The following is a 223323-nucleotide window of genomic DNA, read 5'->3' on the forward strand; positions in this document are numbered from 1 at the left end:
GCTCGACTAAATAGACGCCCGCCCCGGGGCCTGGGAGTGTGGAACGTGGAGAGAGCCCCCACCCCAACCCTCCCCCGCAAGCGGGAGAGGGAGCCGACCGCCGATGCAACTCGAATTCATATGCAATAGCGCTGCCCCTGCGGGTGAAGGGACGCTTTTGTGATATTTCGGAATATTAGAAATATACCCCTGATTTGCCCGACACGTCAAGCTGCCGTGTCGAACGCCGGCCCCGCCGGCTCCTTTGCATGGGGTTGTTTTCGATATTTTCGTAACGCGTCCCTGCGACAGCCTTGCGTCTACCGCCCCGCGGCCTTCCTCGGCTTGCCGATGTCGCTGCGCAGGGCCTCGAGCTCCTTGCGCACGGCACTCGCCGCGTCGCGTTCGATCTTGCGGTAGCGCGCCACCAGGGAGAGACCGAACGGGGTCAGCACCGCGCCGCCGCCGTTCTTGCCGCCGGTCTGCCGCTCCACCGCCGCCTGCCGGCAGATGCGGTTGATCTCGTCGACCAGGTCCCAGGCGCGTTTGTAGCTCATGTCCATGGCGCGGCCGGCGGCCGAGATCGAGCCGCATTCCCTGATGTTTTCCAGCAGCAGGATCTTGCCCGGCCCGATCCGGTCCTCGGCATCGAGGTCGATGCGGACGCTCAGGGAGGGGAGCGATGAGGCGCTCGATTTCGACATGGGAGACCTTCTCTCGGCAACAGATTGCCACTACCTCCTTTCATGAACAAGATGAACCCGTTACATAACGGGAAATCGCAAAAGAATATTTGGGGTAGGCATGACTTCTTCATCGCTGTTTTCACCGCTCAAGGTCGGTCCCTATGAGCTGAAGCACCGTGTCGTGATGGCGCCGCTGACGCGGATGCGGGCGGCGCGGCCGAGCCTCGCGCCGCGGCCGATGAACGCGGAATATTATGCGCAGCGCGCGACGCCGGGCGGCCTGCTGATCGCGGAAGCCTCGCCCGTCGTCGCCACCGGCTTCGGCAATCCCGGCGTTCCCGGCATCTACAGCGAGGCCCAGATCGCGGGTTGGCGCGAGGTGGTCGATGCCGTGCACGCCAAGGGCGGCTTGATCTTCCTGCAACTCTGGCACGTCGGCCGCGTCTCGCATTCCTCGTTCCAGCCTGACGGTGCGCTGCCCGTGGCGCCGTCGGCCGTCGCGATCTCCGCCGAGTTCAAGTGCATGACGGCGGACGGCAAGGTCGTCGAGTACGAGACGCCGCGTGCGCTCGAGACCGCCGAGGTCGCACTGATGGTGGAGGCTTACAGGCAGGGCGCGAAGAACGCGCTCGCCGCCGGCTTCGACGGCGTCGAGATCCATGGCGCCAATGGCTATCTGATCGAGCAGTTCCTGCAATCGAAGAGCAATGTGCGGACCGATCAGTATGGCGGCTCCATCGAGAACCGCGTCCGCTTCCTGCTGGAGGTGACGCAGGCGGTGACCGAGGTGTGGGGCGCCAACCGTGTCGGCGTGCGGCTTTCGCCCTACGGCATTGCCAATGGCAGCGGCGAGGCCGATCCGATGCCGCTCTACAGCCACGCCATCAAGGCGCTGGACAAGTTCGGGCTCGCCTATCTGCATTTCATCGAGCCGCGCGCCTCGGGCACCGGCCGCGCCGACGTCGACTGGCAGAACGTGCCGTCCGCGATGGTGCTGTACCGGCCGATGTGGAGCGGCGTGCTCATCACCGCCGGCAATTTCGTCGGCGACAGCGCAGAGCGCGCACTTGCCGAGGGCCATGCCGATGCGATCGCGTTCGGCCGCTATTTCATCTCCAACCCGGATCTGCCGCGCCGCCTGCAACGCGGCTATCCGCTGACCAAGTACAACCGCGCCACCTTCTATGCCGGCGAGGAAAAGGGCTACACGGACTATCCCGTGCACGACGAGCTGGCGCAGGCGTAAGTCTTTAGCAGGCCTCGTAGCCCGGATTTCGCTGCACTGCATCCGGGCTACAATGCCTCCATCTTCGTCATTGCGAGCGAAGCGAAGCAATCCATATCTCCGATATGCGGAGAGATGGATTGCGTCGTCACTTCGCAATGACGCCGAGCAATGGAGCGCTCCTGATGTTTCCGGACGACGAATTCGAGCCGACCAAGAAGCCAAAGCCCGTGGCGCCGGCGAAGCCCGCGGCGGGGCAATGTTTGTGCGGCAAGGTGCGGTTCGAGATCGACGTGCCGGCGCGCTGGGCCTGGCACGATCACACTGCCGCCAGCCGCCGTGCGCATGGCGCGGTCTATGCGACCTATGTCGGCAGCTGGAAGAAGCGCTTCCGCATCACGCAGGGCGAAAGCGAGCTGTCGCGTTACGAGGATGCGAAGAGCAAGACCGCGCGCAGCTTCTGCGCCAATTGCGGCACGCCGATCATCTATGAGCGCGCGCGGTCGCCGCACATGGTCAACATCCCGCGCGCGCTGTTCTCGGGGCGCACCGGCCGGCAGCCGCTCTACCACATTGCGATCGAGGAATTGCAGGAATGGGCCTACACCGGCGAGCCGCTGGTGCCGCTGAAGGGCTATCCCGGCGTGGTCTGGCAGCGGTCGAAAAAGAAGAAGCGCAGTGAGCGCGAGGGGATGTTCTGATGCATGATCCGGAAAAGTGCGAAGCGGTTTTCCGAAAAGATCATGCACAAACAAGCGACGCGAACAGCGCTCGTCAGCTTCCGGGCGGGGCGGTCGCACCAACGCCGCGTCAGTGCTTCACGTAGATGACCTCGTCCGTTCCGGCGTATTCCTCGGTCCATCCCCTCTTGTCGACGAGGAATCGCTTCAGAGGTTCATGCGCCTTCACCCAGAGCACCGTATCGATCTTGTACTTGTCGAGCACGGCATCCCAGGCGGGCTCGTCGATCTCCCATTTGATCAGGCTGAAATAGTCGCGCAAGAGCTCGTCGGGATAGGCGGTGGCCGACCGGCCGTCGATGAACACGGGCACCGTACCGCGCGTGTAGAAGATCAGGAGTCCGCCGACGTTCCAGTGGTTCAGGAGCCGTGCATGCGGAAAATGCGTTTGAAGATAGCGCGCATCCTGTTCCGACAGCAGCTGTGGAAGCGCGAGCGCCGGTTTGACGTATATCAGGGTCAGCGGCAGAGCGCACATTCCAACGATGCCGGCCACCAGCAACGAGCTCTGCACCTTGAGCTCATTCAGCTGCTTGGGCAGCAGCCGGTCCAGGTGCAGCGCCAGCGGCACCGCCGCGAACATGAAGAAGAACGACATGTATCTGTATTGATAGAATCCCAACAGCAGGAACAGCCAGGCCAGCAGTCGCGACTCCAGAGGAGCGGTCGAAGCCGCCGGATGGCGGAGCTCGAACGCAACGAACATGGCGATATAGACGATACCGGGAACGCTTCCCGGCATGGTGAAGTTCGCAGCATAAGACCACCACTCGGTGATATGCGCCTGTGCAAAATGGCCCAGCGTGGTCGCGACGCCGTTGTAGATGTGCCAGCCGAGAGGATTGACGAGGATGGCGACGAGGCAGCCGGCCGCTGCGAAGCTGTAGATCCTAAGGCCTGCCCAGTCTCGCTTGAGCACGGACACCGCGCCGAAAAAACCGATGAGGAGTAGCCCGAGCATGAAGCCGCCATGCAGATTGGCCCAAAGCACCATCATCACGGGCAGCAGGAACCATCGGGTTCGTTTCAAGCACTCCGCGTAGAAGATGACGCAGAACACCATGGTGGGGGTGTTTGGCGACGCCGAGAGATAGGAGTTCGGGGCTGTCGCAAAGGCCGGGTAAAGCACGCAGGCGGTCAGAACGGAAATGCCGACCGCGAGCGCCGAGGCGCCGCTGCCGAGGCAGATCGATGTGAGATATCCGGCGATCACCGCGCCACATGCAACGACTGCCAATGTGAGGCCGGTGTATCCCGTGTATTGAAACACCACGCTGGCGATCACGTCCCAAAGCCAGGAGAGATTGTACCATTGCCTGTTGCCGAGGGTGAATGACCACGGATCCTGGAACGGGACGCTGCCGCGTTCTCTGATCAAGTCTCCGGCGGCGAGGTGCCATCCGAGGTCGAGGTGGCCAAGCAGAAGCGGCCCGTTTGCCAGGTAGTACACCGATGAGAACGCGATCACGAAGAGATAGATTCCCGGCTTCGCGAGCTTGATCGTTCCTGGTCCTCTCTCAAGCTTGGTGCCGTTCCAAGCCGCCAGCGCGTCCATGAATCAGTCCTGCGATCGAAGCGGGGCCTGCGGGCTTTCGGCCTGCCTGGTGGAGACAAACAACCGCCGCTTTAGGACACTCTCGCTAAAGTAGCGTTAATCTCGGCGGCGCAATTCGACGCTGCCCGCCGAGGGAGTTTCCCGGAACTCGCGATCATCATGGTGCTCGCATGGGTACGCCAGGCGCGCGCCTGCGGAATGCGGCCATGACCGGCCGCTCGATTGCTCCCAAAGCGCAAGTTTGGTCATCTCTTTCGGTGCCGTCGGCCAACGTGCTGGCAGGCCTGGAGGGAACATGAAGAATCGCATCACCGGCCGCTCGGCATTCTTGGCATTGCTGAAGGATGAAGGCGTCACCCATCTGTTCGGCAATCCCGGCACCACCGAGCTGCCGATCATGCATGCGCTCAAGGACCATCCCGATCTCACCTATGTGATGGCGATGCAGGAGAGCCTGGTCGTCGCGATGGCCGATGGCTTCAGCCGCGCCTCCGGCAAGCTCGTTGCCTGCAACGTCCATGTCGCGCCCGGCCTCGGCAATGCGATGGGCTCGCTCTACAACGCGAGCTTCACCGGTACGCCGCTGATCCTCACCGCCGGCCAGCAGGAGCAGGGCCACGGCTTGACCGAGCCGGTGCTGTTCGGTCCGCTGGTGCAGATGGCCACTCCCCTGGTGAAATGGGCGGTCGAGGTGACGCGGCTGGAAGATCTGCCGCGCATCGTGCGCCGCGCCGCCAAGATCGCGACCACGCCGCCCACCGGTCCGGTGTTCATCTCGCTGCCCGGCGACATCCTCAACGCTGAAGCCGGCATCGAGCTCGGCCGCTCTACCCGGGTCGACACCCGCGTCCGGCCGTCGGAGGATTCGCTGAAAGCACTGGCCGCGCGCATCCTCAAGGCGGAGCGTCCGGTGATCGTCGTCGGCGACGAGATCGTCAAGAGCGATGCGCTGCGCGAAGCCGCCGACCTCGCCGAGACGCTGGGCTGCCCGGCCTGGCAATCGTCGACGCCCTATGGCGCGCATTTCCTGTCGGAAAGCCCGAGCTTCATGGGCGCGATCGCGCGGCTGCAGAAGGTCGCGCGCGACGTGCTGGCGCCGCATGATCTTTTGATCGCGCTCGGCGGCGATCCCTTGCGGATGTCGGTCTACAGCGAGGTCGATCCGCTGCCGGACGGGCTCTCGATCGTGCAGGTCGGGCTGGTCGACAGCGACCTCGCCCGCAACTATGGCGCCGAGATCGCGGTCAAGGCCGACGTCAAGGAAACGCTGCGTGCGCTGGTCCCGGCATTGAAGGAGCTCGGCGGCAGCGCGCTGGAGACGCGCGCGAAGCAGGGGCTTGCGGCGCTCGCATCGAAGAACTGGGCGGCGAAGCGCAGGGCGCTGGTCGAGCAGATCTCCAAGGTGAGCCAGACTTCGCCGATCGATCCGGACTGGCTCGCGTTGCAGGTCGTGGAAGCGATGCCCGACAATGCGATCCTGGTCGACGAGGGCCTGACCTCGTCGCGCCAGATCATCGCGCTGCGCGCGCATCGCGACCGCTATGGTTATCACGCGCTGGCTTCCGGTGGTATCGGCTGGGGTCTGCCGGCCGCGGTCGGCGCCAGCCTCGCCAATCCGCAGCGCCCGGTAGTGTGCTATTCCGGCGACGGCTCGTCGATGTATTCGATCCAGTCGTTGTGGACCGCAGCCAACCACAAGCTGCCGCTCAACTTCGTCATCGTGAACAATGGCGGCTATCGCATCATCAAACAGCGCCTGCTCGCCTTCCATGGCGACGACAACTACGTCGGCATGGACTTCATCGATCCGCCCGTCGATTTCACCGGCATCGCGCGCTCGCTCGGGCTCGAGGCGATCAAGGTGACGGATCCGCGGGAGCTGAAGGCCACGCTGAAATCCGCGTTCAGCCGCCCGGGTGCGAAGCTGATCGAAGTGGTGGTTAGCAACTCGGTGAATTAGTTGGGACGTCATTTCCGGGGTCGGTCCTGCGGACCGCCCGGAATGACGGCGTCTACCCCGCCGCAGCGCTCCGCTTCACGCGATACCGGCTCGCCGGATGCGTGTCGTCGACCTTGGCGCGCCCGGCGCCGAACAGCTTCTCGCGCAAGGTGCCCTTGGCATAGTCCTGCTTGTAGCGCCCGCGCTTGACCAGCTCCGGCACCAGCATGTCGGCGATGTCTTCGAAGTCACCGGGCGAGATCGCGAACGCGACATTGAGGCCATCGACATCGGTGTCCTCGAACCATTGCTCGATCTTGTCGGCGACCTGCTCGGGCGTTCCGACGACCACGGGGCCAGCGCCGCCGATGCCGACATGCTCGGCGACCTCGCGCACGGTCCAGACCCGGTCGGGATCGGCGCGGGTGACATTGTCCATCGCCGAGCGGCCGGCATCGTTCTGCACGTGCCGCACCTCCTGGTCGAGCGAATAGGTCGAGAAGTCCACCCCGGTCCAACCCGACATCAGCGCCAGCGCGCCTTCGTGGCTGATATGGCTGCGGTACTCCGCGTACTTCGCCTTGGCCTCGGCCTCGGTCGGCGCCACCACGATGCACATCATCGAGAACATCAGGATCTCGGCTGCGTTGCGGCCCTTCGCTGCCGCGAGTTCGCGGATCGCCGACACCCGCGGGCCGATCACCTTGGCTGACGGGCCCGACATGAACACGCATTCGGCGTGCTCGGCGGCGAATTGCCGGCCGCGTGGCGAGGTGCCGGCCTGATAGAGCACCGGCGTGCGCTGCGGCGACGGCTCCGACAGATGGATCGCGTTGAGCCGGTAGTTGGCGCCCTCGTGCTGCACCCGATGCACCTTCGACGGATCCGTGAAGATGCCGCGCGCGACGTCGCGGATCGCAGCGTCGTCCTCCCAGCTGCCTTCCCAGAGCTTGTAGACCAGCTCCATATATTCGTCAGCGAGCTCGTAGCGGTCGTCATGCGCGGTCTGCTTGTCCTTGCCGGCGCCGCGCGCCGCCGAATCGAGATAGCCGGTCACCACGTTCCAGCCGACCCGGCCGTTGGTCAGGTGGTCGAGCGTCGACATCCGCCGCGCGAACGGGTAGGGCGGCTCGAACGAGAGATTGCTGGTGACGCCGAAGCCGAGATTTTCAGTCACCGCGGCCATCGCGGGGATCAGCATCAACGGCTCGTTGGCCGGGGTCTGCGCCGCGTTGCGCAGCGCCGCATCCGGATTGCCCGCATACACGTCATAGACCCCGAGCACATCAGCGAGGAACAGGCCGTCGAACCGGCCGCGCTCCAGCGTTTTCGCCAGGTCGGTCCAGTAGGACAGCTTGTTGTAGTCCTTGGTGCGGTCGCGCGGATGGGTCCATAGCCCCGGCGACTGATGCGCCACGCAGTTCATGGCAAAGGCGTTGAGCCGGATTTGTTTTGTCATTGTCGAAAACCTTGGTCGAAACCTTGAGCGCCGCTTCGATTGCTGCCCGGTTGGGCGTCCCGCATCAAATTGGTGCGACTTCCCACGTTTTGGCAAGGCCCCTTCGCGATTCACACCCTTCCGGTGGCGGGCCGATCCCGATAGGTTGCCGGCCTCCAGAAGCATGATCCGGATGTGCGACGCAGCGATCCGACGGGATCATGCCAAGACGCGACCGGACGAAGGAACAATCATGGCGACACGGGAAGACGCAATCGCAAACGTGCGAGAGCATTTTCAATCGGGACAGTTCCTGAAGGAGCTGGATCGCAGGGTCGGCTACCAGACCGAGAGCCTGAATGCCGACAAGGCTGACGCGTTGCGCGCCTATCTGGTGGAGAATTTGCAGCCGGCCTTCGCCGAGCTCGATTTCAAGACCAGGCTGATCGAATCGCCGACCGGCCGCGGCCCCTATCTGATTGCCGACTACCAGGAAGATGCCGCGCGGCCGACCGTGCTGACCTACGGCCATGGCGACGTCGTCGACGGCATGGTCGGCGAATGGCGCGACGGGCTCAATCCCTGGCAGATCACGGTCAAGGGTGATCGCGCCTATGGCCGCGGTACCGCCGACAACAAGGGCCAGCATTCGATCAACATGGCCGCGCTCCGTGCGGTGAAGCAGGCGCGCGGCGGCAAGCTCGGCTTCAACGCCAAGTTCATCATCGAGACCGGCGAGGAGATCGGCTCGCCCGACCTGCGCGAGGTCTGCGAGGCGCATCGCGAGGAGCTGAAGGCCGATCTTTTCATTGCTTCCGACGGGCCACGGCTGTCGGTGGAACGTCCCACCATCTTCCTCGGCTGCCGCGGCGGCAACCGCATCCATCTCGACGTCAATCTGCGCGAAGGCGGCAACCATTCCGGCAATTGGGGCGGCGTGCTGGCCAATCCCGCGACTATCCTGGCCAATGCGATCGCGAGTCTGGTCGACGGCAAGGGCCGCATGAAGCTCGATATCCTCAAACCGCCGCCGATCTCGAACCGCGTCCGCGCCGCGCTCGCCGACGTCGAGATCAAGCCGACGGCGGACGAGCCTCAGCTTGCGGAAGATTGGGGCGAGGAGGGCCTGACCGCAGCCGAGCGGCTCTATGCCTGGAACACGCTCGAAGTGCTGGCGATGTCGGCGGGCAATATCGACAAGCCCGCCAACGCGATTCCCGGCAGGGCGAATGCGGTGCTGCAACTCCGCTTCGTGGTCGGCACGAAATATCTCGAAGTGATCGATGGAGTCCGCGACTATCTGCACAAGAACGGCTTCCCGATGGTCGAGGTGTCCGGCGCGCAGCGTTTCGGCGCCTCGCGCACCGACATGGACAGCCCATGGATCGACTGGGCCGCGAACTCGATCCGCGCCACGACAGGCAAGGCGCCGGCGGTGCTGCCGAACTTCGGCGGCTCGCTGCCGAACGACGTGTTCTCCGAAGGCCTCGGCCTGCCGACGATCTGGGTGCCGCATTCCTACCCGGGCTGCTCGCAGCACGCGCCGGACGAGCACATCCTGCTGCCGGTGACCGAGGAGGCGCTGACCATCATGGCCGGCCTGTTCTGGGACCTCGGCGAGACGCCGCGCAAGTGACGCACGACTGGATGGCTCCCTCACCCCGCGCTTGCGGGGAGAGGAGAAGAGAAGCAGCGAGAAAGCCTGAGTTCGCCAAGGAATCTAGATGACGCTATCGACGCCGATTAACTCTCAGGCCGACGTGACGACCAAGAAAAACATCACCCGCCTGATCGTCGCGACCTCGATTGGCAATGCGCTCGAATGGTACGACATCTCGGTCTACGCCTATTTCGCGGTCTACCTCTCCAAGGCGTTCTTCCCGGCCAATGATCCGACCACCTCGCTGCTGCTGACCTTCGGCAGCTTCGGCCTGTCGTTCCTGATCCGCCCGATCGGCGGCGTCGTGCTCGGCGCCTATGCCGACCGTCACGGCCGCAAGGCCTCGCTGATGCTGTCGATCGTGTTGATGACGTTCGGCACGCTGGTGCTGGCGCTGATGCCGACCTTTGAGACCATCGGCATCCTGGCGCCGATCGCGGTGATGCTGGCGCGGCTGGTGCAGGGCTTTTCCGCCGGCGGCGAGTTCGGCTCCTCGACCGCGTTCCTCGTCGAGCACATGCCGGAGCGGCGCGGTTTTGTCGCCAGCTGGCAGTTCGCGAGCCAAGGCGTCAGCGGCCTGCTCGGCGCGGGGTTTGGTGCGCTCCTGACCTCGCTGATGAGCCCGGAGGACCTGCAATCCTGGGGCTGGCGGCTGCCGTTCCTGTTCGGCGTGCTGATCGGCCCGGTCGGCATCTATATCCGCAACCATGTCGACGATGCCACCCCGCCGCCTGCGGCGGGGCAACAGGACTCGCCGGTCAAGGAAGTGTTCGCGCGGCAGATGCTCCCCACGATCCTTGCGATCGGCGCGCTCGCGGTCTCGACCGCCGTCAACTATCTGATCGTCTACATGCCGACCTATGTGGTGAAGACGCTCAACCTCGCGCCATCGATCGGCTTCACCGCCGCATTCGCTGCGCAGACCGCGGTCGCGCTGCTGGCGCCGATCGCAGGCTTCGTCTCCGACAAGATCGGACGCACCACGCACATGATCCTGTTTGCGCTGCTGCTGCTGGTGTCGATCTTCCCGGCCTTCCTGCTGCTCACGGGCAAGCCGACGCCTGCGATCATCCTGCTCGGCGTGCTCTGGCTCGGCGTGCTCAAGGCGCTGTATTACGGGCCGCTGGCCGCGCTGATGTCGGAGCTGTTTCCGCCGGCGACGCGCGCGACCGGCCTCGGCCTGAGCTACAATATCGGCGTCACGCTGTTCGGCGGCATGGGGCCGGCGATCATGACCTGGATGGGAAGCTTTGCGCTGATCGGCGAGCTTGCGCCGGGCTATTATCTCACCGCGGTCTGCATCCTCAGCCTTGCTGCACTCTTCACGATCCGCAGGCTGCGGCTCGCATGATCCGGAAAAGTGCGAAGCGGCTTTTCGAGATGATCATGCGCAAACCGTACCTGATTTCGTGAAACGAAATTCGAATATCCAGATTGTTGCAAAGCAGCGTAGATAGTCGAAATCAAAGTTTCATCTGACGAAAGTATACGGTGTGCGGCGCGCGTCATCCGTCTTAGGATGCCGCCGCCGGGCGCGTTGCTTCATCGTGCCCGCTTCACGATCTTGGAATTGAAGGCAAGGAAGGCCAGGGCATGAACGCCTCCACGACTGCGACCGCACGGACCAGCCGCAAGAGGCCATCACCGGATCCGGGCCAACCCGACAAGTTCAACGCAATCCAGAAGGTCTGCGCGATCCTGCGCGTGCTCGCGCAGCGCTCGCCGTTGCGGCTGACCGACATCGCCGACACCACCTCGCTCAACAAGGCGACCGCGCTGCGCATCCTCAATTCGCTGATCGAGGAAGGTTTTGTCTCCAGGGTCACCGGTGCCAAGACCTATGAGCTCGGCCAGGAGGCGCGGGTGATGGCGGTCGGCGCGCGCCGCTCGGTCGACATCGCGGAGCTGGCGCAGCCGAGCCTGTTGCGGCTGTCGGAGCGCTCGGCGGACACGGCGCTGTTGTCGGTACGATCCGGCGTCGAGGCGCTGTATCTGGCGCGCTCGGTCGGCAGCCACCCGTTGCAGCCGAATTATCTGCAGATCGGCAGCCGCCGTCCGCTCGGTGTCGGCGCCGGCGCGCTGGCGCTGCTGGTCTGGCTGCCGGACGCCGAGATCGAGGCCGTGATCGAGGTGATCGTGCCGCGGCTGGCGAAATCGCCGCGCATCACGCCAAAATTCCTGCGCGAGCGGATCGCGGTGGCGCGCAAGGCCGGCCACACCGTGCTGCTCGACGCTGCGTTCCCCGGCATGGGCGGTGTCGGCGTTCCGGTCCGCGATGATGCCGGCGAGGTGGTCGCTGCGCTGTCGATCGGCGCCGCCACCGACCGCATCCGCCGCCGCGAGGGCGAACTCGCCGACATGCTGAAGAAGGAAGCCCAGGTGCTTGCCCGCGCGATGGCACAGGCGCCGAAGAACGGGCGGTCCGCAAAGGTCACGAGCTGACCGGATCGGGAGTCGGGATTTGGCAGTTCCTGGCAGCAGGAATTCGGCTGTTCCAGCCTGCGCACTGACCGGGCGGGTCGGTTTAATCAAGCGATTAATCTGAGGAACCCAAGGGTGTCAGCGGCTTGCGAGAACGGGCGGTTGCCGTCATCATGGCCGCGCTCGCCGAGGAAACCTGCCCAACAACATGACGCTATCGCCTGACGCCACCGACGACGCTGTGACGACGGCGTTTGCCGGCCTTCCCGCATTGCTCGACCGGGCGCCTCGGCTGGTCTCGCGCGGGCGGCTGCTCGATTGCGACTGCCTGATCGGCCCGATGGCGCGGCCATCTCATGCCGTGATCCGCGCTGGGCGCATCGTCGAGCTGGTGCCTGCGCCAGTCCTGATGCGCTCGTGGCGTTTCGCCTATCGCGCGACGCCGCAGGCCTGGGCCGCCTACTGGCAGGCCGAGCCGAAACCCGGCTGGCACGACCTGCTGGCGCTGACCAAGCGCGGCGAGGCTGTGCTGGAGGGTGACCTGCATCCCTTCATGGCGCATCTGCAATACTTCAAGGACCTGCTGGCGCTGCCGCGGCAGCATTTCGCGGCGACCGCCTCATGAACGGCTACATCGAGCCGATGGTCGGCCGCTACGTTCACGTCGAGATCGGCGGCGAGCTGCACCGCATTTATTTCGAGGAGAACGGCACGGGCATCCCGCTGGTCTGCCTGCACACCGCGGGATCCGACGCGCGGCAGTGGCGGCATCTGCTCGCGGACGCGCAATTTGCCGAAAATTTCCGCATCATTGCCTTCGATATGCCCTGGCATGGCAAGTCGAATCCGCCGATGAGCTGGACCGGCGATGAATACCAACTCACCACCGCGCGCTATACCGAAACGATCCGCGCCTTCTGCCGCGCGCTGCGGTTGGAGAAGCCGGTCGTGATGGGCTGCTCGATCGGCGGCCGCATCGTTCTCAACCTTGCGATCGAACATGCCGCCGAGTTCCGCGCATTGATCGGGCTCGAGGCCGCCGATTTCCAGGCGCCGTGGTATGACACCGACTGGCTCAATCGTCCGGACGTCCATGGCGGCGAAGTCTGCGCGGCGCTGGTGTCGGGGCTGATTGCGCCACAGAGCCCCGAAGCGGCGCGGATGGAAACGCTGTGGGGCTACAAGCAGGGCGGCCCCGGCGTGTTCAAGGGGCGACCTGTATTTCTACCGTGTCGATGGCGACCTGCGCGGCCGCGTCGCGTCAATCGATACTAAAGTATGCAAGCTCTATCTGCTCACGGGCGAGTATGATTTCTCCTGCACGCCTGAGGACACGAGGCGGACGGCAGCGGCTATAGGGGGCGCCAGCGTCACGATCATGGAGCATCTCGGTCATTTTCCAATGAGCGAGAATCCCGGACAGTTTCGCCGCTACATCGCACCCGTCCTCGCCGACATTCTCACGCAGTAAATCGACCGTTTTCACGCAAGGAGTAGACGTATGACACGCAAATATCTCATCGGCTTCGCGCTCGCCGCCGCGCTCGCCGCCGCGCTCGGCGCGAGCCAGGCGCAGGCCGAGGAGCTGACCGGAACGCTGAAGAACATCAAGGACACCGGCGCGATCACGCTCGGCTACCGCGATTCCTCGATTCCGTTCTCCTACCTCGACGACAACCAGAAGCCCGTCGGCTACGCCATGGACATCTGCTACAAGATCGTCGATGCGATCAAGAAGGAGCTGAAGCTCGACAAGCTCGAGGTCAAGCTCAACCCGGTCACCTCGGCGACGCGCATTCCGCTGATGGCCAACGGCACCGTCGACCTCGAATGCGGCTCGACCACCAACAATGCCGAGCGCCAGAAGCAAGTCTGGTTCACCAACACCCACTTCCTGACCGCCAGCCGCTACGTCTTCAAGAAGTCGAGCGGGCTGAAGTCGATCGACGACCTGAAGGGCAAGTCGGTGGTCTCGACCGCCGGTACCACCAACATCAAGCAGCTCACCGAAGCCAATGTCGCGCGCGGCCTCGGCGCCAACATCATTCCGGCCAAGGATCACGCCGAAGCCTTCCTGATGGTCGAGACCGACCGCGCGGTCGCTTTCGTGATGGACGACATCCTGCTCGCCAGCCTCGTCGCCGGTTCGAAGTCGCCGGGCGACTACGTCATCTCCAAGGATGCGTTCTCCAAGCCGGAACCCTACGGCATCATGCTGCGCAAGGATGACGCGCCGTTCAAGAAGGTCGTCGACGCCGCCACCGCGGCGCTCTACACCAGCGGCGAAGGCGAGAAGATCTACGACAAGTGGTTCATGCAGAAGATTCCGCCGAAGGGCCTGACCCTCAATGTCGAGCTCGGGCCGGAGCTGAAGCACGAGTTCGCCAAGCCGTCGGACTCGCCGGATCCGGATTCGTACAAGTAAGCTGCCGAGACCTCATGGTTCGAGGCGGCGCAAAGCGCCGCCCCGCCAGGTGGACCAAAGAACCAAGCGTGTCCGGCCATTTTTGGAGGAGAATGGCCGGACATTTGCATATCGTCGGCGCATCGCGTTTGGATGCGCAGACGTTGCCGTTGAGCGTGACCGGCGCGGCCGCGTGGGGGACCCGTGAACTATAATTGGAACTGGCACATCTTTCTCGAGCCGAACCCGATGGGGACCGGCACCTATCTCGACCTGTTGCTGTCGGGACTGGTGGTCACCATCAAGGTGTCGGTGCTCGCCTGGATCATCGCGCTGGCGTCCGGCTCGGTGATCGGCGTGCTGCGCACGCTGCCGTCGCGGACGGCGTCATGGGTCGGCTTCTGCTGGGTCGAGTTCTTCCGCAACATGCCGCTGCTGGTGCAGCTGTTCCTGTGGTTCTTCGTGCTGCCCGAGCTGCTGCCGAGGTCCGCCGGGCTGTGGCTGAAGCAATTGCCGAACGCGCCGTTCTGGACCGCCGCGATCGGCGTCGGCCTGTTCATGTCGGCGCGCGTCGCCGTGCAATTGCAGGCCGGCATCACCTCGCTGCCGCGCGGCCAGAAGCAGGCCTCGACCGCGCTCGGCCTCACCACGGTGCAGACCTATCGCTATGTGCTGCTGCCGATGGCGTTCCGCATCATCTTGCCGCCGCTGACTTCCGAATTCCTCAACACCATCAAGAACAGCGCGGTCGCCATCACCATCGGCTTGATCGAGCTGACGGGCGAGGCGCGCTCGATGCAGGAGTTCTCGTTCCAGGTGTTCGAGGCCTTCACGGCGGCGACCGTGCTCTATCTCCTCCTCAATTTCGTCGTGGTCACCGCGATGCGCTTCCTCGAGCGCTATGTCGCGATCCCCGGCTACATCACGGGCAAATAACGATGCTCGGCAATTTCGATTTCGACGTCATCCGCCGCGCGCTGCCCTATCTTTTCTTCGAGGGCATGCGCTTCACGTTGACCCTGACGGCGCTCGCCGCGTTCGGCGGCCTGGTGTTCGGCACCCTGATCGCCTTGATGCGGTTGTCGAGCTACAAGTGGCTCGGGCGCATCGCCGGCTTCTATGTCGACTTCATCCGCTCGCTGCCGCTGGTGCTGGTGATCTTCTGGTTCTACTTTCTGGTGCCCTATATCGGACAGTGGCTGACCGGCGCGTCGCGGCCGATCACAGTCGGCGCCTTCGCCTCCTCGCTGATCACCTTCATCGCATTCGAGGCGGCCTATTTCTCCGAGATCATGCGCGCCGGCATCCAGTCGATCTCGAAGGGCCAGCCGGCCGCGGCCAGCGCGCTTGGCCTGACCTACGCGCAGTCGATGCGCTACGTCGTGCTGCCGCAGGCGTTCCGCAACATGCTGCCGGTGCTGCTGACGCAAACCATCGTGCTGTTCCAGGACACCTCGCTGGTCTACGTGCTGTCGATCCCGGACTTCCTCGGCGCCGCCAGCAAGGTCGCGCAGCGCGACGGCCGTCTGGTCGAAATGTACCTGTTCGCCGCGCTGGTCTACTTCGTCATTTCCTGTGTCGCGTCGTTCGGCGTCCGCCGCCTGCAGTCGCGCATTGCCATTATTCGCTAAGGCACGACCCGGAAAAGTGGGAACCGGTTTTCCGATAAGGTCATGCCTAAACAAAAAGCTGAGCCATCATGATCGAGATCAATCACGTCAATAAATGGTACGGGCCGACCTTCCAGGTGCTGAAGGACTGCACCACCAGCGTCGCCAAGGGCGAGGTGGTGGTGGTCTGCGGCCCGTCCGGCTCGGGCAAGTCGACGCTGATCAAATGCGTCAACGCGCTGGAGCCGATCCAGGGGGGCGACATCACGCTCGACGGCGTCAAGGTCAACGATCCCAAGACCGACCTGCCGAAGCTGCGCTCGCGCGTCGGCATGGTGTTTCAGCACTTCGAACTGTTCCCGCATCTGCGGATCATCGACAATCTCTGCCTCGCGCAGGAGAAGGTCTTGGGCCGCAAGCATGGCGACGCCATGGCCAAGGGCATGAAGCTTTTGGAGCGCGTCGGGCTGAAGGATCATGCCAAGAAGTATCCCGCCGAGCTGTCAGGCGGTCAGCAGCAGCGCGTCGCGATCGCCCGGGCGCTGGCGATGGACCCGATCGCGATGCTGTTCGACGAGCCGACCTCGGCGCTCGATCCCGAGATGATCAGCGAGGTGCTCGACGTCATGGTCGACCTCGCCCGCGAGGGCATGACCATGATGGTGGTGACCCACGAAATGGGCTTCGCCAACAAGGTCGCCGACCGCGTCATCTTCATGGACCGCGGCGAGATCGTCGAGGACGCCAAGAAGGCCGACTTCTTCGGCACGCCGCGCAGCGACCGGGCGCAGAAGTTCCTGTCGAAGATCCTGCAGCATTAGGGCCGGACCTTTCCCCTCGTCATTCCGGGGCTCGCGCCAAGTGGCGCGCCCCGGAATGACGGCGCGGAAGGGTTTTCCCCCGTTAACAATTTGCGTATAGGAAGGCCTGAAACTTCGCCTTCCGTCCGCAGGAGAACTCGCGTGGAAAAGATCGCTTACGTCAACGGCTCGTACGTGCCGCATTCCGAGGCCAAGGTCTCGGTGTTCGACCGCGGATTCCTGTTCGCCGACGGGATCTACGAGGTGGCGGCGGTGCTCGAGGGCAAGTTGATCGACAACGCCTCGCATCTGGCCCGGCTGAAGCGCTCGGTTGGCGAGATCCAGCTGGCGCTGCCGGAGACGCTGGAGCGGATCGAGGAGATCCAGAAGGAACTGGTCAAGCGCAACGACCTCGTCAACGGCATGGTCTATCTCGAGGTCACCCGCGGCGCCGACACGGGACGTGACTTCGCCTTCCCGAAGGCGGAGGCGAACGTCAAGCCGACCCTCGTGATGTTCATCTCGGAAAAGGACATCATCAACGCGCCCTCGGCCAAGACCGGCATCAACGTCATCACGGTGCCCGACATCCGTTGGGAGCGGCGCGACATCAAGAGCGTGGCGCTGTTGGCGCAGGTGCTGGCCAAGCAGGCCGCGGCTGCGGCCGGCGCCGGCGAAGCCTGGATGATCGAAGACGGCAAGGTCACCGAGGGCGGTTCGTCCTCGTCCTTCATCGTCACCCAGGACGATGTCATCGTGACCCGTCACAACGGCAACGAGATCCTGCCCGGCTGCACCCGCAAGGCGGTGGTCAAGCTCGCCGAGGAGCGCCAGCTCCGCATCGAGGAGCGCGCCTTCACGGTCGCGGAAGCGCTTGCCGCCAAGGAAGCCTTCATCACCAGCGCCTCGGTGTTCGTGCAGGGCGTGGTCGCGATCGACGGCAAGACCGTCGGCAGCGGCAAGGTCGGCCCGATCACCGACCGCCTGCGCGAGATCTACGTCGAGTTCGCGAAGGCGACCGCGGTTTAGCGCGGGACCCTCCGCTTGTCATTCCGGGGCGCGCCGCTTGGCGCGAGCTCGGAATGACGGCGGGAGGAATCTACGCCGCCACTTTCACCTTCACCGGGTGCACTGCGCGGAAGCCGATCGCGATCCGGTTCCACGCGTTGATGGCGCCGATCAGCGTGGTCAGGTTGACCAGCTCGCTATCCGAAAACTCGGCACGCACCGCCTCGTAGTCGGCGTCAGGTGCGTGCGTTTCCGACACCAGCGTCAATGCCTCGGTCCAGGCCAGCGCCGCGCGCTCGCGCTCGGAGTAGAGCGGCGACTCGCGCCAGGCGTTGAGCAGATAGAGCCGCTGCTCGGTCTCGCCATGCTTGCGGGCGTCCTCGGTGTGCATGTTGATGCAGTAGGCGCAGCCGTTGATCTGGGAGGCGCGGGTCTTGACCAGCTCGATCAGCGACTGCTCGAGGCCGCTCGCGCTGATCTGGCTCTCCACGGCTACCAGCGCTTTGATCGTCTCGGGGGCAGCCTGATAGAAGTTCATCCGGGGTTTCATGGTCGTTCTCCTTGGTTGGGTCTGGGATTGCTAGTGTGCGCCGCCGCCGCCAGCGAACTGGCCCGGTTTCTTCAGGACCAGGGTCGCGACCAGCGCGATGATCAGCGCCACGCCGAGCAGATAGAAGGTGTCGCTGAAGGCCAGGATGTAGGCCTGCTTCTGCACGACCTTGCCGATCGCGGCGGTCGCGCGATGAGCGGCTTCGGCCTGGTCGGCGACGCCGTGGTTCATGAAATACTGCGTCAGCTGCGCGATCCGGCTGCGGGTTGCCTCCTCCAGCAGCGAGACCGACTGCATCAGCACGTTGGAATGATACTGCTCGCGCTTGGTCAGCAGTGTCTGCAGCGCGGCGATGCCGATCGCGCCGCCGAGGTTGCGCATCATGTTGAACAGCGCCGACGCCGATCCGGCGTTCTCCGCTTCGATTCCGGCCGTTGCAACCGCCGACAGCGGAGCGAAGGCAAGCGCCTGACCGACGGCACGGACGACGTTCGGCCAAAGCAGCTGATCGGCGGCATAGTCGTTGGTCATGTAGATGTTCATGAAGTTGGAGCCGGCGAACAGTGCAAATCCGACACCGATGACGATGCGGGGATCGAAGCGCTGCATCAGTTTCGGCACCAGCGGGATCAGCACGAGCTGCGGCAGGCCGGTCCAGGCCAGCACCATGCCGATCTGCTCGGAGTTGTAGCCCTGGATGCGCGCCAGATACTGCGGCAGGATGAACACCGAGCCATACAGCGCAATGCCCATCAGGAAGTTCGCCAGCATGCCGAAGCCGAAATTGCGGCGGGCGAGCAGGCGCAGATTGAGCAGCGGCTTCTCGACGGTGAATTCGACGATCAGGAAGGCGACCAGCGCGACGGCTGCGATGACAGACAGGCGGACGATGAAGGGCGAGCCGAACCAGTCGTCCTTGTTGCCTTCTTCCAGCACGGTCTGCAGCGCGGCGAGTCCGATCGCCATGGTGATGATGCCGAGCCAGTCGCCCTGGCGCAGCAACGACAGTTTCATCGGGCTCGGCTCGAGCGAGACGAACAGCATCGCGATCATCACGGCGCCGGGCACCAGGTTGACGTAGAAGATGTACTGCCAGCCCCAGTTCTCGGTGAGATAGCCGCCGATGGTCGGGCCGATCGCGGGAGCGAACGTCGCCGACAGCGCGAACAGCGCGAGGCCGATCGGCTGTTTTGCCTTTGGCAGCAGCGTGATGATCAGCGTGAACGCCATCGGGATCAGCACGCCGCCGGTGAAGCCCTGCACGGCCCGCAGCGCGATCATCTGCGGCAGGTCCTGCGCCAGCGCGCAGGCCGCCGAGAACACCAGGAACAGGAACGCGTTGGTGAGCAGATAGATGCGCACCGAGAACACCCGCGCGAGCCAGCCGGAGAGCGGGATCACCACGATCTCGGCGATCAGATAGGAGGTCGAGATCCAGCCGCCATCGTCGATGCCGGCGCCGATGCCGCCCTGAATGTCGGCGAGCGAGGCGTTGACGATCTGGATGTTGAGCACCGCCATGAACGCCCCGAGCGTGGCGCCGATCACCGCGATCCAGGTCCTGGTCGGGACCGCCGGTGTTGCAGGCGCGGCGGGGTTGGGAATGGGGACGGCGTTAGCTGTGGGCTGAAGTGTGGTCATCGGGGTCGTCCTTACTGGCCCCCACAACATGTATTAGGCGGCCGGTTTCGATAATCCGGGAAGGAGTGGAAGGATTGTCCGGCAGAGGTTGATAATCGGGATGCCTAGCGCCTCCGGCATTCGTGGCGGCCAGCAGCTCGACACGATGGCTGATCTCAGCCCTGTCGATAGGTGAGGTGAGCACGCTGGATTGGCTCCCTCCTCCGGAAGGGGGAGGGAGCCCTGCCGTCGGCGGCTGCGGCACGAAGGAGAAGCGAGCAGGATGGAGAACACAAAAACGCGATCGACCACCGTTGCGGTGATCGATCGCGTCAAGCTAGTTGAAGAAGTGCTTTGCGCTAACCGCCGTTTGCCCGCATCGCCGACGCCAGCCGCCGCTTCTCCTCGCGCTCGGCCAGCACCGTCGCCTTGGTGTTGACGGTCGGGATCGCCGACATGCCCGGCCGCAGCAGGCCGGTCAGGCTGTGATCGTCGAGCACGATCTTGACCGGCACGCGCTGCACGATCTTGGTGAAGTTGCCGGTGGCGTTGTCGGGCGGCAGCAGCGCGAATTCGAGGCCGCTCGCCGGCGACAGGCTGTCGACATGGCCCTTCAGCGTGGTGCCGTGGAAACTGTCGACGGTGAGCTCGACCGGCTGGCCGTTGCGCACATGGGTCAGCTGCGTCTCCTTGAAATTGGCGACTACATAGACCGCATCCAGCGGCACCACCGCCATCAGCTGGGTGCCGGCCTGCACATATTGTCCGACGCGCAGCGTGCGGGCGCCGACCGTGCCGTCGACCGGCGCGGTGATCCCCGCGTAGGACAGGTTCAACTCGGCCTGCTGCTTGACCGCACGGGCGCGGTCGACCTGCGCCACCGCCTGAGCACGCTGCGTGGTCAGCACGTCGACCTTGCGCTGCGCCGCCGACAGCGCCGACTTCGCATGCTGCAATTGCGCCGTGTTGGCGCGCAACGCCGCGTCGGTCTGCTGCGCGCGTTGAATGGTGCCGGAGCCGGATTTCATCAGCCCGTCGTAGCGGGTTTGCTCCTCCTGGGCGAATTTCAGATTGGCCTCGGCGGCGGTGACGTCGGCGGTGCCCTGGTCGATGATCGGCTGCTGCAATTCGAGCTGCGCATCGAGGTTGCGCACCGCGGCTTCCGCGGCGTTCACGTCGGCCTTGGCCTGGCCGAGCGCGGTGCGGTAGTCGCGGTCGTCGATTTGAGCCAGCAGCTGGCCGGCCTTCACCGGCTGGTTGTCGGTGACCAGCACCTGGGCGATGTAGCCCGACACCTTCGGCGCGATGATGGTGGAGTCCGCCTTCACATAGGCGTCGTCGGTAGACTCCAGATAGCGGCCGGTGGTGAAGTAGTCGTAGCCGAAGTCACTGGCGACGGCGATGCCGAGCAGGGCGGCGAGTCCGAGGCTCACCCGCTTGACCGTCTGCCGCGACGGGCGGAGACCGATTTTGGTTGCTTCTTCAGGGGGATAGGTGGTGGTCGACATGGTCGTCTCCTGGCCGAACATCTTGCGTCCTTCCAGAAAGGGCGCCGGTTACGGCCTTAGATGCAATGTCCTCCCCGCTGTGATAATCCCGATAAAACTGGAAGCATTATCAAGCCAGCGCTGATAATCCGGACCCTGCCGCATGGATCGCCTGACCAGTTTGACCGCGTTCGTCCGGGTCGTGGATTCCGGCGGCTTTTCCGCGGCCGGCCGCAAGCTCAACATGTCCACCACGATGGTGAGCAACCACGTGCAGTCGCTGGAGGACCGGCTCGGCGCCCGGCTGCTCAACCGCACCACGCGCAAGGTCAGCCTGACCGAGGTCGGCCAGGCCTATTACGACCGCTGCATCCAGATCCTCGCCGACATCGAACAGGCCGACGAGGTCGCCGGCGCGCAGCAATCGGTGCCGCGCGGCACGCTGCGGATCTTCACCAACACCCATCTGGTCCAGTTCCTGTCACCCGCGGTGGCCGAGTTCCTCGCGACCTATCCCGAGGTCAAGGTCGATCTCACGATCGGCGAGCGGAATGCCGACCTGATCGACGAGAATTACGACCTCGCGGTGCGCATGACCCCGCCGCCGGACTCCAGCCTGATCGTGCGCACCATCGCGACCTGGCGCCACGTGCTGTGCGCGTCGCACGGCTATATCGCGCAACACGGCAAGCCCGACCAGCTCGCCGATCTCGCGGCGCGCAACTGCATGCGCCATGCCAACTACCCCTATGGCGACGACTGGCACTTCACCGATCGCAGGGGCACACCGGCTGCGGTGCGGGTTACGGGAAACCTCGTCTCCAACAGCGGCGAGACGCTGAAGCTCGCTGCGCTCGCCGGCGTCGGTGTCTTCCTCGCGGCTGGCTTCCTGGTCCGCGACGAGCTGGAGTCCGGACAATTGGTGCGGCTGCTGCCCGAGTACCGGCCGGTCGAGCTCACCATGAACGCGATCTATCCGCATCGCCATCATCTCTCGGCCAAGGTGCGCACCTTCATCGATCTCCTGGTGCGCCACGCGACCGAGCAGCAGAAGCTGATCAATCCGTATTCGTGAGACGGTGTAACCGTCTTTGTGCGAAGGACGTACTCCGATCTCTCCCCGTCATCCTTCGAGGCTCGCAAGAGCTTGCTCCGCAGGATGACGGGTCTAGCGGGGCACCGCTCATCCGCTGGTCATGACCGCCCGGCATCCCTTGCATGGCATGTGCGTGTATCAAGAATGCACCGTCTGCCGCCGGGGCCTGCCATGCCGCTTCGTCTCCTCGCATCGTTTCTGTTCGCGCTCGCAGCATCCGTGCTGCTGCACACGCCTGCACGCGCCGCCTATCCCGACCACGTCGTCAAGATCGTGGTGCCGTTCGCGCCGGGCGGCGGCACCGACGTCGTGGCGCGCACGCTGGCGCAGGAAATGCAGAAGGATCTCGGCGTCACGGTCATCATCGAGAACAAGCCGGGCGCGGGCACCATCATCGGCACGCAGAGCGTCGCCGCGAGCCCACCCGACGGCTACACGCTGCTGATGGCGACCTTCGCCAACGCGGTCAACCCGAGTCTCTACCGCAAGCTGCCCTATGATCCGCACAAGGACCTTGCGCCGGTGGCGCTGGTGGCGCGCTCGTTCAACGTCGTGGTGGTCAATCCGTCCTCGCCGATCAAGTCGATCGCGGACCTGATCGCAGCCGCCAAGGCCGATCCGGAAAAGCTGTCCTACGGAACCTACGGCACCGGCACCTCGGCGCATCTCGCCGGTGAGTTGTTCAAGCACATGGCCGGCGTCAACCTGACCACCGTGCCCTACAAGGGCGCCGCGCCAGGGATCACCGACCTGTTGGGCGGCCAGATCCAGGTGATGTTCACGACCGTCGCAAGCTGCGCGTCGCTGGTCGAGGCCGGGCAGCTGCGCGCGATCGCCGTGACCTCGACCGAGCGCTCGCCGTCGTTCCCGAAATTGCCGACCGTGTCGGAAGCCGGTGTACCCGGCTACGCGGCGGAATCCTGGTACGGCCTTTACGCACCTGCGAACACGCCTCCCGACATCATCGACCGCCTCAACAAATCAGCCGCCAGGGCGGTGCAGGCGGCGGCCTTCAGGAAGCTCAGCGTCAATGAGGGCCTTGTGATGGTCGCTGCACCGCCCGCAGACCTCGACCGCTATTTTGCTGGCGAGGAGGTGCGCTGGCGAAAGGTGATTGAGGACGCCGGTATCAAGGCTGACTAGACTGCCCGCCCGGGACGCCGATCACATCTTTTTGCATCGCCATGCCGCAACCGTGATTCTAGACGCAACGAATGGTTCCTGGGGTCGTTGATGACGGGACGCCGGCAACACCGCCGGTTTGGATCAGGCCTCGGGCTGGGGAGTGAACCATGTGGATTCTGTTGCTGCTGCCGTTCATCGGCTTGCTATGGGTGCCGTTCTATAATTTTGCCGAGCCGTCGCTGTTCGGCTTTCCCTTCTTCTACTGGTACCAGCTCGCCTGGGTGCCGATCTCCTCGCTCTTGATCTGGCTGGTCTATCGCAGCCGCCGGCCCGATGCCGACGAGCAGCGGTGAGGGGGCAGCCATGACCGATCATATCGCCTGGGTGGCGCTTTCCGTCTTCATCTTCTTCTTCGCGCTCGTCACCGTGATGGGCTTCTTCGCCGCGCGCTGGAAATCCGGCCCGGTGAACGAGCATCTCGACGAATGGGGCCTCGGCGGCCGCCAGTTCGGCACCTGGATCACCTGGTTCCTGGTCGGCGGCGATTTCTACACCGCCTACACCGTGATCGCGGTGCCGGCGCTGGTCTATGCGGTCGGCGCCTACGGCTTCTTCGCGCTGCCCTACACCATCATCGTGTATCCCTTCGTGTTCGCCGTGATGCCGGTGCTGTGGAAGAAGGCGCATGCCAACGGCTATGTCACCGCCGCGGATGTGGTCCACGGCGCCTACGGTTCGCGTGCGCTCGAGCTCGCGGTGGCGCTGACCGGCCTGGTCGCGACCATGCCCTATATCGCGTTGCAGCTGATCGGCATGGAGGTCGTGATCAAGGCGATGGGCCTGACCGGCGAGTTGCCGATCATCGCCGCCTTCGTGATCCTCGCGCTCTATACCTACAGTTCCGGCCTGCGTGCACCGGCGCTGATCGCCTTCGTCAAGGACATCATGATCTACATCGTGGTGCTGACGGCGGTGGTGGTGGTGCCCTCGAAGCTCGGCGGCTATGGCGCGGTGTTCTCGGCCGCCAACGACGCCTTCACAGCCAAGGGCGGCGCCACTGGCTTGACGCTGAAGGGCGCGCAATATCTGCCCTATGCGACGCTGGCGCTCGGCTCGGCGCTGGCCGCCTTCATGTATCCGCACACGCTGACCGGCATCTTCGCTTCGAAGTCGGCGGATACCATCCGCAAGAACGCGATCCTGCTGCCGGCCTATACACTGCTGCTCGGCCTGATCGCGCTGCTCGGCTACATGGCCTATGCCGCAGGGATCAAGGTGACGTCGCCGAACGACGTGGTGCCGACGCTGTTCAAGACGTTGTTCCCGGAATGGTTCGCAGGCTTCGCGTTCTCGGCGATCGCGATCGGCGCGCTGGTGCCGGCCGCGGTGATGAGCATCGGCGCCGCCAACCTGTTCACCCGCAATGTCTGGAAGCACTATGTCAATCCCGGCATCTCGCATGCCGGTGAGGCGTCGGTGGCGAAGATCACCTCGCTGGTGGTGAAGGTCGGCGCGCTCGCCTTCATCCTGTTCCTGCCGACGCAATATGCACTCGACCTGCAACTGCTCGGCGGCCTCTGGATCGTGCAGACACTGCCGGCGCTGGTGTTCGGCCTGTTCACCGTCTGGTTCCGCGCCGAGGGCCTGCTGCTCGGCTGGGCGGTCGGCATCGGCTGGGGCACCTACACGGCGTGGAGCAACGGGCTGAAGCCGCTGGCCAGCATCTCGCTCGGCGATACCAGCTATACCTTCTATGTCGGGCTCGGCGCGCTCTTGCTCAACATCGTGGTGGCGGTGATCGCGACCGTCCTGGCCGGGTTGATCTCACCCGCCAAGCGCGGCGCGGCGGCCTGAGCCATCGTGCGTATCTGACGGGGCGGAGGCAAGAAGCGCGGTGAGCCGCGCCACCTCCGCCCTGGTCTTGTCGATCGCGGCGTCCTTCACCGGCCCATAGCCGCGGATCTCCATCGGCGCCTTTGCGATTGCGACCAGGTCGGGCAGGCGCGCCGCATCGAGCTTGCCGAGCAGTGTTTCGATCAGCGCCTCGTACCACGTGATCAGCTCACGCTCGGCGCGGCGCTCCGCGGTGTAGCCGAATACGTCGAACGGCGTGCCGCGCAGCACCTTCAGTCGCGCGAGCAGCCGCAACGGCGTCTGGATCCACTGCCCGAACGCGCGCTTCCTCGGCCGTCCGCGCGCGTCGCGCCGCGCCGGCAGCAACGGCGGCGCAAGGTGGTATTGCACCGTGAAGTCGCCGTCGAACTTATGCTTGAGCTCGTCGAGGAAGCCGGTCTGCATATGGAGCCGCGCCACCTCATATTCGTCCTTGTAGGCCATCAGCTTGAACAGCGAGCGGGCAACGGCGTCGGCGAGAGTGTCGCTCCCGAACGACGCCTCGGCGCGGCGCACGCGATCGACCTTTGCGCGGTAGCGCGCGGCATACGCGTCGTCCTGGTAATCGCGCAGGAAATCGGCGCGGCGCGCGATCATCTGCTCCAGCGTCTCAGGGACATTGGCCGCAACATCGTCTGGCTTCGGCAGGAAGTCGGGATCGGCAAGCGCGAGCCGTCCCCAGGCCAGCGCCTGCTTGTTGCGCTCGACGGCGACGCCGTTCAGCTCGATCGCGCGCGTCACCGCGTCCAGCGACACCGGCACCAGGCCCTGTTGCCAGGCGAAGCCGAGCATCATGATGTTGGCGAACACGCTGTCGCCGAGCAGTCGTTCGGCCAGAGCATTCGCGTCGATGGTGGTGAGGTTGCCGGAGCCGATCACCCGCTCGATGGCGCGCAAGCGAACAGGCGAGGCGAGGTCGGCATCGCGGAAGCGCACCACGTCGCCGGTCGGCATCTCCGCGGTGTTGACCGCAGCGCGCATGCCCTTGCGGTAGGTGCCGGACGCCTTGGCCGACGAGCTCACCACGAGATCGCAGCCGACCAGCGCGTCGGCTGCGCCCTGGTCGATCCGCACCTGATGCAGCGCGCCGGGCGTGGCCGCAAGCCGCAGGAAGCTCAGCACCGGACCGAACTTCTGCGCAAAGCCGGTGAAGTCGAGCACCGAGACGCCGCGCCGCTCGAGATGCGCGGCCATCGCGATCAGCGCGCCGACCGTGATGACGCCGGTGCCGCCGACGCCGGTGACGAGAAGATCATAGGGCTTGTCGAGCGCCGCGAACTCCGGCGCCGGCAGCATTGCGGCGCGCGCCAGCGGATCGATTGCGCTCGCACTCTTGGCCCGCCGCTTGCCGCCCTCGATGGTGACGAAGCTCGGGCAGAAGCCGTTGAGGCAGGAAAAGTCCTTGTTGCAGGTCGAGAGGTTGATCTTGCGCTTGCGGCCGAACGGCGTCTCCTTCGGCTCGACGCTGAGGCAGTTGGATTCCACCGAGCAGTCGCCGCAGCCTTCGCAGACGAGGTCGTTGATATAGGCGAAGCGTTGGGGATCGGCGATCGTGCCACGCTTGCGGCGGCGGCGCTTCTCGGTGGCGCAGGTCTGCTGATAGATCAGTACGGTGACGCCGGAAATTTCGCGCAGCTCGCGCTGCACGGCGTCCATCTCCTCTCGCGGATGAATCGTGACGCCAACCGGCAGGTCCGCCGGCGAAAAATGCGCGGGATCATCCGACACCAGCGCGATTCGCGACACACCCTCGGCGCGGACGGAGTGCGCGATCGCCTGCACGCTGACCGGCCCGTCCACCGGTTGGCCGCCGGTCATCGCCACCGCGTCGTTGAACAGGATCTTGTAGGTGATGTTGGCTTTGGCCGCGATCGCCTGCCGGATCGCCATCGAGCCCGAGTGATAATAGGTGCCTTCGCCGAGATTCTGGAATACGTGGCTGTTGCCGGTGAATTTCGACGACGCCGCCCAGTTGACGCCTTCGCCGCCCATCTGGATCAGCGACGAGGTTTCCCGGTCCATCCAACTCGCCATGAAGTGGCAGCCGATGCCGGCCAGCGCTTTCGAGCCCTCGGGCACTTTCGTCGACGTATTGTGCGGGCAGCCCGAGCAGAAATACGGCGTGCGCGTCGCGCCCGGCACCGCGATGCTCCGATCCGGTTCCGGCACCAGCGCAGCGGCGCGGCGCGCGAGCTGAAGTTCGGGAAACATCGGATCGAGCCGCCGCGCCAGCACATCGGCCAGCATCCGCGGCGACAACTCGCCGGTCCAGGAGATCAGCCGTGCGCCACGCTCGTCATGCTTGCCGACCATCCGCTCCGGCTTGGCGCCGGGATAGTCGTAGAAATATTCCTTGAACTGGCTCTCGATGATGCCGCGCTTCTCCTCGACCACCAATATCTCGCGCTTGCCCGTCACGAACTCCATCGCATCGTGCAGCGCCAGCGGCCACACCATGCCGACCTTGTAGATGTCGATGCCGAAGCGGCGGCATGCGGCCTCGTCGAGGCCGACCAGCCGCAGCGCCTCCATCAAATCGAGATGCGCCTTGCCTGTGGTGACGATGCCGTAGGTCGCGCCCTTGATGTCGTAGATGCGACGGTCGATCGGATTGGCTTTTGCAAACGCGTAGACCGCGTGCTTCTTCGCCTCCAGCCGCTCCTCGATCTGCGGGCCCGGCAGATCCGGCCAGCGATAATGCAGGCCGCCCGGCGGCGGCACGAAATCCGGCCGTATGAAGCGGCGCGGTGCAGGCAGCTCAACCGAGGCGCCGGACTCGACGATCTCCGAGATCGCCTTGAAGCCGACCCACATGCCGGAGAACCGGCTCAGCGCGTAGCCGTACTCGCCGAACGCGAGATATTCGCCGACATCGGCCGGGTGCAGCGTCGGCATGAACCAGCTCATGAAGGCGACATCGGACTGGTGCGGCATCGAGGACGATACGCAGCCATGATCGTCGCCGGCGACGACCAGCACGCCGCCGTGCGGCGAGGAGCCATAGGCATTGCCGTGCTTCAGTGCATCGCCCGAGCGATCGACGCCGGGGCCCTTGCCGTACCACAGCCCGAACACGCCATCGACCTCGCGGTCCCTCTGGGTCTCGACCTGCTGCGAACCGAGCACCGCGGTCGCGGCGAGGTCCTCATTCACCGCGGGCAGGAACTCGATGCGGCTGTCCTCGAGCAGTTGTTTGATCTTCCACAGTTCGAGATCGACGCCGCCGAGCGGCGAGCCGCGATAGCCGGAGATGAAGCCCGCAGTGTTCAGTCCGCTCGCGCGGTCGCGCCTGATCTGATCGAGCGCGACGCGGACGATCGCCTGCGTGCCGGTCAGGAAGACCCGGCCGCGTTCCCTGCTGTAGCGCTCGGACAACTGGTAAGCGTCGAGCAGCGGCATCTGTCCCATGGGTGACCCTTTCGGGAATCGAAATGTCTGATCGGACAAGGCTATGCCCTGACGTCTGGTAGGTCTTACCTATCCGTTCTCCATCAGGCTCAAATTCGGTAGAAGATTGTCCAAGACGTCATGATTTGGTAGATTTTACCGAAATGGAGCTTATCGATGGTCGAAGAGCAAGACGAGCGAATTCTCGCCGAACTGCAAAAGGACGGCCGCGCCACCAACCAGCAACTCGCGGAAACTGTCGGGATGTCGACCTCGGCGTGCTGGCGCCGGGTCCGTGCGCTGGAAGAGTCCGGCGTTATTTCAGGCTATTCGGCGCTGGTGGCGCGCGAGCGCGCCGGCTTTGCGACCTCGGCGATCCTGCACGTCTCGCTCGAGCGGCACGACGTCAAATTCGTCGACGAGTTCGTTGCGCGGGTGATGCAGCGCCGCGAGGTGCTCGAATGCTTCGCGACAACAGGCGACGCCGACTATCATCTGCGCGTCGTCGTGCGCGACATGGACGCCTACAATAGATTCCTGGACGAATTCATGTTCCGCATCCCCGGCATCCGCCACGTCCGCACCAACGTGATCCTGAAGGAGATCAAGACCGGCGTGGCGCTGCCGTTTTGAGGTTGGTGCCGCTAGCCGTGCCACAAGCGCGCCGTCGTCCCGGCCTAGTGCGCAATTGCGCACGGGGGCCGGGACCCATAACCACGAATGCGTGTTGTTGAGCAGAACCGGAACGACGAATCCCGACCACGACATCGGCCGCGGAGTATGGGTCCCGGCCTGCGCCCGGACGATGTTGATGGAGCGTTGCGCTCCGCACTACGCCTCTGCCTTCTCGGCCCGCATCAGCAGCATGAACACCATCACGTGGCTGACCAGCAGCAACGGCACATACAGTGCCGGAATATAGATGCCGGCGCCGAACAGGCCGGGATCCGCGTTCTTCGTCGCGCCCATGTAATAGGCGTTGAGCAGATCCAGCGTGCCCCAGATATTGAAGAGCCAGACGATCGGGATGGCGATCGGCCAGCGCCACGACAGGGCTGCCATCGCGAGCAGCGCGAGAACGGCAGCGGTCAGATCGCCCCAGCCGACCGCGCCGGCAAACACCGGATTCACCTGCGGCGACACGAAGCCGGTGACCAGGAAGTTCATCCCGAGAAACCGGAAGGCATGGAAAGCCGCGAGCAGCCGGAGCGCCTCTTGGCGCGGCATCGTGCGGAGCGCCGGCCAGACATAGGTTGAGGCCACCACGGCGCTCGCCAGAAGCGCTCCGGCGACGCTGAGCAGGAATGGAATGTTGAGACTGATCGGCACGGCCGGCGTCCTCTGTTGGTCGATCCGGAGAGAGAGGTCGAACCCGTCGATCGGGTCCGGCCTCTGCGCGGTGCTCAGGGCTTGCCGACCAGCAGGCGGAGCGGCAGCAGCGGGCCGACCGCGATGTAGTCGTGGTCCATGATATCAAGCTTGGACAATGGCAGGCCCTCCATGATCGCGTGCGCCTCGGAAGTGTCCTTGGCATCGAGCAGGAAGACGACGCCGCGCCCGTCGGACCGCGAATACCATTCGCGAACCTTGCCGTTGAGATAGAGCTGCACGGTCTGGCGGATTTCATCCGGCATCACGGCCATCACTTGCTCGCGGGTGACGCCCGGCTTGACGGTCAGGATGACCATCACGCCGGTGGTGATGGTGGAAATGGCTTGTGCTTGTCCTTGAGCCTGTGCTTGGGCGGGGGATGGAGCGGTCATGGAGGTGGCGCCTGTCAGAGTGAGGGTGAGGGCGAAGATTGTGTGACGGATTGCTTTCATCGGTCGCATGTCTCCGTTCACGACTGAGGTCGTGATGTCGCGTCGATCAGCGCGCGTCGCGCTGTCGCTTCCGATCTAGGGCGGCTTTCCGCGGAGGACTATTCGCGATAATGTTGACGGGCCATGAAGCAGAACTTCACAGTCCGGCAGGGCGCGCTCGACGGCGTGGAGGCGTTTCTCAGCGTCGCCCAGCACCGCAGCTTTCGCCGCGCGGCGACCGAGCTCGCGGTCACACCGTCGGCGATCAGCCAGGCGGTGCGCGCGCTCGAGGCGCGCCTCGGCGCGGTGCTGTTCATCCGCACCACCCGCAGCGTCGGCCTCACCGAGGCCGGCGAGCGCTTCCTGGCGCGCGCGCGGCCGGCGTTCGAGGAGCTGGTTGCCGCAAGCGGGGCCGCGCGCGAGCTCGGCCAGAAGCCGGCCGGGCTGCTGCGCCTCACCGTGCCGCGCTCGGTGGTGCCGATCCTGCTGGAGCCGCTGATCGCCTCGTTCTGCAAGGCCTATCCCGAGATCGAGGTCGAGCTCGCCGCCAGCGAAGAGCTGATCGACCTCGCCGCCGGAGGTTTCGATGCCGGCATCCGGATGGGCCAGTTCATCAACCCGGACATGGTCGCGGTGCGCCTGACCAAGCCGTTCCCGTTCGCCATCGTCGGCAGCCCGGACTATCTCGCGCGCCGCGGCCGGCCGAAGCGTCCGGACGATTTGCGCAATCACGCCTGCCTGCGGTTGCGGCGCTCGAACGGCGGGCTGGCGCCATGGTCGCTGAACGACAATGGCCGCTCGATCGAACTTGCCGTATCCGGATCCTTCATCGGCCACGATTTCCCGACGCTGGTCGGCGCGGCCATCGAAGGCGTCGGACTGGCTCAGGTGCCCGCGCCGCTGATATCAGGCGCGGTAAAGGAGAAGAAGCTGGTCCGCGTGCTCGACGCATTCGCGACGACGACGCCGGGCGTGTTTCTCTACTATCCCGGCCACCGCCAGATACTGCCGAAGCTGCGCGCCTTCATCGATCACGTGAAGAGCCGGCCGGGGGCGGTGCGCTAGCTCGAATCTGGGACGGGTTTCGCTGCGTTCCTACCTACGCTTGTCATCGTCCGGCTCGACCGGGCGATCCAGTACGCCGCGGCTTCTCCGCTCAAGCGCGACTGTCTCTGGAATACTGGATCACCGCATGCGCCTTCGCGGGTGATGACACCGAACCACATATTCGTTGTCGTCCCTGCGAAAGCAGGGACCCATAACCACGAAGGGTTATTGATGCGCGATGTTGGAACGGCGAGTCCCTTTAACAAGGTCTGCCGTGGCGTATGGGTCCCTGCTTTCGCAGGGACGACACCGGGTATGGAGCACGCGCGTCAGCAATAACGAGGAGCCGCCCGCCTCACATCTTCTCCTTCACGAACCTGTTCCGCAACGTTCCGATGCCGGTGATGTCGATCTCCACCACATCGCCGTCCTTCAAATCAGGCGAGGCGCCGTCGGTGCCCATCCAGATCACGTCGCCGGGCGACAGCGTGAAGTATTTGGTCAGCTCGACCAGGAAGGGCACGATGCCGAAGATCATCTCGTTGGTGCGGAAGCGGCCGGTCTCCTTGCCGTTGACGCGGATCGCGGTCTCCATCCGGTCGAGATCGACGTCGGTCTCGATCCACGGGCCCATCGGCTTGAAGGTGTCGGCATTCTTCGACCGCCATAGCCCGCGATCGGCCTTCTGCCAGTTGCGCTCGGATACGTCGTTGCCGATCGTGTAACCGAACACGCAGTCCATCGCATTGGCTTCGGTGAGATGCTTGGCGGTCTTGCCGATCACGACGACGAGCTCGCCCTCGTAATGAATCTTCTCGGTCGCGCTGGCCGGGATCACGACGTTCTCGTCGTGGGCGATCAGCGCGTTCTGCGCGCGATAGCCGATCTCGGGACGATCGGGCACGTTCGGCACCGTGCCGGCCTTGTCGGCGGCCTCCTTGAGGTGCTTCAGGTAGTTCAGCCCGACGCAGTAGAAGGTGCGTGGGATCAGCGGCAGCTCGATCTTAACGTCCTTCAGGGCGTGGGTCTTTGCCGTCTTGCTCCATTCGCCGAACGGATCGCCGTTGACTGTGGTGACGGTGTCGCCCTCGACGAGGCCCCAAGAAGCAGTGCTTGCGGTATTGCCCGCGGCGGTGAATTTCAGCCAACGCATGATGATATCCTCTATTCCGCGGCCTGTGCGCGCGTCTTCCAGGCGCCCGCGGCGGGGCGCTTGAGCCCGAGATTTTCCCGCAGCGTCGTGCCGGCGTAGTCCTTGTGGAACAGGCCGCGCTTCTGCAGCTCCGGCACCACGTGATCGACGAAGTCGGCGTAGGAGCCCGGCACGTAGCTCGCTGCGACGACGAAGCCGTCGCAGCCGCGGCCCTCGAACATTTCCTCGAGCCGGTCAGCGATCTCCTTGGGGCCGCCGACCATCGCGTCCTGCACCTGACCGCGGCCGGAGAAGGTGATGAAGTCGCGGGTCGATGGATTGGTCTTGCCGGAGGTGCGCAGCACGCCGTCGCGGATTCCGAGCATGCCCTGCATGCCCTGCAATTCCTCTGTTGTCAGCGGCTCGTCGATCCCCTTGGCACCGAAATCGAAGTTGAGGCCTTCGGCGAGCAGCGACAGCGCGTCGATCTCGAGCGGCAGCTTCTGGATCACCGCCATCCGGTCCTCGGCCTCGGCCTTGGTCGCGCCGGTGACCGGCGTGATCAGGTTGCAGAGGAACATCTGGTCGGGATCGCGGCCGGCCTTGGCAGCTTCGCCCCGGATCGCGTCATAGCCCTGCTTGGCGTTGGCGAGGTTGCGCGCCGCGGTGAAGATCACCTCGCCCCAGCGCCCGGCAAAGCGCTGGCCGCGGCCGGAAGCGCCGGCCTGGATCACGACGGGATGGCCCTGCGCCGAGCGCGGCACCGTGAACGGCCCGCGTGAGGTGAAGAACTGCCCCTTGTGGTCGAGCCGTTTCACCTTGGTCGGATCGGCGAAGCGGCCGCTTGTCTTGTCGATCACCAGCGAGCCGTCTTCCCAGGCGTCCCAGTGGCCGAGCACTACCTCCATGAACTCGTCGGCGCGGTCGTAGCGGAGATCGTGCTCGAGATGTTGCTCGCGGCCCATGTTGAGCGCTTCGCCGTCATTGACCGACGTCACCACGTTCCAGGCGGCGCGGCCACCTGTCATCAAATCGAGCGTAGCGAAGCGACGGGCGACGTCGAACGGCTCGAAATAGGTGGTGGATGCGGTCGAGGCCAGGCCGAGCTTGGTGGTGACCATGCCCATCGTTGTCAGCACCACGATCGGGTCCATCTTCACGCAGCGGATGCCGTATTCGACGGTATGGGCGTGATCGTTGCCATAGCGGTCGGGCATTGCGAGGCGGTCGTCGAAGAACGCCATGTGGAACTTGCCGCGCTCCAGGATGCGCGCGATTTCCTGGTAATAGTCGGCGGACATCGAGTCATCGCGCGAGTCCGGGTGGCGCCAGGAGCTCGGCAGGTTGGTGCAGTTCTGCGCCTGCAAAAAGCCAACCAGCGCCATTTGCCGTGTCATGTCGTTCTCCTGTGCTCGGATGGTTCAGCGAAGATCGAGCTGGTCGGTCAGCTTGTAGTCGGCGGCGAGCGCCTTCAGCTTGTCCCAGGTCGCATCCTCGATCTCGATGCCGTCCTTGCGCCGCTGTTGCTCGCGCAGATGTTCGATCTCGCCCGGATAGAACACGCCGCGGCTCCCTTCCGAGGGCGGCGTCGATTTCAAATAGCGGGCGAAGTCGGCGACTTCCTTCTTGAAATCCTTGAGCGGCCGGAACGCAGCGACGTTGAACGCCGCCATGAAGCAGCCGTCGTTGTGCCGGCCGGTCGGCTCGACACCAAAGCCGAGGCCGGTCAACAGGCCGCACAGCACCTCGACCATCGCGGCAAGGCCGCTTCCCTTGTAGCCCTCGCTGCCGCCGAGCGGCAGCAGCGCGCCGCCCTTGCGATAATCCCTGGGGTCGGTGGTGTCGCGCCCCTCGGCATCGATGATCCAGCCCTTCGGGATCTGCTCGCCGCGCGCCACCGCGAGCTGGATCTTGCCGGCTGCGACCGCCGAGGTCGCCATGTCCAGATAGAACGGCGCCTCGAGATCGGAGGGCACCGCGATCGAGAGCGGGTTGGTGCCGAGCCGGGCCTCGCGGCCGCCGAACGGCGCGACATGTTTCGGCGAGCGGCCGGAATCGGCGGCCGCAATCCCGATCATGCCCTCGCGCATCGCCATCAGCGGATAGTGCGCCAGCCGCCCGACATGGCTCTGCCGGAACACGGTGCAGGCGGCGACATTGGCGGTCTTTGCCTTGTTGATGGTCATCTCCATCGCCTTGGCATTGACGTGGAAGCCGAAGCCCCAATGACCGTCGATCACGGTGGTTGTCGGCGTCTCCTGCACCACGGTCCATTTCGCGCCAGGCACGATGTGGCCGGCCTTGATCCGGTCGATATAGGTCGGGATTGCGATCACGCCGTGGGAGTCATGGCCGGCGAGGTTGGCGTTGACGCAGCCGGAGGCGACTGCGCTCGCCTCCTCCTCCGATGCGCCGGCGCCCTTCAGCAGCGCCGCGCCGATGCGCGTGAGACGGTCGGCCTGGACGATCGGCATGGGATTTTCCTCGCGGTCCGCCCGCATGATGAGCGGGTCTTGCTTGCTGTTGTCAGCCGCATGCTCTCAAAGCGCCGAGGTGCGAGCAAGCGCAGAAAATCCGGTCCGCCATACCGCCAGCTGGGTGCTCCGGGCCGAGATTTCACCGAGTGGAACGGGCGCGGTCGCGATGCGGAATTTGGCGGCTCGGACGGCCCAGGCAGGCCCGGGATCCGGGCCCCGCAATCCTCCGCCTCAGGCTGGCACACCGGCGTCCGTAATATCCCGGAAAACGGCCGTCCGCGTTCGTCAGCCGTTTACTTTGTCGTGCAACTTGCCGGATACGCTAACCACCACTTAGGCCTATCGCGGGCAATGTTCCGTCCCGGATTGAAGGGGGTGGCCGCGGGGCCTTCAGGAATCGTGCAGTCGAGCATCGGGCGTACATTCGCGGCATTGAATGCCACCAACGAAGCGATCCTGTACGCAAAATCACCAGAAGAACTGTACGGAAAGGTCTGCGAAGCCGCGTTCTCGAGCGGGAGCTTCCTGGCCGCGACCGTCTTCTTGCTGGAGCCGGATACCGGTCTGCTGACATTCGCAGCCGGCTGCGGCGACGATGTCGCGCGCCTGCGCAGCATCACCATTTCCACAATCGCCAATCTGCCGGAAGGCGAGGGCGTCGCCGGGCAGGCGTTTCGCGACCAGAACGCCTGCGTCAGCAACGACTATATCAACGACGCCCGTTCGGCGGCCTGGCGCAGCGGCCTCGCGGCGGCCGGCGTCGGCGCGGCGGCGGCGATGCCGCTGGTCTGTGGCGGGCGCAGCGTCGGCGTCTTCATGGTAACCAGGTGCGAGGTCGACTCGCTCGGCGAGGAGATCGTGTCGCTGCTGGAACGCATGGCGGCGAACGTGTCCTACGCGCTCGACAATTTCGACCATGAGGCGTCGCGCAAGAGCGGCGAGCGGGCGATGCGCCGGCTCAACCGCATGTTCGGTGCGATCAGCGCGACCAACGAGGCGATCCTTCGCGCCAAGACCGAGCACGATCTCTATCAGCGGGTGTGCGATGCCGCGGTGTTCAGCGGCAAATCTTTCGCCACGGTGGTGCTGCTGGCCGAGCCCGACACACATTGGCTCGAGCCCGTCGCCGGCACCGGCGAGGCGATCGAGCTGATCACGCAGACGCGTTTCTCGACCGATCCGGACAACGTCTACGGCAAGGGCATCTGCGGCGAGGCGTTCCGGACTCAGCGGCCGTGCGTCGAGCACGACATTCCGATATCGACGAGCCCGTCGCAGACACCGATGCGCGGCAGCGGCTTGATGGCTTGCGTGGCGCTGCCGCTCACCCGGTTCGGCAACAGCATCGGCGTCCTGATCTTCTTCACCGGCAATTCCTGGGCGCGCGACGAGGAGATCATCGCGCTGCTGGCGGGGATCGCCGAGAACGTTTCTGTTGCGCTCGACAATTTCGGCCGCGCCACCGAGAAGGCCAGGGCCGACGCCGAACGCGAGCGGCTGTCGCGGATGTTCGCGGCGCTGAGCGCGACCAACGAGGCGATCATGCGGGCGCGGTCGCGGCTCGAGATGTTCGAGCTGGTCTGCGCCGCGGCGGCGCATGGCGGCGGGTTCAACTCCACCAGCATCCTGATCGCGAAGCCCGGCGACGATTTCATGGAGATGATGGCGGTCGCAGGTCCGACTGCCGAGAATGCACGCCGCCTCAACGTCTCGCGCAGCGAGGCGCGGGCCGAAGGGCGCGGCGTCTGCGGCAGGGCGTTCCGCTCGCGGCGCGCCTGCATCAACAACGATTTCATGGGCGATGTCGCCAACAGCCCGTTCCGCGACGTCATCGACCGCGAGGACGCACGGTCGGGCGCGGCATTTCCGTTGATCGTCGACGACGAGCCGGTCGGCGTGATGCTGTTCATCTCCGCCAAGCGCAACACCTTCTCCGCGGAATTCGCCGAGCTGCTGCAACGGCTCGCCGACAACGTCTCCTACGCGCTCGGCAGCTTCGATCGCGCCGACGAGAAGGCGCGTACCGAGGAGCAGAAGGAACGGCTGCGGCGCATGTTCGCGGCTCTGAGCGCGACCAACGAAGCGATCATGCGGGCGAAGTCCCGCAGCGAGCTGTTCGATCTGGTTTGCGATGCTGCGGCGGTCGGCGGCCAGTTCATCTCGGCGACGATCCGCCTGGTACGTCCCGGCGAGGCCTTCCTGGAGAACGTGGCGGCCTCCGGCCCTGACCGGGTCCGCGCCCGCGAGGTCCAGTTGTCGGCCGATGCGACGCGCCCGGAGGGACAGACGCTGACCGGCGTTGCGATCCGTACCCGCAGGCCCTGCATCAGCAACGATTATCTCAGCGACTTCGGCCCTGAATCGCATGTCTATCCGGTCGTTCGCGACAGCGGCAGCAAGTCCGGCGCGGCGCTGCCGTTGCTCAAGAACGGCGAGGCGATCGGCGCGCTGGTGTTCCTGTCCAGCGAATTCGGCACCTTCAGTCCGGAGATGATGGCGCTGTTGCAGCGGCTCGCCGAGAACGTGTCGTTTGCGCTCGCCAATTTCGACCGGGCCGATGAAAAGGCGAGGGCCGACGAGCAGAAGGAGCGGCTGTCGCGGATGTTCGCGGCGCTGAGCGCGACCAATGAGGCGATCATGCGGGCGAAGTCCCGCGCCGAGCTCTATCAATTGGTCTCCGAGGCGGCAGCGACCGGCGGCAAATTCACCTCGACCACCATCGCGCTGGCGCGGCCCGGCAGCGATTATCTGCGGATCGTCGCCATCGCAGGCCCGGCAGCCGAGGGCGCGAGCCAGGTGACGCTCTCGGTCAACGAGGCGCACCCGGAGGGCCGCGGCGCCTGCGGCAGGGCGTTCCGCTCAGGCAAGGCCTGCATCATCAACGACTATTTTGCCGATGCCGAGACCACAGCTTTCCACGAGCGGGCCCGCCTCGACGGAACCAAGTCCGGTGCGTCGTTTCCGCTGATCGTCAGCGGGCGGGTGGTCGGCGTCATGATCTTCGTCGCGATCGAGAAGGACACGTTCACGCCGGAGTTCGCCGAGCTGTTGCAGCGGCTCGCCGACAATCTGGCATTCGCGCTCGAAAGCTTCGACCGCGCCGACGAGAAGCACAAGGCCGACGAGCGCATCGAATATCTTGCCTCGCACGACAGCCTGACCAATCTGCCGAACCGCGAGACGTTCAATGAGATGCTGCGTCACGCGATTTCGGCGGCGGATCGCCATCGCCGGCAGCTCGCGGTGCTGTTCATCGATCTCGATCGCTTCAAGATCATCAACGACTCGCTCGGTCACGACGCCGGCGACATGCTGCTGGTGGCGATCGCCGAGCGGCTGCGCGGGTCGTTGCGCGCGAGCGACGTGGTCGCGCGGCTCGGTGGCGACGAGTTCGTGGTCATCCTGGAGGAAACCGCCGAGCGAGGCGACGTCGAGCGCATCGCCGGGGATCTCCTGATCTCGCTCAGCCAGCCGCTGACGATCAGCGGGCACGAGTGCCACACCACGGCGTCGATCGGCATCGCGATGTATCCGATCGACGGCTCCGACGTGCAGACACTGACCAAGAACGCCGACATGGCGATGTATCTTGCCAAGGAAGACGGCAAGAACGGCTTCCGCTTCTTCTCCAACGAGGTCAGGGCGCAGTCGATCGAGCGCCTGACCATGGAGAGCGCGCTGCGCCGTGCGCTGGAGCGCGAGCAGTTCTCGCTCGACTATCAGCCCAAGGTCGACATGGCGAGCGGCGAGATCAGCGGCGTCGAGGCGCTGCTGCGCTGGACCCATCCCGAGCTCGGCAAGGTGTCGCCGGGGCAGTTCATTCCGCTCGCCGAGGAGATCGGGCTGATCGTGCCGATCGGCCGCTGGGTGCTGAAGGAAGCCTGCGCGCAGAACATGGCGTGGCAGCACCGCGGCCTCAAGGCGGTGACCATGGCGGTCAACCTTTCGCCGCGGCAGTTCGGCGATCCGCGCCTGCTCGACGATATCGACGAGGCGCTGGCGGCGAGTGGCATGTCGCCGGCACTGCTGCAGCTCGAGGTCACCGAGAGCATGGTGATGCGCAACGTGACGCGCGCGGTCCGGGTGCTCGATGCGATCCAGAATCGCGGCATACGCCTCGCGATCGACGATTTTGGCACCGGCTATTCGTCGATGTCGCTGATGAAGCAGTTCCCGATCGACACCATCAAGATCGATCGTTCCTTCGTGCGCGATCTGCCGGATGATTCCGAGGACGTCGCGATCGCGCAGGCGATCATCTCGATGGGCAAGGCGCTGGGCATGACCATCGTGGCCGAGGGCGTCGAGACCTCCGAGCAGCAGGAGTTCCTGCGCGCGCATGCCTGTGACGAGATGCAGGGCTTCCTGTTCAGCCGGCCGCTGCCGCCGCGCGACCTCGCCGAGCTGTTGAAGACATCGCCGGTGCTGATGTCACCGCCGTTGCAGCCGTCGCTGGACGGTGAGGCGATCAGCGAGACCGGACTGGATCTAGGGCGGAAACGCGCTGTCGTCTGACGGCTGCACCGGCAGGTCGCGCACGTCGGAATCGGTGGATGCGACCTTGCGTGAGAAATCGTAGGGCCAGGGCAGCATGGTCTGGCCGGCCAGCGTCTGGCGCAGCACGCGGGTGCCGTCGGCAAAGCTCGCGCCGTCAGGCAGGCGGAGCTGACGGCACCAGTTCGATGGCAGCGGGCCGACGGCATCGCGCAGCTCGAACGCCGGTCCCCACCACCACGCCGGCGCCGGCGGCCGTTCCGGCTCCGGGATGGCGCGCCAGCGCGCGAACTCGTCGGCGATGCGGGCAAATTGCAGCTTGGCGGCGGGATGCATCGGAGGCCCTTCGTTGAGCCGAGATGATAGCATCGCACGGACCTCGTGCAACGTGGCTATTGGCGGCCGTGCTGCCAATGCGCCGTGACGTCGGAGCCCGATTTGTTGAGGTGGACGTGCTGGTCGACATGATCGACCCAGGACAGCGGAATGAAATGGTGGTGCTGACCGTCGGGCGAGCTTTGCTTGGTCAGCTTGATCTTGTCGGTGCCTTCCATGTGGTCGACCTTGCCGACCGTCTTCTTGTCCGACGAGATCACGTCCATATGTTCCCGAATGTCGGCTGCTGTTGCCATGCGTTATCTCCTCGTCATGATGATGAGGGGATGAAACGCCGTGTGGAGACGAAGGTTGCTATCGGCTATTTCTGCTCGACTTCTGTCGCGGTGGCCGGACCTTCGCCCATGATCAGCAACACGGCATCCTCGTCCTTGGCGCCGTCCCAGTGCACCTGCTTGCCGAAATGGGTGACGAAGCTTCCGGCCGGCATCGCCACGGTGCCGTGATCGGGGTCGAATTTCGGACCCGAGCCCACCCACCAGGTGCCCTTCAAGACGACGATGTAGCGGTCGTTGGGATGGAAGTGCGGCCGGCTGAAGTGATTGCCCTTGGTCCATTTGGTGTAGACCATGTAGAAGCCGGGCTTCGAGGGATCGCCGACCACGACGGCATTCTGCGCGCCGCGCGCGTCGACGGGGCTCCAGGGAATCTGGTCCGGCAATTTGTAGGTGACGGCGGCCGGATTGAGCTCGGCCGCGGAGCTGACGCTCAGCGTGCCGGCAAACACCAGCGGCATCATCAGGTATCGCCAGGACCGGTTCGAGGCCGCCATCGCATCCTCCGAGTTTAATTCGTTCGGGCATTCGGCTGCGCCCGTATGTCGCATGATGCTAGTCGCTCCCGCTTCCGCAGGACAAGACGCGTCCACGCATGTCTGACCTCAAGATTGCGTCAGCGGCGCGTGACACAACGCAGTTGCAATATCAAAAACGGATTTACGCCGCTGCAGACAATGATAGGTTGCGCGCCAACCAAAAGACGGGAGGATAACCTTGAAGAAGCATCTGTCGATACTGACGGCGGGACTTGTGATCGGTGGGGCCGCGCTGCAATTCTCCACCACTGCATCGGGGGACGACGGCTGGGTCACGCTGCTCGACAGCACCAAGAAGGGCGACTGGGACGAGGTTGGCAAGGCCAATTGGGCGATGAAGGACGGCGCGCTGGTCGCCGACAAGCTCGACGGGAAGGATCTCTCCTATCTCGTCAGCAAGACCCAATACAAGGATTTCCAGATCCGTGCCGAGTTCTGGACCGACGAGGAGGCCAATAGCGGCGTCTTCATTCGCTGCGAAGGCAACAAGACGATCGATTCCAAGGTCTGCTACGAAGTCAACATCTTCGACAAGCGGCCGGACCCGACCTACGGCACCGGCGCGATCGTCGATGTCGGCAAGGTCGATCCGATGCCGAAGGCGGCCGGCAAGTGGAACGTCTACGAGATCACCGCGCTGGGGCCGCATTTCGTCGTGACGCTGAACGGCCAGAAGACCGTCGATGCGCAGGACTCCAAGCATGCCAGCGGCTACGTCGCGCTCCAGTATGGTTCGGGCGTGGTCAAGTTCCGCAAGGTGCAGATCAAGCCGCTCTGACCGCGCAAGGTCGAGAGGAGCCCGGCCGCGTCGCGGCCGGGCTTTGCGGCGTGGCGTGGGCTATCGGCCGGCGGACTTCGGATCGGCGCCTTGCGTACGCAAATGATGGCCGATCACGAGCCCGGTCAGGCAGAGCAACAGGCCGAGCGCCGGCGGGGCAAACAGCGCCTCCTCCTGGAAAATGCCGTTCACCAGCACGACCATCGTGCCGAACGCGGCGAGCCCCTGGATCAGGATTCCGGACGAGGCGTAGAGGCGCCAGGCCTTCAGCGCCATCGCAAGGAAGAAGCCGAGCGGCACCAGTGCGCCGATGCCCATCTGGTAGAGCAGCACGCCGACCGCGCTTTCCACCGCGCCGTCCATCGTGCCGGCCGCCTGCGCGGCGTTCCAGTCGATCGAGAAGTAGCCTTCGGACAGATTGCCGCCGACGCCGAGCCCGCGGCCGATCGGGTTCTGCCGAAAGCCATCCCATCCGCCCATGAAGCCGATCACGTGGAAGTCGCCGATCTGGAGTCCGATATAGATCGCAACGATGGCGTAACCCACGAGTCCGACGAGCGCGACGGCCAGCGTGACGGTCGCGCCGAACAGCCAGGTCGAGGTCCAGGCCAGGGCAACGAAGATCACCAGGATGAGCGCGCCCTTTACGCTGCAGCAGATCAGCAGCGGGATCGCGGCCAGCGCCAACCAGCGATACCCGACCGCGAACAGGAACAGGATCGAGAAGCCGATCCCGTAGGCGAAGCTGATCGGGCTCATGTTCGGTCCGAAGATGCGCATCATCGACGAAAGACCGAGGTCCTCGAACAGCGGGCTGTTGAGAAAACTGAAGCGGAAGCGGTCGATCAGATCCACCGGGACGTTGCCGGTTTGACGCATCTCGGCTTCCCAGGCTCCGGAGCGGGTCGCCTTGAGCTCGTCGAAGTGCCAGAACGTGTAGCCATTGGTGATGGTGAGCCAGAAATCGCGGAACATCAGTTCGACATATCCGCAGACGATCAGCAGCGCGGCGACGGCCACCAGGAACGGCGTGACGCGGATCTCGAAGCTTGCGGCGGTCAGCAGCGACAGCTGAAACAGAAAGATCGGAAACGCAATGTTGCGCAGATAGACGAGCGCCGCATGCGAATCCTGCGTGGCACCGAGCAGAAAATACCCCGTCACGACCGCGAGGGTCATCAGCCCCCATGTCATGATCCGGTCGACATCGGGGGAATGCTTGCGCTCGCGCAGCACATACAGCGCCAGCGTCACCAGCCACATGACGGCGCAGATGAGGAAATTGTAGCCCTTGACGAAATCCATCTCCTGTTCGGTCGTCATGTAGGATGACAGGATCGAGACGAACAGGTTCTGGAAGAAGATGATGAAGACTGCGATCGACGGCGCGTAGGCCGGCGCCGCGAGCACGATGGCGCAGCCGATCAGGCTTTCGACGACGATCGCAAGCCCCGCATTGGCCGCCTGCATGATCGGCGCGAAGGCGATCGATGCCACGGCGATGCCGAGTGCCGGAAGCAAGTCGCCGGCCAACAGCGGCCGCGGGGCTGTCTCTGCTTGCACGGGCTCTGACCTAAGATGACCGGACGTGTGGCCACGCCACACCGCATCGTCGATCTAGCCGCGCATTGTGTAAAAACGGGTTAACCAGACGGCGCTAGCGGGTTCCGAGCAGCGCCTTGAGCACCCCTTGGTCGGCCTTGCCGGTGACGGCGTCGGCCAGGCCAAAGCCCTGCGACATCTCCCAATGGGTCCAGCCCCAGCATTGCTGCCGGGCGTAGGCCGTGACGCCGGCGAGCCAGCGCAACCGGCTGTCGCGCGGCGCGCCGGCCTTGAGCACCCCGAACTCGTTGATGATGATCGGGCGTGAGTACTGCCGCTGCCAGGCGGCCGCAGGTTCGAGCCATTTGTCGATGCCACGGTCGGGGATGGCGCGATCGACCATCGCAAGCGCCTTCGGCCTGTTCAGCGCGGTCAGTTGTTCCCGCAGTTGTTGAACCCTGGGATCGTCGGCGCGGGCCGGATAGGGCAATCCGACGACGTCGTGGAGCGGCTCGTTCGGATCCCAATGGCCCTGATGGGTGAACACCATCGGATCGTAGAAGTGGATGGCATAGACGACATTCGGATCGTCGAGCGGCGTGAAGCCGGGCAGCGAGTCCGCGCGCTGCCAATTGACCGGACCCGTGATCAGCGTGGTCTGCGGCAGCAATTGGCGAATGAAGCCGGCCAGCTCCCGGGCTTCGCCTTGCCATTGCGCGGCATCGACCTCCGGCTCGTTCAGCAGTTCCGCAAAGACGCGATCGGACGGGTAGCGCTGCATGACCCGCGCCAGCGCGGTCCAGGCGCTTTTCATTTCGGTCATCGCGCCGGGCGGATCGTCCTTGTGCAGCGCGTTGAAGTACCGGCCCGAATGCAGGTCGATCGACACGGAATAGCCGAGCCCGAGCAGGGTCTTCAGCGCGCTATCGACGGTTTGCAGACGGGCGTCGATCTCCGCCTTGGTAGCGAAGCGCGGCATCACGAAGTCGGCCGGCACCGGCAACCGGATGTGGGTCAGGCCGGCCTTGCGCAGGTCGAGCAGCAGGCTGCGCGGCGGCGCCGCCTCCGGAAAGGCGATCCAGCCGTCGGCATTGACGCCGCGCGACAAGGCCGCGAGCCGGTCCGCGGGAACGCCTTCGATCAAGGCAGGGCAGGCCCGCGCGGCGACCGACAGCAGAATGGATCCGGCGGCGATAATGGCGGGGATCGATAGCCGGGTCATTGGACGATCAACTCGCGGTCATGTTGCAGCGGCGACGTGGTTTGGTCATTCGGTCCTGTCGGCCATGGTGGCCGGCTGCGGAAACGTCGCGGTTAGCCTTATCGGCGAGACATTAGCGTTGCGTAACCCCGCGCGCATACGCGACGGCATCGTTCTTGCCAATCCCTGCTCAAGAGCAGCCCGCTCGTCCCGGAACGGGACATCGGTTGAAGCGAAATGGCGCAGCCAGGAGCGCGACCATGACGACAGGCAGGATCTTCACGAATTGGGATGACAACCATTCCAGGCTCTGGAGCCGTCGGCCGATCCGGCTCGAGCACACCATGCACCGGCAGCCGGCGTTCTCGATGGACGAGCTCGCGAAGCTGATCGAGCACTATCCGCGCGAGCATTACAGCCTGGTCAAGACCAGCGCCACGGGATCGAGCCGGGTCTGGCGCGAGGGCGAGATCGGCGGGCTGCGCGGCCATCAGGTGGTTGAGGCGGTCTCGCGCGGCGGCCTGTGGCTGAACCTGCGCAACGTCACTGCGATCGACCGGCGCTACCGCGACATGATCGATCGGATGTTCGGCGAGATTGCAGCCAGGGTGCCCGGCTTCGATGCGCCGACCCATCAGGCCGGCATCCTGATCTCGTCGGCCGATGCGCAGGTCCATTACCACGCGGATCTGCCGGGGCAGGGCCTGGTGCAGATCGCCGGCCGCAAGCGGGTCTACATCTATCCCGGCACGCAGCCGTTCATCCGGCCGGAGCATCTGGAGAACATCGCGTTGTTCGACGTCGAGGTCGATATCCCGTACGAGCCCTGGTACGACTGGCATGCGCAGGTGATCGATCTCGCGCCAGGCCAGATGCTGAACTGGCCGCTCAATGCGCCGCATCGCGTCGAGAACCTCGACACGGTCAACATCTCGATGACGATCTCCTATGTGAACGACGACATCCGCCGCGCCCGGATCCTGCATCGCGCCAACGGCACGCTGCGTCATCGCTTCGGCTACACGCCGCGCAGCCGAAGCATCCGCGGCCCGGTCTTCTTCGCCAAGCAGGTCATGCAGAAGCTGCTGCGCGACGGCAAATGGGTGAAGCGCGAGCGCGCCGTGCGGCGGACCATCGACTTCCGCCTCGACGAGAGCAATCTCGGCAAGATCGTCGACCTGCCCAAAGACCCGCCCAAGGCGGCGCTCGAGGCGGCGTAAGCGAACTTGCCGGTTGCAGGTGCTGGAATGACGGTCTTGACGACAGCGGTTGAGAAACCGGCGCTAGATCGCCCGGACGACACCCGGCTCGCCCGGTGTGCATTCCAGCGCGGCACGGTCCCAGTTCGCGTTGATGGCGGCTGCCTCATAGCTCGATTGCAGGAATTCGAGCAGCGCCTTGTCCGGGTCTGCGGCCAGCCGCACCGCGTCGTAGGGCAGGATGAATTCACCGAGTGCCTCGCTGAAGAATGCAGCATCGGGCCGCACCGGCGTGCTGCGATAGCCCGCGGGTTCCGGATAGGCGTAGGAATAGAATGCGGGATAATCGATCGCGCCGCCGCCCGGCCAGAAGCCGGCGCTGCTGACCTCGTGCGAATAGGCCTCGTGCGCCACTTCGTCGGGCAAATGGGGCACGCCGCCGGGATGTCGCGGTCCCGTCCTGCCGGAGAAGCGCGTCACCGCGAGATCAAAGCTGCCCCAGAAAAAATGCACCGGGCTCGCCTTGCCGAGAAATCCGGTTCGGAACTGCTTGAACACGCGATCGCAGTTCACCAGGATCTGGTGAAACCGGCGCACGGCATCCGCGTCGTATGAGGCGTGCTGCGTGTCCTTCGAGAACGGGATCGGGTCGGCGACTTCGTTCGGTATCTCGTCAATGGTGACGTCGATTCCGAGTTCGTTCAGATTGGTCATGATCGCCGCATAGAAGCTCGCGACCGATTGTCCCGCCAGCGCGAATTGCCGTTCGGTGCCGTCGCTGGTCGAGATGCGGAGCATGTGATCGGCAAAGTCGAAGTCGATCTGGAACGTGCGGTCGCCGTCGGGGATCGGCGAGGTCGTCAGCCCGCGCGCCGTGACATAGAGCGTGACGTGCCAGGAGTGATTGAGCCATGGCGACTTCGCCAGCCTGATCTTGCCGGCGATCTGGGTGAAGAGCTGGAGCGTGGCGCAGCTGTCGCGCCACGCCGCGGTCGGCAGCTCCGGCCAGCGGGTCTTCTGTGCGTTGGTCATGGCAAACCTCAGGGCTGTGCCGACAGGAGCCCTGCGGCATATCACGAAAATGGCGCCGATGATCTCGGGAACCGTCGCGTCGGAGCATATAGGGCGGCAGTCGTCAGGGAGTGCCGCCCTATCGCATCGTCATTCGGTCGGGTGCGAAACCCAACGTAAGGCTCAGCCGTGCAGCTTCTTCGCAGTCTCCGCGATCGCGCGGCCCTGATAGCGGGCGCCGGCAAGTTCGTTTTCGCTCGGCTGGCGACTGCCGTCGCCGCCGGTGATCGTGGTCGCGCCATACGGCGCACCGCCGGTAACCTCGTCGAGCTTCATCTGGCCAGCAAAGCCATAGTTGAGGCCGACCACGGTCATGCCGAAATGCAGCAGGTTGGTGATGATCGAGAACAGCGTGGTCTCTTGCCCCCCATGCTGGGTCGCGCTCGAAGTGAAGGCGCCCCCGACCTTGCCGTTCAGTGCGCCCCTGGCCCAGAGCCCGCCGGCCTGGTCGAGGAAGTTGGCCATCTGCGAGGCCATGCGGCCGAAGCGGGTGCCGGTGCCGACGATCACAGCATCGTAATTGGCGAGGTCGTCGATCGTGGCGATCGGCGCGGCCTGGTCGAGCTTGTAGTACGACGCCTTCGCGACCTCGGCCGGCACCAGCTCGGGCACGCGCTTGATGTCGACGCTGGCGCCGGCTTCGCGTGCGCCTTCCGCGACGGCATTCGCCATTGCTTCGATGTGACCGTAGGCGGAGTAATAGAGAACGAGAACCTTGGCCATGATGGCCTCCTTTTGGGGCTGAGTGTGGGGAGATGATTGGGGGAGGTGCATGCGCGGACGTCTGTCCGCGCATGCAGGATGAGGGGTGATTACGCCGCGTCGACCAGCACGAGCTCGGCGTCCTCGAGCGCGGTGATTCTCAGCGTGGCCTCGTCGCGGATCGCGGCACCGTCGCGCGTATTGACGCGCACGCCGTTGACCTCGACGCTGCCGGCCGCAGGCACCAGATAGAGGTGACGGGCCTTGTCGGCGGAATATTCAGCGCTCTCACCGGCCTTCAGCGTGGTGGCGAGCACCCGCGCATTGGCCCGGATCGGCAGTGCATCTTCGTCGCCGTCGATACCGGAGGCGATGGTGACGAGCTTGCCGGAGCGGTTCGCCTTCGGGAACGGCTTCGAACCCCAGGTCGGCTGACCGCCTTGCGTCGTCGGCTCGATCCAGATCTGGAAGATCTTGGTCTTGGAGGGCTCCAGATTGTATTCGGAGTGACGGATGCCGCTGCCGGCGCTCATTACCTGCACGTCGCCGGCTTCGGTGCGTCCCTTGTTGCCGAGCGAGTCCTGATGCGTGATCGCGCCTTCGCGAACATAGGTGATGATCTCCATGTTGGCATGCGGATGCGCCGGGAAGCCGGAATTGGGCGCGATCTCGTCGTCGTTCCACACCCGCAAGGCGCCGTGGCTGACATTGGCGGGATCGTAGTAGCTCGCGAACGAGAAGTGGTGCTTGGCCTTCAGCCAGCCGTGGTCGGCACCGCCCAGCTTCGCGAATGGTTTCAGTTCGATCATGGTGTACTCCGTTCGATGCGTTGGTTTCGATCTCGTTGGCCTCTTGGATATGCCGCCGGCTGTGGTATAGAAATAGAAACTATTGAAACTCATTGTTTCCAAAATGGACCGATGCCATGTCGAAACTGCCGGACTTCGAGGCGCTCGCGATCTTCGCAAAAGTCGTGGAATTGCGGTCGTTTGCGGCCGCCGCGACCGAACTCTCGCTGTCCAAGGCGACGGTGTCGAAGGCAGTCAGCCGGCTCGAGGAGCGGCTCGGCGCGCGGCTGTTCAACCGCACCTCGCGGCGGCTGGCGCTGACCGATGCCGGGCAGAAATTGTCCGAGCGCGCCGCGCGGCTGCTGGCCGATGGCGAAGCCGCGGAGAACGAGGCGCTGGCGCAATCGACCACGCCGCGCGGCCTGGTGCGGCTCGCGGTGCCGATGAGCTTCGGCATCAAGACCGTGGCGCCGCTGCTGCCGGAATTCATGGAGGCCTATCCGGAGGTCGCGATCGACCTGCATCTGAGCGACGCCACCGTCGACCTGATCGGTGAAGGCTTTGATGCGGGACTGCGCATCGCGCGGCTGCCTGACTCCTCGCTGATCGCGCGGCGGCTGTGCGGCATGCCGCGCTACACCGTGGCGGCGCCGTCCTACCTGAAGCGCTATGGGCGGCCGACCCATCCGATGCACCTCGCCGAGCACAAATGCTTCGGTTACGCCTATCTCTCGACCCAGGGCGTCTGGCACTACACCAACGCATCGGGCGAGCAGGCGAGCGTGCGTCCGGCCGGCCAGCTGCGCGTCAACAATGGTGAGGCCGTGATACCCGCGCTGCTCGCCGGTCTCGGCATCGCCGATCTGCCCGACTTCATCGTCGGCGATGCGATCGCGCGCGGCGAGGTCGAGGTGATCCTGAAGGGCTGGAAGCAGCCCGAGGGCGCCGTGCATCTCGTCACGCCGCCCGGTGGCCCGCGGCCCGCCCGCGTCGAGGTGTTGGCGGATTTCCTCGCCAAGCATTTCGCCAAGGGCCGCGCGCAGCGCAAGTAGAGAGCCACGCGCAGCGCAAATAGCGGGCCGCGTGCAGCGCAACGGCCGCGCTCGGCGGAGACCACGGAATCCCGCGCGATGGCTCAACGCTGCGTGAGCCGTCACATTCGTGTCATCCCTTTTAAATTGTATAGATTGTGTGAACTAACCCATGATCGTGGGCAGGCGCGATCGTCTATCTCTTCATCCCGAACCTGTTGCCGCAAAGCACATTTTCGGAGGAACCAGATGATTGATCTGACCAAGCATGATTTCACGTCATTGTCGGTGAAGGATCTGCTCGATGCCCGCGAGGCCTATCACGTGCATCTGGCCCATCTGCAATCGGTCTACGCCACGGCGATCGGCCGTTATCTGATCCGCGACAACGACCGCAACGCGACGGAGCGGCGGCATCATTCCAAGCCGCAGGCGCTCGGACCGCGCACGCTGTTCAACTCGTCGGTCAAGGACTGGTCGTGGCCCTGCATCCTCGTCTTCGTCCGCGACTGGATGAAGCGCTCCGAGCTGAAGAACCATCCAGAAAAGCAGGACCAGCTGGTGCCGCCGTTCCTGTATCTGCCTGATGGTCGCGTCGTGCCGACCTGCGTCGTCAAGGTCGATCCGAACGAGGGCAGCCCCGGCGTCGTCGATCCGCCGATATTCAAGAGCGATCTGGTTGGCGGCGGCTTCCCGGTCCAGACCATGATCCAGGGCAAGATCCATCGCGGCTCGATCGGCTGCCTCGTCACCAATGGCGAGACCGTGTTCGCACTCTCCAACCGCCACGTGGTCGGCGCGGCCGGGCGCGAGATCTTCGCCGGCTTCAAGAACACCAACCGGCGCCTCGGCGTCAGCGATGCGCTGCAACTCGGCAAGCGCGCCTTCAGCGACGTCTATCCCGGTTGGCCCGGTTCGCGGGTGGTGGCCAATCTCGATGCGGGACTGATCCGCGTCGACGACATCAAGGGCTGGACCGCGCAGGTCTATGGTGTCGGCCAGGTCGGTGACGTCGTCGATCTCAACGTCGGCACCTTCCGCCTCGAGATCATCAACCAGCCGCTGATCGCCTTCGGCGCGACCAGCGGACTGATGAAGGGCAAGATCATCGGCCTGTTCTATCGCTACAAGACCGTCGGCGGCATGGAATATGTCAGCGACTTCGTAATCGGCCCGCGCGACGGCGACACGCCGCTCAACAATTATCCCGGCGATTCCGGCACGGTCTGGTTTCTCGACGACCCGGACGCGAAGAGGAACGCCAGCGGTGCGCGCATCCTCAGCCCGCTGGCGCTCGAATGGGGCGGCCAGGAATTGTTCGGGTCAGGCGGCAAGGTCCCGATGCAGGTTGCGCTCGGCATCTGCATGGCGACGCTGTGTCGCGAGCTCGATGTCGAGCTGATCGGCGACTGGAACGCCGGCCACACCGAGTATTGGGGCGAATGGGGACACGTCAAGATCGGCGCCTACGCGACCGCCCTGATCGATGCGAAGCTTCCCAAGCTCTCGGCCATGATGGACGCCAATTCCGACAATATCGGCCTCGACGACAAGCTGCTTGCCGACCTCAAGCCGTATCAGCACGGCACGTTCGCGCCGCTCGCCGACGTTGCCGACCTGGTCTGGCGCTTCACCCGGCACACCGACGAAAGCAACCATTTCGCCGACATGGACAAGCCGGGCAAGGACGGCAAGACGCTGCTCGATCTCTGTACCGAATCGACGCGCAACGTCGATCCGAAAGTCTGGAACGACTATTACGACGGGATCGGCGAGGACCGGCGCGGCGCGCTGCCGTTCCGGGTCTGGCAGATCTTCGACGAGATGGTCGGGTACGCCGTCGCCAACAAGAAGCTGGAGTTCGTCTGCGCCGCGGGCATCGTCGCGCATTACATCGGCGATGCCTGCCAGCCGCTGCACATTTCGCAATTCCACCACGGTCTCGATCCGAACGACAAGAAGCACGCCAAGGTGCACAGCGTGTACGAGACCACGATGATCGGCCGTCACGGCAAGGATCTCATCAAGATGATCCCTGACGCCAAGACCAGCGACGTCGCGGAGATCGCGCCGGGCGCAACCCCGACCGGCCGCGATGCCGCAGTCGCCGTGGTCGCGCTGATGCAGCGCACGGTGAAGCGGCTGCCGCCGATGACGATCGTCAACCTGTTCAACTCGCACATGGGAAGCGGCCAGGTCGACGTGATGTGGTCGAAGCTGAAGGATGCCACCGCGGCCTGCATGCAGGACGGTGCCAAGACACTTGCGAGAGTCTGGGAAGCGGCATGGCGCGCCGGCTCGGGTGAAGATCGCGGGCAGGGCGGCAAGTTCGATCAGGGCAGCCTGAGCAAGCTCTACAACGATCCGAGCTTCCTGCCGGCGTATCAGCTTCAGCAGCTCACGCTGGACGCCGACGACCACATCGTGCCGGCCGGCGGAAGCGGAGCGCGGCGCCGGAGTGCGACAATCGCACGCGGCGCGCGCCCGCCAGCCGCAAACAAGGCAGCCAAAAAGGCGGCTAAGAGCACGACCAGGAATAAGGCCAAGAATACGGCCGAGAGTACGGCCAGGAGAGCGCCAAAGAAGGCCGTCGCGCGCAAACGTCCGGCTGCGGCCACTCCGCTCCGCCGCGCGGCCGCCAGCAAGAAAACCGCGACCAAGCGCGGTGCAGCCAGGAAGCGGTCGGTCGCAAAGACACACAAGCCGTCGCGCAAGCATTAGGATCTGCGCGTAGCGACGGCCGAGGTCGTAGCGGCGTCGAAGGTGATCGAGACCTTCGACGCCGCAGTTCGTTCGCAGTCATGCGGCTGTGCCGGAGTTTTCAAAATTTGTTGCAGACGACAGCGCGCGGTTGATCGCGGCGGTGAAGAAGATCGGCAGGTCGAGTAGGGAACCTGAGCCGTGTGCCTTCACATTTAGTTGTCCGCAACCTCGTTCCTTGCAACGATCCTTGGCCGCATTCATTTGCCAGCCTGAAGCAAATCGCCGCGCGGAACCCCGCGGTTGCGCGGATCGAATCGAACTCAAATCGAACAAGGGCACCGGGCATGCAGACGCAGCGGATTGTTCTGAGCATAGCGATCGCGATCGGCGGCCTCGCTGCCGCAGCTCCTGCGCTGTCGCAGGAGTATCGCGGAACCTGGGAACAGCAGATGGCGTGCACGCCGGATGTGTGGCGACTCTGCGGCGACCAGATTCCCGACACCAACCGGATTGTCGCCTGCCTGCGGCAGAACACACCGCAACTTTCCAGCGGCTGCCGAGCGGTATTCGAGTCCAATGCCAGCGCGCAGCAGCCGCAAACCCAGGGGCGCGCATTGCAGCACCACGAGATGCAGCAACGGCCGCGCGCGCCGCAGCAGATCCAGCCGGCCCCGGTCGCACCGCCGCGGCCGGCGCCCGATGATGAGGATTAACCCTCAGGGCCTGACTTCGCAGACATCGACCCACTCGGCCGCGGTCAGCTCCGCCATCCTGTCGGGCGTGATGCGGACCGCGCTGTGGGTCGAACCCGCGGCCGGCACCACGATGTCGAATGCCTTGAGCGACACATCGCAATAGACCGGCAGCGGCGTCTTCAGCCCGAACGGGCAGACACCGCCGACCTCGTGGCCGGTGATCTCGGCGACTTCGTCGAGGCCGAGCATCTTCGGCTTGCCGCCGAACGCTGCCTTCACCTTCTTGTTGTCCATCCGCGACGTTCCTGCGGCGACGATCAGCACCACGCGGTCGCCGATCCGCAGGCTCAGCGTCTTGGCGATCCGCGCCGGCTCGACGCCATAGGCCTCCGCCGCCAGCACGACGGTCGCGGAGCTTGTGGTGGATTCGATCACGGAGATATCGGGCGCCTTCTCGGCGAAGAAGGCACGGACGGACTCGATGCTCATGAAGTTCAGGACTCTTGCTAGTCAGGATTTGGCAGACACCAGGGCAGGAAGCTCGGAGAGACCATGGATCCGGTGATCGGGCATGACGCCGAGCTCGTCCATCTGGGTACGCAGCGCCTTGAACATCGTCAATGGGGCAACCGTCTCGCTCTCGACGCAGGCCAGCGCCATCGCTTCCGGTGTTACCCGCTCGATCCAGGCGACACTGAGTCCAAACGCCTTGGCGCCGCAGGCGTCCCACGGATTGGAGGAGATGAACAGCACCTCCGCGGGCGGCACTTTCAACACCTCCTCGATCAGCGTGTAGGCCTCCGGCGCCGGCTTGAACACCTTGTGGGCATCGACGCTGATGGTCGCATCGAGCAGACGGTCGAGCCCCGAATTGCGCACCAGCGCGTTCAGCATGTCAGGGCTGCCGTTGGAGAGGATCGCGAGCTTCTTGTCCTTCATCGCCTCGAGCGCCGCGACGGCATCCGGATACAGCGCCAGATGCTGATACTTGTCGATGATGCGCCCAAAGGTCGCCTCGTCATATTGCAGGCCGAGGCAGCGCAGCGTGTAGGCGAGGGAGTCGCGGGTCGCCGTGGCAAAGTCCTGGTAGCGCCGCATCAGCGTGCGCAGCCAGGAATATTCGAGCTGCTTGAGGCGCCAGACCTGCGTGATGATGTCGCCATAACCGGGGAATGCATCCTCGGTGACATCGGCCACCGACTGCACGTCGTAGAGCGTACCGTAGGCGTCGAAGACGATTGCTTTGATTGTCATTGTGGTCTCTCTTGCCCGCCGATCGTCGAATACAGGAATTTCCGCAAGGCGTCGACGGATTGGTCGCGGGCCGCCTCGTTGAATTCGAGGTGATGACCGAGCTGCTGCGCGGGAGTGCTGTAGCGCGGGACGTCGAAATCATGATGGGCGCCGGGATAGACGGTGATCGCGATCGGGATTCCCTTGTCCTTCTCGCGCGCCATGCCCCAGTCGTCACGGCCCTCGGCAAGGTTGCGGCACGCGATCGCGGGCGCCCAGTCGTCGAGCTCGCCGACCAGGATCAGCGTCGGCACCGTCATGTTGCCCTTGACCCCACCGCATAGCGGATAGAAGCCGATCGCAGCGCGAAATTTGTCCTTCGATGAGCTTTCGATCTGGCCGCGCTCCACCGCGAGCAGCGCCAGTGTCGCGCCCTGGGAAAATCCCAGCACGGCCACCCGGCTCGGGTCGACCGACGGCTGTCCGACAAGATAGTCGAGCGCGCGGTACGCATCATACAATGTCGACGGCGGCAGTCCGCCGGTGCACGCGCTCGTGATGCCGCGCGTTCCGAAGCGGTCGATCGTCAGGGCGACATAGCCCCATTCGGCGAGCCGCTTGCCCCAGCGCTCGTCGACCCCCCACCAACCGCCGCCGCAGCCGTGCATCAGCACGACTGCGGGCGAGGGACCCGGACCATCGGGCACGCGCAGAAAGCCCTGCAATGCCTGGGGTCCCGCCAGCGGGCTTTCGAATTCGACGAGGCGCGGCGCATGATCGGCCGCCCGCGCAGCGAGCGAGCCGAAGCTCCAGAGGATGAGTGCGGCGAGGGCAAGTCCGGTGAAGCTGGTCATGAACCACCTCCGAAGCTTGCCGACGATGATACTCCGTCAGATCATGACGCGCTTCTACGGAATCGCATCATGATCTCATCTCTTTTTGTTTGACCATGGTCTCCGCGCAGACGCTTCGCGCTTGTCGCGGGGGAAACCCGCTTCGCAGTTGGACCGTGCTTAGATCCCCAAAATCTTCCGCGCGTTGGCCTTCAAAACCTTCGGCCGGATCTCCTCGCGAATGTCGAGCTTTGCAAAATCGGCGAGCCAGCGGTCCGGCGTGATGACAGGCCAGTCGGAGCCGAACAGCATCTTGTCCTGCAGGATCGAGTTGATGTAGCGCACCAGGATCGGCGGGAAATATTTCGGCGACCAGCCGGAGAGGTCGATATAGACGTTCGGCTTGTGGGTCGCGACCGACAGCGCCTCTTCCTGCCAGGGGAAGGAGGGATGCGCGAGGATGATCTTGAGGTCGGGAAAATCCGCCGCGACGTCGTCCATGTACATCGGGTTGGAATATTTCAGCCGCATCCCCATGCCGCCCGGCATGCCGGATCCGACGCCGGTCTGGCCGGTATGAAACAGCGCGATCGCGCCGCCGTCATTGATCGCTTCGTAGAGCGGATAGGCCATCCGGTCGTTGGCGTAGAAGCCCTGCATGGTCGGGTGGAATTTGAAGCCGCGAACGCCGTAGTCCTCGATCAGCCTGCGCGCCTCGCGGACGCCGAGCTTGCCCTTGTGCGGGTCGATCGAGACGAACGGGATCAGGACGTCGAGATGATCGGATGCGACCTCGAGCATTTCGAGATTGTTGTAGCGGCGGAAGCCGGTCTCGCGTTCGGCATCGACCGGGAAGATCACCGCGGCGATGTTCTTGGCGCGGTAATAGGCCGCGGTCTCCGGCACGGTCGGCGGATGCTTGTGCGGCGACTTGAAGTAGTCGGCCATCTGCGCCTGGAAGTCGTCATAGCCGTCGTCGCCATGCATGCCGCACGGCTCCTCGGCATGGGTGTGGATGTCGATCGCTGTGACCTTTTCGATGTCGGGCAGTTTGAGCTTGGGCATTCGGCTTCCCCGGCGGCGCGTTTGTTGGTGATGGAAAATAATTATATGATATAACGATTTTCGCAAGCGGTCTGGTTGATGGGCGCGAGGTTGCCGACGGCTCCTGGTTCGGATGGGAAGCATACAGGGATCGGTCCGGGCCCGCGCGCAGGCCCGATTCGCCGGTCTTGCGGCCGCCGTCAGGGTGTGCGGGCGGGACAAGCCGCGGCGCGACAATCGCTGCGGTCGCCGTTTCCGAAGCGATCTCAATGGTATGGACGAGTGGCGGAGGTGGGGTCTAGGCCGGGATAGGGCCGAAAATCGGCCCATCTCGGTTGACATTTAACGGTCCGATGGCTTAGAACCCGGCCGTCCCGCGCGGCAGGCCGCTTGTCGGGATAAATCCCATTTGGCCAACTTTTGGCTAGCCTGGTATGGCTTGCCCGAGTGTTGGCATTGATCAGGTACGGCCTCCAACACGGGCCTTTCGAAGTAACAGGATTGTCCCATGAAGGTCCGTAACTCGCTGAAGTCGCTGCGCGGCCGCCATCGCAACAACCGTCTGGTCCGCCGCAAGGGCCGCGTCTACGTGATCAACAAGGTCCAGCGCCGCTTCAAAGCGCGCCAGGGTTGATTGCACGCGGATCGGCGTGTTGCGCCGGTCCCAGTCCCAATACGTCTCTTTCACAGGTCTTTGATGCCGCGCTGCTTTGCAGTGCGGCTTTGTGCGTCTAGACTTCGGCCATGGGATTAAACTTCTTTGGCCCGACCAACCGCCGGCTGGCGATCCTGATCGCCGCGCTGCTGGCCATGCCTGTCGCCGCCGCCGCGCAGGACGATCCGCGGGTGATCCCGCCGCCGAAAGCTCAGAAGAAGCTACCCGAAGCTCCGACCAAGCTGCCGAAGGTTCCGGCCGACCGTACTCGCGGACTGGATTTCCTGTTCGGCGCCCTGAAGGCTGCGCCCGATGAAGATAGCGCCCGCCACGTCGAGGCGCGGATCTGGGCGCTGTGGCTGCAAACCCCGAGCGATACCGCGGCGTTGCTGATGGTGCGCGCCAAGGCTGCGCTCGACGCCCAGAATGTCGATGTCGCGCTGAAGCTGCTGGACGCGGTGATCAAGCTGCGGCCCGATTATGTCGAGGCCTGGAACCGGCGTGCGACGATCTACTACCTGAAGAACGACTACGTTCGTTCGCTGGGAGATCTGCAGCAGGTGCTGACCCGTGAGCCCCGCCATTTCGGCGCGCTGGCGGGTGTCGGCATGATCATGCAGGACATGGGCGACGACAAGCGCGCGCTGGACGCCTTCCGCAAGGCGCTAGCGGTCGACCCCTACCTCGAGAAGGTGCCGCAGATCGTCAAGCAGCTGACCGAGAAGGTCGAAGGCCGCGACATCTGATTTGCCTACGATTGATCGCGATCGCGGTCCGATGGACGCGAATGGGCACGTTAGCGCGAGCTTGATGCCTGCTCGCGGTACGGTCCGGCGCAGGAGACTAATGCAGGAACTTGCCGCGGGACGCGCTGTCCTGGGCGATGGCAGCATAGAATTGCTGAAGCTCCGCCTCCAGGTGCTCATTCACGAGCAACAACGCCTTCAGGGCGCCGCGCAGGTCGCCATTGCAACTCGCCACGATCTGGTCGATGGCCGCATCGCTAGGGTCGGAAATCATGGTACTCCTCCGATTACTTCCCGTTGAACTCGTCGTGCGGACGCGGGTTCCCGTGAACCTTGTGGATAGGCCAAGAAGCGTTCCGGTAGCGTCCCGGACTGGATGTAGCCTCGCGTCTGATGGCGAAATTGCCACCTTCAATCTATGAAATTACTAATGACGAGGGTATGAACCCGCTATCCACAGGCTGGGCGCATTGTGGACAACTCAGTGCCCGGCGCGGACCCGGAAAATCGGCATTGGCCTTGCGAACCAGAGCGGGCCCGGGCGGGCGCCAAGTCCGGTGCCGTGCGAAACCTGATTTCGGCTACCCCGTAATTTCCAGACCCTTCAACTCCCCAACAGCCTCCGGATCCCCTCGATGTTGACCGCGATCATCGCACTGGCGGCCGCCGGGCTGGCGCTGACCTTGTTGCTGACCTTGGCGACGCAAATCGGCGTGGCGTTGATCCAGCGCGCCTTTCCGCCGCAGGGCCGCATGGTCGATGTGGCCGGCGCGCGGTTGCATGTGGTCGAGCTCGGACCGCGCGATGCCGCGGGGCCGCCCATCGTGATGCTGCATGGCGCAAGCTCAAATCTCCGCGCGATGCAGCCGCTCGGCGAGCGCATTGCCGGGACGCGCCGGGTGATCCTGGTCGACCGGCCGGGGCACGGCTGGAGCACGCGCGAGCGCGTCGCGGATTCGATGCCCGAAATCCAGGGCCGGATGATCGTGGAGGCGCTGAACAAGATCGGCGTCAGCAGCGCGATCGTGGTGGCGCATTCCTGGGCCGGCGCGCTTGCGCTGCGCATGGCGCTCGATCATCCGGAGCGCGTTGCAGGCCTCGTGCTGCTCGCCCCGGTCGCCTATCCCTGGCGAGGTGGCGCCGGCCGCTATAATGATGTGATCTCGACGCCGCTGATCGGGCCGTTGCTTGCACACACGGTCACGCTGCCGCTCGGCTATCTCGTCGCCAATTCAGGCGCGAGCGGTGTGTTCGCGCCGCAGCCGATGCCGGACGATTTCGTCCGCGACAGCGCGACATTGCTGTTGCTGCGCCCGCGCGAATTCACCGCCAATGCGCGCGACCTCGTCACGTTGAAAGCCGCTGTCGTTGAACAGGCGCCGCGCTATGCGGAAATCAAGGCGCCGCTGTCGATCCTGTCGGGCGACGTCGACAAGACGGTCACGACCGGCATCCATTCGCGGCTGCTCGCAGCCACAGTGCCGCACGCAAAGCTCATCGTGCTGCCCGGCGTCGGCCACATGGTGCAGTACGCCGCGTCCGATCTGGTGGCCTCCGGGATCGAGACGATGGCCGACCGGATGACGCGGGACATTGTGACGGCGCAATAGCCGCCGCCTGGTCGCCGCGCGAATGTGATCCGGCAAGACTTGCGCCGCCGTGTGGCGCCGAACATCATGTCACGCGCGGTTTTCCGGTTTCATCAAAGGACGTCTCTCATGCGGATCGACAACATCGCCGACCTCATCGCCGAAACCCTTGCCCAGGCCGGCGTGAAGCGCATCTACGGTGTCGTCGGCGACAGTCTCAACGGCTTGACCGAGGCTCTGCGCAAGCGCGGCACGATCGACTGGCTGCATGTGCGCAACGAAGAGGTGGCAGCGTTCGCCGCCGCCGCCGAATCCCAGATCACGGGCGATCTTGCGGTGTGCGCAGGTTCCTGCGGGCCGGGCAATCTGCATCTCATCAACGGCCTGTTCGACGCGCATCGCAGCCGTACGCCGGTGCTGGCACTGGCGGCGCAGATACCGTCGGCCGAGATCGGCGGCGGCTATTTCCAGGAGACCCATCCGCAGGACCTGTTCCGCGAATGCAGCCATTATTGCGAGCTGGTGTCGGATCCGGCGCAGCTGCCCTACATGCTGGAGAACGCGATCCGCGCCGCGGTCGGCAAGCGCGGCGTCGCGGTGCTGGTGCTGCCGGGCGACGTCGCGATGCGGCCGGCGCCGAAGCGCGACATCGCGCCGAATGCCGGCCTGCTGCCGCCGGTGCCGGTGGTGCGTCCGGCGGATGCCGAGCTGAACGCGCTGGCCGCGCTGCTCAACGGCGCGAAGCGCGTCACGCTGTTCTGCGGCCGCGGCTGCGCTGGGGCGCATGACGGCTTGCTCAAGCTCGCCGAGACGCTGAAGAGTCCGATCGTGCATGCGCTCGGCGGCAAGGAATATGTCGAATACGACAACCCCTACGACGTCGGCATGACCGGCTTCATCGGGTTCTCCTCCGGCTATGCCGCGATGCATGGCTGCGACGTGCTGCTGATGCTCGGCACCGACTTCCCCTACAAGCAGTTCTTCCCGACCGGCATCAGCATCGCCCAGGTCGACCTCCGTCCCGAAAATCTCGGCCGTCGCTGCAAGCTCGATCTCGGCATCGTCGGCGATGTCGGCGAGACCATCGCCGCGCTGTTGCCGAAGCTCACCCCGAAGACCGACCGCAAGTTTCTCGACGCCAGCCTCGCGCATTACAAGGACGCCCGTGCCGGGCTCGACGATCTCGCCCGCGGCAAGCCGGGGCAAAAGCCGATCCATCCGCAATACCTAGCGCGGCTGCTCAGCGAGCAGGCCAGCGAAGATGCGGTGTTCACCGCCGATGTCGGCACGCCGACGATCTGGGCCGCGCGCTATTTGAAGATGAACGGCCGCCGCCGGCTGGTCGGCTCCTGGGTGCACGGCTCGATGGCCAATGCGATGGCGCATGCGATCGGCGCGCAGGCGACGCAACCCACCCGGCAGGTGGTGTCGATGTCCGGCGACGGCGGCTTCGCCATGCTGATGGGCGATCTGATCACGCTGACCCAGGCCAAGCTGCCGGTGAAGGTCGTGATCTTCAATAACAGCGTGCTCGGCTTCGTCGCGCTCGAGATGAAGGCCGCCGGCTTCATCGAGACCGGGGTCGACCTGAAGAATCCGGATTTCGCGGCGATGGCCCGCGCGATGGGTATTCACGGCGTCAGGGTGGAGGATCCCGGCGAGCTCGAGGGCGCGATCCGCAACGTCTTCACGCATGACGGCCCGGCCGTGCTCGACGTCGTGACCGCGACGCAGGAATTGTCGATGCCGCCGACCATTACGCTGGAGCAGGTGAAGGGCTTCAGCCTATGGGTGCTGCGCGCCGTGATGAGCGGCCGCGGCGACGAGGTGGTCGATCTCGCCAAGACCAATCTCCTGCCGCGCTGATCGCCGCGGCGGGCCCTCGAATTTTTCCGGATTGGATCTCGATCGGGCCAGCCGCCGATCGGCACGGCTCGATGATTGGTCGCCGGGCCGTGTCGCGCGTGGTCAACCGATCGTAGATTCTTGCCGCTCAGCCTTGAAATCCGAGACTTGCTGGGCTTTGATACTAAAACTCTAGATTGCAAAGTCATACTAGTCCACTTTGCGGCGCTGTCGTCGGGTCATTTGGGACAGCGGGACATGCCGGCAGCGTCCGAACTGTCGTGATGTGAGCGCAGATCGCGATGCCGATCGGAAAGATGTTCGGGCTCGGTCGCGCCGTGGGGACGGCGTGGGCGATCCGCAACGATCACGTGGTGCCAATTTGCTCGTACCGCGTGAAGCTTTGGGCGCGTGGATTCTTATTGGGGGGTATTGCAATGTTCTACAGGATAGTCGCGTCGATAGGTATCCTAGGTACGTTGGCTGCGTGCACGGGAATTCCCAAGCTGGACGTCGCCGGACCGGTCGCGGTGTCGAAGATCGTCGAGGAGGTCCAGTGCGAGGTCCTGGCCGCGGTGAGAGACCATCCAAGGCTAAGGACCGAGAACTGGGCAGTGTCGGTCAATTTGACATTACAGGTTGACGACAGCGTTGGCCTCACGCCGACAGTTGCGTATGTCGATCCCTCCGCATCGTTTTCCTTTGGCGCGGCGGGTACCTTGAAGGGCGCCCGGCAGCGGATCTACGTCGAAACTCTGGACCTCGAAATAGCGTCAATGAAACCGCGGCCGTCGTGCAAACAACAGCCTGACACTTTCGATCTGTCGGGCAATTTAGGTATCGAAGAAGCTGTCAATCTTGGGCTTGGCTCGATCAAGGAGGGAGATCCAGCGAGGTTCGATAAGGACAAGGCATTCGGACAGACGATCCAGTTCGTTCTCACGAAAAACGTCAGTGGTGTGGGTCCCATGTGGACTCTGACGCATTTCACGGGGCCGGGCGGCTTCTTTGGTGCCGAACGCATAGATACAAATGAGCTTGTGATATCATTCGCGCCGGGCGTCATCGTGAAGAAGCCGGCCGTGGGAGCGGCTCTGCGAGGGCAGCCCAGCTTCGTCGCTGTGCCGGGCGGAGGCGCCTTGCGGGCCCGCGACCTCACGGATCAGTTGATCCTCCGCTCGCTGCCTGCATTCAGACCGGTGAGGTGAAGATCAGCGGACTTCTCGCCTTGAGTGGCCGCCCGTACATCGCGCCGCAAAGTTGGGCGGCGCGATGTTCGGTGATACCGCCGATTACTGCTTCTGCTTGCCGTCCTTGTCGAAGGACGAAATGTAGGCCCAAACGTTCTGGGCCTCGGTCTCGTTCTTGATGCCGGCGAACGCCATCTTGGTGCCGGGGATCTTGGCTTTCGGATCCTTGATGTATTCGAGGAACTGATCCTTGTTCCAGGTGATGCCGGAATTCTTGTTGGCATCGGAATAGTTGTAGTCCGGCGCGGTGCCGGAGTGGCGGCCGTCGAGGCCGTTGAGCTCGGGGCCGACCTTGTTCTTGGCGCCCTCGCCGATCGCGTGACAGGCGAGGCATTTGTTGAACGAGGTCTTGCCGGCGGCGGCATCCTGCGCCAGCGCGGAGGATGCTGTGGCCAGCGATGTGACGACCGCCAGCGCGCTCAAGGTCTTTAGGTTCATGGGGTTCTCTTCGTTTCGTCCCGGGAGGTAGTGATCTTTTGTGGCATGTCCAGCTTGGACAGGACAAGCCACGAAACTTTGACAGGTTTCATGACCGCCCGCTTGTCCGAGAGAGAACTCGCCCTTGCGGCGCGGGGCAATCCGACCTTCGGCCGGGCGACTGAAACAGGTGCAGACGTGATTGATTTGTCGTAACAAATCGGCAAAGGGCAAAAGCCCGCCGAGGGAACACTGATGTCCATCATGATGCCGGCGGCCGACCAGGCCGTGCTTTCACGCCGCGCCGAGATCGTGGCCGCCCTGCGCACCATCGTTCCGGGCGAGGGTGTGATCGATAGCGCCGCCGAGATGCTGGCCTATGAATCCGACGGCCTGACCGCCTATCGGCAGCCGCCGATGGTCGTGGTGCTGCCCGATACCACCGAGCAGGTCGCGAAGGTCCTCAAATACTGCCAGGGGCAGGGCATCAAGGTGGTGCCGCGCGGCTCCGGCACCTCGCTGTCCGGCGGCGCACTGCCGCTCGCCGACGGCGTGCTGCTGGGCCTCGGCAAGTTCAAGCGGATCCGCGAGATTGACTTCGACAACCGTGTCGTTGTCACCGAGCCCGGCGTCACCAACCTCGCGATCAGCCAGGCGGTCGCCCATGCCGGCTTCTACTATGCACCCGATCCGTCGTCGCAGATCGCCTGCTCGATCGGCGGCAACGTCGCGGAGAATTCCGGCGGCGTGCATTGCCTGAAATACGGCATGACCACCAACAACGTGCTGGGCTGCGAGATCGTGCTGATGAACGGCGAGATCCTGCGCATCGGCGGCAAGTCCGCCGAGAATGCCGGCTATGATCTGATGGGCATCATCACCGGCTCGGAGGGCCTGCTCGGCGTCATCACCGAGATCACGGTGCGCATCCTGCAGAAGCCGGAGACGGCGCGTGCGCTGATGGTCGGCTTCGCCGAGGTCGAGGCGGCCGGCGAATGCGTGGCGCGGATCATCGGCGCCGGCATCATCCCGGGCGGCATGGAGATGATGGACAAGCCCGCGATCCACGCTGCGGAGGCCTTCGTTCATGCCGGCTACCCGCTCGACGTCGAGGCGCTGCTGATCATCGAGCTCGACGGCCCCCAGATCGAGGTCGACGAGCTGATCACGCGGGTCGAGATCATTGCCAAGGGCTGCGGCTCCGTGACGCTGCAGATTTCCAATTCGGAAGCCGAGCGCAACCTGTTCTGGGCCGGCCGCAAGGCCGCATTCCCCGCGGTCGGGCGCATCTCGCCGGACTATCTCTGCATGGACGGCACCATCCCGCGCGGCGCGTTGCCGAAGGCGCTGGCGCGGATCCGCGACCTCTCGGAGAAATACGGCCTAGGCGTCGCCAATGTGTTCCACGCCGGCGACGGCAATCTGCACCCCCTGATCCTCTATGATGCCAACAAGCCGGGCGAGATCGAGAAGGCCGAGGCGTTCGGCGCCGACATCCTGCGCTGCTGCGTCGAGCTCGGCGGCGTGCTGACCGGCGAGCACGGCGTCGGCATCGAGAAGCGCGATTTGATGCCGGAGATGTTCACCGAGATCGACCTCAACCAGCAGCAGCGGCTGAAATGCGCCTTCGATGCCGAGGGCCTGCTCAACCCCGGCAAGGTGTTCCCGACGCTGCATCGCTGCGCCGAGCTCGGCCGCGTCCACGTCCACGCCGGCAAGCTGGCGTTCCCGGATATCCCGCGGTTCTAGTACCGTCTCAGCAGGCCGACCGCCGCGCCGCTGTCGCCATATGTCGTGCAGGCTCTTTTCGGGTCTTCGATCAATTCCGCTCGGACGCGCTTGAAGGTCTTTCCGGCCGCTTCGGACACTTCGGGGCGGAATTTATCCGGATCGTAGTCATTGCCGTCGTGGGCCTTGATGGCCGCGTCAAAGGCGTTGATCATTGCCATCGCGGCATCAGGGCTGCCGAGCGCCCTTGCGCCGAGTTGAACGCCGCCGGCGCCATCGGCCTCATAGCCGGTGCAGCGTTGTTCGAGCACGGCAGCCGCAGTGGCGAGCTGTTCGACGAACGTTGCCTCGGCGTCCGTGAGAATTGCAGCACGCGCCTGTCCTGCTACCATCATCGAGAGCAGCGCGACGGCCATCAGTTTGATGTTCACTGGGCGGTTCTCCCTGCGGCGGTCGCGCCGCGACCAAAATCACCGGTCGCCGAACGATACATTTCGACGGATTGTGCTCACCAACCGATAACCTTAACCGATGCTTGCCGCGACGGCCGTCAGGGCCACCGCTGCGCGTCGTGCAGTTTGCGGCCTGCACCATTTACACGGCCTTCAGCTGTTCCCCGGTATTTTCCCAAGATGCATGTCTTCGGGAACACATCGATGCCCAGCCTGGCCGATCAGCTGGCGCTTTCGCGCAATCGGCCCGCAGGTTTCGACTACATGCGGATCGCGCTGGCGACGACGATCATTTGCCTGCACGGTGCGAACGTGACGCTCGGGCTCGGCCGGGCGCTGGAGATCCAGAGCACGCTTCGCATCGGCATCGCGATGATCCTGGCGCTGTTCTTCTCCCTGAGCGGCTTCCTGGTGACGGCGAGCCTGCAGCGCTGCAAGAGCCTGATTTCCTTCCTCGGGCTGCGCGTGCTTCGGATCGGGCCCGCGCTCGCGGTCGAGACCACGCTGTCGGCCATCATCATCGGTTCGGTCTTCACCGAACTGCCGTTGGCGCAGTATGTCGCCGACCCGAAATTCCATGCCTATTTCCTCAATATCGTCGGCGACATCCATTACGAGCTGCCGGGCGTCTTCCTGCACAATCCGCTGCCGGACGTGGTGAATGCCCAGCTTTGGACGGTGCCGTACGAATTGTGGTGCTACGTCGTGCTGGCGCTGCTCGCGGTGACCACGATCTGCTTCAATCGGGTCGCTTACCTTGTGTTCCTGGTGATCGTTCAGGTCGCGCTGGTGAGCTACGACGTCTATCGCTGGGAGGAAGTGCCGATCCAGCTTCGCCCGCATCTTCTGGTGTTCTGCTTCCTTGCCGGCGTCGGCTTCTACCTCTGGCGCGACAAGGTGCCGTTCAACCGCACCATCTGCCTGCTGGCGCTGGTGGCCTGCGCCGCCGGCATGGCGAACGGGCGTGGCGACGCGCTGGCACCGGTGCCGGCCGCCTATGTCGCGTGCTATCTCGGGCTGATGAATCCACGGCGGAGCTGGATCGTGTCGTCAGGCGATTACTCCTACGGGCTCTATCTCTACGGCTTCGTCATCCAGCAATGCGTTGCCTCGTTCGGGCCGCCCGTCCAGCACTGGTACCTGAACATCCTGATCAGCCTGCCGCTCGCCTTCGGTGTCGCCATCGCGTCCTGGCATCTCGTCGAGAAACATGCGCTTCGGCTCCGGGGCCATGTCGAGACGTTCGAGGCCGCGGTGCTGTCGCGGATCGCGATCGTCGGCTTCTGGCGCAGGCCGCCGGAACGGGTCGAACTGCACGCATCCCTCGGCAACAGCAGCGCATCGATCTGATCCGTGCTCGCGGGAAGGATTTGCATCCTCCCCGCGGCGCCACAGCTCACAGCAGCGCGTATTGCGTCCGCTCGCGCTTGGCCAGCAGCGGCAGCGCCTGCTCCGCGATATAGGTCTTGAAATAGGCGCTCTCCGCATGCGCCTTGAACGCCGCTTCGTCCTGGAACAGTTCGTAGAACAGGAACTGCGCCGGATTGTCCTTGCCGCGGCCGATCAGGAACAGCTTGGTGCCGGGGTCCTTCTGCGCCTCGGGCAGGAAGCTGTCGAGGATTGCCGCGACCTTGTCGGCCTGGCCCTCCTTGGCTTCCCACTGCGCCACGACCAGAAGGCCAGATGTGTTGATCGCATCGCTGATGGTTCTCGTGCTCATCGCATAGTGCTTCATTGGTAGTCCTCCGTTGCTTTGCTCCGATCGCGCTTGCGATCCGGCCCAGGGCGAGACACCGGCGATCGTCATGATCGCGGCGAACGAACCGATGGCCGATCGTCGGGTGAGCATCATCGTCGTGGTGGGAAGTTCCGAACGTTGCATGATCGCCTCCAGATGATTTGCGCCAACCGTCGTGCCGGCCAACCGCAAGGCGAGAGATAGTGGATCGCTCTGTGGGCTCGGTTAGGCGGCGATCGAAGTGTCGATGTCGTGAACATTTCGACCATGATCGAAGCGTTGCGGCGGCGCGGCGTGCGACAAATGGATGACTTCGACCGACGCCGGAGCCGGCCATGCAGACCATCGCCCCCGAGCTTGCGGACCTCGCCGCCCTGATCGCCGATCCCGGCCGCGCCGGCATCCTGTCGCGCCTGATGGACGGACGCGCGCAGACTGCGAGCGAGCTGGCGCGGGTCGCGGGCGTGACGCCGCAGACCGCGAGCTGGCATCTGGCGCGGCTGGTCGAGCGTGCGCTGCTCAAGGTCGAGCGGCGCGGTCCGCGGCGCCTCTACCGGCTGGCCACCCCGCTGGTTGCGCAGATGCTCGAGGGGATGATGACGGTTGCGGCGATCGATCCGCATCCGTCACGGCCGCCGCCGTGGATCGACGCGGAAATGCGCCGCGCCCGGACCTGCTACGACCACCTTGCCGGCGAGCTCGGCGTCGCCGTCACCGACGCGATGCGGGAACACGGCCACCTCCGCCTCGACCAGGAAGCCGGCGAGCTGACCACGTCGGGCCGCGCATTTCTCCGTGATCTCGGCATCGACCTGCGATCGCCGGCACGAAGCCGGCGGCTGCTGTGCCGGCCCTGTCTCGACTGGAGCGAGCGGCGTCCGCATCTGGCCGGGCGGGCAGGGGCCGCGGTTGCCGACCTCGCGTTGCAGCGCGACTGGATCCGGCGCCGGCCGCAGGGCCGTTCGGTCGAGATCACGGAGGCCGGGCTCGTCGCATTCAGGGACCTGTTTGGCGCGCGCATTTGATTTCGGGGCCAAATTTCGTTACCGCCTAGCGGGTGGAAACGCTCAAAGTCAGAGACAGCAAGGACGTCGAAGATGTGGTGCGCGCGGCTATCGCCAGCGAGCAGCCGCTTGAGGTCATCGGCCATGGATCGAAGCGCGCCATCGGCCATCCGATGGCGACCAATGCGGTGCTCGACGTCTCGGTCCTGAACGCGGTCACGTCCTACGAGCCGAACGAGCTGATCATCACCGTCGAGGCCGGTGCGCCGCTCGCAGACGTGCAATCCCTGATCGACGCCAAGAACCAGCAATTCGCCTTCGAGCCGATGGATACCTCCGTGCTGCTTGGCAGCGCGGGCGCCGGCACGATCGGCGGCATGATCGGCGCCGGCCTTGCCGGTCCGCGCCGCATCAAGGCCGGTGGCGTCAGGGATCATCTGCTCGGCGCCCACGCCGTGTCCGGGTTCGGCGACAGCTTCAAGACCGGCGGGCGGGTGGTGAAGAACGTCACCGGCTACGACCTCTGCAAGCTGCTGACCGGGTCCTGGGGCACGCTCGCGGTCATGACCGAGGTGACGCTCAAGGTCATGCCGAAGCCGGAAGCGGAACGCACGCTGGTGCTGCGCTCCCTCGACGACGTCACCGCCAACAAGGCGATGACGGCGGCGCTGGGCTCGCCCTTCGACGTCTCGGGCGCGGCGCACCTGCCCGGCTCAGTGCTGCGGTCCGCCACCGGGGCGCTCGCCGGACTCGCGGCCTCCGGCCAGCCGGTCACCCTGGTCCGGCTCGAGGGGATATCGGCATCGGCGGCACACCGGGCCGCGTCGCTGAGCCGGACACTTTCGTCCTATGGAGCGGTCGACAGCCTTGCTGACGACGCCTCGGTTGCGATCTGGAGCGCGCTGCGCGACGTGGCGCCGTTCGCCGCGAACGGTGCGCTCGGGGCCTGGCCGGTGTGGCGCATCGTATGCCCGCCGGCTTCGGGCGGTGCGCTGGGGCAGGCGCTGGCGCGCTCAACCGGCGGCGACGTCATCTATGACTGGGGCGGCGGGCTGATCTGGGCCGCGGTGCCGCCGAGCGCAGACGCGCAGGCATCCCTGGTCCGCGGTCAGGTCGAGGCGATCGGCGGGCACGCCACCCTGATCCGGGCCACCGAGGACGTGCGCCGTGCGGTCGACGTGTTCCAGCCGCAACCGGCCGGGCTTGCCGCGCTCGGCGAGCGGGTGCGGGCGAGCTTCGATCCGCGGTCGGTCCTCAACCGCGGCCGGATGACCAAGACATGATCCGGAAAAGTGCGAAGCGGTTTTCCGGAAAGATCATGTGGAAACAAGACATGATCCGGAAAAGTGCGAAGCGGTTTTCCCTCGCGACAAACGCGGAACGCGTTTGCGCGGAGATCATGCCCAAACAAGGAGCTGAAGCGCGATGACGATTCTACCTCATCTCATCGCGCTTTAGAGGCGGGGCTGCATGAAGACCGAGTTTACCCTGGCGCAGCTTGCCGATCCCGACATCCAGGAAGCCGACAAGATCCTGCGCGCCTGCGTGCATTGCGGCTTCTGCACCGCGACCTGCCCGACCTATGTGCTGCTCGGCGACGAGCTCGATAGCCCGCGCGGCCGCATCTACCTGATCAAGGAGATGCTGGAGAAAGACAAGCCGCCGACGGCTGAGGTGGTCAAGCATATCGACCGCTGCCTGTCGTGCCTCGCCTGCATGACCACCTGTCCGTCGGGCGTGAACTACATGCACCTCGTCGACCAGGCCCGGGTCAGGATCGAGCGCGACTATCAGCGGCCGCTGACCGAGCGGCTGTTGCGGTCGGTGCTCGCTTTCGTGCTGCCGCGTCCCGGCCTGTTCCGGACCAGCATGATCCTGGCCGGGCTCGCCCGGCCGTTCGCAGCTCTGCTTCCGACGCCGTCGGTCGGCGCGGCGAGCCCCGGCCTGCTGCGGCGGATCAAGGCGATGCTGGCGCTCGCGCCGCGCGGCCTGCCGCAGCCGGGACCGGCAGCGGGAACCGTGTTTGCACCGATCGGCCGGCGGCGCGGCAGGGTCGCGCTGCTGCAGGGCTGCGCCCAGCAGGTGCTGGCGCCGCGCATCAATCAGGCCGCCATCAACGTGCTGACCCGGCACGGCGTCGAGGTGGTGCTGGTCAGGGACGAGCAATGCTGCGGCGCGTTGACCCATCACATGGGACAGGACGCCGACGCGCTGTCGCGCGCGCGGGCCAACATCACGGTGTGGCAAAGGGAAGCGGACCAGAACGGGCTGGACGCCATTCTGGTGACGACCTCGGGCTGTGGGACAGTTGTCAAAGACTACGGCTACCTGCTGCGCGAGGACAAAACATTCGCGGAGCCGGCGCAGCGAATCTCGGCGCTGGCGAAGGATATCACCGAGTATCTCGCTGGCCTCGAGCTCGCGCCTTCAACGCAGAAAGGCGACGTCACCGTCGCCTATCACTCGGCGTGTTCGTTGCAGCATGGACAGAAAATCACTCAACTTCCGAAAGAATTGCTTTCCAAGAATGGATTCGTGGTGAAAGATGTGCCTGAGAGCCATTTGTGTTGCGGTTCGGCGGGGACCTACAACATTCTCCAGCCCGACATTGCGAGCAGATTGCGCGATCGCAAGGTCGCCAATATTGCGCTTGTCAAACCGGACATGATTGCCGCGGGCAATATTGGGTGCATGGTTCAGATTGCCGGCGGTACGTCAGTTCCTGTGGTGCACACGATTGAGCTTCTCGATTGGGCGACAGGAGGTCCCCGGCCAGGATTGAATTGATCGACTGCCACTCGAGCATGATCCGGACCTCAGCCTTGCCCTGACGCAACGTCTCTGACGCGCTGTGTCTGAAGCAATGTGAACGACCGGCGCTTCCCTGCCACAGACGCGAAGCGATCGCGCGGCCATCATGCCCGACAAGCGAGGTGGAGGATGCCTCTCCCGAGGCAGCTGCTGTCCGGCAAGCGATCACTTCAATACGCCCGGTGGACTCACATAGCGGCAACAGGAGGACCACGATGGCGAAGTCGAAGAAGGCGAAGAAAAGCAAGAAGGCCAAAAAGGCCAAGAAGGCGGTAGCGGCCAAGAAGAAGTCGGCCAAGAAGGCCGCGAAGAAATCTGCAAAGAAGTCGGCGAAGAAGTCAGCGAAGAAGTCAGCCAAGAAGGCTGCAAAGAAGACTGCCAAGAAAGCCGCAAAGAAGGCTGCTCCCAAGAAGGCCGCGCCCAAGAAGGCTGCGAAGAAAGCTGCCAAGAAGAGCGCTCCGAAGAAGGCCGCCGCGCCGAAGCCGGCTGCCCCGGTCGCAGCTCCCCCGGCGCCCGAGCCTGCGCCGCAGCCGGCCCCGAGCTGGGCCACGCCGAGCCACGAGTCGGCGCCGAGCTGGGGCACCTCCGACGGCGAGCACCACTGACCGAACCTGTACCGGTTCACCTGATCGAAGCCGCAGCGGACGCCGCTGCGGCTTTTTCCGTCTCAGCACACAGCCCGTGGTTTTACGGGCACGGCGATTCGCCTCGGCACTTTCGCACAAGGCCAGTTGTTGCTCGCCGCCCACGTCGGGTGCCCCGCTCCACCGCTACGGGAGCGTCAATCTTGTGGTGCAAATGCAACACCCGTCGACCAACATGCGGCGTAATGGCTAGAACGCCTAAAAAGGCGGCAGCTGCATGTCTTTTTGGCTTCACGGTACCGTGCACGCAATTCAAATTGATCCCACTCGATTTAGTTGCAGTCCGTTATCGCGCGCCCTGGGGGGCCACCGGAGCTGGGCTGTTTGGAAAAGTAGATGGGGATCGTCATGAAGAAACTGGCCTTGTTAGCAACGGCGCTAGCAATGATTTCGAGCTCGGCGATGGCAGCTGACATGGCGGTGAAGGCCGTCAAGGCGCCGCCGCCGGCTCCGTTCGATCCCTGGGACATCGCCTTCGGCGCAGGCATCATGAACGACTACATCTTCCGTGGTGTCACCCAGTCCAACCACAATCCGTCGGTCACCGCCTATTTTGAGCCGCGCTACAACGTCAACAAGGACCTGCAGCTCTACATCGGCACCTCGACCGAAAGCATCTCCTTCGCCAACCGCGCTGCAGCGGAAGTCGACGTCTACGGCGGTATCCGCCCGACCTTCGGCGCCTTCGCCTTCGACATCGGTGTCTGGGGCTACCTGTATCCGGGTGGAACCTGCTACTTCGGCGCCGCCGCCGACACCGCCGGCAACCCGCTCAGCCCGCAGTGCGCCGCCAACTTCCTGCCGAACGGCAACGTGATGAAGAAGGACGTCTCGTTCTTCGAAGTCTACGGCAAGGTGACCTACACCATCAACGACAACTGGGCGTTCACCCTGAACGAGTACTACTCGCCGAACTTCCTCAACACCGGCGCCTGGGGCAACTACTCCTCGATCATCGGCAAGTACACCGCCCCGAGCACTGTGTTCGGCACCAGCGGCGTCGGCATGTATGTGTCGGGTGAGTTCGGTCGGCAGTGGCTCGGCACCTCGGACAGCTTCTACGGCGTTCCGGCGTTCCCGAACGGCATCAAGTACGCCGATTACAACACCTGGAACATCGGCATCGGCTTCACCTACAAGGTGTTCACGCTCGATCTGCGCTACTCCGACACGGATCTGTCGAAGGGCAATTGCAGCGCCTTCACCAGCGACTTCACCGCAGGCGGAACCACCAACGTCACCCCGATCAACCCGCTCGGCACCGGCTCCAACTGGTGCGGCGCGGCCGGCATCGCCAAGCTTTCGGTCGACCTGACGGCGGCATCCAGCCTGAAGTAATTTCCTCTTCCGAGGATCAAAGGGGCGGCAGAGCAATCTGCCGCCCCTTTTGCTTGGACAATTGTGCTGACGACGATTGGCTTGGGGCGGCACTCTGGCTGCACCACTCCCGCTTGCGGGGGAGGTCGGATCGCATCGAACATGCGATCCGGGTGGGAGCTCTCTCCACAATGCGACTGGCGGAGAGAGCCCCCACCCAAATCCTCCCCCGCAAGCGGGAGAGGGGGCTGGGGACAGTCCGAATTGATGGCGCGTAACGGATTCGCAGCCAGATCCGCTCGCCTATGACGCGGGAGCCTCGACCCTGTCGCGCAAGGTGAAGCGCTCGCCGTCGCGGACCAGCGCGACGTTGCGCTGGTGGAAGGCATCGAGCGTCGAGCGATGGCCGATCGACACCACCGTAGTGCCGGGCAGCCTCTCGGCGATGAGTCGGTAGAGCGCGGCTTCCGACGGCTCGTCGAGCGAGGCGGTCGCCTCGTCCAGGAACAGGAATTGCGGTGCATGCAGCAGCGCCCGGGCGATGCCGAGCCGCTGCTGCTCGCCGAGCGACAACATCCGGTTCCAGTGCGCCTCTTCCCCGAGCCGCGCCGCGAGCTGCGGCAGTCCGACGGCGGTGAGGACCTCGCGCACCCGCCCCGCGTCGAATTTCGCAGCCTCACCCGGATAGACCACGGCTTCATGCAGCGACCCGATCGGCAGATAGGGACGCTGCGGCAGCATCATCAGGCTGGCGTTGGCCGGGACATTGATCGCGCCCTTGCCGAACGGCCAGATGCCGGCGATGGCGCGGAACAGCGTCGACTTGCCGGCGCCCGAGGGGCCGGTGACTAGGGTGCGTGCGTTGCCGGGAAGGCTGAAGCCGTCAGCCGCGAGCAGCGGCTTGCCGTCGGGCAGGGTGACCACGAGATCGTCGAGTTCGATGCCGCTGTCGCCGGCGGGCTTGACGCGGATGATGTCCTGCCGCCGTGCGAGCGCGTCGCCGCCGCGGATCGAACTCTCGAAGCCGTCAAGTCGTGCGACCACCGATTGCCATTCGGCCAGCGTCCGGTAGGCCGTGATGAAGAAGGACAGTGAATCCTGCACGCTGCTGAATGCAGACGCGGTCTGCATCATGCCGCCGAGCTGGATCTTGTTGGCGAAATAGGCCGGCGCGATCAGCACGTAGGGGAAGATCACGGCGGCTTGCGAATAGGTCGCGGTGAAGGCGGTCAGCTTCTTGGTTCGCTGCATGATGTCGAGCCAGTTCCCGACCACGAATCCGAAACGATCGAGCAACCGGGTGCGCTCGGCCGGCTCACCCTCGAGCAGCGCGATCTGCTCGGCGTTCTCGCGGGTCCGCACCAGGTTGAAGCGGAAATCGGCCTCGAACCGTTGCTGCCGGAAGTTGAGGTCGACCAGCGGGCGGCCGATCAGATGGGTCAAGGTTGTGCCGAGGATCGCGTAGATCAAGGCGCCCCAGACCAGATAGCCGGGAAACGCGATGTCGTTGCCGAACAGATGCAGCGGCGCCTGATTGGAAAGGCCCCACAGGATCACCACGAAGGACGCAAGCGTGACCACGGAGCTCAACAGTCCGATCCCGAGCGTCAGGGTCTGCTCGACGAAGCGCTGGGTGTCGTCGGCGATACGCTGGTCCGGGTTGTCGGCGGCATCGCCGAGCAACTGCATGCGGTAGTGGTTGGCATCGTGCAGCCAGCCGCCGAGATAACGCGTGGTCATCCAGCGCCGCCAGCGGATCTGCAGCCATTGATTGAGGTAGAGCTGGTAGACTTTCAAGGCGATCCAGAACGCCGCGAGCACGCAGAAATAGCCGATCTGATAGGTGAAGACCGCCTGATCGCGCTCCTGCAGCGCATTGTAGAAAACATTGTTCCAGCGGTTGAACAGCACGGTGAGAAAGACGCTGGCAAGCTCGATGACGATCACCGCGGCCAACAGTCCCCGGCCTGCCCATTTGTCATCGGAGTTGAAGTAGGGCGAGGCGATGCGCCACACCGTCGCGAGCGTCGAGCGAATGTTTTTCACAGATTATCGTCTCCGGGGAAGGGGCCGCAAAGGCCTGAAGAATCGGGACAATCAGAGCGATCCTCGACTAAAGTCGTAGGTCTGGCATGCAAGCGTTGGCTTGTCCCGGCGATCGAGTCAACCCTAGCATGACGACAACGGCGAGGGGCGGGGGACCTTCGATTTTTCGCGAGGATGTGAGCGATCCTTACCGATCGTTCATTCGCGAGCCGGGGCTACAGACTTTTCCGACGGACTCCCGCAATCGCGCCAGCGCGCCTGCCGCACCGATGCCGGCGCGCTGCACAAGAAATGTGGGAAGGATCCCGAGATGAACACCTGGAATCAAATCTACAATCCGCTCGGCAATGCGGGGCTGTCGACGATCGCCGCTGCCGTTCCCGTGGTCACGCTGCTGGTCCTGATCGCGAGCGGCAGGGTGAAGGCGCATATCGCCGCTATCATCGCCGTGATCGTGACCAACCTGATCACCATCTTCGTCTTCACGATGCCGGCCGGCATGTCGATCCGCGCGTCGATCCTTGGCATCGTCACCGGGTTCTTCCCGATCGGCTGGATCGTGCTCAACGTCATCTTCCTCTACCAGGTCACGGTGAGATGCGGGAAGTTCGAGCTGCTCAAGCGCGCGGTCGGTGGCGTCACCGAGGATCGCCGGTTGCAGCTCTTGCTGATCGCGTTCTCGTTCGGCGCCTTCTTCGAGGGCGCGTCGGGGTTCGGCACGCCGGTCGCGATCACTGGCGCGGTGCTGATCGGGCTCGGCTTCTCGCCGCTCGCAGCCTCCGGCCTGTCGCTGATCGCCAACACCGCCCCGGTCGCGTTCGGTGCGCTGGGCACGCCGATCCAGGGCCTCGCCTCGGTCACCGGGCTCGATCCCTACATCCTCGGCGCCATGGTCGGCCGCCAGCTGCCGCTGTTCTCGCTGATCGTGCCGTTCTGGGTGGTGTGGGCGTTCGCGGGCTGGCGCGGCATGAAGGAAGTGTGGCCGGCGATCCTGGTCACCGGCGTGTCGTTTGCGGTCCCGCAATTCGTGATCTCGAACTACATCAATCCCTGGATCGTCGACATCGGCGCCTCGCTGATCTCGATGGGCGCGCTGATCCTGTTCCTGAAGGTCTGGCAGCCGGAGCATCTCTGGCTGTCGCCGAAACTGCGCGGCCGCGATGAATCGGCGGCGACGATGGCCTCCACCCCGCCGCTCGACAAGACGCCGCTGACCCAAAGCGAGTTGTGGAGCGCGCTGCTGCCGTGGATCATCGTCTGCATCCTGATGCTGATCTGGGGCAACGGCGCCTTCAAGGCCTGGGCCAATGCGAACTTCGTCTGGAACTATCCGGTCCCTGACCTCGACAAGCTGATCTTCAAGGTGCCGCCGGTGGTGCCCAAGCCGACGGCGGAAGGCGCGGTGTTCGGCTTCACCTATTTGTCGTTCACCGGCACCGGCTTGCTGATCGCCGCGATCATCTCGGGTCTGTTGATGGGGTTCTCGCCGCTCAAGCTGATCGCCGAATATGGCCGCACCATCCGCCTCTGCGCGATCTCGCTGATCACGATCTCGGCGATGCTGGCGATCGGCACGCTGACCCGGCTGTCCGGCGTCGATGCCACGCTCGGCCTCGCCTTCGCGGCGACCGGCGTGCTCTACCCGTTCTTCGGCACACTGCTTGGCTGGCTCGGCGTGGCGCTGACCGGATCGGACACCTCGTCCAACATCCTGTTCGGCAATCTGCAGAAGATCACCTCCGAGCAGCTCGGCCTGTCGCCGATCCTGATGGCGGCGGCGAACTCGTCGGGCGGCGTGATGGGCAAGATGATCGACGCGCAATCGATCGTGGTCGCCTCGACCGCGACCAACTGGTACGGCCACGAGGGCTCGATCCTGCGCTATGTGTTCCTGCATTCGATCGTGCTGGCATGCTTGGTCGGTCTGTTCGTGACCCTGCAGGCCTATGTCTACCCGTTCACCGCAATGGTCTTGAAATAACGAGGCGAGGCGTCGCCCAAACCAGGATCCCCGCGGGTGCGAGCCCGCGGGGATTTTGCTTTTCAAGCGGTTTTTCTGGCGCGGCCAAGCTGGCCAATCGCAGCCTCGTCCCATAGAAGGGCGGCGTCGCAATTGGTGGGAATGATGTCGATGAAGCGGATTCTGAACGGCGGCGCGGCCGCATTGGTGCTGGCTGTTGCGGCTCTTGCCGGGGTTCCGGCCAAGGCGCAGGAAGGATTCCCGTTCGGCTTCGTGATGACGCTCGATGCCGCGCGCATGCCGGGCTCCAAGCGGATCCCCTCGATCGAGGTCGGTGACAATGGTGAGGTGATCCTCGAGCTGTGGTGCGACGGTGGCAAGGGTCAGTTCTCGGTTGCCGGCAACACCATCGTCTTCGTCCCCGGCGCGATGGAGAACCGCACCTGCACGCCGGACCGTGCGCAAGCCGACAAGGATCTGCTGGGGGCGCTCGGCGACATGACGAGCTGGCGGCGGCAGGGTGATCAGGTCACGTTCATCGGCAGCAAGCAGCTGCGCTTCGTGATCAACAGCAACTGACAGCGTTTTCGAGCGAGGCGGACGCCGGTTCGCGTTCGCGTCAAACAAAGAGCGGCGGCGTTAGCCGGCTGCTCAGGGCGTTGCAACCAATCCGCTTGCGGTAGCGACGATCCAGCGGTTGCCCCAGCGCACGATGGAATCGACCCGCCCGAGGCCCGGGACGACGTCGCCGCGCGCGGCCATCTTGACGCCCTCCGGCCCCTCGAGCACGGCGGTGCCGTCGCGGACCTCGACCACCGACCATCCGGGAATCGTGCTCGGCCGCGTCTCCGGTCCCGTTGAAAGCTGCGGCTTCGATCCGAGCATGGCGGCTTGCGCGCCGAGCGTCGTCGGCGCGGCCCCCAGCACTTGCGGGCGCGGATTGGCGGGGAGGGTCTTCGGAATGCTGCCGGTGACCGATGGCTCGGCATTGGACGCGGTCCGGCGCGGTTCGCTCTTTCGGCTCGGCGGCGCCTCCGCAACGTGCGGGGCCGGCGCGTCCTTCTGGGCCACCGGGAGCGGCGCGGGGCTTGTGAAGTCGTGCCAGTTGGCGCCGCCGGCCCAACCCAGCACGAAGCTTGCGGCGAGCGCGGTGGCAGCCAGCAGCGCGGTGCCGACGCGGTCGGCAAACGGCTCCCGCAGCAACAGGGCGGCGTCGTGATTCTCGTTTGAGACATCCCAGAGGTCCGCCGTCTGCGCCGGCGAATGACCCTCCGTCGCATCTGACGGCCAGATGCTCTCAGGATTGATCGGCTCGCGGTCTTGCATGGCGTGACCTGTGTTCGGTGACGCAAAGGATGATCCTCGAAACTAAATCGAGCCTTAATTTTCGGTGACCGAACTGCGGCGGCACGAAGTCTTTTGGTCGCAGGCCCCGTAAATTGACGGGACGGCGAGGGCGGTCGACAATCGCAACTGCGCCCCAGCACTGCGGCCCAAGATGCAAGCGCCTCGAATCAGCATCGCTCCCGAAGACCCGCGGCAGCCGGAAGTGCGGCGGCTGATCGACCTGTCGGACGCCTACATGCAGGCGCTGTATCCACCCGACAGCAATCACCTCGCCGCCGCCGAGACACTCGCCGCCCCGGACACGGTCTTCCTGGTCGCGCGCCGCGACGGCGAGGCGATCGGGTCGATCGCCTTCCGTCTCATCGCGCCCGGTCATGCCGAGATGAAGCGGATGTTCGTGCGGGCCGATGCGCGCGGCCACGGGCTCGGCCGCCGCCTGCTCGAGGCGCTGGAAGACGCGGCGCGGCGCCGGCAGATCGCGCGTATCAGCCTGGAGACCGGTATCCTTCAGGTGGAGGCGATCGGGCTCTATCGCGCCGCCGGCTATCAGGAATGCCCGCCGTTCGCCGGCTACGCGCCCGATCCGCTCAGCCTGTTCCTGACCAGGCGCCTCTGATCTCGTCGCGCAGTGGTCGTTTCCGGACGTCGTCTCCGCAAACCGGGTCGTTTCGGCGTGCGGGCACGGCTATAGCGGTCGCATGCTCGACTTCGCCGCACAATATGCAGCCTTTCAACGCCGCGACCCGGCCTGGGACGGTGTCGTGTTCGTCGCGGTCAAGACCACGGGCGTGTATTGCCGCCCGGTGTGCCGCGCGCGCACGCCGCTCGCCCGCAATGTGCGCTTCTATGGCAGCGCCGCCTCCGCCGAGCGCGCCGGCTTCCGGCCCTGCCTGCGCTGCCGCCCGGAGGCGGCGCCGTTCTGTCCGGCATGGAAGGGCACCAGGACGACCGTCGAGCGCGCACTGGCGCTGATCGAGGATGGCGCACTCGACCGCGGCAATGTCGACGCATTGGCCGATCGGCTCGGCATCGGCGCGCGGCATCTGTCGCGGCTGTTCGCCGCGCATCTCGATGCCTCGCCGCTCCAGGTCGCGCTCTCGCTGCGCGTGCAGCGCGCCAAGCGGCTGATCGACGGCAGCGATGCTCCGCTGTCTGTGGTGGCGCAGCGCGCCGGCTTCTCGAGCGCGCGGCGCATGAACGCCGCGTTTGCAAAACTATACGGTCGTTCTCCCTTCTCGTTGCGACGAAAACGGCGGCCGGCCGGCACGATGCAGTAGACCTCAACGGAGGCGAGCAAATGGCGAAAAGCTACGGCACTGTCAGTGCGGAAGAGAAGCAGCAGATGAGCGGTCTCGACTTCGTCCAGGGGCTCGCCAGCGGCGCACTGCCGCTCAACACGATCGCGCGGACCCTTGGCTATGACGTCACCGAGGCCGAGCGCGGCCGCGTCGTCGTCACGCTGCTGCCGACCGACGCGCATCTCAATCCGGCCGGCACCGTGCATGGCGGCCTCACCGCGACGCTGCTCGACAGCTGCATGGGGCTTGCCGTGCAGTCGACGCTCGACGCCGGCACCAGCCAGACCACGCTCGAATTCAAGATCTCGCTGCTGCGTCCGATCACGCCGGACACCGGCCCGATCCGCGCCGAGGGCCACGTGCTCAATTGCGGACGCCGCGTCGGCACCGCCGAAGGCAGGGTCACCGACGCGAAGGGACGGCTGCTCGCGCATGGCACGACGACGTGCCTGATCTTTCCGGCTTGATGCGGAATACCTGGATAGACTGAGCCGGAACCGCACCCGGAGATGCGATGCCGGCCAGTAGCGTTGGAGCGTGTTTGATCGACGAAGCGTCGTTCAACCCACGTAGCCACTCTGCTCGGGCAAGCGAATGAGGCCGAGCTGCAGCATGGCGGTGATCGCATCTTCCTGTCCGAGCTCCTCGGCGATCCGTCCGTCCTGCACGCGCAGCACGGTCGTGCCGGCGAACGTCATCTTGCGGCCGGACGCCGCGGGCAGCGAGCCGAGGCGGAAGTCGCTGAACGCGGGTCCGGTGTGGGTGCCGCCGCCTTCCCAACGGCCGACGACGAGGTCGCCTTCCGCGACGAGATCGCCAACGCCCCAGAAGTTGAGATCCGGAAACGCCTCGCGAAACTCGGTCATGAACTTGGTCACCGCGGCGCGGCCCTTCTTCGGTTCGTGCATCGGGTAGTGCACGACAATGTCGGCCGTCGCGAGCTCGTTGATGATGCGCGGATTCCAGGGATTGCCCCAGAATTCCTTGAACCACCGGCCGACGACGTTCTTGTTTTCCTCTGACATCTCTTCGTCTCCATTTGCGCGTTGCCGGTATCGCGACCGGCGCTTTCTCGATGCGCGCATTAGGCAATTTGAGACGTGTGTCGGACCACCCGATTCCGGATCGGATGTGCTGTCAGACCTCAGGAGAAATTCCGCTGTATCGATATGGCGTTTGGCGCTGCTTCCCGAACTCCGTCGAGCAATCGGGAAGCGGGTGGATCAGCGCCACACTGACTTGTCGGCGTCCCAGCGCTGGCCCTTGAACTCCTTGAGCAGCGCGTCGATCGCGCCGTTGTCGTCCCTGGCTTCGCTGCCTTCCTCGTCGCTGCTGGAATCGTCGGACAGATTCAGCTTGGCGCCGGCGCTGTCGTCCGATGTCGAGACGGTGGGGCTCGACACCCACAGCATCAGTTTGTCGGAGCCGCCGGGCTTGTCGGGCGAGACGAGGGCAGTGACCTCGTAGTTCTGGGTGAGGCCGAGCGCAGGGTAGACCGCGCTGGGGCGCTTCAGCACCAGCTTGAGCTTGCCGGTGTTCGCATTCCAGGTCGCGGAGGCCGGTTTTGCGGCAAGCGTCTTCGCCAGCACGCCCGCGATCGCGGTTGCGAGCTTGTCCTTGTTGATCTTGTCGCCGTCGCGCCAGTCGGCGGCGGCGAAGCGGATGGTGCGGTCCATCTCGACCACGCCGCTGGTCCAGCCGGCCGCCGTGACGCCGGGCGCCGCCTTCGCCTTGGCGAGCAGCGCGCCGGCGCGCTCCGGATCGACGGTGAGGTTGATGGTCTGCTCGCCGGAGCGCATCGCATCGCAGGTCACCGACAGGCTGGAGGTGCCGATCTCGACGGCCTCGCCCTTCAGGCTCTTGAGGAAGTCGGATGCCGCATCGAGCTTCACCCGCACGCCGATCGATTCCGGCGAGACGTCGGTGAAGTCCTTCGGCTGCGGCGTGATGCCGTCCTCGGTGGCCTGGTTGTCCTGGAATTCCTTCTCGCTGAGATCGGAATTATCCGTCGAGGCGACCTCGGTCACGGTCTGGCCGATCGTGATCTGGCCGCGGAACTCAAAGCTGTCGCCGGTCTGCTTGCGGTTCAGCTTGATCGTGACCGGCTGCTTGTCGGCGACGCTCTGGGTGCTGCCGGAGAGCGTCTGGCCGTTGACGGTGAGGTTGGCGACGAAGCGATCCTTGCGGTCGGAGCTCCTGTCGGCAGGATAGCAGACATCGAGCACCGCCGCGGTCACGGTCTTACCCTGGCGGGTTTCCTTCAGCACGACGTCGGCATTGCCGTCCATCAGGCCGTCGATCGCGGTGAAATAGCGCGTCTCGGGGCCGCCACCGGCTGCCGGCTTCGTTTGCAGCTTCATCTGGGCGAGAGCAGGCGCCGAGGCGACGGCAAGACCGAGCAGCAGGAGCGGGAGCGCGCGCATACGATAAGTCCTCGAAGGGCAGAATCGGTTCCGTCGTAACTAGCAAACCTCCGCGTCATTGCGCAAAAAAGAAGGCCGCGTGACGGCGGCTGCCGCACCTGGAACGAAGTGACTTCCGGCACTGTCCTGGCCGCACACGGCCGTCCGCAGGACGGCGGGCAGGACGAATGGAGACGGGTTGTGCGTCATGCGCGCTCGCCAGGTTCCTCACCGTTCTCCAGCCTGCCGCGCAGCGTCGTCACGACGCGGCCCACGGTTTCGATGTCCTTCACGGACAGTCCGTCGGAAAGGCGGTTCACCCAGGGCAGTTGCAGGCGCATCGCCGCCTCGAACGCTTGCCGGCCCTTGTCGGTCAGCACCACGAGCTGGGCGCGGCGGTGATGCGGATTGGTCTCGAATGTGACGAGCCCGTCCCTTTCGAGGTCGTTGACGATCCGCTGCACGTTCTGACGGGCAGCGCCGAGGTCGCGCGCCAGCCACGCCACCGGTTGCGGGCGCTCGGCGGTGACGATGGCGCCGAGGATCTGCCAGCGGGCGCTGGTCAGCCCGAGCCCCGCCACCAGCCGGTCGCCCGACGTGAACAGCAGGCTGTTGAGCCTGAACAGGTCGAGGATCAGGCCGCTCAGGGCTTCACCCGCCGGCGTTCGCTTGGTCTGGGGCATTTGTCACCATAGGGGTATATTGACATCATAATGTCAAATGGATATGTATCCATCAGATCGAAATGACATCATAGCACCATATCAACGGAGCAAGCCATGCCGCATATGCGCCCCCTGGACCCCGCATTCCCGATCGACCGCCAGCTCGCGGTCGAGGCCACCAACGTCGTGCTCGTCAACCTCTTCACGCTCGATGCGGCCGACGAGGACACCTTCCTCAGGGCTTGGCAGGACGACGCCGCCATCATGAAGCGGCTGCCCGGGTTCATCTCGACCCAGCTGCACCGCGCGCTCGGCGACAGCCCGGCCTATCTGAATTACGCGGTCTGGGAATCCACCGCTGCCTTCCGTGCCGCGTTCATGAACCCGGAGTTCAGGGCCAAGCTGTCGGCCTATCCCGCCTCGGCGCTGGCATCGCCGCATCTGTTCCAGAAGGTCGCGGTGCCGGACATCTGCGTCGCCTAGAGCGCGGCAACATCAAGTAGCAACCATCGTGACTTGATGGTTGCTACGGCTGCGTCAAAGATCGCTCAACCGTGGATCGCCATGAGAACAGCGAGCGTGGCGACCCCGGTCAGGAAGGCGATGTCCAGAAATCGCAGCGGCGCTTTTGGACGGTGACCGATCGAACCGGAAATGACGCAATAAAGGCCATAGCCCGCACCGAGAACGACAAACGTCACCGTCTGCTTGAACCAGAATGTCACGATGACCGCCAAGTCATCGCCGCCGTCTTGGACATAGGCGCCCAATGCGAGCACCGCGCCGATCGCGTAGAACAGTGCCAGCGTTGTCGTCAGTGATTTGGCGTCGCGGGACATCGGATGATCCCTACAACTGCATCGTAAGCAAATCGCAAAAAAAGAAGGCCGCCCGGAGGCGGCCTTCGATGTTGATGCGGAGGTGCAGCGGGGGCTTAGAAGCCGCCCATGCCGCCCATTCCACCCATGCCGCCGCCCGGCATCGCCGGCGCCGCGTCCTTCGGCACTTCGGCGACCATGGCTTCGGTGGTCACCAGCAGGCCGGCCACCGAGGAGGCGTCCTGCAGCGCGGTGCGCACCACCTTGGCGGGGTCGATGATGCCCTTGTCGACCATGTCGACATAGTCCTCGGTCTGGGCGTCGAAGCCGAACGTCTCCGACTTGTTCTCGAGGATCTTGCCGACCACGATCGAGCCCTCGACACCGGCGTTCTCCGAGATCTGGCGGACCGGAGCCTCGAGCGCCTTGAGCACGATGTTGATGCCGGCCTGGACGTCGGCATTCGGGTTGGTGAGACGGCCGACCGCCTTCTTGGCGCGCAGCAGCGCGACGCCGCCGCCCGGCACGATGCCTTCCTGCACCGCGGCGCGGGTCGCGTTCAGCGCGTCCTCGACACGGTCCTTCTTCTCCTTGACCTCGACCTCGGTCGCGCCGCCGACCTTGATCACGGCAACGCCGCCGGCGAGCTTGGCAAGGCGCTCCTGCAGCTTCTCACGGTCGTAGTCCGAGGTGGTTTCCTCGATCTGCGCCTTGATCTGGCCAACGCGGGCGTCGATGTCCTTCTTCTTGCCGGCGCCCTTGACGATCGTGGTGTTCTCCTTGTCGATCACGATCTTGCCGGCGCGGCCGAGCATGTTGACCGTGACGTTCTCGAGCTTCATGCCGAGGTCGTCGGAGATCAGCTGACCGCCGGTCAGGATCGCGATGTCCTCCAGCATCGCCTTGCGGCGATCACCGAAGCCCGGCGCCTTGACGGCGGCGACCTTGAGGCCGCCACGCAGGCGGTTGACCACCAGGGTCGCCAGCGCCTCGCCCTCGACGTCCTCGGCGAGGATCAGCAGCGGACGGCCGGACTGCACCACGGCTTCCAGCACCGGCAGCATCGACTGCAGGCCGGACAGCTTCTTCTCGTGCAGCAGGATGTAGGCATCCTCGAGCTCGGCGGTCATCTTCTCGGCGTTGGTGATGAAGTAGGGCGAGAGATAGCCGCGGTCGAACTTCATGCCCTCGACGATGTCGACCTCGGTCTCGAGCGACTTGTTCTCCTCGACGGTGATGACGCCCTCGTTGCCGACCTTCTGCATCGCCTGCGCGATCATCTTGCCGATCGCGGCATCGCCATTGGCCGAGATGGTGCCGACCTGGGCGACTTCCGACGAGGACGCGACCGGCTTGGCGCGCTTCTCGATGTCCTTGATGACAGCGGCGACCGCGGTGTCGATGCCGCGCTTGAGGTCCATCGGGTTCATGCCGGCCGCGACCGACTTGGCGCCCTCGCGGACGATGGCCTGGGCCAGCACGGTCGCGGTGGTGGTGCCGTCACCGGCGGTGTCGTTGGTCTTGGAAGCGACCTCGCGCAGCATCTGCGCGCCCATGTTCTCGAACTTGTCGTCGAGCTCGATCTCCTTGGCGACGGTGACGCCGTCCTTGGTGATGCGGGGCGCGCCGAAGCTCTTCTCGATCACGACGTTGCGACCCTTCGGGCCGAGCGTCACCTTCACGGCGTTGGCGAGCACGTCGACACCGCGCAGCATGCGATCGCGGGCGTCTCCGGCGAATTTTACGTCCTTGGCAGCCATTGATTTGAACTCCTGGAATGTGTCTGTGAATTGCTTGCCGCTGGGTTGATGCTCGTCATCGCCGGGTCGGGGCACGAAGTGCGTCTTCGTACGTCGTGACCCGGCGATCCATCGCCCTGGCAGGATTCTCTAGAAGTGTGATGGATGCCCGGGTCGTCCGGCGCGATCGCGCTTTTGCCCCGGGCATGACTGGGGAGGGCGCGGCGGCCCTCGGAGTCCGTGGGCTTACGCCAGCACGCCCATGATGTCGGACTCCTTCATGATCAGGAGCTCCTGGTTGTCGAGCTTGACCTCGGTGCCCGACCACTTGCCGAACAGCACGCGGTCGCCGACCTTGAGGTCGATCGGGATCAGCTTGCCGGCCTCGTCGCGGCCACCCGGGCCAACGGCGACGATCTCGCCCTGCGACGGCTTCTCCTTGGCCGAGTCCGGAATGATGATGCCGCCCTTGGACTTCTCCTCGGCATCGATGCGCTTGACCACGACGCGGTCATGCAGGGGGCGGAAGGTGGATTTAGCCATGACGTTCCCTCTTAAGGTCCTCTTGGAGGCTCGGTTTCAGGTCCGGTTCATCGAGACCGGGGTTGAATGCCGGCCCGGTCGGCGCAGGGCAGGACGCCCGGCGCATTTAGCAATCGTGGTGCAAGAGTGCTAATTGTGGGCCGGGAAATATGGCTTGGCGCAGTTTCTGTCAAGCAAACGGGTTAAGGCCTTGGTGAGGCCAATATAGGATGGTGGACCAGAAACCAAATCGTAGCGATGACGTAATTTTGTCAGACGTCATTGCTCCGTCTTAAGTTTTACGCTTGGCTGCATGACGGGTGCGGCCGGGACATAGTCGGGGGATACATATGATCATGTCACTCAACGCGCGATTGGTCGCACGGTTCGCGGCTGTTTCGGCGCTGACGACACTCTTGGGAGCGTGCGGCAGCATGAGCCTGCCGTCGTTGTCGTCGAACCCCGAGCCGGCGCCTTCCGAACCGGGGGTCGCCCCGGAAATGCCCGCGTCGATCCGCCCCGACGAGATCGTCGGCCGCTGGGGTCTCGCCTCGTTCCAGAATCCCGCCGACCGCGCCCGCACCGAGGCGGCCGCGCGCGGCCAGTGCAAGCAGCCTTACGTGATCGGCGCCGGCCAGAACGGCGGCGTCATCATGCATCTGGCCGACCAGGCCACCCCGCAGGAGCTGCGGCTGAAGGGTTCCCCGAGCGGCAAGAACTATATCGGCCCGCCCGGACCGGTGCCCGGCGAGCAGGACCGCGAGATCATCTCGTTCGACGGAAGGGTCCTGATCACCCGCTTCGTCGACAAGGACGCCGCCACCCGCTACGGCAACATGGTCTACGTCCGCTGCGCCCCGCGGGCGTAAGGGCAAGGCTAGTCCTTCCGTTCATCCTGGAGCCGCATCGGCAGTACACCTCTCCCCTTGTGGGAGAGGTCGGATTGCATCCGCGCCACCTTCTTCCACCAGGGAGAAGGAAAGGGGTTCTTTGACTCAATCAGATAAAACCGCCGATCCCGACGGTTTTGTACCTCTCTGAACGACGGGGACACGAATCCGGCTTGCCGTTTGCAACCAAGACCGTGACACACAAACGATCGCCCTACCGCCGCACCCCGACGCGATTGACGCCGCCGTTCATATTGCCGCCCGCGTTATGCCGGACTGCAGCGCGCGCCACCGGACGGGGCCTGAGCACGACACCCGCCCGCGCCACGCAGCCGCTCGGATAACCGACATAGGTGCAATAAACGACGGCGTTGGCCGGCGCCGGAGTGAACGCGACGGTTGCAAACCCCAACATGAGGCTGGCTGCAATTCCCGCAAACGTCGCAGCCTTGATCGAAAGAATGTTCGTCACACGCATGGCAATCCTCCCTCATCGCACGCGAACCGAAAGGTGCTGGAGCCGCTTGAGATGCGGTCCAAGCCATCATCGGCCAGCCATGAGATTGGTGGTGTTGACGTAAATCAACGGCCGGCGCGTCGGCCCGTGAGGTCGATTTGCCCTGCCAAGAATGAGGGTGGCTCACCGAGCCCTCCCTCATTCAGTGATGTTTGCAGCGACTTCACTGACAGACGTACATGTTGCCGTCAGACATCTTTGTCATCGTGCCGGGCTCGCAGCCGATGCCATTCGCGGCCTTGTAGTCCGCCCATCCGGTATAGCCGTAGTACGGGCTAACCCCGTGATAGGCCCGGGCCGGATAGTAAGGCTGGCCAAAATAGGTATCGGTCTGGGCGGCATATGCATTGGTCCAATTGTTTGTGCCCCAGCCGGCATAGGCCGGCGCAGTCGCTGCGGCCGTAGCGACCGCTGCCGTGGCGGCGATGCCCGCACCGACCCCGTAATGCCGATATCCGTAGCCGTATCCGTAAGCGGCGCGCCGGGTGTGACGACGCGCAACGCCTGCGGCGCTCATCGGCGTCAGCGGTCGGCCGACACGCGCCTGGGCGCTTTCGACCGACGCCGAGACGCCGCTCTGTTCGGACCAGGTGATGGAGAACAGTGTCGCGCAGGCGAACGTCGAAAGTGCAATTGCAGTATTCCGCACAATTCCTTGCGTCATGTTCGATCTCCAGCTTTGAGTACTCCAGTGGCTCCGCCCCAATCAGTGATCCGGCAACAAGGCCCACGCGATCAGCGAATGCAAGAACCCGCCGCCGATCGCCGCGGCCCGAAAGACAGCCTCGCGCTGCAAGTCCAAGATAAGCCGGCGCGAAGCTCGTCTGACTGGGAGCTCAATCGCGCGTCTGAACAGCATGCGCCATGTTTCAGCATGAAGCTCTGCGCGTCGAATGAGCGCGCCGCGTATTCTCAACTTTGTGTTGAGTGAACGTAAACACCTTGTGTGGGCAATCGGAATGAACCCGGAAGCCCCGTGCGACCGGCACCCAATACTGGCTTCCGGCAACTGCATGATCATTTCCTTCGCGCGACAATATGCTTCCCCTCTGCGGCGAATCTGCCAGCAGATTGGATGTCGTCGAAGCAGAAGCTTTGACTGATTTGCGGCGCGATGCCGTTGACTTATGTCAAGGACATGAAGTTTTCGGTACCGATCACGTGCCCAAGAAAGCAGTGTTGCGGATGATGTACGGCTCGGCGCCGTGTCGATCCGTGCCCTCTAAAATGAAAACGCCGGCTCAAGGGCCGGCGTTTTCCGTCTTGGATCCGACAAATCTCAGTTGAACATCGCGTCGATGTCGTCCTGCGAGGCGTGGCCGGCGTCGCCGTCGAGCTTCGGGCCGTTGAGCAGGCGGGCATCGCCCTCGCGGGTGTCAACGATCGGCGGGGAGTGGGTCTTGATCGCGTCGACACCGCCCCAGATGTTCATCATCTCGTTGATGTGCTGTTCGATGAACTTCATCGTCTGCATCACCTTGCTGATGCGCTGGCCGGTGAGGTCCTGGAAGTTGCAGGCCTCGAAGATCGAGACCACGCGCTCCTGAATGTCTTCGCTGAGCCGCTTCTGCTGGTCGGGCGTGACGTTGTTCGCCAGCGCCGTCGCGGCCTGGTCGATCGCCTCGACCGCTTCGAGGATCTGCTGGGTGGCCTGTTCGGTGCCGCCGACCACGGCGCCAAGCTCGCCATTGACCTTGGCCATCTCCTCGCCGTTGAAGCTCTTGCCGTGCAGCACGGCGATCTCGCGCTTGGTGCGGCTGATCGCGTCGTGGATCAGGTCGAGCTCGACCTTGAGCTTCTCGCACTGTTCGACCTGTGCGCGGTAGGTCTCGAGCAGCGCGTGGGTCTCGGCGACTTCGCGAGCGACCGCGGCATCGACGCTGTCGCCGCTGCGCTGCGCCGGCGTTGCGGCCATCTGGGCGCGGATCGAGCGAAGCTCGGCCATGATCTCGCGATGCATCGGACCGAGGTCGGCGCCGCCGGCCGCTTCCGGCTCCGGCATCACCACCTCACCCATCGCCTGCTCGACACGAAAACGCTTGCGCTTCACTGACATGATTTTCATTCCCGCCCCTTTACTGCCGTCCGTTCTAGACAGCGCGGATTTAACGTCAGGTTCACGCCGGAGCAGTTTGCGCCGAGTGCGTGCAATCGCGGCGCTACCGGCGATTAACCATGTTGCCGCGGCGTTCACGCAAAATAAACGCTACCGGGCAAAACCGCGCCGCATTGCCGACGTGGTGAATCGAAACGGCCGATCCGTTTACCAAACCGATGCGGTTTTCATTGCTTATTGACCACGTGCAACGGCGCAAGTCGGCGCCCTCGCGCATCACGTCACGACGAAACCAGTACAGAGTACGTCGATGTTCAGGAAAACCACGCTTGCGCTGCTCGCCGGCGCGTCTTCTCTTATTGCCGTTCCCCACCATGCCATGGCGATCGACGCGTCGGCTCCGCCCGAGCCCACCGTGATCTACGCCAACCAGGGCGCGCCGCAGCCGCCGATGCGCACCGCCTATGTGCAGCCGCAACGCTCCAACATGGGCGGCGGCTTCATCGAATTCCTGTTCGGCGATGCGCCGTCGTCGCAGGGTTATGCGCCGCAGCCGATGTATCAGCAGCAGCCGGCCTATTACGGCAATCGCCAGGGGCTGCCGCCGATGGATCCGCAGCAGCAGATGATCCGTCAGCAGCAAGAGGCGGCGGGCGATCCGACGCAGCGTCCGTTCGATCCGCAATATGAAAAGCAGCTGGTCGACTATCACGGCAAGGAAGGCGCCGGCACCATCGTCGTCGATACGCCGAACAAATTCCTCTATCTGGTGCAGGGCGACGGCCGCGCGCTGCGCTACGGCATCGGCGTCGGGCGGCCCGGCTTCACCTGGGCCGGCACCAAGACGATCTCGGCGAAGAAGGAGTGGCCGGCCTGGACGCCGCCGCCGGAAATGCTGGCGCGCCGTCCCGATCTGCCGCGGCACATGGAAGGCGGCCCGGAGAATCCGCTCGGGGCGCGTGCGATGTATCTCGGCTCCTCGCTCTATCGCATCCACGGCTCCAACGAGCCGTGGACGATCGGCACCAACGTCTCGTCCGGCTGCATCCGGATGCGCAACGAGGACGTGATCGATCTCTACGGCCGCGTCAATGTCGGCGCCAAGGTCGTCGTGATGTGATCACGGCCAACGCGTGAATCAAAAACGGCCGCTCGATCCGAGCGGCCGTTTGTCGTTCAGGCGATGCGCACGCGCTTACGCATAATCGCTGTCATTGTCTCCGCCGCCGTCGAAACCGTCGTCGTCATTGTCGAAGCCGTCGGAATCGTGGTCGGTGTTGTAGTTGTCGTCGTTGTTGTTGTTCGAGGCCTGGTCGAACAGGCCGGCGCGCGAGCCGCTGTCGCGGTTCGAGCCGATGTCGTTGACCCCGGCGTCACGCGCGAGATCGCTCGACGACTGGTCGCCGCCCCAGGGACGCGAGCCACCAGTGAGGCTGCCGGCATCCGCCAGCGACTGGTGGCCGCCGCCGCCCATCATGCCGCGGATGCTGGAGAGCAGCAGTCCGCCGCCGACCACGCCGGCCGCGGCCGCAGCCGCGGTGCCGAGGAACGAGCCGCCCCCGCCGCCGGGCGCGCCGCCGCCGAAAGCCGGGGGCTGGCCGAATTGCGGTTGTCCGTATTGCTGCGGCGGCTGGCCGTAGGGCTGGCCATAGCCGCCGGCCTGCTGCATCGCTTGGCCCGAGTTCCAGACCGGGCGGCCGCCCATGTCAGGCGCGCGCACCGGCGGCACCGAGCCGTGCGGCTGGCCTTGTCCCTGCCCGAAGATCGCATCGCGCATCGAATCGAGGAAACCACCTTGCTGCGGGGCTGGCTGCTGCTGGCCGGCCGTGGCCTCGAGTTCCTGGATCCGGTCATGGGCGCGCTTCAGCGCCTCGTCCTGCACCAGCGCGGTCTGCACCAGTGCGTAGACCGCATTCGGCGCGTTGCGCAGGCCCTGCATGATCGCGGACATGGCCTCGCTGTCGCGCGGGGCATTCTCCAGCTTGGCGAGCCGGTCGAAGAGATCGTCGATCAATTGGCGTTCTTGCGGTGTCATGGCGTTCTCCATCGCGTCGATCGAATCGGCGCGCCCGAGATGTAGGATGGGCTTTGTGGCGCAAGGAGTGGGGGCGTGAATTAAATTTCCGTATGCGACAATACGACCTGTGAACCTGAAGCGTTTCGAGCGAAGCGGATACCCGGTTCGCGTGGGGAAGACGCGCCAAAACAAGTGTCAGGCAGGTGTAACTTTATTCGAGTGTAACTTTATTCAGGGCCAGGAGCGCGGGGAAAGCGTTGCCCGCCAGATAGGCATGCTCGGTCTCGCGCTGCGTCGTCAGCGGGTCGAGACTCTTCAGGGTTTCATCGACGAAACCGGGGTGGCACATCACGAGGCCATCTTCCGGCATGCCGTCCAGAAAGCCGCGCATCAGTGCCGCGAAATCGTTCTCGCGCGTAAAATCATAGGCGCCGGCGAAGGCCGGGTTGAAGCGTAGGCCGGCTCGCTGCGCCTTGATGCGGAATTGGGTGCTGAGCACGTTCAGCACCAGCGCCTTCGGCGCCGCGAACTGGCGCGCCAGCGGACCTTCGCGTCCGCACTGCCGCACCCAGGCGTCCGGTGCGCGCTCCTTCACGGCGCGCAGGAAGCCGTCGCGCACCTGCGGGAACAGCTGCGCGTGCTGGTGGCCGTCGACGAAATCGGGCGCGCGGCCGAACAGCTCGTGGAAGGCGTCGAGCTGCGCCAGCACCTCGGCATGGACCAGCTCGGCGTCGAGCCGATGCATCAGCCCGGCGCGCAACAACCTCGGGAACGGCAGGAACATATCGCCGTCGAGCGGGCGGAAATGCATGGTCAGCGGCCGGAACGGCGCGGTCAGCGTCACATGCAGCCCGATCGCGCAGCGCGGGCTTTTCGCCACCGATTCCTGCAATGCAGCGGCAGCCTCGCGGCCGATCGCCGGCGTCACCATCATCACCGAGGTCGCATTGAGACGGCAGCGCTCGATCAGATCGCGGATCGCGCGGTTGACGCCGTCGCTCAAGCCATAATCGTCAGCACACAGCCAGATCCGGCGCGGCGGTGCTTCGCTCATTCGGCGGCGGTCCGCTCGGAGGCATTTTGCGCCGCGCCGCCGTCGGCGTGCTTCTCGGTATGCTCGGCGACGAAGTAGATCGGCCGCGCCTTCAATTCGGAGAGGATCTTGCCGATATATTCGCCGACGATGCCGATCATGATCAGCTGCACGCCGCCGATCGTCATCATGCCGATCATCAGCGACGGATAGCCGGGCACCTGCTTGCCGGTGGTCAAGACTTCCCACAGGATCGAGAGGCCGAACAGGAAGGCGACGCCCGCGAGCAGCGCGCCGAGCAGGCTGGCGAAGCGCAGCGGCGCCACCGAGAACGAGGTCAGGCCCTCGATCGAGAGACCGATCAGCCGGCCGGCATTGAAGGTGGTGACGCCGTGTGCGCGCGGCGCCGGCTCGTAGTCGACGCGGATCTGCTTGAAGCCGATCCAGCTGGCGAGGCCCTTGAAGAAGCGGTTGCGCTCCGGCAATTGCCGCAAGGCCGCTGCCGCGCGCGGCGACAGCAGGCGGAAGTCGCCCGCATCCTCGGGGATCTGCTGCCGCGCGCCCCAGTTGATCAGCGCGTAGAAGCCGCGGACAGCAAGCCGCCGCGCCGCCGATTCATTGTCGCGATGCGCCTTCGCCGTGTAGACCACGTCGTAGCCGTCATCGATCCAGTGTGCGACCAGTTGCTCCACCAGCGTCGGCGGATGCTGGCCGTCGCCATCCATGAACAGGACCGCGCCGCGGCGGGCATGGTCGAGGCCGGCCATCAGCGCCGCCTCCTTGCCGAAATTGCGCGACAGCGACACCACCTGCAGGTCGAGCCCATCGGCGGCCAGACCGCGCGCGATTGCGAGCGTATCGTCGGCGCTGCCGTCGTCGACATAGATCACCTCGCAGGCAAGCCCGTAACGGGCGCGCAGCGATCTCGCGAGGTCGATCAGCCGTTGGTGCAGCGCACTGAGCCCGGCGGCCTCGTTGTAGACGGGCACGACGATGGACAGACCCTGCGCGGCGGCGGTCTTGGCGGTCGTGGTCAGGCTGGAAACGTCAGAGCCCAGCATCATCGGTCAGGTTCCAGAACTAGAGCGTTTTCGGGCGAAGGGACGTCCGGTTCGCGTGAGGAAAACGCGTCACAACGACAGATCACGAACACAATATGGTACTGACGGCCGCCTGTCGCCAAGATGAACGGCGCGGCCGGCTCATTGTCGCAGGAACGCCTCGAGCTTGGCGAACAGCGGATTCTCGCGGTCGAACACGTAGTCCAGCGACACCACCGACACGGTCTCGGCGCCGTGCTCGCGCAGGAAGCTGCCGAGCGCGTAGAGCTTGCCCGGTGGGCAGTGCAGCGTAAGCATCCCCGACGAGGTCGGGCCGCCGAACGGAGCGACCACGCCGAAGCGCTGATGCGCCTCGGACAGCAGCGCGTCGTTACAGCCGGCGAAGCGGGTGCGGACCTCGCGGTACTTGCTGGCGCGGGCCCGCGCGGCGATGTGGTCGAGGATCACGCGCGCGGTCTCGCGGGCGCCGTTCGACCAGTCGGCATCCTTCGAGGCCACCAGATTGGCCTGGCTGCGCAGCATCACGCCGTCGTCGAGCACCTTGAGCCCGTTGGCGGCGAGCGTCGCGCCTGTCGTGGTGATGTCGACGATCAGTTCGGCGGTACCGGCCGCGGGCGCGCCTTCGGTGGCGCCGGCGCTCTCGACGATGCGGTAGTCGCCGACGCCGTGCCGGGCGAAGAAGCCGCGCGTCAGGTTGATGTATTTGGTCGCAACCCGCATGCGGTGATTGTGCTGCTCGCGGAAGCCGCTCGCGACGTCGTCGAGATCGGCCATGGTGCGGACGTCGATCCAGGCCTGGGGCACCGCGACCACGACATTGGCATAGCCGAAGCCGAGGCCCTCGATCATCAGCACGCGCTTGTCGGGATCCGGAATGCTCTCGCGCACCAGGTCCTCGCCGGTGACGCCGAGATGCACGGCGCCGCGCGCCAGATTGGCCGCGATCTCGCTCGCCGAGAGATAGGCGATCTCGACATTGTCGACGCCGGCGATGGTGCCGCGATAGTCGCGCGCGCCGCCGGCCTTCGACAAGGTCAGCCCGGCACGGGCGAAGAAGCTCTCCGCGTTCTCTTGCAGGCGCCCCTTGGACGGAACGGCGACGACGAAGGGCGTGCTCATCGGGCGTCTCCGCGCAGGGCCTTGCCGTGCCGGGTCATCGCCTCGATCCAGACCGAGAAGCCGACCGCGGGGATCGGATTGGCCGATCCGAGCTGCGACATCAGCCCGTCATAGCGGCCGCCCGCGACCAGCGGCTCGCTGCCGTTGCCCTTGGCGTGCAACTCGAATTCGAAGCCGGTGTAGTAGTCGAGGCCGCGGCCGAACGCGGTCGAGAACCGCGTCTTCCTGATGTCGATGCCGCGCGCCGCCATGAAGCCGACCCGGCTCTCGAACTGGTCGATCGCGGCAGCAAGGTTGAGCTTGGCGTCACTGGCCAGCGTGCGCAGCTGCGCGACCGCGTCGTCCGGATCGCCCGAGATGGCGAGGAAGCGCTTGATGGTGGCGACCGCGTCGCGCGGCAGCGCGCCGCCCTTCAAGGTCGATTGCTCGAGGAAGCGGTCGGCGATCTCGGCGACCGTGCGTCCGCCGACATTGGTGGTGCCGGCGATCGACATCAAATCGGTGACCAGCGCCAGCGCCGCCTTGCGGTCGGAGCCGGCGAGGGCCGCGAGCACGCCCTCATATTCGTTGCGGCCCGGCGCGGTCGAAAGCGTCAGCTGCTCGATGTCGTCGGTCAGCGAGACCTTGCGGTTGAAATCCTTGATCAGGCGGCGCCGCCACACCGGGTAGAGCTCGAGCGCATCGATCAGCGCGTTGAACAGCGCGACGTCGCCGGTGCGGATCTCGACGTCCTTCAGCCCGAACGCGGTGGTCGCCTCCAGCGCCAGTGCCAGCATCTCGGCGTCGGCCGCGGCACGGTCCTGCCGTCCGAAGGATTCGATGCCGGCCTGCAGGAACTGGCTCGGCGCGCCGCCGCGATAGCGGAACACCGGGCCGAGATAGCTGAAGCCGGCCGGCTGGCCGGCGCGAGGCGAGGCGAGGTAGTCGCGCGCCACCGGGATCGTGAGGTCCGGGCGCAGGCAGAGCTCTTCGCCGCTCGGGTCGGTCGTCAGGTACAAGCTCTTGCGGATGTCTTCGCCGGAGAGGTCGAGGAACGGCTCGGCCGGCTGCAGGACCGCGGGTTCGGACCTGACGTAACCCGCCTGCGCGAACGAGGCCAGCAGCGCATCCGCCCAGATGGCGGATCCGGCGGCGGATCGTGGTGCGGCAGCTTCGGTCATCTCGAGGTCCAATTCGCCCCGAAATCGCGTTTCGAGGCCGGTTCCATAGGTGGTGCTGGCGGAGCCCTTAGCATGGCCGATCCATGGTTTCGACAGGGATCAGCCAAGTGGCTTAATGATTGGGTTCGTTAACGATTTTGCGACGGCTTGGCTAGGGGCCGGGCACGCCGACTTGCGAGTGAGGTGAGCACGCCTGTCAGGCTCCCTCCCCCGCAAGGGGGGAGGGAACCCTTGCGCTGGTGTGTCCATCACTGCCGCCCCAATCGCCCAGCGCTGCCTGCACCAGCGTCAGCGCGGCGACGGCGGCGGTGTCGGCGCGCAGGATGCGCGGGCCGAGTGCGAGGCGGAGGATGTTGGGCTGGCGCAGCAACAGCGCGCGCTCCTCCTCGGCAAAGCCGCCCTCGGGGCCGACCAGGACGTCGATCCCGCTGTTTGCTGTTGTGGCAGCCTGCAACGCCTGCATCGGGTTCGCGACCTCGGCCGCCTCGTCGCAGAACACCAATAGCCGCGCCGGGTCGCGGCCGGCGAGGTAACGCTCGAGCGGCAGCGGATCGGCGACCTCGGCAAGCGAGATGATGCCGCATTGCTCGGCGGCCTCGACCACATTGGCGCGCATCCGTTCACCATTGACCCGCGACACCTGGGTGAAGCGGGTCAGCACCGGAACCAGTCGCGCGGCGCCCATCTCGACCGCCTTCTGCACCATGTAGTCGAGCCGCGCATGCTTCAGCGGCGCGAACACATAGGTGACGTCGGGCAGGCGATCCTGCGCGCGGGTCTGTGCCGTGATCGTCAGCGTGTCGGCGCGCTTGCGGCCGGAAATCGCTGCGCGCCACTCGCCGTCGCGCCCGTTGAACACCAGTACGGTGTCACCGGCGCCGAGCCGCAGCACGTTGCCGAGATAATTGCTCTGGTCGCGTTCGAGCGAAACGGTCGCACCGGCACCGAGCGGCGCATCGACGAACAGACGGGGGCTGTGAAAATCGTGTTCGGGCATGTTCGGGGAGGATCTTCAAATTCCATGACGGGCATCGTTCGCCAGCGCTACGGTGGCTTCACTGCTGCCCGACAAATTTACCAAACTGAACGACACCGTAATCCCGCGGACTCGCCATGAATTCGTGGGCCGGGTAGGAAGAAAGCGTCGATACATTGCTTCTGTCACCAAGTCATATTGAAGTCCGAGGGGTCGCTTGCACGCGGCCCCTTTTGTTGTTCGGTCGGCCTGCAGGGCTGCAAATCCAGATCGAGGCATGACCGAAAATCCTGTTCAGGCAGATTTGAAGCTCGATTTTACCGCCGTTCGTAGCCTAAAGGCTTAGAATCCGGGAACAATTTAATGTGGCCGGTGTGGCCCTACGCCGCGCTGTCGCCCAAATCCACGGGTTGTTAAGGGCTCACAGGAATCGTAAAACGCCCCCAAAATTCGTTGCTTCGTTTTGTTGCGCTGGGGTTGCCTGGACCTTTTGCCGGAGAAACACCCTCGATGATCCGCCGACTGATCGTGCTGACCCTTGCCGCGACCGCCCTGTCTGCGGGGCAGGCTGCTGCGCAGAGCGCTTTTCCGGCTCCGCTGCCTGGACAGGCCGGCACCGTCAACGACCCCGCGTTTCCGCCGGTGAACGGCGCGCGTCCGGCCAGGGCCGCGACCGCTCCCGATCCAGCGTTCCCGCCGGTCAACGGCGCGCCGGCGGCCAGGGTCGGCGCCACCCCCTCGGCATTTCCGACCAATGGTGCGGCTCCGATCGCCGGTGGCGGTCTGTCATCCCCACCGCCTCCCCCGGGGGCCGGTGGTGGCGGGGGGCCCGGCGATGCCTGCATGAAGGATTTCGTGCCGCTGCGCGAGGAGACCGAGAAGCGTGGCAAGGCGATCAAGGCGGCGAGCGACCGGCACGCCAGCCCGCAGGAGGCCTGCAAGCTGATCGGCAATTACAGCCAGGCTGAAGTCAGGATGATCAAATACGTCGACACCAACGCGCAGAAGTGCGGGATCCCGCCGCAGATCTCCGAGCAGCTCAGGACCGGTCACAAGAATACCGAAGCGCTGCTGAAGAAGGTCTGCAACGTCGCAGAGCAGGCGGCGGCGCAGCCGCGCGGGCCCGCGGGGCCGTCGCTCAGCGACGTGCTCGGCTCGTCCGCCTCGCTGCCGGAAGCGACCCCGACCAAGAAGGGCGGCAGCACCTTCGACACCCTGAACGGCAACGTTCTCACCCGTTGATGGATCATCCATGAGCGATGTCTCCGCCCGCGTTGCCGACTCCACGGGCAACTGGGTGGATACCCATGCGCCGGTCTGGTCGCGGCCCTATCTGCGGCTTGCACGCTACGATCGTCCGATCGGCTCCTGGCTGCTGCTGATGCCGTGCTGGTGGTCGGCGGCGCTCGCCGCCGGCGTCGCGCATGACGTTCGCTCGCTCCCGCTCACAGTCCTGCTGTTCTTCATCGGCGCCTTCGTGATGCGCGGCGCGGGCTGCACCTGGAACGACATCACCGACCGCGATCTCGACGCCAAGGTCGAGCGCACGCGGTCGCGGCCGATCCCGGCCGGGCAGGTGACGGTGACGCAGGCCGTGGTCTTCATGGTGCTGCAGGCGCTGATCGGCCTCCTCGTGCTGCTGCAGTTCAACCGCTTTGCGGTCATGACCGGCATCGCTTCGCTCGTGATCGTCGCGATCTATCCGTTCATGAAGCGGATCACCTGGTGGCCGCAGGTCGTGCTCGGCCTCGCCTTTTCCTACGGCGCCCTGATGGGATTTGCGGTGACGCTTGAACGCATCGATCTGACCGCGATCGCGCTCTACGCCGGATCGATCGCCTGGGTGATCGCCTACGACACCATCTACGCCCATCAGGACGCCGAGGATGATGCGCTGATCGGCGTCAAATCCACCGCGCGCCTGTTCGGCGCGCGTACCCATCGGGCGTTGGTGATCTTCTATGGTCTCGCCGTGCTCCTGATCGGCACAGCGTTCGCGCTGGCAGGCGCGCGCTGGCCGGCCTGGATCGGCCTTGCGGCGTTCGCGTTGCATCTCGGCTGGCAGGTCCGGCGGCTCGACACCAGCGACCCCGCGCTCTGCCTGCGCATCTTCAAATCCAACCGCGACGCGGGCTTCATCCTGTTCGCAAGCCTGGTCGTCGACGCGGTGCTGCGGGCGGCGTGATTCCTTCCCTCGTCATTCCCCGGTGCGCAATTGCTCGCCGGGGGAATGACGGAGAGAGGTGCGACAAACAGCCCGACGGGCAACTCATGTCGCGAGAATGCAGATGTGTGATCCGCAGACGGGGCAACATACTCAGTGTCGTCCCTGCGAAAGCAGGGACCCATAACCACGAAGGTTATTGGTAAGCGATGTTGGAACGACGAGCCCCTTCAACAACATCCGCCGCGGAGTATGGGTCCCTGCTTTCGCAGGGACGACGGCGGTTGTGAGGCGAGCGCGTGCGACGAAACTAATCCCGCGCGATGATCTCACGCTCGTCGCGATGGACGCTGGCTTCGTTGAGGCGGAAACCGGCGCGGCGGCGGACCAGGAATTTCGGGCGACGGGCGCGGATCGCGTTGCGGCGGCGGCGGCGCGGAGAAGCCATCCGCGGCGGCGGCTCGGTCAGTTGCGGCAGGTGGAAGATGTCGCTCCACATCTGCCAGGCGGAGGTGATTTCGTCGGCATCCGAACTGGAGCCGAGCGGAATGGAGAGCGCGGGATCGCGGTGCACCAGCACCAGCATCTGCGCGTCGTCGATGCCGCGCACCGCGACGCCGAGGAAATCGCTGACGCGAACATTGACCGCCATCCGCATGCCGAGGACGGCGCGGCGCAGCACGACATGTTCGCGATGAAGCTCGACCTGCCGCATGCCGCCGTCCGCGCGCGCATCCTGCGCGTGGAAGCTGAGCGGAAGGGAAAGTGGGTCGAGCCGCATTGCGCAGCTCGACCCGGCGGAATTGATTCCGCTTGTTGGTGTTTGACGCCTCAAAGCTCTAGTCTCCCCGCCGGGATTATGTTCCCGGTCGATGTGTGGGAGCCTAGCCGACCGATGGCCATTTCAGCTTAAAAAGCCTGGTTAATCGCTCCTCACCTGGCGCCATGATTGACAAGAGGTTGGCCCGCATGATTGACGAAGCCTTGCGCCGATCACTCAAATCTTTGTTGCCCGCCGGTGCAAAGTGCTTGAAATCCCAGTGAATCCGGCACATCTGGTGGGTCTGTCGACTTCGTTCCGGGCCCCCCTCAATCCGCAGGAATTCGTTCGTGAACTCTTCACCATCTGCATCGCGACACGGTGATACCTCCGATCTGTTCGACCAATCCGCGCTCAGCGACCTCGCGCAGCGCCTGGTCGATGCCGCCAGGCGCGCCGGCGCCGATGCCGCCGATGCCATCGCTGTGCGCGGCGTCTCGCAGGGCGTCGAGGTGCGCGATGGCCGCGTCGAGGAAACCGAGCGCTCCGAGGGCGACGACGTCGGCCTGCGGGTGTTCGTCGGGCAGCGCCAGGCTGTGGTGTCGACCAACGACGTCACCGGCGACGGGATCGCAAAGCTCGCCGAGCGCGCCGTCGCGATGGCGCGCGTGGCGCCGGACGACAAATATGTCGGCCTGGCCGATCCCGCGCTGCTTGCGCATGATTTCCCCGATCTCGATCTGCTCGATCGCAACGTCCCGAGCACGGCCGAGCTCGAGCAGCGCGCCATCGCGGCGGAGGCTGCGGCGCTCGCGGTCAAGGGTGTCACCAAGTCTGGCGGGGCGTCGGCCTCGACCGGGATCGGCGGCATGGTGCTGGTGACCTCGACCGGCTTCCACGGTTCTTATCTGCGCTCCAGCCACGGCATCTCGACGACGGCGATCTCCGGCGAGGGCACCGGCATGGAGCGCGACTACGACTTCACCAGCGCGCCGCACGCCTCCGATCTCGATTCACCCACGACCGTCGGCCGCAAGGCCGGCGAGCGCGCGGTGGCGCGGTTCAATCCGCGCAAGGTCGAGACCTGCAAGGTGCCGGTCGTGTTCGATCCGCGGGTTGCCGGCTCGATCATCGGCCATCTGGTCGGCGCCATCAACGGCGCCTCGATCGCGCGCAAGACCAGCTTCCTGAAGGACAAGCTCGGCGAGCAGTTGTTCTCCAAGGACATCCGCATCATCGACGATCCCTTGCGCGTGCGCGGCCTGCGCTCGCAGACTTTCGATGCCGAGGGCGTCAAGGTGAAGAAGATCGCGCTGATTGACGAAGGCGTGCTGACTACCTGGGTGCTCGACTCCGCGACCGCGCGCGAGCTCGGCCTGGTCACGACAGGGCATGCGCATCGCGGCGTGTCGTCGTCGCCGTCGCCCGGAACGTATAATCTGCATCTCGAGCCCGGTGCGATGACGCCGAAGGAGCTGATCTCCGACATCAAGCAGGGCTTCTACGTCACCGACCTGATCGGCTCCGGCGTCAACGGCGTGACCGGCGATTACAGCCGCGGCGCGTCGGGTTTCTGGATCGAGAATGGCGAGATCACCTATCCGGTCAGCGAGGTGACCATCGCCGGCCATCTGCTGCCGATGTTCAAGTCGCTGGTCGCAGCCAACGATCTGGAGTTCCGCTACGGCGTCAATTCGCCGACGCTGCGCATCGAGGGCCTGACGCTTGGCGGACGCTGATACGGACGACTGGACCAAGGCGCGCGATGCCGCCTTGCTGACCAGATCGGTGCAGGAGGCGGGCCGGCTCGCATTGTCGCTGTTCCGCACCGAATTGAAGAACTGGATCAAGGGTGCGTCCTCGCCGGTCTCCGAGGCCGACATCGCGGTCAACGATCTCCTGGAGCAGCAGCTGCGTTCGGCGACGCCCGGCTATGGCTGGTTGTCGGAGGAGAGCGCCGATAACGCGACGCGGCTCGACAAGCGCTTCACCTGGATCGTCGATCCGATCGACGGCACCCGCGCCTATCTCGCCGGACGCGAGGATTGGTGCGTCAGTGTGGCGCTGGTTGAAAATGCATCTCCGGTGCTCGCGGCGGTGTACGCGCCGGTGAGCGAGGAAATCTTCTTTGCCGCCCGTGGGCAGGGCGCCACTCTGAACGACGCCGCCGTGCATGCGACCGCAGGCACCGACTTCAATTTTCCCCGCATGGCCGGACCGAAACCGCTGGTGCAGCGGCTCAGCCCGTCGCCGGACGAGATCACGCTGTTTCCGCGAATCGGATCGCTGGCCTTGCGGCTGTGCCGTGTAGCACAAGGTCGACTTGACGCGGCCTTTGCGGGCGGGCAAAGCCGCGACTGGGATCTTGCCGCGGCGAATTTGATCGTGCAGGAAGCGGGTGGTAAGATGACCGCACTCTCGGGGGATGCGATTGAATACAATCGCCGGGAGGTGACGCATGGGGTGCTGGTGGCAGCAGGACGCGAACGTCATGCACGCATTGTCGAGCATTTTCGCAGCCGTCCATTGCCGTAAGGCTTCGCCGATCCGCTCCGCGCTTCCGTTTGTGACGACCAGACGTACGACAGACCTGTGACGATCAGACTTGTGACGACACGACCTGTAACGACCACGACTTCAGTGCTTTGCCGGGCATCTCGTTAGGAAAACCACCATCATGTCAGACAATGCCCAGCCGCAGCTGCTTCATCTCGTTATCGGCGGCGAGTTGACCGATCTCGAGCACAACACCTTCAAGAATCTGGACGAAGTCGAGATCGTCGGCGTCTACCCGAACTACGCGACGGCCTATGCGGCCTGGAAGGCGAAGGCGCAGGCGACCGTGGACAACGCCCAGATGCGCTATTTCGTCGTTCACCTCCACCGGTTGCTCGATCCCGAGCAGGACACAAAGCATTCCCATTGAAACGACTTCTTCGCGATCTGCTGCGCAGCGGCTTCGTGCAGCGCGCGCTGGGTGTGCTTGCGGCCGAATATCTGCGGCTGGTCTGGTACACCAACCGCTTCATCTATCAGCCGTCTGACGTCTACGAGATCGTCGAGCCCCTGATGCCGGCGATCTTCGTGTTCTGGCACGGCCAGCACTTCATGACGCCGTTCATCAAGACCAAGGCGAGCTACCGCGCCAAGGTCCTGATCTCCCGTCACCGCGACGGCGAGTTCAACGCCCTCGCGGTAGAGCGACTCGGCATCGGCACCATCAGAGGTTCCGGCGACCACTCCGGCGCGTTCCATCGCAAGGGCGGCGTCGGCGCCTTCCTGGAGATGGTGCGGACGCTGGAAGACGGCTGCAACATGGCCACCACGGCCGACGTGCCGAAGCGGGCGCGGGTAGCAGGTCTCGGGGCCATCATGCTGGCGCGGGAAACCGGCCGGCCGATTATCCCCTTTGCGATGGTCACCAGCCGATTCATTCGGTTGAAAAACTGGGATTCGACCACCATCAATTTACCATTCGGGCGCGGCGCAGTGGTAGGTATTGAGCCGGTCTACGTGCCGCCGGATGCCGACGCCGCGACGATGGAAAAGCTTCGGCAGCACGTGGAGAACCTGCTCAACGAAGCGACCCGGCGCGCCTATGCAGCGGTCGGGCGGCCGGAGGCAATGCTTGGCTAGCTCGCTACCGATGACGTTGCGTGTCTACCGCAAGCTGTCGTCCGCGATGGTGCCGGTCGTGCCTGCCTTGATCAAGCGGCGGCTCAAGCTCGGCAAGGAAGATCCCGAACGCGTCGGCGAGCGGCGCGGCATGAGCGCCGATACCAGGCCGCAGGGGCCGCTGGTGTGGATCCACGGCGCCAGCGTCGGCGAGGTGCTGGCGGCGGTCGGGCTGATCGAGCGGCTGCGCGCGCTCAATTTGCGCATCCTGCTCACCTCGGGCACGGTGACCTCGGCGGCGATCGTCGCCAAGCGCTTCCCGCCCGACGTGATCCATCAATACGTGCCGTATGACTCGCCGCGCTATGTCGCGCGTTTTCTCGATCACTGGCGTCCGTCGCTGGCGCTGTTCATCGAGTCCGATTTGTGGCCGAACCTGATCCTGTCGAGCGCCGCGCGGCGGCTGCCGATGGTCCTGATCAACGGGCGGATGTCGCAGCGTTCGTTCCCGCGCTGGCGCCGGCTCTCCAACACCATCGAGGCGCTGCTCGGACGGTTCGACATCTGCCTCGCGCAGTCGAGCACCGACGCCGAACGCTTTGCCGCGCTCGGCAGCCACAATGTGGTCGTCACCGGCAACCTCAAGCTCGACGTCGCGGCGCCGCCGGCCGATCCCGCCAAGCTGGAGCGGCTGATGTCGGTGACGCGCGGACGCGCGATCGTGGTCGCCGCGTCGACACATCCCGGCGAGGAAGAGATCCTGATCGAGGCGCACAAATCGCTCGCCAAATTCTTCCCCGGGCTGCTCACGGTGATCGTGCCGCGGCACGCCCATCGCGGTGAGGCGGTCGCACAGCTCGTGACGGCTGCCGGCCTGCGCCCCGGTCTGCGCTCGCACGAGGACCTGCCGGTCGCGACGACAGATATCTACGTCGCCGACACCATGGGGGAGCTCGGCCTGTTCTATCGCCTCGCGCCGATCGTGTTCATGGGCGGCTCGCTGGTCCCGCATGGCGGCCAGAATCCGATCGAGGCGATCAAGCTTGGCGCTGCGATCGTGCACGGCCCGCACGTGTTCAATTTCACCGACGTCTATGAGGCGCTCGATCGTAGCGGCGGCGCGCGGCGCGCCGATGACCGGGACGCACTGGTCAAGCAGCTCGGCCAGTTCCTCGCCGATCCCGCATCGCGTGATGCGTCGCTGGCCGCCTCCGAACGCGTCGTCGAGCAACTCGGTGGTGCGCTGGAACGCACGGTGACCGCTCTCGAGCCCTATCTGTTGCAGTTGCGGCTCGAGATGGGAGCCGCCAATGCGTGAGCCGGCCTTCTGGCACCGGCCGTCGTCTTGGATCGCATCTCTGTTGAGCCCTCTTGCCGCGCTATACGGCGCGGTCGCCGCGCGGCGGATGCGGCCCTCCGGCGCCGATGCCGGCATCCCGGTGTTTTGCATCGGCAACTATCATGTTGGCGGCGCCGGCAAGACGCCGACGGTGCTGGCGCTGGCGAAACTGCTGCGCGAGCTCGACGAACGGCCGGTGGTGCTCAGCCGCGGCTATGGCGGCCGTCTCGGTGGCCCGGTCAAGGTCGATCGCGAGCGCCACACCGCAGCCGATGTCGGTGACGAACCGCTGATGATGGCGGCCGCCTTGCCGGTGGTGGTGTCGCGCGACCGCGCCGCGGGCCTCGCACTGGCGCGCGCGCAGGATGCGACCGTGATCCTGATGGATGACGGCTTCCAGAATCCATCCGTAGCCAAGGACGCCAGCCTGATCGTGATCGACGCCACGCGCGGCGTCGGCAACGGCCGCGTCATTCCGGCCGGCCCGTTGCGTGCACCTCTGTCGCCGCAACTCGCGCGGACCGACGCGCTGATCGTGGTCGGCGAGGGGAGCGCGGCAGCAAAGATCGCGGCCGATCTCGGGTCGCGCGGCAAGCCGGTCTTGTCTGCACGTCTGAAGCCCGACCAGGCTTCGCTGGCGGCGCTGAGCGGCGCGCGGGTGCTCGCTTTTGCCGGCATCGGCGATCCCGAGCGCTTCTTCAACACGCTGCGCTCGAGCGGCATCGACATCGTGCGCAGCAGGGCGTTCGGCGATCACCACGCCTTCACGGCGGACGAGATCGAACAACTCGTCGCCGACGCGCGCGCTGACGCCTTGACGCTGGTGACGACGGAAAAGGATCTGGCGCGGCTGCGCGATCCGCTGGGGAGGCCGGCCTCGGCACAGGCGATCGTGCCGTTCGCAGTGACGATGCAATTCGACGATGCGGCTGCGCTGCGGCGCTTCGTGACCGATCAGTTGTTCAAGGCGCGGGACAGGAGGCTGCGCGGATGAGCCCAGTCTTGAGCTCAGGCCTGCGGCTTGAGCACGCCGGGATAGTGGCGCTGCAGCACGGCGGTCGGCGTGGCGTAGGCTTCCTGCAGGTCGACGCTCCAGTACTTCAGCTCGTCGAGCGGAATCCGGACGTCGGTGATGGCACAACGCACAAAGGTGCCGGGCGAGATCACGCGGAAATCGCCGTCGAGATATTGCACCTGCGCTTCGCCATGGCCCGAGGGACCGAACTTGTTCAGCACGTTTGAGCTCTCCACCTTGCCTCTGACGAGGCAGCCTTAAATGTTCATGAAGCCGTCTATCACAGATAGGGGGTCATGTCCGCCCGTTAAACCACCGACTTGTGATGATTTGGCGGCGAAAGCGCATGGTAGCGTTGCGGATGTGGTCCGCTGTGTTGGCAGCGCCATAACGAGCCGGCCGGATCGGATGCGCCTCAAGTCAGTTTTCATCTGCCTCGCGATGCTTGCCGTGCCGGCTGCGGCCGCGGCGGCGCCGCTTCCGGCGCCTCGCCAGGTCGAGATTGCCGAAGGCAATGTCACGCTGCACGCGCAGCTCTACCGGCCCGATGGCGATGGCCCGTTCCCGACGGTGATCGCGCTGCATGGCTGCGGTGGTCTCGCCGGCCACTCCGAGGCCGTCTTGCCGCGCTACCGCGATTGGGCCGAGCAACTGCTCACGTCAGGGCATGCGGTGCTGCTGCCGGACAGCTACGGCTCGCGCGAGCTCGGCCCGCAGTGCCGCATCAGGGAGCATCAGGTCCAGACCCGCCGTGCGCGGGTTGCCGACATCAATGCCGCGCGGCAGTGGCTGGTGCAGCAGAAATGGGTGGCGAAGAGCCGCATCAGCCTGATCGGCTGGGGCAATGGCGCAGCCGCTCTGCTGTGGGCGGTGCGGCCGCAGATGTGGTCGCGCAATGGCGAGCCCGACTTCCGCTCGGCGGTCGCGTTCTATCCGGATTGTCGCACCTCGTTCGGCCTCGGCTGGAGCGCGCGGGTGCCGACGCTGGTTCTGATCGGCGCGCGCGACGATGTGACGTCGTCATCGGCCTGCCACCAGATGGTCGACGGCGCACGCGGCCGCAGCGCGCTGGCGCGGATCGTGGTCTATCCCGAGGCGTATCACGACTTCGACCGGGCCAATTTGCCCCTGCATGCGGTCGCGGCCTCCGACGCCGAGATCGCCGAGCGCGGCCATATCGGCACCGATGCGAATGCGCGCAAGGACGCGCAGAAGCAGGTCGCCGAGTGGCTGTCGCGCTAGAGCGCGATCCGTAAGGCGCACGGCGGTTTTCCCTCGCGACAAACGCGGAGCGTTTGCGCGGAGATCATGCGCCAGGAAAAATCAGAACAGACTGCCTTGGTCTTCCGGCTTGACGGCGCGCTTCGGCGCCGCCGGTTTCGCTTCGCGCTGAGGCTTCGGCTGGCTCTCGGGCGTTGCCGTCGCCGCGGGCTGATCGGCATTCGTGGTGGCGGCGACGCGGCCATCGGCGAACTCGATCGACAGGCCTGAGTTCGGGCCGACCGCCGCCGCGGAATGGATCGCGTGGCCCTGCGCGTCGCGCACCAGCGCAAAGCCGCGTGCCAGCACGCCGCGATAGGACAGCGCCGACAGCAGCTGTCCGCGGTGGGCGACGCGCGCCTCGAGCCGCTGCAGCGTCGTCAGCAGCGCGCGGCGGGCGCGCTCGGCGAGGCGGTGGGTGCGCTCCAGATCGCGGGCGATCGCGGTGCGCTGCGCCTTGGCATTGGCGAGCTTCGAAGCCTTGAGCCGGATCTCGAGCCCGCTGAAACGCTCGCGCCTGCGATGCAGCAGCGCGCGCGCCGACAGCGTGATGCGCTCGCCGGATGCGGTGAGCCGCTGCCTTGCATGCGCGACCTGGCCGCGCAGCACACCGATGGTGAGCCGCGAGCTCGACGCGGCAAAGCGGCGGAAATGCGCATGCGTGTTGGCCTTCAGTCCGCGCGGCAACCCGGCCGCGAGATGATCGAGCCGTTGCCGCGGGATCGCCAGCAATTCGTTCGCCGCCGGCAGCGCGCGCGCTGCGGCGCGCAGCTCGTTGCGGCGAGCCTCCTGGGCGCGCTGCCAGCACACCATGGTGCGGCGGGCCAGCGCCTGGACCTCGACGAACAGCTCGCTGCGCACCGGCACCGCCATCTCGGCGGCCGCGGTCGGCGTCGGCGCGCGCTTGTCGGCGACGAAGTCGATCAGCGTGATGTCGGTCTCGTGGCCGACCGCCGAGATCAGCGGGATGTGGCTCTCGGCCGCGGCGCGGACCACGATCTCCTCGTTGAACGACCACAGGTCTTCCAGCGAGCCGCCGCCGCGCGCGACAATCAACAGGTCAGGCCGCGGAATCCGGCCGCCCTCCGGCAGAGCGTTGAAGCCGCGGATCGCGGCCGCGACCTGCTCGGCCGAGCCGTCGCCCTGCACCTTGACCGGCCAGACCAGCACCCGGCGCGGAAAGCGGTCCTCGAGGCGATGCAGGATGTCGCGGATGACAGCGCCGGTCGGCGAGGTGACGACGCCGATCACTTCCGGCAGCCAGGGCAGCAGCTGCTTGCGCGCCTCGTCGAACAGCCCTTCGGCCGCAAGCTTCTTCTTGCGCTCCTCCATCAGCGCCATCAGCGCGCCGACGCCGGCCGGCTCCAGCGAGTCGATGACGATCTGGTACTTCGACGAGTTCGGATAGGTGGTCAGCTTGCCGGTGGCGATGACCTCGAGCCCTTCCTGCGGCTTGAAGCGCATCCTTGCGTGGGCGAACTTCCAGATCACCGCCTCGATCTTGGCGTTCTCGTCCTTCAGCGCGAAATAGCAATGGCCGGAAGAGTGCGGCCCGCGAAAGCCGGAAATCTCGCCGCGGACGCGGACATGGCCGAAGCGGTCTTCCACCGTCCGTTTCAGGGCGGAGGAGAGTTCCGAGACGGTGAATTCGGGCGCGTTGACGAGATTCGGCGCGGCAGCGGTCATTTGCAGGTGATTCGGCTGTTCGTGGGCTTCACCGCAACGTAGGGACTTTTGCCCGCCGTCGCCAATGCGCGGGCTTGCTTGTGCATCTACTCTGTGATACAGAGTTCTCTGTAAATGGGAACGCAGCCGGGTTGGAGGGCTGATCGATGATCCCGCAGGCGACGTTGGCAGGTTTGGTCCATTCCGCGGCGGGCGCGGTCCACGCCGTCGTGGCGATACTCTGCATCGGTGTCGGGCTGATCCAGTTCCTGCGGCCAAAGCGCGGCGCCGGCCACCGGGCGCGCGGTTATTTCTACGTCTACGCCATGCTGGTCGCCGACGGGACCGCGATGCTGGTCTATCGCTTCACCGGTGCGTTCAACCTGTTCCACCTCGGCGCGATCGTGAACTTCGCCTGCATCGTGGCGGCGATTGTTCCGCTGCTGCGCGGCCCTCGGCCGACGAACTGGCGACTGCAGCACTACTACTTGATCTCTTGGTCCTACGTGTCGCTGATGTCGGCGGCGGCCACCGAAATCGCGGCGCGCGTGCTGCCGCTGACGACGCGCGGACAGGTCGGGCTGATCGCTCTGGTCCTGTCGGCGGTGACCATGACGATCGCCTTCGTCCTGATTGGAAAGTATCGGCCACCGGCGGAAACGACGCCGCTTGCCGCCGAGCTCGCCGGGCGGAGTGGAGTGCCGTCATGATCGACAGCCAGCAGGCCAGCGCGGCGCTGAACGACATCAACGATATCGTGCATCGCGTCCGCCAGTCGCGAATTTATCAGACCGCCAGTCTGATCATCACCATGTGGGGCGCATTGGTGCTTGTCGGCTACATCGCCAACTACACATGGCCGCCACAGGGCTATACGATCTGGGCCGTCGTCGATCTCATCGGAATCGCGGGCTCGATCGCAATTGCCGCGTTCAGCGGTGTCGGTCCGGGGGCGGGCGCCTTCGCGGTCCGCTTGCTGATGGCGTTCCTGCTGTTCATCGTGTTCGGCGTGTTCTGTTCGATGGTGCTGGGCCATTTCGGGCCGCGCCAGATGCTGGTGTTCTGGCCGCTCTTCACGATGCTGTTCTATGCGCTCGCCGGCCTGTGGTTCGGCTACGCCTTCATCGTGATCGCGCTCGGCAGCAGCGCCTTGATCGTGACCGCCTACTTTTACTCCGGTCCGGCGCTGCTGTTGTGGATGGCTGTCGTGCATGGCGGCGCGCTCATCCTCGGCGGGCTCTGGATGCGCCGGATCTGAGCGATGGCCGAGCTCGACGAGATCATCCACCAGCCGCTGCGGCTCCGGATCATGGCGGCGCTCAATGCGCTGCCGGTTTCGACCGGGCTCGAATTCGCCCGGCTGAAGAAGCTGACGGGCGCCACGGACGGCAATCTCGGCGCCCATATCGAGACGCTGGCCCGGGCCGGCTATGTCGCGGTCGACAAGGCCTTCGTCGGCAAGAAGCCGCAGACCACGGTGACCGCGACCGCGGCCGGCCGCGGCGCTTTTGCCCGTCATGTCGCGACCCTGCAGGAGATCATCGCCGGCAAGCAGCCGTGAGCCGGAATGACGGGGAATTGGCCCCGTCGCCCCTTGCGGGCCGGCGGGGATTCGTGCGACCGACACAGCTCTTGCACCCATTTGAGCCTGTACCTGATGAACATCCTCCTGCTCGGTTCCGGCGGCCGCGAACATGCGCTGGCGTGGAAGATCGCCGCATCTCCGCTGGTGACGAAACTCTGGTGCGCGCCGGGCAATGCCGGGATCGCGCGCGAGGCCGAGTGCGTCGAGCTCGATCTCGCCGACCATGCCGCTGTGATCGAGTTCTGTCGACGCAACGCGGTCGATCTGGTGGTGGTCGGTCCGGAGACGCCGCTCGCCGCCGGCATTGTCGACGATCTCGCCGCTGCCGGCATCAAGGCGTTCGGGCCGAGCAGGCAGGCCGCGCAGCTCGAGGGCTCCAAGGGGTTCACCAAGGACCTCTGCAGCGAGTTTGACATTCCGACCGGCGCCTATCGCCGTTTCGACAATGCGAAGGACGCCGTGGCCTATGTCCGCGCCCAGGGCGCGCCGATCGTGGTCAAGGCCGACGGGCTTGCCGCCGGCAAGGGCGTCGTGGTGGCGCAGACGCTGCACGAGGCCGAGGCAGCCATCGCGATGATGTTCGAGGGTGCGTTCGGCTCGGCCGGCGCCGAGGTCGTGATCGAGGAATTCCTCTCTGGCCGCGAGATCAGCTTCTTCGCACTGTGCGACGGCGAGACCGCGATCCCGCTCGCGACCGCACAGGACCACAAGCGGGTGTTCGATCACGACAAGGGGCCGAACACCGGTGGCATGGGCGCCTATTCGCCGACGCCGTTCGTGACGCCTGAAATCCACGATCAGATCATGGCCCGCATCATCCTGCCGACGGTCGCCGGGATGAAGAGCCGCGGCATCCCGTTCAAGGGCGTGCTCTATGCCGGCGTGATGCTGACCGCGCAGGGCCCAAAACTGTTCGAGTACAACGTCCGCTTCGGCGATCCCGAGTGCCAGGTGCTGATGCTGCGGATGATGTCCGACATCGTGCCGGCGCTGCTCGCCTCGATCGACGGGCAACTGAAGAACTTCGACCTGCGCTGGTACCCGGACCCGGCGCTGACCGTCGTGATGGCGGCCAAGGGCTATCCCGGCGACTACATCAAGGGCACGCAGATCGACGGCCTCGATGACGCCGCCAAGGTCGAAGGCGTCGAGATCTTCCACGCCGGCACGGTGGCGAAGGACGGCGCAGTGCTGGCCAATGGCGGGCGGGTGCTGAACGTCTCCGCGATGGGCAAGACCGTCACCGAGGCGCGCGACCGCGCCTATCAGGCGGTCGACCGCATCAAATGGCCGGAGGGATTCTGCCGCCGCGACATTGCCTGGCAGGCGGTGGAGGCGGAGCGGGGTTGATCGATCCGGCCCCAGCGGCGACAATGACGCGCCCGGGGGCCTTCGAATGACCGATTTCAGACTGCCCGAGACACATTACGCGCAGAGCGGCGACGCCAGCATCGCCTATCAGGTGATGGGCGACGGTCCCGTCGACATCATCCTCGTCCCTGGCCTGTTTTCGCATATCGAGTTCATGCACGAGATGGCCGGCTACACCGCCGTGCTGCGCCGCCTGTCGCGTTTCGCCCGGGTCGTGACCTTCGACAAACGCGGACAGGGATTGTCGGATCGGATGACCGGCGCGCCCTCGCTCGAGCAGCGCATGGACGACGTCCGGGCGATCATGGATGCCATCGGCTCCGCCCGCGCGGTGCTGTTCGGCTTCTCCGAGGGCTGTCCGATGAGCGTGCTGTTTGCAGCAACTTATCCGGACCGCGTCTCGCGTCTTGTCCTGCTCGGTAGCTTTGCCCGCTCGAAGGATCGTCTGCCCGAGGAGGAGTGGCAACAGCGCTGCGACGAGGTCGTGCAGAACTGGGGCTCGGGCGACACCGTCAAGACCGTCGCGCCGAGCCAGGCCGCGAATCCAGAGGTCATCGCTCAGATTGCGAAGTTCGAGCGGCTGTCGAGCAGTCCGGGTGCGCTGCGAACGCTGCTCGTTCTCAATCGCGCGATCGACATCACGACGATCTTGCCGACGCTCCAGGTCCCGACGCTCGTCCTGCACCGGACCGGCGATGGTCGCGTTCCCGTGGCGCTCGGCCGCGATGTCGCACGCGCGATCCCTGGCGCGAAGTATGTGGAATATCCGGGCGGCGATCACTATTTCTGGGTCGGTGAGACCGAGGCGCTGCTCGGCGATATCGAGGAATTCGTCACCGGCCATCGTGATAGTGGGGAAACTGAACTGGAGCGCGTGCTCGCGACCGTGCTGTTCACCGACATTGTCGAATCCACCCGCAGCGCGGCAGCGATGGGCGATCAGCGCTGGCGGCGCCTGCTCGATGATCACGATCAACTCGCCCAGCAGATCGTCGACCGGCATCGCGGGCGTCTGGTCAAGAGCACCGGCGACGGCATTCTGGCGACGTTCGATGGTCCGGGACGCGCCGTGCGCTGCGCCTTGGCATTCGGCTCCGCGACCCAGCAGATCGGCCTGCCGGTACGCGCAGGCCTGCACACCGGCGAGATCGAGGTGAGGGGGGCCGACATCGGCGGAATCGCGGTGCATGCCGCGGCGCGCGTGATGTCGAGGTGCGCCTCGAACGAGGTGCTGGTGTCGCGCGTCGTCACCGATCTCGTCGCCGGCGCCGGGCTGAAATTCGCCGAGCGCGGTGCGTTCGAGCTGAAGGGGTTGCCCGGGAAATGGGAGCTGTTCGCAGCGAGTGGCTAGGGCATTCACCGCGTCGTTCCGGACGACGCGCCTCGCGCGTCGATCCGGAAACGCGATCTTGTAGGCAGCTTGTCAGGTCAACTCGAGATTCCCCGATGCGCAATTGCGCATCTGAGGTTCGGCGCGTTGCGCCACCCCGGGATGACGGCGAGACTACAGCAGATCCCCGCCCGCCGCGCTTGCCGTGGTGCCGTGCTCGCGGAACGCCTTGATGACGTTCTTGCCGATCTTCCACTTGTGCACCTCGTCGGGGCCGTCGACCAGCCGCTGCGAGCGCACCTGGGTGTACCATTTCGCCAGCGGCGTATCCTGGCTGAAGCCGAGCGCGCCGTGCAGCTGGATCGCGGTGTCGATCACCTTGTGCACCATGTGGGCGTGGAAGATCTTGGCGATCGAGTTCTCCTGGCGGATGTCGAGGCCCTTCTCGGCCTTGTAGGCGATGTGCAGCAGCATCAGCCGGCCGATATAGAGCTCGCTGGCGCAGTCGGCGAGCATGAACTGCACCGCCTGGCGGTCGGCCAGCAGCTGGCCGAAGGTCGAGCGCTTGGTGACGTGGGCGGCCGCCATGTCGAGCGCGCGCTGCGCCTTGGCAACGTTGTGCATGCCGTGGCGCAGCCGGCCGTAGGCGAGACGGTGCTGGCCCATGTTGAAGCCGTTGCCCTCGCCGCCGAGCAGATTGTCGGCCGGCACCTTCAGATCCTTGATCTCGATCTCGGAGTGGCCGCCATGGATCACGTCGTCATGCGGGCCTTCGATCGCCATGTTGGCGACGTTGCGCTTGATCTTGTAGCCGGGGTTGGGCAGTTCGACGATGAAGGTCGAATATTGCTTGTGGCGCGGCGCGTTCGGATCGGTCTTGGCCATCACCAGCGCGAGGTCGGCGACGCTCGCCGACGATGAGAACCACTTTTCGCCGTTGAGGATGTAGTTCTCGTTGCCGTCCTTCACCGCCGTGGTCTGCATGCCGGTGGCGTCGGCGCCGGAGGCCTTTTCCGTCATCGAGAAGCAGATCCGCTTCTCGCCGTTCAGGAGCGGCTTGAGGAATTTTTCCTTCTGGTATTCGGTGCCGTGCGCCAGGATCGTCATCATCGAGGCGTCGTCCGGGCCCTGGGTGTTCATCGAGAGCGCGCCGAGCATGCTCTCGCCGAGCTCCATCTGCACCAGCGCGTTCGCCAGCGGGCCGAGGCCCATACCGCCATACTCCTTCGGCACGAACGGGCACCACAGGCCCTGCGCGCGGGCCTTCTTCCGCAGCGGTCCGAGCACCTCGGCAAGCGGCTTGGTGTCGAGTTCCTTTTCCGCCGGAATGCACTCGTCGTGCACGAATTTGCGGACCTTCTCGCGGATCGCCTTGGCCTCGGCGGGAATCTCGAAGTCGATCGACATGGCACTTCCTCGTTTCATGTTGTTGTTGGTTGGGCTTCCGGATGGCATAAACCTCGCCCGAGCCAGCGGCAACGCCGAACAAAGTTTGAAGCAGCGCGGCCGCGCCAGGGAAGGAGCCACCGATGCCTGATCTCGCTGATCTTTTTCCCGGCTATGAATCGAAATGGATCAACACATCGCAGGGCCGCATCTTCGCCCGCGTCGGCGGCAAGGGGCCGCCGCTGCTGTTGCTGCACGGCTTCTCCTCGACGCATGTGATGTGGCACACGGTTGCGCCGAAGCTCGACGACAGGTTCACGCTGATCATCGCCGACTTGCCGGGCTATGGCTGGTCCGACATGCCGGACAGCGACAAGGACCATACGCCCTACACCAAGCGCGCCTGGGCGAAGACCATGGTCGAAGTCATGGAGCAGCTCGGGCATGTGCATTTCGCACTCGCCGGTCACGACCGCGGCGGCCGGGTGTCGTATCGCTTGGCGCTCGATCATCCCGGCCGGCTGTCGAAGCTCGCGGTGCTCGATATCGCGCCGACCTATGATTACTGGCAAAAGCTCAATCGCCTGTCGGCGCTGAAGATCTACCATTGGGCGTTCCTGGCGCAGCCCTATCCGCTGCCGGAGACGCTGATCTCCAACAATGGCGAATTCTTCCTCAAGGAGAAGATGGCGAGCCAGACCAGGACCAAGACGCTGGAGGCGATCGATCCGCGCGCACTCGAACATTACCTTGCGCCGTTCCGCGATCCCGCCCGCATCCACGCGATGTGCGAGGACTATCGCGCCGGCGCCTACGCAGATTTCGAGATCGACAAGGCCGATGTCGACGCCGGCAGGAAGATCACGATCCCGATGCTGGCGCTGTGGGGCGATGCCGGTGTTGCCAGCGCGGCGACGACCCCGCTCGACACCTGGAAGAATTGGGCCACCAATGTCAGCGGCGCGCCGGTGGCGTCAGGGCATTTCCTGCCCGAGGAGGCGCCCGACGCGACGGCGAAGCTGCTGCGGGAGTTCTTCCTGGCGGGATGACTCCATCCTGCATCGTCATCCTGAGAGAATGTGAATGTACGGTTCACAAGCGGCGCCAAACGTTCAGTGTCGTCCTGGCGAAAGCCAGGACCCATTACCCCAGCCGCTCGTTGTTGCGCGATGCTGGGGCCACGATCCCGCACACGATTAAATTCGGTGGTTATGGGTCCTGGCTTTCGCCAGGACGACGGGGTGACGGGTCTACTTTTCGGGTCGCCTACCGCCGTTCCCTGAAGAACTCGCGCAACATGCGCGCCGCCTCGCTCTCGCCGACCGCGCCGTAGACCTCCGGCACGTGGTGGCAGGTCGGCTGCGCGAAGAACCGCACGCCTGACTCGACCGCGCCGCCCTTGGGGTCGGCGGCGCCGTAATACAGCCGCCGGATGCGCGCAAAGGAGATCGCGCCGGCGCACATGGTGCAGGGCTCCAAGGTCACGTAGAGGTCGCAGTCGACCAGCCGCTCACTGCCGATGGCCTCGGCCGCCCGCCGGATCGCCAGAATCTCGGCGTGCGCGGTGGGGTCGCGGTCGGTCAGCGTCCGGTTGCCGGCGGTGGCGACCACCTCTGAGCCCCGCACAATGACGCATCCGATCGGAACTTCGCCCGATTTTCCGGCATTTTCGGCCGATTTCAGCGCCAAATCCATGAAAGAAGGGGCCGACATGCCTCGTATCATCCGAAGAAACCTGCTAGTAGCTTCGCCTTCAGCAAAAGTGGATGCCGGTTTTGCGTCAAGCGCGCTGCCAACGGGGCGTGCACGACCGGTTGGCCCTTGCACCCCAATTGAACGCCCAGGCGAGAACATTCATGCCCCGCGATAGCGACAAACACAACGATTCCCGCGGCCGGCGTGATCGGCCCGGCGGCGGCAAGGGCCGCTCCGGGGCTGCCCGTGGGCCGGACAAGAAATTCGCCAAGCGCGGCTTTGCCGGCAAGGACTTTGGCGGCAAGGGCGATGGTGAGAAGCGGCCGTATCGTCGCCGCGAGGACGGCGATGCGCCGCGCCGCGATTTCGGCGACCGGCCCCGGTTCAACCGCGACGATCGTCCGCGTGGCGATGGTGAGAAGCGCGCGTTCAAGCCGCGTAGCGACCGGCCGAGGTTTGATCGTGACGGCGATGGCGAGAAGCGCACGTTCAAACCGCGTGGCGACCGACCCCGGTTTGATCGTGACAGCGATGGTGACAAGCGTTCGTTCAAGCCGCGCGGTGATCGCCCGAACTTTAGCCGCGACGACCGTGGGCCGCGCCGCGATCGCGACGACGCCCGCCCGGCGGGACGATCTTCCGACCGCAAATTCGGCGACAGGAAGCCCTACGCACCGCGGGATCGCGATGGCGAGAAGCGGCCGTACACGCCGCGCGGTGAGCGATCCTTTGGCGACCGTCCGTCGCGCGACGGTGATCGGCCCGAGCGGAAATTCGGCGGCGAGCGGAAGTTTTCGCGCGGCGGCGATCGCGATCGCGGGGGAGATCGTGATCGTGGCCCGCGCAAGGATTTCGGTGATCGTCCGCCGCGCGGCGAATCCAAGCCGTGGCAGAAGCGCGAGGGCGGCTCCGATCGTCCCGAGCGTGGCTCGCGTCCGTTCCGTGACGGCCCGCGCAAGTTCGACAGGCCGCGCGACGATCGCGGCGGCGATGAGCGTCCGCGGTTCTCCCGGTCCCGCGACGATCGCGAGCAGGGCGATCGCCCGAAGTTCAGCCGGCCGCGCTGGAAACAGGATGAAGACGGCGGTGATCGCCGTGACAGCCGTCGTCGTGAACGCCCCGAAGGCCGCACCGACTGGCAGGAGCATCCGCGCAGCGAGGGCCGCTTCGGCGATCGTCCACGCCGCGACAACGAGGATGACAGCAGGATCTTCGCAAAGCGCCCGGCCTTCGGCGGCCGCGGCGCCTATCGCGAACGCGCCTCAGATGACCGCCGCGAACGCCCCGAGCCGAAGCCGAAGAAATCCGGCGAGCGCATCGCCAAGGTGCTGGCCCGCGCCGGTCTCGCCTCGCGCCGCGATGCCGAGGAGATCGTCACCCAGGGCCGCGTCACCGTCAACGGACGGGTGATCAACTCGCCGGCGCTCGATATCACCGACAACGACGTCGTGGCGGTCGACGGCAAGCCGTTGCCGCCGCGCGAGCGGACGCGGCTGTTCATGTATCACAAGCCGCGCGGCCTGATGACGACGCATGCCGATCCCGAGGGGCGGCCGACGGTGTTCGACAATCTGCCCGAAGGCCTGCCGCGGTTGATCTCGATCGGCCGGCTCGACTTCAACACCGAGGGCCTGCTGCTGCTGACCAATGACGGCGGCTTGGCGCGGACGCTGGAGCATCCCGACACCGGATGGCTGCGCCGCTATCGCGTGCGCGCGCATGGCGAGGTGACGCAGGCCCAGCTCGATCAACTCAAGGACGGCGTCGAGGTCGACGGCGTCAAATACGGACCGATCGATGCGACGCTGGAGCGCGACCAGAGCTCCAACGTCTGGGTGGTGTTCGCGATCCGCGAGGGCAAGAACCGCGAGGTGCGCAACGTGATGGCGCATCTCGGGCTCGAGGTGAACCGCCTGATCCGGATCTCCTACGGCCCGTTCCAGCTTGCCGAGCTCGAGGAGGGCAAGGTCGAGGAGGTCAAGACGCGGGTGCTGCGCGAGCAGCTCGGCGAGAAGATCGCCAAGATCGCCGGTGCCGACTTCACGCGGCCGGAGCAGCGTGACGCCGGCGACGATGCACCCGCGAAGAAGCCGAAAGCCAAGCGCGAGACCATCAACGACCGCAAGGGTCGCCGCGTGCTGGTGCAGCGTACCGGCAGCGAGGAGGCACGCGCCCGCAACGAGGACGAGGCCAACGGCTACGGCCCGCCGCGCCGTGCCAAGCGCGGCTATCACGGCAAGCGCGATCTCAAGCCGCAGGACGAGTAACGGTCGATGCGTGTCGTCGGGGGCAGGCTGAAGGGCCGCAATCTCGCTTCGCCCTCGGGCCGCGAGATCCGCCCGACCGCGGACCGTTTGCGCGAGTCCGTGTTCAACATCCTGGTCCACGCCTACGACAACCCGATCGAGGACGCCCGCGTGCTCGATCTGTTTGCCGGCACCGGCGCGCTCGGCATCGAGGCGGCCTCGCGCGGCGCGAAATTCACGCTGTTCGTCGACAATGGCGCCGAGGCGCGGGCGCTGCTGCGCAACAATGTCGAGTCGCTCGGCCTCGGCGGGACCACCAAGGTCTATCGCCGCGATGCCACCGACCTCGGGCCGGCGCATCCGGTCGAGCCGTTCTCGCTGGTGTTTCTCGATCCGCCCTATGGCAAGGGCCTCGCCGACAAGGCGCTGGCCTCGCTGCGCGACGGCGGCTGGCTGGCGCCGGGCGCACTGCTCGTGGTGGAGGAGGCCAAGGCCGCGGCGTTCGCGGCGCCTGACGGCTTCGAGGAGCTCGAGCGGCGGGCCTATGACGACACGGAATTCGTCTTCCTTCGCGAAAAAGTGTAGGGCGCACCGGCCTCTATCGACCTTATGCTGCGCCATGGTGGAGCCTGTCATCGGGCTCGGACTCGTTGGGCTATTCCACCATACGACGGACCAATCTTCGCTTTCGGAGCGTGAACCATGGCCGACACTCTCGCCGGGCTCGCAGTTCAGCTGGAGACGCGCGTCAAGGCGTTGCGCGGCGCGGGCGATGACGCAGCGCTGCTGGCGGCCGCGCGTGACGCCGCCGACCAGATCGGGCGTCGTCGCGGCGCGCTCGATGCTGACGCGCACGAAGCGCTCGGAATGATTCAGCGGATGACGTTCAACGCCGCGGCCGATTGCTGGCCGGGCTGGGCCGTTTCGGACAAGCCGATCGATCCGGCTCACCTGCTGGCCGCGCGCGACCTTGCCGAGCACTCGCTGGATCTTGTGCAGGAGCTGGAGCTTGGGCCGGCCCGGCTCGGAACGGGTGCCTGGCTGGTCGGGGCCTTTGATCTGGCGCTTGGCCGCTATGACGAGGCGATCGACATCTTTCGCGGTGCACGCCAGAACTATGCCGCCGCGCGCGCACCGGGCCTGGTGCTGCTGACGGACGGCTATGTCGCGATCGCGCGGCAATTGGCCGGGGATCAAACGTCATCCCGCGACGAAGGTCTCGATCAGGTCTGCGAGCGGATCGCAGCAGGCGGGTTCGAGCACGGCGACGAATGGATCGCGCAACTGCGCACCGCGCTGGAGGTCTTCACGCGGTAAGAACTTGTAGGATGGGTAGAGCGCAAACCCATCATGGTGCGACAAGCGTGTATCGCTGCGTTCCACCCATCCTACCGGATAGTGTCGTCCCTGCGAAAGCAGGGACCCATAACCACCGAACTGTGTGATGGAGTTCGCTGGAGCCACATCGTCACACAACAACGACGCCCTGTGGTTATGGGTCCCGGGTCGCGCTTCGCTTGCCCGGGACGACGGAGTGTGTGGTACCTACCGCCGCCCGAACAGCTTCTCGATATCGCTCAGCTTCAATTCGACATAGGTCGGCCGGCCGTGGTTGCACTGCCCGGAGTTCGGCGTGTCTTCCATCTCGCGCAGCAGCGCGTTCATCTCTTCCGGCTTGAGGCGTCTGCCGGCGCGCACCGAGCCGTGGCAGGCCATGGTGGCGGCGACATGCATCAGCCGGCGTTCCAGCGGCAGCGCCTCGTCCCACTCGGCCATGTGTTCGGCAAGGTCGCGGAGCAGGCCGGCCGCGTTGGCCTTGCCGAGCAGCGATGGCGTCTCGCGCACGGCAACCGCGCCGGGGCCGAAGGATTCGATCGCGAGCCCGAACGAACACAGCTCCTCGGCGCGATCGAGCAGTTTCTCGACGGTCGCCTCATCGAGCTCGACGATCTCGGGGATCAGCAGGATCTGGCGCTGCACGCCGTTCTTCGCCAGCGAGGCCTTCAGCCTCTCGTAGACGATGCGCTCATGCGCCGCGTGCTGGTCGACCACGATGAGGCCATCGCGGGTCTGCGAGACGATGTAGGTCTCGTGGATCTGGGTGCGCGCGGCGCCAAGCGGACGGTCCAGCAGGTCGGGCGCGGGTGCGGCCTCGAAGCGCACATCGGCGGTCGGCGCGCCGACGTCGAAGGCGGCCTGTCCCGGTTCGGCGAAGGCGGCTGCCGCAGCGCTTTCGAATCCGCGCGTTGGACCAGTTGGATAGGACGGCGAGCTGCGCCAGTCCCAATTGCCTGGCCGCGGCGGCGTGAAGGCCGGGCGGAACGCCTGCAACGTCGCGCCGTCGGCGGTGTTGGCCGCGGTGCGCCGGCCTTCGCGCGCCAGGCCGTCCTTCAGCGCGTGCACGATCAGCGCGCGCACCAGGCCGGCGTTGCGGAAGCGCACCTCGGTCTTGGCCGGATGGACATTGGCGTCGACCTCTTGCGGGTCGCAGGTCACGAACAGCGCCACCACGGGATGGCGGTCGCGCGGCAGATAGTCGGAATAGGCCGCGCGCACCGCGCCGAGGATCAGCTTGTCGCGCACCGGGCGGCCGTTGACGAACAGATATTGCCCGAGCGCGTTGGCGCGGGTCAGCGACGGCGCGGCGGCAAAGCCCTCGACTACGACGCCCTCGCGTTCGGATCGGACTTCGATCGCGCTGGCGCGAAAGTCCGCGCCGAGGATATCGCCAAGCCGCGTCAGCCGGCCGGCCGCCCCGGGCAGCGCGGCGGCCCAGGTGACCGGAGCACGCTCTTCGCCGGCCAGCGTGAAGGCGATGTCGGGGCGCGCCATGCCGAGCCGCCGCACCACCTCGCGGATCGCCTCCGCCTCGGTGCGGTCGGTCTTGAGGAATTTCAGCCGCGCCGGCGTCGCATAGAACAGCTCGTTGACCTCGACGCGGGTGCCTTGGCCGAGCGCGGCCGGCATGATCTCCGATTTCTCGCCGCCCTCGACCGACAGCGACCAGGCATGCGACTCGCTGGCATGACGCGTGGTAATGCCGAGCTTGGCGACCGCGCCGATCGACGGCAGCGCCTCGCCGCGGAACCCGAGCGTGCGGATGCGCAGCAGGTCTTCGTCGTCGAGCTTGGAGGTGGCGTGGCGGTCGACCGCGAGCGCGAGATCCGACCGCGTCATGCCGCCGCCGTCATCGGTGATGCCGATCCGGCGCCGCCCGCCGCCATCGGTGAACACGTCGATCCGGCTCGCGCCGGCGTCGATCGCGTTCTCGACCAGTTCCTTGACTACGCTCGCAGGGCGTTCGACCACTTCGCCGGCGGCGATGCGGTTGACGAGCTGTTCGGGAAGCTGGCGGACGGGCATGGATTGCGCGATCGGACAAGGATTCGAGGTTGACGGCATTCTAGTCAGCCTGCCCGCCAAATGCATGGGCCGGTCCGCGAATGGCTGCCTTTTGCTGGGGATGGAGCCGGCCTATCGCCTTGAAGACGCTCACCTTCGCGTGTGCTCCGGCTACGCCCTACGTGGCGATTGTGGGGCCTCACGCGCGGGTATATCGTTTAGAAAAATTATAATCCGATCGGGAGGATAGCCATGTGCCATTTGTTCTCGCACCAGCCGCAGCGCAATTATGAGTCGCAGACCCGGTCGCTGCGAATCGGCGGTCACTGCACCTCGATCCGGCTGGAGATGTCGTTCTGGGACACGCTGGAGGAGATCGCCGCCAAGGAGGGGATGAGCGTCGCCAAGTTCGTCACCACGCTGTATGGCGAAGTCCTCAATCACCATGGCGAAGTCAATAATTTCGCATCGCTGCTGCGGTGCTGCTGTTTGATCTATCGCTCGCAGAGCACCACGCCTGTCTCCGAGTTTCAGAGCCAGCCCATCCTGGACGCTGCCGAATAGGCTTACGGATTCATCGCGCAAGAAAAGCGGCCTTGTCCTGTTGGGCAAGGCCGCTTCAGTGAGAGGGGAACTGTAGTTTCTTGCTAGATCTCCTTGCGCTGCATCGCGCCGGCGATGCTGTCGGCCTGGCGGATCGCCAGCGACACGATCGTCAGCGTCGGATTGCAGGCGGCACCGCTCGTGAACTGGCTGCCGTCTGAGACGAACAGGTTCTTGATGTCGTGGCTCTGGCCGAACTTGTTGACCACGCCGTCGCGCGGCTTCTCGCTCATCCGGTTGGTGCCCATGTTGTGGGTCGAGGGATAGGGCGGCGTCGGATAGGTCACGGTGGCGCCGACCGCCTCATAGACCGCGGCGCCCTGCTTGTAGGCGTGGTCGCGCATTGCGACATCGTTCGGATGGTCGTCGAAATGCACGCTCGCGACCGGCATGCCGAACTTGTCCTTGATCTTCGGATCCAGCGTGATGCGGTTGGTCTCCTGCGGCATGTCCTCGCCGACCAGCCACATGCCGGCCATCCGCGGATAGCCCTCGATCGCGCTGGTGAAGCTGCGGCCCCAGGCGCCGGGATTGAGGAACGCGGCCATGAAGGGCAGGCCGAGCGACAGCGTCTCCATCTCGTAGCCGCCGACGAAGCCGCGGCTCGGATTGTTCTTGGCCTCGTCGCGGATGATGCCGGCCATCGTGGTGCCGCGATACATGTGCACCGACTTCTCGAAGCTCGCATACACGCTGCCGGTCATGTGCCGCATGTAGTTGCGGCCGACCTGGCCGGATGAATTGGCGAGCCCGTCCGGGAACATGCTCGAGGCGCTGTTGAGCAACAGTCGCGGGCTCTCGATCGAGTTGCCGGCGACCGCGACCACGCGGGCCTTCTGGCGCTGCATCGCGCCGGTTGAATCGGCATAGACCACGCCGGTGACCTTGCCGGACTGGTCGTGCTCGATCTTGATCACCACGCTGCCGGGGCGCACTTCGAGATTGCCGGTGGCTTCGCCCTTCGGAATCTCGGTGTAGAGAGTCGACCATTTGGCGCCCGACTTGCAGCCCTGGAAGCAGAAGCCGATCTGCTGGCACGAGCCGCGGCCGTCGCGCGGCTCGCTGTTGATCGCCATCCGCCCGGTATGGACCTCCTTGTAGCCGAGCTTCTTGGCGCCGGCTTCCATGACCTTGAAGTTGTTGTTGCCGGGTAGGCCAGGGATGCCGTTGGTGCGGGTCACGCCCATCTTGTCCTCGGCCTTGGCGTAATAGGGCTCCATTTCGGCGAGCGTGATCGGCCAGTCCAGTAGATTGGCGCCGGGGATGCCGCCGTACGCCGACTTGATCTTGAACTCGTGCTCGTCGAAGCGCAGCGAGGCGCCGGCCCAGTGCGTGGTCGAGCCGCCGACTGCCTTGACGATCCAGGCCGGCAGGCCCGGAAAGTCCTGGTGCACGCGCCAGCTGCCCGAGGTAGAGCGCGCGTCGGACCAGGCGAGCTGGGTGAAGCTGTCCCATTCATCGTTGATGAAGTCCTGGTTCTCGATGCGCGGGCCGGCTTCCAGGATCACGACCTTGATGCCCTTCTGCGCCAGTTCATTGCCGAGCGTTCCGCCGCCGGCACCGGAGCCGACGATCACGACAACGCCGCTGTCATTCAGATCGAATTTTGCCATTGTGTCCTCCTGACCGTTTCCGACGCTATGCCTTGGGCAGCCAGTCGATGTCGGCGAAGCCGCGCTTGATGTAGCCGCCATGCTCGGCGGAGGAACCCTCGTAGCCGAACCGCGGCCACACCTCCTTGTTGTTGTAGAGCGAGACGATGAGGTCGCCGCGGACCTGCTGGAAGAACGCGCTCTGCTCGATCTGCTGCAGCAGCGCGACGCGATCGTTTTCCCAGGCGAGCTGGGCATACGGCATCTTGTGGCGGTCGTTGGCCGCCTGATCGAGCCGGGCAACGCCGTCATTGATCAGCGATTTGACCGCCGGATCCTTGGCCGCCTTGGCATCCCATGGCTTGACCGCCGTGATGTAGTAGCTGTCGCCGAGGAAATCGTGCGGATAGATGTCGCGCGCGACCTTCAACAACGTCTTCATCGTGGCCGGCGCCAGCGTCGAGGCCTCTTCGGCCCATGCATCGGTGATGCCGAGCCCGGTCGATGTCGCGATCGCGACGGCGGGTGCGGTGACGGCCGCGCCCTTGAGAAAGACACGCCGGTCATATTTGCTGCGTCGATCGATTTCTCTCATGGGTTCCTCCGAAGTTTATTTTCTGTTTGGATCTGCAACTGGATTAGCCGAAGCGCCCGCCGCGCTGGATCACTTCGATCTTGTAGCCGTCGGGATCGGAGACGAAGAAGAAGCGCGCCAGCGTCTTGCCGTCATGCTTGAAGTCACGCAGCGGTCCAGGCGACAGCCTCTCCTGCTCGAAGCGGGCGTGCTCGGCATCGACGTCGTCGACGACGACGGCAAGGTGGCCGTAGCCGTCGCCGAGCGCGTAGGGCTCCTTGCGATCGAAATTGACCGTGAGCTCGACCTCGAACGGCGAGGACGGATGGCGCAGATAGATCAGCGCGAAATCGGGAAATCGCAGATTGTCCGCGATCTCGAGCCCGAATGCGCGATGATAGAAGTCGAGCGCCCTGGCCTCGTCGAACACGCGGATCATCGAATGCACGGGTTTCGCCATTCAGTTCAGCTCCTTCAGATAGGCGATGATCATGGCGCGGGTCTCCGGCTTGGCCTGCCGATAGGCCATCACGGCGCCCGGGATCACCGCTTGCGGATTGGTCAGCCAGGCATCGAGCCTGGCGTCGTCCCAGACGAAATCGGCCTTGGCGAAGCCCGCGGAATATTTGAAGCCGTCGGCCTGGCCGGCATGGCGGCCGACGACCTTGTAGAGCGACGGTCCCTGCCGGACCGGATCTGTCGTGTTGGTCGTGTGGCAGGTCGCGCATTGCTGCTTGAACAGCGTCGCTCCATCGGGCGGCTTGGCGGCAGGCAAAGGCATCTGCGCGCTGGCCATTTGCACTGCGAGCATTGCGCTGCAAAATCCCAGCGCCAACGTCCGTCTTGCAGCCCAGCTTGCGTGCAGCTTTGTCATATACATCACCGCCTCTGTGCAGTGACTGTAGGAGGCTGAAATCCGCCGTTGGTAGTAGCGGGCTGTTTCACGGCAGAACAAAGCTGGGCCGTGACCTGGCGCGGAACCGGTCGCTGCCGCATATGCGGACGACAAATCCGCAAAATGACCGCGAAATCCCTGCACGATCACCACACGACGCAGCTTGCATTGGGTGTGCGCCGTTTGCGGAAATTCAGTCTCGCGCGATGGGGTTCAGGGTCGGCGCTGCAAACGGCGCACACCTGCGCCGCTCTTTCCATCGCCAATCAAAGTCCAGGAGAAATGGATGACGTTTGCAAAAACCAGCGTGCTCGCCCTTGCCATCTCGGCCGCGATGGCCGGCCCCGTCCTGGCACAGGGAGCGGCGACACCCAATACCCAGCTTCGCGGCGGTGCAACGGGCGCTGGAACGATGCAGCAGGGCGGCGGCATGTCCGGCAGCGGCGATGAGGAAATGGCGGCGCAGCCGACCGCGCCGACGCAGAAGAGCGGGACCAGCGCCAAGTCAGGCAGCAAGGGAACGGTCGGCAGCAGCAGCGGTCACGCTGCGCCGAAGTCGAGCGGCGGCTCGGAGATGGCGCCCGCGACCAAGAAGCACTGAGTATTCTGATCCCGGATGCAGCGCCGTGCCTGCGCTGCATCCACTTCGCGCGAAAACGCTCTAGTCGTCGAAACGGCGGGTGCCGCGGCCGGCCTTGATGTCGCTGCGGCGCTTCTTGCCTTCGAGGCGGCGCTGCTTGGAGCCGAGCGTCGGCCTGGTCGGCCGCCGCGGCGTCGGCCGCACCATCGCTTCCTTCAGCATCTCGAGCAATCGTTCGATTGCGTCCGCGCGATTGCGCTCCTGGGTGCGGAAGCGGAACGCCTGGATCACGATCACGCCGTCCTTGGTCATGCGGCTGCCAGCAAGCCGCGCCAGCCGCTGCGCGGCATCCGGCGGCAGCGCGATCTTCGTCGTGTCGAAGCGGAGCTGCGCGGCGGTCGAGACCTTGTTGACATTCTGCCCGCCCGGACCGGAGGCGCGGACAAACACGATCTCAATATCGTTCTCGTCGATCGTAAGGTCGCGGGACACCCGCAGCATGACATCACCCGGTGCAGGGAAGAATCGGCGGCCGCAGGATAGCTGGTTTGCGTTGCGTGTGCTTGGGGTGCGTGGATGCCGCGCTTGCGGCATCTGCGGTCAGAGCCCGCGGCTTCCCCTCTCCCCAACCCTCCCCCGCAAGAGGGGAGGGAGCCCTACCGCCTGCGCGTCCCTAACGATCGAAACGTTACGCAGATTGAAGCGTTGCGCCGATCGAAGCGCCAGTCGTGACGCGCCGTGAGGTGAGCACGCCCCTCAGGCTCCCTCCCCCCTTGCGGGGGAGGGTGGGGAGAGGGGTAGCCACGACGATGGTGTGTGAAGAAGGAGCGCGCCGAAGCGCCTCAGTTCGCCTTCGGCGGCGCCGACACCGGCTGCGCGGCGGCTTGCGGGGCGCGGCCGACGACCACGGTGAGCAGGCCGTTGCCCCACAGCCGCTTGGAGACCCGCTTGACGTCGTCGAGCGTCACCGCATCGACGATGGCGCTGCGCTTCTCGATGTAGTCGATCGGCAGCTTGTCGAGCTGGTATTGCAGCATCGCCTGCGCGAGCTTGGAGGAGGTGTCGAGCGCCAGCATCTGCGAGCCCTTCAGATAGGACTTCGCCTCGTCGAGCTCCTGCTGCGTCGGACCCTGCTCGGCGATGCGGCGGATCTCCGCTTCGATCGCATCGATGGTCTCGCCGGCGCGGTCGGCGCGGGTGCCGGTGTTGCCGAGGAACAGCGCGGAGTGGTCCATCCAGAGCAGCGCCTCATAGATCGAATAGGCCAGCCCGCGCTTCTCGCGCACTTCCTTGTAAAGCCGCGACGACAGCCCGCCGCCGCCGAGAATGTGGTTCACCACATAGGCGGCCATGAAATCCGGGTCGTGCCGGTTGATGCCGGGACCGCCGAAGGTGACGATGGTCTGCGGCACATCGAGCGGGACAAAGGCGCGCTGCGGCGGCTTGGTCGCCACGACGTCAGGGATCGGCGTCAATTCGGCCTTGGCCGGCAGGTCGCCGAAGGTCTTGTCGAGCAGCTTGCCGAGCGTGTCGGGGTCGACGTCGCCGACCACGGCGATCCGCAGCGTATCCTTGGCGATGATGCGGCGGACATACTCCTTGAGGTCGGAGATCTCGATGGTCGGCACGCTCTCGAGCGTGCCGGTCGCCGTCCTGCCATAGGGATGATCGCCGAAAGCGAGCTCGAGGAACTTGCGGCCGGACAGCGAGGACGGATTGGTCGATTCGCGGCGCAGGTTCGAGATCACCTGGGCGCGGATGCGTTCGACGTCCTTCGGCTCGAACCGCGGCGAGGTCAGCGCCATCCGCAGCAGGTCGTAGGCTTCGTCCTTGTTGTCCTTGAGCATGCGCAACGAGCCGCGGAACTGGTCGCGGTTCGACGCGAAGCTGAGCTCGATGGCGCGGCGCTCGAGCCGCTCATGATAGGTCTTGGAATCGAGGTCGCCGGAGCCCTCGTCGAGCAGGTCGGCGACCAGGTTGCCGACGCCGGGCTTGCCTGCCGGATCCTGGCTGGCGCCGCCGCCGAACGAATATTCCATCGCGATCAGCGGCACCGTCGCGTCCTGCACGAACCAGGCCTCGATGCCGCCGGGAGATACCAGCCGCTGGATCTTGGCCGCGGCCTGCGAGGGCGCTGACGTCAGCGCCAGCATCGCGGCGCAGGCGCCGCCGATCAGCGCCGCGCGGCGGGTGAGGGCATAGGTCACGAGCGCTTCTCCTCGCGTTTCGGCGCAGTATCCTTGATCAGATAGCCGGTCACCGACCGCTTCTTGTCGAGCCAGGTCGCGGCAGCGCTGCGCACCTGCTCGGCGGTGACGGCACGAATGCGATCCGGCCAGCTGCGGATGTCGTCGATGCTGAGGCCGGTGGTCAGCGCGCCGCCATACCAGCGCGCCAGCGTCGCCTGGTTGTCCTGGGCGTAGATCGCCTCGGCGATGAGCTGGGTCTTGACCCGTTCGAGATCCTCGGCGCGCGCCGGGTTCTGCGCGAGGTCGGCGATCACCTTGTCGATCGCATCCTCGATCTGCGCGAACTCGACGCCGGGCTTCGGCGTCACCGCGATCGAGAATTGCGACGGGTCGAGCGCGGTGCCCTGATAGCCGGCGCCGGCCGAGATCGCGAGGCCCTTGTCGATCACCAGCGCGCGATAGAGGTAGGAGTTGGCGCCGCCGCCCATCAATTGCGCCAGCACGTCGAGCGCCTGGCTCTCGCCGGCCGCCGCCGTCGTTGCCGACGGCACCAGGTAGTAGCGGCGCAGGCTCGGCTGCTCGACCCGCGGATCCGACAGCGTCACGGTGCGCGGCGCGGCCGGCGTCGGCTCCTGCGGCCGGACGCGCTTCTCGGGGATCGCATGCTGCGCCGGGATCGGGCCGAAATTCTTCTCGACCAGCGGGCGGACATCCTTGACGTCGACGTCGCCTGCGATGACCAGGATCGCGTTGTTCGGCGCGTAGAAGCGGCGGTAGAAGGCGAGTGCATCCTCGCGATCGAGCTTCTCGATCTCCTGGTGCCAGCCGATCACCGGCCGGCCGTAGGGATGGTTGAGATAGAGCGCAGCCATGATCTGCTCGGTGAGCCTTGCATCCGGGTTGTTGGCGACCCGCATGTTGAACTCCTCGAGCACGACGTCGCGCTCGGGCAGCACATTCTCGTCCTTCAGGATCAGGCCGGTCATGCGGTCGGCCTCGAATTCCATCATGGTGGGCAGCTGCTCGCGCGGCACGCGCTGGAAGTAGCCGGTGTAGTCGTTGGAGGTGAAGGCGTTCTCGTTGCCGCCGATGCGCAGCACGGTCTGCGAGAACTCGCCGGCCGGGTGCTTGGCGGTGCCCTTGAACATCAGATGCTCGAGGAAATGCGCGAGGCCCGATTTGCCGGGCGTCTCGTCAGCGGAGCCGACCTTGTACCAGATCATCTGCGTCACGACCGGCGTGCGGTGATCCGGGATCACCACGACCTGCAGGCCGTTGTCGAGCGTGAAGCTCGCAGGGCGTTCCGAGGTGACGGTGGTCTGGGCGCGGAGGCTGGCGCCCGACAGCGGGATGATTGAAACAAATGCGGCAGCGAACAGGGCAATCGATCGGCGAGAGCGCATCACGGTCCTTATGAAAGCCCAGACATGCGGCCGGGGCGCGAAAGCAAGCCATCGTACACGGTCGTGCCCGTGCCCGTCGTCACGAAGCGGAGAGACACACGTCACCCCGCATTAAGCTTTGCCCATGTCAGCCTTCGTTCGCCGAGGCCAAGCGATCACTGCACCGGTTTTCCGGTCATGACGTCGTACTGGCCTTCCTTCGCCATCGGCTGCATCGGTCCAGTGCCATAGGCAAAGCCCGAGGACGGCGTCTGGTAGCCCGGAGGCGGCTCTGTCAGCGAGTCGCGCGTCGGCTCACCCTTGAACGGCCTGGACTCGCTGCTGTTGCCCTTGAAGATGCCGAGCAGGCCACCATTGTAGCCGAGCTGGCTCGGCATCAGGGACGGATTGGTGGTCGCACCGGGCTCGAGCGGCTCCCTGCGGCCTTCGGTGGCCGTCTGCTGCTTGCGGCCCGCCTCGATCTCAGCAGGCGTCAGCGCCACCGCCGACTGCCACGGCTCCTTCTTGACTTCCTTCTTGCGCGCCGCGATCGCGGCCTTGCGGGCGGCGATATCAGGGTCCTTCGGCCAGTTCGGCGCGTTGACCTGGGCAGTCGAGGACGGCGGGGGCAGGTCGAGCTTCGGCGGCACCACCAGCGGCGAGCGCTCGCGGTAGTCGATGCCCTTGCTGGCGGCGCTCTTGGCACCGAGCCCGGTCATCAGATTGTCGATGATCCGCTCTTCGAAGGTCAGGCCATCATCGCCGTCATCGTCGTCGTCGCCGGCACGTACCGGGCCGGCCGCCATGACAAGGCCGATTCCGGCCGCGACGAACGCCAGGCGCAGGCCGCGCAGCAGCGAGGTCTCGATCAGATTTCCGCGGGCTTCGGTGTTGCGCATCGCGCTTCCCCCATTTCAAAATTCGCCAAAGCGATCACTGGCTTAGCGCTCAGTTCCGCTGGGTACAGGTCGGCCGCCGACCGGCTCGTATCGGCCGGGATCAGGGCGCTTTTACGGCGGGGGTCCCCATGACGGAATCATACAATAGGGCCGCCACGCCAGCAACGATCGCCACGTCGGCGAGGTTGAAGATGTACCAATTATAGGTTTTTCCGGCGATCTCGATGTGAAACAGGGCAAAATCGACCACGGCGCCATAGGCGAACCGGTCGATGCCGTTGCCGATGGCGCCGCCGATGATCAGGCCGAGCGAAACTGTCGCAAGCCAGGTCCGCGACCGCGCCATCCAGATCGCCAGCGCGATCACGGCGGCGGCCTTGATCGCCATCAGCAGGATCTGGGCGGCCGGGGTCTCGCTCTGGAACCAGCCGAAGCTGATGCCGGGATTCCAGGCCAGCACCAGGTCGAAGAACGGCGTCACCGTCACCGGGGCGTGGCGCGCGATGTCGAGGACATGGAGCAGCCAGAGCTTGGAGGCCTGGTCGGCGATCAGGGTAATGACCGCCGCCAGCACACCGGCGCGAACGGGCGAGTTCAAGCCGTGACCCCCAGCGCCTTCCATTCGCGCAGCGCCTGCGCGTCGCGCGGCGAGACGTCGGGATACTCAGGGTCCTCGCCGACCGTGGGCAGGATCTTCCACGAGCGCGCGCATTTCTTGCCGACAGCCTTCTCGACCACGACCGCGACGCCGGGCACCGCATCGAGGCGGAAGGCGTTGGCCGGCGCCTCGCCCTCGCGCACCTCGTAGTTCGAGGTGATGCAGACCTCGGCGAGATCGATGTCGAACAGCGTGGCCAGCGTGTCGCGGTCGGCAACGTAGATCACCGGCGATGCCTCCAGCGACGAGCCGATGGTCTTGTCCTTGCGCTCCAGCTCGAGCGCGCCGGTGACGACGCGGCGGACGTTGCGGATCGTCTCCCACTTCGCGGCGAGGGCGTCGTTGCGGAACTGCTCGAGGCCTTCGGGGAACAGCGTGAGATGCACCGAAGGCTCGGCATTCGGCCGGTACATCCGCCAGGCTTCGTCAGTGGTGAAGCTCAGGATCGGCGCCAGCCATTTCAGGATCGCGTCGCACAGCAGGTCGATCGTGGTCAGCGCCGCCTTGCGCGCCACCGAGGACGGCGGGTCGCAATACAGCGTGTCCTTGCGGATATCGAAGTAGAACGCCGACAGCTCGGAGTTCATGAAGGCGGCGAGCGTTGCGACCACGGTCTTGTAGTCGAACGCCGCATAGGCCTTGCGGATGGTCTCGGTGTGGCCGGCCAGCTCGTGCAGCATCAGCCGCTCGAGCTCGGGCATCTCGCCAAACGCGACCTTTTCGGCCTGCTTGAAGTGATGCAGCGTGCCGAGCATCCAGCGGATCGAGTTGCGCAGCTTGCGATACGTCTCGATGGTGTTCTTCAGGATCTCCGGACCGATGCGCTGGTCGTCGGCATAGTCGGTGGCGCAGACCCACAGGCGCAGGATATCCGCACCGGAATCCTTGATCACCTTCTGCGGCTCGACCGTGTTGCCGAGCGACTTCGACATCTTGCGGCCGTTCTCGTCGAGCGTGAAGCCGTGGGTCAGCACGATGTCGTAGGGCGCGCGCCCGCGCGTGCCGGCGCTTTCCAGCAGCGACGAGTGGAACCAGCCGCGATGCTGGTCCGAGCCTTCCAGATACATCACGGTGTCGTCGCCGCCATCGATCTTGCGGACGATGTTGCCGAGCTGCGGGAAGTTCTGGCGGTCCTCCAGCACGAAGGCGTGGGTGGAGCCGGAATCGAACCAGACGTCGCAGATGTCGTCGACCTTCTTCCAGTTCTCGGACGCGCGGCTGCCGAGGAAGCGCTCGCGGGCGCCGTCCATGTACCAGGCGTCGGCGCCCTCCTCCATGAACGCCTCGGCGATGCGCTGGTTGACCACCTCGTCCTGCAGGATCTCGGCCGAGCCGTCGGCGTTCTCGCGCACGAACACGGCGATCGGCACGCCCCAGGCGCGCTGCCGCGAGATCACCCAGTCCGGACGGTTGGCGATCATGCCGTTGATGCGGTTCTCGCCAGCCGGCGGCACCCATTGCGTGACCGAGATCGCGTGCAGCGCGCGGGCGCGCAGCGTGTCGCCCTTCTTGGTATGGCCGTTCTCCGCGATGGGCTTGTCCATCGCGATGAACCATTGCGGGGTGTTGCGGAAGATCACCGGCTTCTTGGAGCGCCAGGAGTGCGGATACTGATGCTTGAGCCGGCCGCGCGCGAGCAGCTTGCCGGCTTCGATCAGCGCCTTGATGACAGCCTCGTTGGCGTCGCCCTTCTCGCCCTTGTCGTTGAGCACGCGCTTGCCGGTGAAGCCCGGCGCCTGCGCCGTGTAGGCGCCGTTCTCATCGACGGTGTAGGGGATCGCGGTCGGGATGCCGCGTGCATCGAGCTCGCGGGTGTTGGCGGTCCAGACGTCGAAGTCCTCGCGGCCGTGGCTCGGCGCGGTGTGCACGAAGCCGGTGCCGGTGTCGTCGGTGACATGCTCTCCGGCGAGCAACGGCACGATGAATTCGTAGCCGCCGCCGAAGCCCTTCAGCGGATGCGCGCATTCCACGGCGTCCAGCGTGTCGCCGGGGATGTCGCGGACCTTCTCATAGGAGGTGACACGCGCCTGCTTGAACACCTCCGCGGCGAGCGCATCGGCCAGGATCAGGAGGTCGCCGGTCTTGGCCCAATTGTCCGCGGGCGCATCCGTCACCTTGTAGAGGCCGTAAGCGATCTTCGGCGAGAAGGAGATCGCGCGGTTGCCGGGCAGCGTCCACGGCGTGGTGGTCCAGATCACGACCGAGGCATTGGCGAGCGCGCCATGCGCCGGCGACGTGACCGGGAATTTCACCCACACCATGTCGGAGGTGTAGTCCTCGTATTCGACCTCGGCTTCGGCGAGCGCAGTCTTCTCGACCACGCTCCACATCACCGGCTTGGAGCCGCGATAGAGCGTGCCGTTGGCGGCGAACTTCATCAGCTCGCGGGCGATCTGCGCCTCGGCCGGATAGCTCATCGTCTGGTAGGGATGATCCCAGTCGCCGATGATGCCGAGCCGCTTGAACTCCTCGCGCTGCACGTTGATCCAGTGCGTCGCATAGGCGCGGCATTCCCGGCGGAACGCGACCATCGCGGCGGAGTCGCGGAAGTCGGGCTTCTGCTTGCCCTTGGAGCGGTAGTTCTCCTCCTCGATCTTCCATTCGATCGGCAGGCCGTGGCAGTCCCAGCCCGGCACGTAATTGGAGTCGAAGCCGAGCATCTGCTGGCTCTTGGTCACGACGTCCTTGAGGATCTTGTTCAGCGCATGCCCGATATGGATGTTGCCGTTGGCGTAGGGCGGGCCGTCATGCAGCACGAACTTGGCGCGGCCCTCGGCTTCCCGGCGCAGCTTGTCGTAGAGGCCGATCTCGTTCCAGTATTTCAGGATTTCCGGCTCGCGCTGGGGCAGGCCGGCGCGCATCGGGAATTCCGTCTGCGGCAGGTAAAGGGTCTTGGAATAGTCGTTGGCGTCGGTCTTTTGCGGCTTGTCGGACATGAAAGCTCTGATTTGGCAGGTGCGGGCGCGGATACGCGATCAATCGCGGGTGAAAACGGCGAAAGTCCCGGTCTTGCGCCGAGCCTTCAGGCTCAGGCGGAAGCCGGGCCGCTAATCCGTATGATGCGCCGCGAAAACATGGGGTTTCCATAGCAGCCAAGCGGGCAAATCGCAAAGCCCCCGCACCCGTAAATCCGACCCCGCCGGGGGTGCCCTAGGGGCGGCGCCGGGCCGGATTTCCGGCCACGATGGTGCCGGCCGCGACGTCCCGCGTCACCACGCTGCCGGCCCCGACCAGGGCGCCGTCGCCGATGGTGACGCCGGGCAGGATGATGGCGCCCCCACCGATCCAGACGTCGCTCCCGATCCGGATCGGGCGGCCGAATTCCAGCCCGGCGCGGCGGGTTTCGGCATCGCGCGGGTGGTCGGCGGTATAAATCTGCACCGCGGGCCCGATCTGGGTGCGATCGCCGATCACGACCTCGACGACGTCGAGGATGACGCAGTTGAAGTTGAGGAACACGCCGTCGCCGAGGCTGATATTGCTGCCGTAATCGCAGAAGAACGGCGGGCGGATCATGGCGTCCTTGCCGACCTTGTGGAAGCGCTCGGCGAGCAGCGCGTTCAACTCGGCCGCGGACGACGCGCCCGACGCATTGTAGCGTGCCATCCAGCGTTCCGCCGCGGTATGGTCGGCGGCGATCTCCGCATCCGGACGATACAGTTCGCCCGCCAGCATTTTTTGCTTTTCAGTCTTGTTCAATCAATCGCTCCGAGCTGCGGGAACGCGTTCGGCGCGGCGGCGAGGTGCGCGCGCGCCTTGGCGCTGTCGTCATCCATCTGGCGTATCAAAGCCTCGATGGTGTCGAATTTCAGCTCTTCGCGAATGAAACCGATGAATGCGACATCAAGGACCGCGTCGTACAGGTCGCCCTTGAAGTCGAACAGGAACACTTCGAGCAGCGGCGCGCCATTGTCGAAGGTCGGACGGCGTCCGAAGCTTGCGACACCGTCGAACCGCTGCGCGCCCTTGCCGACCCGTACCGCATAGATGCCGTGCTTCAGGCCGCAATGCTTGTCGAGCCGGATGTTGGCTGTGGGATAGCCGAGATCGCGGCCGCGCTTCTCGCCATGGATCACCTTGCCGGTGACGAACCACGGTCCGCCCAGCATGGTGGTGGCGTCGGTGACCTCGCCTTCGGCGAGCGCCATGCGGATGGCGCTGGAGGAGACCGGGCGCTCCGCGATGTCGACATGGGCCTGCACATCGACCTCGATGCCGAGCCGCGGTGCTTCGCTGACCAGCAGGCTCGGCGAGCCGACCCGGCCCTTGCCGAAATGGAAGTCGTAGCCGACCGCGATCCCGCTGATGCCGAGCCGGCGGATCAGGTCATGGTGAATGAAATCCTGCGCCGACGTCCCGGCACGCGCCTTGTCGAAGGTCATGACGACGGCGCCGGCGAGCCCGGTCGCTGCGAGCAGCCGCAGCTTGTTGGTCTCGTCCGTGAGGCGGAATTGCGGGGTGTTCGGGCTGAAGAAGCTGCGCGGATGCGGCTCGAAGGTCACGGCGAGCGCGGGCACGCCGTGCGCTTTGCCCATCGCCAGCGCCGCACCGATCACGGCGCGGTGACCGAGATGGACGCCGTCGAAATTTCCCATCGCGACCACGCTGCCCTTCGGGATGACGCTTTCGGGGGTGCTGTCGCGGATAACGGTAAAGGCGGTGCTCATGTCAGGTATTCTTCAAGGATTCTTAAGCATGATTGTTGCGCGCCGGACCGTGACGCGGCGGCGGCGTGGAAGTCAAGCGTAGCGAAAATCGCGTCAAATCCGTAACAATCCGGATTCAGCGGGTTAACGCGCTGTTTAACGCCAGCTGTTACTCGTTGCCGGAAAGCTGCGTTCGTGCAGAAGCCAAGTTGCGTTAGGCGTTTTGGGGGAAAAGATGGCGGTTGATTTGTCCATGCCGGTTCTGGTGGTTGATGATTACAGCACCATGATCCGCATCATCCGGAATCTTCTCAAGCAGCTTGGATTCGAGAACATCGACGATGCCTCGGACGGCTCCGCGGCGCTCAACAAGATGCGCGGCAAGAAGTACGGCCTGGTAATTTCCGACTGGAACATGGAGCCGATGACCGGCTACGACCTGCTCAAGGAAGTCCGCGCCGATCCCAATCTGGCGACCACGCCCTTCATCATGATCACGGCGGAATCCAAGACCGAGAACGTGATCGCGGCCAAGAAGGCTGGCGTCAACAACTACATCGTCAAGCCGTTCAACGCGGCCACGCTGAAGACCAAGATCGAGGCGGTCTTCCCGGACATGGCGACGGCGTAAGACGCTCGTCCATCGCATCTACTGAAATTCACGTCGTGCCCGGGCTCGTCCCGGGCATTGACGTCTTGGGTTGACGGTAAGGCGAGCGAACGCATCCGCAATTTCGGAATATTAGAAGTATGCCCCTGAGTTGCCCGACGTGTCAAGGCGACCGGTCGAACACCCGGCGCCGTGGGCCGCTTTGCATGGGGTTGTTTTCGATATTTTGGCAGCGCGCCGTTGCGGAGTTGGCCGCTACCACTTCAGCTCGCGCATCAGTGCACGCGGCGGGTGGCCGAACAGTTCCTTGATCGAGGCCGCATCGAGCTGCTCGATGCCCTCGAACTGTTCGGAATGGATGCCGCGGGTGACGAACAACAGGTCGATGCCGAAGCCATGGGCGCCGGTCAGGTCGGTGCGCACGGAATCGCCGATCGCGAGCACGCGGCCGAGTTCGGTCGGATGTCCGCGGCGCTCGGTGGCCAGCGCCATGGCGCGCTCGTAGATCGGCCGGTGCGGCTTGCCGTAGAAGATCACCTCGCCGCCGAGCTCGCGATAGAGTTCGGCGATCGCGCCGGCGCAATAGATCAGCCGGTCGCCGCGCTCGACCACGATGTCGGGATTGGCGCAGACCAGCGTCAGCTTGCGGTCAAGCGCCTTGAGCAGCGTGTCGCGATAATCCTCGGCGGATTCGGTCTCGTCGTCGAACAGGCCGGTGCAGATGATGTAGTCGGCCTGCTCCAGCGGCACCATGGTGGCGTCGAGACCGCGATGGATCGAGCTGTCGCGCTCGGGGCCGATCCAGAAGATCTTCTGGCCGGGATGATCGGCCACGAAGTGGCGGGTCAGGTCGCCCGAGGAGACGATCGCGTCGTAGGTCTCATCCGCGACGTCGAGCTTGCGCAGCTGGCGCTGCACGGAATCGGCCGGCCGCGGCGCGTTGGTGATCAGGATCACCGTGCCGCCCTGCTTGCGGAAATTGTGCAGGGCCTCACAGGCCTCGGGAAAGGACTCGAGCCCGTTGTGCACGACGCCCCAGATGTCCGACAACACGACGTCGACATCGCCGACGAGGTCGCGAAATTGCTCGACGAAGCGCAATGACGTCATGATGCGAGCCGTTGACTAGTTAGGACCGAGGGCGCGGCGCGCCAGCGCGGCGCTGCCGGTTGCGCGCGGCGGCGCTGTTGGGCTGGTGACAGGTGCTGAAGTGCCGGCGCCATTGAGGTCCTGGGGTTTGGCCTGCGGAGCCTCGGCGGTAGCAGATGCCCCTTCCGGCCGCAACGGTCGCGGCGGTGCGAACAGGAAGCCCTGGCCGAACCGGACATCATAGTCGAGCAGGTCGACCACCGAGCGCTCGCCCTCGATCCGTTCGGCGATCAGGTCGATGCCGTAGCGGCCGAGCAGGTCGGACAGATCGGACGGATGGATGTCTGACGTCGCGCTCTGCCTGGTGTCGAGCAGCAATGCGGCCGGCACCTTGATGAAGCGGACACCGCGATCGGCGAGCTCGCGCGGCTCGAGGCGGAGGTCGCTGACGTGGTCGATCGAAAACCGGTAGCCGCGCTGCGACAGCGCCGCGAGGTTCTCGCTTTCGACCGGGCCGAGATTGCGGAAGGTCGCCTGCTTGAACTCGAGCACGAACGACGGCGCCAGCGCGCGGTTGGCCTCGAGGAAGTCGAGGCACTGGGTGAAATACGCGGGACTGGCCAGTGTCGCCGCCGAGACGTTGCAGAACACGCCGACATCCTTGCTGCGGATCATCAGGCGGCGCAGCACCTGGACGCAGCGAAGCATCACCATGTGATCGATACGGCCGATCAGGCCGGCGTCCTCGGCCGCCTCGATGAAATCGTCGGCGGCAAGCACCTCGTCGCGCTCGTCGCGCAGCCGCGTCACCGCCTCGTAATAGCGCACCTTGCGCTGCGGCAGCGTCACCATCGGCTGCAGGTAGATGTCGAGCCGGTTCTCGTCGATCGCATGCCTGATCGCGCCGACGAGCTGGGCCTGGCTGCGCGAGATCGGCGGCGGCGGCGCGACTGGCGGCGGGGGTGCGAACACGACGGTCGGGGCCGGCGCCACCGGCTGCAGCAGATCGTCGCGCAGCGAAGTGACCGGCTGCGCCACGGGAGCTGCCGCCAGCAGATCCTCATGATGGGCGACGGATGCCGCAAGCTGCCGCACCAGTCCGCCAAGCTCGCTGATCTCGCCGGCCATGCCCTGCATCCGGTCGGCGCCGGTGGAATTGGCCGAGGCGACACGGCCCTCGACCGCGGCCAGCCGGCGGCCGAATTCGGCGACCTGGCGGGCGAGGTCGGCGGTGCCGCGCGACAGATCCGCGATCTGGCCGCCGACATCGCTGCGGTCGCGCAACCGCATCGAGACGGCGTTGTAGAGGATCAGGCAAGTGAGGGCGGTGAGCGCCACGATCGCCGATTCCGATCCGCTGATACCCACCACCGAATACAGGACGAAGCCGAGCGAGGCTGCGACCAGCACCATGCAGATGGCGATGAAGATCGTCGAAATGCGAATCATGTCGCGCGCCCGCGCCCTCCGTCCGAACATCCCCGGCGCGCAAGCTTAGCACCATTGTTGATTCGACGGGTCTGCGATCTTCGGAACCGGCTGGAACTGCACACGATTTTCGCTTCGCTTGATTCGGCTCCGCAGCCGGGCTCCGTAATAGTCCGGACCGGCCGCACCGGTCCGCTCAGAGGTCGGCGGCGGCGATCCAGAACACCTCGCCCTCGGAGTCCTCGGTGTCGAGCCAGAGCAGCGGCAGGCTGGGATAGGCGGCCTCGAGATTGTCGCGACCGCGGCCGATCTCGCAGAGCAGCCCGCCCTGCGGGGTCAGATGTTGCCTGGCCTGATCGAGCAGGCGGCGGACGATGTCGAGCCCGTCAGGGCCGCCGTCAAACGCGATCTTCGGCTCTGCCCGGCACTCGCGCGGCAGCGCAGCCATGCCTTCGGCATCGACATAGGGCGGGTTCGAGATGATGAGATCGTAGCGCCTGTCGCCGAGCGGCTTGAACAGATCGCCGCGATGGAGCGTCAGGCGGTCGTCGAGGCCATGATCGGCGACGTTGCGCGCGGCGACCTCGAGCGCATCCCTTGAAATATCGACGGCATCGACGGTGGCATTGACGAAATGCCGGGCGGCGAGGATTGCAAGGCAGCCGGAGCCGGTGCAGAGGTCGAGCACGCTTTCGACCTCCGCGGGATCGCCGATCAGCGAGGTGCCGTCCTCGTCGCCGCCGAAATGCGAATCCAGCAATTCGCCGATGAAGGAGCGCGGCACGATGGTGCGCTCGTCGACATAGAACGGCAGGCCGCGCATGTAGACCTTGTTGACGAGATAGGCGGCGGGCTTGCGCGTCGCGATCCGCCGCTCGATCAAATCGAGGATCTGCTTGCCTTCGGCAAGCGTCACACGCGCAGTCGCGAAATTTTCGAACTGGTCGGGATGCAGATGCAGCGTCTCGGAGATCAGGAACGCGGCCTCGGCCACCGGATCGGTGGTGCCGTGCGCGAACACGAGCTTTGCCGCGTTGAAGCGGCTCACCGCATAGCGCAGGAAATCGAACAGGGTGTGAAGCTCGCCGGCCCCAACCTTCGGCATCTTTGGCGCGGCTGGGCTGCGCTTTGCCGGCACTTTGCTGCGCTTGGCCATCAGGATTTGGTCCAGCGCGCGGCGGCGGCGTCGTCATGGTCGCGCGCCTCGATCCAGTTCGTGCCGCGGGCGCTTTCCTCGCGCTTCCAGAACGGCGCGTTGGTCTTCAGATAGTCCATCAGAAACTCGGCAGCCTCGAACGCGGCCTGCCGGTGCGCGGAGGCGGTTACGACCAGCACGATGTTCTCGCCCGGCGCGATGCGGCCGAAGCGATGGATGACGGTGAGGCCCTGCAACGGCCAGCGCGCCAGCGCCTCGTCGGCGTGACGTCCAATCTCGGCTTCCGCCATTTCCGGGTAATGTTCGAGCGTCAGGGCTGCGATCGGCTCGCCCTGTTCGCTGCCGCGGCAGATGCCGCTGAAGCTGACGACCGCGCCGACATCGGTGCGGCCCTTGCCGAGAGCAGCGATCTCCTGCGCGACGTCGAAGTCGGCTTCCTGGATACGGATGGTCGCAGCAACAGCCATGATTGGATTTAACCGCCGGTCATCGGCGGGAAGAAAGCGATCTCGCGGGCGCCGAGGATTGCGGCATCCTGCTTGACATGGGCGTGGTCGATCGCGGCGCGGATCACCGTGGGCTTCTCGAAAGCATAGGCGTAGGCATCGTCGCGCGCGGTGAGCCAGCCGATCAGGTCGGCGACGGTCCGCACCTCGGCCGGCGGCTCGACGGTCTCCTCGGCCTTGCCGACGCGCTCGCGGACCCAGGCAAAATATTTCAGCTTCATCCCTCATCCTCCTTGATGAGGTGATGGATGCCGGCGCGGAAGTAATCCCAGCCGGTGTAGATCGTGAAGATCGCCGACATCCACAGCAGCACGATGCCGATCAGGGTGGTTGCCGGGAACACCTGTTCGCCCGCTTCGCCGGCGATCAGAAAGCCGATCGCGATCAGCTGGATCGTCGTCTTCCATTTCGCGAGCTTGGTGACGGGAACGCTGACCCTGAGCCCCGCGAGATATTCGCGCAGGCCCGAGACCAGGATCTCGCGGCACAGGATCACGATCGCCGCCCACAGCGTCCAGCCGTGGATCGAATTGTCGGCGGCCAGCATCAGCAGGCTGGAGGCGACCAGGAGCTTGTCGGCGATCGGATCGAGCATCCGGCCGAACGCGGATTGCTGGTCCCACATCCGGGCGTAGTAGCCGTCGAGATAGTCGGTGATCCCCGCTGCGATGAACACGGCAAGCGCCACCCAGCGCAGCCACAACGGGCCGTCCAAGATCGACTGCCAGTAGACGCAGCCGATCACCACCGGAATGGCGGCGATCCGGGCGTAGGTCAGGATATTCGGGAGGGACATGGTCTTGGTCTGTCCCCGGGTCGTAGCGATGTTCATCCGTTCTACCAATACCGCTGAAGCGAGAAGGTCAACCGTGCGGGCGCCAAAGCGCGGCAACATTACGCGGAATCGTCATGGCGCTTTAGCTCGTTGTTTAAGCATGATCTTTTCGGACAGCCGCCTCACACTTTGCCGCATCATGCCCTAGATGCCCTGTTGCAGGCGACGCCCTGATGACTCGCCTTTGGTTTAACCCGGCTGGGCGTGGAAAAACTCGAAAATCTTGCGGGCGCTCTCGGCGCTGACGCCGGGAACCTTGCCGAGGTCGGCGATCGAGGCCCGCTCGATCTCCTTGAGCGTTCCGAAGTGGTGCAGCAAGGCACGTTTGCGCGACGGGCCGATGCCGGGGATCTCCTGCAGGCCGGCCTCCCGGATGTCCTTCTTGCGCAGCTTGCGGTGCGAGCCGATCACGAAGCGGTGGGCCTCGTCGCGCAGCCGCTGGATGAAATAGAGCACCGGGTCGCGCGGCTCCAGCTTGATGGCCTCGCGGTCCGGCATGAACAGGGTCTCGCGGCCGGCATCGCGCTCCGGCCCCTTGGCGACCGCCATCAGCGAGACCCCGCTCAGTCCGAGATTCCCGAAAATCTCCCTGACCGCGTTGAGCTGGCCGCGGCCGCCGTCGATGATGACGAGGTCAGGCCATTGCGGAAACGACTCGTCATCGGCCTTGTCGCTTTCGTTGGGCTTTGCGCCGTCCTTGGCCGTCTCGCCCTCAGGCGGCTTCAAGAGACGCTTGAAGCGCCGCTCCAGCACCTCGCGCATCATCCCGTAGTCGTCGCCGGGCGTCAGTCCCTCGGACTTGATGTTGAACTTGCGGTACTGGTTCTTCATGAACCCGTCGGGCCCGGCCACGATCATCGCGCCGACCGCGTTGGTGCCCTGGATGTGGCTGTTGTCGTAGACCTCGATGCGCTTTGGCGTGTGCGGCAGGCCGAGCGTCGTGACCATGCCCTCCAGCAGCCGGCTCTGGGTTGCGGTATCGGCGAGCTTGCGGCCGAGCGCCTCGCGCGCATTGGTGAGCGCGTGGCCGATCAGCTCCTTCTTCTCACCGCGCTTGGGCACGGAGACCTCGACCTTGGATCCGGCCTTGACCGAGAGCGCGTCGGCGAGCAGCGCGCTTTCCTCGATCTCGTGCGACAGCAGGATCAGCTTCGGCGGCGGCTTGTCGTCGTAGAATTGCGCGAGGAACGAGGACAGCACCTCCTCGGGCGTGAAGCTCTTCTCGGCCTTGGGGAAGTAGGCGCGGTTGCCCCAGTTCTGGCCGGTTCGGAAGAAGAACACCTCGACGCAGGAATAGCCGCCCTCCTGGTGGATCGCGAACACGTCGGCTTCTTCCACGGTGCGCGGATTGATGCCCTGCTGCGATTGTATCGCCGACAGCGCCGCGAGACGGTCGCGGTACAGCGCCGCGGTCTCGAACTCGAGCTCGCCGGAGGCCTTCTCCATTTCGGCCGCGAGCAATTCCTTCACGGCATGGCTGCGCCCGGAAAGGAATTCGGTCGCCTCGCGCACCAGCTCGCTATAGCCGGGAAAATCGATCTCGCGCGTGCAGGGGCCTGCGCAGCGCTTGATCTGGTAGAGCAGGCAGGGCCGGGTGCGGCTTTCGAAGAAGCCGTCGGTGCAGGAGCGGATCAGGAACGCGCGTTGCAGCGCCGTGATGGTGCGGTTGACCGCGCCCGCATTGGCGAACGGGCCGAAATAGCGGCCAGGCCGCGACTGCGCGCCGCGATGCTTGAGGATCTGCGGCGCCCAGTGATCGCCCGAGATCAGAATGTAGGGAAACGATTTGTCATCGCGCAGCTGCACGTTGAAGCGCGGGCGGAGCTGCTTGATCAGGTTGGCTTCGAGCAGCAGCGCCTCGGTCTCGGTCATGGTCGAGACGATCTCGACATGCGTGGTCGCGGCGATCATGCGCAGGATGCGCGCCGGCAACGGCGCGTTGGCCCGCGCATAGGACGACAGCCGTTTTTTGACGTTCTTCGCCTTGCCGACATAGAGCACGTCGTTGCCGGCGTTGAGCATGCGGTAGACGCCGGGCGAGGTCGGGGCGAGCCGCACCGCGTTCTCGATTGCGGCGTGCCCGACCGAGAGCGTCCCCTCGGCGACCGTCTCGGTGCTGTCCTCCGAAGCCTCGGGCAGACGTGCCTCGTCCTCCTCCTCGGCGGCGGAGCTCTCGGGATCGACGTCGCTGGTGTCGAGTGTCAGGTCGTCCTGCGGCAGGTCGGACCTTGAGCCGCGCCGTGGCTTGGCGGTGGCCTTGGCAGCGGGCGTCGGACGTTCGGGAGAATCGTGAACCATGGGCCGTAAATTAAGCGCTCGAACGACCGCTCGCCAGCGTCGGCGGCGCAGGAAAACAACCTCGATTGCAGGAGGTTACCGGCTGCGCGCGGCTGCCGCGGCGGGGCGGTAACACATTGTTAAGACTGATGAGCGGGCCGGTAACCGGGCTTAACAGCCCTTTAACTTAAAACTCTCGATAAACCTTAGCGAAAAAAGTGGAATTCCGTAACCACGCAGGCCTTGGCCCGCGGGCTGCGGCAGTTGCGTGTGGAGAGTACCCATGACCCGGTTTGTTGCGCGTGCGCTGGCACTGATCGTCGCAGGCTGGACGACCTCGGCGGCGGCGGCCGACCTCAACTACGGCTCGCCCTATACCGTCTATCAGCCGCTCAATGCCTATAGCTGGGCCGGGCCCTATCTCGGCGGCAATGTCGGTTATGGCTGGGGTTCGGTCGAGAACAACCCGACCAAGCCGTCCGGCTTCGTCGGCGGCGTGCAGGCGGGCTACAATTTCCAGAACGGCTCACCCTGGGTGTTCGGTATCGAGGCCGATATCCAGGGCACCACGGCCGACGACCGGTTCGCGCCCTGGAAATTCTCCAACCCGTGGTTCGGCACGGTGCGCGGCCGCGCCGGCTATGCGGTCAACAACGTGCTGTTCTACGCGACCGGCGGTCTCGCCTTCGGCGAACTGCGCGGCGAGACCTTCGGCATGACGGAGAGTCACACCAACGCGGGCTTCACCGTCGGCGCCGGCGCCGAAATGGGCTTCGCCCCGAACTGGAGCGCCAAGATCGAATATCTCTATGTCGATCTCGCCAACAGCAACTTCACGGTCACCGGCGGCGCGTCGAACGGCTACAGCTTCAGCCTGGTTCGCGCCGGCATCAACTATCACTTCTGAGAACAAGAAAACGTCTGAGATCGACTCCCGGCCGCGCCTCGCGCGGCCGGGTTTTTCTTTGCGCATATCACGCTTTGCGTAGATCACGGCGACATCGCGCGCGGCGGCGTCAACGCCGTGACGTCGGCGCAGCCAACCGATCGGCCGCGCGCATCCGATATGCGGCACCGTCAGTCGCGTCCGCATCATGCAGGCTGTCATGCAGCGAGCGCGAGCCACGCGCTCGGCAGTCAACTCACACGCAACGCTTCATTCGCCGTTCAGGACGAGCCGCGCATCGCGAGGGCTCGTCATGAAACCACCAGGTTGACCGCTTTCGGGCCCTTGCCCTTCTTGTCCGGCTCAACCTCGAACGTAATGCGCTGTCCTTCAGTCAGGTCCTTCAACCCTGCACGTTCGACAGCTGTGATGTGAACGAACACATCGCGGCCGCCATCATCAGGCTTGATGAAGCCGTAGCCACGCTCTCCGTTGAAGAACTTGACTGTCCCAGTCATGGCCATCGGGAAACTCCTCCCCCGTATTGCTCCACCGCTACGCGCACGCCGCGTAGCGGTTGACCGACATTCGCTTGTCGGAAGCTTGGCCACCTGAACAGGCCGGCGTCACGCCGCCGGTCTGCCTGGATCTTATTTCGGCCTTGTCACTCCGCCGCAACCATTCGCGGAAGCGGAACGTAAAGCCAGTCGTAACAGGATGAGCATAATACGGTTCCGCGCGCGTTGCCTATGCTCAAAATCGAACTTTTCAGTGGGTGCTGTAGATCAAGGTTTAGGCGTCTCGAGTCTGAAGCGTGCCGCGCCGCCCTGACCAAGCGGCTTCTCGAGTTCGGGCAGGATGATCTTCAGCTCGTTCGCCAGCGTCCACGGCGGATTCACGATCAAAAGGCCGGTGGAAACGAGGCCGGCTTCGGCTTCTTGCGGCGCCACACTGAATTCCAAACGCAAGCATTTGCCGGCGGGCCTGCTGGTTGCCGCTGCAACGGCAACGCTGCGCGCGAGTTCGTCGGTGGCTCTCCGGGATTTTACGGGGTACCACAAAAGATAGGCGCCGGTCGGCCACTTCGCGAACGCCGTCGTGAACGCGCCGGCCAGCCGCTCGAACTCGTCCTTCGCTTCGAACGGCGGGTCGATCAGCACCAGGCCGCGCCGTTCGTTCGGTGGCACGAATGCGGGCAGCGCCATCCAGCCATCGAGATCGACGACGCGCGCCTGCGCGTCGCGTCGCAATGCATCGATCAACTGCTTGCGCGCGCCGGGCTCGATCTCGCAGGCCGTCAGACGATCTTGCGGACGCAGCAGCGCCCGCGCGATCAGCGGTGACCCCGGATAGGTTTTCAATTCGCCGCGTGGATTGAATGCCCTGACGATGTCGAGATAGGGCCCGATCAAGGGCAGTGCCTTGTCGGAGAGTCGCGCCTGCATCAGGCGCGCGATGCCGGTGAGCCATTCACCGCCGCGCTGCGCTTCGCCCGACGTCAGATCATAGAGGCCGGCGCCCGCATGGGTGTCGATGACGCGGAACGGCGCCTGCTTCTCCTGCAAATAGGTGAGCATGCGCACCAGCACGATGTGCTTGATGACGTCGGCAAAGCTGCCGGCGTGAAAGGCGTGACGGTAGTTCATGCTGTGATCGCGCTGCGCTCCCGAGGGTGCGCATGTTGTACTTCGTCATGCCCGGCATGTCCCAGGGCATCTGCGCCTCATCTCGCCGATTTCGTGACGGCATCGACGAGCGGGACGCTCCGCACGCCGACGCGCGTCCGCCCGGCGATGACGTGGAGCAGGCTTCAGCCGCCGCGAACCGGCGGCATTACCACCTGATCGCGCCGGCAAGCGCGGCGATCGATTTCCTCGCAGGCGCGGAATTGCAGGTCCTTGCTCATGCAGATCCGCACCTCGCTGAGCCGGCCGCTGTTGCAGGTCACCGAGATCGCGGAGTTGCTGAGCCCGGGATTGGCCTTGATGAACGTGGTCTCGAGCTCGTCGGGCGCGATCGTTTTCGGCTCCGACAATTGCAGGAATTCCTCGGGGATCTTCACCGCGGCGCGGGCCTTGCGGATGGCTTCGAAATAGGCGCGCTCGTCGAGGCCGGAGCAGGTGCCGTGCTTGTCCCACTCATTGTAGATCAGCCCGGGCGCCGGCATCAGGTCGAGCATCGAGGTCATGATGTTGCGGGCGAGCCGCGGCGAGGGCCGTTGGCAGTATTCCGGAAAGCCGCGCTCATATTGCGGCCACAGGCCGTGCACCACGAAGGAGTAGGGCCGTCCGCCGCACTGCGCCTGCGTGCCGCGGCCGTTGTTGCCGCGCTCGCTCGCCGCCTCGCAGAACGACGGCGACCAGGACAATGACAGCACGTAGAAATCGAATTCGCCGGGCGCATTCTGGCGGCGATCCTGGGCCGAGGCGCCAACCGCACCGCAGAGAACAAAGACAGCGGAAATCAGGAATCGGGAAATTGTGACCAACCGAGGCATCAAACGCTCCCCTCACGACCCCACGAAGCCTAGCAGGCTCACGGAACATTTCAAGAACAAAAGCCGCCGGCAGTGATGGCGGCGGCTTCCGATTCAGCAATCCGGTTGGAATATCAGGGCCGGGCGGCCTTGCAGGACGGGTTGTAGGCCCAGTTGCGGTCGAGCCCGGCGACGCACCATTCGACGCCCTGGTCGATGCCGGCAAAGCCGCCGTCCTCGATGATCGAATAATGGACCTTGCGCACCTTGCCGTCGCTCAAGAGCGCATCGCCCGAGCAATAGCGGCGCGGGATATTGTCGGACTGCCAAGGCCGGAACGCGGTTTCGTGAACCCGGCTGAAGCCGGTGATGACGAGCGGCGAATTCCAGAAGGTGGCTTCCTTCTCATGGAATTGATCGCTGATGGCCGCCAGGGCCTTCTCGCACGGGGCGACATTGCCGTCATAGCGCGGGCCCGACAGCCAGAAATTCAGCTCGAACGGATTGGCGGCCTGCGCCGTGCCCCCGAAGGCCAGCGTGCCGACCACGAGTGCGGCGCCGAGGCCAAGCGTGCGGCCGAGTTTGTTGCGGGAGTTGAACAGGTTGCGCATGGGAATCCACCCGATTGTCCGATGCGGCGGACGGTGCCGTGAAGCCCCGGCAAGGTCAAGTGCAGCGCGGCAACACCTGTCGAGAAGTCCACCGTCGGCTGCCGGCTCGTTCTTTTCACCGTCGCCGGCGCACTCTATGTTGGGTCCTAGCGAAATGGAGTCTGCGATGCGAAGGAAATTGGCTGCGTGCCTGGTTGCCGTTAGCGGGATGCTGGCCGTGGGTCCGGCGCAAGCCGACTGGATGCAGCCGGTGCCGCCGTTCAAGGGCAATGATACCGGCGGTATCATCGCCTATTCACTGGCAGCCCAGACCGACGCCCGGCAGCTCGCCGTCGACCACTGCGCCTCCTACGGCAAGGTGGTCAAGTTCCTGGCCGTTCAGCGTTACCCAGGCGGCTACATCTCGTTCGCCTGCCGCTGGGTGCCCTATGGCTCCGCGCAGAGACCGGTGCGCACGCTCTACTGAGTGCCTCAAAATCCTTCGATCGTTCAGCCGGGAGCTCGCCGCATGACCCGACAGCTTGCCTTGCTTGGCTCTGCCGTTTGCCTTGTCCTGTCCACCGGCGCCGCAAGCGCCGTCGACCTGCCGATCCGCAAGGCCGGTCTGTGGGAAATGAAGATGGTGCGCACCGGTGGGCAAATCCCCGAAGTGACCATGCAGCATTGCACCGACGAAACCACCGACAAGGAGATGAGCACCGCGGCCTCTCCGTTGGCAAAGCAGGTCTGCGCCAAGCAGGACGTCCAGAAGACCGCGACCGGTTATGTCAGCGACAGCGTTTGCGGCATCGCCGGCGTCAACGTGACCTCGCATGCCGAGATCATCGGCGACTTCAATTCGGCCTACACGGTGAAGAGCACCTCGCATTCCGAGGGCGGCCCGTCCGGCGCCCATGACGCCACCATGACCATCGAGGCGAAATGGCTCGGCGCCTGCAAGAGCGACCAGAAGCCCGGTGACATCATCATGCCCGGCGGCATGAAGATGAACATCAAGGACATGGAAAAGCTGAAGGGCCTGCTGCCCAAGCAGAAGTAGGCGCTGCGTATTCGATTGCTGCCCGCGCGTTCGAGCACGGCCTCTCCCATGCGGAGAGGCCGTTATGCTTTTAGGCCATCATCGTTGCGCGCGGCCCGCGACGAGCGTGGAAGGCAATCTTGCGGTGAGCTGACGCGCGATCCATCTGATCCGTCCCCCGTCACCCTGAGGTGCGCGACGCGCGTCTCGAAGGGTCGACGGCCCGGCTGGTGGCCGCGCATCCTTCGAGGCTCGCCCAGCGGCGCAGTTGCGCCGCAAGGCTCGCGCCCCAGCGACAAAGGCGAAGCCCTTGCGCAGGGATGACGGGTCCCACCGCTCGTTCGCGCAAGCCGTCAGTATGCAATGACGTGGAATGCGGATCGCAGATGTCGCGCGTGACCGTGCAACGCGCGAGAGCATTGCGGGATGCAATCAACATCATCGAGAGATCGCTGGGTATCACGCGCGCGAGCAATCAGTGAAGACACGCGTCTTCGTGCCGATTGCCTGCACTGCGCGCTGATTGGTTGCTGCGACAACATGCCGTTTTTGAATCGCTCCAATGTTGCGCTTCAAGCGATTCTATTTTGCGCGTGTGGAATTTCACCGATCCCGCCGATAGAAATCCGCCCCAATCGATTCCTGCGCAATGACGATCGTGCGGCTCGATCATGATCAGTCTGGGCGTGTGGGGATTTGTTCGGTGGGAATGGTTTCGTGTCGGAGCAGGCGTGGCTTGCTCGGATCGACGGCTGCGATCAACGCAGCGTTTCTCGGTTCGGTCATGCTTGCGCCAGTGTGCGCAGACGTCGCCAGTGCGCAGGCGCAAACCAGTTCTCCGCAAAACGATGTCAGCGTGCTTCCGCCGGTGACGGTGGAGCAATCCGGCGCTGCCAGGAAGCAAAGTGCCGCCGCTTCAACGCAGAACACCAGGGCTTCGCGCGCGGCCGCGGCGAGCCGACGCCGCATTGTCGCGGCGCCTGCGCAGAGCCAGGCTCCGCGCGCGCAGGCTGCCGCCGGCGCGATCGGTACGACGACCGGTTACGTCGCAACCGGCAGCACGGCCGGCACCAAGACCGGCACGGCGCTGATCGAGACGCCGCAGTCGCTCTCTGTCGTCACGCAAAAGGAGCTCAGGGATCGCAACGTTCAGACGCTGAAGGACGCCGTCAACTACACGCCCGGCGTCACGACCACGGCGTTCGGTTACGACCCCCGGTTCGACAGTTTCTACATCCGCGGCTTCGATGCCACCTATACCGGGATCTATCGCGACGGCCTGCGCCAGGGCGGCGGCAACTTCGCGATTCCCAAGATCGAGCCCTATGGTCTCGACAGCGTGTCGATCCTGCGCGGCCCGGCCTCGGGCCTCTATGGTCTTGGTTCTCCCGGCGGCATCGTCGACGTCACCACCAAGCGGCCGCCGTTGACGGCGTTTGGCGAGGTGCAGCTGCAAGGCGGTACCTACGATCGTTACCAGGGCAGCTTCGATATCGGTGGTCCGGTGCCCGGCAGCGATCAGCTATACTACCGGCTGACCGGTCTGCTCCGTGACGCAAAGACCTGGTATCCCGGCAACGACGATGATCGCACCTATATCGCCCCGGCACTGACCTGGCGGCCGGATGCCGATACGTCATTCACGATCCTGAGCGAATATCAGAGCAGCCGGACCGCCGCCAGCATCGGCAACTTCCGCACGCCCGACGGACGATTGACCAACATCTACTCGAATGATCCGGCTTTCAGCGCGATGGATCAGAAGCAGTATCGCATCGGCTACGCGTTCGAGCGCAATGTCGACGACGTCTGGACGGTGCGGCAGAATTTCCGCTTCTATCAGGTCGACACCGACGCGAAATACACCCAGATCGATTCGATCGACAGCAGCACCAATCTCGCGTCGCGGTCCGCATGGCGGATTCTCGACAGCTTCAACACCGTGACGCTCGACAACCAGGCCGAGGCCAAGTTCATGCTCGGCGCGATCAAGAACACGGCGCTGTTCGGCGTCGACTACGGCCATTCCTACTACAACGACAAGATCGGTTACGGCGCGGCGCCGGACCTCAATCTCCTGACCATGAACTACGGCGCGCAGGCGATCGCGACGCCGGCATTCTCGATCTTCAACAAGCAGTCGACCGACGAGGTCGGCCTCTATGCGCAGGAGCAGGCCAAGCTCGGCGGCTTCGTTCTGACGCTCAACGGTCGCCAGAGCTGGGTGTCGCAGACGACGACGGCCGGTCTCGACGGCGTGCCGTCAACGCAGAAGGCGACCGCCTTCACCGGCCGGGCGGGCCTCGCTTACGTCTTCGACAGCGGCATCGCGCCCTATGTCAGCTACGCGACGTCGTTCAGCCCGCAGGTCGGCGTCGACTTATCCGGGACACCGTTCAAGCCGACCACCGGCGAGCAGAAGGAGATCGGCATCAAGTACCAGATGCCGCAGCTTCCGGTGCTGCTGACCGCCGCGGTGTTCGACATCACCCAGGACAACGTGCTGCGCACCGATCCCAGCAACATGGCGTTCCAGGCCGCAACCGGGCAGGTCGAATCCAAGGGCGTGGAGCTCGAGGCGAAGCTGGCTCTCCCGCAGGGATTCGATCTCACCGCGGCCTACACCCATCTCAACGTCGTGATCACGCAGGGCAATCCCGATACCACCGGCAACGAGCTGTCGGGCATTCCGCGCAATTCCTTCGCCGCGTTCGGCAAATACACCTTCCAGTCCGGCGTGCCGGTCGAAGGGCTCGGGCTTGGTCTTGGTGTCCGCTACATCGGGACCAACTTCGGCAACGACCAGAACACGTTCCAGAATGCGGCGACGACGTTGTTCGATGCGGTGATCGACTATGATCTGGGCAGGCTCGACCGGCGCTTCCTCGGCGCCACCATGCGCGTCAACGCGACCAATCTGTTCGACACGCACTACCAGACCTGCCAGGCCGGCTACTGCTATGCCGGCGAACGGCGGCAGGTGATCGGCACCTTGTCTTACCGCTGGTAGCTACACCGGCACCCGCACCTGCGCCCGCAGGCCGCCCATCGGGCTTTCGCTGAGCATGATGTCGCCGCCATGCGAGCGGGCGATGTCGCGGGCGATCGCAAGCCCGAGCCCGCTGCCGCCTTCGTCCTGGTTGCGGGCATCGTCGAGCCGCAGGAACGGCTTGAACACTTCCTCGCGCATGGCGGGGGGGATGCCGGGGCCGTCGTCGTCGACCGTGATGTTGAGATAGCGATGGTCGCGCTGGCCGGTGATCGAGATCGTGTTGGCATGGCGCGCCGCATTGGAAACGAGGTTGGCAAGGCAGCGCTTGAACGAGGCCGGCTTCACCGTGACCACGGGCAGGCCGTGGAATGCGACGGTCGCGGTGTGGCCGTGGCGCTCGGCGTCGCTGCGCAGCTCCTCCAGCGCCATCGCCATGTCGGTCGGCTGCGCGACCTCGCCGGAATCGCCGCGTGCGAAGGCGAGATAGTCTTCCAGCATCATCGACATCTCGTCGACGTCCTTGCGCATCGCGTCGATCTCGGGACCTTCGCCGATCAGGGCGAGCTCGAGCTTGAAGCGGGTCAGGATGGTGCGCAAATCGTGCGAGACGCCGGCGAGCATCGCGGTGCGCTGCTCGATCGAGCGCTCGACGCGCGCCTTCATCTCGATGAAGGCCTGCGCCGCACGCCGGACCTCACGCGCGCCGCGCGGTCGGAAGTTCGGCGCCTCGCGGCCCTTGCCGAAACTTTCGGCGGCGTCGGCGAGCCGCAGGATCGGCTTGATCTGGTTGCGCAGGAACAGCACGGCGACGATCAACAGGATGGTCGAGGTACCGAGCATCCAGAAGATGAAGATCTCCGAATTCGAGGCGTAGGCCGCGCTGCGCTGGGCGAAGATCCGCATTACGGAATCGTCGAGCTGCACGCGGATCTCGACCAGGTTGGACTTGCCGACGGTGTCGATCCAGAACGGACGGCTGATCTGGCGACCGAGCTGCACCGAGAGGGTCTGGTCGAGCAGCGAGAAGAACGGCTTCGGCCCCGGCGGCGGCATGTCGCCGGCGGGGAGGAAGTCGACCACCAGCTGCAGCTTCTGGGCGATGTGGCGAAGCTGGGCGCGGTCCTTGTCCTGCGGATAATTCTTGTAGACGTCGATCAGCGCGGCGATGTCGGACACCACGGCGGCAGACAGGCGCCGCGTCACCGTGTTCCAGTGCCGCTCCATGAACACGAACGCCACCACGGTCTGCAGGATCACCATCGGCACGATCATGATCAGCAGCGCGCGGGCGTAGAGGCCGGTCGGCATCCAGCTCTTGAACGCGTTGCCCATCCAGCCGTTCGCCTTCGAGACGCGCTGCGAGGCGTTCTTGATCAGGGTCAGGCCGGAGTCGAGCGTGCTCATGGCTGGATCTTACGGCGAGGCGACCAGGCGATAGCCGATGCCGCGGACCGCCTGCAGGAACAGCGGATTGGCGGGATCGTGCTCGATCTTGCGCCGCAGGCGATTGATCTGCACGTCGACCGCGCGTTCGTTGACGGTGCCGCCAGAGGTCAGCTCGGCGCGCGGCACGGTCTCGCCGGGAGCGCTGGCGAGGATACGCAGCATCTCGCGCTCGCGGTCGGTGAGATGGATGATCTCCTCGCCCTGGCGCAGCTCGCTGCGCTCGATGTGGAAGATGTAGGGGCCGAACGCGATCTGCTCGACGGTCACGACCTGCGGCGGCGCGGTGCGCTTGAGGATATTGCCGATGCGCAGCACCAGCTCGCGCGGCTCGAACGGCTTGGCGACATAGTCGTCGGCGCCGATCTGCAGGCCCTCGATGCGGGCCTCCGCCTCATGGCGGGCGGTCAGCATGATGATCGGCACCGTGGAGGAGGTGCGGATGAAGCGGGCGAGGTCGAAGCCGTTCTCGCCGGGCATCATCACGTCGAGGATCAGCAAGTCGAAATGCAGCCCGAGCAGCTTGGCGCGGGCGTCGGTGGCGCTCATCGCCGTCGTGACGCGATAGCCTTCGCCGGACAGAAAGCGCGACAGCAGGTCGCGAATACGCCGGTCGTCGTCGACCAGCAGGAGGTGCGGCGCGTCGTCGGCCGGCTCGACCGGCGCGCGCATCATGGTTGCAGCCTGCACCGGGTTCACTCCCTTGGTTTCTTGCCGCCGCCGAAGATCGCTTCGAGCACCTTGTCGGGATCGTCGCGGTCGATCATCGCGCGGAGGAACTGGCGAACCGTCTCGACGCCGGCCGGATCGATGCCGGCGATCGCGCGGTTGATGCGGTCGGTCTGCAGCCCTGCGAGCTTGGCGACCAGCGCCTCGCCCTTCGGCGTCGCATAGAGCAGGCGCTGCCGGCGATCGTTGTTGCCGGTCTTCTGCACGATGTAGCCTTCGTCCAAGAGCTGCTTGAGCACGCGCCCGAGCGATTGCTTGGTGATGCGCAAGACGTCGAGCAGGTCCGCGACCTTCAGGCCGGGATAGCGGGTGACGAAGTGGATGACGCGGTGGTGGGCGCGGCCGAAACCGAATGCCTCCAGCTCCTGGTCGGCGTCGCCGACAAAGTCGCGGTAGGCAAAGAACAGCAGCTCGATGATGTCCCAGCGCAGGTCGCGTCCGCCCGCCGCAGGAGCATGATCATCTCCCTGCGAATCGGGCTTGGCAGCCATGCCTGAGAAATTTATGTCAGTCATATTGACGTATCTTGGGTTCAATGTTACAAAACTGCCTGTCACGACGAAACATTAGGTCGTTTTGTCCCTGACAGCGTTTGAGGCGGCCTGAAAGAGCCTGTGTGGCGGTTTGGGCCGCAAATTGGACTACCGTGCGATTGTCGAGCGGCATTTCGGCAAACATACTGGACTTCAGCGTTCCGCAAAAGCATGTCTAAACCGCATGTTGGCGATGGAAACCGGCCCTGCGGTCGGAAGTGGTGAAGTCCGGACCAGCCGAGCCTGATGGCTCCGGGGGAAACAGGCCGGCGCCCGAACTCGCGCCGGTTCCGACAGCGGAAAGCAAGAAAAATGACTTTGAAATTCGACATCCAGCCTTCGCCGAACGCGACGTCCGACAAGGACCGCGCAGCGAAGCTCGTGGACCCGGGCTTCGGCCGCGTCTTCACCGATCACATGGCGATCGTCCGCTACAGCCAGGGCAAGGGCTGGCACAGCGCCCGCGTCGAGGCCCGCGCGAATTTCCCGCTCGATCCGGCCGGCGCGGTGCTGCACTACGCCCAGGAGATCTTCGAAGGTCTCAAGGCCTACCGGCGCGATGATGGCGGTGTGAACCTGTTCCGTCCCGACGCCAATGCCCGCCGCTTCCACGATTCGGCCGAGCGCATGGCGATGGCGCCGCTGCCCGAGGATGTGTTCATTGAGGCGGTCGAGCAGCTGGTGCGGATCGATCGTGCCTGGATTCCGGGCGGCGAGGGCAGTCTCTATCTGCGGCCGTTCATGATCGCGAGCGAGGTCTTCCTCGGCGTCAAGCCGTCGGCGGAATACATCTTCTCGGTGATCGCATCGCCGGTCGGCTCTTACTTCAAGGGCGGCCCCGCGCCGGTGTCGATCTGGGTGTCGGAGAATTACACGCGCGCCGCGATCGGCGGCACCGGCGCGGTCAAGTGCGGCGGCAATTATGCCGCCAGCCTGCGCGCGCAGGCGGAAGCGATCGAGCGTGGCTGCGATCAGGTCGTGTTCCTCGACGCGGTCGAGCGCCGCTACATCGAGGAGCTCGGCGGCATGAACATCTTCTTCGCGTTCGACGACGGCTCGCTGCTGACGCCGCCGCTCGGCACTATCCTGCCCGGCATCACCCGTGACTCGATCATCGCGCTCGCCAAGGATGCCGGCACGCGCGTGCGCGAGGAGCCCTACACGATCCAGCAGTGGCGTGCCGACGCCGCGAGCGGCAAGCTGAAGGAAGCGTTCGCCTGCGGCACCGCGGCCGTGATCTCGCCGATCGGCAAGGTGTGCTCGGCAAGCGGCGATTTCCAGATCAGCGGCGGCGTGGCCGGCCCGGTCGCCATGGGGCTGCGCAAGAAGCTGGTCGACATCCAGTATGGCCGCACCAACGACCCGCATAACTGGATCCGAAACGTCGCCTGACACTGCGGTTCCACCGCAGACGTGCATCCATTTTGGCGCCTCTTCCTGTGCAAGGAAGGGGCGCTCGTGCTTTGGAACTCCAGCGAGCACGCCGACGCTTCGCTTCGGTCGTCATTTTTCCGTGCTATCAGCCGTCATCGCATGAACGGGCTGCCGCGAGCGCGCGACAAAGTCTCGCCTTCCGCTTCAAACATTCCCAACGCGCGTGATGAAATGACCAAAACTCTCGTAACACGTCTGACTTCTGCCGTGCTGATGACGGCTGCGTTCGCGTTCTCCGGAACGGGCACCGTGCGCGCGGAGGATCGCTCGCCCGTGATCGATGTTCGCACGGCTGACCCGGAGATGAATGCCGCGATCGCCCATGCGCGCGAGACGCTCCCGGCATTCTGGGCCTCCTATGAGGCGCCAAAGCCGTCGGAGACCCAGCACTCCCTGAAGGTCCGCTTTCCGACCCATCGCAACGAAGGCGAGCACATCTGGATGCGCGAGGTGAAGAAACTGCCGAACGGCGGCTATTCCGGCCGGTTCGCCAACCAGCCGCGCGACCTGCCGGGCAAGCAGGCCGGCGACCTCGTCGAGTTCAAGCAGGCCGATATCTCGGACTGGATGTTCATGCGTAACGGCAAGATCGTCGGCGGCGAGACCATCAAGCCGCTGCTGAAATCGATGCCGAAGGCCGACGCCGACGCGCTTCGCGCGCGGATGGAGCAGCCTTAAAGCCGGCGTTTTGGCCGCGGCGGGGTGCAGAGCGGGTTGCCGCCTTGCGCGTCCACTGATAAATGCCGCCAATGGCCGAGAAACCCAAAAAACCCCAGAAACTGAAGGCGCGCTTGCCGCGCGGGCTGGAAGATCGCGGCCCGGCCGCGATCAATGCCACGCGGGCGATGGTCGAGAAGATCCGCGCCGTCTACGAGCTCTACGGCTTCGAGCCGGTGGAGACGCCGGCGATGGAATACACCGACGCGCTCGGCAAGTTCCTGCCCGACCAGGATCGGCCCAACGAGGGCGTGTTCTCGTTTCAGGACGATGACGAGCAGTGGATCTCGCTGCGCTACGACCTGACCGCGCCGCTGGCGCGCTATGTCGCCGAAAACTTCGACGCGCTGCCGAAGCCGTACCGGTCGTATCGTTTCGGCTATGTCTTCCGCAACGAGAAGCCCGGTCCCGGCCGCTTCCGCCAGTTCATGCAGTTCGACGCCGACACGGTCGGCTCGGCGACGCCGGCGGCCGATGCCGAGATCTGCATGATGGCGGCCGACACGATGGAAGCGCTCGGCATTCCCCGCGGCTCCTATGTCGTGAAGGTGAACAACCGCAAGGTTTTTGACGGTTTACTCGATGCAATTGGTCTAGGGGATGACCAAGCTTCGCGACGCCTGACTGTCCTGCGCGCAATTGATAAGGCCGACAAATTTCCGTTGGCTGAAATAAGAAAGCTCCTCGGCGAGGGTCGTAAAGACGAAAGTGGGGATTTTACAAAAGGTGCACAGTTAAGTGCAGACCAGGCAAATACCGTCGTAAGAGCGATAGCGCCGTTCGACTATATTCGACTTAGGGAACAAAGAGGGGATCGCATCGACCGGCTCCTCGAGTTCTTCGACCGATCTTGGCGGAAGCCATTCTCGCGAAGCAGGTACCAGCAGTTCCTCAAGTCATTTTTCGGGTTAAGAAGTCTTCCCGACTTGGTTACGGAGGGCCTCCACGAAATTGAATTGATCCGAAGGTTGGTACGTGCCGCTGGCTATGGGCCTGACCGTATCCGTATCGATCCTTCCGTCGTTCGTGGCCTCGAATACTACACTGGGCCTGTCTACGAGGTTGAGTTGTTGCTCCCAACTAAGGATGAAAGGGGCAGACCGGTACGCTTTGGCTCAGTCGGCGGCGGCGGCCGCTATGATGGTCTCGTCTCACGCTTCCGTGGCGAGCCGGTGCCGGCAACCGGCTTTTCAATCGGTGTATCGCGTTTGCAGGCAGCACTCGCTTTGCTTGGCGATCAAGATGCGCGGCCAGATTTTGGGCCCGTCGTCGTAACCGTTTTCGATCGTGAGCGTATCACTGATTACCAGAGGATGGTCGCTAGGCTCCGTGACGCGAACATCCGAGCCGAACTCTATTTGGGCAATCCCAAAAACATGGGCAACCAGCTCAAATATGCAGATCGTCGCAATGCGCCTTGCGTAATTATTCAAGGTTCAGATGAAAAGAACGATCCCGCCGGGCCGCAAGTCATCATCAAGAATCTGATTCTAGGAGCCCACTTAGCGACCATCGAGAAGGATCGGGACGAGTATTTGCAGAAGCAGGCTCTGCTGCAGGTCAAGGTCGCGGAGGACTTTCTGGTCGAGGAAGTTCAGAAGCTTTTGAACTGGCATGACTTGAGATAGGGATAGCCATTCGCTCATGATGGGATGCCCGGCCTTGTGCCGGGCATCCGCCTCTTGTTTGATGCACGCCGACGTGAATGGCCGGGAACAGCCTGGCCATGGCGACAACAAGAGGGAGAGCAACAATGCCTGAGATCACCGTGAGCATGGCCGCCGGCCGCACCGACGAGCAGAAGCTCGGCATGATGCGCGACATCACCCAGGCACTGGTGAAGAATCTCGGCGTCGATGCCGACGCGGTCGTGATCCAGATCAACGAAGCGCCGCTGCATCACAAGATGAAGGGCGGCAAGTCGTTCGTCGAGCGCGCGGCTGCGGCGAAGAAGTAACTCACCGTCGTCGTCCCTGCGAAAGCAGGGACCCATAACCACCGATGCCGGTTGTTGTGCTCGCTGGGGCCCCAGCCTTCGATCAATTGATATTTGTGGTTATGGGTCCCGGGTCGCGCTTCGCTTGCCCGGGACGATAGTGTTTTTGAGGCACCAATGGACGCACGCGACTTCATCAAGATCGGCATGAGCGCCGAACGCATGCTGGTGGTGCCGCCGGAGCGCACCGTCGGGCATTTCGTGCCTGATATGCCGATGGTCTATGCGACGCCGATGATGATCCTCGAGATGGAGATGGCATCGGGTGATGCCATCCGCTCTGCGTTGCAGCCCGGCTGGGTTACGGTCGGGACCGAGGTCGACATCCGTCATCTTGCCGCCGCGCTCGTCGGAGCCACGGTGCGGACCACCGCGAAAGTGGTCGCGGTCGAGCGCCGCGTGATCCGCTTCGAGGTCGAGGCGTTCGAAGGCACCCGCAAGCTCGGCGAAGGCCGCCACGCGCGCGGCCTGATCAATGTCGAGAGCTTCAACAAGCGGCTGGCCGCAACGTCAGGTCAGGCGCAGTAGGCGAAGAGCTACTTCGCCAATTCCTTCGAGCGTCGCGTCGCGGCGGCAATCGCACGGGTCATCAGCGGCTGCAGGCCGTCGCTCGCCATCAACACCTCCAGCGCCGCAGCGGTGGTGCCGCCGGGCGAGGTGACGTTTTGCCGCAATGTCGCCGACGGCAGGTCCGAGCGGTGCAGCAGCTCGCCGGAGCCGGCGACGGTCGCGCGCGCCAGCGTGGTTGCGAGCTGCTCGGGCAGGCCGGCCGCGACGCCGGCGCGGGCGAGCTCCTCGGCGAGCAGGAAGATATAGGCCGGGCCGGAGCCGGAGACCGCGGTCACCGCGTCCATCAGGCTTTCGTCGTCGACCCATTCGACCAGCCCGGTCGCCTTCAGCAGCGCATCCGTCATGGCGCGCTGCGCGGTGGTGACGCGCTTTGACGGCACCGCCACCGTGATGCCGCGGCCGATCGCCGCCGGCGTGTTGGGCATCGCGCGCACCACCGCGCCGCCGACGACTTCTTCGAGCGCTGCGATGGTCGTGCCGGCCATGATCGAGACCACGAGCGTCGAGGGGCCGACCAATGCTTTCAACGCAGCGCCGGCATCGCGGAACGATTGCGGCTTCACCGCGACGACAAGCGTATCAACCGTGCCGAGTTCGGTCGCCTGCGGATTGAGCCGCGCGCCCTTTGCCGCGAGTGCGGAGATCTCCGGCGACAGATACGGATCGATCACCGCGACCTGCTTCGGCGAAAGGCCCTGCGCGAGCCAGCCGGTCAGCATCGCGCCGCCCATCTTGCCCGCGCCGGCAAGCGCGATGGCGCCGGTCGTATTCGTCAGTGCGCTGCTGGATGTGCTCACAGGTGGCTCCGCAAACTCTGTGTCGTCCCTGCGAACGCAGGGACCCATAACCACAGGCGGTTCTAGTAAAGCGTGACGTCAGCCACAAGCAGTTTGCGTGAGCCCCGCGGCCGCGGGGTATGGGTCCCTGCGTTCGCAGGGACGACACCGAGACGTGTGGAAAGGCCGCGAACCCTTACGCTTCGCCCTCGGTATCGAACATCGCGGCGGCCATCGCCTCGGCGGTCGACTTGCCGGCCCACACCACGAACTGGAACGCCGGATAGTAACGCTCGCAGGCGTGGATCGCGTTGACCACCATGGCCTCGCATTGCGAGGTCGAGGCGGTGAGGCCGCCGGGCAGCACCAGCGCCTGGCGATGCATCACCATGCCGGTGTGGGTCCACAGATCGAAATGGCCGACCCACAATTGTTCGTTGATCGCAGCGACCAGCCGCTGCACTTCCGCGCGGCGCGCCTGCGGCATCTTCATGTCGAAGGCGCAAGCGAGATGCAGCGCCTCGATCTCCCCCATCCAGGTGAAGGAGAGCTGATAATCGATCCAGTCTCCCTTGGAGACGATCGTCACCTCGTCTTCGCCGGAACGCTCGAACGCCCAGTTGTTGTCGGTGGCGATATCCTCGACCACCGCAAGCGGGTTGTTCCGGGAATCGATAGTGCTTTCGAGGAGGGACATGCCGTCTCGGACCTTGTTCTTATGATCGCTTGATACGCACACGGAAGCCGGCACTTGCGACATACTGCGTCGTGGCCGAGTACAGCTCCTTGACCGGGCTTCCGGATGCCCCTGGACCTGACGCCGATGAAGTGATGTGATTTGCGGAATCCGCGCAACCGCACGCCGAGTCCGTCCACAGCCAAAGCGCGCATCGTCCACAGCTGATCTCCGCCACACTTGTGATTTGGAGAACAAATCGGAATCTCCGCATTCCAGTAACGATTTGTTAACCATTTGCAGGCGCCTTGCTGCACACATGAATCAGCCTTCGGGCGCTCTGGACGGCTCTCCCAGAGCCGCGGCGCACTCATGGGGACATGCCGTTTCCCCATGCCAAAGGCCTTGCCCGGCTGTCGCGGTTTGGTCATATTTCCTGTCAGGTACGTCCATCCCGGGCGTGCCGATGTTCTCAGGGCGGGGTGAAAATCCCCACCGGCGGTAAAGGGTGATGAGCCCAAGCCCGCGAGCGCCTTGTTCCGCGAAGCCGGAAGAAGGGTCAGCAGATTCGGTGCAATTCCGAAGCCGACGGTTACAGTCCGGATGAAAGAGAACGGTTGCGGCGGCCCTCGCGTTTTCGCGTGGGTCAATGTCGTTGTCCGTATGCCCTGATTCTGGTCCTGAAAGAGGAAAGCCATGAATCAGATGTTGCAAGACGCTGAAGTTCAAAACGCCGAAGTCCAAACCTCTCAAGCAGAAGGCGCTCCCGACACGCCGGCTGGTCCGCCGGCGCCGGAGCATCCGCACTTCGCAAAGCCGCAACGCGTTGCCTTCGTGCAGTCGTCCTGGCACCGCGATGTGGTGGAGGAATGCCGCATCTCCTTCCTGAAGGAGATCGAGGCCCGTCACATCACCAATGTCGACGTGTTCGAGGTGCCGGGCTCGTTCGAGATCCCGCTGCATGCGCAACTCCTGGCAAAGACGCGCCGCTACACCGCAATCGTTGCGGCCGGGCTCGTCGTCGATGGCGGCATCTACCGCCACGAATTCGTTGCCGACACCGTGATCAAGGCGCTGATGGATGTGCAGTTGCGCACCGAAGTGCCGGTGTTCTCGGCGGTGCTGACGCCGCAGCAGTTCCACGAGACCGAGGTGCACTACGACTTCTTCCGCAAGCACTTCGTGATCAAGGGGATCGAGGTCGCGGAAGCCTGCGCCAACACGCTGCTCAGCCTGGAACGCCTGCGCGGCCAGGTCGCGGCGGGGATACCCGGCTAACGCGTCAACAGCCTAAGGCCCGACGAAGATGCGATTCCGGCATGCGTGCCGGGATCGCTCTCGTAGCCTGCGCGTTCGGTTATGCTTGCCGGCATAATCAGAACGCGCGGGAGGCGCCCATGACCGAACAACATTCCTCTGACTGGCTCGGCCTGTCGGGTCGCGTTGCCGTTGTCACCGGCGGAGGCGGCGGCATCGGCCGTGCCACTGCGGTCAGCTTCGCCCGTGCCGGCGTCAAAGTCGCCGCACTCGATCGCGACGAACGCGGTCTGGCCGAGACCAAGGCCAGGCTTCGCGAGTTCGGCGACGGCCATCTCGTCGCAAGCTGTGACACGACCAGCGAGGACAATGTCGCTGCTGTCGCCGACGCCGTCGCGCGCACGCTTGGTTCATGCGACATCCTCGTCAACACCGCGGCGGTGCTGCGTCCCGGCGGGCTCGATACGCTGCCGCTTGCCGAATGGAACGCGGTGCTGGCGGTCAATCTCACCGGGTATCTCATCTGCGCGCAGGCGTTCGGCCGCCAGATGCGCAAGGCCGGTCGCGGCAGCCTGATCCACGTCGCCTCGATCGCCGCCAGCAATGCGCAGGGCCAGAGCGGCGCCTACAGCGTCAGCAAGGCCGGCGTCGTGATGCTCTCGCAGCAGCTTGCCGCCGAATGGGGGCCGCACGGCATTCGCAGCAATGTGGTCAGCCCGGGCCTGGTCGTCACGCCGATGAGCCAGGCCTTCTACGATACCCCCGGGGTCACCGAGCGGCGCACCGCCGTGGTGCCGATGCGCCGGATCGGCGCGCCGCAGGACATGGCGGACGCGACGCTGTTCCTGGCCAGCGACCGCTCGTCATATGTCAATGGCGAAGAGATCATCGTCGATGGCGGCTACGTGCGGACGCTGATGAGCCACGTGCCGCGGCCGGGGTTCTGAGGAGGCGGCTACCGCAAACTCAGTGTCGTCCCGGCCTTGAGCCGGGACCCATAGCCACGAATGTTTGTTGGTTGAAGGATGGGGCCACAGCGGCGTTCCACAATGGAGCCCTGTGGTTATGGGTCCCGGCTTTCGCCGGGACGACAGAGTGCTAATCGAACAGGCTCGACACCGACTCTTCCGCCGCGGTGCGGCCGATCGCTTCGGCGATCAGCCCCGCGATCGAGATCTGGCGGATGTTCGGCGCCTTGTTGACGGCTTCGGTCGGCAAGATCGAGTCGGTAATGACCAGTTCCTTCAGCCGCGACGAGGCGATGCGCGCGGCGGCGCCGCCGGACAGCACGCCGTGGGTGATGTAGGCCGAGACTTCCTTGGCGCCGTGCCCGATCAGGGCTTCGGCCGCGTTCACCAGCGTGCCGCCGGAGTCCACGATGTCGTCGACCAGGATACAGTTGTAGCCGGCGACGTCGCCGATCACGTTCATCACCTCGGACTCACCGGGACGCTCGCGGCGCTTGTCGACGATCGCAAGCGGGGTGTTGATGCGCTTGGCGAGGCCGCGCGCACGGGCCACGCCGCCGACGTCGGGCGACACCACCATCACCTTGGCGAGGTCGAACTTTTCCCTGATGTCGCGCACCATCAGCGGCGCAGCGAACAAATTGTCGGTCGGGATGTCGAAGAAGCCCTGGATCTGGCCGGCATGCAGGTCGAGCGTCATGACGCGGTCGACGCCGGCGCGGGAGATCAGGTTGGCGACGAGCTTGGCCGAGATCGGCGTGCGCGAACCGGATTTCCGGTCCTGGCGGGCATAGCCGAAGTAGGGCACCACCGCGGTGATGCGGCGCGCGGAAGCACGGCGCAGCGCGTCGGTGATGATCAGGAGCTCCATCAAATTGTCGTTGGCCGGAAACGACGTCGACTGCAGGATGAACATGTCCGAGCCGCGGATGTTCTCCTGGATCTCGACGAAGATCTCCATGTCGGCGAAACGCCGGACCACGGCCTTGGTCAATTCGATGCCAAGTCCCTTGGCGATTTCCTGCGCCAGCGCAGGATTGGAGTTGCCGGCGACGAGCTTGATGGATCCGTTTTTTGCCGACATCGATGCTTCCCCCCGCGCCTTGCTGGATACGACGTTCAGCATCTCAAGTCCTTACAGAACCGGCGGGTTTTCGGTGCGCGAGGGAATATCAGGCAGGCGGCTCCGCTGGCAACCCATTAGGTCGCCTTCGCCACGGTTTTCCTGGGCAAAAAACGCATTTCCCCGGGAGATACCGGGGGTTAGTTGGCGGAATAGCTGAGGGCCACGGTCTCGGCGGGGGCCGGGGCGCTGACCATCGCCGGCCCGCGGAGCTCCGGTGCTGGGGCCGGGCCATCAGCCGGGCCGCCATTGATCATGCTGGAGAGGCCACTGAGGCCGGCCTGGGCGATCTTGCGCAGCACCAGATCGTCGGCGGCGGCCCAGGCGTCGCGGCCGGCCTTGCCTGCGGGCTCCTCGCCCGAGAGCCGGAGCGCGCGTTGCTGATTGCTGTCGTAGACGTCCCAGACCCACGCGATCATGGTCCGGCCGCGCACCACCTGCGCCGACAGATAGCTGCGCACACGATAGGCCGCAGCGCCTTCGCGCGACACGATCGAAAGGCTGCGCAGCTTGGATTCGCTGTCGAGCACACCCACCATGCGGTCGAACACCTGGGGCGGCGGGCCGTCGATCGATTCGAACGCGACGGTTGCGCCGCTGCCCGCCGGGGTGGCCATCGCATAGGAGTCGGCGACATTGCCGCCGGCCGCGCAGCCGCCGAGCGCACACGCGATCGCCAGCCAGGTGGCCGCGAGCGCGGCACGCACCGCTGTCCCAGTTTGAAACTGGTGGTTTGACGCTTCCCTCATTGCGTCCTGCGATATCGTTAAAACGGCTTAACGTCTAGGGCAGGACGGCCACAGCACTTAACCGATCCGGTGGCCGTGCCACGAGGTTTCGGATTTCCTTGCTCAGTCAGAGAGATGGTGCCGCATAGCTGCCGTGATCCAGGCCCATTCGCGGTTCGGGCTCGCGTCCGGCGACTGCCCGCGCATGATGGCGACCAGCTCCCAGTAGCGCGCCGCGCGGGCATCGTGCAGCGCATACTTGCCGCGAATCCAGGTTCGGAATTCCAGATCGGGTTCTCGTTTCAGCAATCGCGCCGACGTCTCCAGCCAGTCGCGCGCCAGTGCCTGGCCGGCTTCCGAATTCGGTCCGAGGCCACGCGCGATGATCTCCTTGGCGCTCGCCAGCACGGCCTCGTTGCCCTGCTGCCAGGCGGCGAGGTCCAGCACGTGATGATTCCAGACGTCTTCGGCGTTGGCGCGCATGTTGGCGACAAGCGTGGGATCGCTAAGCATCTGCGACAGCTCGATCCAGGCATCGCATTGTTCCGGCGTCGGCTCGTCGGGCAATTCGGGCACGCTGGTCTCGATCATCTGCCGGATCCATTTCCGGTCGATGTTGATGCCGTCGGATACTTTCTCGAAGAAGCGTTCGACGACGTTGCGGCGTTCAGTGCGGGACAGCTGCGTCATGGTCAGGAATCTCCTCAAATCTGCTTCGGTGAGTTGCGGTGAACGCAACGCAGCCCGCAGGGCCGAGGCGACGCGGCGCTGCGCCGCGATCTCCGCTTCCAGCGTCTCGAGGCGGAGCTTCAGCGCCTCGACCAGCGAGAGCTCCTTGGTCAGGACCTCACGGATGGCGTCGAGACCGAGCCCCGCATCGCGCAGGCAGCGGATCAGGTCGAGGCGAACCAGTTCGTCGTCGGTGAAGACCCGATAGCCGCTCGCGGTGCGGCCGGCCGGCGGCAGCAAGCCCTGGTCCGAATAGAAGCGGAGCTTGCGGACAGAAATTCCGCTGAGCCGTGCCGCCTCGCCGATGCTGTAGGTGCGTTGTGTCATGCGCCGCTTGTCCGGTCTCCAGCAGGTGGAGAGTCAAGCCGCTTGTCGCACAAAAATCGTGAGGATGTCCGGCGTCAGCCTTCCAGCGCGATGGCGTGAACGTGCCGGCCGTAATCGGCTTCCTTGCGGTGCACCGAGCGGCGATAGCTGAAACAGCGCTCGTCGGAATAGGTGTCGATGCCGAGATCGTCGATCATCAGCACGCCGGCATTCTCCAGCCGCATGCGGATGAAGCCGGCGAGATCGAACATCGCATGGCCGTCGCGTTCGGCGGGCATGAAAAACATGCCGTTTTCCGCATCGGCCTCGATGAAGCGTTCGACGAACTCGCCGCCGACCTCGTAGGATTCCTTGCGGATCAGCGGCCCGATCGCGGCGACGATGCCGCTGCGCTCGGCGCCGAGCTTCTCCATCGCATCGATGGTCGATTCCAGCACACCGGTCAGCGCGCCCTTCCAGCCGGCATGCGCCGCGCCGATCACCCGCGCATCGGGATCGACGAACAGGATCGGGCCGCAGTCGGCGGTCGTGACCGAGATCGCAAGCCCTTCGATGCGCGTGACCAGCGCATCCGCCTTCGGCCGTGCAGCGCCGTTCCACGGGCCGGTCACGGCCACGACGTCGGGCGAGTGGACCTGATGCACGCTGATCAGGTGGTCGAGCGGCACGCCGAGCTGCTCGGCCATCCGCCGCCGGTTCTCCGTGACATTGGCCGGATCGTCGTGCGAGCCGAGACCGCCATTGAGGCCGGCATAGATGCCCTCGGAGACGCCACCCTCGCGCGAGAAGAAGGCGTGGCGCAGGCCCGGAATGGCCGACAGCAGCGGTGATCCCAATGTCATTGTTCGGTCTCGTCAGGCTGATCGCTGAGGCCCGCGATCGAGGTGAGGCGCGGGTCGGAGATGGCCATGACCTTGAACATCGAGCCCATCCCGCCGCGTCCGGAATCGGTCAGCCGCTTCAGTGCGCCGGCGATATCTGCGGACATTTCTGGGCTGGCTTTCGCCATCAGTCCTGCGGCGCGGGCCTCGACCCCGAGGCGCTTGAGGAAGTCGCCCTGCGTCGCCGGCCCGTGGACGAGCGCGCCGACGTCCTCCGCGGCCCGCGCCAGCGCCTGGAAGTCGACATGCGCGGTCACGTCGGCCTGTCCGGGGTTCTTCAGCGGGTCGGCGAAGCTGTGGCGCGCGATCGCCTGGAAGGTGTCGCCGGCGTCGCTGCGCAGATGGCCGTAGTCGATGATCAGCGCGGCGCCGTCCTGGTCGCGCACCCGCGTCGCTAGCTTCATGATCTCGTTGTCGGGCCGCCATTCGAACACCGCGCCGAGCGGCGCGGCGCGCACCAGCGGCGGCAGCAGCACCTCGAAGTGCGGCGTCGGCTCGGGGGCGGGCGCGAAATACAGGCTGCCGTTGGCGTCCATCCCGACCGTGCGCTCGTGCCAGCCGGTCTCGCGCCGGACCATCTGGTGGATCGGCAGCACGTCGAAATATTCGTTGGCGAGGATGACGGCCGGTCCCTCGGGCACATCGTCGATGCTGTCGTGCCAGGTGATGTTGCGCACGCCGGTCAGCGTCGCCTGCTGCTTCTCGCGCAGCACCGGATTGACCTCGACGAGATGGATGCTGAGCGACTGGTAGAGCGGCGGCAGCACGCGAAGCGCACGCAGCGCGTCGGCCATCATGGTGCCGCGGCCGGGCCCGAGCTCGATCAGACGGAACGTCTCGGGCGAGCCGATCGCGCGCCAGATCGAGGCGCTCCACAGCCCCAGCAGCTCGCCGAACATCTGACTGACCTCGGGCGCCGTGGTGAAGTCGCCCTCGCGGCCGAGCGGATCGCGCGACAGGTAATAGCCGTACTGCGGATGCATCAGGCACAATTCCATGTAGCGCCAGACCGGCATCGGCCCGGATAATTTGATCAGCTTCCTGATCTCATCCAGCAACGGGGAGGGTTCGCTCACGGCCTTCCTTGGAATGAACTTGCGCTAGGTTGGAGTTGTCGGCGCCGGCCCGTTTGCCCTGCGGCGAACGGCGGCCGTGATGATGATAGCGCCCACGATAATCATTGGTACCGACAGCAGCATCCCCATGGTTAGTCCGCCCCACAGGAATCCGAGCTGCGGGTCCGGCTCCCTGAAGTGCTCGCCGATGATCCGGGCGATGCCGTAGATCGCAATGAAGCTGCCGAGGATCAGGCCGGGCCGCTTCAGCGCACCCATCCGGATCATGATCGCCAGCACCGTGAACAGCACGATGCCCTCGAGGCCGGCTTCATAGAGCTGGCTCGGATGGCGCGGTAGCGGCCCGCCATTGGGGAAGATCATGGCCCAGGGCAGGCTGGGGTCGGCGTGCCGGCCCCACAATTCGCTGTTGATGAAGTTGGCGAGCCGGCCGAGGAGCAGCCCGATCGGCGCGACCGCGGTGGTGATGTCGCCGAGCGACAGGATCGGGATGTCGTTGCGGCGGGCAAACAGCATCACCGCGGCGACGCAGCCGAGGAAACCGCCGTGGAACGACATGCCGCCCTTCCACAGTTCGAGGATCTCGGACGGGTGCGCCATGAAGAACGGCAGATTGTAGAACAGCACATAGCCGGTGCGGCCGCCGACGATGATGCCGATGGTGACCCAAAGGATGAAATCGTCGAGCTGCGGCAGCGTGATCGGCGCGGGGCCGCCCCACAGCCGATCCTTCTTGATCAGCGAGCGGGCGTAGATCCAGCCCAGCACGATGCCGACGATATAGGCCAGCGCATACCAGCGGATTACGATCGGCCCGAGCGCGAGCGCGACGGGGTTGAACACCGGAAAGTCGATCAGCAGGAACGGCATCGTGCGGGTTGAGACTCAGTTCACGAGGTTGCGCCGGTAGAGCGCGAGCAGCCGCTCCCAATGGCGTTCGGCGGCGTCGCGGTCATAGACCGGGCGCTTGGGGAACGCAAAGCCGTGATGCGTGCCGGGATAGATCTCGACCTCGTTGTTCGATCCCTTCATGCCGGCCTTCACCTGCTCGATGATTTCCTGAGGCGCGTAGATATCGGTCTCGGCGCAGGCGAAATAGAGTTCGGCTTTGGTCTTTTGCGCGGCAAGATGCGGACTGTCCGGCTGGTCGGTCGCCAGATGCGTGCCGTAGATCGAGGCGGCGGCCTTGACCCGATCGCCGAAATGCGTCGCCGCGTTCACCGCATAGCGGCCGCTCATGCAGTAGCCGACGGTGCCGATGATCTTGGTGTTGGCGGCCTTCTGCGTCTCGGCGTAGGCGAGCAGGCCCCTGGTGTCTTCCATGACCAGCGGGATGTTGAGCGAGTGCATCAGCTCGAACATGCGCTTGCGCTCGGGCGATTCCGGATCGGGATTGATCGGGCCGAGCTCCATCACGCCGGCGCGGTAATACATGTTGGGCAGCATCACGTAATAGCCCGAGGTGCCGAGCCGGCGCGCCATGTCGCGCAGCTCCTCGCGGATCGCCGGTGCGTCCATGTAGAAGATGACGACCGGGAAGGGGCCGCCGCGCTCGGGATGGGTGATGAAGGTGGTGGTCTTGCCGTCCTTGGTCGGGATCTCGACGGTCGCTTCGATCATGGCGCTTCTGCTCGCGTTATGTGTGCGATTTCTGTTGTGGGTTCATACGATTGCAAGGAAACCGGAGCATGACAAGGCGAGCTCCCGGGAGGCCTGCCATTCGCGGCGGACTTGAACCGGATGGCGGGGATCGCCATTGTCTAATCGCGATTCAGTGAACGCGGAGAGTTTTGCCAGATGACCCAGACCAGCAACCGGTTTTTCGATGAGATCGGCCGTCTGATGAACGATGCCGCGGGCGCCGCCCAGGGCGTCAAGCGCGAGGTCGACACGGTCATGCGCAACCAGGCCGAACGCATCCTGCGCGACCTCGACGTGGTCAAGCGCGAGGAGTTCGACGCGGTCAAGGACATGGCTCGCCTCGCCCGCGAGGAGAACGAGGCGCTGAAGGCCCGGATCGCCGCGCTGGAAGCCAAGCTCGGCATCGGCGGAGCGACCTGATCTTTCACCCTCCCCTGGAGGGGGAGGGTCGTCGCGAAGGCAATGAGCGGCGGGTTGGGGTGAAAGTCCCTCCACCCGATCATTGCCCGTGTTGAGAGATCACCCCACCGCGGCCCGCATTCCGCTTCGCTGCATGCGGCCCGACCCTCCCCCTCCAGGGGAGGGTGAAGGACGGTGAGAAAAATCCCTTCATTTCCTTGTCATTTCGGCCCTTTGGGGCTAAAAGCCCGCCACGTCCGCGGCCCCCGCACCCCTGGAGGCTTGCTGTGGACTTGAGCATGGGCCGCGCTGCGGCCTTTAACTTTTTAAATACAAGGACTTAACGCTATGGCGACCGTCAAGGAATTGAAGGCGACCGCGCGTCCGAAGAGCGGCAAGGGGGCCGCCCGGGCAGAGCGTCGCGCCGGGAGAGTTCCCGGAGTGATCTACGGAGACAACCAGCCCCCCGTCACCATCTCGGTGGACGATCGTGAACTGCGCCAGCGCATCCTGGCGGGCCGGTTCCTCACCACGTTGTTCGATATCGAACTCGAGGGCAAGAAGCACCGCGTGATTCCGCGCGACTACCACCTCGACCCGGTGAAGGACTTCCCGCTCCATGTCGACTTCCTGCGGCTCGGCGAAGGCGCGACCATCCGCGTCAGCGTGCCGCTGCACGTCATCAACGCGGAAGCCGCCCCCGGCATCAAGCGCGGCGGCACCGTGAACATCGTCACCCACGCGCTCGAGCTCGAATGCGCGGTCGACAACATTCCGCAATACATCGAAGCGGATGTCGGCAGCCTCGAGATCAGCCACTCGCTGCATCTCACCGACGTCAAGCTGCCCAAGGGCGTGAAGTCGCTGACCCGCGAGGACGCGACCCTGGTCACCATCGTGCCGCCGTCCGGCTACGCCGAAGAGCAGAAGGCCGCGGCTGCGGCGGCTGCCGGTGGCGCTGCTCCGGCAGCGGGTGCTGCGGCTCCGGCCGCTGCGGCTCCGGCTGCGGGTGCTGCGGCTCCTGCCGCGGGTGCCAAGGCTCCCGCCGGCGGTGGCGACAAGAAGAAGTAACCGATCAGGTCGGCGCGCGATCATCTGATGGCGCGCCGATGCGGGATGCCGTGCCATGCGCCTCTTTGTTGGTCTCGGTAATCCAGGCGCGAAATACGCCAGCAACCGGCACAATATCGGTTTCCTGGCGGTCGACGAGATTGCACGGCGTCATGGTTTCGGACCATGGCGCCGTCGCTTTCAGGGCGAGACCTCGGAAGGCGTCGTGGATCGCGAGAAGGTCGTGCTGCTGAAGCCGACCACCTACATGAACGAGTCCGGACGCGCGGTGCAGGAAGCGGCGAACTTCTTCAAGCTCGCGCCCCCCGACATCACCGTGTTCCAGGACGAGCTGGAATTGCCGCCGGCCAAGGTGCGGGTCAAGATCGGCGGCGGGATCGCCGGCCATAACGGGCTGCGCTCGATCTCCGCGCATATCGGTAACGAATATCGGCGGGTGCGGCTCGGCATCGGTCATCCCGGCGTCAAGGAGCTCGTGCACAGCCACGTGCTGTCGGACTTCGCCAAGAGCGACCGAGCGTGGGTGGAGGCCTTGTGCCAGGCCGTCGCCGACAATGCCGGACTGCTCGCAGCGGGGCACGATGCGTCGTTTGCGAACAAGGTGCATCTGACGATGCAGGCCAAGGGATTTTTCGACAAGGGTGAGTACGGCGGCGACAAGCCGGCCTGATCCCCTTGTCGTCATGCCGGCGCAAGGCCGGACATGACGAGATGGATAGAGGAAGACATGGGATTCAAATGCGGGATCGTCGGGCTGCCTAACGTCGGCAAGTCGACGCTGTTCAATGCACTGACCGAGACGGCTGCTGCCCAGGCGGCGAACTATCCGTTCTGCACCATCGAGCCGAATGTCGGCGAGGTGGCGGTGCCCGATCCGCGGCTGGAGAAACTCGCGGCGATCGCGAAGTCCGCGCAGATCATCCCGACCCGGCTCACCTTCGTCGATATCGCAGGCCTCGTCCGCGGCGCGTCGCAGGGCGAAGGCCTCGGCAACCAGTTCCTCGCCAACATCCGCGAGGTCGATGCCATCGCCCATGTGGTGCGCTGCTTCGAGGATTCCGACATCACCCATGTCGAAGGCAAGATCGCGCCGCTCGCCGACATCGAGACCATCGAGACCGAGCTGATGCTGTCGGATCTCGACAGCCTCGAGAAGCGCATCGACAACCTCACCAAGAAGGCCAAGGGCAACGACAAGGACGCCAAGGAGCAGCTCGAGCTGGTCAACCGCGCGCTGTCGTTGCTGCGTGACGGCAAGCCGGCTCGCGGCATGGAGCGCAAGCCGGAGGAAGAGCGTGCGTTCCGCATGCTCGGCCTGCTGACCTCGAAGCCCGTGCTCTATGTCTGCAATGTCGAGGAAGGCTCGGCCAAGGACGGCAACAATTTCTCCAAGGCGGTGTTCGAGCGTGCCAAGGAGGAGGGCGCGGTCGCAGTCGTGATCTCCGCCAAGATCGAATCCGAGATCGCGACGCTGTCGCGTGCCGAGCGCGCCGAATTCCTGGAGACGCTGGGCCTCGAAGAGGCCGGGCTCGACCGGCTGATCCGCGCCGGCTACCAGCTGCTCGACCTCATCACCTATTTCACCGTCGGTCCGAAGGAAGCGCGGGCCTGGACCATCGATCGCGGCACCAAGGCGCCCGCCGCCGCCGGCGTGATCCACACCGATTTCGAGAAGGGCTTCATCCGCGCCGAGACCATCGCGTATGACGACTACATCGCCGGCAACGGCGAAGCCGGCGCCCGCGATGCCGGCAAGCTGCGGCTCGAAGGCAAGGACTACGTCGTCGCCGACGGCGACGTGATGCATTTCAGGTTCAATACCTAAACTCGATCTCTCCTCAGTGTTGTCCCGGCCTTCGCCGGGACGACACTGAACCTGAGGCGCTGCTCTCTCCCCACGTCGTCCCGGGCAAGCGAAGCGCGACCCGGGACCCATAACCACAGGGCACAGTTCTTGCGCGACCTGTGGCCCCAGCTCGCTCTATCCTAACGTCCGGTAGTTATGGGTCCCTGCTTTCGCAGGGACGACACCGAGTATGCGGTAGCTCTGACGCGTCACCGATCCGCGCGGCCGATCACATCCATCAGCTCGGCGATCTTGCGCCGCTGGTCGGCCTTGTCGCCGGACGAGATCGCATGTTCGACGCAATGCGCCACGTGATCGCGCAGCACCTCTTCCTCGACGCGGCGCAGCGCCGCGCGCGCCGCGGCGATCTGCGTCACGACGTCGATGCAGTAGCGATCTTCCTCGACCATCGTGGCGAGCCCGCGGATCTGACCCTCGATCCGTTTGAGCCGTTTTAAACAGGATGTCTTGACCTCGTCTCTCATACGCCTCATATACCCCCCTAGGGTATGTAAATCAAGAGGCCGGATACGGCCGGGAAGAGTTTCGTGGCACAGGCAAAGCACGACCATTCGCACGCAGATCATCACCATCATGGCGCGGCCGCGCATTCCTGCTGCGGCGGCAAGCATGAGCACGACGCCGCGCCGACCGAGGCGGCGTTCGCGATCGATCCGGTCTGCGGCATGAAGGTCAACCCGGCGACCGCCAAGCACCGTTTCAGCTACAATGGCGAAGAGTACCTGTTCTGCAGCGGCCGCTGCCGCGAGCGCTTCGAGGCCGAGCCGGAGAAATATCTCAAGCCGCGCGAGCCGGAGCCGCCTATGCCGGCCGGCACGATCTACACCTGCCCGATGCATCCCGAGGTGCGCCAGGTCGGTCCCGGCAGCTGCCCGATCTGCGGCATGGCGCTGGAGCCCGAACAGGTCTCGCTCGACGATGGTCCCGATCCCGAATTGATCGATATGACGCGCCGGTTCTGGATCGGCTTGGCGTTGACGCTCCCGGTGTTCGTGCTCGAGATGGGCAGTCATCTCGGGCTGATGCATCTGGTACCGCAGTCCACTTCGAACTGGATCTCGTTCGTGCTGGCGACGCCGGTCGTGCTGTGGGCGGGGGCGCCGTTCTTCGCGCGCGGCTGGCAGTCGCTGGTCACCCGCAATCTCAACATGTTCACGCTGATCGCGATCGGCACCGGCGTCGCCTATGCCTACAGCGTGGTCGCCACGCTGGCGCCGCAGCTGTTCCCGCCGGCGTTCCGCGACATGCATGGCGCGGTCGCGGTGTATTTCGAGGCCGCGGCGGTGATCACGGTACTGGTGCTGCTCGGTCAGGTCCTGGAGCTGCGCGCCCGCGCGCAGACCTCGGGCGCGATCCGCGCGCTGCTTGGGCTGGCGCCGAAGACCGCGCGGCGCATCACCGATCACGGCGACGAGGACATCGACATCGATGCGATCAAGGTCGGCGATCGCCTGCGGGTACGCCCCGGCGAGAAGGTGCCGGTCGATGGCGTCGTGGTCGAGGGCCGCGCCGTCATCGACGAATCCATGGTGACGGGTGAATCGATGCCGGTCACGAAGGCGGAAGGCGCCAGCGTGATCGGCGGCACCGTCAACCAGAGCGGCGGCCTCGTGATGCGCGCCGAGAAGGTCGGCCGCGACACCATGCTGTCGCGCATCGTCGACATGGTGGCGAAGGCGCAGCGCTCACGCGCGCCGATCCAGCGGCTCGCCGATCGCGTCGCCGGCTGGTTCGTGCCGGCGGTGATCGCCGCGGCGGTGCTCGCCTTCATCGCCTGGACGGTGTTCGGGCCCGAACCGCGCCTCACCTTTGCGCTGGTCGCAGCCGTCACGGTGCTGATCATCGCCTGCCCCTGTGCGCTCGGATTGGCGACGCCGATGTCGATCATGGTCGGCGTCGGCCGAGGCGCGCATTCCGGCATCCTGATCCGCGACGCGCAGGCGCTGGAGCGGATGGAGGCGATCGACACGCTGGTCATCGACAAGACCGGCACGCTCACCGAAGGCAAGCCGAAGGTGGTGCGCATCATTGCCGCCGAAGGGTTTGACGAGGGCGACCTGCTGCGCCTTGCCGCCGGCGTCGAGCAGGGCAGCGAGCATCCGCTGGCGCAGGCGATCATCGCGGCAGCCAAGGAGCGCAAGCTCGCATCGTCGGCCGTCAGCAACTTTGCCTCGCCCTCCGGCAAGGGCGCGACCGGCACGGTCGAAGGCAGGCAGGTCGCGCTCGGCAATGCGGTACTGATGGCCGAACTGAAGATCGCGACGACAACGCTGGATCAGGCGGCCGAAGCCGCGCGGCGGGACGGCGCTACCGCGATCTATCTCGCGGTCGATGGCAGCATTGCCGGCGTGATCGCGATCGCCGATCCGGTCAAGCCATCGGCTGCGAATGCATTGCAGGCGCTGCGTGCAGAAGGCCTGCGCATCGTAATGCTGACCGGCGACAATGAGACCACCGCGCGCGCGGTAGCGAAAACGCTCGGCATCGACGAGGTCGAGGCCGGCGTGCTGCCGGAGCGCAAGAGCGAGGTCGTGCAGCGGCTGCGCGGCGAGGGCCGCGCCGTCGCGATGGCCGGCGACGGCGTCAACGACGCGCCGGCGCTGGCCGCGGCCGATGTCGGCATCGCGATGGGCGGCGGCACCGACGTCGCGATCGACAGCGCCGGCATCACGCTGCTCACCGGTGACCTGATGGGCCTGGTCCGCGCGCGGCGATTGTCGGTCTCGACCATGCGCAACATCCGCCAGAACCTGGCGTTCGCGTTCGCCTACAACGCCGCCGGCGTGCCGATCGCAGCCGGCGTGCTGTATCCGCTGTTCGGCATCCTGCTGTCGCCGATGCTCGGCGCAGCCGCAATGGCGCTGTCGTCGGTCAGCGTGATCGGCAACGCGCTGCGGCTGTCGCGGGTGAAGCTGGATTGAGCCTCTTACCGCGCCCCGCGTGCGCGGAGAGGTCGGCGCGTAGCGCCGGGTGAGGGGACTCCCGCGCCTCTGTCTCTCACCATGTGCGCGGAAGTGCCCCTCATCCGAACCCTCTCCCCGTAAGAACGGGGAGAGGGAGAAAAGGAAGCTCACGCCGGCAGCAGCAGCTGCGCGCGGCGCTCCCTCTCGGCATCGAGCCAGGTTGCGAGATCCTCGCTCACCTCGACCATCGGCAGCCGCACCTCGGGGCTGTCGATCAGGCCCTGCCGCCACAGCCAATGCTTGGCCGGCGCGGGGCTGGGTTCCGCGAACAGCAGCCGGGTCAGGCCGACCACGCTCTGCCAGGCCGCCAGTGCCGCGTCGCGCTTGCCCTGCCGCAGCAGCGTGCGGATCGACGCAAAGGTGTCGGTCTCCAGATGCGCGGACAACAGGATCGCGCCATCGGCGCCGTCCGAGAGCGCATCGAATGTCTGCGCATCCTCGCCGGTCAGCACGCGGAAGCCGGCTGGCCGCCGGTTCAGGAAGTCGATCGACTGCGCTCGGTCGGCGCAGCAATCCTTCATGCCGGCGATGTTCGGATGTTCCGCGAGCGCCAGCAGCGTCTCGTTGGTGAGGTTCACCGCCGTGCGATAGGGAATGTTGTAAAGCACGATCGGCCACGACGCATGATCGGCGAGTGCGTTGAAATGCTGCACGAGACCGCGCTGCGAGGGCCTGATGTAATAGGGGCTTGCGATCAGATAGCCGTTGATCGGCCAGTCGGCGGTGTCATCCAGCGCTTCCTTCATCCTGGCGGTGGAAGCGCCGGACAGCCCGAGCACGACTGGCAGATGGCGGGAGCTGGCAGCGAGCTCGTCGAGCGCGACACTGACCAGCCCCTCCAGCTCGTCGGTGCCGAGCGCCATGCCTTCACCGGAGGTTGCGCCGAGAATGAAGCCGTCGACGGGGCCGCCGGCATAGTGTCGCACCACGCGGCGCAGCGACGTGGCGTCGAGTTCGCCGTCGCGGAACGGCGTGATCAAAGGCAGCCAGAGGCCCTGCAATTGCTGATGTAGCTCAGTCATGTTCCATCTCCTCAGGGGACAAGCCGGAGACGGGACCAACAAAAAACCCCGTCCAAGCGGCGGGGTTTCGGGATCGTTGAATGCGAAGGTGATCTTATCGCGCGCGATCTCGTGTCCCCGGGAGGGGAGCTTTTTTCGACGAGAGAGCGGCGCACGAAGTCGTGATCATTAGATAATGATGCTGCGCTGCGAGGTTGTTGTCAATGCACATGCTGACCGTGACGTGCGGCACGATGGCTATGAAAAAAAGCCGGGCTCTGATGAGCCCGGCTTAAGGTATTGGCCACGTGAGGCCGACACAATCACCTTCCAAGAGGGATTACTGAACTTCCGCGCCACTGGAGGAGGGGGACATATGCGCGACGCGACCGCTCAGCATGTCAACACTATGATCCCCATCGACGGCATGCAGCAACTATCCAGGCCGCATGTCAGTCATGCGGAGACCGGGGGCAGCGCGGATATCCCTATAAACCAGCCCCATAAGGCCGGCTTAATCAGGACGGCCAGCGCTGCGCCTTGCTGACCACGAAGTCGCGGAACACCTGCACCCGGGCCACTGTCTTCAGCTCTTCCGGATAGACGAAGTAGGTGTCGAGCGCGATCGAGTCGGACTCGCCGAACAGCTGCACGAGGTTGTTCTGTTCGACCAGATAGTCCGGCAACGCGGCGATGCCGAGGCCTTGCTGGCAGGCGCGCACCAACCCCAGGATGTTGTTGACCTTGAAGTAGGGCTCGCGCGGACCGGAGCCGTTGCGGCCGGCGTCGATCAGCCAGCTGCGGTTCTGCAGATGCGGCGGTACCTGCGAGTCGCCGAGCATGATGATGCGGTGCGAGTCGAGATCATCCAGCGTCCGCGGCGTGCCGAAGCGCTTGATGTATTCCGGCGAGCAATAGGCATGGAAGCCGATCGAGAACAGCTTACGCTGGATCAGGTCCGGCTGGGTCGGCTTGCGGGTGCGGATCGCAACGTCGGCCTCGCGCATCGACAGATCGAGGTCCTCGTCGGTGACGATCAGCGAGATCCGGATGTCCGGATAGAGCGCGGTGAACTCGTCGAGCCGCGGGATCAGCCAGTTGATGCCGAGCGCCGGTGGTGTCGTGATCTTGAGGTCGCCGCTCGGCCGCTCGCGGCTGTCGGTGAGCTTGGCGCGCGCCGCCTGCAGCTGCATGAACACGTCATGCGCGGTGCGGAACAGGAGGTCGCCCTGCTCGGTGAGGATCAGGCCTCGGGCATGGCGGTGAAACAGCGAGACCGAGAGCTCCTGCTCCAGCGCGCTGACCTGGCGGGAGACCGCCGATTGCGACAGGCCAAGCTGCTCGCCGGCATGCGTGAAGCTGCCAGCTTCCGCCGCTGCGTGAAAGACCTTCAGCTTGTCCCAATCCATATCCGTAAATCCGTCGCGAGATCGTGCCATGATTATTCCGCCGCTGCGCGATCGCTCGCGCGAAGAGCCAGGAAGCGTTCGGCCTCGAGCGCAGCCATGCAGCCGAGGCCGGCGGCGGTGACCGCCTGCCGGAAGGTTTCGTCCGCCACGTCGCCGGCGGCGAACAGGCCGGGCACCGAGGTCGCCGTGGAGTTCGGCGCCACCTCGACATAGCCCGACGGTTTCAGCTTGATCTGGCCTTTGACGAGCTCCGTCGCCGGCGCATGGCCGATCGCGATGAAGACGCCGTCGGTCTTGAGGTCGGTCAGCGCGCCGGTCTTGACGTTCTTGAGCCGTACATGGGTGACCTTGTTCGGGTTCTCCGAGCCGCAGATCTCGTCAATCGCGGAGTCCCACACCACCTTGATCTTGGGATGCTTGAACAGCCGTTCCTGCAGGATGCGCTCGGCGCGGAAGTGATCGCGACGGTGCACGATGGTGACCTGGGAGGCATGATTGGTGAGGTACAGCGCTTCCTCGACCGCGGTGTTGCCGCCGCCGACCACCACGACCTCCTTGCCGCGGTAGAAGAAGCCGTCGCAGGTCGCGCAGGCCGAGACGCCGCCGCCCTGGAATTTCTCTTCCGACGGCAGCCCAAGCCAGCGCGCCTGGGCGCCGGTGGCGAGGATGACGGTTTCGGCGAGATACACATCACCGGAATCGCAGGTCAGACGGAACGGCCGTTGCCCGAGTTCCAGTCTGTTGACGAGATCGGTGACGATCTTGGTGCCGACATGCGCCGCCTGCTTCTCCATCTGCTCCATCAGCCAGGGGCCCTGGATCACGTCGGCAAAGCCGGGATAGTTCTCGACGTCGGTGGTGATGGTGAGCTGCCCGCCCGGCTGAATGCCCTGGATCAGGATCGGTTCGAGCATCGCGCGCGCCGCGTAGATCGCTGCGGTGTAACCGGCGGGGCCGGACCCGATGATGACGACCTTGGCATGGGTAGGCGCGGGCATTTTGAGATCCCTCTCTTTTGGGGATTTTGATCAAGGACTTGTGCGGGAAGCGCCCCGGAAACGCGTCACGGCGGCGCCAAAAGTGTCAAATCCAAGTCTAGGATATCTGGGTAGCTATGCAAGATTTGCAATCCATGGCAGCGAATTTTCCCCGGAACTGAAGTCACATTCGCGAAATCATGCGCTGCACGCGCAATAAAATTGCGCGATGCTGGCTGGCTGCGCTATGAGAGTTGCCGGCAGACCTGCCAAACCTTCCAAACTCCAGGGAACCGTAGTCGCGTGTCGAAGAACCTTGACGAGATCGACCTCAAAATCCTCGCCGAGATCCAGGCCGATGGCCGAATCACCAATGTGGAACTCGCCAAACGCGTCGGGATCTCGCCGCCGCCCTGCCTGCGCAGGGTCCGGGCGCTGGAGGAGGAAGGCTACATCCAGGGATATCGCGGCCTGCTCGATCCGCGCCGCCTCGGCTACGACGTCACGGTGTTCGCCTCGGTGCATCTGTCGAGTCAGGCTGACGCTGATCTCCGCGCCTTCGAGAATTTCGTGCGCGCCGAGCCGCTGGTGCGGGAGTGCTGGATGCTGTCGGGCGAAGTCGATTTCATCCTCAAATGCGTCGCGCCCGACATGGCGACGTTCCAGGATTTCGTCACCCACCTGACCGCCGCGCCGCATGTGCGCAACGTCAGGACGTCGCTGGTGCTGCACAATTCGAAATACGAGGCCGCGGTGCCGCTGGGCGTGAAGGTGGCGAGCTGACGCGTACGCTCATCATCATTGCGAGCGAAGCGAAGCAATCCAACTGTCCATATTTGTGGAGAGATGGATTGCTTCGTCGCTGTCGCTCCTCGCAATGACGAACGAATCCGGCGACGTTTTTTTGATTGATCGTTTTCTCCCTCCCCCTGAAAGGGGGAGGGCGGGGTAGGGTCAAGCCACAGGCGAGAGCGCCGATGTGGAAGCAGATCCCCACCCGGTTTGCGCTTTCAGCACAAACCGACCTCCCCTTTGCAAGGGGAGGTGAGATCGCGCTGCTACCTCTTCCCCATCGCTGCATCGACGCTGATCGGGCCCGGGCCCGAGGTCGCGAGATACAGGCAGGCAAAGCAGAGCGCGATTGCAAGACTGCCGTTGTTGAGCAGCGGATAGAAGCCTTTGGGGAAATGGCCGATGAAGTAGGCGAAGGCCATTTCGCCTGCCAGGATGAAGGCCACGATCCGCGAAAAGAGGCCGATCATCAGCAGCCCGCCCAGGATCAGTTCGAGCGTGCCGGCCGCGCCGATCAACGAGAACAGTTCGACTTTCTCGAACATCGTCCCGGGAGGGAATTTGAGAAGCTTGGCGACGCCAAACTGAAACAGCAGCAGTCCTGTGATGAACCGAAACAGGCTCAGCGCCACCGGTTGAAACCTGGAAAACATCTGGTCCATTGTCATTTACCCCCTGATTGACACGCTGGAACATTGCACGATGCAGAACCACACGGTGTTCGTCACCGGAGTGTGATGTCAACACCTTGCGTCTGGAATCATTCCTCGCGCGATTGCGAGAGAACGCACCAGTGACACGGTGGCGCGCTGCGATGCGTTTTGCGACGCAATCATCAGCCGAGCCGCAGTCCCCCGACATGATTATATTGCATAAACATGTCGTGGCCTCACTAGTATGCCGTGCCGCGGCTCTCCACTCACATTGCTGTCAGACGGGGGTGAAACGCAGGCACAAAAAAAGCCGCGTGCGATACGCGGCTTTTTTGCACCAGTCACATCGAAGTAACTACCGCCACTCGACCTTGGTGATCTCGTAGGCCTTGGCGCCGCCGGGCGCCATCACTTCGACGGTGGTGCCCTTCTTCTTGCCGATCAGCGCGCGCGCGAGCGGCGAGGTGATGGAGATGCGGCCCTTCTTGGCGTCGGCCTCGACCTCGCCGACGATCTGCCACACCGCTTTCTTCTCGGTGTCCTCGTCGATCAGCGTCACGGTCGCGCCGAACTTGATGGTGTCGCCGGACAGTTTCGAAATGTCGATGATGTCGGCGCGCGCGAGCTTGTCCTCGAGCTCCGCGATGCGGCCCTCGTTGTGCGACTGCTCTTCCTTGGCGGCGTGATACTCGGCGTTCTCCGAGAGGTCGCCGTGCGAACGCGCTTCCGCAATGTGTTCGATGATGCGCGGACGATCCTCCGACTGGCGTCGCTTCAACTCGTCCGTCAGCGCGGCGTATCCGCCCGCGGTCATCGGAACCTTATCCATCATCTTCGTCCTTCATCGTGCGCGCCCGGCGGTCGTGCACGAATATCCAGTTCAGCTAACGCAGGAATCAGGACGCTAACGCGCCCGGAAGCCCAGTGATTTTCGGCCCCGCTAAGGGCCGTGACAACATCCAATCGCGCGGTGAGTTCCAGCCATTCGGCTAATTGACCGCTTCGGGCCTTTCGCCCGGGCAGCGGTCAGCTTTCGGAAAAGTAACTCTGAAGCGTGCGGACCTCAAGGTCCCCGTCCCGATAGGCCCGGATCCCCCGTGCGGCCGCCACCGCGCCTGAAAGAGTGGTGTAATATGGCACTTTATGCAAGAGGGCAGCCCGCCGCAGCGAACGGCTGTCGGCCAGCGCCTGCGGACCTTCGGTGGTATTGAAGACCAGCTGGACGTCGCCATTGGTGATGGCGTCGACGATGTGCGGACGGCCTTCGAGCACCTTGTTGACCTTTTCCGTCGGCACGCCGTTGTCGCTGAGATAGCGCTGCGTGCCCGAGGTGGCCATCACCTTGAAGCCGAGTGAGTGCAGCAGCCGCACCGCATCCGCGATGCGCATCTTGTCGTCGCCGCGCACCGAGACGAACACGGTGCCTTGCCGCGGCACGCGCGTGCCGCCGCCGAGCTGGCTCTTGGCGAACGCGACCTCGAAGGAGCGGTCGAGGCCCATCACTTCGCCGGTCGAACGCATCTCCGGTCCGAGCACGGTGTCGACGCCGGGGAAGCGCGCGAACGGGAACACCGATTCCTTCACGCCGACATGGCCGAGCTTCTTCTTCCTCAGCTTGAAGTCGGCGAGCTTTTCGCCGGCCATGATCCGCGCCGCGATCTTGGCGACCGGGGTGCCGATCACCTTGGCGACGAACGGCACGGTGCGGGATGCGCGCGGGTTGACCTCGAGCACGTAGATCTCGCCGTCCTTGATGGCGTATTGCACGTTCATCAGGCCGACCACGTCGAGGCCGAGCGCGAGCTCGCGGGTCTGCCGCTCCAGCTCCTCGATGGTGCTGGCATCGAGCGAATGCGGCGGCAACGAGCACGCGGAGTCGCCGGAGTGGATGCCGGCCTCCTCGATGTGCTCCATGATACCGACGACGAAGGTATCCTTGCCGTCGGAGAGGCAGTCGACGTCGACCTCGGTCGCATCGGACAGATAGCGGTCGAACAGCAGCGGGTTCTTGCCGAGCACGGTGTTGATCTGCCCGGTCTTGTCGTTCGGGTAGCGTGCCTTGACGTCGGCCGGCACCAACTCGGGCAGGGTGCCCAGCAGGTAGTCGTTGAGCTGGGTCTCCTCGCGGATGATCTGCATCGCGCGGCCGCCGAGCACGTAGGACGGACGCACCACCAGCGGCAAGTCGAGATCGGCGGCGACCAGGCGGGCCTGCTCGACCGAATAGGCGATGCCGTTCTTCGGCTGCTTGAGACGCAGCTTGTCGAGCACGCGCTTGAAGCGGTCGCGGTCCTCGGCGAGGTCGATCGCGTCGGGCGAGGTGCCGAGGATCGGCACTTCGGCGGCTTCTAGCGCGCGGGCAAGCTTAAGCGGAGTCTGACCGCCGAACTGCACGATCACGCCGTGCAGCGTGCCGTTCTTGCGTTCGGTCGCGACGATCTCCAGCACGTCCTCGGCGGTGAGCGGCTCGAAATACAGCCGGTTGGCGGTATCGTAGTCGGTCGACACCGTCTCCGGATTGCAGTTGACCATGATGGTCTCGTAGCCGGCGTCCTCGAGCGCGAAGCAGGCGTGGCAGCAGCAATAGTCGAACTCGATGCCCTGGCCGATGCGATTCGGCCCACCGCCGAGGATGATCACCTTCTTGCGGTCCGACGGCGCGCTCTCGTCGGCCGGCTCGCCGGCGAACGGCCGCTCATAGGTCGAATACATGTAGGCGGTCGGCGAAGCGAACTCGGCCGCGCAGGTATCGATGCGCTTGAACACCGGGCGCACCCCGAGCGCATGGCGCTTGGCGGTGACATCGGCTTCGGTGGTTTCGGTGAGCACGGCGAGGCGGGCATCGGAGAAGCCCATCGCCTTCAACGTCCGCATGCCGAACGCATTCGGCGGCAGGCCGTTGCTGCGGACCTTGTCCTCCATCTCGACGATGGCGCGCATCTCCGCGAGGAACCAGGGGTCGATCTTGCAGGAGTTGAAGATCTCCTCATCGGTCCAGCCGAGCCGCATCGCCTGCGCGACCTGCAGGATGCGGTTCGGCGTCGGCGTGCCGAGCGCGGCGCGGATCGCGTTCTTGTCGTCGCCGCGGCCGAGTCCTTCGATCTCGATTTCGTCGAGCCCGGTCAGGCCGGTCTCGAGCCCGCGCAGGGCCTTCTGCAGGCTTTCCTGGAAGGTGCGGCCGATCGCCATCACCTCGCCGACCGACTTCATCGACGTGGTCAGCGTGGAGGAGGCGCCGGGGAACTTCTCGAACGCGAAGCGCGGAATCTTGGTGACGACGTAATCGATGGTCGGCTCGAACGAGGCGGGGGTGGCGCCGCCGGTGATGTCGTTGGCGATCTCGTCCAGCGTGTAGCCGACCGCGAGCTTGGCTGCGACCTTGGCGATCGGAAAGCCGGTGGCTTTCGAGGCCAGCGCCGACGAGCGCGACACGCGCGGATTCATCTCGATCACGACCATACGGCCGTCGACGGGATTGATGCCGAACTGGACGTTGGAGCCGCCGGTCTCGACCCCGATCTCGCGCAGCACCGCCAGCGAGGCGTCGCGCATCACCTGGTATTCCTTGTCGGTCAAGGTCAGGGCCGGCGCGATGGTGATGGAATCGCCGGTATGCACGCCCATCGGATCGAGATTCTCGATCGAGCAGATGATGATGCAATTGTCCTTTTTATCGCGCACCACCTCCATCTCGTACTCTTTCCAGCCGAGCACGCTTTCCTCGATCAGCACCTCGTTGGTCGGAGACGCATCGAGCCCGCGCTCGATGATGTCGAGGAATTCTTCCTTGTTGTAGGCGATGCCGCCGCCGGTGCCGCCCATGGTGAACGAGGGCCGGATGATCGCCGGCAGACCGATCTCGGACAGCGCCATCAGCGCCTCGCCGAAGGCGTGCTCCTGGTAGCGCTTGCGGCGGTCGTTCTCGCCGAGGGTCCACTGCCGCTCGAGTTCTTCCAGCGCCTCACCGGACAGCTTCTCGCGCTCGGCGAGGTATTTGTCGCGGTAGGTTTTCTTCAGTGCCGAGGCGTTGGCGAGCCGCGATTTCGGCGTCTCGAGCCCGATCTTGGTCATCGCCTCGCGGAACAGCTGGCGGTCCTCGGCCTTGTCGATGGCGTCAGCGGTGGCGCCGATCATCTCGACGTCGAACTTGTCGAGCGTGCCCTGACGGCGCAACGACAGCGCGCAATTCAGCGCGGTCTGGCCGCCCATGGTCGGCAGCAGCGCGAAGCCGCCCGAAATGACGTGGCGCTCCTTCTCGATGATCTTGCCGACGATCTCGGGTGTGATCGGTTCGATATAGGTGGCGTCCGCCAATTCCGGATCGGTCATGATGGTGGCCGGATTGGAATTGACGAGGACGACGCGATAACCCTCTTCCTTCAGTGCCTTCACCGCCTGCGTGCCGGAATAGTCGAATTCACAGGCCTGGCCGATCACGATGGGACCGGCGCCGATGATCAGGATGGTGGAGATGTCGGTTCTTTTGGGCATCAGCTCTCGCGGACTGGAATTTGGGCACAAAAAAAGGGCGCGCTTGCCGCGCGTCCCTCGAGCCATGCGCTACATTTTGCAGCGCCGGAAGCGCGATCCCTCGCGCGCGGGTGGTCTTTAGACCAGTTTCCGCACCCGCGAAACCCCCAAAAGTGCCCAATCAACTGCGATTCTGGGGGAAAATCCGCATTCGGCGTATGCTCGGTTGGGGGTACTCGGGGCGGAGGGGAATACTCGGTAAGGGCCCGGCTTCGCCCTACGGGCTACGCCGCGGCAGCCTTCGCTACCAAAGGGGTTGCCGAGCCGAAGCTGCGCGAGCAGCGAAGGCTGGAGGCCCGGCCTGGATTTGAACCAGGATAAACAGTGTTGCACCACTGCCGCGTCGACGCTTCCGCCACCGGGCCGAGCGGATCATTGCTGATTATTTCGGCGGCCGCCATGTTTACTTTTGGTTAACCCTAATTTTTCCCACAACCTCTGATCAGTGGTGGGCCACGAATGTCATACGCCACGGATTGTGCCCGATGTTGCGCGAAGTGCGCTTGCCGGTGAAGCCCGCGGCGGCAAGCTTCTTGATCATCTCGTCCTCGCGATAGCGCTGCAGCCCGATCCGGGTGCGGAGCTGCCGGTAATCCGACAGCGCGGTCGAGGCTAGCCCGACCAGCGCATCGCGCAGGAAGCCGTGGGTTGCCGCAAAGCGCAGCAGCGCGATGACGTCCCTGGCCATGCCGACTTCGGGCCGCAGGATATCGCCGAGCACGAAACGGCCCGACGGCTTCAGCAGGCGGTGGATCACGTCGAATGCGGAATCGAGCTCCTGCGGCGTCATGTATTGCGCCACTGAGTTCATCACCACGAGGTCGATCGAGTCAGCCTGCATGTTCTTCAGCTCGTCGAGCGAGCGGACGCGGATCCTGGTGTCGGCGGCAAAGCGTGCGACCAGCCGGCCGCGCACGCCGGGCGCAGGCTCCGCCAGATAGAGCTGCGCGCAGGCATTGGCGACCTTCACCGCCGACAGCGCCTCACCGCAGGCATAGTCCAGCACCACGGCGTCGGGCGAGGTGATGTATCCGATGATGTCGTTTGCGATGACCTGGAAATGCAGGTCGCGGTGTAGTCGGCTCGCATAAATCGTATGTGTGGAATCGTAATAGTCGATCCAATCATCCATCGCGCTTGGTATCCGGCAAAACGGGTTCCTGACGTCCAGGAACAGGTGGAGTGATGATGCGTTAGCGGTCCGGCGGCCAATGTTCAATGCGCCGAAATACGGGGTTCCTAACAGGAAGGTTTACCGTGAGCAAAGCCAAGAGTGACACCAGGACTGACAAGATCTCGCCCGACCTCGACACGCCGAGTGACCTGCCGCAGGCTGCGGTGGACACGATCTCGGCCTCGCTCAACACGCTTCTGGCCGACGCCTTTGCGCTCTACCTGAAGACCAAGAATTTCCATTGGCACGTCAGCGGCCGGCATTTCCATGATTACCATTTGTTGCTGGACGAGCAGTCGGACGCGATCTTCGCGACCACCGACCAGCTCGCCGAACGGGTGCGCAAGCTCGGCGGCGTGACGCTGAAGTCGATCGGCGACGTCGCCAAGCACCAGACCATCAAGGACAATGACGAGGACTATGTCCCGCCGCGCGAAATGCTGCGCGAACTGATGGAGGACAACAAGCACATCGCGGCTGCGATGCGCAAGGCGCACAAGCTCGCCGACGACCACGAGGATTCCGGCACGGCCGGCCTGCTCGAAACCTTCATCGATGAAACCGAGCGCCGCACCTGGTTCCTGTTCGAGGCCAGCCGCCAGGAAGGCAGCAACGCGGCCTAGCACGGCATCGTTGCCGCAGCGACAGTCGCGCCTTGCGAGGTCGAGCGGAAAGCAAGCGGTCTTCTAGGCCGAATTGCCCGCTTTCGCGGGCGTTCCGGCTTACGAGCGCAGTGCAGTGTAGATCGCCGGGATCACGAGCACCGTCAGCAGGGTCGACGACGCCAGGCCGAACAGCAGCGAGATCGCGAGCCCCTGGAAGATGGGGTCGAGCAGAATCGTCGCGGCCCCGATCATGGCCGCGAGTGCGGTCAGCAGGATCGGCTTGAAGCGAACCGCGCCGGCTTCGAGCACCACCTCGCGGAGCGACATGCCACTGCCGCTACTATGGCGAATGAAGTCGACGAGGAGGATCGAGTTTCGCACGATGATGCCTGCCAGGGCGATGAAGCCGATCATCGATGTCGCCGTGAACGGCGCACCCAGCAGCCAGTGCCCGATCAGGATGCCGATCAGCGTCAGCGGGATCGGCGTCAGGATCACGAGCGGCAGCCGGAAGCTGCCGAACTGCGCGACGACCAGCACATAGATGCCGAGAATGGCCGCGCCGAAGGCGGCACCCATGTCGCGGAACGTCACATAGGTGATTTCCCATTCGCCATCCCACAGCAAAGTGGGGCGCGACTCGTCGGTCGGCTGCCCGTGCAGGCGGATCGCGGGCTTCGGCAGATTGCCCCAATCGTGGGCATCGACGCGCTTGGCGACCTCCATCATGCCGTAAAGCGGCGCCTCGAAGCGGCCGGCGAGCTCGGCCATCACCATGTCGGCGAAGCGGCCATCCCTGCGGAAGATCACCGGCGTCCCTTGCTCGACCGTAGCCTTCACCACCTGACCAAGCTCGACGACCGTCTTGCTGCCAGGCAGCGTGTTGGCCGGCACAGGCGTCGAGGCCAGCGCCTCGTCCCAGGCCAGGCCGCGTTTCGGCAGCCGCACTGCGATCTCGATCGGGTTGCGGTCCTCGCCGCGGTGCGAATAGCCGATCGAGGTGCCGCCGAACAGAGCTTGGATCGTATCGTAGACGTCGCGCTGCTCCACGCCGAAGAATTCCAGCCGATCCTGGTCGATCGACAGCCGCAGCCGCGGGCGCTTCTCGCCGATCGAATCGTCGATGTCGACGATGAACGGCACTTCGGCGAAGATCTGCTTCAACTCAGCCGTGACTGCGCGGCGCGTCGCGGCATCGGGACCGTAGATTTCGGCGAGCAGGGTTGCCAGCACCGGCGGCCCCGGCGGCACCTCGACGACCTTGATGCTGGTCCCCTTGGGCGCATCGACCGTCTTGAGCCGCTGTCGCAGTTCGAGCGCGATATCGTGGCTCGCCCGTTTGCGATCCCCACGCGCGGTCAGGTTGACCTGAAGCTCACCCAGTTCGGGCTTTTCGCGCAGATAGTAATGCCGCACCAGTCCGTTGAAATTGAACGGCGCGGAGGTGCCGGCGTAGGATTGCAGCGAGGTGGCCTCCGGCAATTGTTTCGCGATGTCGGCCGCGGCGAACAGCGTCCGCTCGGTGGCTTCCAGGCTTGCGCCCTCGGGCAGATCGACCATGACCGCGATCTCGGACTTGTTGTCGAACGGAAGCAGCTTGACGGTCACCGACTTGGTCGCGAACAGTGCCATCGACAGCAGCGTCGCCAGTCCGACGCCGAGCAGGAAGATCCAGGCCGCACGCTTGCTCCGGACCACCGGCGTCGCGAAGCGCCGGTACAGGCGGCCGAGCCGGCCTTCGTGGTGCGTGGCATGCGCACTGGCCACATCGTTTTTCGGCGCGAGCTTCAGCATCAGCCAGGGTGCGATCACCACCGCAACGAAGAACGAGAACAGCATGGCCGCCGATGCATTGGCCGGAATCGGGGCCATGTAAGGTCCCATGAGGCCGGACACGAACAGCATCGGCAGTAGGGCGGCGACGACCGTGAGAGTTGCGATGATGGTGGGATTTCCAACCTCGGCGACCGCCTCGATTGTTGCCTGCAGGCGCGACCGTCCGTCATGCATCGCCCAGTGGCGGGCGATGTTCTCGACGATCACGATCGCATCGTCGACCAGGATGCCGATCGAGAAGATCAGCGCGAACAGGCTGACCCGGTTGATGGTGTAGCCCATCAGGTTGGCGGCGAACATCGTCAGCAGGATCGTCGTCGGGATGACGACGAGGGTCACGACGGCTTCACGCCAGCCGATCGCGAGCGCGATGAGCACGACGATCGAGACGGTCGCGAGCCCGAGGTGGAACAGCAGCTCGTTGGCCTTTTCGTTGGCGGTCTCGCCGTAGTCCCGCGTCATCGTGACCTGAACATCGTCGGGGATGAGGTGCGCCTTCAGTTCGTCGAGCCGGCGGGCGATGTCGGTCGACACCACCACGGCGTTGGCGCCGGCGCGCTTGGCGAGCGCGAGGCTGACCGCCGGCACGCGCTGCCATTGCCCGGCGGCATCGCGCGCGTCGTTCCAGACGCGGTGTTCGACCGTGTTCGGACCGATCACCACGGACGCGACGTCCTTGACGTAGATCGGCCGTCCGTCCCGGGTCGCGATCAGAAGCAATCCGATGTCGGGAATCCCCGATAGCGTCTGGCCCGCGGCAACGTTGCGAACGGCGCCGGCATCGCGGACCTGCCCTGCCACGAACGAGCGGTTGGCTTCCTTTACCTTGGCGACCAGCTGCTGAAGCGTGACGCCAAACAGCGACAGTTTTTCCGGATCGGGCTCAACCCTGATTTGCTGCGCGGAACCGCCCGACACATAAGTGAGCCCGATGTTGTCGACCTTCACGAGTTCGGAGCGCAGCTTGTCGGCAAGCTCGAACAGATCCTTGTCGCTCCAGCGCCCGGCCGCCTCCGGCTTCGGCGACAGCGTCAGGACCGTTACCGCGACGTCGTTGATGCCCCGGCCGACGATCAGCGGCTCGGGGATGCCGACCGGGATATGGTCGAGATTGGCGCGGACCTTCTCGTGCACGCGCAGGATCGCGTCCTCGAACTTGGTGCCGACCAGAAATCGCGCGGTGACCATCACGCGGTCATCCTCGGTCTGGCTGTAGACATGCTCGACGCCGTCGATGCCCTTGACGATGGCCTCGAGCGGCTTGCTGACGAGCTCGACCGCGTCAGGGCCGCGCAGGCCGTCGGCGTTGACGCGGATGTCGACCATCGGCACGCTGATCTGCGGTTCCTCCTCGCGCGGGATCACCATGACGGCAATCAGGCCGACGGCGAGCGATGCAAGCAGGAACAGCGAGGTAAGCGGCGACGTCAGGGTCGCCCTGGTCAGCCGGCCGGACAGCCCGAGGTTCATGGCTGCACCAGCTGATCGCCGTCGCGCAGGCCCGACAGGATTTCGAGGCCGTCGGGAAGGGCGGGCGTCGGTACATCGCGGCCACGCTGCACCGGTACTTCAACGGTTCGGTCGCCCTGGCGAAGCTGGACATAATCGATCCCGAACCGCGTCCTGACATAACTTGCGGGGATCACGAAGGCCGGCCGCGTTCCGGCGGAGATCCACACCCTCAGGCGGTCGCCGACGAAATATTCGCCGAGACCCTCGACGGTGGCGTCGGCGATCACGCGTCCTTCCTCGATCTGCGGGTACACGAGGTCGATGACTCCGATCCGGGGAGCTTCCTCGCCAAGTTCCGCTGCATCCACACGAATCTTGTCGCCCGACTTCATGAATCGGGCGTGCCGCTCCGGCACGCGCAGCCGCAGCTTGAAGTGCTGCTGGGCGACCGTGACGACGGCATCGCCGGGCAGCACCACCGAACCAACGGTCACGAGCTTCTTCAACACCCGGCCATCGGACGGAGCCAGCACCCGGCCTTCGCTGAGCTGCTGGTTGACGACCGCGCGCTCGGCCGTCTTTGCGCGCAGCCCATTGTCGGCGACGTTCAATGCGGTCCGCGCCTCGTCCAGCTTGACGCGCGGCAGCGTGCCGCGCTCGACGAGCCCTTCGATGCGCGTGAAATCGATCTGCGCCTGGTTGGCCTGCGCCTGCAGCGCTTCGATCTGCGCGTCGAGCGATTTCATCTGCAACACGAGCTTTTCGTCGCCGATCGTCGCGATGACCTGGCCGGCCGCGACGCGATCGCCCTCCCGGACATTGAGCTCGACCACGGTGCCGCTGATGCGCCCGCGGGCGGGTGCCACGCTGATGCTCTCGACTGTCGCGAATACGGCCTTCTCGTCGGCCACGCGGTGCTGCGCAACCGTGAGCAGCTCTGCGCGAGCCGGCGCCAACGAAAGGACAGAGGCAGCGAGGGCCGCCGACAAGATCGCAAGTCGCATCGGGAATATCCGTCTGGTTGAAGCCACGGCGGTGCGCGGCTCATTTCTTATCTTCGCGCCGTCGCGGCGACGTTGATCCTGCTCAACGTATGACGGTCGCGGGGGTCATAATGTTCGTTTTCGTTTGATGCCCGCCGGAGCGCAGTAGGCTTCATAGAGCGCCTGCAGGACCTTCCGCGCGGGCTCGCTCGCGATCGAATAGAAGATCGTCTGTCCGTCGCGGCGAGCGGAGACCAGGCCATCCTTGCGTAGGAGCGCAAGATGCTGAGAGACCGTGGAGTCACGCAGATCGAGAAATTCGGCGAGCTCGCCGACCGATCGCTCGCCGTCGATCAGCTGGCAGATGATCAGCAGCCTGTGGCGGTTGGAAAGCGCCTTCAGCAGATTGCCGGCCTGGTCGGCCGCGCGTTCCATGATGTCGATATCGATATTCATAGTTGCGTATATACGAATATATGAATATATAGTCAACCATTATCGAATGGCCGGGACAGCCGGCGATGTTCAGAGGAGGTGCGCATGGCGGAAGTTGTCGTGATCGGAGCCGGCCTCAGCGGCACGCTGATGGCCTATGAATTATTGCCGCAGCTGGGCAGGGACGATCGCCTCAGTGTGATCTCGCAGGGGGCCGTCTATCACTTCGTCCCGTCGAACCCGTGGGTGGCGGTCGGCTGGCGCAAGCGCGAGGAGATCGAGATCGATCTCGAGGAGATCATGAAGCGCAAGAACATCCGCCTGCTGACGCAAGGCGCGAAGCGCGTTCATCCGGCGGAAAATCGCGTCGAGCTCGGCGACGGTACGTCGGTGAACTATGACTATCTCGTGGTCGCGACCGGGCCGGAGCTTGCCTTCGACGAAATTCCGGGGCTCGGGCCGCAAGGCAACACCCAGTCGATCTGCCATGTCGACCACGCGTCGCACGCAAGGGAGGCGTTCGAGCGGCTGGCCGCCAATCCCGGACCGGTGGTGATCGGCGCGGTGCAGGGCGCCTCGTGCTTCGGACCAGCCTACGAATTCCTGTTCATTCTTGAGACCGAGCTGCGGCGCCGCAAGCTGCGCGACCAGGTCCCGATGACCTTCGTCACGTCGGAGCCCTATATCGGCCATCTCGGCCTCGACGGCGTCGGCGATACCAAGGGCCTGCTCGAGAGCGAGATGCGCGGGAAGCACGTCAAGTGGATCACCAATGCCCGGGTCAAGGCGGTCGAGGCCGGCAAAATGCTGGTCGAGGAAGTGGCTGAAGACGGCTCGGTTCGCAAGACCCACGAATTGCCGTTTGCCTATTCGATGATGCTGCCGGCGTTCCGCGGCGTCGAGGCGGTTCGCGGCATTGACAAGCTGACCAATCCGCGCGGCTTCGTCATCGTCGACAAGCATCAGCGCAATCCAGCCTTCCCCAACGTCTTCGCGGTCGGCGTCTGTGTGGCGATCGCGCCGGTCGGCACGACTGCCGTGCCGGTGGGCGTGCCGAAGACCGGCTTCATGATCGAGTCGATGGTGACGGCGGCGGCGATGAACATCGGCGCGCTGCTGAAGGGCAGGGCGCCGACGACACAGCCGACCTGGAACGCGATCTGCCTCGCCGACTTCGGCGATTCCGGCGTCGCCTTCCTGGCGCAGCCGCAGATCCCGCCGCGCAACGTCAACTGGTCCTCGAAGGGCGAGTGGGTGCACTACGCCAAGGTCGCATTCGAAAAATACTTTCTCCGCAAGATGCGGCGCGGCGAGAGCGAGCCGTTCTATGAGCGGTTTGTGCTCGACAAGCTCAACATCGCCAAGATCAAGGAGGTCCGTACCGGGACATGAGCGAGACGTCTCAGATCGTATGTGGACATTGCGGGCGGACCAACCGTCTGCCGGCCGGGCGTGCCGCTGATGGCGCGCGCTGCGGCTCCTGCCATCAGCCGATGTTCACCGGCCATCCGATCGAGGTCGACGAGGAGGGCTTTACGCGTCAGCTGGCGAACAGCGACGTTCCTCTGCTGGTCGACGTCTGGGCTCCGTGGTGCGGTCCGTGCCGCGCCATGGCGCCGATGTTCGAACGGGCGGCTCAACAGCTCGAGCCGAGGGTACGGCTGCTCAAGCTCAACTCCGATCGCGCCGCCGCGACCTCGTCTCGCCTCAACATCACGGGAATTCCGACGCTGTTGCTGATGCGCCGCGGCCACGAGATCGCACGTCATTCCGGGGTGATGGATGCACGCAGCATCGTTGCCTGGACCGAGGCCGGCCTCGGCCGTTCCTGATGCCACTGAAACCGAAGAGGAGTTTTGCCATGAATATCGACAAGGCCGTTCTAGCCTTCGCGGGGAGCGTCGTTCTGCTCGGCCTCGCGCTCGGCACCTACGTCAACGCCTATTGGTACCTGCTGACGGCCTTTGCCGGGCTGAACATGATCCAGGCGTCTTTCACCGGGTTCTGCCCTGCGGCGATGGTGTTCAAGAGGCTAGGATTGCGCGGCGGATGCGCGTTCAGCTAACTTCCGGAGAGAGCGATGACATACCACTTCTCGAAAACGGTCGACATGCCGTTCGATGCGGCCGTTGCGGCCACGACGGCCGCGCTGAAGAACAACGGCTTCGGCGTGCTCACGCAGATCGACGTCAAGGACACCCTCAACAAGAAGATCGGCGCCGAATTCCGCCCGTATCTGATCCTGGGGGCGTGCAACCCGAAGCTCGCCTACGAAGCGCTTACGCTGGAGGACAAGATCGGCACCATGCTGCCCTGCAACGTGGTGGTCCAGCAGCACGAAGGCGGCAAGGTCGAGATTTCGGCGGTCGATCCCGTGGCTTCGATGAGTGCGATCGAGAACCGCAAGCTCGGCACCGTTGCCGACAAGGTTCGCGGCCTCCTGCAGCAAGTCGTTGCTGATATCGCCTGAGGCAGTCGCAGCGGATCGCGAAGCGGCGCCAATTTATTTCGCGATCGGCGACAAGATATGGCGATCGCTGGCTGCAGGGCTGTGTGGCAATGCCGCGCATTCCGGCGCGGTGAATGCAGCCCTACACGTGAGCGAAACCCGTTGATCCGTACGTCAGGCGCGTTTCCATAGCCGCAGCAGCGGCCCGTCCCTGCCCAGCACCGGGTCGGTCGCGGGCACCGCGACCAGCGGGATCGTCCTCAGTGCGCGCGCGTGGCTCTCGGGCGTCGGCCGTTGCAGGTCCATCGGCGGGCCCGGCGGATAGGCGCCGACCACGCTGAAATCGCTGCTCGCGGACAGGCATTGATGCCCGGTGCCGGCCGGCAGGATCGCGACGTCACCGGCTGCGATCTCCAGCGCGCGGCCATGCGCGCCGCCGAACTGCACGCGTGCGCTGCCGCGCGCGACGCCCAGCACCTCGTGCACGGTGGCATGGTAATGCGCGAAATCGTAGACGCCGTTGCGCCACATCGCGCCCCAGCCATTGCTGCCGAACAACTGCTCGATCGTAGCCTCAGGATTGCTGCCGACGTCGACCGCGCCTTTGTAGACCAGGAACGGCATCGGATTGTTCGGCACCAGGCCGTCGTCCTGAAAGACGAAGGTCTGGGGCTCGGCATCGGGACTCACGACCGGCATGGCGGCTCTCCAGCGTTGCGCGCGGCGGCGATATCATGACCGACAAGCCGTCGGCCCGGAAGCCGTTCCCGCTAGATCTTGAACTTCAACACCTCGTCCTTGAATCTGAGCCCGTGCCCCGGCCGCTCCGGCGCGGTGATCGTGCCGTTGGCGATCTCCGGCGGATCGACCCAGAGGTCGTCGATCAGCGCCATGTTCTCGCACCAGATGCCGTTCGGGATCGAGGCGAGAAGATGCACGTTGAGTTCGGGGAACAGATGCGGCGCGATGGTGATGCCGAACGTGTCCGCCAGCGTCGCGATCTTGCGCAGGTCGGTCATGCCGCCGCGCATCGGGTCGGGTTGCAGGATCGGCAGGCAGGGATTGAGGAAGAACGGCCGCAGATCGTAGCGCGTGAAATGCGTCTCGCCGCCGACGACGCGCATGTCCAGCGCCGCCGCGATGCGCTGATAGCCGGCGAAATCATCGGCCGGTACCGGCTCCTCGAGCCAGTAGATATCGTACTTCTCGAACTTGCGCCCCATCTCGATCGCGACATCGGCGCTCCAGCCCATGTTGACGTCGATCATGATGTCGATGTCGGGCCCGAGCGTCTCGCGCATGCGGCGCACATTGTCGAGGTCCTGCGCCGGGGTGTGAACGTGCGCGACCTGCATCTTGATCGCCTTGTAGCCCTGCTTGACGAAATGCAGCGCCTTCTCGATCATCCCGTCGCCGCCGGCGCCACGGAAGCAGCCGGAACCATAGACCGGGATTTCCGAGCGATAGTGCCCCCACAGCCGGTGCAGCGGCAGGCCGGCGCGTTTTCCCAGCGCATCCCACAGCGCGATGTCGAGTGCCGACATCGCCATCGCGGCGATGCCGCCGCGGCCATAGGTCATCGTCGCGGTCCACAGATCGCGCCAGATCGCCTCGATCGCGCTGGCGTCCTTGCCGATGACGCGCGGGATGATGCACTCGTCGAGGCAGGCCGCTATCGACTGCATCGCCGGGCGGAACACGAACAGATAGCCCATGCCGGTGATGCCGCCTGACGTCTCGACATCGCAGATCAGGATGTCGCGCGTCGCGCCGAGCGCTGCGCCCTTCAGCCAGGGATCGTCGGCCCAGGGCAGCCGCAGCATCGTCACGCGGATGTCGCGGATGGTCATGTCGGAACTGGCTGATTTCATCGGGGTTTCCCTTATCCATGCCGGATCATGTTGCCTGATCTCGGATAAGGGAAACTCAATCACAGAGTGCAGGCGGCGATCCAGCGCGCTTCGTCATGCCTCCAATGCGTGAAGACGCGATTGCGTTCAGGTATTCTTGGGAAGCTCGAACACCAGGCAAGTGGTCGTGGCATGCGCGATCAGCTTGCCCTTGCCGTCGCTGATCCGGGCTTCGGCGGTTGCAACCCGGCGGCCGGCGTTGAGCACCTGGCCCTCGGTGCGGATCGTGCCGGTGTCCTGGCTCATGCCGCGGACGAAGGAGATCTTGAACTCCAGCGTGGTGTAGCCGAACCCCTGCGGCAGCGTGGTCTGCACCGCAAGCCCCATCGCGGAATCCAAGAGGATCGCGGCGTAGCCGCCATGCACCGACCCGATCGGATTGTAGTGGCGCAGGCCCGGGATGCTGTGGATCACCACATGGCCCTGATCGGCGGTGCAGTCGAACGGTTCGACGTTCTCCATGATCGGCGGTTCCGGCAGGGCACGGGCGAAGATGCCGCGCACGAAGTCGAGCCCCGGCATCGACGCCATCACCTCCATCGAGGAGACACCGTAGGTGGGCTTCGGGGTGGCGCTGTCGCTCATGTCGGGCAATCCTGCTGCGTGATGATCGTCATCTTATGACGAGTAGCTTGGCAGCGTCCGCTCAGGCAAGGCGTGACAAAAGATCATGCCCGGACCTGATGGTCCGGGCATGGGGTATTCTTGAAGGACTGCGCCGAAGGCTGCGGGTTACGCGGCCTGCTTCTTCTGCCGCATCAGATCGGCAAAGCGCTGGAACAAATAGTGCGAGTCGCGCGGGCCGGGCGAGGCCTCAGGGTGATACTGCACCGAGAACACCGGCTTGCCTTCGAGCGCGATGCCGCAATTGGAGCCGTCGAACAGCGAGATATGGGTCTGGGTCGCGCCCTTGGGCAGCGTCGCCTGGTCGACCGCAAAGCCGTGGTTCATCGAGGTGATCTCGACCTTGCCAGTGGTCTCGTCCTTGACCGGATGATTGGCGCCGTGGTGACCCTGATGCATCTTCATGGTCCTGGCGCCAACGGCGAGGCCGAGCATCTGGTGGCCGAGGCAGATGCCGAAGGTCGGCGTCCCCGACGCGATCACCTTCTGGATCACGGGCACGGCATATTTGCCGGTCGCGGCGGGATCGCCGGGGCCGTTCGACAGGAACACGCCGTCCGGCTTCATCGCCAGGATGTCCTCGGCCGCCGTCGTTGCCGGCACCACGGTCACCTTGGCGCCGACGCCGGCGAGCAGGCGCAGGATGTTGCGCTTGATGCCGTAGTCGATCGCGACCACGTTGAATTCCGGCGCGGTCTGCTGGCCGAAACCCTTGCCCCACGCCCACGGCGTCTCGTCCCAGGTAAAGCGCTGGCCGGAGGTGACCATCGGCACCAGGTCCATGCCCTCGAGGCCGGGCCATTCGCGGGCCTCTTCCTTCAGGCCGTGCAGGTCGAACTCGCCGGTCTTGGAATGCGCGATCACCGCATTGGGCATGCCCTTGGAGCGGATCAGCGCGGTCAGCGCGCGGGTGTCGATCCCGGACAGGCCGATGATGCCGCGCGCCTTCAACCACTGGTCGAGGTGGCGGGTGGCCCGGTAGTTCGAGGGATCGGTAATCGCCGAGCGCAGGATCACGCCGCGCGCGCCGGGCGTCGCGGCCATGTTCACCGTCTCGATGTCTTCCTCGTTGGTGCCGACATTGCCGATATGCGGGAATGTGAAGGTGATTATCTGGCCGGCATAGGACGGATCGGTGAGGATCTCCTCATAGCCGGTCATCGCCGTGTTGAAGCAGACCTCGCCGACGGCGTGGCCTTCCGCGCCGAGACCGAAGCCTTCCAGCACGGTACCATCGGCGAGCACAAGGAGCGCGGTCGGTTTGTGGTCCGGCCAGGCGGGAGCGTTTTCGGATGTTGTCATGAGCCCTTTAAATAGAGGCCGCACGCTGCGGCGTCAAAGCGAAAGGGCGCGGATTCACACGGCAATCCCGGCCGATTTGACAGGCCGGAACGGCCTTTTAATCTAAAGTTCCCTGAAGCGGCCGTTTGCTTGCCGAAAATGACCCGGTCCGGAGCTCCCGCATGGACAATACGATGCCGATCCTGCTCGTCCCGGGCCTCATCTGCTCACCGCGGATCTTTACCCCGGTCATCCCGGCGCTGTGGCGGTGCGGGCCGGTCACGGTCGCCAACCACGTCAGGGACGACAGTATGGGGGCGATCGCCCGCCGCATCCTGGCCGAAGCGCCGCCGCGCTTTGCCCTCGCCGGGCATTCGATGGGCGGCTACATCGCCTTTGAGATCATGCGGCAGGCGCCCGAGCGGGTCGCGAAGCTGGCGCTGATGAGCACCCAGGCGCGGGCCGACACGCCGGAGGCGACCGCGCGCCGCCGCGGCATGATCGAGCGCGCCCGGGGCGGGCAATATCGGGACGTGGTCGACGAGCTGTTTCCGGGCTTCGTGCATCCGTCGCGGCAGGGCGATCCGGGCCTGCGCCGGACTGTTTATGACATGAGCGAGGATGTCGGTGCGGAGGCCTTCATCCGCCAGCAGAATGCGGTGCTCAGCCGGCCGGATTCGCGGCCGAGCATGGCCTGGATCAAGTGCCCGACCCTGGTGCTGACGTCGGATACCGACAACACCGTGCCGAATTCGCTGTCGGACGAGATGGCCAACGGCATTCCCGGGGCCAAGCTCGTCGTGATCCCCAATTGCGGTCACCTGCTGCAGCTGGAGCAGCCGCAGGCCTGCGCCGATGCGCTGGTTGAGTGGTTGCGGAACTAGGTTGTTCTGCCACCGTAAACTGCCTACATGAGGGGATTACTGGTTCAAGGATACAGAGATGCTGCGCGACGAGATCAACACTGCGGTCAAGGAAGCGATGAAGGCGAAGGACGAGCGCAAGCTCTCCACGCTGCGCATGGTCAATTCGACCATCAAGAACGCCGACATCGACGCGCGCGGGCAGGGCAAGCCGCCACTCTCCGATGCCGATCTGCTCGGCCTGTTGCAGAAGATGATCAAGCAGCGCCAGGAATCGGTCGAGCTCTATGACAAGGGCGGCCGCGCCGAGCTCGCCGACCAGGAGCGCGCGGAGATCGCGGTGATCTCGGCCTATCTGCCGAAGCAGATGTCCGACGACGATGTGAAGGCCGCGATCTCGGCCATCATCGCCGAGACCGGTGCCGCCGGGATCAAGGACATGGGCAAGGTGATCGGCGCCTTGAAGGCGAAATACGCCGGCCAGATGGATTTCGGCAAGGCCAGCGGCCTGGTGAAGGCGGCACTCGCGGGTTAGCGACGGAGGCTTCCGATGTTTCGTGTCGCCGCGGACAGCCTGGAAGCCTATCTCGCCTTTGATCCCGCGCGGACCGCGGACCTCGAGCAGGTCCATGCGGTGATGCGCAAGGCCGCGCCGTCGCTGAAGCGGCACTTTCATGCCGGCACGCCGGCCGGCGAGGCCGGCATGCGCATGAACATGATCGGCTACGGTCAGTTTCGCTACGCGATCAAGTCCGGCAAGACGGCGGCCTGGCCGGTGATCGGGGTGGCGCTGCAGAAGAACTACATCAGCATCTACGTCGCGGTGACCCGCGGCGGCAAGCCGCTGGTGTCCTGCTACGCGGGCAAGCTCGGCGAATTGCGCGCGGGCGGCAACAATTTCAGCTTCGAGGCGTTTGTTGATCTGAAGGCGCCCGCTGTCGCGGCGCTGTTCGCCGAGGCCGCCGATATCTTCAAGGCGGATCAGGAGAACCCGGTCCGCTACATGCAGGGAAGCTGATAGCGACAAAGTCCCCGTGAAAGCGGCGCCTCGTTGCGAAGTTCTGGATAAACTGGAGACAGGCCATGGCCGACCAGCAAGCTCCTTCCGGTCCGGATCTGACACAAGGCGTGGGCCTCTCCGACTTTCCGGGCGCGATGCTGCTCGGCCATGTCGGCGACGAGGCGGTCCTGCTGGTGCGCTCGGGGGCGGATATCTTCGCCATCGACGCGCATTGCAGCCATTACCACGGACCGCTCGCCGACGGCCTGTTGGAGGGCGAGACCGTCCATTGCCCCTGGCATCACGCCTGCTTCGACATTCGCACCGGCGAAGCGACCGCCGCGCCCGCGTTCAATGCGCTCGCCATCTGGAAGGTCGAGCGGGAGGGCGATCGCATCATCGTGCGCGAGAAGCGTGCGCAGCCGAAACCCCGCATCAATGGCGTGGTCGATGTGCCCGGCGGGATCGTGATTGTCGGCGGCGGCGCGGCAGGCTTTGCCGCCGCCGAGATGCTGCGACGGCAGGACTACCGCGGCAGCATCGTCATGCTCAGCAGCGAGACCGCACCGCCGGTGGACCGGCCGAACCTGTCAAAGGACTTCCTCGCCGGTAGCGCGCCGGAAGACTGGCTGCCGCTGAAGCCGGACGATTTCTATACTGACACGGCGATCGACCTGAAGCTTGCGACCGAGGTCAAGTCGATCGACACCGGCCGCCGCGACGTCGTGCTCGCCAGCGGCGAAACGCTCGCCTACGACCGGCTGCTGCTGGCGACCGGCGCGGAGCCGGTGCGGCTGCCGATCCCGGGCGCCGACCAGCCGCACGTTCACGTGTTGTGCAGTCTCGACGATTGCCGGGCGATCATCGCCTCGGCCAGCGGCGCGCGCCGTGCAGTCGTGATCGGTGCAAGCTTCATCGGGCTCGAGGTCGCGGCGTCGCTGCGCGCACGGGAGATCGAGGTTCACGTCGTCGGGCTGGAAGCGCGGCCGATGGAGCGCGTGCTCGGGCCCGCCATGGGCGATTTCGTCCGCGCCCTGCACGAGGAGCATGGCGTCGTCTTCCACCTCGGCGACACGGTGACCGCGATCGACGGCAAGCGCGCGCAGCTGAAGAGCGGGCCCGTGCTCGATGCCGATCTCGTCGTGGTCGGTGTCGGCGTGAAGCCGCGGCTGGCGCTGGCGGAAGCGGCCGGGCTCGCGATCGATCGTGGCGTGACGGTGGACGCCCATCTCGAGACCAGCGCTCCCGGCGTCTATGCGGCCGGCGATATCGCGCGCTGGCCCGATCCGCACAGCGGCCAGAACATCCGGGTCGAGCACTGGGTGGTCGCCGAGCGCCAGGGCCAGACCGCCGCGCGGAATATGCTGGGCCAGCGCGAGGTCTTCGATGCGGTGCCGTTCTTCTGGAGCCAGCATTACGACGTGCCGATCAACTATGTCGGCCACGCCGAGCAGTGGGACGAGATCGCGGTGGACGGCAGCATCGCCGGCAGGGATTGCGTGCTCCGCTACAAGCGCGGCGGGCGCGTGCTGGCGGTCGCGTCGATCTATCGCGACCTCGACAGCCTCAAGGCCGAAGTTGCAATGGAGCGGAAGGCGGCCTGACCGCTTTCTCCTCAAGGAAGGGTTTGTGGTCCGGCGGCAATGCTCTAATCTGCGGCCATGCTTCAGGAAGCCAAAACCTACGACGAGCTCTATCGCAACTTCCGCTGGGACGTCCCCGCGCGCTTCAACATGGCGACCGCGTGTTGCGATCGTCATGCTGATGGCACCGGCCGGCTGGCGCTGATCTATGTCGACGAGGATGGCGCTATCACGCGTACCTCGTTCGACGAGGTCGCGGACGCCTCGCGCCGCTTCGCCAATGTGCTGATCGCCGACGGCCTGATGCGCGGCGATCGCGTCGCGGTGTTCCTGTCGCAATCGCTCGAATTGCCGGTCGCGCATCTCGCCGCGTTCCGGGCAGGGATGATTTCGATCCCGCTGTTCGCGTTGTTCGGCGAGGACGCGCTCGAATTCCGCCTGTCGAACTCGGCGGCGAAAGCCGTGATCACCGATCAGGCCGGCTGGGAGAAGATCGCAAAGATCCGCGATCGTCTGCCCGAGCTGAAGAGCATCTACATCGTCGGCGAAGAAACGCCGCCCGGAACCAAATCGTTCTGGAGCGCGATCACTTCGGCGTCGCCGGAATTCACCACGGTCGACACCTCCGCCGACGATCCCGCGCTGATCATCTACACCTCGGGCACCACGGGCAATCCGAAGGGCGCGCTGCATGCGCAGCGCGTCGTGCTCGGCCATCTGCCGAATGTCGAGATGTGCCACAACTTCCTGCCCAGGCCGGGCGACCTGATGTGGACGCCCGCCGACTGGGCCTGGATCGGCGGCCTGATCAACGGCCTGTTCGCGTTCTGGTACCACGGCATCCCGATGGTCGGTCACCGCGCCCGCAAGTTCGAGCCGCAGGCGGCGATGCAGATGATGGCCGAGCTCGGTATCCGCAACGTGTTCCTGCCGCCGACCGCGCTGAAGCTGATGCGGCAGGCCGGCGTGAAGAATTCCGGCGTCAGGCTGCGCAGCATCTTCACCGGCGGCGAGTCGCTCGGCGGCGAATTGCTCGGCTGGGTACGCGAGACCTTCGGCATCGACGCCCATGAGGTGTTCGGCCAGACCGAATGCAATCTCGTGATCGGCTCTAACTCCAATTTGTTTCCGATCCGCCCGGGCTCGATGGGCCGCGCGACGCCGGGCTTCGATGTTCGGATCGTCAACGACAAGGGCGAGGAATTACCGCGCGGGCAGCGCGGCATCATCGGCGTGCGCCAGCCGTGCCCCTGCACCATGATCGAATACTGGCGCAATCCCGAGGCTACCGCGAAGAAATATGCCGGCGAATTCCTGTTGACCGGCGATCTCGGCGTGCAGGATGCGGACGGCTATTTCTGGTACGTCAGCCGCGAGGACGATGTCATCACCACGGCCGGCTATCGGGTCGGTCCGTCCGAGATCGAGCACACGCTGATGAAGCATCCGGCGGTCGCGATGTCGGCGGTGGTCGGCATTCCCGATCCGATCCGCACCGAATCGATCAAGGCCTGGATCGTGCTACGCCCGGGCTATGCCGCGAGTGACGCGCTGGCGCGCGAGATCCAGGAGTTCGTCAAGGTGCAACTCGCCGCCCACGAATATCCGCGCTTCGTGCAGTTTGCCGACAGCCTGCCGATGACCGCCACCGGCAAGGTGCTGAGGCGCGAGCTGCGGGCGCTGGGCTAGATTCCTTCCGGCAAGTTCGTCACGATAGATACATGCAAAAAACCGCCTCCCAGGTCCCGGGCCTGCATCGCGCCTCGCTTAGGAAACTCCACGAACTGGATGCGGCGCTGGAGCTGATGTATTACGGCTGGCGCGGGATGACGCTATCGGCCGATCAATATCTCGACACGGTTGGCCTGTCGCGTCCGCACCATCGCATTCTCTACGTTGTTGCCCGGCGGCCCGACATCTCGATCGGCTCGTTGATCGAGGTGCTCGGCATCTCCAAGCAAGCCTTGAACCGGCCGCTCGCATTATTGCTGGAGCGCAAGCTCGTGGCGGCGAAGCGTTCGCCCGAGCAGCATCGTTCCAAATTGCTGCGCCTGACGGCAGCAGGGCAAAAAATCGAACAGACCGCGTCCAGCCACGAGCGGAAAGTCCTCCGTGACGCCTTCGATCGCGTCGGCGCGCCCGGCGCCGCCGCGTGGATGGCGGTCATGGAAGCGATCGCCGACAACAACTAGCGGCATCCTAACGTCAACATAATTGACCTGAGGATTGCGCCATGGCAATCTTCCTGCGGTCACGCCGCAGGGAGGGCGTGCAGCATGGGCGAGCAGATCATGGATCGTAAAGCGGCCGGACGTTTCGTCGAGGCGTGGTGCGCCAACTGGTGCAAGGTCGATATCGACGCCGTCGTCGCGCACTTTGCCGAGGATGCGGAGATGCGCAGCCCGTTGGCGCTGAAATTGACTGACGCCCCTGTGGTCGCAGGGGTCGAGAACATCCGCGCCTACTGGCGCAAGGCCTATGGAAGCATCGGGAGCGCCGACCTCAAGATCCTGAACTGGAGCTGGGACGAAACGATCGCGCGGCTGACGGTGTGGTGGCAATTGGGCGACACGCGTGCCAGCGAGTTCATGGATTTCGACGCTGCCGGCCGTGTGGTGCGCAGCGAAGCCTTCTACGGAAAATAGCCGATGCGATTTTCGAGTTTTGTCCTGCTGCTCAATGCACTCTGGTTCTGCGCCGCATTCGTCCAGTTCAGCATCGCCCAGCGCAACACGCTGAAGATCCTGGTCCCGCGCGAGGAGCGCGGAAATCCGATTGCGCCGACTTTGTCGGCCAGCGTCGCGTTTCTCGGCGGGATCAACCTGCCGATCGGCCTGCTATCGCTGTATTTGCTGCTGGCAAGGCCGCCGTTCTTTCAAGCGGCGGAGGCACAGCTTGCCTTGTTCCTGTTCTTCGCGGCGTGTCACTTCAGCCAGTTCGCCTACAATCTGCCCGTCGTGATGCGCGGCGGACGCGTCGGGGTCGCCTACTGGCCAGTCTTGAAGGGGCCGATGCTGCGGATCTTCGTCATCGACGCAACTCTGTTCGTCGCCAATCTCGTCGTCGCCCTCCTGCTCGCGTAGCGATTCAGTCGCATCGCCCGGGGGCTGATCGGCGCTTCCCGATCCGATCCGCCCGGGTCCATCAAGGCGCAGGCCGTGCTGCGGTGCAGCCCGCGGCACCTGTCGGAGTATTGATCCGCGTCAATGCGGCTCGCGCGATCACCTGCATCGATGTGCACTCAATCATTCGCGGCAGGGTTGATGTCCGTCTCTGGCAAGTTCGATCCGGTGGTGCGCAGGATCCGCGTGGCTGATATCGCGGAAGCGCTTGGCCAGGGGCTGCGCGACTTCCAGGCAGTCCCGCTCTACGGTTTGATGTTCGGCGCCATCTACATGCTCGGCGGCAACGCGATCCTGCTGTGCCTGACGGCGCTCGGCATGGTCTATCTGGCCTATCCGCTGGCCGCGGGTTTTGCGTTGATCGGCCCGTTCGTCGCGATCGGGCTGTACGAGATCAGCAGGCGTCGCGAAACGGGTGAGCCGATCACGCTCGGCGCGATATGGTCGAAGCTGCGCTCGCGCGGCGAAATCGGCTGGATGGCGTTCGTCACGCTGTTCGTCTTCATCATCTGGATGTACCAGGTGAGGCTGTTGATCGCCCTGATCCTTGGGCTCAGCGCCTCCTTTGCCAGCCTTCACGACTTTCTGACCGTGGTGCTGACCACAAATGAGGGCCTGTTGTTCCTCGCCATCGGCAATGCGGAAGGCGCGGCGTTGTCGCTGATCCTGTTCTCGCTGACGGTGATATCGTTCCCGTTGCTGCTGGATCGCGAGGTCGACTTCGTCACCGCGATGATCACGAGCGTGCGCGCGGTGGTGACGAGCCCGCTGCCCATGATCGGATGGGCCGCGGTGATCGTCGCGCTGCTGATCGTCTCGGTGGTCCCGTATTTCCTCGGACTTCTCGTGACGATACCCGTGCTGGGCCACACCACCTGGCATCTCTACCGCCGCATCGTGGTCCCGGTCGGCTCCCTTGCGGATCCGATCCTGCGCAGGGAGTGAACCTCAGGTCGGCATCGGAATCCCCAATTCCTTCAGTGCCGCCATCATGCGCTGCGGAGGCTGCATCGGGATCACCATCGCCTTGCCGGTCTCCAGCATGCTCTTCAGGCTGGAGAGGATCGCCGGCCAGCCGGCGCGGCCGCCGGACAGGATGTCGTCGCTGATCGGGCGGTCATGCGATTGCAGCAAGGTCAGCTTGACGCCGTCGCCGGCCGGCTCGATCTCCCAGGTGACGAGTGTCGGCCCGAGCTTCTCGACGAGCTGCGGCCAGTTGACGTTGAAGGTCACGGTCAGCCGCCGCAGGGGATCGCACTCGATCACCTCGCCGGAGATGTGCACGGCGCCGTCCGGCGTGCGCACGATGTAGGCGCCGCCGAGGCGAAGATCGACCTCGACCGCGTTGCCGGAGAAGTACTGCCGGCTGAACTCGGCGTCCGTCAACGCTTGCCACACCTTCTCCGGGGTGGAAGCGATGTAGATCGCGTAGACGATCGCCGGTTTGAATGTCTCGATGTTCATGTCCGCACGTGTCCTTCGATAGATCTTCATTGTCATTCGAAGCCGTCGATTCCGAGCGCGGCCGGCGGGATCGCGACCGCCTTGCCGGTTTCGAGCAGGCTCTTGAGAGCGGACAGGATCGCAGGCCAGCCCCTGGAAATGCCGTCGAGCAGCTTGCTGCCGACGCCGAAGCCCTCATGGGTCACGGTCAGCTCCACGATCTTGCCGAACGGCTCGAGCGTGAACACGACCTTGGTTGCCGGCTCCTTGCGCAACTCGGGGTTGGCCTCGTGCTTGAACGTGTAGGAAAGGCGCCGCGGCCGGTCGGCCTCGAGGATCTCGCCGGTGTCGGTGGTCTTGCCGCTCATCACCAGCGCGAGCGGCGAGCCGACCTTCCAGTCCGATTGCAGCTCGGTGTCGAACCAGTACTGCCGCGTGAACGTGCTTGAGGTCAGCGCATCCCACAGCTGCTCCGGCGTGGTCTCGATGTAGGTGACGTAGGTGAATTCGGGCTTAGGCATGGTAGGGCTCCCTGGCGCCGCTCGTGAGCAGTTCGGCCGGCAGTTCGCGCCCGGTCTCCAGGAAGCTCTTCAGACTCGCGATCACCATCGGCCACCCGCCGGAGATGTCGCGCAGCGTCTTCGGGCCGAGATTGTCGTGCGTCATGGTCAGCTTGACGATGCCGCCGTGTGGCTCGATGTCGAAGGTCACGCGCGAGACCTGCTCGCGCTCGACGCCTTCCTTCACCACGTCCCAGCTGTAAGCCAGCCTCTTGGGCGGATCGGCGATCAGCACCTCGCCCTGCACGGCGCGGCGGCCGTCCTTGCTGAGATGATGCGGCGAGCCGACCTTCCAATCGGAGGTGGCGCGATAACCGAACCAGAAGCGCTCGGTGAACTCGCTCGATGTCAGCGCGTGCCACAGCTTCTCGGCCGTGGTCTCGATATAGGTGACGTAGACGTAGTCCGGTTTACTCATCACGCTTCTCCAATTGTCGCTTCAATTCGCTGAGCGCGGCGAGTTTGCCGCGCTCGAACTTCCTGATCCACCGCTCGCCGATCTGATGGATCGGAACCGGGTTGAGATAATGCAGCTTCTCGCGACCATGCTTGATCGTGGTGACGAGGTTTGCCTCTTCGAGAATCACAAGGTGCTTGGTGACGGCCTGACGCGTCATGTCGAGCCCGTCGCAGAGCTCGCCGAGCGTCTGCCCGTTCTGATCGTGAAGCCGGTCAAGCAGCGTCCGCCGTGAGGCATCCGCGAGCGCTTTGAAGACCTCATCCATGGGTTGGATAATAGGCAACCAAATGGTTGCATGTCAAGAGCGTGTGTTTTGGCATTGTTATCGCCGTGCTAGCGTCACGCGCAGCCAACGCAGATTGGCAGGGAACTCGGGGTGGTGCGCATGGGTGGTCGCGTTACGGCGGTTTGCTGCACGTTCTTTCTCGCTCTGTTCGCACATGGTGCGAGCGCCCAGCAGAAGATCGGCGATCCGCCAGAAGCCTCCAACATGAGGCTGGTTGGAACCAACGATCTGCAGGCGCGCAGCGCCTATCAGCCGACCATCCATCACCAGGGCGATCGCTGGATCGCCTATATCGGCCATCACGGCGGCACCGACAATAATCCCGATCCGGTCAACCCGATGACCGGCAAGCCCGAACCAAATGGCACCTCGATCGTCGACGTCACCGATCCCGCGCATCCGAAGTACCTGCGGCACATCCCGGGCCAGGAGGGCAAGTACGAATCCGGCGGCGCGCAGATGGTGCGGGTCTGCGACGGCAAAGACCTGCCGAAGGGCGATCGCAACGCGGTCTACATGCTGCGCACCTTCGGCAGCGAGGCGCATGAGATCTGGAACGTGGCCGACCCCGCCAATCCCGTGCTGCTCGCCCGGATCGGTGACGGGCTAAAGGACACGCACAAGAATTTCTGGGAGTGCAACACCGGCATCGCCTACCTGGTTTCGGGCGCGCCGGATTGGCGCACCCGTCGCATGACGCAAATCTATGATCTCTCCGATCCCGTGCATCCCGTGAAGATCAGGGATTTCGGTCTGCCCGGGCAGGAGCCGGGCGCGACCGGCGCGGTGCCGACCGAACTGCACGGCCCGATCTCGACCGGGCCGCAGGGCAACCGGGTTTATTTCGGCTACGGCACCAACAAGGGCGGCTTCCTGCAGATCGTCGATCGCGAGAAGCTTCTGAACGGGCCGAAGGACCCGACGCCGGACAATCTGAAATTCCCGGAGATCGCACGAATGCCGCTGTCGGCGATGAACGGCGCGCATACGGTGTTCCCGATGCCCGGCATGCCGATCGCGGAATTCGCGCACGACAAGGATGGCAAGACCCGCGACATCGTGATGATCGTGGACGAGGCGATCCAGAATGAATGCGGCGAAGCGCGACAGATGGTGTGGTTCGCCGACGTGACCACCGAGGCGCAGCCGATGATGATCTCGAGCTACACCGTACCGGAAGCCTCTGGCGGGTTCTGCGAGCGCGGCGGCCGGTTCGGCTCGCATTCGTCGAACGAGAGCATGGCGCCGATCTATTACAAGAAACTCGCCTTCATCGCTTTCTTCAACGCCGGTGTCCGCGCGCTCGACATCCGCGATCCCTATCACCCCAAAGAGGTCGGCTACTTCATTCCCGCCATCACCGCGGCGACCGACAAGCGCTGCGTCACCATCGACGGCAGGGCGCGCTGCAAGGTCGCGATCCAGACCAACAATGTCGAGACCGACGATCGCGGCTACATCTACGCGGTCGACCGCGCCAATACCGGCCTGCACATCCTCGAACTGACGGGCGCGGCACGCGCGGTCGCCGCTCTGCCGTGAGCTTTTTCATGACGCGCTCGTGGCCGCTCATCGTGGCGATGTTCCTGGCGCTCGGCGGCCTCTCGGCCGTGGCCGGTTACGAGATGGCGCCGCCGCGGGCCGCGCAGTGGCGCGAGATCGCCTGGCCGTTCCCGCGCGACGGTTGGCCCGCCGGCCGTGCCTTCCGTTGCGGCTCCACGGAGTGCGGCACCGAGCTCGAGGTCTATCTCAGGCCGAAGCTCGGCTTCTGCAACTGCGACAGCGGCGTCGCCGATGACGATGAGGTCGACCGCGTCGCCGATGTCGACATGATCAGCCCGCGGTTTGTTCCGCACAAGGCGGGCGACGCCGTGCGGGTGGCGGACATGCCGGGACGGATCAGGGCCTATGATCTCGATGGCCACCGCACCGCGATCGGCATCGCGGTGTCGCATCGCTGCGATCTGATGGCGGTGGCGGCGCAGGGGAGTGGTGATGCCGCGCGGGTCCAGCAAACGACGTTGAAGTTTCTGGAGGGGCGAGAGATCAGAACGTGGATGGCCGCGGCCATGGAAGGGCGTTGAGCGCCGCGCTCCCATTCACCTCGCCCCGCCTGCGGGGAGAGGCATAGGCCGCCTTCGGCGGCCGTCCCAAAGAACGCCGAAGCGAAGCTTCGGCTGTGTCGCATCGTCGGATGCGATCCGGGTGAGGGGGACAGGTCCAACCCGCAAGAGCGGGGCGAGGGAGCAGAGATGTTTCCTTGTCGGCTGCTCGCGTGCATAATGGCAGCAAAGAACCAGAAGAGCCCCCCATGTCCCTGCAAGCCTATTTCGCCTTCGTCGCCGCCTGCATCGCGCTGGCGCTGTTGCCCGGTCCGATCGTCACGATGGTGATCGCCAACGGGCTGCGCTACGGCACGCGCGCGGCGCTCACCAACGTGCTGGGCGCGCAGGTCGGGCTTGCGATCGTGATCGGCATCGTCGCGGTCGGCCTGACCTCGCTGATGGCGACCATGGGCTATTGGTTCAACTGGGTGCGCTTTGCCGGCGCCGCTTACCTGGTCTGGCTCGGCATCAAGCTGATCCGCTCGCCGGTCGAGGGCGTAGGCACCGACGACAAGCCGCCGCCACCGCGCGGCGGCTTCTTCCTGCAGGGCTTTCTGGTGCTGCTGTCGAACCCGAAGGTGCTGGTGTTCTTCGGCGCGTTCATTCCGCAGTTCATGGATATGGACAAGCCGCATCTGCCGCAAGTGGCGCTGCTCGGCGTCACCTTCATGGCGACCGCGGTGCTGACCGATGCCGCCTACGCGCTGGCCGCCGGCCGCGCCCGAAAGTTCTTCTCCAAGGAGCGGACGCGACTGATGTCGCGCATCTCAGGCGGCTTTATGATCGGCGGCGGCATCTGGCTGGCGCTGACCCGGGCGCGGTGAGAGCCTGCGCGCCCTCTGCTTCACCTCGCCCCGCGTGCCGGGAGAGGTCGGAACGCATCGTCAGATGCGTTCCGGGTGAGGGGGAGTCTCCGCAAATGCAGCTGCCGGCGGTTACGCGGAGATGGCCCCTCACCCCAACCCTCTCCCCGTAAGAACGGGGCGAGGGAGCGCAGCGCCGTCGTTCTCCGACCTGCTCGCATCACGCGCTACGTCGCGATCCGCTCCATTACGTCGCGCACCAGGCCGGTCAGCAGCTCGAGTTTGTAGCCGGTCATCGGCAGCGGCTTGGCTCCCGATGTTGCCAGCTCGGCGGCTTGTGCGATGGTCGCGGCAGTGGCCGGCTTTCCCTCCAGCGCAGCCGCGCATGCGGTGAGCTGCAGCGGCACCGGCGCGATGCCGCCGACGGCGATGTGGACCTCTCGGAATGTGCCGCCTGATATCACCGCCCGCGCGCAGACCTCGACCAGCGGCCATTCCGCATAGGAGCGGCTGATGGCGCGCTTGTAGTGCGCGCGCTCGCCGGCGAGCGGGGCAGGGAGCTCGATCCGCTCGATCCGTTCGCCCGGCGCAAGCAGATTGTCGGCCGCACCGTTGCTGCCGTCGCCGAGCAGGTCGGTGATCGACAATCCGCTGCGCCGGTCCGTGCTGACCTTTGCGCCATAGGCCATCAGCGCCATCGCCATCGTCGACGGATGCGGCGCCACGCAAGGACCGAGATCGAACGCGACGTGATAGAGGTGGTTGCCCGATCGCGCCGGGCAGTCGGCGCCGCCTTTCTTGAGGCAGGCGATCTGCGGATTGCGGTAGTACCAGCAGCGCGAGCGCTGCGCGAGGTTGCCGCCGAGCGTCGCCATGTGCCGTATCTGCGGCGTGGCGAGCCCCAGTGCGGCAGCCGCGATGCCGGGATAGGCCTGGGCGAGCCGCGCGTCCGATGCGATCGCCGCGATCGCGGTCAGCGCGCCGACCCGCGCCGAGCCGTCCGCATTCCACGCGACCCCGATCGTCTCGGGACTGGCGGTGAGATCGATGACCTCTCCGCACGACAGGCCGCTGCGGCGGCGCTCCGACAGGTCGGTGCCGGCGGCACGGAATTCGGGGGCGGACATTGCAATTGCAGTTGCGGCGCTCATGCGGCGGTCCTCCCCTTCAGCGCGGCGACGATGCGGTCGGGCCGGATCGGAATCTCGGTGAGGCGGACGCCGATCGCATCGTGGATCGCGTTGGCGACCGCGGCCGAGGTCGGCACCGTCGAGGCCTCGCCGATGCCGACGCTGTTGCCGAGCACATGGTCGAAGCCGGCTTCGTCGAAATGCACATCGATCGCCGGCGTGTCGGCGATCCCCGGGATGCGATAGTCTTCCATCCCCGCGGTCAGCACGTCGCCGGTCTTCGGATCGAGCTCGCGCGCTTCGTAGAGCGCGTAGCCGAGGCCCTGGATCACAGCGCCGCAGGCCTGGCTGCGCGCCAGCGCGGGAGAAGCGATCTTGCCGACCGCGATGCCGGTGTGGACGTTGAGCACGCGGACATGGCCGAGCCAGGTGTCGACCTCGACCTCAATCACCTGCACCGAGCTCGGCACGCCGGCGCCGACCGCGATGTTGGAGAAGCGGCGCATCATCCAGCCGAACACCATGCCCATCAGGCCGACCTCGCGCAGCGGCGAGCGGATGCCGGGCGCGGTGTTCTTGCCGTCCTCGCCGCGCGTCTCGACGACGGCGATATCGGGCGAGCGCGCGATCAGCTCGCGCCAGGGCGCGTTCGAGCCGGGCGCAGGCTTTCGTGTCGCCTGTTCGAGGATTTGAGCCTTCAGTTTCCGCACCGCCTGCAAGGTCGGCGGCATCACCGAGGCGGTGACGCGGCTGCCGCCGGAGCCGGGCCCTTCGGGCAGCGAGGAATCGCCGATCCGTACATCGATGTCAGACGGTTCGAGATCGAACTCGCGCGCGATGGTGTCGGCCAGCACGCTGCGGGTGCCGGTGCCGATGTCCTGCGTCGCGGTGCTGGCGACGATGCGGCCGGCCTTGACCGCGACCTCCACCTTCACATTGGGTTGCCAGAGATAGAGCCAGTAGCCGGTGGCGACGCCGATGCCGCGGCGATAGCGGCCGGTCTGTGCCGGTTTGCGATTGCGCCAGATATCGAGCCCGGAGGCCCAGTCGTAGAGCCGCTGGCGGTTGGGATCGGGATCCCAGCGCTTGCGCAGGGCGATCGGATCGACCTTGAGCCGCAGCGCGGCCTCGTCGATCGATTGCTCCACCGCGAAGGCCATCGGCGGCCCGCCGGGGCCACGGAAGGCGGCGCCGGGCGGCAGATTGCTGATGACGTCGAAATCCGACAGGTCCTTTGCCTCGGCCGGATAGATCAGCCGTGCCAGGCCGGCGATGGTCGAATTGGTCGCGGCGCCTGTATCGGCATGCGCAGTGACGGAGAGCGCCTTCAGGCCGCCCTGGTCGGACGGCAGCAACGCGACCTTCAGTTCCGCGGCCGGCCGATAGCCGGCAACCGAGAGCTCCTCCTGCCGATCGTAGGCAACGCGCACCGGCGCCTTCGCCTCGCGCGCCAGCTCGATCGCAGCAATCGTCTCCGTGCCCAGGCTCGCCTTCGAACCGAAGCCGCCGCCGACGTGATCGGCGATGACGCGGACCTTGTGGTGATCGAGCCTGTAGCGCTTGGCGATCTGCTCCTTCAGGTGAAACACCTGCTGGGTCGATGCGTGCAGCGTCAGGCGGTCGCCGTCGAAGCGCGCCACCGCGGCATGGGGTTCGAGGCAGGCATGCTGCTGCGTGGCGGTGCGGAAGGTGGCTTCGACCAGCAGCTTGTTATTGGCCTGGCGTGCCTCGTCGACCCAGCTGCGCGCCTTCTTGGCGCGGGTCGAGAACACCGCGGTCGGGCCGCGGATGTTCTGCTTCCACGGCGCCGGCCCGCCGGCCGCTTCCGAGACGTTGCCGGCCCGCTTGCGGCTCGCCTTGTCGAACACCACCGGCGCGCCGTCCTTGCGTCCGGCGTCGAGCCCGACCACCGCCGGCAGCTTGTCGTAGGTCAGCTTGATCGCGGCGAGCGCGGCCAGCGCCGTCTTGCGGTCCTTTGCTGCGACCGCCGCGATCGGCTCGCCGACATAGCGCACGACCTTGTCGTCGCCGAGCAGCGACACCGCGGTGACGCCCGCGAGCGCGCGCGCCGGAGCCAGATCGAGCGCGGCGATGCGCGCATGCGCCTCGCGCGAGCGCAGGATCAGGCCTTCGAGCTGGCCGTCATGGTTGATGTCGACGGTGTATTTCGCCGCGCCCGTCACCTTGTCGCGCGCCTCGATGCGGGGCGCTGCGACATGGTCGCCGTCAAAGCGGCCGGCGCAGGCATCCGCGACCGCGCGGAAAATCCCGTCATAGGCGCCACAGCGGCAGAGATGGCCCGACAGCGCCGCGCCGATCTCCTCGCGCGAGGGCACCGCCGTTCCCCTGGTCGCGCGCCATTGGTCGCAGAACGCGGTCGCCTCAACGATGAAGCCCGGCGTGCAGAAGCCGCATTGCAGGGCGTCATGCGCCATGAACGCCTTCTGCACCGGATGCAGCCCTGCGGCGCCGATGCCCTCCACCGTCGTCACCGCCTTGCCGGCCGCGGCCTGCGCCGGCATCAGGCAGCTTGCGACCGGCGCGCCGTCGACCAGCACCGTGCAGGCGCCGCAGACGCCGGCGCCGCACACCAGCTTGGTGCCGGTGAGCTTGAGCTGGTCGCGCACGATGTCGATCAGCAGCGCGTCGGGATCATCGGGCAGGGATTCGACGCGGCCGTTGACGGTCGTCGTGGTCATGACTGTCCTCCAGTTGTCCTGCGTGTCGGCTTCTTTGCGGGCGCCGCCTTCTTGGTGGGCGGCTTCTCGGATTTCGGTACGACGCCCGCGCAGAGCGTTCGCACCATGATCGCCATGTCCTTCAGGAACGCGTCCGCCGGCTGCATCGCCGGGTACTGCGATTTCGCTGCGTACATCGACATCTCGACCAGCCGGGCGAATTCGGCCGGCGACAGGTCTTGCGGCAGCGCGAGCTGCTGCCGGCGCACGTTCCGCGCGATCGTCGCGACCATCCGCTCCGCATATCGCGCCGCATAGGTCTGGTAGAGGTCGCGGGCGTGCACGAGGTGCTCGGAATACAGTTCCTCGAGATGCGGCGAGCCATCCAGCGATCCGATCATGGTCGACATCCGCGCGGTCATGCCCGCGGCAAGGATGTCGCCGAGATTGCCGCCTGCCGTCTCGGCTTCGGCCACGGCTGCCTCCTCGGCAGCGATCGCGGATTCATGGATGCGCTCGATCACGGCGCGGAACAGCGCTTCCTTGGATTCGAAATGATGATAGAGCGCCTGCCGCGTCAGGCCGGCCGCCTCGGCGACCTGCTCGATCGAGGAGCGGCGAAAGCCGTGCCGGCGGAACACCAGCATGGTGGCATCGAGGATGCGGGTCTTCGGTCCCATTTGACGAATTTGACAAATGTAGGAGAATTGTCAAATCGCGATTTGGTGAGGCGGCCCGCCGCGGCGCCCGCACCCGTGTGAGCCGCGTCACGGATCGTCCCGCCCGGCCTGCGTAAAGCTTCGTCATGCAAGGGCGAGCCCGATCGCCCGGCGCTTGCGAGGATACGGACATGACACAGGTCTATTTCCATTGCTCGAATACGCGCGGCGTGCTGATGGATCGCCGCGGCACCTCGGTCGACAACCTCTCCGAGGCCTGCGAGGCCGCGACGCGCATGATGCGCTCGCTGGTCGCGACGGTCAGTCTGGAAGACTGGCGCGACTGGGCCGTGCATGTCAGCGACGAGGCCGGCGAGGAGATCGTCATCCTGCCGTTCGCCTTCGTTCTCGGCAAACCGCACTGAGAGGCAGCCATGCCGTCATTGCTGCCTCTCTGCCGCCGTCTGAACGCGATCGCGACCGGCTGGCAGAATCTGATCGCGCGAATTCGCGATCCCTACCGCCCCGAGCTCCACTACATGCGCGGGCCGGGCCCCAAATGGCGCGCCAAGCACACCGTTCACGCCGCGGCAGCCCGCTGAACGCGGATCCGATCCTGGCTAGGCCGCGCAGGTCTCGCGCATCGGGGCCGGCAGGGATTCCCAGATGCGAATCAGATCGCCGATCGAGCTCGCCTGCATCTTGCGCATCACGTTGGCGCGGTGCAGCTTTACTGTCACTTCGCTGATGCCGAGATCGAAGGCGATCTGCTTGTTCGCACGGCCGCGCGCAACCTCGTAGAGCACCCGGCGTTCGCGCGGAGAAAGCGATTCCAGCCGTCGGACCGTGCGTTCGGCGGCCCGGGCATCGGCGCGTTGCGCGAGATCCTTCCTGATCCCGGCGGTCACCGCATCCAGCAGGGTTTGATCGCGCACCGGCTTGGTCAGAAAGTCGACGGCGCCGGCCTTCATGGCCTGGACCGTCATCGGGATGTCGCCGTGGCCGGTCAGGAACACGATCGGCTTGCGCTTGCCGTTCGCTGCGAGTTGGTGCTGCAGATCGAGACCGCTCGATCCCGGCATCCGAACGTCGAGAATCAGGCACCCGGGCCTCTCCCATACGCTTGCCGCGAACAGTTCTTGCGGCGAGGCAAAGCAGGCGCACTCCATGCCGGCCGACAACATCAGTTCCTGCACGCCTTCGCGAACCGCCGGATCGTCGTCCACGATGATGACAAGCGGCCGCTCGGCCTCGTCGTTTGGCCGCATCCGACCCGAATCGGGGTTCTGCGACGCCTCGAGTTCATGTGTCATATCTTCCTCCTCATCGGACTAGCGCCACGCGCCAGTTCCCCGATTAGAACAGTTGCTCCGGCATCTTTGGGTCGTCACCAACGACGGCGATGACCGACGTTCGATGCGCGGTCATCACACTGCGACGGCCTCGTCGGCCTCCACCGGCAATGTGAACGTGAACGTTGTCTCGCCGGCCGGGCCGGTCTCCGTCCACAGCCGGCCGCCATGGGTTTCGACAATGGAGCGGCAGATTGCGAGCCCCATTCCCATGCCGTCCGTCTTCGTCGTTACGAACGGCTCGAATATCCGGTCCGACGATTCCACCCCGGGACCGCGATCGCTGATCTCGATCCGCACGCTGCCGCCGGATCTGCGCGCGCGGATGGCAAGCGGCTTGGCGTCTCGAAGGCCCTCCATGGCCTCGATCGCATTGCGTATGAGATTGATCAAAACCTGCTGGATCTGGATCCGGTCGCAGACCACGGCAGGCAGGCCGGCCTCGATCTGCATCGCGACGCTAACGCGGCTCTGCCGTGCGGCGTCGATCATCAGATCACGTGCTTCCGCGATGATCTCGCCGAGCGTCGCGCGTCGCTTCTCTTGCGTCGATTGTTTGAACAGCGCGCGAATGCGGCTGACCACGTCTGCGGCTGCATTGGCGTCGCGAATGATGCGCGTAACGATCAGTTGCGCGCGTTCGACATTCGGCGCATCCGCGGCCAGCCACCGTTGGCAGGCGTGCGAATTGGCGACGATGGCGGCGAGAGGCTGATTGACCTCGTGGGCGATCGAAGCGGAGAGCTCCGCCAGGCTGGCCGCCTGGCTTGCGCGTCCCAGGGTGTCCCGGGTTCGCCGCAGCTCGTCCTGCGCCTGGACTTGATCTTCGATATCGAGACAGACGCCGTACCATTGCACCACGACACCTTCAGCATTGCGCATCGGCGCAGCGCGTGCCTCCACCCAGCGATGCACGCCGTCCGAGCGACGAAGCCGATGTTTCAACGAGAACGGCTCGCCGCTCACCATCGAACCGCGAACCGCGTCGGTGACGACGACGGCGTCATCCGGATGCACGATGATCTTGATCGTCGCTGCGAGCCGTCCAGCGTCGAGATGACTCAATTGGTCAATCGACAGCCCCGTGAATTGCGCCATTCGCTTGTTGAAGTAGGTGGGTTCGCCATCCGGGGCCAGGCTCCAGATGAGGCCGGGTACGGAATCGACCAGTCGGGACAGTTGCTGTTCGCGTTCGAGCAGGGCTGCTTCGGCCTGCTTCTCGTCGTCGACATCGATGGTGGTGCCGTACCAGGCGGCGATCCGCCCGTCCTGATCGCGTTCGGGCGATGCGAAATTGCGGAACCAGCGATAGACGCCGTCCGCCATCGCAATGCGATGCTCCAGATCATAGTGATCGCCGGTCGCGAGGCTGTGCTGCCAGGCTGCCACGAGCCGATCATAGTCATCGGGATGAGCGAGGTTTCTGACGCCGAAGGCGTCCCGTCCAAGCGGCGACAGGTCCTTCTTGGAGAGCCCCGTGAGGGTCCTGATACGGCGGCTCATATAGAGAAATTTGCCGCGGGCATCGGTCGACCATGCGAGCGCCGGCATGCTTTCGATGATGCGCAGTGCCTGCTCGGCCTTGTCTGTGCGCTTCGTCCGCCGGCGCCCGGACCAGATGCAGCAGATGCCGACTAGAATGCAACAGCACGCCGCGACGGCAGCCCAGAGGCCGGTCAGCCCAAGCGCCGACCCAGCCAGCAGCAGTCCGACACCGCAACCCGACAGGGCGAAGCCGAAATCCTCAGCGAAACGCGACGTGCCCGTCATCGGCCGCTCTCCCGCTTCGACCTGCGCGGTCGTCGCTTCGGCGACTTGTTGGGACCGTCGGTCGGGTCGGATCTTCGGGGGCGATCCTTGACGCGGTCGCTGATCCAGTCCTGGACGTCCCCGAAGAACGCTGCGGGTGCGGTACGCCCGAAACGCTGCGCAACGTCGGCGAGGGTCTGTTCGGCCAGGGCGTCGCGCATGGCCTTCTCCGCGCGAAGCATTACGGCGTGAACGGCGCACGTTCCCTTCGCGGCCCATGTCGGCGGTCTTGCGCCGAACAGCTGACATCGCAAGCGGACATCCTGGCAGTCGAACAGCGGCTTATCGCCCTCGATGGCATCGACGATGTCCAGGAAGCTGATCTGTTTCGGCGCCTTCGCGAGCACATATCCGCCTCTGGCGCCTTCGGATGCCCTTACGATGCCGGCCTTCTCCAGCTTCGGAAATATCTTGGCGACGAAGCTCGGCGAAATGCCCTGCAACTCGGCGAGGTCACGGCTGCTCAACGGCTTGTCGCCGGAGCCGACCAGCCACAGCAGGCAATGGATGCCGTATTCGACGCTCACGGTGACGTGTGCCATGACGCGGACTATATCAGTCCGAGTTTTGCCATGCAATACGCGGATAGCATTTGTCCGAGTTATGCGGATCCACGACGCCGTGATGGCGGCGATGCGTCGACGCCGCCCTAAGCTGCTGAAGCGGCAACGTATTCCGGCGCATGCGTTGGCGTTCCCTCGGCGTGCGGGGCCCAGTCGACCTAACCCTCGGTACAGGCAACCTATCCTCGCGCACGGTATCGGCGGTTTGACGAACGTGGCAGTCGCTTCGATCGAAATTTACTGCTCCGAAGACGAGCCCGATACCATGACCGAGCTGCTGTTGCGTGATGTCCCAGAGAGTTTGCCGCCTTCGTCCGAGGCGCGTCAGGCCAAGCAGCCGAGTACCGAGCATCGTGCCGCCGATGTGGAGATGGCGCGCGTGCTCGGCACCACTCCGTTTCGCATGGCCTTGGATGCTGCCGGTGGCGGGATCGCCCACTGGAAACACGAGCCGCTGCACGACGTCGTCGAGCCGATGAGCCACCACGTGATCATGGCCTACAATGGTACGATGCAGCGCATGGAGCGCCGGTCAGGACGGTCGGTCGCAATCGGCACGTTTCGTCCCGGGGTCCTGATCATCATACCCGAGGGATCAAGCTCCCGATGGGATATTCCGAAACCCGTTGACGTCGTTCAGCTCTATCTTCCCCGGACGACGCTCGCGCGCGTCGCCGACGAGGCCGACGTCCCATCGACTGATCTGCTGGAGCGGACGGCGCATCCGGACCCCATTACGTCCCGATTGCTGTTGAGCGCGGCGGATGCGCTGCAGGGCAACGAGGTCCTCGATACGTTGTTCAGGCAGCAACTGACGGATCTTCTGGCTACGCGGCTGCTGGCGGCGCACACCGGCGCGCCGGCGCCGGTCCGGTCGGTTGGCGGCGGGCTGGCGCCGCAGGCGCTGCGCCGTGCCATCGAGCGGTTGCGCTCGGACGGCGAGGCCGACGTCTCGCTCGCGGCATTGGCAACGGATGTCGGCCTATCGCGCTTTCATTTCTGCCGCGCCTTCAAGGAAAGCACCGGGCTCTCGCCGCATGCTTGGCTGCGCCAGCACCGGCTCGAGCAGGCCATGAACATGCTGCGCGACACCGATGCATCCGTCGTCTCAGTCGCCGCGGCACTCGGTTACGGCTCGCAGACCGCATTTGCCGCCGCGTTCCGGAAGCTGACCGGTGAGACCCCGAGCGATTGGCGGCGGCGGCTGCGGTAGCCGCAATCGCTCTTCAGGTCAGGCAATCGCTCTTGGGCGCTCACAAGCCCCATTCGCTAGATCACCGTGGCGCCCATGCCAACAACGGAGACAAGCGATGGTTTGGAAGGATTTCGGCAGTTCTCTTGCAATCACGCGCCGACGGCGGATTGTGGCGACTGCGCTCATGTACGGGCTGACGCTGACCGTTCGCTTGACGTCGACAACGAGTGCAGACACGGATGCTTCGGCACAGGCGTTTCAGGGTGCCAATCCCATCACGTCGGTCATGATCAACGACAACGCCCCGATCGTCGATGGGGACTGGCTCGCGGCCGCGGTCCAACCGATCGCCTTCCGCCGCGGCGGATCGCTCACCTCTGACGCGTGTCGTCCAGCTTGCGAGACGGCCGCTCGAACGTCGTTCGTGTCGGGCTGCGCCGAGCGTCGCTAGGCGGTCGCCGCATTGCCTCACCCCATTCGCGCCGAGATCGCCGCAAGACCCATCAGCGGCGGCGACGCGCGGACATCAGAGACTGCCAACCCAAAGGAGATATTATATGCGACTGGTTATTATCGGAGCCGGCTTTGCCGGCATGTATGCCGCACTATCTGCAGCCCGCCTGCGCGACATTCAGGGCGTATCGCCCGAGGAACTCGAGATCGCGCTGGTCGCGCCGCAGCCGACCCTCGTGGTCCGCCCGCGGCTCTACGAGCCGAAGCCGGAAACGCTCACCGCGCCGCTGCTCGACATCTTCAACGCGATCGACGTCGTCTATGTGCAGGGCAGCGCCGAGGCGATCGACACCAAGGCGCGCACCGTGCAGATCGTCACCGCCAGGGACGCGCGCAAGACGCTGCCCTACGACCGGTTGGTGGTGGCGACCGGGAGCCGGCTGTTTCGTCCGAACGTGCCGGGCCTTGCCGAGCACGGCTTCAGCGTCGACAGTCTCGAGGACGCGGTCGCGCTCGACCGGCATCTGCACGGCCTCGCCAGGCAGCCGGCCTCGGCAGCACGCGACACCGTCGTCGTTGCCGGCGGCGGCTTCACCGGCATCGAGGCGGCGACCGAGATGCCGGCGCGCCTGCGGGACATCCTCGGCAAGGACGCGAAGCCCCGCGTCGTCATCGTCGATCGCGGCGCTGCGATCGCGCATGACATGAGTGCGGATGCACGCCCGGTCATCGAGGACGCGATGCGCAAGCTCGGGGTCGAGGGCCGGTTCGGCGCCGGCGTCGCCGAGATCAGCAAGTCCGGCGTCACACTCTCCAGTGGCGAGCATATCGAGGCCGCGACCGTGGTGTGGTCGGCCGGCCTTCGCGCCGCGCCGCTGACCCAGCAGGTCCCTGCCGAGCGCGACAGTTTCGGCCGGCTGCTGGTCGATCGCGAGTTGCGCGTGCCGTCGGTCGCAGGCGTGTTCGCCACCGGCGATGCGGCGCGGGCCGCGTGCGACGACGTCGGCAACTATGCGCTGATGTCGTGCCAGCACGCGACGCGGATGGGCGCCTTCGCCGGCAACAATGCCGCGGCCGAGCTGCTCGGCGTGCCGACCAGACCGTATCATCAGAAGGTCTACGTCACCTGCCTCGACCTCGGCGAGGCCGGCGCGCTGTTCACCCGCGGCTGGGAACGCAAGGTCGAGCTGGTCGGCGACGTCGCCAAGAAGACCAAGCGGGAGATCAACACCGTCTGGATCTATCCGCCGCGCGCCGAGCGGGCGGCAGCGCTCGCCGCCGCCGATCCGGAGCGCGTCGTCGATCTCTGAGGCTGGTTGGTCGATGGCCGCGCCTTGCACAGGGCGCGGCCATCGATTCAGTTTAGAACCATCCTAACGACAGCGCCGAAAGACGGGACGCATCGTCGCAGGTCGCGGCGGCCTTCGTTGCGCGATCGCAACACGATCAATGATAAGCCCGTTACTGGATGAGTTCTAATCGACGCGCTGCTGCGCGCATCCGACATCGTGTTAGGCAAGAATGGAGACTCCGGAATTAGGTAGCGACGTTGACTGCGACGACCAAATCCCTGCGGCGATGGGGCGCCGTCCACAAATGGACCAGCCTGATCTGCACATTGTTCATGCTGCTGCTGTGCATCACCGGCCTGCCGTTGATCTTCCATGATGAGATCGACGATCTCCTGCACAGTTCGGTCAAGCCGGCCGAAATGCCGGCCGGCACGCCGCCGGCCAATCTCGACCATCTGCTCGCCAACGCGCTCGCGCAGGCGCCGGGCAAGGTACCGCACTTTCTGATCTGGGATCGCGACGAGCCCGGCGCGATATGGGTCAGCGTCGGCCCGACGATCGACGCCGATCCGGTCAACAACCTCTTGATCCGGATGGACACGCATAGCGGCGCCTATCTCGATTCCCCCGATGTGACCGGCCGCTTCACCTACATCATGCTGAAGCTGCACACCGACATGTTCGCGGGGCTACCCGGCAAGCTGTTCCTCGGCTTGATGGGCATCCTGTTCTGCGTCGCGATCGTTTCCGGCATCGTGGTCTACGCGCCGTCGATGCGGAAGCTGCGCTTCGGCGCCTACCGTGCGCAGCGCACCCGCGTCGTGCGCTGGCTCGACGTGCACAATCTCGCCGGCATCCTGCTGGTCGCCTGGACGCTGGTGGTGGGCTTCACCGGCGTCATCAACACCTGGGCCGACCTCGTGCTCAAAATGTGGCAGTTCGGCCAGCTCGCCGAGATGACCGCGCAGTACAAGGACCGCCCGGTGCCGTCGAAGCTGACCTCGCTGAACGGCGCGGTCGAGGTGGCGAGGCATGCGGTGCCCGGCATGACGCCGAGCTTCGTCGCATTCCCGGGGACCCTGTTCAGCAGCAAGAGCCACTATGCGGTGTTCCTGCACGGCGATACGCCATTGACCTCGCGGCTCCTGAAGCCCGCGTTGATCGATGCGGAGACCGGCACGCTGACCGACAGCCGCGACATGCCCTGGTATGTGTCGACATTGTACATCTCGCAGCCGCTGCATTTCGGCGACTATGGCGGCATGCCGCTCAAGATCGTCTGGGCGCTGCTCGACATCCTCACCATCTTCATCCTCGTGACCGGCGTGTATCTGTGGATGCGCCGGCGCAAGGCGGGCGTGAGCCAGGAGCGCGCCATCGCCAACGCCGCGTCTATCGACAACCCCGCGCTCACGTCGTGACGTCAGCATGGTCGCACATCGCTCATTGACACAGATCTTCGTCGCCCCGCTCGTGATCGCAATCGTGAGCACGGTGGGCTTGATCAGCGCGCTGGTCGGCGACGGCTTGTGGGATGCCGTCTCATGGGCGGCGCTCGGCCTGCCGGTGCTGCTCTATCTCGTGTTCATCTGGCGCCGCCGGCCGAATTGAGCCAAGCACGCCGCCCGATCGCGGCTCGAGGATACTTGCCGAGTGACGGAGCCTCACTCCGGAAGCCCCGCCATCCGCAAGGGAGTGACCAATGCGTCCAGGTCGTCTTGCCGGCGATACGGAAGCAGCCGCGCCCAGCGCGCCAGGGTGAAATTGGGATGGCCCCCCAGCAAGTCGGCCGCTGCGGCGCGCGCTTCGCCTTGCCGGCCGAGATTCCAGAGCGTCGCTATGAGCGTCGATTGCGCGGTCAGCCAGAGCGGCCGCTGTTTCAATACGTGGGAGGCAATCTCGTGCGCCACCGTGAAATCGCCGAGATGGAATCTTGCTCGCGCTTCGTCGACCATGGATTCATTGCGCTCGATCGGACTGAGCCGCTGGGCGTGCTCTTCATAGACGACGGCCTTTCGGAAATTGCCAGCATAGCCGTGATACATGCCAGCCATGTGATGGGCATCGGAGCTACTGGGAGCGAGGCTGATCGCCGTTTCTCCTGCGGCCACGGCCTCGTCATGGCGGCGTTGAAAGGTGCGAACATAGCCGATGACCAAATATGCTTCGCCGAAGCTGGTGTCGGCGGCGAGCGCCCGATCGGCGCAGTGCAGCGCGGCCTGATACGTTTCATTTTCGGCTTTCGTCCAACCGAAGCGCGCTTGATCGGTCAGAGTGAGGCCCAACAGATAGAGTGCCGGCATAAAGGCGGGGTTGATCTCCAGCGCTTGCTCAAAAAGCTTCCGGGCTTGTGCGTGGGTTTGCCTTGAGAAATTGACGTAGAGTGCGCGTCCCTTCAAGACATACTCATAAGCCAGTGGACTGCCGGAGCGTTTTCTCCATACCCGTGCGCGTTCGCCGACCGTCAACTGGACTTCAAGTGCTTCGACGATCTCTTGCGTTATTCGATCCTGAAGATCGAACACGTCGTCCAGGTCTCCGTCAAAGCGATCCGCCCAGAGGTGGCCGCCGTCCCGACCATCGATCAACTGCGCCGTCAACCTGACGCGATTGCCGATCTTTCGAACGCTTCCTTCCAGCAGATACCGAGCGCCCAGTATCTGGCCGATCTCGCGAATGTCCCTGTTCTGCCCTTTGAACGCGAAGCTCGAGTTGCGAGCGATCACCATCAATTCCTGAATCTTTGACAGGGTCGTGAGGACGTCTTCCGCAATCCCGTCCGCGAAATACTCCTGCTCGCTGTCGCCGCTCATGTTCTGAAACGGCAATACCGCGATAGACGGTTTTCCGGAGGATGGGCGGAGATGGCGCGACTCCGCGGCAGCCGGATGGCGCTCAGGCGAAGTTCCGGCGCCGATCTTCATTCGCCAGGCGCGGACCGGCTCGGCGATGTTTTTCAGGTTCTGCTGGCCCATGTCTTCGAAAGTTGCTTCGACCTTGCTCCGGACTTGCCGGTAGGCGTCGTCGGACAGGCATATGCCGCCCGGGTCGGCAATGCTCTCGAGCCGAGCGGCGATGTTGACGCCATCGCCGAAGATGTCGCCGCTGTCGATGATGATGTCTCCGACGTGAATGCCGATGCGAAACTCGATCCGCTGCTGTGGCGCTGCGGAGGCGTTCTGCTCCGCCATTCTGCTCTGAACCTCCGCGGAGCTGCGCACGGCATCGACGGCACTACCGAATTCGACCAGCATGCCGTCGCCGGTCGTCTTGACGATGCGGCCTCGATGAGCGGCGATCGTCGGGTCGATGAGCTCCTTTCTGATGGCCTTGAGCCGGGCGAGCGTGCCTTCCTCGTCAATTCCCATCAGACGACTGTAGCCGGCGACATCCGCCGCCAACACTGCTGCCAGTCGCCTTTCCACTCGCTCGGGTGCCACGGAACTATCCTAGCAGGAAGTTCAAGCCAGGGGATTAAAGCACGCCGGGTTGCCTCCGGGCTAGGGGCGCCGCGCCCTGATCGGCCGTTCGAAACGCTAGATCAGCGCTTCGGCGCGCAGCGTCGTCTCGATCTCGCCGAGGACGCGCGCCAGCCGCTCGGCCCATGCGGTCTCGCCGGCCTGGTCGGAGATCAGGTCCTGACGGATCTCGATGCCCGAATTCATCAGGCCGCGCTTCTCGCCATGCACCGGGATCGTGTAGTCGGTCTCGTCGCTGACCGCGTAGGGCTCGTTGTCGCCGACCACGAGATCGCCTTCGGCGCGCAGATGCTTCAGCAGCAGCGGCGGCAGCGCCTTGTCGTGGTGATACAGCGTGCCGATGTGCCAGGGACGTGCGATGCCGGCATAGA

At 65.0% G+C, this 223323-nt stretch carries 221 protein-coding genes, 1 tRNA gene, 1 pseudogene and 1 riboswitch (1 of these 224 only partly in view); of the genes and pseudogenes, 108 read left to right on the plus strand and 115 right to left on the minus strand.

Annotated features, from left to right (window positions below):
* Positions 1 to 299: 299 nt before the first annotated feature.
* Positions 300 to 683: a winged helix-turn-helix domain-containing protein gene (locus CK489_RS14015; RefSeq protein WP_050628477.1), complete on the minus strand. Its 384-nt coding sequence runs from the start codon at positions 681 to 683 to the stop codon at positions 300 to 302.
* Between the two features lie 100 nt (positions 684 to 783).
* Here CK489_RS14015 and CK489_RS14020 point away from each other — a divergent pair, with 100 nt between their 5' ends.
* Positions 784 to 1911, plus strand: coding sequence for an alkene reductase (locus tag CK489_RS14020; protein ID WP_095732681.1), 1128 nt, complete (start codon positions 784 to 786; stop codon positions 1909 to 1911).
* 164 nt (positions 1912 to 2075) lie between these two features.
* On the plus strand, positions 2076 to 2591 hold the full coding sequence (locus tag CK489_RS14025) for a GFA family protein (protein ID WP_245350370.1): 516 nt from the start codon (positions 2076 to 2078) through the stop codon (positions 2589 to 2591).
* A gap of 109 nt (positions 2592 to 2700) precedes the next feature.
* Here CK489_RS14025 and CK489_RS14030 read toward each other — a convergent pair whose 3' ends face one another.
* Complete coding sequence (locus tag CK489_RS14030) at positions 2701 to 4185, minus strand: hypothetical protein (RefSeq protein ID WP_095732682.1); 1485 nt, start codon at positions 4183 to 4185, stop codon at positions 2701 to 2703.
* 295 nt (positions 4186 to 4480) lie between these two features.
* Here CK489_RS14030 and CK489_RS14035 point away from each other — a divergent pair, with 295 nt between their 5' ends.
* Positions 4481 to 6145, plus strand: coding sequence for a thiamine pyrophosphate-binding protein (locus CK489_RS14035; protein WP_095732683.1), 1665 nt, complete (start codon positions 4481 to 4483; stop codon positions 6143 to 6145).
* A gap of 52 nt (positions 6146 to 6197) precedes the next feature.
* Here CK489_RS14035 and CK489_RS14040 read toward each other — a convergent pair whose 3' ends face one another.
* Positions 6198 to 7583, minus strand: a complete 1386-nt coding sequence (locus CK489_RS14040; protein ID WP_050628481.1) for an LLM class flavin-dependent oxidoreductase — start codon at positions 7581 to 7583, stop codon at positions 6198 to 6200.
* Positions 7584 to 7815: 232 nt separating this feature from the next.
* Here CK489_RS14040 and CK489_RS14045 point away from each other — a divergent pair, with 232 nt between their 5' ends.
* From CK489_RS14045 to CK489_RS14090, 10 genes and pseudogenes are all read left to right on the plus strand, one after another.
* Positions 7816 to 9198, plus strand: coding sequence for a M20 family metallopeptidase (locus CK489_RS14045; RefSeq protein ID WP_095733633.1), 1383 nt, complete (start codon positions 7816 to 7818; stop codon positions 9196 to 9198).
* 88 nt (positions 9199 to 9286) lie between these two features.
* Positions 9287 to 10573 (plus strand): MFS transporter, encoded by a 1287-nt coding sequence (locus tag CK489_RS14050; protein WP_050628482.1) that lies wholly within the window; start codon positions 9287 to 9289, stop codon positions 10571 to 10573.
* Between the two features lie 242 nt (positions 10574 to 10815).
* Positions 10816 to 11664: an IclR family transcriptional regulator gene (locus tag CK489_RS14055; RefSeq protein ID WP_094193955.1), complete on the plus strand. Its 849-nt coding sequence runs from the start codon at positions 10816 to 10818 to the stop codon at positions 11662 to 11664.
* Between the two features lie 187 nt (positions 11665 to 11851).
* Positions 11852 to 12268, plus strand: coding sequence for a hypothetical protein (locus CK489_RS14060; protein WP_050628483.1), 417 nt, complete (start codon positions 11852 to 11854; stop codon positions 12266 to 12268).
* Positions 12265 to 13114: pseudogene (locus CK489_RS14065) on the plus strand (alpha/beta fold hydrolase). Before CK489_RS14060 ends, CK489_RS14065 begins: the two are co-directional and overlap by 4 nt.
* A gap of 30 nt (positions 13115 to 13144) precedes the next feature.
* The gene (locus CK489_RS14070) at positions 13145 to 14068 is read left to right on the plus strand and encodes an amino acid ABC transporter substrate-binding protein (protein WP_245350371.1); all 924 of its coding nucleotides are present in this window, start codon (positions 13145 to 13147) and stop codon (positions 14066 to 14068) included.
* A 183-nt stretch (positions 14069 to 14251) separates the two neighbouring features.
* A complete protein-coding gene (locus tag CK489_RS14075) occupies positions 14252 to 14983 on the plus strand; it encodes an amino acid ABC transporter permease (protein ID WP_095732684.1) in 732 nt (243 codons plus the stop codon).
* Between the two features lie 2 nt (positions 14984 to 14985).
* Complete coding sequence (locus tag CK489_RS14080; protein WP_095732685.1) at positions 14986 to 15678, plus strand: amino acid ABC transporter permease; 693 nt, start codon at positions 14986 to 14988, stop codon at positions 15676 to 15678.
* Between the two features lie 68 nt (positions 15679 to 15746).
* Entirely contained in the window at positions 15747 to 16478 is a 732-nt protein-coding gene (locus CK489_RS14085; RefSeq protein WP_095732686.1) for an amino acid ABC transporter ATP-binding protein, read from the plus strand.
* 141 nt (positions 16479 to 16619) lie between these two features.
* A complete protein-coding gene (locus CK489_RS14090; protein ID WP_095732687.1) occupies positions 16620 to 17486 on the plus strand; it encodes a D-amino-acid transaminase in 867 nt (288 codons plus the stop codon).
* A 70-nt stretch (positions 17487 to 17556) separates the two neighbouring features.
* On the opposite strand, the gene CK489_RS14095 is transcribed toward CK489_RS14090, so the two are convergent.
* From CK489_RS14095 to CK489_RS14105, 3 genes are all read right to left on the minus strand, one after another.
* Positions 17557 to 18015, minus strand: coding sequence for a carboxymuconolactone decarboxylase family protein (locus CK489_RS14095; RefSeq protein WP_050628488.1), 459 nt, complete (start codon positions 18013 to 18015; stop codon positions 17557 to 17559).
* Between the two features lie 30 nt (positions 18016 to 18045).
* Complete coding sequence (locus tag CK489_RS14100) at positions 18046 to 19656, minus strand: MDR family MFS transporter (protein WP_095732688.1); 1611 nt, start codon at positions 19654 to 19656, stop codon at positions 18046 to 18048.
* Positions 19657 to 19994: 338 nt separating this feature from the next.
* Positions 19995 to 21143, minus strand: coding sequence for an HlyD family secretion protein (locus CK489_RS14105; protein WP_050628563.1), 1149 nt, complete (start codon positions 21141 to 21143; stop codon positions 19995 to 19997).
* A 142-nt stretch (positions 21144 to 21285) separates the two neighbouring features.
* On the opposite strand from CK489_RS14105, the gene CK489_RS14110 reads away from it, so the two are divergent.
* The 4 genes from CK489_RS14110 to mctP all read left to right on the plus strand — a co-directional run bounded on the left by CK489_RS14110 (position 21286) and on the right by mctP (position 25197).
* Positions 21286 to 22197, plus strand: a complete 912-nt coding sequence (locus CK489_RS14110) for a LysR family transcriptional regulator (RefSeq protein WP_050628489.1) — start codon at positions 21286 to 21288, stop codon at positions 22195 to 22197.
* A gap of 192 nt (positions 22198 to 22389) precedes the next feature.
* Positions 22390 to 23361 (plus strand): Bug family tripartite tricarboxylate transporter substrate binding protein, encoded by a 972-nt coding sequence (locus CK489_RS14115; protein ID WP_095732689.1) that lies wholly within the window; start codon positions 22390 to 22392, stop codon positions 23359 to 23361.
* A 149-nt stretch (positions 23362 to 23510) separates the two neighbouring features.
* The gene (locus CK489_RS14120; protein ID WP_050628491.1) at positions 23511 to 23696 is read left to right on the plus strand and encodes a DUF3311 domain-containing protein; all 186 of its coding nucleotides are present in this window, start codon (positions 23511 to 23513) and stop codon (positions 23694 to 23696) included.
* 10 nt (positions 23697 to 23706) lie between these two features.
* Positions 23707 to 25197 (plus strand): monocarboxylate uptake permease MctP, encoded by a 1491-nt coding sequence (gene mctP / locus CK489_RS14125; protein WP_050628492.1) that lies wholly within the window; start codon positions 23707 to 23709, stop codon positions 25195 to 25197.
* On the opposite strand, the gene CK489_RS14130 is transcribed toward mctP, so the two are convergent.
* Positions 25168 to 28644: an indolepyruvate ferredoxin oxidoreductase family protein gene (locus CK489_RS14130; protein WP_095732690.1), complete on the minus strand. Its 3477-nt coding sequence runs from the start codon at positions 28642 to 28644 to the stop codon at positions 25168 to 25170. The genes mctP and CK489_RS14130 overlap by 30 nt on opposite strands.
* A gap of 156 nt (positions 28645 to 28800) precedes the next feature.
* On the opposite strand from CK489_RS14130, the gene CK489_RS14135 reads away from it, so the two are divergent.
* Complete coding sequence (locus CK489_RS14135) at positions 28801 to 29256, plus strand: Lrp/AsnC family transcriptional regulator (RefSeq protein ID WP_095732691.1); 456 nt, start codon at positions 28801 to 28803, stop codon at positions 29254 to 29256.
* Between the two features lie 198 nt (positions 29257 to 29454).
* Here the strand turns inward: CK489_RS14135 and CK489_RS14140 are convergent, their stop codons facing one another.
* Together CK489_RS14140 and CK489_RS14145 are read right to left on the minus strand one after the other, a co-directional pair.
* Positions 29455 to 29952 (minus strand): DUF8737 domain-containing protein, encoded by a 498-nt coding sequence (locus CK489_RS14140; RefSeq protein ID WP_095732692.1) that lies wholly within the window; start codon positions 29950 to 29952, stop codon positions 29455 to 29457.
* 74 nt (positions 29953 to 30026) lie between these two features.
* Positions 30027 to 30446: a hypothetical protein gene (locus CK489_RS14145; protein WP_245350372.1), complete on the minus strand. Its 420-nt coding sequence runs from the start codon at positions 30444 to 30446 to the stop codon at positions 30027 to 30029.
* Between the two features lie 123 nt (positions 30447 to 30569).
* On the opposite strand from CK489_RS14145, the gene CK489_RS14150 reads away from it, so the two are divergent.
* Positions 30570 to 31490 (plus strand): LysR family transcriptional regulator, encoded by a 921-nt coding sequence (locus CK489_RS14150; RefSeq protein WP_050628497.1) that lies wholly within the window; start codon positions 30570 to 30572, stop codon positions 31488 to 31490.
* A gap of 337 nt (positions 31491 to 31827) precedes the next feature.
* Here CK489_RS14150 and CK489_RS14155 read toward each other — a convergent pair whose 3' ends face one another.
* From CK489_RS14155 to CK489_RS14165, 3 genes are read right to left on the minus strand one after another with little or no spacing between them, the layout of a single operon-like run.
* Positions 31828 to 32625: a fumarylacetoacetate hydrolase family protein gene (locus CK489_RS14155; protein WP_095732694.1), complete on the minus strand. Its 798-nt coding sequence runs from the start codon at positions 32623 to 32625 to the stop codon at positions 31828 to 31830.
* Positions 32626 to 32636: 11 nt separating this feature from the next.
* Complete coding sequence (locus CK489_RS14160) at positions 32637 to 34001, minus strand: LLM class flavin-dependent oxidoreductase (RefSeq protein ID WP_095732695.1); 1365 nt, start codon at positions 33999 to 34001, stop codon at positions 32637 to 32639.
* Between the two features lie 24 nt (positions 34002 to 34025).
* A complete protein-coding gene (locus tag CK489_RS14165; RefSeq protein ID WP_095732696.1) occupies positions 34026 to 35078 on the minus strand; it encodes an Ldh family oxidoreductase in 1053 nt (350 codons plus the stop codon).
* A gap of 402 nt (positions 35079 to 35480) precedes the next feature.
* Between CK489_RS14165 and CK489_RS14170 the strand changes: the two genes are divergently transcribed.
* Positions 35481 to 39596, plus strand: a complete 4116-nt coding sequence (locus CK489_RS14170) for a bifunctional diguanylate cyclase/phosphodiesterase (RefSeq protein ID WP_095732697.1) — start codon at positions 35481 to 35483, stop codon at positions 39594 to 39596.
* Here the strand turns inward: CK489_RS14170 and CK489_RS14175 are convergent.
* The 3 genes from CK489_RS14175 to CK489_RS14185 form a co-directional block, all read right to left on the minus strand.
* The gene (locus CK489_RS14175) at positions 39570 to 39911 is read right to left on the minus strand and encodes a hypothetical protein (RefSeq protein ID WP_050628501.1); all 342 of its coding nucleotides are present in this window, start codon (positions 39909 to 39911) and stop codon (positions 39570 to 39572) included. The two genes, CK489_RS14170 and CK489_RS14175, sit on opposite strands and share 27 nt — an antisense overlap.
* Before the next feature lie 56 nt (positions 39912 to 39967).
* Positions 39968 to 40207: a DUF2171 domain-containing protein gene (locus CK489_RS14180; RefSeq protein ID WP_050403738.1), complete on the minus strand. Its 240-nt coding sequence runs from the start codon at positions 40205 to 40207 to the stop codon at positions 39968 to 39970.
* Positions 40208 to 40272: 65 nt separating this feature from the next.
* Complete coding sequence (locus CK489_RS14185; protein ID WP_245321422.1) at positions 40273 to 40743, minus strand: cupin domain-containing protein; 471 nt, start codon at positions 40741 to 40743, stop codon at positions 40273 to 40275.
* 220 nt (positions 40744 to 40963) lie between these two features.
* Here CK489_RS14185 and CK489_RS14190 point away from each other — a divergent pair, with 220 nt between their 5' ends.
* Entirely contained in the window at positions 40964 to 41563 is a 600-nt protein-coding gene (locus CK489_RS14190) for a 3-keto-disaccharide hydrolase (RefSeq protein WP_050628502.1), read from the plus strand.
* 60 nt (positions 41564 to 41623) lie between these two features.
* Here CK489_RS14190 and CK489_RS14195 read toward each other — a convergent pair whose 3' ends face one another.
* The gene (locus CK489_RS14195) at positions 41624 to 43126 is read right to left on the minus strand and encodes a hypothetical protein (protein ID WP_244486143.1); all 1503 of its coding nucleotides are present in this window, start codon (positions 43124 to 43126) and stop codon (positions 41624 to 41626) included.
* 94 nt (positions 43127 to 43220) lie between these two features.
* Positions 43221 to 44327 carry a glycoside hydrolase family 5 protein gene (locus CK489_RS14200; protein ID WP_050628503.1) on the minus strand — a complete coding sequence of 369 codons (1107 nt, stop codon included), beginning with the start codon at positions 44325 to 44327 and terminating at the stop codon, positions 43221 to 43223.
* 239 nt (positions 44328 to 44566) lie between these two features.
* On the opposite strand from CK489_RS14200, the gene CK489_RS14205 reads away from it, so the two are divergent.
* Complete coding sequence (locus CK489_RS14205) at positions 44567 to 45526, plus strand: cupin-like domain-containing protein (protein ID WP_095732698.1); 960 nt, start codon at positions 44567 to 44569, stop codon at positions 45524 to 45526.
* Positions 45527 to 45589: 63 nt separating this feature from the next.
* Here the strand turns inward: CK489_RS14205 and CK489_RS14210 are convergent, their stop codons facing one another.
* From CK489_RS14210 to CK489_RS14220, 3 genes are all read right to left on the minus strand, one after another.
* Positions 45590 to 46537: a DUF5996 family protein gene (locus tag CK489_RS14210; protein ID WP_095732699.1), complete on the minus strand. Its 948-nt coding sequence runs from the start codon at positions 46535 to 46537 to the stop codon at positions 45590 to 45592.
* A gap of 162 nt (positions 46538 to 46699) precedes the next feature.
* Entirely contained in the window at positions 46700 to 47299 is a 600-nt protein-coding gene (gene wrbA / locus CK489_RS14215) for an NAD(P)H:quinone oxidoreductase (RefSeq protein WP_095732700.1), read from the minus strand.
* Between the two features lie 89 nt (positions 47300 to 47388).
* Positions 47389 to 48087, minus strand: coding sequence for a pirin family protein (locus CK489_RS14220; protein WP_050628507.1), 699 nt, complete (start codon positions 48085 to 48087; stop codon positions 47389 to 47391).
* 116 nt (positions 48088 to 48203) lie between these two features.
* Here CK489_RS14220 and CK489_RS14225 point away from each other — a divergent pair, with 116 nt between their 5' ends.
* A complete protein-coding gene (locus tag CK489_RS14225) occupies positions 48204 to 49118 on the plus strand; it encodes a LysR family transcriptional regulator (protein WP_095732701.1) in 915 nt (304 codons plus the stop codon).
* A 228-nt stretch (positions 49119 to 49346) separates the two neighbouring features.
* Positions 49347 to 51818 carry a Nal1-like putative serine protease gene (locus tag CK489_RS14230; protein ID WP_095732702.1) on the plus strand — a complete coding sequence of 824 codons (2472 nt, stop codon included), beginning with the start codon at positions 49347 to 49349 and terminating at the stop codon, positions 51816 to 51818.
* Between the two features lie 78 nt (positions 51819 to 51896).
* Here the strand turns inward: CK489_RS14230 and CK489_RS41335 are convergent, their stop codons facing one another.
* Entirely contained in the window at positions 51897 to 52061 is a 165-nt protein-coding gene (locus CK489_RS41335) for a hypothetical protein (RefSeq protein WP_158226444.1), read from the minus strand.
* Between the two features lie 83 nt (positions 52062 to 52144).
* Between CK489_RS41335 and CK489_RS14235 the strand changes: the two genes are divergently transcribed.
* Positions 52145 to 52513 carry a hypothetical protein gene (locus tag CK489_RS14235; RefSeq protein WP_095732703.1) on the plus strand — a complete coding sequence of 123 codons (369 nt, stop codon included), beginning with the start codon at positions 52145 to 52147 and terminating at the stop codon, positions 52511 to 52513.
* A gap of 3 nt (positions 52514 to 52516) precedes the next feature.
* On the opposite strand, the gene CK489_RS14240 is transcribed toward CK489_RS14235, so the two are convergent.
* From CK489_RS14240 to CK489_RS14255, 4 genes are all read right to left on the minus strand, one after another.
* Complete coding sequence (locus CK489_RS14240) at positions 52517 to 52984, minus strand: YbaK/EbsC family protein (protein ID WP_095732704.1); 468 nt, start codon at positions 52982 to 52984, stop codon at positions 52517 to 52519.
* Positions 52985 to 53005: 21 nt separating this feature from the next.
* Positions 53006 to 53749, minus strand: coding sequence for a haloacid dehalogenase type II (locus tag CK489_RS14245; protein WP_095732705.1), 744 nt, complete (start codon positions 53747 to 53749; stop codon positions 53006 to 53008).
* Positions 53746 to 54582 (minus strand): dienelactone hydrolase family protein, encoded by an 837-nt coding sequence (locus CK489_RS14250; protein ID WP_095732706.1) that lies wholly within the window; start codon positions 54580 to 54582, stop codon positions 53746 to 53748. Before CK489_RS14250 ends, CK489_RS14245 begins: the two co-directional genes overlap by 4 nt.
* 159 nt (positions 54583 to 54741) lie before the next feature.
* Entirely contained in the window at positions 54742 to 55626 is an 885-nt protein-coding gene (locus CK489_RS14255; protein WP_050628510.1) for an amidohydrolase family protein, read from the minus strand.
* A gap of 487 nt (positions 55627 to 56113) precedes the next feature.
* On the opposite strand from CK489_RS14255, the gene ykgO reads away from it, so the two are divergent.
* Both ykgO and CK489_RS14265 read left to right on the plus strand, forming a co-directional pair.
* The gene (gene ykgO, locus CK489_RS14260) at positions 56114 to 56239 is read left to right on the plus strand and encodes a type B 50S ribosomal protein L36 (RefSeq protein WP_002718645.1); all 126 of its coding nucleotides are present in this window, start codon (positions 56114 to 56116) and stop codon (positions 56237 to 56239) included.
* A 110-nt stretch (positions 56240 to 56349) separates the two neighbouring features.
* Positions 56350 to 57006, plus strand: a complete 657-nt coding sequence (locus tag CK489_RS14265; protein WP_050628511.1) for a tetratricopeptide repeat protein — start codon at positions 56350 to 56352, stop codon at positions 57004 to 57006.
* 97 nt (positions 57007 to 57103) lie between these two features.
* Here the strand turns inward: CK489_RS14265 and CK489_RS41720 are convergent, their stop codons facing one another.
* Positions 57104 to 57280: a hypothetical protein gene (locus CK489_RS41720; protein WP_167350153.1), complete on the minus strand. Its 177-nt coding sequence runs from the start codon at positions 57278 to 57280 to the stop codon at positions 57104 to 57106.
* Positions 57281 to 57641: 361 nt separating this feature from the next.
* Here CK489_RS41720 and CK489_RS14270 point away from each other — a divergent pair, with 361 nt between their 5' ends.
* The 3 genes from CK489_RS14270 (at position 57642) to CK489_RS14280 (ending at position 61648) form a co-directional block, all read left to right on the plus strand.
* Positions 57642 to 58616, plus strand: coding sequence for an alpha/beta fold hydrolase (locus CK489_RS14270; protein ID WP_050628512.1), 975 nt, complete (start codon positions 57642 to 57644; stop codon positions 58614 to 58616).
* A 108-nt stretch (positions 58617 to 58724) separates the two neighbouring features.
* Entirely contained in the window at positions 58725 to 60461 is a 1737-nt protein-coding gene (gene poxB / locus CK489_RS14275) for a ubiquinone-dependent pyruvate dehydrogenase (RefSeq protein ID WP_095732707.1), read from the plus strand.
* Positions 60462 to 60742: 281 nt separating this feature from the next.
* A complete protein-coding gene (locus CK489_RS14280) occupies positions 60743 to 61648 on the plus strand; it encodes a hypothetical protein (RefSeq protein WP_095732708.1) in 906 nt (301 codons plus the stop codon).
* An 84-nt stretch (positions 61649 to 61732) separates the two neighbouring features.
* On the opposite strand, the gene cycA is transcribed toward CK489_RS14280, so the two are convergent.
* Complete coding sequence (gene cycA / locus CK489_RS14285; protein ID WP_050628514.1) at positions 61733 to 62128, minus strand: cytochrome c-550 CycA; 396 nt, start codon at positions 62126 to 62128, stop codon at positions 61733 to 61735.
* A gap of 234 nt (positions 62129 to 62362) precedes the next feature.
* Between cycA and CK489_RS14290 the strand changes: the two genes are divergently transcribed.
* A complete protein-coding gene (locus CK489_RS14290) occupies positions 62363 to 63856 on the plus strand; it encodes an FAD-linked oxidase C-terminal domain-containing protein (RefSeq protein ID WP_095732709.1) in 1494 nt (497 codons plus the stop codon).
* On the opposite strand, the gene CK489_RS14295 is transcribed toward CK489_RS14290, so the two are convergent.
* Positions 63853 to 64266 (minus strand): hypothetical protein, encoded by a 414-nt coding sequence (locus CK489_RS14295; protein ID WP_050628515.1) that lies wholly within the window; start codon positions 64264 to 64266, stop codon positions 63853 to 63855. The genes CK489_RS14290 and CK489_RS14295 overlap by 4 nt on opposite strands.
* A 225-nt stretch (positions 64267 to 64491) precedes the next feature.
* Here CK489_RS14295 and CK489_RS14300 point away from each other — a divergent pair, with 225 nt between their 5' ends.
* Positions 64492 to 65637 (plus strand): acyltransferase family protein, encoded by a 1146-nt coding sequence (locus tag CK489_RS14300; RefSeq protein ID WP_245350373.1) that lies wholly within the window; start codon positions 64492 to 64494, stop codon positions 65635 to 65637.
* A 46-nt stretch (positions 65638 to 65683) separates the two neighbouring features.
* Here the strand turns inward: CK489_RS14300 and CK489_RS14305 are convergent, their stop codons facing one another.
* Positions 65684 to 66169, minus strand: a complete 486-nt coding sequence (locus CK489_RS14305; protein WP_245350374.1) for a putative quinol monooxygenase — start codon at positions 66167 to 66169, stop codon at positions 65684 to 65686.
* Between the two features lie 191 nt (positions 66170 to 66360).
* Here CK489_RS14305 and CK489_RS14310 point away from each other — a divergent pair, with 191 nt between their 5' ends.
* The 5 genes from CK489_RS14310 (at position 66361) to CK489_RS14330 (ending at position 71822) form a co-directional block, all read left to right on the plus strand.
* The gene (locus CK489_RS14310; protein ID WP_095732711.1) at positions 66361 to 67050 is read left to right on the plus strand and encodes an ArsR/SmtB family transcription factor; all 690 of its coding nucleotides are present in this window, start codon (positions 66361 to 66363) and stop codon (positions 67048 to 67050) included.
* A 32-nt stretch (positions 67051 to 67082) separates the two neighbouring features.
* Positions 67083 to 68312, plus strand: coding sequence for an FAD-binding protein (locus CK489_RS14315; RefSeq protein WP_095732712.1), 1230 nt, complete (start codon positions 67083 to 67085; stop codon positions 68310 to 68312).
* A 187-nt stretch (positions 68313 to 68499) separates the two neighbouring features.
* The gene (glcF, locus tag CK489_RS14320; RefSeq protein ID WP_095732713.1) at positions 68500 to 69816 is read left to right on the plus strand and encodes a glycolate oxidase subunit GlcF; all 1317 of its coding nucleotides are present in this window, start codon (positions 68500 to 68502) and stop codon (positions 69814 to 69816) included.
* Positions 69817 to 70055: 239 nt separating this feature from the next.
* Entirely contained in the window at positions 70056 to 70445 is a 390-nt protein-coding gene (locus CK489_RS14325) for a histone (RefSeq protein ID WP_095732714.1), read from the plus strand.
* Between the two features lie 387 nt (positions 70446 to 70832).
* Positions 70833 to 71822: a TorF family putative porin gene (locus tag CK489_RS14330; RefSeq protein ID WP_095732715.1), complete on the plus strand. Its 990-nt coding sequence runs from the start codon at positions 70833 to 70835 to the stop codon at positions 71820 to 71822.
* A gap of 282 nt (positions 71823 to 72104) precedes the next feature.
* Here CK489_RS14330 and CK489_RS14335 read toward each other — a convergent pair whose 3' ends face one another.
* Complete coding sequence (locus CK489_RS14335) at positions 72105 to 73847, minus strand: ABC transporter ATP-binding protein/permease (RefSeq protein ID WP_095732716.1); 1743 nt, start codon at positions 73845 to 73847, stop codon at positions 72105 to 72107.
* Between the two features lie 310 nt (positions 73848 to 74157).
* Here CK489_RS14335 and CK489_RS14340 point away from each other — a divergent pair, with 310 nt between their 5' ends.
* On the plus strand, positions 74158 to 75828 hold the full coding sequence (locus CK489_RS14340) for an L-lactate permease (protein ID WP_050628522.1): 1671 nt from the start codon (positions 74158 to 74160) through the stop codon (positions 75826 to 75828).
* Positions 75829 to 75969: 141 nt separating this feature from the next.
* Entirely contained in the window at positions 75970 to 76386 is a 417-nt protein-coding gene (locus tag CK489_RS14345) for an META domain-containing protein (protein ID WP_095732717.1), read from the plus strand.
* 72 nt (positions 76387 to 76458) lie between these two features.
* On the opposite strand, the gene CK489_RS14350 is transcribed toward CK489_RS14345, so the two are convergent.
* Complete coding sequence (locus tag CK489_RS14350) at positions 76459 to 77133, minus strand: hypothetical protein (RefSeq protein ID WP_095732718.1); 675 nt, start codon at positions 77131 to 77133, stop codon at positions 76459 to 76461.
* Between the two features lie 172 nt (positions 77134 to 77305).
* Between CK489_RS14350 and CK489_RS14355 the strand changes: the two genes are divergently transcribed.
* From CK489_RS14355 to CK489_RS14365, 3 genes are all read left to right on the plus strand, one after another.
* Complete coding sequence (locus CK489_RS14355) at positions 77306 to 77770, plus strand: GNAT family N-acetyltransferase (protein WP_050628569.1); 465 nt, start codon at positions 77306 to 77308, stop codon at positions 77768 to 77770.
* Between the two features lie 82 nt (positions 77771 to 77852).
* Entirely contained in the window at positions 77853 to 78431 is a 579-nt protein-coding gene (locus CK489_RS14360; protein WP_095732719.1) for a bifunctional transcriptional activator/DNA repair enzyme AdaA, read from the plus strand.
* A 20-nt stretch (positions 78432 to 78451) separates the two neighbouring features.
* The gene (locus CK489_RS14365; RefSeq protein ID WP_095732720.1) at positions 78452 to 78919 is read left to right on the plus strand and encodes a PaaI family thioesterase; all 468 of its coding nucleotides are present in this window, start codon (positions 78452 to 78454) and stop codon (positions 78917 to 78919) included.
* Positions 78920 to 79012: 93 nt separating this feature from the next.
* Here the strand turns inward: CK489_RS14365 and CK489_RS14370 are convergent, their stop codons facing one another.
* The 3 genes from CK489_RS14370 to CK489_RS14380 all read right to left on the minus strand — a co-directional run bounded on the left by CK489_RS14370 (position 79013) and on the right by CK489_RS14380 (position 81537).
* A complete protein-coding gene (locus tag CK489_RS14370; RefSeq protein WP_050628527.1) occupies positions 79013 to 79477 on the minus strand; it encodes an ester cyclase in 465 nt (154 codons plus the stop codon).
* 198 nt (positions 79478 to 79675) lie between these two features.
* The gene (locus CK489_RS14375; protein WP_095732721.1) at positions 79676 to 80875 is read right to left on the minus strand and encodes a hypothetical protein; all 1200 of its coding nucleotides are present in this window, start codon (positions 80873 to 80875) and stop codon (positions 79676 to 79678) included.
* Between the two features lie 185 nt (positions 80876 to 81060).
* Entirely contained in the window at positions 81061 to 81537 is a 477-nt protein-coding gene (locus CK489_RS14380; protein ID WP_095732722.1) for a MarR family winged helix-turn-helix transcriptional regulator, read from the minus strand.
* A gap of 96 nt (positions 81538 to 81633) precedes the next feature.
* Between CK489_RS14380 and CK489_RS14385 the strand changes: the two genes are divergently transcribed.
* Positions 81634 to 82002, plus strand: coding sequence for an antibiotic biosynthesis monooxygenase family protein (locus tag CK489_RS14385; RefSeq protein WP_050628530.1), 369 nt, complete (start codon positions 81634 to 81636; stop codon positions 82000 to 82002).
* A gap of 65 nt (positions 82003 to 82067) precedes the next feature.
* Here the strand turns inward: CK489_RS14385 and CK489_RS14390 are convergent, their stop codons facing one another.
* The 3 genes from CK489_RS14390 to CK489_RS14400 all read right to left on the minus strand — a co-directional run bounded on the left by CK489_RS14390 (position 82068) and on the right by CK489_RS14400 (position 84619).
* The gene (locus tag CK489_RS14390; RefSeq protein WP_095732723.1) at positions 82068 to 82358 is read right to left on the minus strand and encodes a hypothetical protein; all 291 of its coding nucleotides are present in this window, start codon (positions 82356 to 82358) and stop codon (positions 82068 to 82070) included.
* Positions 82359 to 82453: 95 nt separating this feature from the next.
* Positions 82454 to 84097 (minus strand): chaperonin GroEL, encoded by a 1644-nt coding sequence (gene groL, locus CK489_RS14395; RefSeq protein WP_050628570.1) that lies wholly within the window; start codon positions 84095 to 84097, stop codon positions 82454 to 82456.
* A gap of 225 nt (positions 84098 to 84322) precedes the next feature.
* On the minus strand, positions 84323 to 84619 hold the full coding sequence (locus tag CK489_RS14400; RefSeq protein ID WP_018269780.1) for a co-chaperone GroES: 297 nt from the start codon (positions 84617 to 84619) through the stop codon (positions 84323 to 84325).
* 329 nt (positions 84620 to 84948) lie between these two features.
* On the opposite strand from CK489_RS14400, the gene CK489_RS14405 reads away from it, so the two are divergent.
* The gene (locus tag CK489_RS14405) at positions 84949 to 85467 is read left to right on the plus strand and encodes a hypothetical protein (protein ID WP_050628532.1); all 519 of its coding nucleotides are present in this window, start codon (positions 84949 to 84951) and stop codon (positions 85465 to 85467) included.
* A gap of 235 nt (positions 85468 to 85702) precedes the next feature.
* On the opposite strand, the gene CK489_RS14410 is transcribed toward CK489_RS14405, so the two are convergent.
* The 3 genes from CK489_RS14410 to CK489_RS14420 form a co-directional block, all read right to left on the minus strand.
* Positions 85703 to 85966: a hypothetical protein gene (locus CK489_RS14410; protein WP_050628533.1), complete on the minus strand. Its 264-nt coding sequence runs from the start codon at positions 85964 to 85966 to the stop codon at positions 85703 to 85705.
* Positions 85967 to 86168: 202 nt separating this feature from the next.
* Positions 86169 to 86669: a hypothetical protein gene (locus CK489_RS42265; protein WP_244486146.1), complete on the minus strand. Its 501-nt coding sequence runs from the start codon at positions 86667 to 86669 to the stop codon at positions 86169 to 86171.
* Between the two features lie 615 nt (positions 86670 to 87284).
* Positions 87285 to 88061, minus strand: coding sequence for a protein phosphatase CheZ (locus CK489_RS14420; RefSeq protein ID WP_050628571.1), 777 nt, complete (start codon positions 88059 to 88061; stop codon positions 87285 to 87287).
* A gap of 85 nt (positions 88062 to 88146) precedes the next feature.
* Between CK489_RS14420 and CK489_RS41340 the strand changes: the two genes are divergently transcribed.
* A complete protein-coding gene (locus tag CK489_RS41340; RefSeq protein WP_157860916.1) occupies positions 88147 to 88302 on the plus strand; it encodes a hypothetical protein in 156 nt (51 codons plus the stop codon).
* 69 nt (positions 88303 to 88371) lie between these two features.
* Positions 88372 to 89181 (plus strand): L,D-transpeptidase, encoded by an 810-nt coding sequence (locus CK489_RS14425; RefSeq protein WP_095732724.1) that lies wholly within the window; start codon positions 88372 to 88374, stop codon positions 89179 to 89181.
* Between the two features lie 75 nt (positions 89182 to 89256).
* On the opposite strand, the gene CK489_RS14430 is transcribed toward CK489_RS14425, so the two are convergent.
* From CK489_RS14430 to CK489_RS14455, 6 genes are all read right to left on the minus strand, one after another.
* Positions 89257 to 90096, minus strand: a complete 840-nt coding sequence (locus CK489_RS14430) for a DUF2076 domain-containing protein (protein ID WP_198960927.1) — start codon at positions 90094 to 90096, stop codon at positions 89257 to 89259.
* Positions 90097 to 90289: 193 nt separating this feature from the next.
* On the minus strand, positions 90290 to 91132 hold the full coding sequence (locus tag CK489_RS14435) for a ChbG/HpnK family deacetylase (RefSeq protein WP_095732726.1): 843 nt from the start codon (positions 91130 to 91132) through the stop codon (positions 90290 to 90292).
* On the minus strand, positions 91129 to 92175 hold the full coding sequence (locus CK489_RS14440; protein WP_050628535.1) for a glycosyltransferase family 2 protein: 1047 nt from the start codon (positions 92173 to 92175) through the stop codon (positions 91129 to 91131). Before CK489_RS14440 ends, CK489_RS14435 begins: the two co-directional genes overlap by 4 nt.
* A gap of 138 nt (positions 92176 to 92313) precedes the next feature.
* Entirely contained in the window at positions 92314 to 93291 is a 978-nt protein-coding gene (gene hisG / locus CK489_RS14445) for an ATP phosphoribosyltransferase (RefSeq protein WP_095732727.1), read from the minus strand.
* Positions 93288 to 94451, minus strand: a complete 1164-nt coding sequence (locus tag CK489_RS14450; RefSeq protein ID WP_050628572.1) for an ATP phosphoribosyltransferase regulatory subunit — start codon at positions 94449 to 94451, stop codon at positions 93288 to 93290. The genes hisG and CK489_RS14450 overlap by 4 nt, the downstream gene beginning before the upstream one ends.
* A gap of 196 nt (positions 94452 to 94647) precedes the next feature.
* A complete protein-coding gene (locus CK489_RS14455; RefSeq protein ID WP_095732728.1) occupies positions 94648 to 95448 on the minus strand; it encodes a 16S rRNA (uracil(1498)-N(3))-methyltransferase in 801 nt (266 codons plus the stop codon).
* 489 nt (positions 95449 to 95937) lie between these two features.
* Between CK489_RS14455 and CK489_RS14460 the strand changes: the two genes are divergently transcribed.
* Together CK489_RS14460 and ubiA are read left to right on the plus strand one after the other, a co-directional pair.
* Complete coding sequence (locus CK489_RS14460; protein WP_095732729.1) at positions 95938 to 96669, plus strand: hypothetical protein; 732 nt, start codon at positions 95938 to 95940, stop codon at positions 96667 to 96669.
* A 10-nt stretch (positions 96670 to 96679) separates the two neighbouring features.
* A complete protein-coding gene (gene ubiA / locus CK489_RS14465) occupies positions 96680 to 97612 on the plus strand; it encodes a 4-hydroxybenzoate octaprenyltransferase (protein ID WP_050628537.1) in 933 nt (310 codons plus the stop codon).
* A gap of 289 nt (positions 97613 to 97901) precedes the next feature.
* Here ubiA and CK489_RS14470 read toward each other — a convergent pair whose 3' ends face one another.
* On the minus strand, positions 97902 to 98426 hold the full coding sequence (locus CK489_RS14470; RefSeq protein WP_095732730.1) for a DUF6101 family protein: 525 nt from the start codon (positions 98424 to 98426) through the stop codon (positions 97902 to 97904).
* Between the two features lie 275 nt (positions 98427 to 98701).
* Between CK489_RS14470 and CK489_RS14475 the strand changes: the two genes are divergently transcribed.
* The 6 genes from CK489_RS14475 (at position 98702) to lpxK (ending at position 104299) form a co-directional block, all read left to right on the plus strand.
* Complete coding sequence (locus CK489_RS14475) at positions 98702 to 100090, plus strand: TldD/PmbA family protein (RefSeq protein WP_050628539.1); 1389 nt, start codon at positions 98702 to 98704, stop codon at positions 100088 to 100090.
* The gene (locus tag CK489_RS14480; RefSeq protein ID WP_095732731.1) at positions 100077 to 100886 is read left to right on the plus strand and encodes an inositol monophosphatase family protein; all 810 of its coding nucleotides are present in this window, start codon (positions 100077 to 100079) and stop codon (positions 100884 to 100886) included. The genes CK489_RS14475 and CK489_RS14480 overlap by 14 nt, the downstream gene beginning before the upstream one ends.
* A 142-nt stretch (positions 100887 to 101028) precedes the next feature.
* The gene (locus CK489_RS14485; RefSeq protein ID WP_050628541.1) at positions 101029 to 101277 is read left to right on the plus strand and encodes a DUF4170 domain-containing protein; all 249 of its coding nucleotides are present in this window, start codon (positions 101029 to 101031) and stop codon (positions 101275 to 101277) included.
* Positions 101274 to 101987 carry a lysophospholipid acyltransferase family protein gene (locus CK489_RS14490; protein ID WP_050628542.1) on the plus strand — a complete coding sequence of 238 codons (714 nt, stop codon included), beginning with the start codon at positions 101274 to 101276 and terminating at the stop codon, positions 101985 to 101987. The genes CK489_RS14485 and CK489_RS14490 overlap by 4 nt, the downstream gene beginning before the upstream one ends.
* Positions 101950 to 103284: a 3-deoxy-D-manno-octulosonic acid transferase gene (locus CK489_RS14495; RefSeq protein ID WP_050628543.1), complete on the plus strand. Its 1335-nt coding sequence runs from the start codon at positions 101950 to 101952 to the stop codon at positions 103282 to 103284. Before CK489_RS14490 ends, CK489_RS14495 begins: the two co-directional genes overlap by 38 nt.
* Positions 103277 to 104299: a tetraacyldisaccharide 4'-kinase gene (gene lpxK, locus CK489_RS14500; protein ID WP_095732732.1), complete on the plus strand. Its 1023-nt coding sequence runs from the start codon at positions 103277 to 103279 to the stop codon at positions 104297 to 104299. Before CK489_RS14495 ends, lpxK begins: the two co-directional genes overlap by 8 nt.
* 14 nt (positions 104300 to 104313) lie before the next feature.
* Here lpxK and CK489_RS14505 read toward each other — a convergent pair whose 3' ends face one another.
* Entirely contained in the window at positions 104314 to 104541 is a 228-nt protein-coding gene (locus tag CK489_RS14505; RefSeq protein ID WP_050628573.1) for a DUF2093 domain-containing protein, read from the minus strand.
* A 187-nt stretch (positions 104542 to 104728) separates the two neighbouring features.
* On the opposite strand from CK489_RS14505, the gene CK489_RS14510 reads away from it, so the two are divergent.
* Positions 104729 to 105562, plus strand: a complete 834-nt coding sequence (locus tag CK489_RS14510) for a dienelactone hydrolase family protein (protein ID WP_095732733.1) — start codon at positions 104729 to 104731, stop codon at positions 105560 to 105562.
* Positions 105563 to 105643: 81 nt separating this feature from the next.
* Here the strand turns inward: CK489_RS14510 and xseA are convergent, their stop codons facing one another.
* The gene (gene xseA, locus CK489_RS14515; RefSeq protein ID WP_095732734.1) at positions 105644 to 107266 is read right to left on the minus strand and encodes an exodeoxyribonuclease VII large subunit; all 1623 of its coding nucleotides are present in this window, start codon (positions 107264 to 107266) and stop codon (positions 105644 to 105646) included.
* A gap of 146 nt (positions 107267 to 107412) precedes the next feature.
* Here xseA and CK489_RS14520 point away from each other — a divergent pair, with 146 nt between their 5' ends.
* The 5 genes from CK489_RS14520 to CK489_RS14540 all read left to right on the plus strand — a co-directional run bounded on the left by CK489_RS14520 (position 107413) and on the right by CK489_RS14540 (position 111552).
* The gene (locus CK489_RS14520) at positions 107413 to 107955 is read left to right on the plus strand and encodes a DUF2306 domain-containing protein (protein ID WP_094193958.1); all 543 of its coding nucleotides are present in this window, start codon (positions 107413 to 107415) and stop codon (positions 107953 to 107955) included.
* Positions 107952 to 108503 (plus strand): V-type ATP synthase subunit I domain-containing protein, encoded by a 552-nt coding sequence (locus tag CK489_RS14525; RefSeq protein WP_095732735.1) that lies wholly within the window; start codon positions 107952 to 107954, stop codon positions 108501 to 108503. The genes CK489_RS14520 and CK489_RS14525 overlap by 4 nt, the downstream gene beginning before the upstream one ends.
* 3 nt (positions 108504 to 108506) lie before the next feature.
* Positions 108507 to 108806 carry a winged helix-turn-helix domain-containing protein gene (locus tag CK489_RS14530; protein WP_021077293.1) on the plus strand — a complete coding sequence of 100 codons (300 nt, stop codon included), beginning with the start codon at positions 108507 to 108509 and terminating at the stop codon, positions 108804 to 108806.
* A gap of 96 nt (positions 108807 to 108902) precedes the next feature.
* The gene (gene purD, locus CK489_RS14535; protein ID WP_095732736.1) at positions 108903 to 110180 is read left to right on the plus strand and encodes a phosphoribosylamine--glycine ligase; all 1278 of its coding nucleotides are present in this window, start codon (positions 108903 to 108905) and stop codon (positions 110178 to 110180) included.
* A 46-nt stretch (positions 110181 to 110226) separates the two neighbouring features.
* Complete coding sequence (locus CK489_RS14540) at positions 110227 to 111552, plus strand: adenylate/guanylate cyclase domain-containing protein (RefSeq protein ID WP_095732737.1); 1326 nt, start codon at positions 110227 to 110229, stop codon at positions 111550 to 111552.
* A gap of 153 nt (positions 111553 to 111705) precedes the next feature.
* Here CK489_RS14540 and CK489_RS14545 read toward each other — a convergent pair whose 3' ends face one another.
* Positions 111706 to 112938 (minus strand): acyl-CoA dehydrogenase family protein, encoded by a 1233-nt coding sequence (locus tag CK489_RS14545; RefSeq protein WP_095732738.1) that lies wholly within the window; start codon positions 112936 to 112938, stop codon positions 111706 to 111708.
* Positions 112939 to 113060: 122 nt separating this feature from the next.
* On the opposite strand from CK489_RS14545, the gene CK489_RS14550 reads away from it, so the two are divergent.
* A complete protein-coding gene (locus tag CK489_RS14550; RefSeq protein ID WP_095732739.1) occupies positions 113061 to 113966 on the plus strand; it encodes an alpha/beta fold hydrolase in 906 nt (301 codons plus the stop codon).
* Between the two features lie 217 nt (positions 113967 to 114183).
* Here the strand turns inward: CK489_RS14550 and CK489_RS14555 are convergent, their stop codons facing one another.
* Complete coding sequence (locus CK489_RS14555; RefSeq protein ID WP_245350375.1) at positions 114184 to 114630, minus strand: nucleoside deaminase; 447 nt, start codon at positions 114628 to 114630, stop codon at positions 114184 to 114186.
* Between the two features lie 143 nt (positions 114631 to 114773).
* On the opposite strand from CK489_RS14555, the gene CK489_RS14560 reads away from it, so the two are divergent.
* The 3 genes from CK489_RS14560 to CK489_RS14570 all read left to right on the plus strand — a co-directional run bounded on the left by CK489_RS14560 (position 114774) and on the right by CK489_RS14570 (position 118175).
* The gene (locus CK489_RS14560) at positions 114774 to 116879 is read left to right on the plus strand and encodes a pseudouridine synthase (protein WP_095732741.1); all 2106 of its coding nucleotides are present in this window, start codon (positions 114774 to 114776) and stop codon (positions 116877 to 116879) included.
* Between the two features lie 6 nt (positions 116880 to 116885).
* Positions 116886 to 117443 carry a 16S rRNA (guanine(966)-N(2))-methyltransferase RsmD gene (rsmD, locus tag CK489_RS14565; protein ID WP_095732742.1) on the plus strand — a complete coding sequence of 186 codons (558 nt, stop codon included), beginning with the start codon at positions 116886 to 116888 and terminating at the stop codon, positions 117441 to 117443.
* A 117-nt stretch (positions 117444 to 117560) separates the two neighbouring features.
* A complete protein-coding gene (locus tag CK489_RS14570) occupies positions 117561 to 118175 on the plus strand; it encodes a hypothetical protein (RefSeq protein WP_095732743.1) in 615 nt (204 codons plus the stop codon).
* Positions 118176 to 118403: 228 nt separating this feature from the next.
* On the opposite strand, the gene mutL is transcribed toward CK489_RS14570, so the two are convergent.
* Positions 118404 to 120221 (minus strand): DNA mismatch repair endonuclease MutL, encoded by a 1818-nt coding sequence (mutL, locus tag CK489_RS14575; protein WP_095732744.1) that lies wholly within the window; start codon positions 120219 to 120221, stop codon positions 118404 to 118406.
* Positions 120222 to 120452: 231 nt separating this feature from the next.
* Between mutL and CK489_RS14580 the strand changes: the two genes are divergently transcribed.
* Positions 120453 to 120764 carry a ribbon-helix-helix domain-containing protein gene (locus CK489_RS14580; protein ID WP_050628812.1) on the plus strand — a complete coding sequence of 104 codons (312 nt, stop codon included), beginning with the start codon at positions 120453 to 120455 and terminating at the stop codon, positions 120762 to 120764.
* A gap of 83 nt (positions 120765 to 120847) precedes the next feature.
* On the opposite strand, the gene CK489_RS14585 is transcribed toward CK489_RS14580, so the two are convergent.
* The 4 genes from CK489_RS14585 to CK489_RS14600 are packed head-to-tail and all read right to left on the minus strand — an operon-like array spanning position 120848 to position 123750.
* Positions 120848 to 122416 (minus strand): GMC family oxidoreductase, encoded by a 1569-nt coding sequence (locus tag CK489_RS14585; RefSeq protein WP_095732745.1) that lies wholly within the window; start codon positions 122414 to 122416, stop codon positions 120848 to 120850.
* 25 nt (positions 122417 to 122441) lie between these two features.
* On the minus strand, positions 122442 to 122990 hold the full coding sequence (locus CK489_RS14590) for a Twin-arginine translocation pathway signal (protein WP_095732746.1): 549 nt from the start codon (positions 122988 to 122990) through the stop codon (positions 122442 to 122444).
* 43 nt (positions 122991 to 123033) lie between these two features.
* The gene (locus CK489_RS14595; RefSeq protein ID WP_050628813.1) at positions 123034 to 123429 is read right to left on the minus strand and encodes a VOC family protein; all 396 of its coding nucleotides are present in this window, start codon (positions 123427 to 123429) and stop codon (positions 123034 to 123036) included.
* Positions 123430 to 123750: a c-type cytochrome gene (locus CK489_RS14600; protein ID WP_198960973.1), complete on the minus strand. Its 321-nt coding sequence runs from the start codon at positions 123748 to 123750 to the stop codon at positions 123430 to 123432.
* 400 nt (positions 123751 to 124150) lie between these two features.
* Here CK489_RS14600 and CK489_RS14605 point away from each other — a divergent pair, with 400 nt between their 5' ends.
* A complete protein-coding gene (locus CK489_RS14605; RefSeq protein ID WP_095732748.1) occupies positions 124151 to 124465 on the plus strand; it encodes a hypothetical protein in 315 nt (104 codons plus the stop codon).
* 60 nt (positions 124466 to 124525) lie between these two features.
* Here the strand turns inward: CK489_RS14605 and arfB are convergent, their stop codons facing one another.
* The 8 genes from arfB to CK489_RS14645 form a co-directional block, all read right to left on the minus strand.
* A complete protein-coding gene (gene arfB, locus CK489_RS14610) occupies positions 124526 to 124945 on the minus strand; it encodes an alternative ribosome rescue aminoacyl-tRNA hydrolase ArfB (RefSeq protein ID WP_050628815.1) in 420 nt (139 codons plus the stop codon).
* A 341-nt stretch (positions 124946 to 125286) separates the two neighbouring features.
* A complete protein-coding gene (locus CK489_RS14615) occupies positions 125287 to 126651 on the minus strand; it encodes a M16 family metallopeptidase (RefSeq protein ID WP_502694121.1) in 1365 nt (454 codons plus the stop codon).
* A complete protein-coding gene (locus tag CK489_RS14620) occupies positions 126648 to 128036 on the minus strand; it encodes a M16 family metallopeptidase (RefSeq protein WP_050628905.1) in 1389 nt (462 codons plus the stop codon). Before CK489_RS14620 ends, CK489_RS14615 begins: the two co-directional genes overlap by 4 nt.
* Before the next feature lie 155 nt (positions 128037 to 128191).
* Complete coding sequence (locus tag CK489_RS14625) at positions 128192 to 128914, minus strand: hypothetical protein (protein ID WP_095732750.1); 723 nt, start codon at positions 128912 to 128914, stop codon at positions 128192 to 128194.
* 100 nt (positions 128915 to 129014) lie between these two features.
* Complete coding sequence (gene lspA / locus CK489_RS14630) at positions 129015 to 129536, minus strand: signal peptidase II (RefSeq protein ID WP_095732751.1); 522 nt, start codon at positions 129534 to 129536, stop codon at positions 129015 to 129017.
* Positions 129509 to 132508 (minus strand): isoleucine--tRNA ligase, encoded by a 3000-nt coding sequence (ileS, locus tag CK489_RS14635; RefSeq protein ID WP_095732752.1) that lies wholly within the window; start codon positions 132506 to 132508, stop codon positions 129509 to 129511. Before ileS ends, lspA begins: the two co-directional genes overlap by 28 nt.
* A 214-nt stretch (positions 132509 to 132722) precedes the next feature.
* On the minus strand, positions 132723 to 133271 hold the full coding sequence (locus CK489_RS14640) for a sugar O-acetyltransferase (protein WP_050628818.1): 549 nt from the start codon (positions 133269 to 133271) through the stop codon (positions 132723 to 132725).
* On the minus strand, positions 133268 to 134239 hold the full coding sequence (locus tag CK489_RS14645; protein WP_095732753.1) for a bifunctional riboflavin kinase/FAD synthetase: 972 nt from the start codon (positions 134237 to 134239) through the stop codon (positions 133268 to 133270). The genes CK489_RS14640 and CK489_RS14645 overlap by 4 nt, the downstream gene beginning before the upstream one ends.
* Before the next feature lie 214 nt (positions 134240 to 134453).
* Between CK489_RS14645 and CK489_RS14650 the strand changes: the two genes are divergently transcribed.
* Positions 134454 to 134849, plus strand: coding sequence for a response regulator (locus CK489_RS14650; RefSeq protein ID WP_016844467.1), 396 nt, complete (start codon positions 134454 to 134456; stop codon positions 134847 to 134849).
* Between the two features lie 234 nt (positions 134850 to 135083).
* On the opposite strand, the gene CK489_RS14655 is transcribed toward CK489_RS14650, so the two are convergent.
* The 7 genes from CK489_RS14655 to uvrC all read right to left on the minus strand — a co-directional run bounded on the left by CK489_RS14655 (position 135084) and on the right by uvrC (position 142140).
* Positions 135084 to 135938, minus strand: a complete 855-nt coding sequence (locus tag CK489_RS14655) for a TIGR01459 family HAD-type hydrolase (protein WP_050628820.1) — start codon at positions 135936 to 135938, stop codon at positions 135084 to 135086.
* A gap of 15 nt (positions 135939 to 135953) precedes the next feature.
* Positions 135954 to 137366, minus strand: a complete 1413-nt coding sequence (locus CK489_RS14660; RefSeq protein WP_095733636.1) for an EAL domain-containing protein — start codon at positions 137364 to 137366, stop codon at positions 135954 to 135956.
* A 175-nt stretch (positions 137367 to 137541) separates the two neighbouring features.
* The gene (gene prmB, locus CK489_RS14665) at positions 137542 to 138501 is read right to left on the minus strand and encodes a 50S ribosomal protein L3 N(5)-glutamine methyltransferase (RefSeq protein WP_095732754.1); all 960 of its coding nucleotides are present in this window, start codon (positions 138499 to 138501) and stop codon (positions 137542 to 137544) included.
* Entirely contained in the window at positions 138501 to 138968 is a 468-nt protein-coding gene (locus CK489_RS14670) for a molybdenum cofactor biosynthesis protein MoaE (RefSeq protein ID WP_050628822.1), read from the minus strand. The genes prmB and CK489_RS14670 overlap by 1 nt, the downstream gene beginning before the upstream one ends.
* Positions 138969 to 138976: 8 nt before the next feature.
* A complete protein-coding gene (gene moaD, locus CK489_RS14675; protein WP_050628823.1) occupies positions 138977 to 139228 on the minus strand; it encodes a molybdopterin converting factor subunit 1 in 252 nt (83 codons plus the stop codon).
* Positions 139225 to 139839, minus strand: coding sequence for a CDP-diacylglycerol--glycerol-3-phosphate 3-phosphatidyltransferase (gene pgsA, locus CK489_RS14680; RefSeq protein WP_050628824.1), 615 nt, complete (start codon positions 139837 to 139839; stop codon positions 139225 to 139227). The genes moaD and pgsA overlap by 4 nt, the downstream gene beginning before the upstream one ends.
* 192 nt (positions 139840 to 140031) lie before the next feature.
* Positions 140032 to 142140, minus strand: coding sequence for an excinuclease ABC subunit UvrC (gene uvrC, locus CK489_RS14685; RefSeq protein WP_095732755.1), 2109 nt, complete (start codon positions 142138 to 142140; stop codon positions 140032 to 140034).
* 262 nt (positions 142141 to 142402) lie between these two features.
* Here uvrC and CK489_RS14690 point away from each other — a divergent pair, with 262 nt between their 5' ends.
* Complete coding sequence (locus CK489_RS14690; protein WP_095732756.1) at positions 142403 to 143026, plus strand: outer membrane protein; 624 nt, start codon at positions 142403 to 142405, stop codon at positions 143024 to 143026.
* A 290-nt stretch (positions 143027 to 143316) separates the two neighbouring features.
* Here CK489_RS14690 and CK489_RS14695 read toward each other — a convergent pair whose 3' ends face one another.
* From CK489_RS14695 to CK489_RS14710, 4 genes are all read right to left on the minus strand, one after another.
* Positions 143317 to 143529 carry a cold-shock protein gene (locus CK489_RS14695; protein WP_016844477.1) on the minus strand — a complete coding sequence of 71 codons (213 nt, stop codon included), beginning with the start codon at positions 143527 to 143529 and terminating at the stop codon, positions 143317 to 143319.
* A gap of 261 nt (positions 143530 to 143790) precedes the next feature.
* Positions 143791 to 144651, minus strand: a complete 861-nt coding sequence (locus CK489_RS14700) for a 23S rRNA (adenine(2030)-N(6))-methyltransferase RlmJ (protein WP_050628826.1) — start codon at positions 144649 to 144651, stop codon at positions 143791 to 143793.
* A gap of 164 nt (positions 144652 to 144815) precedes the next feature.
* A complete protein-coding gene (locus CK489_RS14705) occupies positions 144816 to 145502 on the minus strand; it encodes a ribonuclease T2 family protein (protein WP_245350376.1) in 687 nt (228 codons plus the stop codon).
* Positions 145503 to 145615: 113 nt separating this feature from the next.
* Entirely contained in the window at positions 145616 to 146092 is a 477-nt protein-coding gene (locus CK489_RS14710; protein ID WP_050628828.1) for a hypothetical protein, read from the minus strand.
* Between the two features lie 166 nt (positions 146093 to 146258).
* Between CK489_RS14710 and CK489_RS14715 the strand changes: the two genes are divergently transcribed.
* From CK489_RS14715 to CK489_RS14725, 3 genes are all read left to right on the plus strand, one after another.
* Positions 146259 to 146558, plus strand: a complete 300-nt coding sequence (locus CK489_RS14715; protein WP_050628906.1) for a hypothetical protein — start codon at positions 146259 to 146261, stop codon at positions 146556 to 146558.
* 42 nt (positions 146559 to 146600) lie between these two features.
* On the plus strand, positions 146601 to 147131 hold the full coding sequence (locus tag CK489_RS14720; protein WP_095732757.1) for a DUF3617 domain-containing protein: 531 nt from the start codon (positions 146601 to 146603) through the stop codon (positions 147129 to 147131).
* Between the two features lie 835 nt (positions 147132 to 147966).
* Positions 147967 to 150120, plus strand: coding sequence for a TonB-dependent siderophore receptor (locus tag CK489_RS14725; protein ID WP_245350377.1), 2154 nt, complete (start codon positions 147967 to 147969; stop codon positions 150118 to 150120).
* Here the strand turns inward: CK489_RS14725 and CK489_RS14730 are convergent, their stop codons facing one another.
* The 3 genes from CK489_RS14730 to CK489_RS14740 are packed head-to-tail and all read right to left on the minus strand — an operon-like array spanning position 150121 to position 152789.
* A complete protein-coding gene (locus tag CK489_RS14730; protein ID WP_050628830.1) occupies positions 150121 to 151506 on the minus strand; it encodes an ATP-binding protein in 1386 nt (461 codons plus the stop codon).
* Between the two features lie 9 nt (positions 151507 to 151515).
* A complete protein-coding gene (locus CK489_RS14735) occupies positions 151516 to 152220 on the minus strand; it encodes a response regulator (RefSeq protein ID WP_095733638.1) in 705 nt (234 codons plus the stop codon).
* 20 nt (positions 152221 to 152240) lie between these two features.
* On the minus strand, positions 152241 to 152789 hold the full coding sequence (locus CK489_RS14740) for a MarR family winged helix-turn-helix transcriptional regulator (RefSeq protein WP_095732759.1): 549 nt from the start codon (positions 152787 to 152789) through the stop codon (positions 152241 to 152243).
* Positions 152790 to 153119: 330 nt separating this feature from the next.
* Here CK489_RS14740 and CK489_RS14745 point away from each other — a divergent pair, with 330 nt between their 5' ends.
* The 5 genes from CK489_RS14745 (at position 153120) to CK489_RS14765 (ending at position 157482) form a co-directional block, all read left to right on the plus strand.
* Positions 153120 to 154199: a branched-chain amino acid aminotransferase gene (locus CK489_RS14745; protein ID WP_095732760.1), complete on the plus strand. Its 1080-nt coding sequence runs from the start codon at positions 153120 to 153122 to the stop codon at positions 154197 to 154199.
* Between the two features lie 255 nt (positions 154200 to 154454).
* Complete coding sequence (locus tag CK489_RS14750) at positions 154455 to 154919, plus strand: YegJ family protein (RefSeq protein WP_245350451.1); 465 nt, start codon at positions 154455 to 154457, stop codon at positions 154917 to 154919.
* A 167-nt stretch (positions 154920 to 155086) separates the two neighbouring features.
* Positions 155087 to 156586, plus strand: coding sequence for a histidine--tRNA ligase (gene hisS / locus CK489_RS14755; RefSeq protein WP_502694130.1), 1500 nt, complete (start codon positions 155087 to 155089; stop codon positions 156584 to 156586).
* A 125-nt stretch (positions 156587 to 156711) separates the two neighbouring features.
* A complete protein-coding gene (locus tag CK489_RS14760) occupies positions 156712 to 156915 on the plus strand; it encodes a tautomerase family protein (protein WP_018269806.1) in 204 nt (67 codons plus the stop codon).
* A gap of 156 nt (positions 156916 to 157071) precedes the next feature.
* Positions 157072 to 157482 (plus strand): thioesterase family protein, encoded by a 411-nt coding sequence (locus CK489_RS14765; RefSeq protein WP_095732762.1) that lies wholly within the window; start codon positions 157072 to 157074, stop codon positions 157480 to 157482.
* Between the two features lie 8 nt (positions 157483 to 157490).
* On the opposite strand, the gene proC is transcribed toward CK489_RS14765, so the two are convergent.
* Together proC and CK489_RS14775 are read right to left on the minus strand one after the other, a co-directional pair.
* On the minus strand, positions 157491 to 158369 hold the full coding sequence (proC, locus tag CK489_RS14770; protein WP_198960976.1) for a pyrroline-5-carboxylate reductase: 879 nt from the start codon (positions 158367 to 158369) through the stop codon (positions 157491 to 157493).
* A 127-nt stretch (positions 158370 to 158496) separates the two neighbouring features.
* Positions 158497 to 158997, minus strand: a complete 501-nt coding sequence (locus CK489_RS14775; RefSeq protein ID WP_095732764.1) for a type III secretion system chaperone family protein — start codon at positions 158995 to 158997, stop codon at positions 158497 to 158499.
* 443 nt (positions 158998 to 159440) lie between these two features.
* Positions 159441 to 159595, plus strand: a riboswitch (FMN riboswitch).
* 77 nt (positions 159596 to 159672) lie between these two features.
* On the opposite strand from CK489_RS14775, the gene CK489_RS14780 reads away from it, so the two are divergent.
* Both CK489_RS14780 and CK489_RS14785 read left to right on the plus strand, forming a co-directional pair.
* Positions 159673 to 160254, plus strand: a complete 582-nt coding sequence (locus CK489_RS14780; protein WP_095732765.1) for a 6,7-dimethyl-8-ribityllumazine synthase — start codon at positions 159673 to 159675, stop codon at positions 160252 to 160254.
* A gap of 119 nt (positions 160255 to 160373) precedes the next feature.
* Positions 160374 to 161180 carry an SDR family NAD(P)-dependent oxidoreductase gene (locus tag CK489_RS14785; RefSeq protein WP_095732766.1) on the plus strand — a complete coding sequence of 269 codons (807 nt, stop codon included), beginning with the start codon at positions 160374 to 160376 and terminating at the stop codon, positions 161178 to 161180.
* A 151-nt stretch (positions 161181 to 161331) separates the two neighbouring features.
* Here the strand turns inward: CK489_RS14785 and CK489_RS14790 are convergent, their stop codons facing one another.
* From CK489_RS14790 to CK489_RS14820, 7 genes are all read right to left on the minus strand, one after another.
* Complete coding sequence (locus tag CK489_RS14790) at positions 161332 to 162285, minus strand: ribose-phosphate pyrophosphokinase (RefSeq protein ID WP_050628839.1); 954 nt, start codon at positions 162283 to 162285, stop codon at positions 161332 to 161334.
* A gap of 179 nt (positions 162286 to 162464) precedes the next feature.
* Positions 162465 to 163073, minus strand: a complete 609-nt coding sequence (locus tag CK489_RS14795) for a hypothetical protein (protein WP_095732768.1) — start codon at positions 163071 to 163073, stop codon at positions 162465 to 162467.
* 102 nt (positions 163074 to 163175) lie between these two features.
* Positions 163176 to 164108: a MerR family transcriptional regulator gene (locus CK489_RS14800; protein WP_095732769.1), complete on the minus strand. Its 933-nt coding sequence runs from the start codon at positions 164106 to 164108 to the stop codon at positions 163176 to 163178.
* 74 nt (positions 164109 to 164182) lie between these two features.
* Positions 164183 to 164950: a peptidoglycan editing factor PgeF gene (gene pgeF, locus CK489_RS14805; protein WP_095732770.1), complete on the minus strand. Its 768-nt coding sequence runs from the start codon at positions 164948 to 164950 to the stop codon at positions 164183 to 164185.
* On the minus strand, positions 164947 to 166005 hold the full coding sequence (locus CK489_RS14810; protein ID WP_095733640.1) for a class I SAM-dependent methyltransferase: 1059 nt from the start codon (positions 166003 to 166005) through the stop codon (positions 164947 to 164949). Before CK489_RS14810 ends, pgeF begins: the two co-directional genes overlap by 4 nt.
* 84 nt (positions 166006 to 166089) lie before the next feature.
* Positions 166090 to 166935 carry a prolipoprotein diacylglyceryl transferase gene (gene lgt / locus CK489_RS14815; RefSeq protein ID WP_095732771.1) on the minus strand — a complete coding sequence of 282 codons (846 nt, stop codon included), beginning with the start codon at positions 166933 to 166935 and terminating at the stop codon, positions 166090 to 166092.
* 15 nt (positions 166936 to 166950) lie between these two features.
* Positions 166951 to 167685 carry a dienelactone hydrolase family protein gene (locus CK489_RS14820; RefSeq protein ID WP_095732772.1) on the minus strand — a complete coding sequence of 245 codons (735 nt, stop codon included), beginning with the start codon at positions 167683 to 167685 and terminating at the stop codon, positions 166951 to 166953.
* Between the two features lie 177 nt (positions 167686 to 167862).
* Between CK489_RS14820 and CK489_RS14825 the strand changes: the two genes are divergently transcribed.
* The 4 genes from CK489_RS14825 to ychF all read left to right on the plus strand — a co-directional run bounded on the left by CK489_RS14825 (position 167863) and on the right by ychF (position 171001).
* A complete protein-coding gene (locus tag CK489_RS14825) occupies positions 167863 to 168126 on the plus strand; it encodes an accessory factor UbiK family protein (protein ID WP_095732773.1) in 264 nt (87 codons plus the stop codon).
* A gap of 327 nt (positions 168127 to 168453) precedes the next feature.
* Positions 168454 to 169176: a 50S ribosomal protein L25/general stress protein Ctc gene (locus tag CK489_RS14830; RefSeq protein ID WP_095732774.1), complete on the plus strand. Its 723-nt coding sequence runs from the start codon at positions 168454 to 168456 to the stop codon at positions 169174 to 169176.
* Between the two features lie 55 nt (positions 169177 to 169231).
* Positions 169232 to 169846: an aminoacyl-tRNA hydrolase gene (gene pth, locus CK489_RS14835; RefSeq protein ID WP_050628845.1), complete on the plus strand. Its 615-nt coding sequence runs from the start codon at positions 169232 to 169234 to the stop codon at positions 169844 to 169846.
* 57 nt (positions 169847 to 169903) lie between these two features.
* Entirely contained in the window at positions 169904 to 171001 is a 1098-nt protein-coding gene (gene ychF, locus CK489_RS14840) for a redox-regulated ATPase YchF (protein ID WP_095732775.1), read from the plus strand.
* 230 nt (positions 171002 to 171231) lie between these two features.
* On the opposite strand, the gene CK489_RS14845 is transcribed toward ychF, so the two are convergent.
* Positions 171232 to 171507 carry a metal-sensitive transcriptional regulator gene (locus CK489_RS14845; RefSeq protein ID WP_050402729.1) on the minus strand — a complete coding sequence of 92 codons (276 nt, stop codon included), beginning with the start codon at positions 171505 to 171507 and terminating at the stop codon, positions 171232 to 171234.
* Between the two features lie 63 nt (positions 171508 to 171570).
* On the opposite strand from CK489_RS14845, the gene CK489_RS14850 reads away from it, so the two are divergent.
* The gene (locus tag CK489_RS14850) at positions 171571 to 173964 is read left to right on the plus strand and encodes a heavy metal translocating P-type ATPase (protein ID WP_095732776.1); all 2394 of its coding nucleotides are present in this window, start codon (positions 171571 to 171573) and stop codon (positions 173962 to 173964) included.
* Between the two features lie 149 nt (positions 173965 to 174113).
* Here CK489_RS14850 and CK489_RS14855 read toward each other — a convergent pair whose 3' ends face one another.
* The 3 genes from CK489_RS14855 to trxB all read right to left on the minus strand — a co-directional run bounded on the left by CK489_RS14855 (position 174114) and on the right by trxB (position 177414).
* Positions 174114 to 175028: a 4-hydroxy-tetrahydrodipicolinate synthase family protein gene (locus tag CK489_RS14855; RefSeq protein WP_095732777.1), complete on the minus strand. Its 915-nt coding sequence runs from the start codon at positions 175026 to 175028 to the stop codon at positions 174114 to 174116.
* Positions 175029 to 175525: 497 nt separating this feature from the next.
* Complete coding sequence (locus tag CK489_RS14865) at positions 175526 to 176446, minus strand: LysR family transcriptional regulator (RefSeq protein WP_028344089.1); 921 nt, start codon at positions 176444 to 176446, stop codon at positions 175526 to 175528.
* Positions 176447 to 176448: 2 nt separating this feature from the next.
* A complete protein-coding gene (gene trxB / locus CK489_RS14870) occupies positions 176449 to 177414 on the minus strand; it encodes a thioredoxin-disulfide reductase (protein ID WP_095732779.1) in 966 nt (321 codons plus the stop codon).
* A gap of 282 nt (positions 177415 to 177696) precedes the next feature.
* Here trxB and CK489_RS14875 point away from each other — a divergent pair, with 282 nt between their 5' ends.
* Positions 177697 to 178176 (plus strand): Lrp/AsnC family transcriptional regulator, encoded by a 480-nt coding sequence (locus tag CK489_RS14875; RefSeq protein WP_050628849.1) that lies wholly within the window; start codon positions 177697 to 177699, stop codon positions 178174 to 178176.
* Positions 178177 to 178451: 275 nt separating this feature from the next.
* On the opposite strand, the gene CK489_RS14880 is transcribed toward CK489_RS14875, so the two are convergent.
* The 5 genes from CK489_RS14880 to CK489_RS14900 all read right to left on the minus strand — a co-directional run bounded on the left by CK489_RS14880 (position 178452) and on the right by CK489_RS14900 (position 184500).
* On the minus strand, positions 178452 to 178847 hold the full coding sequence (locus tag CK489_RS14880) for a DoxX family protein (protein ID WP_050628910.1): 396 nt from the start codon (positions 178845 to 178847) through the stop codon (positions 178452 to 178454).
* 346 nt (positions 178848 to 179193) lie between these two features.
* Entirely contained in the window at positions 179194 to 179667 is a 474-nt protein-coding gene (gene greA, locus CK489_RS14885; protein ID WP_089025704.1) for a transcription elongation factor GreA, read from the minus strand.
* A 197-nt stretch (positions 179668 to 179864) separates the two neighbouring features.
* On the minus strand, positions 179865 to 183329 hold the full coding sequence (gene carB, locus CK489_RS14890; RefSeq protein WP_095732780.1) for a carbamoyl-phosphate synthase large subunit: 3465 nt from the start codon (positions 183327 to 183329) through the stop codon (positions 179865 to 179867).
* A gap of 328 nt (positions 183330 to 183657) precedes the next feature.
* Positions 183658 to 183733 (minus strand) — tRNA-OTHER (locus CK489_RS14895).
* Between the two features lie 77 nt (positions 183734 to 183810).
* Positions 183811 to 184500 (minus strand): class I SAM-dependent methyltransferase, encoded by a 690-nt coding sequence (locus CK489_RS14900; protein WP_143278156.1) that lies wholly within the window; start codon positions 184498 to 184500, stop codon positions 183811 to 183813.
* Positions 184501 to 184625: 125 nt separating this feature from the next.
* Here CK489_RS14900 and CK489_RS14905 point away from each other — a divergent pair, with 125 nt between their 5' ends.
* Entirely contained in the window at positions 184626 to 185165 is a 540-nt protein-coding gene (locus tag CK489_RS14905) for a Dps family protein (RefSeq protein ID WP_050628851.1), read from the plus strand.
* A gap of 99 nt (positions 185166 to 185264) precedes the next feature.
* Here CK489_RS14905 and CK489_RS14910 read toward each other — a convergent pair whose 3' ends face one another.
* From CK489_RS14910 to CK489_RS14920, 3 genes are all read right to left on the minus strand, one after another.
* The gene (locus CK489_RS14910; RefSeq protein ID WP_050628852.1) at positions 185265 to 188453 is read right to left on the minus strand and encodes an efflux RND transporter permease subunit; all 3189 of its coding nucleotides are present in this window, start codon (positions 188451 to 188453) and stop codon (positions 185265 to 185267) included.
* Positions 188450 to 189439: an efflux RND transporter periplasmic adaptor subunit gene (locus tag CK489_RS14915; RefSeq protein ID WP_095732781.1), complete on the minus strand. Its 990-nt coding sequence runs from the start codon at positions 189437 to 189439 to the stop codon at positions 188450 to 188452. The genes CK489_RS14910 and CK489_RS14915 overlap by 4 nt, the downstream gene beginning before the upstream one ends.
* A 105-nt stretch (positions 189440 to 189544) precedes the next feature.
* Positions 189545 to 189853: an ArsR/SmtB family transcription factor gene (locus tag CK489_RS14920; protein ID WP_198960928.1), complete on the minus strand. Its 309-nt coding sequence runs from the start codon at positions 189851 to 189853 to the stop codon at positions 189545 to 189547.
* 105 nt (positions 189854 to 189958) lie between these two features.
* On the opposite strand from CK489_RS14920, the gene CK489_RS14925 reads away from it, so the two are divergent.
* Genes CK489_RS14925 through CK489_RS14940 form a run of 4 tightly spaced genes read left to right on the plus strand, consistent with a single transcriptional unit; the run spans position 189959 to position 192323 of the window.
* Entirely contained in the window at positions 189959 to 191245 is a 1287-nt protein-coding gene (locus CK489_RS14925) for an NAD(P)/FAD-dependent oxidoreductase (protein WP_095732783.1), read from the plus strand.
* Positions 191242 to 191685, plus strand: coding sequence for a thioredoxin TrxC (trxC, locus tag CK489_RS14930; RefSeq protein ID WP_050628855.1), 444 nt, complete (start codon positions 191242 to 191244; stop codon positions 191683 to 191685). The genes CK489_RS14925 and trxC overlap by 4 nt, the downstream gene beginning before the upstream one ends.
* A gap of 29 nt (positions 191686 to 191714) precedes the next feature.
* On the plus strand, positions 191715 to 191918 hold the full coding sequence (locus tag CK489_RS14935) for a YgaP family membrane protein (protein ID WP_050628856.1): 204 nt from the start codon (positions 191715 to 191717) through the stop codon (positions 191916 to 191918).
* Positions 191919 to 191933: 15 nt separating this feature from the next.
* On the plus strand, positions 191934 to 192323 hold the full coding sequence (locus tag CK489_RS14940) for a DUF302 domain-containing protein (RefSeq protein WP_095732784.1): 390 nt from the start codon (positions 191934 to 191936) through the stop codon (positions 192321 to 192323).
* Between the two features lie 153 nt (positions 192324 to 192476).
* Here CK489_RS14940 and CK489_RS14945 read toward each other — a convergent pair whose 3' ends face one another.
* The 4 genes from CK489_RS14945 to carA form a co-directional block, all read right to left on the minus strand.
* The gene (locus CK489_RS14945) at positions 192477 to 193001 is read right to left on the minus strand and encodes a hypothetical protein (protein ID WP_095732785.1); all 525 of its coding nucleotides are present in this window, start codon (positions 192999 to 193001) and stop codon (positions 192477 to 192479) included.
* 71 nt (positions 193002 to 193072) lie between these two features.
* Entirely contained in the window at positions 193073 to 194173 is a 1101-nt protein-coding gene (locus CK489_RS14950; protein WP_095732786.1) for a mandelate racemase/muconate lactonizing enzyme family protein, read from the minus strand.
* A gap of 126 nt (positions 194174 to 194299) precedes the next feature.
* Positions 194300 to 194797, minus strand: coding sequence for a PaaI family thioesterase (locus CK489_RS14955; RefSeq protein ID WP_095732787.1), 498 nt, complete (start codon positions 194795 to 194797; stop codon positions 194300 to 194302).
* A gap of 147 nt (positions 194798 to 194944) precedes the next feature.
* Positions 194945 to 196138 carry a glutamine-hydrolyzing carbamoyl-phosphate synthase small subunit gene (carA, locus tag CK489_RS14960; RefSeq protein WP_095732788.1) on the minus strand — a complete coding sequence of 398 codons (1194 nt, stop codon included), beginning with the start codon at positions 196136 to 196138 and terminating at the stop codon, positions 194945 to 194947.
* A gap of 161 nt (positions 196139 to 196299) precedes the next feature.
* On the opposite strand from carA, the gene CK489_RS14965 reads away from it, so the two are divergent.
* From CK489_RS14965 to CK489_RS15005, 9 genes are all read left to right on the plus strand, one after another.
* The gene (locus tag CK489_RS14965; RefSeq protein WP_095732789.1) at positions 196300 to 197001 is read left to right on the plus strand and encodes an alpha/beta fold hydrolase; all 702 of its coding nucleotides are present in this window, start codon (positions 196300 to 196302) and stop codon (positions 196999 to 197001) included.
* A gap of 58 nt (positions 197002 to 197059) precedes the next feature.
* Entirely contained in the window at positions 197060 to 197515 is a 456-nt protein-coding gene (locus CK489_RS14970) for a GatB/YqeY domain-containing protein (RefSeq protein WP_050628862.1), read from the plus strand.
* A 15-nt stretch (positions 197516 to 197530) separates the two neighbouring features.
* On the plus strand, positions 197531 to 197998 hold the full coding sequence (locus tag CK489_RS14975) for a hypothetical protein (RefSeq protein WP_095732790.1): 468 nt from the start codon (positions 197531 to 197533) through the stop codon (positions 197996 to 197998).
* Between the two features lie 65 nt (positions 197999 to 198063).
* On the plus strand, positions 198064 to 199584 hold the full coding sequence (locus CK489_RS14980) for an FAD-dependent oxidoreductase (protein ID WP_095732791.1): 1521 nt from the start codon (positions 198064 to 198066) through the stop codon (positions 199582 to 199584).
* 57 nt (positions 199585 to 199641) lie between these two features.
* Entirely contained in the window at positions 199642 to 201252 is a 1611-nt protein-coding gene (locus tag CK489_RS14985) for an acyl-CoA synthetase (protein WP_050628865.1), read from the plus strand.
* Between the two features lie 32 nt (positions 201253 to 201284).
* A complete protein-coding gene (locus CK489_RS14990; protein WP_050628866.1) occupies positions 201285 to 201755 on the plus strand; it encodes a MarR family winged helix-turn-helix transcriptional regulator in 471 nt (156 codons plus the stop codon).
* Between the two features lie 84 nt (positions 201756 to 201839).
* A complete protein-coding gene (locus CK489_RS14995; protein WP_095732792.1) occupies positions 201840 to 202208 on the plus strand; it encodes a nuclear transport factor 2 family protein in 369 nt (122 codons plus the stop codon).
* A 3-nt stretch (positions 202209 to 202211) separates the two neighbouring features.
* Entirely contained in the window at positions 202212 to 202646 is a 435-nt protein-coding gene (locus CK489_RS15000) for a hypothetical protein (protein ID WP_095732793.1), read from the plus strand.
* 180 nt (positions 202647 to 202826) lie between these two features.
* Positions 202827 to 203630 (plus strand): DUF2189 domain-containing protein, encoded by an 804-nt coding sequence (locus tag CK489_RS15005; RefSeq protein ID WP_095732794.1) that lies wholly within the window; start codon positions 202827 to 202829, stop codon positions 203628 to 203630.
* Between the two features lie 3 nt (positions 203631 to 203633).
* On the opposite strand, the gene CK489_RS15010 is transcribed toward CK489_RS15005, so the two are convergent.
* Genes CK489_RS15010 through CK489_RS15025 form a run of 4 tightly spaced genes read right to left on the minus strand, consistent with a single transcriptional unit; the run spans position 203634 to position 205413 of the window.
* Positions 203634 to 204149, minus strand: a complete 516-nt coding sequence (locus CK489_RS15010; protein WP_095733641.1) for an SRPBCC family protein — start codon at positions 204147 to 204149, stop codon at positions 203634 to 203636.
* Between the two features lie 32 nt (positions 204150 to 204181).
* Positions 204182 to 204649 carry an SRPBCC family protein gene (locus CK489_RS15015; RefSeq protein WP_095732795.1) on the minus strand — a complete coding sequence of 156 codons (468 nt, stop codon included), beginning with the start codon at positions 204647 to 204649 and terminating at the stop codon, positions 204182 to 204184.
* Positions 204642 to 205106: an SRPBCC family protein gene (locus tag CK489_RS15020; RefSeq protein WP_095732796.1), complete on the minus strand. Its 465-nt coding sequence runs from the start codon at positions 205104 to 205106 to the stop codon at positions 204642 to 204644. Before CK489_RS15020 ends, CK489_RS15015 begins: the two co-directional genes overlap by 8 nt.
* Complete coding sequence (locus CK489_RS15025) at positions 205099 to 205413, minus strand: ArsR/SmtB family transcription factor (RefSeq protein ID WP_028343393.1); 315 nt, start codon at positions 205411 to 205413, stop codon at positions 205099 to 205101. The genes CK489_RS15020 and CK489_RS15025 overlap by 8 nt, the downstream gene beginning before the upstream one ends.
* Before the next feature lie 120 nt (positions 205414 to 205533).
* Between CK489_RS15025 and CK489_RS15030 the strand changes: the two genes are divergently transcribed.
* The 3 genes from CK489_RS15030 to CK489_RS15040 all read left to right on the plus strand — a co-directional run bounded on the left by CK489_RS15030 (position 205534) and on the right by CK489_RS15040 (position 208363).
* Complete coding sequence (locus CK489_RS15030) at positions 205534 to 206976, plus strand: LVIVD repeat-containing protein (protein WP_245350378.1); 1443 nt, start codon at positions 205534 to 205536, stop codon at positions 206974 to 206976.
* Between the two features lie 8 nt (positions 206977 to 206984).
* On the plus strand, positions 206985 to 207518 hold the full coding sequence (locus CK489_RS15035) for a hypothetical protein (RefSeq protein WP_095733643.1): 534 nt from the start codon (positions 206985 to 206987) through the stop codon (positions 207516 to 207518).
* A gap of 227 nt (positions 207519 to 207745) precedes the next feature.
* Complete coding sequence (locus CK489_RS15040) at positions 207746 to 208363, plus strand: LysE family translocator (RefSeq protein WP_050426284.1); 618 nt, start codon at positions 207746 to 207748, stop codon at positions 208361 to 208363.
* A gap of 206 nt (positions 208364 to 208569) precedes the next feature.
* Here CK489_RS15040 and CK489_RS15045 read toward each other — a convergent pair whose 3' ends face one another.
* From CK489_RS15045 to CK489_RS15055, 3 genes are read right to left on the minus strand one after another with little or no spacing between them, the layout of a single operon-like run.
* Complete coding sequence (locus CK489_RS15045) at positions 208570 to 209493, minus strand: FAD binding domain-containing protein (protein WP_095732797.1); 924 nt, start codon at positions 209491 to 209493, stop codon at positions 208570 to 208572.
* A complete protein-coding gene (locus CK489_RS15050) occupies positions 209490 to 212171 on the minus strand; it encodes a molybdopterin-dependent oxidoreductase (RefSeq protein ID WP_095732798.1) in 2682 nt (893 codons plus the stop codon). Before CK489_RS15050 ends, CK489_RS15045 begins: the two co-directional genes overlap by 4 nt.
* A complete protein-coding gene (locus CK489_RS15055; protein ID WP_095732799.1) occupies positions 212168 to 212830 on the minus strand; it encodes a TetR/AcrR family transcriptional regulator in 663 nt (220 codons plus the stop codon). The genes CK489_RS15050 and CK489_RS15055 overlap by 4 nt, the downstream gene beginning before the upstream one ends.
* Before the next feature lie 170 nt (positions 212831 to 213000).
* Between CK489_RS15055 and CK489_RS15060 the strand changes: the two genes are divergently transcribed.
* Both CK489_RS15060 and CK489_RS41730 read left to right on the plus strand, forming a co-directional pair.
* Complete coding sequence (locus CK489_RS15060) at positions 213001 to 213234, plus strand: DUF6894 family protein (RefSeq protein ID WP_050628876.1); 234 nt, start codon at positions 213001 to 213003, stop codon at positions 213232 to 213234.
* A gap of 9 nt (positions 213235 to 213243) precedes the next feature.
* Positions 213244 to 213411, plus strand: coding sequence for a hypothetical protein (locus CK489_RS41730; protein WP_198960929.1), 168 nt, complete (start codon positions 213244 to 213246; stop codon positions 213409 to 213411).
* A gap of 18 nt (positions 213412 to 213429) precedes the next feature.
* Here CK489_RS41730 and CK489_RS15065 read toward each other — a convergent pair whose 3' ends face one another.
* The 3 genes from CK489_RS15065 to CK489_RS15075 all read right to left on the minus strand — a co-directional run bounded on the left by CK489_RS15065 (position 213430) and on the right by CK489_RS15075 (position 216512).
* Positions 213430 to 214122: a response regulator transcription factor gene (locus tag CK489_RS15065; protein WP_245350379.1), complete on the minus strand. Its 693-nt coding sequence runs from the start codon at positions 214120 to 214122 to the stop codon at positions 213430 to 213432.
* A 114-nt stretch (positions 214123 to 214236) separates the two neighbouring features.
* Entirely contained in the window at positions 214237 to 215931 is a 1695-nt protein-coding gene (locus CK489_RS15070) for a PAS domain-containing sensor histidine kinase (protein WP_095732800.1), read from the minus strand.
* Positions 215928 to 216512 carry an RrF2 family transcriptional regulator gene (locus CK489_RS15075; protein WP_050628879.1) on the minus strand — a complete coding sequence of 195 codons (585 nt, stop codon included), beginning with the start codon at positions 216510 to 216512 and terminating at the stop codon, positions 215928 to 215930. The genes CK489_RS15070 and CK489_RS15075 overlap by 4 nt, the downstream gene beginning before the upstream one ends.
* A gap of 286 nt (positions 216513 to 216798) precedes the next feature.
* Between CK489_RS15075 and CK489_RS15080 the strand changes: the two genes are divergently transcribed.
* From CK489_RS15080 to CK489_RS15100, 5 genes are all read left to right on the plus strand, one after another.
* The gene (locus CK489_RS15080) at positions 216799 to 217746 is read left to right on the plus strand and encodes a helix-turn-helix transcriptional regulator (protein WP_095732801.1); all 948 of its coding nucleotides are present in this window, start codon (positions 216799 to 216801) and stop codon (positions 217744 to 217746) included.
* Positions 217747 to 217843: 97 nt separating this feature from the next.
* Positions 217844 to 218179, plus strand: a complete 336-nt coding sequence (locus CK489_RS15085; RefSeq protein ID WP_095732802.1) for a hypothetical protein — start codon at positions 217844 to 217846, stop codon at positions 218177 to 218179.
* 106 nt (positions 218180 to 218285) lie between these two features.
* Positions 218286 to 219491, plus strand: coding sequence for an NAD(P)/FAD-dependent oxidoreductase (locus tag CK489_RS15090; RefSeq protein WP_095732803.1), 1206 nt, complete (start codon positions 218286 to 218288; stop codon positions 219489 to 219491).
* Between the two features lie 239 nt (positions 219492 to 219730).
* Complete coding sequence (locus CK489_RS15095) at positions 219731 to 220894, plus strand: PepSY-associated TM helix domain-containing protein (RefSeq protein ID WP_095732804.1); 1164 nt, start codon at positions 219731 to 219733, stop codon at positions 220892 to 220894.
* A 7-nt stretch (positions 220895 to 220901) separates the two neighbouring features.
* Entirely contained in the window at positions 220902 to 221084 is a 183-nt protein-coding gene (locus CK489_RS15100; RefSeq protein WP_095732805.1) for a hypothetical protein, read from the plus strand.
* Between the two features lie 53 nt (positions 221085 to 221137).
* Here CK489_RS15100 and CK489_RS15105 read toward each other — a convergent pair whose 3' ends face one another.
* Both CK489_RS15105 and CK489_RS15110 read right to left on the minus strand, forming a co-directional pair.
* Complete coding sequence (locus CK489_RS15105; protein ID WP_245350380.1) at positions 221138 to 222913, minus strand: adenylate/guanylate cyclase domain-containing protein; 1776 nt, start codon at positions 222911 to 222913, stop codon at positions 221138 to 221140.
* A 96-nt stretch (positions 222914 to 223009) separates the two neighbouring features.
* Positions 223010 to 223323, minus strand: partial view of an N-formylglutamate amidohydrolase gene (locus CK489_RS15110; protein ID WP_095732807.1) — the final stretch only. The gene runs 484 nt beyond the window's last position; the window shows 314 of its 798 coding nt (coding positions 485-798); its start codon lies beyond the right edge, outside the window; its stop codon occupies positions 223010 to 223012.

This window comes from Bradyrhizobium sp. UFLA03-84 (assembly GCF_002289535.1).
Lineage (GTDB): Bacteria > Pseudomonadota > Alphaproteobacteria > Rhizobiales > Xanthobacteraceae > Bradyrhizobium > Bradyrhizobium viridifuturi.

What these genes read in the sequence shown, in the direction of transcription:
- CK489_RS14015 (WP_050628477.1), bottom strand. Translation starts at nt 683, where the DNA reads ATGTCGAAATCGAGCGCCTCATCGCTCCCCTCCCTGAGCGTCCGCATC.
- CK489_RS14020 (WP_095732681.1), top strand. Translation starts at nt 784, where the DNA reads ATGACTTCTTCATCGCTGTTTTCACCGCTCAAGGTCGGTCCCTATGAG.
- CK489_RS14025 (WP_245350370.1), top strand. Translation starts at nt 2,076, where the DNA reads ATGTTTCCGGACGACGAATTCGAGCCGACCAAGAAGCCAAAGCCCGTG.
- CK489_RS14030 (WP_095732682.1), bottom strand. Translation starts at nt 4,185, where the DNA reads ATGGACGCGCTGGCGGCTTGGAACGGCACCAAGCTTGAGAGAGGACCA.
- CK489_RS14035 (WP_095732683.1), top strand. Translation starts at nt 4,481, where the DNA reads ATGAAGAATCGCATCACCGGCCGCTCGGCATTCTTGGCATTGCTGAAG.
- CK489_RS14040 (WP_050628481.1), bottom strand. Translation starts at nt 7,583, where the DNA reads ATGACAAAACAAATCCGGCTCAACGCCTTTGCCATGAACTGCGTGGCG.
- CK489_RS14045 (WP_095733633.1), top strand. Translation starts at nt 7,816, where the DNA reads ATGGCGACACGGGAAGACGCAATCGCAAACGTGCGAGAGCATTTTCAA.
- CK489_RS14050 (WP_050628482.1), top strand. Translation starts at nt 9,287, where the DNA reads ATGACGCTATCGACGCCGATTAACTCTCAGGCCGACGTGACGACCAAG.
- CK489_RS14055 (WP_094193955.1), top strand. Translation starts at nt 10,816, where the DNA reads ATGAACGCCTCCACGACTGCGACCGCACGGACCAGCCGCAAGAGGCCA.
- CK489_RS14060 (WP_050628483.1), top strand. Translation starts at nt 11,852, where the DNA reads ATGACGCTATCGCCTGACGCCACCGACGACGCTGTGACGACGGCGTTT.
- CK489_RS14070 (WP_245350371.1), top strand. Translation starts at nt 13,145, where the DNA reads ATGACACGCAAATATCTCATCGGCTTCGCGCTCGCCGCCGCGCTCGCC.
- CK489_RS14080 (WP_095732685.1), top strand. Translation starts at nt 14,986, where the DNA reads ATGCTCGGCAATTTCGATTTCGACGTCATCCGCCGCGCGCTGCCCTAT.
- CK489_RS14085 (WP_095732686.1), top strand. Translation starts at nt 15,747, where the DNA reads ATGATCGAGATCAATCACGTCAATAAATGGTACGGGCCGACCTTCCAG.
- CK489_RS14095 (WP_050628488.1), bottom strand. Translation starts at nt 18,015, where the DNA reads ATGAAACCCCGGATGAACTTCTATCAGGCTGCCCCCGAGACGATCAAA.
- CK489_RS14100 (WP_095732688.1), bottom strand. Translation starts at nt 19,656, where the DNA reads ATGACCACACTTCAGCCCACAGCTAACGCCGTCCCCATTCCCAACCCC.
- CK489_RS14105 (WP_050628563.1), bottom strand. Translation starts at nt 21,143, where the DNA reads ATGTCGACCACCACCTATCCCCCTGAAGAAGCAACCAAAATCGGTCTC.
- CK489_RS14110 (WP_050628489.1), top strand. Translation starts at nt 21,286, where the DNA reads ATGGATCGCCTGACCAGTTTGACCGCGTTCGTCCGGGTCGTGGATTCC.
- CK489_RS14115 (WP_095732689.1), top strand. Translation starts at nt 22,390, where the DNA reads ATGCCGCTTCGTCTCCTCGCATCGTTTCTGTTCGCGCTCGCAGCATCC.
- CK489_RS14120 (WP_050628491.1), top strand. Translation starts at nt 23,511, where the DNA reads ATGTGGATTCTGTTGCTGCTGCCGTTCATCGGCTTGCTATGGGTGCCG.
- mctP (WP_050628492.1), top strand. Translation starts at nt 23,707, where the DNA reads ATGACCGATCATATCGCCTGGGTGGCGCTTTCCGTCTTCATCTTCTTC.
- CK489_RS14130 (WP_095732690.1), bottom strand. Translation starts at nt 28,644, where the DNA reads ATGGGACAGATGCCGCTGCTCGACGCTTACCAGTTGTCCGAGCGCTAC.
- CK489_RS14135 (WP_095732691.1), top strand. Translation starts at nt 28,801, where the DNA reads ATGGTCGAAGAGCAAGACGAGCGAATTCTCGCCGAACTGCAAAAGGAC.
- CK489_RS14145 (WP_245350372.1), bottom strand. Translation starts at nt 30,446, where the DNA reads ATGAAAGCAATCCGTCACACAATCTTCGCCCTCACCCTCACTCTGACA.
- CK489_RS14150 (WP_050628497.1), top strand. Translation starts at nt 30,570, where the DNA reads ATGAAGCAGAACTTCACAGTCCGGCAGGGCGCGCTCGACGGCGTGGAG.
- CK489_RS14155 (WP_095732694.1), bottom strand. Translation starts at nt 32,625, where the DNA reads ATGCGTTGGCTGAAATTCACCGCCGCGGGCAATACCGCAAGCACTGCT.
- CK489_RS14160 (WP_095732695.1), bottom strand. Translation starts at nt 34,001, where the DNA reads ATGACACGGCAAATGGCGCTGGTTGGCTTTTTGCAGGCGCAGAACTGC.
- CK489_RS14165 (WP_095732696.1), bottom strand. Translation starts at nt 35,078, where the DNA reads ATGCCGATCGTCCAGGCCGACCGTCTCACGCGCATCGGCGCGGCGCTG.
- CK489_RS14175 (WP_050628501.1), bottom strand. Translation starts at nt 39,911, where the DNA reads ATGCATCCCGCCGCCAAGCTGCAATTTGCCCGCATCGCCGACGAGTTC.
- CK489_RS14180 (WP_050403738.1), bottom strand. Translation starts at nt 40,207, where the DNA reads ATGGCAACAGCAGCCGACATTCGGGAACATATGGACGTGATCTCGTCG.
- CK489_RS14185 (WP_245321422.1), bottom strand. Translation starts at nt 40,743, where the DNA reads ATGGCGGCCTCGAACCGGTCCTGGCGATACCTGATGATGCCGCTGGTG.
- CK489_RS14200 (WP_050628503.1), bottom strand. Translation starts at nt 44,327, where the DNA reads ATGACCCGGCTATCGATCCCCGCCATTATCGCCGCCGGATCCATTCTG.
- CK489_RS14205 (WP_095732698.1), top strand. Translation starts at nt 44,567, where the DNA reads ATGACGACAGGCAGGATCTTCACGAATTGGGATGACAACCATTCCAGG.
- CK489_RS14210 (WP_095732699.1), bottom strand. Translation starts at nt 46,537, where the DNA reads ATGACCAACGCACAGAAGACCCGCTGGCCGGAGCTGCCGACCGCGGCG.
- wrbA (WP_095732700.1), bottom strand. Translation starts at nt 47,299, where the DNA reads ATGGCCAAGGTTCTCGTTCTCTATTACTCCGCCTACGGTCACATCGAA.
- CK489_RS14220 (WP_050628507.1), bottom strand. Translation starts at nt 48,087, where the DNA reads ATGATCGAACTGAAACCATTCGCGAAGCTGGGCGGTGCCGACCACGGC.
- CK489_RS14225 (WP_095732701.1), top strand. Translation starts at nt 48,204, where the DNA reads ATGTCGAAACTGCCGGACTTCGAGGCGCTCGCGATCTTCGCAAAAGTC.
- CK489_RS14230 (WP_095732702.1), top strand. Translation starts at nt 49,347, where the DNA reads ATGATTGATCTGACCAAGCATGATTTCACGTCATTGTCGGTGAAGGAT.
- CK489_RS41335 (WP_158226444.1), bottom strand. Translation starts at nt 52,061, where the DNA reads ATGAATGCGGCCAAGGATCGTTGCAAGGAACGAGGTTGCGGACAACTA.
- CK489_RS14235 (WP_095732703.1), top strand. Translation starts at nt 52,145, where the DNA reads ATGCAGACGCAGCGGATTGTTCTGAGCATAGCGATCGCGATCGGCGGC.
- CK489_RS14240 (WP_095732704.1), bottom strand. Translation starts at nt 52,984, where the DNA reads ATGAGCATCGAGTCCGTCCGTGCCTTCTTCGCCGAGAAGGCGCCCGAT.
- CK489_RS14245 (WP_095732705.1), bottom strand. Translation starts at nt 53,749, where the DNA reads ATGACAATCAAAGCAATCGTCTTCGACGCCTACGGTACGCTCTACGAC.
- CK489_RS14250 (WP_095732706.1), bottom strand. Translation starts at nt 54,582, where the DNA reads ATGACCAGCTTCACCGGACTTGCCCTCGCCGCACTCATCCTCTGGAGC.
- CK489_RS14255 (WP_050628510.1), bottom strand. Translation starts at nt 55,626, where the DNA reads ATGCCCAAGCTCAAACTGCCCGACATCGAAAAGGTCACAGCGATCGAC.
- ykgO (WP_002718645.1), top strand. Translation starts at nt 56,114, where the DNA reads ATGAAGGTCCGTAACTCGCTGAAGTCGCTGCGCGGCCGCCATCGCAAC.
- CK489_RS14265 (WP_050628511.1), top strand. Translation starts at nt 56,350, where the DNA reads ATGGGATTAAACTTCTTTGGCCCGACCAACCGCCGGCTGGCGATCCTG.
- CK489_RS41720 (WP_167350153.1), bottom strand. Translation starts at nt 57,280, where the DNA reads ATGATTTCCGACCCTAGCGATGCGGCCATCGACCAGATCGTGGCGAGT.
- CK489_RS14270 (WP_050628512.1), top strand. Translation starts at nt 57,642, where the DNA reads ATGTTGACCGCGATCATCGCACTGGCGGCCGCCGGGCTGGCGCTGACC.
- poxB (WP_095732707.1), top strand. Translation starts at nt 58,725, where the DNA reads ATGCGGATCGACAACATCGCCGACCTCATCGCCGAAACCCTTGCCCAG.
- CK489_RS14280 (WP_095732708.1), top strand. Translation starts at nt 60,743, where the DNA reads ATGCCGATCGGAAAGATGTTCGGGCTCGGTCGCGCCGTGGGGACGGCG.
- cycA (WP_050628514.1), bottom strand. Translation starts at nt 62,128, where the DNA reads ATGAACCTAAAGACCTTGAGCGCGCTGGCGGTCGTCACATCGCTGGCC.
- CK489_RS14290 (WP_095732709.1), top strand. Translation starts at nt 62,363, where the DNA reads ATGTCCATCATGATGCCGGCGGCCGACCAGGCCGTGCTTTCACGCCGC.
- CK489_RS14300 (WP_245350373.1), top strand. Translation starts at nt 64,492, where the DNA reads ATGCCCAGCCTGGCCGATCAGCTGGCGCTTTCGCGCAATCGGCCCGCA.
- CK489_RS14305 (WP_245350374.1), bottom strand. Translation starts at nt 66,169, where the DNA reads ATGCAACGTTCGGAACTTCCCACCACGACGATGATGCTCACCCGACGA.
- CK489_RS14310 (WP_095732711.1), top strand. Translation starts at nt 66,361, where the DNA reads ATGCAGACCATCGCCCCCGAGCTTGCGGACCTCGCCGCCCTGATCGCC.
- glcF (WP_095732713.1), top strand. Translation starts at nt 68,500, where the DNA reads ATGAAGACCGAGTTTACCCTGGCGCAGCTTGCCGATCCCGACATCCAG.
- CK489_RS14325 (WP_095732714.1), top strand. Translation starts at nt 70,056, where the DNA reads ATGGCGAAGTCGAAGAAGGCGAAGAAAAGCAAGAAGGCCAAAAAGGCC.
- CK489_RS14330 (WP_095732715.1), top strand. Translation starts at nt 70,833, where the DNA reads ATGAAGAAACTGGCCTTGTTAGCAACGGCGCTAGCAATGATTTCGAGC.
- CK489_RS14340 (WP_050628522.1), top strand. Translation starts at nt 74,158, where the DNA reads ATGAACACCTGGAATCAAATCTACAATCCGCTCGGCAATGCGGGGCTG.
- CK489_RS14345 (WP_095732717.1), top strand. Translation starts at nt 75,970, where the DNA reads ATGATGTCGATGAAGCGGATTCTGAACGGCGGCGCGGCCGCATTGGTG.
- CK489_RS14350 (WP_095732718.1), bottom strand. Translation starts at nt 77,133, where the DNA reads ATGCAAGACCGCGAGCCGATCAATCCTGAGAGCATCTGGCCGTCAGAT.
- CK489_RS14355 (WP_050628569.1), top strand. Translation starts at nt 77,306, where the DNA reads ATGCAAGCGCCTCGAATCAGCATCGCTCCCGAAGACCCGCGGCAGCCG.
- CK489_RS14360 (WP_095732719.1), top strand. Translation starts at nt 77,853, where the DNA reads ATGCTCGACTTCGCCGCACAATATGCAGCCTTTCAACGCCGCGACCCG.
- CK489_RS14365 (WP_095732720.1), top strand. Translation starts at nt 78,452, where the DNA reads ATGGCGAAAAGCTACGGCACTGTCAGTGCGGAAGAGAAGCAGCAGATG.
- CK489_RS14370 (WP_050628527.1), bottom strand. Translation starts at nt 79,477, where the DNA reads ATGTCAGAGGAAAACAAGAACGTCGTCGGCCGGTGGTTCAAGGAATTC.
- CK489_RS14375 (WP_095732721.1), bottom strand. Translation starts at nt 80,875, where the DNA reads ATGCGCGCGCTCCCGCTCCTGCTGCTCGGTCTTGCCGTCGCCTCGGCG.
- CK489_RS14380 (WP_095732722.1), bottom strand. Translation starts at nt 81,537, where the DNA reads ATGCCCCAGACCAAGCGAACGCCGGCGGGTGAAGCCCTGAGCGGCCTG.
- CK489_RS14385 (WP_050628530.1), top strand. Translation starts at nt 81,634, where the DNA reads ATGCCGCATATGCGCCCCCTGGACCCCGCATTCCCGATCGACCGCCAG.
- CK489_RS14390 (WP_095732723.1), bottom strand. Translation starts at nt 82,358, where the DNA reads ATGTCCCGCGACGCCAAATCACTGACGACAACGCTGGCACTGTTCTAC.
- groL (WP_050628570.1), bottom strand. Translation starts at nt 84,097, where the DNA reads ATGGCTGCCAAGGACGTAAAATTCGCCGGAGACGCCCGCGATCGCATG.
- CK489_RS14400 (WP_018269780.1), bottom strand. Translation starts at nt 84,619, where the DNA reads ATGGCTAAATCCACCTTCCGCCCCCTGCATGACCGCGTCGTGGTCAAG.
- CK489_RS14405 (WP_050628532.1), top strand. Translation starts at nt 84,949, where the DNA reads ATGATCATGTCACTCAACGCGCGATTGGTCGCACGGTTCGCGGCTGTT.
- CK489_RS14410 (WP_050628533.1), bottom strand. Translation starts at nt 85,966, where the DNA reads ATGCGTGTGACGAACATTCTTTCGATCAAGGCTGCGACGTTTGCGGGA.
- CK489_RS42265 (WP_244486146.1), bottom strand. Translation starts at nt 86,669, where the DNA reads ATGACGCAAGGAATTGTGCGGAATACTGCAATTGCACTTTCGACGTTC.
- CK489_RS14420 (WP_050628571.1), bottom strand. Translation starts at nt 88,061, where the DNA reads ATGTCAGTGAAGCGCAAGCGTTTTCGTGTCGAGCAGGCGATGGGTGAG.
- CK489_RS14425 (WP_095732724.1), top strand. Translation starts at nt 88,372, where the DNA reads ATGTTCAGGAAAACCACGCTTGCGCTGCTCGCCGGCGCGTCTTCTCTT.
- CK489_RS14430 (WP_198960927.1), bottom strand. Translation starts at nt 90,096, where the DNA reads ATGACACCGCAAGAACGCCAATTGATCGACGATCTCTTCGACCGGCTC.
- CK489_RS14435 (WP_095732726.1), bottom strand. Translation starts at nt 91,132, where the DNA reads ATGAGCGAAGCACCGCCGCGCCGGATCTGGCTGTGTGCTGACGATTAT.
- CK489_RS14440 (WP_050628535.1), bottom strand. Translation starts at nt 92,175, where the DNA reads ATGATGCTGGGCTCTGACGTTTCCAGCCTGACCACGACCGCCAAGACC.
- hisG (WP_095732727.1), bottom strand. Translation starts at nt 93,291, where the DNA reads ATGAGCACGCCCTTCGTCGTCGCCGTTCCGTCCAAGGGGCGCCTGCAA.
- CK489_RS14450 (WP_050628572.1), bottom strand. Translation starts at nt 94,451, where the DNA reads ATGACCGAAGCTGCCGCACCACGATCCGCCGCCGGATCCGCCATCTGG.
- CK489_RS14455 (WP_095732728.1), bottom strand. Translation starts at nt 95,448, where the DNA reads ATGCCCGAACACGATTTTCACAGCCCCCGTCTGTTCGTCGATGCGCCG.
- CK489_RS14460 (WP_095732729.1), top strand. Translation starts at nt 95,938, where the DNA reads ATGATCCGCCGACTGATCGTGCTGACCCTTGCCGCGACCGCCCTGTCT.
- ubiA (WP_050628537.1), top strand. Translation starts at nt 96,680, where the DNA reads ATGAGCGATGTCTCCGCCCGCGTTGCCGACTCCACGGGCAACTGGGTG.
- CK489_RS14485 (WP_050628541.1), top strand. Translation starts at nt 101,029, where the DNA reads ATGTCAGACAATGCCCAGCCGCAGCTGCTTCATCTCGTTATCGGCGGC.
- CK489_RS14495 (WP_050628543.1), top strand. Translation starts at nt 101,950, where the DNA reads ATGCAGCGGTCGGGCGGCCGGAGGCAATGCTTGGCTAGCTCGCTACCG.
- lpxK (WP_095732732.1), top strand. Translation starts at nt 103,277, where the DNA reads ATGCGTGAGCCGGCCTTCTGGCACCGGCCGTCGTCTTGGATCGCATCT.
- CK489_RS14510 (WP_095732733.1), top strand. Translation starts at nt 104,729, where the DNA reads ATGCGCCTCAAGTCAGTTTTCATCTGCCTCGCGATGCTTGCCGTGCCG.
- xseA (WP_095732734.1), bottom strand. Translation starts at nt 107,266, where the DNA reads ATGACCGCTGCCGCGCCGAATCTCGTCAACGCGCCCGAATTCACCGTC.
- CK489_RS14520 (WP_094193958.1), top strand. Translation starts at nt 107,413, where the DNA reads ATGATCCCGCAGGCGACGTTGGCAGGTTTGGTCCATTCCGCGGCGGGC.
- CK489_RS14525 (WP_095732735.1), top strand. Translation starts at nt 107,952, where the DNA reads ATGATCGACAGCCAGCAGGCCAGCGCGGCGCTGAACGACATCAACGAT.
- CK489_RS14530 (WP_021077293.1), top strand. Translation starts at nt 108,507, where the DNA reads ATGGCCGAGCTCGACGAGATCATCCACCAGCCGCTGCGGCTCCGGATC.
- purD (WP_095732736.1), top strand. Translation starts at nt 108,903, where the DNA reads ATGAACATCCTCCTGCTCGGTTCCGGCGGCCGCGAACATGCGCTGGCG.
- CK489_RS14540 (WP_095732737.1), top strand. Translation starts at nt 110,227, where the DNA reads ATGACCGATTTCAGACTGCCCGAGACACATTACGCGCAGAGCGGCGAC.
- CK489_RS14545 (WP_095732738.1), bottom strand. Translation starts at nt 112,938, where the DNA reads ATGTCGATCGACTTCGAGATTCCCGCCGAGGCCAAGGCGATCCGCGAG.
- CK489_RS14550 (WP_095732739.1), top strand. Translation starts at nt 113,061, where the DNA reads ATGCCTGATCTCGCTGATCTTTTTCCCGGCTATGAATCGAAATGGATC.
- CK489_RS14555 (WP_245350375.1), bottom strand. Translation starts at nt 114,630, where the DNA reads ATGTCGGCCCCTTCTTTCATGGATTTGGCGCTGAAATCGGCCGAAAAT.
- CK489_RS14560 (WP_095732741.1), top strand. Translation starts at nt 114,774, where the DNA reads ATGCCCCGCGATAGCGACAAACACAACGATTCCCGCGGCCGGCGTGAT.
- rsmD (WP_095732742.1), top strand. Translation starts at nt 116,886, where the DNA reads ATGCGTGTCGTCGGGGGCAGGCTGAAGGGCCGCAATCTCGCTTCGCCC.
- CK489_RS14570 (WP_095732743.1), top strand. Translation starts at nt 117,561, where the DNA reads ATGGCCGACACTCTCGCCGGGCTCGCAGTTCAGCTGGAGACGCGCGTC.
- mutL (WP_095732744.1), bottom strand. Translation starts at nt 120,221, where the DNA reads ATGCCCGTCCGCCAGCTTCCCGAACAGCTCGTCAACCGCATCGCCGCC.
- CK489_RS14580 (WP_050628812.1), top strand. Translation starts at nt 120,453, where the DNA reads ATGTGCCATTTGTTCTCGCACCAGCCGCAGCGCAATTATGAGTCGCAG.
- CK489_RS14585 (WP_095732745.1), bottom strand. Translation starts at nt 122,416, where the DNA reads ATGGCAAAATTCGATCTGAATGACAGCGGCGTTGTCGTGATCGTCGGC.
- CK489_RS14590 (WP_095732746.1), bottom strand. Translation starts at nt 122,990, where the DNA reads ATGAGAGAAATCGATCGACGCAGCAAATATGACCGGCGTGTCTTTCTC.
- CK489_RS14595 (WP_050628813.1), bottom strand. Translation starts at nt 123,429, where the DNA reads ATGGCGAAACCCGTGCATTCGATGATCCGCGTGTTCGACGAGGCCAGG.
- CK489_RS14600 (WP_198960973.1), bottom strand. Translation starts at nt 123,750, where the DNA reads ATGCCTTTGCCTGCCGCCAAGCCGCCCGATGGAGCGACGCTGTTCAAG.
- CK489_RS14605 (WP_095732748.1), top strand. Translation starts at nt 124,151, where the DNA reads ATGACGTTTGCAAAAACCAGCGTGCTCGCCCTTGCCATCTCGGCCGCG.
- arfB (WP_050628815.1), bottom strand. Translation starts at nt 124,945, where the DNA reads ATGCTGCGGGTGTCCCGCGACCTTACGATCGACGAGAACGATATTGAG.
- CK489_RS14620 (WP_050628905.1), bottom strand. Translation starts at nt 128,036, where the DNA reads ATGCGCTCTCGCCGATCGATTGCCCTGTTCGCTGCCGCATTTGTTTCA.
- CK489_RS14625 (WP_095732750.1), bottom strand. Translation starts at nt 128,914, where the DNA reads ATGCGCAACACCGAAGCCCGCGGAAATCTGATCGAGACCTCGCTGCTG.
- lspA (WP_095732751.1), bottom strand. Translation starts at nt 129,536, where the DNA reads ATGGAAGGCGCTGGGGGTCACGGCTTGAACTCGCCCGTTCGCGCCGGT.
- ileS (WP_095732752.1), bottom strand. Translation starts at nt 132,508, where the DNA reads ATGTCCGACAAGCCGCAAAAGACCGACGCCAACGACTATTCCAAGACC.
- CK489_RS14645 (WP_095732753.1), bottom strand. Translation starts at nt 134,239, where the DNA reads ATGAGCACCGCCTTTACCGTTATCCGCGACAGCACCCCCGAAAGCGTC.
- CK489_RS14650 (WP_016844467.1), top strand. Translation starts at nt 134,454, where the DNA reads ATGGCGGTTGATTTGTCCATGCCGGTTCTGGTGGTTGATGATTACAGC.
- CK489_RS14655 (WP_050628820.1), bottom strand. Translation starts at nt 135,938, where the DNA reads ATGACGTCATTGCGCTTCGTCGAGCAATTTCGCGACCTCGTCGGCGAT.
- CK489_RS14660 (WP_095733636.1), bottom strand. Translation starts at nt 137,366, where the DNA reads ATGATTCGCATTTCGACGATCTTCATCGCCATCTGCATGGTGCTGGTC.
- prmB (WP_095732754.1), bottom strand. Translation starts at nt 138,501, where the DNA reads ATGGCCAAGCGCAGCAAAGTGCCGGCAAAGCGCAGCCCAGCCGCGCCA.
- CK489_RS14670 (WP_050628822.1), bottom strand. Translation starts at nt 138,968, where the DNA reads ATGGCTGTTGCTGCGACCATCCGTATCCAGGAAGCCGACTTCGACGTC.
- moaD (WP_050628823.1), bottom strand. Translation starts at nt 139,228, where the DNA reads ATGAAGCTGAAATATTTTGCCTGGGTCCGCGAGCGCGTCGGCAAGGCC.
- pgsA (WP_050628824.1), bottom strand. Translation starts at nt 139,839, where the DNA reads ATGAACATCGCTACGACCCGGGGACAGACCAAGACCATGTCCCTCCCG.
- uvrC (WP_095732755.1), bottom strand. Translation starts at nt 142,140, where the DNA reads ATGGTTCACGATTCTCCCGAACGTCCGACGCCCGCTGCCAAGGCCACC.
- CK489_RS14690 (WP_095732756.1), top strand. Translation starts at nt 142,403, where the DNA reads ATGACCCGGTTTGTTGCGCGTGCGCTGGCACTGATCGTCGCAGGCTGG.
- CK489_RS14695 (WP_016844477.1), bottom strand. Translation starts at nt 143,529, where the DNA reads ATGGCCATGACTGGGACAGTCAAGTTCTTCAACGGAGAGCGTGGCTAC.
- CK489_RS14700 (WP_050628826.1), bottom strand. Translation starts at nt 144,651, where the DNA reads ATGAACTACCGTCACGCCTTTCACGCCGGCAGCTTTGCCGACGTCATC.
- CK489_RS14705 (WP_245350376.1), bottom strand. Translation starts at nt 145,502, where the DNA reads ATGCCTCGGTTGGTCACAATTTCCCGATTCCTGATTTCCGCTGTCTTT.
- CK489_RS14710 (WP_050628828.1), bottom strand. Translation starts at nt 146,092, where the DNA reads ATGCGCAACCTGTTCAACTCCCGCAACAAACTCGGCCGCACGCTTGGC.
- CK489_RS14715 (WP_050628906.1), top strand. Translation starts at nt 146,259, where the DNA reads ATGCGAAGGAAATTGGCTGCGTGCCTGGTTGCCGTTAGCGGGATGCTG.
- CK489_RS14720 (WP_095732757.1), top strand. Translation starts at nt 146,601, where the DNA reads ATGACCCGACAGCTTGCCTTGCTTGGCTCTGCCGTTTGCCTTGTCCTG.
- CK489_RS14730 (WP_050628830.1), bottom strand. Translation starts at nt 151,506, where the DNA reads ATGAGCACGCTCGACTCCGGCCTGACCCTGATCAAGAACGCCTCGCAG.
- CK489_RS14735 (WP_095733638.1), bottom strand. Translation starts at nt 152,220, where the DNA reads ATGATGCGCGCGCCGGTCGAGCCGGCCGACGACGCGCCGCACCTCCTG.
- CK489_RS14740 (WP_095732759.1), bottom strand. Translation starts at nt 152,789, where the DNA reads ATGACTGACATAAATTTCTCAGGCATGGCTGCCAAGCCCGATTCGCAG.
- CK489_RS14745 (WP_095732760.1), top strand. Translation starts at nt 153,120, where the DNA reads ATGACTTTGAAATTCGACATCCAGCCTTCGCCGAACGCGACGTCCGAC.
- CK489_RS14750 (WP_245350451.1), top strand. Translation starts at nt 154,455, where the DNA reads ATGACGGCTGCGTTCGCGTTCTCCGGAACGGGCACCGTGCGCGCGGAG.
- hisS (WP_502694130.1), top strand. Translation starts at nt 155,087, where the DNA reads ATGGTCGAGAAGATCCGCGCCGTCTACGAGCTCTACGGCTTCGAGCCG.
- CK489_RS14760 (WP_018269806.1), top strand. Translation starts at nt 156,712, where the DNA reads ATGCCTGAGATCACCGTGAGCATGGCCGCCGGCCGCACCGACGAGCAG.
- CK489_RS14765 (WP_095732762.1), top strand. Translation starts at nt 157,072, where the DNA reads ATGGACGCACGCGACTTCATCAAGATCGGCATGAGCGCCGAACGCATG.
- proC (WP_198960976.1), bottom strand. Translation starts at nt 158,369, where the DNA reads ATGGGTCCCTGCGTTCGCAGGGACGACACAGAGTTTGCGGAGCCACCT.
- CK489_RS14775 (WP_095732764.1), bottom strand. Translation starts at nt 158,997, where the DNA reads ATGTCCCTCCTCGAAAGCACTATCGATTCCCGGAACAACCCGCTTGCG.
- CK489_RS14780 (WP_095732765.1), top strand. Translation starts at nt 159,673, where the DNA reads ATGAATCAGATGTTGCAAGACGCTGAAGTTCAAAACGCCGAAGTCCAA.
- CK489_RS14785 (WP_095732766.1), top strand. Translation starts at nt 160,374, where the DNA reads ATGACCGAACAACATTCCTCTGACTGGCTCGGCCTGTCGGGTCGCGTT.
- CK489_RS14790 (WP_050628839.1), bottom strand. Translation starts at nt 162,285, where the DNA reads ATGTCGGCAAAAAACGGATCCATCAAGCTCGTCGCCGGCAACTCCAAT.
- CK489_RS14795 (WP_095732768.1), bottom strand. Translation starts at nt 163,073, where the DNA reads ATGAGGGAAGCGTCAAACCACCAGTTTCAAACTGGGACAGCGGTGCGT.
- CK489_RS14800 (WP_095732769.1), bottom strand. Translation starts at nt 164,108, where the DNA reads ATGACACAACGCACCTACAGCATCGGCGAGGCGGCACGGCTCAGCGGA.
- pgeF (WP_095732770.1), bottom strand. Translation starts at nt 164,950, where the DNA reads ATGACATTGGGATCACCGCTGCTGTCGGCCATTCCGGGCCTGCGCCAC.
- CK489_RS14810 (WP_095733640.1), bottom strand. Translation starts at nt 166,005, where the DNA reads ATGCCGGTCTGGCGCTACATGGAATTGTGCCTGATGCATCCGCAGTAC.
- lgt (WP_095732771.1), bottom strand. Translation starts at nt 166,935, where the DNA reads ATGCCGTTCCTGCTGATCGACTTTCCGGTGTTCAACCCCGTCGCGCTC.
- CK489_RS14820 (WP_095732772.1), bottom strand. Translation starts at nt 167,685, where the DNA reads ATGATCGAAGCGACCGTCGAGATCCCGACCAAGGACGGCAAGACCACC.
- CK489_RS14825 (WP_095732773.1), top strand. Translation starts at nt 167,863, where the DNA reads ATGACCCAGACCAGCAACCGGTTTTTCGATGAGATCGGCCGTCTGATG.
- CK489_RS14830 (WP_095732774.1), top strand. Translation starts at nt 168,454, where the DNA reads ATGGCGACCGTCAAGGAATTGAAGGCGACCGCGCGTCCGAAGAGCGGC.
- pth (WP_050628845.1), top strand. Translation starts at nt 169,232, where the DNA reads ATGCGCCTCTTTGTTGGTCTCGGTAATCCAGGCGCGAAATACGCCAGC.
- ychF (WP_095732775.1), top strand. Translation starts at nt 169,904, where the DNA reads ATGGGATTCAAATGCGGGATCGTCGGGCTGCCTAACGTCGGCAAGTCG.
- CK489_RS14845 (WP_050402729.1), bottom strand. Translation starts at nt 171,507, where the DNA reads ATGAGAGACGAGGTCAAGACATCCTGTTTAAAACGGCTCAAACGGATC.
- CK489_RS14855 (WP_095732777.1), bottom strand. Translation starts at nt 175,028, where the DNA reads ATGACTGAGCTACATCAGCAATTGCAGGGCCTCTGGCTGCCTTTGATC.
- CK489_RS14865 (WP_028344089.1), bottom strand. Translation starts at nt 176,446, where the DNA reads ATGGCACGATCTCGCGACGGATTTACGGATATGGATTGGGACAAGCTG.
- trxB (WP_095732779.1), bottom strand. Translation starts at nt 177,414, where the DNA reads ATGCCCGCGCCTACCCATGCCAAGGTCGTCATCATCGGGTCCGGCCCC.
- CK489_RS14880 (WP_050628910.1), bottom strand. Translation starts at nt 178,847, where the DNA reads ATGGACCAGATGTTTTCCAGGTTTCAACCGGTGGCGCTGAGCCTGTTT.
- greA (WP_089025704.1), bottom strand. Translation starts at nt 179,667, where the DNA reads ATGGATAAGGTTCCGATGACCGCGGGCGGATACGCCGCGCTGACGGAC.
- carB (WP_095732780.1), bottom strand. Translation starts at nt 183,329, where the DNA reads ATGCCCAAAAGAACCGACATCTCCACCATCCTGATCATCGGCGCCGGT.
- CK489_RS14900 (WP_143278156.1), bottom strand. Translation starts at nt 184,500, where the DNA reads ATGGATGATTGGATCGACTATTACGATTCCACACATACGATTTATGCG.
- CK489_RS14910 (WP_050628852.1), bottom strand. Translation starts at nt 188,453, where the DNA reads ATGAACCTCGGGCTGTCCGGCCGGCTGACCAGGGCGACCCTGACGTCG.
- CK489_RS14915 (WP_095732781.1), bottom strand. Translation starts at nt 189,439, where the DNA reads ATGCGACTTGCGATCTTGTCGGCGGCCCTCGCTGCCTCTGTCCTTTCG.
- CK489_RS14920 (WP_198960928.1), bottom strand. Translation starts at nt 189,853, where the DNA reads ATGGAACGCGCGGCCGACCAGGCCGGCAATCTGCTGAAGGCGCTTTCC.
- CK489_RS14925 (WP_095732783.1), top strand. Translation starts at nt 189,959, where the DNA reads ATGGCGGAAGTTGTCGTGATCGGAGCCGGCCTCAGCGGCACGCTGATG.
- trxC (WP_050628855.1), top strand. Translation starts at nt 191,242, where the DNA reads ATGAGCGAGACGTCTCAGATCGTATGTGGACATTGCGGGCGGACCAAC.
- CK489_RS14935 (WP_050628856.1), top strand. Translation starts at nt 191,715, where the DNA reads ATGAATATCGACAAGGCCGTTCTAGCCTTCGCGGGGAGCGTCGTTCTG.
- CK489_RS14940 (WP_095732784.1), top strand. Translation starts at nt 191,934, where the DNA reads ATGACATACCACTTCTCGAAAACGGTCGACATGCCGTTCGATGCGGCC.
- CK489_RS14945 (WP_095732785.1), bottom strand. Translation starts at nt 193,001, where the DNA reads ATGCCGGTCGTGAGTCCCGATGCCGAGCCCCAGACCTTCGTCTTTCAG.
- CK489_RS14950 (WP_095732786.1), bottom strand. Translation starts at nt 194,173, where the DNA reads ATGAAATCAGCCAGTTCCGACATGACCATCCGCGACATCCGCGTGACG.
- CK489_RS14955 (WP_095732787.1), bottom strand. Translation starts at nt 194,797, where the DNA reads ATGAGCGACAGCGCCACCCCGAAGCCCACCTACGGTGTCTCCTCGATG.
- carA (WP_095732788.1), bottom strand. Translation starts at nt 196,138, where the DNA reads ATGACAACATCCGAAAACGCTCCCGCCTGGCCGGACCACAAACCGACC.
- CK489_RS14965 (WP_095732789.1), top strand. Translation starts at nt 196,300, where the DNA reads ATGGACAATACGATGCCGATCCTGCTCGTCCCGGGCCTCATCTGCTCA.
- CK489_RS14970 (WP_050628862.1), top strand. Translation starts at nt 197,060, where the DNA reads ATGCTGCGCGACGAGATCAACACTGCGGTCAAGGAAGCGATGAAGGCG.
- CK489_RS14975 (WP_095732790.1), top strand. Translation starts at nt 197,531, where the DNA reads ATGTTTCGTGTCGCCGCGGACAGCCTGGAAGCCTATCTCGCCTTTGAT.
- CK489_RS14980 (WP_095732791.1), top strand. Translation starts at nt 198,064, where the DNA reads ATGGCCGACCAGCAAGCTCCTTCCGGTCCGGATCTGACACAAGGCGTG.
- CK489_RS14985 (WP_050628865.1), top strand. Translation starts at nt 199,642, where the DNA reads ATGCTTCAGGAAGCCAAAACCTACGACGAGCTCTATCGCAACTTCCGC.
- CK489_RS14990 (WP_050628866.1), top strand. Translation starts at nt 201,285, where the DNA reads ATGCAAAAAACCGCCTCCCAGGTCCCGGGCCTGCATCGCGCCTCGCTT.
- CK489_RS14995 (WP_095732792.1), top strand. Translation starts at nt 201,840, where the DNA reads ATGGGCGAGCAGATCATGGATCGTAAAGCGGCCGGACGTTTCGTCGAG.
- CK489_RS15000 (WP_095732793.1), top strand. Translation starts at nt 202,212, where the DNA reads ATGCGATTTTCGAGTTTTGTCCTGCTGCTCAATGCACTCTGGTTCTGC.
- CK489_RS15005 (WP_095732794.1), top strand. Translation starts at nt 202,827, where the DNA reads ATGTCCGTCTCTGGCAAGTTCGATCCGGTGGTGCGCAGGATCCGCGTG.
- CK489_RS15010 (WP_095733641.1), bottom strand. Translation starts at nt 204,149, where the DNA reads ATGAACATCGAGACATTCAAACCGGCGATCGTCTACGCGATCTACATC.
- CK489_RS15015 (WP_095732795.1), bottom strand. Translation starts at nt 204,649, where the DNA reads ATGCCTAAGCCCGAATTCACCTACGTCACCTACATCGAGACCACGCCG.
- CK489_RS15020 (WP_095732796.1), bottom strand. Translation starts at nt 205,106, where the DNA reads ATGAGTAAACCGGACTACGTCTACGTCACCTATATCGAGACCACGGCC.
- CK489_RS15025 (WP_028343393.1), bottom strand. Translation starts at nt 205,413, where the DNA reads ATGGATGAGGTCTTCAAAGCGCTCGCGGATGCCTCACGGCGGACGCTG.
- CK489_RS15030 (WP_245350378.1), top strand. Translation starts at nt 205,534, where the DNA reads ATGGGTGGTCGCGTTACGGCGGTTTGCTGCACGTTCTTTCTCGCTCTG.
- CK489_RS15035 (WP_095733643.1), top strand. Translation starts at nt 206,985, where the DNA reads ATGACGCGCTCGTGGCCGCTCATCGTGGCGATGTTCCTGGCGCTCGGC.
- CK489_RS15040 (WP_050426284.1), top strand. Translation starts at nt 207,746, where the DNA reads ATGTCCCTGCAAGCCTATTTCGCCTTCGTCGCCGCCTGCATCGCGCTG.
- CK489_RS15045 (WP_095732797.1), bottom strand. Translation starts at nt 209,493, where the DNA reads ATGAGCGCCGCAACTGCAATTGCAATGTCCGCCCCCGAATTCCGTGCC.
- CK489_RS15050 (WP_095732798.1), bottom strand. Translation starts at nt 212,171, where the DNA reads ATGACCACGACGACCGTCAACGGCCGCGTCGAATCCCTGCCCGATGAT.
- CK489_RS15055 (WP_095732799.1), bottom strand. Translation starts at nt 212,830, where the DNA reads ATGGGACCGAAGACCCGCATCCTCGATGCCACCATGCTGGTGTTCCGC.
- CK489_RS15060 (WP_050628876.1), top strand. Translation starts at nt 213,001, where the DNA reads ATGACACAGGTCTATTTCCATTGCTCGAATACGCGCGGCGTGCTGATG.
- CK489_RS41730 (WP_198960929.1), top strand. Translation starts at nt 213,244, where the DNA reads ATGCCGTCATTGCTGCCTCTCTGCCGCCGTCTGAACGCGATCGCGACC.
- CK489_RS15065 (WP_245350379.1), bottom strand. Translation starts at nt 214,122, where the DNA reads ATGACACATGAACTCGAGGCGTCGCAGAACCCCGATTCGGGTCGGATG.
- CK489_RS15070 (WP_095732800.1), bottom strand. Translation starts at nt 215,931, where the DNA reads ATGACGGGCACGTCGCGTTTCGCTGAGGATTTCGGCTTCGCCCTGTCG.
- CK489_RS15075 (WP_050628879.1), bottom strand. Translation starts at nt 216,512, where the DNA reads ATGGCACACGTCACCGTGAGCGTCGAATACGGCATCCATTGCCTGCTG.
- CK489_RS15080 (WP_095732801.1), top strand. Translation starts at nt 216,799, where the DNA reads ATGACCGAGCTGCTGTTGCGTGATGTCCCAGAGAGTTTGCCGCCTTCG.
- CK489_RS15085 (WP_095732802.1), top strand. Translation starts at nt 217,844, where the DNA reads ATGGTTTGGAAGGATTTCGGCAGTTCTCTTGCAATCACGCGCCGACGG.
- CK489_RS15090 (WP_095732803.1), top strand. Translation starts at nt 218,286, where the DNA reads ATGCGACTGGTTATTATCGGAGCCGGCTTTGCCGGCATGTATGCCGCA.
- CK489_RS15100 (WP_095732805.1), top strand. Translation starts at nt 220,902, where the DNA reads ATGGTCGCACATCGCTCATTGACACAGATCTTCGTCGCCCCGCTCGTG.